Here is a 228,790-nt window from a genome sequence, read left to right as displayed (position 1 = left end):
TGGCCAGCCAATAGCCACCCGACGCCGCGACATCTTCGACAAAGGCATGGACCGGAATCTTCACCTCATCCGCCAACCTGCGAATGCGTGCAGCAATCAATGCGCTTTGCACAGGGCTCCCACCCGGCGAATTGATGACCAATGCCACCGCTTTGGGCTTGCCGCGCCGGAAAGCAATCTCGACCAGCGGGGCCAGACTGGCATCATTCAACCGCCCCGGATTGCTGCCCGTGGCGATCATGCCTTGCAGCCGGATGACGGCGACAGACGGTTTGCGTTTGATAAACGAAAAAATCTTGTTCATGGCGCAGCATGTAAGGCGATTGTTGCGGCGCAACAAGGGGCCGCGCGAAGAATGCAGCCTTGCACCCATCCCCGCACTCTGTGCAAATGAACCCTATCATGCTGGACCGTCTGGAAATGTTCATCGCCCTTGCCACCGAGCGCCATTTTGGCCGCGCGGCAGAGCGCTGCGGTGTCACCCAACCCTCGCTCTCGGCGGCCATCAAGCAGTTGGAGGGCGAACTGGGCGTGCAGCTTGTCTGGCGCGGCTCGCGCTTTGAAGGGCTGACACCCGAGGGGGCGCGCGTGCTGGACTGGGCGCGGCGCATTGTCGGCGACGCGCGCACCCTGCGCGAAGAAATGCGCGCCGCCCGTCATGGCCTGTCGGGCAATCTGCGTCTGGGCGTCGTGCCCACCGCCCTGCCGATGATCGCGCAACTGACCGGCCCCTATCTGCGCCGCCATCCGAATGTGAAAATCGAAATCCTCTCGCGCTCCTCCATCGAGATCCTGCACGAGATCGACAATCTGCAACTCGATGCAGGTGTGTCATATCTCGACAATGAACCCTTGGGCCGCGTGGTGACAGAGCCACTGTATTCCGAGAAATACCTGCTGCTGATGCGCACCGACCATGCGCTTGCCACGCGCACCGCCCTTGACTGGGCCGAACTGGCAGCACTTCCCCTGTGCCTGCTGACCCAAGACATGCAAAACCGCCGCATCATCAACAATGAACTGGCCCGCGCCGAGGTGCCGGTGGCCCCGCAACTGGAATCCAATTCCGTCGTGGCGCTGGTCGCCCATGTGCAGGCCGGTCCTTGGGTCAGTGTGGTGAACGCCCACACCGCCGCCCTCTTCGCCGCCACCCCCGATCTGTGCGCCGTGCCGCTTCAGGGCGAGGGCGGGGCCAAACAGGTCGGCCTGATCGCCCCGTGGCGAGAGCCGCACACCCCGGTTCTGGCCGCCCTGCTGGCCGAGGCGCGGCGCTTCTCCTTGGGCTGACCGGCCCGCATCCGCGGCCAGTGGCGATAATCTGCCGATTACGCGCGCAGAGATGTGGAAAAATCCAACACCGCGCTACATCTCGGCGTTAAAGGGTGCGAGATGCACCAGTTACTTGCGGAGAGGGCGATATGGACGATTGGTTGAAAGAGCTTCGGAAGAGAGCGCCGGGGGATCGCGCGGTGCGGTTCATGGTGCTTGGCGGCACCGCCTTGCTGGTCCTGATCGTGCTGGTGGATGCGTTCGGCGCGCGCGAGCGCGCAATCGCGGCCCGTGCAAACCCGCCCGCCGAAGAAACCGTCTCGGCCACTGTCCCCTCTGTCTACCGCGTCCCGCGCGACCTTGCGAGTGAAGCCGCCGCCTCCGCACGCGACGTCGCTGTCGCCGAAACCACAGACGACACTACAGACGACACCGCGACCGAATTGGCCGAGGCCGATACCACAGACGCCGCCGCAGAGCCTGAACTGGCCGAAGACGCCACGCAACAAGACACCGCTGCCGAAGACGCGACCGAAGACGCGGCAGAGCCAGAGGTCGCCGAAGCCGACCCCGCCGAGGATGCCACGCAGGACATGGCCGCCGAAGAAACTACCGAGAGCGTGGCAGAGCCTGAACTGGCCGAAGACGCGACCGAGGATGCGACACAAGACATGGCCGCCGAAGACATGGCCGCCGACGACGCGACCGAGCAGGCGGCAGAGACAGACCTCGCCGAAACAACCCCCGAAGACGCGCCCGCAGACACAACCGCCGCAGCGGCAACCGATGATGACGCGCTGGTCCTGCTCGCCGATGCCGATATTTCCAACGGTGAAAGCGTGTGGCGCCAATGCCGGGCCTGCCACGTGCATGACGCCGAGCAAAACCGTGGCGGCCCGCATCTGGTGAATATCATCGGGCGCGAGGTCGGCGTGGCCGAGGGCTGGCGCTACTCGAACGCATTGTCGGACCATGACGGGGTGTGGACGGTCGAGTCGCTTCTGGCATGGCTGGAAAACCCCGACACCTATATCCCCGGCAACCAGATGGCCTTTCGCGGGCTGCGCAACGAGCAAGACCGCATCGACGTGCTGGGCTTCCTGAACGCCAGCGCCGACTGATCTGGCCTGCTGCCGCTGGGTGATCCCGCCAAACCTTAGCCCCGCCACATCGTGATATGCTGGCGGGGTTTCGGGTTTGAGCGCGGGGCAGCTATGCGGGATTTGCAGGCATTGCGTTTCCGGGTGCAAAGCCGCGCAGCGTCGGGCCGCGGTGCGGCGATCCGCAATTGAAGTTAAAGCACTTTATGCCAGCCACATCCGAGAGAGATCAGAGCGTTGTGCTGGTGGCAGCCAAATCGCCGTGCCCGTGGGCGGCCCGGCGATGCGCGGCGGGCTGACGCCCTTGATTCCGCGCTTGGGGACAGTCCGCAATGGGATCGAAGGCGACTTGCGGCGGTGCGGCACGCCGGTCCACAGCCGAGTGGCAGCTGTGCGGAGAGGGTGTGTGAAAACTCGCCTCTTTTTGTGAATTGTGGTATGCTCTCTACATCTGAAGCGAGGGTATGTCATGGCGGGATTTATCGAAGGTTTGGACCGCCAGCAGACGATGTTGCTGCCTGAACATCTGGACGATTATGTTGATGAGAACAGCCCGGTCCGCGCCATTGATGCCTTTCTCGACATGCTTGATCTCGCGATGCTTGGCTTCACTGTGCAGCCATCGCCGACCGGTCGGCCAGGCTATCATCCTGGGCTGTTGCTGCGGATTTATCTCTACGGGTATTTGAACCAGATCCAGTCATCACGGCGGCTGGAACGAGAATGCGGTCGTAACCTGGAACTCATTTGGCTGACCGGTCGGTTGAAGCCGGATTTCAAGACGATTGCTGATTTTCGTAAGGATAACGGGCCTGCGATCCGCAAAACCTGCCAGCAATTTGTCGCCCTATGCCGCAACATGGGTTTGCTCGACGGCGATGTTGTTGCGATTGATGGCAGCCGCTTTAAAGCGCTGAACTCCAAGGCCAAGAATTACACGCGCGGCAAGCTGCGCCAGAAGCTCGATGAGATTGATAAAGCAATCGAGCGTTATCTGGGCGAGTTGGATCGTGCTGATGCGGTGTTTGAGCAGACGGGCACTGTGCTGCCAGAGGCCCGCATGGAACGCACCCTGAGAAAGCTGGAACATCTGAAAAAAGAGGCGGTCCGCTACCGATCAATTGAACAGCGCATGGATGAGACTGGTGAAAGCCAGGTCTCGCTCAGCGACCCTGACGCCAGATCAATGGCAACAACAGCGCGCATGCCGCGCATTGTCGGCTACAATGTTCAGACCGCTGTCGAAGCCGATCACCATCTGATCGTCGCACATGAAGTCACCATGCTTGGGTTTGATCGGGACGCTTTATCGATGATGGCGGTAGCCGCGGGCGATGAAATGACGACAGATCAACTCACGGCAATCGCGGACAAAGGCTACTACAAGGGGGAGGAAATCGTCGTCAGCGAAGAGGCTGGCATCTCGGTTGTCGTTCCTAAACCCATGACATCAAATTCCGGTGCGCGCGGCCAGTTTGACAAGGCAGACTTCGCGTATGACGCCGCAAAGGATGTCTACATCTGCCCAGCGGGCGAGGATTTGATTTACAGATTTACCAGTCAACAAGACGACAAAGCCATCAGATCATACTGGTCGGGCGCATGTGCTGATTGCGTCATCAAGGACAAATGCACGACCGGCAAGGAACGCCGCGTGCGCCGGTGGGAACACGAGGCTGTCCTTGAGCGCGTTCAGGCGCGGCTGGATGCCGACCCAGGCCAATTGGCTGTCCGAAGCATGACGGTAGAGCACCCCTACGGCACGATTAAATCATGGATGGGTGCCACGCATTTCAAAATGCGGACCCTGAAAAAGGTGGCGACGGAAATGGCGCTGCATGTGCTGGCCTATAACATGACCCGTGTCATGAACATCATGGGCATTCCGGCGATGATCGCGGCGATGAAGGCGTAAATGGCCTTGATTGCTCAAAATCCGCTCCCGAAAACACAGAAACCATCCTCAGATGCTCCCGCCGCCCTCGTGGCCCCCCGAGACGGACCAAATACTTCGCACGACTAAAAACACGCCCATACGGCGAGAACGACCGGTTTTTCCAAAAATAGTCGAGTTTTCACACACCCTCCGGACGGAGCGGACAGTCGCTGCGGCTGCGACGTGGTGAAACTTCAACATTGGCTATTCGCACAGGAGCGATGTTTGCTAAGTCAACCGAAAGACACTACCTATTTTCTCGCGGTCGATGGATGAAGCTGGGAGCATGCGTCTATGTTGGAAGGATTTGAAGAATGGTTTGCTATTAGGAATCAACATAGCGACGACGATATATGGCCTGGAAAATTAAAATTTAGCGAAGACACTGGGATCATGCTTGAAGCCATCCGCCACTTGGATAGTGGAAACCATTCTGATGCGCCCTGTTGTGACAAAGGAACCATTACCGGTTACCTTGATTATCAGCGCCCTACAACGATCATTGACCCGTGGGTTCAGTCGCAGGGTGGCGGCAGTATCGGCGTTGATACCCCTGTTATCCCAAGTTCATCAACAAAATCGATAAGTGTTTGATTTCATTTAGGCTGAATGGCCAAAAATGTTACAACACGAGGGTTGTCAGGCTGGCTTTGGCAGGTTGAGTGTTTCGAAGAGGTCCAGTTGCTCCGGTGTGGTTTTGCTTATTCCGTGGAAGCTGCGGCTTCCAGCGTATGCCGTGTGTTTGTGAATGCGCGACAGGATGTCGAGGGCGAGCTGAGGGCTTGCGTGATGGCCTTTGGCCTTCAGGCGCATGCGCATGACCCGGTGCAGGGTGAGGGCCAGAAAGCAGATCAGCGCATGGGCGCGGATACGGTCTGGCAGCCGGTGATGGACCGGCGCGATCTCGATGTCGGATTTCAACACGCGAAAGCCGCGCTCGATATACCATAGAGCCTGCCTCTTATAACTTGACAGAGCATGATGATCCCCCCAGAATCGGATTTGAAGCGCTTCGCGCGCTCGCACGCTGGATGGGATCACGCGATGAGCGAAGTACCGTCAGTTCCAGAATTTCAGATGCTGCCGTTGGATCGACGGCAGGAGGCCATCGCACTGTTGGGGCGGATGGCGCTGCGCCAGATCCGCAGCGCGATCGAGACCAAGGAGAGCGATGATGACGTCAGAATCGATCATGGTCCCGCGCGCCCAGAGTTTACCCGAGAAAGTCTGCGGACAGCATCGCGATCGCCAAGCGATCGTTTATATTCGCCAATCAACGCTGCAGCAGGCTGAGCGCAATCAGGAATCGACACGGCTGCAATACGCTCTGGTTGACCGGGCTTTCGCACTTGGCTGGCCGCGGGAAGCGATCGTCGTGGTCGACGATGATCTGGGACGCTCGGGCGCCTCGATCGAGGGACGGCTTGGCTTTCAGCGGCTGGTAGCAGAAGTCGGACTGGGTCGTGTCGGATTGGTCCTTGGGGTCGAGATGTCACGGCTTGCGCGCTCGTGCCGGGACTGGCACCAGTTGTTGGAGATTTGCTCCCTATTCGATACATTGATTGCGGATGCCGATGGCGTTTACGACCCATCGAATTTCAACGATAGGCTCCTGTTAGGCTTAAAGGGGACAATGAGCGAGGCCGAACTGCATATTATCAAGGCAAGAATGCTGGAGGGGCGACGTGCGAAGGCCCGGCGCGGCGAACTCGCAAAGAGTTTGCCAGCGGGTTATGTAGCGCGCCCGTCGGGGGAGGTCATCTTCGAACCTGATGAACAGGCCCAGGGCGTCATCCGTCTTATCTTTGATTTGTTTGAGCGGCTGCGGTCGGTTGGAGGTGTGCTGCGGTATCTGAACGAGCACAATATACAGATGCCGATACGCAGGAAAGATGGCCCGACCAAGGGTGATCTTGAGTGGCGCCGCCCAAGCCGAGCCACGCTGCATAACCTGTTCAACAATCCTATTTATGCCGGTGTGTATGCCTGGGGTGCGCGGCCCGTCGACAGGCGGCACCAGAAGCCGGGGCGTCCTGGAACCGGGCGCTGCGTGAAGGCGCCGGACAATGTCGAGGTGTTTCTGCCAGACCGGTTGCCGGCCTATATCAGCTTGGAGCAATTCGAGAGCATCCAAGCGCAGATTAGGGCCAACCTGCCGAGCGCGCAGGGGCCGGTCCGGGCTGGAAGCGCTTTGCTATCGGGCATGGTGATTTGTGGCGCGTGCGGCTTGAGGATGCAGCCAACCTATAACAACAATGGTCAAGTCGCGCGCTACATCTGCAATGGCATGCACATGGCCTACGCAGAACCAATCTGTCAGTCGCTTAAAGCGGCCCCGGTTGATGAGGCTGTGTCGCGCGCTATCCTGCGATCGCTGGAACCAGCCGCGCTCGAGATCAGTCTTGCGGTCGCCAGCGACCTTGAAGCGGAACGCAAATCTCTCGATCGTCAATGGCAGCAGCGTCTTGAGCGCGCCCAATTCGAGGTTGATCGCGCCCGGCGGAGTTATGCCAGCGTCGAGCCAGAGAACCGACTGGTTGCGCGTAGTCTCGAGAAGAGTTGGGAAGAGGCGCTGGCGAGCCAAGCGCGCCTCATGGTTGATTATGACCGCTTCCAGCGCGAACGTCTGCAAGCACCGAGCCGCACTGAACTGGAGGCGATCCGTACCCTTACCCAAGATCTCCCCGCGCTTTGGCAGGCGGCAACAACCACACAAAGAGAACGACAGGAAATTGTACGGCTGCTGCTCGAAAGGGTTATCATCAAGATGGTTGATGACACCGAGCATGTGGAGGTCACGTGTCATTGGCATGGCGGCAATCAAACGATGCACAAGGTGATCCGTCCTGTCGCGCGGATCACCGCGCTCAGCAGCTATCCGGCACTGATTGCGCGCATGAAGGAACTCTACGAAGCTGGCCACAGTAGCCGCTGCATTGCCAATATTCTCAACGAAGAAGGCTTTGCCCCCCCCCAAGCGTCGTAACACCTATACCCCCGAAATGGTCCGCCACCGCCTGGTTGCGGCGGGCATCGCCAAACCACAGCGCAAAAAACCCAGCGCCTCAGCGATGATTGTGCGCGAACCCGACGAGTGGACAATCCGAGAATTAGCCGAAGCCATCGGCATGCCTCAAGCGACCCTGTATTATTGGGTCGCCAACGGCCGCCTAAGCAGCCGCCTGGTTAAACATGACCGCAAACCGGTGAAGCTGGTGACTGCTGACGCGACAATGATCGAGGATCTTAAAGCGATCCGCGCGAGCCCGCCCCACCTGAGGCGCCTGCCGCCCCGGCAAAGCGCAGAACAACTTAAACTTATCACTTGAGAGTCGAAATGTCTGGTCGATATCGATATCTGCCAGTGCCTTGTAGCGCGCGACGGCGTCAGCCGGGGTGATCTCGGGGACATTGGTCAGCAAGACGAGCTTGCCGTCAAAGAGGGCCGCGCGCGCGATGGCCTCTTCATCAACGTTCCAACTGAACCGATCCGCCGTCAGATCGGCCTTGATGAAGCGGGTGAGCTCGGCATCGGCGATGGCACGGACAAAGCGGCTATAGGCCCCCCGGTCTGAGGCGCGCCGCCCAAGAGCGCTCTTGCCTTCATCTTGCCGATCAAGCTTGGTCACCATGGTGTTCCCCATGGCCTCCAACTCATTGATCTGCGCCCGACGGGCCTCACCCTGCTCGATTGCGCGGGTGGCATCATGCGCCACAATCAGGCGGTGCCCTTCAAAACTGGCCTCGCGCAACCCGTCACCGTCGCTGAAGTCGAAATTCTGGAAGGTTTCCACAAGATCGCCATAGCGACGCGCAGGCACGGCTAGGATGAACTCCAGCTTGCGCCCGCCCTTATCGGCGATGTCTGTCAGGTGATGGATATTGTCCAGACTCAGCAGGCCGCGATCCGCCACCAGAATGATACGCTGGATGGGGAAGCGCTGCAGGACCGTTTGCACCATGCCCTGCAGGGTCTTGGTCTCGGACACATTTCCCGGATGCACGGTGTGCATGAGTGGCAGCCCGTCGGCGGTCTGCACCACGCCCAGTACGAATTGCCGCGCGATGCCGCCTGTTTCCTTGTTCATGCCGAAGGCGCGAACATCGTCCTCAAGCCGGGCTTCACCGTGAATGCGCACAGTGGTCAGGTCATAGAAGACCATTGTGAGATCGTGATCCACGAGCGGCCTGATCTGGCGGGCCAAAGCCTCCTCGACACCCTCAGCGTTGTCCATCAACGCGTCCATGGCGCGAAGCAAATGCTGATGGGTGACGGTCTCGGGCATGGCCGGCATGGCCACGGTCTCCAGCCAGCGCAGGCAGCCCAGTTTGCTTGTGGCATCGCACAGCCTGTTGAACACCATCGCCCGCACGAGGGCCTCGGCATCAATGCTGCGCTTTCCCGAGCGCAACGCCCGGTTGAGAGCGTGGTCGAACCCAAGGTCTTTCCACAACTCATGCAGGGCAAAGACCGTGCCATAGGTGCGGGCGGGATCGTGTGTAATCTCCTGCGCCGTGTTCTCAAGGCGCCCGACGGCTCGGTTCAACCCATTGATCAGCGGATCAAGCTTGTCAGGCGACAGCCTGTCCAGGCGGCCGAGGTTGGCGACCACCTTGATCCTGACCTTTCCTTCCGCGTCGCGATGTCCCTCCACCAGTTGGAGATAGCTTCGACCGCCTGATTTTGAGATGCGCGTATACATTGGACTAACAATAAGTCCGAATGCGCCATATCTGCAAGCAGAATATTACCGAAACGTGTTACAACACAACTTCGCCGGAACGGGAAGCTCGGGGGCAGCAACTCATTGAAAACTATGGCATCAGAAAGTTGAAGATAGCGAATTTACCCAATTTGCTGTCGAACTTCGGTGTTATGAGAGCAAAGTCACGTATATTGGCGAGCGCCATACTAAAAAATATTCACTTGGAAGACCCAAACGAGAAATGCTGGCTATTTCGCGGTTTGTGTGGGTGGCTTGGTTTCCGTTCATTTGCCTGTGGCACAAGATGTTGTGCGGTAGGGTGACGCTGGTAAGTGGGTGAGATTGCCTGCGATGAGGTATGACATGTTGATGAGGTTGCGGGTTTTGCGATACCCGCGCGCCCGAGCCTTTGCGGCCTGAATGAGGCCGTTGATGGCTTCGACAGCGCCGTTGCTCAGATCGCTGTCAAAACCGTTAAGTATACCATCCCAGTGCGCCTTGAGTGTCAGAGCGAGTTTCTTGAATGCTGGCAGCCTGCTGCGGCGCGCCCATTGAAACCAGGCGGTAAGCCGTTCTTCGGCCTCTGCCTTGGACTCGGCTTCAGCAAAGATGTCGCGCAAAGCCTCTTTCAAGCGAAACGCGCGTCCTGTTTTCAGGTGCATCCGAGATAGATCATGATGCTGTGTGATCTGCCGCTTCGTCCATCTCTTCTTGTCCTTGAGCCACATCCAGCGGCTGTGTTTCAACTCAGGTCTGCTGCGTACTTCGGCGCGGCGAACCTCTTCAAGCGCCACATTGGCCAGTTGGATGACATGGAATGGGTCGAAGGTAACATCCGCGTTCGACAGATGCTTTGCGACGCCAGAAATGTAGGCCCTACTCATATCGATACAGGCAGCGGAGATGGCATCGGGATCACCGCCATGGGCGCGCAGATCTTCACCGAAAGCCGCCACAGTCTTTGCATCACGTCCTTCACAGGCAAAGAGAAGCCTGCCGGCCAGAAGGTCGTGAAATAGGGTGATGTAATTATGCCCGCGGCGCGCAGCTGTCTCGTCAATCCCAAGGGCGGTCACGGCGCTGAAGTCTTCGCGATCTCGCGCTGACGACACGTAATGGTCAAGAACCCGCCAGAGGCGATCGTCACCAACATCAAGCATATCAGCAACAGCCTTCACCGGCATCTGTCGCACCAGCGCAATCACAAAGGCTTCAAACAACTGACTGAAACCGCTGCCACTGCGCGCCCAGGGGACCGGAACCTGTCCGGTCTTGCTACATTGGCTGCAAGCAACACGTGGCACATCGGCATGGATGAAAGCCTTGTGCTCGAAAAAACGCAGGTGTTCCCAGATCCTGGATCGCGTGTCATGGACGGGCTGATCGGGCGCGCCACAGGAGGGACAAGCAAATCGACTTCCCGCCTTGAAGCGGACGTCAAAGTGGATCTCTTTGAGTTTGGCGTCAAAACGTACGTCCGTGACACTCCACGGAGCCTGCAGGCCAAGAGCTGTCGTGAACAAACTTGTCTCGGGACCCATGAATGCCTCCTCATCCGCTGGTTTCAGGAAGCTTCACCCTATCCAAAAAAACTGCCGCAGCTCAACAGGCTCGGCGCGTCTGACGCTGCGATATTTGAGGTCTCCGCGACAGACGCGCCTTATGTTGTGACCACAATATCTGGTAGAAGATTCAATCCGCCGCCCACCAGCAACCCACACAAATCGCGAAGGGACCGAAATGCTTCATAGCCTTAAACATGGATATGCCTGCTTTCAGTGCTTGGTTTGCGCCGCAACTCGTGAAGTCTGAATACGAGCATCTAAAAGAGAATACATTTCCTACAGCATCAGTTAGGATTGACCATCCTACGCAAGAACATTTCACGCTTATTGATAAGAAAAATGCAACGGTTCGAAGTCTTGTCGAAACGCGTGATGAGGAAGGTATGACGAAGGTAACTCAACGAACATTTCTGCGGTTTGAGTTTCCAAGTCCAGTCGACTACAGCACTATTCAGAAATTGATTTGGCGAGTGAACACATTGTTTTCGTTCTTGCTTGGATGCCGAATGGCTCAAAATCCATATCACATTGGAACAACGCACACGAGGCAATGGAATGGGGAAGATGTGCCGGTCACTGCCGAGCTATTATTCCGCCCAGTCTTCAAGAGCAATCTACATCACGTTAAGTGGCATGAGGCGCTTTTTCTAATACCAATCAGCATTGATCAGAACTCTTGAGCCCAGTCGCGGGTTCCAATGGAGGTGATTGTGTCGGGCATGCTGACCAATTTGTTCCAAGCCTTGCAGCAATGATCTACGATGTCTTCATAGGTTTCGAAGATGAGGTTTGATAGCCAGTTGTCTCGCATGAATTGCCAGATGTTTTCGACTGGATTGAGTTCTGGGCATTTTGCGGGGATCGGGATGATGGTGATGTTGTCCGGAATGACCAGCTTGTCAGTCATGTGCCATGCGGCTTGATCCACGAGCACAGCCCCATGTGCTTTGGGTGCGACAGTTTGGGAGATTTCAGCAAGATGCAGGGCCATCGCTTCGGTATTGCACGCTGGCAGCACAAGACCTGCAGCTTTCCCGAGGGCTGGGCAAATCGCTCCAAAGATGTAGCTTGAACTCGTGCGCTGATCATGTGGGGCGGAAGGTCGCGTACCGCGCTTCGCCCATCGGCGCGTGATCTTGTTTTTCTGGCCGACACGCGCTTCATCTTGGAACCAGACTTCGATCACAGTGCCTTGCAGGAGCCGTGCGCGGAGCTTTGCTACTGCGGCTGCAAACCCTTTTTTTTAAAGTCCTCCAGTGCGGCTGTATCTTGCGCGTGATGGCGCGGGCGTGCTGTGAGTTTGACATAACCAAGCGCCCTGAGTTCCCGGCTTATCGACGTCTCGTGAAGTGAAATCCCAAATGTGTCTGCAATCCATTTCCTCAGATCACTCAGGCGCCAGCGGACGACCCCATGGACCGATAAGGTCGGACCGCTCTCAACAATTGCAGCAAGCGCCCTGCGCTGCTCATCGTTAAGCTTAGACTGCTGACCAGGAGCTTTGCCGTTGATCAAGCCGTCAGGCCCGCGGGCATTAAACCGCTCCACCCAGTCACGGACAATTTGTAGGCCAACACCACCAATCCGAGCAGCATCGCTGCGCCGACCGCCATCATAGATCTCCGCCAGCGCCAAAAGCCTGCGGGCTTGGTTGGCATCCTTTGTCTTTCGCGCAAGTTCTCTCAACTTCATGCCGTCGTAGTCTGTCCGTAACGCGAGCGCTGCGCCCATAGAGAGGCCCTCCCCAGAAAATCTGACGCCATTGAGTCAGATCTTCATAGATTTGGGAATCCCAAAACCCTCAGAAGAGTCAGATTTCGCGAGACTTGGTATAAGGTATAGCTCTCCGGTCAACATAGAAAAATTACTAAATTCTCTAGCCGAACAGTCCGATGACTTGTTCTATTTGATGAATATGGTCCTCCGGATGGAGAAACCGGAAAAACTTTCTGCAAGCGATTTTAGTGAACTGGTGGGATGCATCGAAGACTTTGATATCAAGGTAAATGGAAGCGGGTCATCAAGTGATGTCAGGGTAGCTAGAAAAAAATTAAGAGCTATTTTAAAAAATCATGGCGATAATAGCGATATTTATACATTGGATGAGCTTATAAGAAGCCAGCCAAATCGTTTGACCTTGGCCGAACGCCTTAGTCGTCTACAGCAAGCGTGGCTAGACAGCGGTTTTCAAGGAAATATTGATATCAATAGAATTAAGAAAATCAGGAACGACGTCGCACATGGTCGAGGCGTTGAGTTGTCTGCTGATGACTATCAAGAGATCGTATGGCTTAATTATAATCTTTGCGCGATAGCGCGGTTCCATGTTTTTCGCACGCTCGGGTTTCCGGCCGAGGTCATTGGGGCTGCCTTCAGGCGTTTGGGTTCCAGATACGGCCAATACGCTCCAGTGTCGACATCCGATACATAGGTAGGAGTGGGTCGCGTGGGTCCCCTTCATAGCAGGGAATGACCGCTGTGGCTCAATGCGACAGGACCCGCATCCTCCACGCCCCCCACAAGCGCCCCGCTGCCTTATCGCACCCGCCCGCCTGTCGCCTCTGTCACCCCCGCCGCCGCTGTGCGGACCAACTCGCCCATCGCTTGCGCGCGCTCCAGTGTCAGGCGAAAGACGGGGCCAGAGATGGACAGGCCCGCCACTGGCTCGCCATGCGCGTTGAAGATCGGGGCGGCGATGCAGCGCATGCCTTCGGTGCGTTCCTCATTGTCAATCGCATAGCCGCGCTTGCGGGTGTCGATCAGGTCGCCTTCCAGCGTCTCGCCATCGGTCAGGGACGCGGGCGTGAAGCCCGGCAAGCCCTGCGCCATGATCCCCGCCACCCGCACAATCGGGTAATAGGCCAGCAGCGCCTTGCCAATGCCCGAGACATGCATCGGGCTGCGTGTGCCGGGCGGGAAGAACGCGCGGATCGCCTCATGCGTTTCCACTTGGGTCAGGAACAGCACTTCGTCCTTTGACTCGATCCCCAGATTGGCCGTCTCGCCGCTTGCGCGCATCAGCGTCTGCATGGCCCCGCGCGCCCGCTCGGCCAGTTTGGTCCGGCGCAAAAACGAAGACCCCACCCGAAACGCGCCCGCCCCCACATGCCAGCGCTGCCCCTCGGTATCCATCTCGACCATGCCATGCGTCTGAAAGGTGCTCAGCACCCGGTAGACCGTCGCGGTCGACTGGTTTGCGGCCTGCGCAAGTTCGGTCAGCGTCAGCCCGTTGGAGTCCGACAGCACCCGCAAAATCCCCAAGGCGCGGTCCAGCGACTGGACGGTGTTTTGCTCGGTTTTGTCGTGAAAGGCACGGGGGCGGCCCCGCGCTCTGGTTTCAGCCATGCTGTGCCTCTTTTTTCTGAAAATCGAAATATGGTTTCATATAATGAAAAAGTAAATTGCCTGTAATGTCAGATGTTAACCCAGTTTTTTCACCATGTAAAAAATAATTTCAAAAAAATTGCACTGGGCCTGTCGGGGCGATAATGTCTTTATTAATCAAGGGGGAGGAGTAAGCCCGATGTCCACACAGAACCCAGTTTTCATACCCGGCCCGACCAATATTCCCGACGAAATCCGCAAAGCCTGCGATATCCCCACCCTGGACCACCGCTCCCCCGCCTTCGCACGCATTTTCAAGCCCGCAATCGCCGGTGTGCGCCGTGTTTTGGGCATGGATCAGGGTGAGGTGATCGTGATTCCGTCAACAGGAACAGGGGGTTGGGAGGCAGCGGTTACAAACACGCTCTCGCCCGGCGACACAGTGCTGACCGCGCGGTTCGGCATGTTCAGCCACCGTTGGATCGACTTGTGCCAGCGCCACGGGCTGAACGTGCAAGTCATTGAAACTGAATGGGGAATGGGCGCACCCGTGGCCGAAATCGCTGCCGCACTGAGCGCCGACACTGCGCACAGCATCAAAGCCGTTCTGGTGACCCATAACGAGACCGCAACCGGCGTGCGCTCCGACATCGCGGGTGTTCGCGCAGGTCTGGACGCCGCGGCACATCCGGCAATGCTGTTTGTGGATGGCGTGTCCTCTATCGGGTCTATGCCGTTTGATATGGCGGGGTGGGGGGTCGATATTGCTGTGGCGGGGTCGCAAAAGGGGTTTATGCTGCCTGCGGGTCTGGCGATCCTTGGGGTGTCCCCCAAGGCGTTGAATGCAATGGAGAATGCAACACTCCCGCGCACGTTTTTCGACTTTCGGGACATGCTGAAGTCTTATGCTACAGGGGGCTATCCCTATACGCCGCCTGTCGGCTTGATCGCCGGACTTGCGAAAGCAATCGAGCTGTTGGAGGAGGAGGGGCTGGAGCATGTCTACGCCCGCCACCACCGGCTGGCCGAGGCGACACGGCGCGCGGTCGGGGCCTGGGGGATGACCCCCTGTGCCGCAACGCCGGAGCTGTATTCCGACACTGTAACAGCCGTTGTGGTGCCGCAAGGGTGCAACGGCACGGATCTGGTGCAACTGGCCGCGTCGAAATATGGCGTCGCCTTTGGTGTGGGTCTGGGCGAGGTGGCCGGCAAGGTGTTCCGCATTGGCCATCTGGGCATGCTGAGCGATGTGATGCTGTTGTCGGGACTGGCCACCGCCGAGATGTGCATGGCCGATCTGGACTGGAACGTGCAGCTTGGATCTGGTGTGGCGGCGGCGCAGGAATATCTGCGCAATTCCGCAGATGTTGCGCTGGCGCAAGCGGCGTAACCGGGGCGCTGCCCCGGACCCCGGAGTATTTTCAGCAAGAAAATGAGGGTATCATGAAAGATATGGATGAGATGTATATCCCGACCTATGACGATGTGCTGGCGGCACATGACCGGATCAAGCCGTATATTCACCGCACACCGGTTCTGACGTCCAGCTACCTCAATGCGCTGACGGGGGCGGAGTTGTTCTTCAAATGCGAGAATTTTCAAAAGGCAGGGGCATTCAAGGTGCGCGGCGCGTCGAATGCCGTATTCGGGCTGTCGGATGAAATGGCGGCCAAGGGGGTGGCCACGCATTCCAGTGGCAATCACGCACTGTCACTGAGCTATGCTGCCGGGCGCAGGGGCATTCCGTGCCATGTGGTTATGCCGCGCACGGCCCCTGCGGCCAAGAAGGATGCTGTGCGCGGCTATGGCGGGATTATCACGGAATGCGACCCCTCGACCAGTTCGCGCGAGGCGGTGTTTGCCCGCGTGCAGGCCGAGACAGGGGCGGAATTCGTGCACCCCTATAATGACCCGCGCGTGATTGCAGGGCAGGCGACCTGCTCGAAAGAGTTGCTGGAGCAGGTCGAAGGGCTGGATTGCGTGATCGCGCCGATTGGTGGCGGGGGTATGGTTTCGGGCACCTGTCTGACGCTGTCGAACACGGCACCGCATGTGCAGATTTATGCCGCCGAGCCAGAGCAGGCGGATGATGCGTATCGCAGCCTCAAGGCGGGGCATATCATTGCGGATGATGCGCCGGTGACTGTGGCGGACGGGCTGAAAGTGCCGTTGAAAGACCTGACATGGCATTTCGTGTCACATCATGTGACTGATATTCTGACCGCGTCCGAGCAGGAAATTATCGACGCGATGAAGCTGACATGGCAGCGCATGAAAATCGTGATTGAGGCAAGCTGCGCTGTGCCGCTGGCCACGATTCTGAAGAACCCTGAAATCTTTGCTGGCAAGCGCGTCGGCGTCATTATTACCGGCGGCAATGTCGATATGGACACGCTGTCTTGGATCACGAAATAACGGGAGGCCGAGATTATGAATGCACCAACCAAGTTTGAGGGTCTGGAAGTGGGCTTTGACGTGCCGGCCTTGCCGGGGATGGATGAGGCCGATATCCAGACGCCCTGCCTGATCCTTGATCTGGACGCGCTGGAGCGCAACATCAAGAAGATGGGCGATTATGCCCGCGCGCATGGCATGCGCCACCGCGTGCATGGCAAGATGCATAAATCGGTTGATGTTGCGAAACTGCAAGAGAGCCTTGGCGGGTCTTGCGGTGTGTGCTGTCAGAAAGTGAGCGAGGCGGAGGTGTTCGCACGTGGCGGCATTCGGGATGTTCTTGTTTCAAATCAGGTACGTGACCCGGCTAAGATTGATCGTTTGGCGCGTATGCCGCTGTTGGGCGCGCGCACAATCTGTTGTGTCGACGATGTAACGAATGTTGCAGATCTGTCAGAGGCAGCAACCCGTCATGGCACCCAGATCGAATGTCTGGTCGAGATTGATTGCGGCGCGGGGCGGTGTGGTGTCACCACGACACCTGCGGTGGTGGAGATTGCCAAAGCGATTGACGCGGCACCGGGGCTGAAATTCGCAGGGCTTCAGGCCTATCAGGGTGCGATGCAGCATATGGACAGCTACGACGACCGCAAGGCCAAGATCGCGCTGGCTGTGGCGCAGGTCAAGGATGCGGTGGACACCCTGAAGGCCGAAGGGCTGGACTGTGATATCGTCGGCGGCGGCGGCACAGGCAGCTACTATTTTGAGAGCAATTCGGGCGTCTATAACGAGCTGCAATGCGGGTCATATGCGTTCATGGATGCCGATTATGGCCGGATTCTGGACAAGGAGGGCAAGCGCATCGATCAGGGCGAATGGGAGAACGCGCTGTTTATCCTGACCAGCGTCATGAGCCGCGCGAAACCCGGCAAGGCGATTGTCGATGCGGGCCTGAAGGCGCAATCGGTCGATAGCGGCCTGCCGGTGATTTTCGGGCGCGATGATGTGACATATGTCAAATGCTCGGACGAGCATGGGGTGGTCGAAGATTTGGACAACGTCCTGAAAGTGAATGACAAGCTGCGGCTGGTGCCGGGCCATTGTGACCCGACCTGCAATGTCCATGACTGGTATGTGGGTGTGCGCGGGGCCAAGGTTGAGACGCTCTGGCCGGTGTCGGCGCGCGGCAAGGCATACTGAACCCCAGAAAGGCCCCGACTTGGGCCTTTCGTCCAGAACATAAAGGAATACCCCCATGTGGATCGTCCCCGAATCCGCCATTACCGGCCTTGTCGATGAGCAATCTGCCTTTGACGCAATCGAGGCCACGTTTGCGGCCATGTCGCGGCAAGATGCCTATAACTTCCCTGTGGTGCGCGAGGGCTTGGGCGCGGGGCGGCAATACGGGTTCAAGTCGGGCCTTGACCGCGTGGGGCATTTGCTGGGGGTCAAGGCGGGCGGCTATTTCCCCGGCAATGCCGAGCGCGGCATCCCAAACCACCAGAGCACTGTCTATCTGTTTGACCCTGACAGCGGCAAACCCACAGCGATGGTGGGGGGCAATCTGTTGACGGCGTTGCGCACGGCGGCGGCGTCAAGCATTTCCATCGCGCATCTGGCGCGCAAGGACGCAAAAGTACTGGGCATGGTGGGCGCAGGCCATCAGAGTGCGTTCCAGATGCGCGCGGCGGTGCGGCAGCGGGCGTTCGAGCGGGTGATCGGCTGGAACCTGCACCCTGAAATGCTGTCACGGCTGGCCGAGACAGCGGCAGAACTGGGCCTGCCTTTTGATGCGGTGAGTCTGGAAGAGCTGGGCGCGCAGGCGGATGTGATTGTCACTATCACATCAAGTTTTGATGCAATCTTGCACGATGCGCATATCCGCCCCGGCACGCATCTGGCCTGCATGGGCACCGACACGAAGGGCAAGCAAGAGGTTGACGCAGCAATTCTTGCGCGCGCCAGTGTCTTTACCGATGAGGTCGCGCAATCCATCAGCATTGGCGAGGCGCAGCATGCGGTTGCGGCGGGGTTATTGGAGGAAGGAGCGATTGTGGAAATCGGGGCCGTGATCAATGGTACGCATCCGGGGCGGGCAAGCGCCGAGGAGATTACCGTGTTCGACGGCACGGGTGTGGGGTTGCAGGATCTGGCCGTCGCCTCCAAGGCGGTGGAGTTGGCGGTTGAACGCGGGCTTGCGCAAGAGATCGCGTTCTGAGCGGGGGCCCCATCCCCTCACACCATCATCAGCCTTGGGTCTTTGAGGAGCTGTGTGAGGTGACCCATGAACCGAGCGGCGTCTGCGCCGTTGAGGGCGCGGTGGTCGTAGCTGAGGTCGAGCGGCACCATCGGCACGGGGCGGGGGGTGTCGCCGTCCCATTGGGTGACGATTTCGGTGCGGGTGATGCCAAGGATGGCGAGTTCGGGCGGGTTGACGATGGGGGTGAATGCGGTGCCGCCAATGCCGCCGAGATTGCTGATACTCATGGATGCGCCGCCCATCTCGTCGGGTTTGATTTTGCGGGCCTGCGCGCGTGTGGCCAGATCGGCAATCTCTGCCGAGAGCTGCCACAGCCCTTTTTGGTTGGCATTGCGGATGACCGGCACCATCAGCCCGTTGGGGGTGTCCACGGCGATGCCGATATGGACATAGTCCTTGAGGATCAGGGTTTTGGCATCTGGTGACAGGGAAGCGTTGAAGCGCGGAAAGGCGCGCAGGGTCTGTGCCAGCGCCATGACGTGAAACGCCAGTGCCGTGAGTTTGAGCCCGCGCGCCTGTGCTTGCGCTTTCCAAGTGCTACGCAAGCGCTCAATGGCCGAGATATCGGCGCGGTCGTGATGGGTAACTTGCGGGATCAGCGCGTTGGCTGCGCCCAGATTGGCGGCGGCGATTTGGGCAAAGCGGCTCATCGGCTCGGTGGTCACGGGGCCGTAAGCGGCATGATCCACATCCCAATAGCTGGTGTCGCCCGCTTGGGCTGCGGGGGCGGAGGTGCCCAGATCTTCCGGCCCCATTGTCTTGCGGCCCAATTCGCGGGCGCGGGCGTCGATATCGACACCTTGTTCAAGGGCTTTGCGCCGGGTGCTGGGGCTTGCGATGATGTCTGACATGTCTGCCCCCTTACCAACTGGCCGAAATATATTGCGTTTCCATGAACTCCAGCATTCCCTCATGCCCGCCTTCGCGCCCCAGACCCGATTGTTTGGTGCCGCCAAAGGGGGCGGCGGGGTCACTGACCAGACCGCGATTGAGGCCCACCATGCCGTAATCCAGCCGCTCGCAGACCTGAAGTGCGCGCTTGAAATCGCCTGAGAAGACATAGGCGACCAACCCGTATTCGGTGGCATTGGCGCGGGTGATGACCTCTTCTTGGTCGGTGAAGGTCTGGATTGCCGCGACAGGGCCGAAGATTTCATCTTGCACGCAATCGGCATTTTCCGGCACGTTTGACAGCACGGTCGGCGGGTAGAAGTAGCCGTGCCCCTCTGGCACCACGCCGCCGCATTCCAGCCTTGCCCCCTTGGCCAGCGCATCGGCCACAAATTCCGCCACCTTGTCGCGGGTCGCGGCATTGACCAGCGGGCCAACATCCACGCTTGGGTCGGTGCCGTCGCCAACCTTAAGCGCCGACATGGCCGCACTCAGGCGGCGGATATACTCCGGCGCGATCTTCTCATGCACATAGATACGGTTGGCAGCGGTGCAGGCCTCACCCAGATTGCGCATCTTTGCCAGCATCGTGCCTTCAATGGCCACATCCAAATCGGCATCGTCAAACACGATCACGGGTGCATTGCCGCCCAGTTCCATCGCCGGTTTGAGCACCTGATCGGCGGCGGATTTCAACAGCGTGCGCCCCACGCCAGTCGAGCCGGTAAAACTGACCACCCGCACGCGCGGATCATGCAGCATGTGATCGACCAGCGCGCCGGTGCGGCGTGAGGGCAGGACATTGACCAGCCCCGCAGGCACGCCCGCCTCTTCCAAAAGCGGCATCAGCGCCAGCATGGTCAGCGGTGTTTCCGAGGCAGGCTTGATGATGACCCCGCAGCCCGCCGCCAAGGCTGGTGCGATCTTGCGCGTGCCCATTGCGGCGGGGTAGTTCCACGGCGTGATCAGCACGGCCAGCCCTGCGGGTTTGTGCTGCACGATAATCCGCGCACCAGAGGCTGGCGCATGGGTGATCATCCCGTCCGCGCGCACGGCCTCTTCTGCGAACCAGCGAAAGAACTCGGCGGCATAGCTGGCCTCGCCCATTGCGTCCGCGCGGGCCTTGCCGTTTTCGAGCGTGATCAGATGGGCGAAATGGTCCAGCCGCGCGGTCATCAATTCCCACGCTTTGCGCAACACTTCCGAGCGTTGGCGCGGGGTGCGCGCGGCCCAGTCGGCCATCGCGGCCTCTGCTGCATCCAGCGCCTTGTCCGCATCGGCAATCTCCGCAGAGGCGACCGAGGCCAGCACTTGCTCGGTGGCGGGGTTGATCACGTCAAACCGCGTGGCCGTTTTGTGCCATGTGCCGTTGATATAAAGATCGGTGTAATCCATCGGTGCCTCGTTGGGTCAGAGCAGGTGGCGCAGCGGGTTGTGCATGCGGCCTGCGAATTCGGAAAGAAGGGCGATTGCCGCGTCGGGCCCCAGTTGCGCAGGGTCACATTCCAGCACCAGCGCCAGACCCTCGCCCTGTGTCAGCAATGTCAGCACCGGCACATCCTCTGCACCCAGTGAAACAGTGCTGAGCGCGCTCATGCGCAGATCGCGCAGGCGCAGATCGGGGGCGGCATCGGTGTCTGTGACCGCTGACAGGCTGCGCCCCGCAGGCACATCATAGGCGCGGCTTGCGCCAAAGCGGTCCACCGCCACAGTCGCCGCGCGACCAAGGCTGGCCCCGGCCAGCCCCGCCAGAAGGGCATCGGCATCTTGCAGGCCATGTGCATCCGCCGCCCAAGTGGCGAAGGGGGCAAAGCCGCTCTGCGCGCATTCCGCCTCCAGCCGTAGGGCCTGCACGGCCAAGCCGGCCTGTGGGGCGGGGGTCTGCGTCGGCAAGGCCTCCAGAACCTCAAGATCGCGCATATGATAGGGTTGCGGATGACCCGCCTGTACCAGCCGCGCCAGATCCAGCCCCTTTTCCAGCGCCACGCGGCGCAGCTTGGGCGAGGCGAGAATGCGCCCCCCGGCAGGGGCGGGCGCGGCGTGCGTGGGCTCTGCCGGTTTCGATGCGGGCGCAGGGTCAGGTGCGCTTACAGGTTCTGGTTTCTGTTCGACTTTCGGCGTGGCTGCCGCCGCAGCCATCCCGCGCGCCACCGGCGCGTCGGGCTTGCTGGAAGCGATCACGGCCACGGCCTGCCCCACTGGCACCGCATCCCCGGCCTGCGCCAGTGTTGCGGCCAGATAGCCGCTTGCACCTGCGGGCACTTCCATCGTCGCCTTGTCGGTCTCCACCTCGAACAGCAGGTCATCCGCGCTGACCTGAGCGCCCAGTTCCACCAGCCAGCCGACCAGCACACCGCTGTCTTGGGCCATGCCAAGCTGCGGCATGGTGATCTCGCGGCCCTCGGGCAAGGCGTCCGGGGCATCTGCTTGCGGTTGGGGCGCTGGGGCAGGCGTGTCATCATCCGCGCTGTCGGATATGCGCGCAATGGCTTGGCCGACAGGCACATCCTCGCCCTCGGCGGCGGTCACATGGGTCAGATACCCATTGGCCTGCGCCTCCACCTCCATCGTGGCCTTGTCGGTTTCCACCTCGAACAATGCATCACCCTTGGCCACCTTGTCGCCCGGCGATTTCAGCCAGGACACGATCTTGCCCGCGTCCTGAGCCATGCCAAGCTGGGGCATTGTCACGTCATGCGGCATGTATAAGCTCCCCGGCGCAGAGTTTGCGCGCATTGGCGGCCACTTGCTCGGGCGTGGGTACGGTCAGATCTTCCAGCGCGGGGCTGAAGGGCACCGGCACATCCATCGCGCCCATGCGCAGCACGGGTGCGTCCAGATGGTAAAACGCTTTCTCATTGAGGCGGCTGGCGATTTCCGCTGTCACCCCGTAGCTTTGGTGGCCTTCGTCAATGACAATCGCGCGGCTGGTTTTCTTGACACTCTCCAGCAACGTCGCCTCATCCAGCGGCACCATCGTGCGCGGGTCGATCACTTCGGCGCTGATCCCCTCAAGCGCCAGAATCTCGGCTGCTTTCTCGGCCACCTGCACCATGGACGAGGTGCCGATCAGGGTGATGTCCGTCCCTTGGCGCTTCACATTCGCCACGCCGAAGGGGATCAGGTATTCCTCCTCCGGCACAGGCGCCTTGTCCTGATACATCAGCTTGTCTTCGAATATCACCACCGGGTTGTTGTCGCGGATGGCGGTTTTCATCAGGCCCTTGGCCTCATAGGCCGAAGAGGGCATTGCCACTTTCAGCCCCGGAATATGCGCCACCAGTGCTTGCAACGACTGGCTGTGCTGCGCGGCCGACCGCCGCGTGGCCCCCATATTGGTGCGCAACACCATCGGCACGGTCAGCTTGCCGCCCGACATGTAATGCTGCTTGGCCGCCTGATTGCAGAGCTGGTCCATGACCAGATAGATGAAATCGCCGAACATCAAATCCACGATGGGCCGCGCGCCGGTCATCGCCGCGCCCACCGCAAGGCCCACGAAACCGGGTTCCGATATGGGTGTGTCGATCACGCGCTCGGTGCCGAATTCCTCGACCAGACCGGACAGCACCTTGAAGGGCGTGCCGGCTTCGGCCACATCTTCGCCCATCAGGAATACCGATGCGTCGCGGCGCATTTCTTCGGCAATGGCTTCATTCACGGCCTGGGACAGGGTTATCTCGCGCATTGTTCTCTCTCCTCAGGCCGCAAAAACATGCATGTCAACTTCCGACGCATCCGGATAGGCCGCGTCCAGCGCATAGGCCACGGCCTCGGCCGCATCCTTCTCGACCTCGGCATTCATCGCATCAAGGTCGTCTTCCGTGGCGATCCCTTCGCTGACCAGATGCGCGCGAAACCGGATGATCGGGTCGCGGTTCTCTTTCCACTCCTTTTCCTCGGCCTTGGAGCGGTAATATTCGCGGTTGATGTCGCCCACATGGTGGCCGTGATAGCGGTAGGTCATCAATTCCATGAAGAACGGCCCTTCGCCCTTGCGCGCCCGCGCCACCAGTTTGCGCGTCAGGTCATTGACTGCCAGCACATCCTGCCCGTCGACGCGGTGCGCCTCGATCCCGAAGGCCTCGGCCCGCGCGGTGATCGACCCCGCCGCAATTTCCTCGGTCTTGGTGTATTCCGAATAACCATTGTTTTCGCAGGCATAGATGACGGGCAGGTTCCACAGGGCGGCCATGTTCATCACCTCATACATCAACCCCTGCGCAGTCGCCCCGTCGCCGAAGAAGCACACTGTCACATCATCCGCGCCTTGCAATTTGGCCCGCAGCGCGGACCCTGTCGCAATCCCCATCGAGCCGCCGACAATCGCATTGGCCCCAAGGTTGCCGTGGCTTTGATCGGCAATATGCATCGAGCCGCCCTTGCCGCGGCAATAGCCTTCGGCCTTGCCCAGCAACTCGCAGAACATCTGTTTGAATTCCGCCCCCTTGGCCACGCAATGGCCGTGCCCACGGTGGGTCGAGGTGATGCGGTCGTCATCGGTCAACGCTTCGCAAATGCCCACCGCCACCGCTTCTTCGCCCGAATACATATGCGTCAGGCCGGGCATTTTGGCCGACAGATACAGCTGGTTGGCATTATCCTCAAACGTCCGTATCCGCACCATCTGGCGATACATCCGCAGATAATCTTCGGTATTCGACTTGGCCTTGGCCATGCTCTCATCCTTTCAAGGCTGCTGCCCGTCATTTTCTTGCCGAAAATACTCTCGGGGGGGTGTGGGGGGGCAGACAGCCCCCCCACCTTTGCCCGATAATTCAGTAGCGGTTCGCAATCGGCAATTCTTCCGCTGGAAACAGGCTGATCACTTCGCAACCGGTCTCGGTCACAACCACTTCTTCCTCGATCCGCGCCGCGGAATAGCCATCTGCCGCAGGGCAATAGGTTTCCAGCGCAAAGACCATGCCGGTCTTGATTTCCATAGGGTGGTCCAGACTGATCGCGCGGCTGATGATGGGCCGCTCATGCAGCGCCAGCCCCAGCCCGTGGCCGAATTGCAGGCCAAAGGCCGATTGCTCGTCCGGGAAGCCGAATTCTTCCGCCTTGGGCCAGACCTCGGCCACTTTGTCGGTGGAAACCCCCGGTTTGATCATGGAAATGGATGCATCAATCCATTCGCGGGCCTTCACATAGGCATCGTTTTGCGCGGGCGTTGCGCGGCCAATGTTGAAGGTGCGGTAGTAGCAGGTCCGATAGCCCTGATAGGATTGCAGAATGTCAAAAAAGGCCTGATCACCGGGGCGGAAATAGCGGTCGGTGAAGTTGTGGGGGTGCGGGTTGCAGCGCTCGCCTGAAATGGCGTTGATCGCTTCGACATCATCGCTGCCCATTTCATAGAGCATCTTGTTGGACATCGCGACGATGTCATTCTCACGGATGCCGGGTTTCAACTCCTCATAGATCATATGATAGACACCATCGACCATGGCGGCGGCCTGCGTCAGCAACTGGATTTCATCCCAATTCTTGATCTCGCGCGCGGCCAGCATGATTTGCTGGCCATCCACGACATTCAGCCCCTCTTCTTGCAGCGCGTGGAACATGGCGGTTTCGGCGTAATCCAGACCCACCGGCATGTCGCCCATGCCCGCCTCGCGGATCAGGCCCGCGATTTCCTTGGCGTATTGCCGCATCAGGCCGAATTCGGGCGGGATGGTGCCGCGCATGCCCACCACACCCGCGCGGCAATGATCCGGCACCAGCCAGTCGCTGAATTTCTTGTGGTGCATCGCAGCGGACCCGAAATCCCACACATAGGGCGCATCATCGCCGGTCAGCAGGCAGAAGCGACACATCTTGTCGCGTTCCCATTCGCCGATCTTGGTCGCCGACACATAGCGGATATTGTTCACATCGAACAACAACAGCGTGCCCGCGTCAGAGGCCTGCAACGCCTGCCGCGTGCGCGCAAGACGGTAGCGGCGCAGGCGGTCATGGTCGATCCGGCGTTCAAAATCAACCGAGGTGTGGCCCCAGGCGGGCAATCGCCCTTCCCAGCGCCAGTTCGGTTCAAGGTCTTGGGGCGTCAGCATATTCGGCATCAAAGCGCGGGACATGATATTTCTCCGTATGGGGCGTGCAGGCACGCGCCATTTTCAAGGGTTAAACAGGGTGGGGTGGGGCTGGTCGTGCTACTGGATGCACCAGCCGCCATCGATATGGATCATTTGACCGGTCATGTAGTCGCTGTCGGAACTGCACAGGAACGCGGCAGTGCCGATCACGTCTTTGGGGTAGGACACGCGCTTGATCTGGAGGGCATCGCGGACAATGTCCTCATAAGCCTGACCTTCGCGGTCCTTGAAGCCGATATCGACCAGATCCTTGTCCAGTTGTTCCCACAGGGGCGTCACGACCACGCCGGGCGCATAGCCGTTTACAGTGATGTTATGCTCGGCCAGTCCAATGGCCCCGCAATGGGTCAGGGCAAGGCAGCCATATTTCGATGTGCAATAGACCGTCACATCAACCAGCGGCTTGCGCGACGCGATAGAGCCTACGTTGATCAGCTTGTAGGGATAGTCTTGCTTGCCCTGCGCGATCATCTGGCGGGCGGTTTCCTGCATACCCAGCCACATGGCCTTGGTGTTGACATTCATGATCATGTCCCAGTTGTCTTCGTCGATATCCATGAAAAACCGGGGCTTGTTCAGGCCTGCATTGAACAGGCCCACATTGACCATGCCAAAGGCCTCGACCGTGGCGGCCACTGCGGCGGCGTTGTCTTCGCGTTTGGTGACATCCATGCGCACAGCGATGGCGCGGCCATTGCCCTTGGCGTTAATGTCGTCTGCCATGGCCTGTGCTGCGTCAAGGTCCAGATCGCCAAGGCAGACATTTGCGCCTTGGGCTGCGAAATGTTCGGCATTGGCGGCACCCATGCCGCGTGCGGCCCCGGTGATCAGGATGTTCTTGCCTTTCAGGCGGGTGGTGTCCATGGCGTCCTCCTCAGCGCGTTTGGTTATTTCAAAGCGAGTTCGGCCCGTGACTGGGCGCGTTTCAAAGCGTCGCGGGGGCTGGATGTCCCGCGCAGCATGTCATGCAGTTCCTGTCCACAAATCTCGATGATCTCGGCGATTTGGGGGATGGGCGGGCGCGGCCAGTATTGCAGCTCGTCGCGCAGGGACATGGCGTCCACCGCCTCGAATATTGGCGAGATGCGGCGCACCTCTGGATCAGCCCCAACGGAATAGCGCGGTGCGGTGCGGCTGCCGTTCAGGACATACAGTTTTTGGGCCTCGGGCGAGGTAAAGGCGATCAGCGCCTCGGCGGCGGCGGCGCGGCGTTCGGGCGCGATATTGGCAGGAATGCCCATGACATAGCCGCCCACAGTGGCGACGGGCTGCCCCTCAGGCCCGGCGGGGTGGGGCAGATAGCCGGTATTGCCATTGGCGGGCGACGAGGGGTCGCGTTCAAAATACGGGGCCAGCAGCGTGTAGCCGTAAGCCATAGCGATTTTGCCCGCGGCATAGGGGCGGATGCGTTCATACCAGGACATCGACAGAATGTCGGGCGGCGAGAATTCCAGCAAGGACAGCAGAAATTCGCACGCATCCAGCGCAAGCGGCGTGTCGATGGTGGCCACGATGTCGCGGCGGTGGGCCGTGTCGGCGGCAAACCCGCCAGCGATGGCTTCCAGATTGACGATCGGCTGGCCGAAATCGGCGCAGGTCATCAGGAACTGATGACCAAGTGCCGTGCCGCGCGCGGCATTCCACGCAATCCCGTAATAGCCGCGCCGTGGCGCATGAAAATAGCGCGCCGCCTTGATCAGGCTGTCGGTTGTGTCTGGCGGCTCCAACCCCGCCTCTGCGAACAGGTCTTTGCGGTAGAACAGCAATTCGGGCGTGGTCTGGCTGGGCACACCATAAGGCCGCCCGCCCCAATGCGCGGCCATCCAGCCTGCGGTGTGAAAATCGGGCGGGTCAAGCCGGTCGGTGTCAAGGCATTCATCCAAGGGCATTAGCACGCCCTTTTCGGCAAATTCACCGATCCACGGCAAATCAACTGCGATGATGTCGTATTTGCTGACGCGGCGCTCGGCATTGCGCAGGGCTTCGGCGCGCAGCCGGTCGATGGAAAAGGCGCGCTGGCTGATATTGGTGCCGATGATCTGCTCGAACTGGCGCTTGAGGTTCTCCATCACCATGAAGGTCGGATCGCCATGCACCAGAATGCGCAGGCCGCCCCCTAGTTGCAGCGGTTCAGGCAGAACTTGCGGCGGGGCGATGGATTGGCTGGCGGGCACATAGGAGGCGCCAAAATAGTATTCGCGCGCGTCTTTGGGTTCATTCCCGCCGGCCTCGGTGCAAAGCCGAAGGATGCGGTCTGCAAGCTGGCGCCAGTTTGTCATCAGCCGCTCGGTCGGGTGCAGTGAAAAGGACCGCCCCGACCGCGTGCGCGCGCGCTGCTCGATAAAGCCGCTGTCTTGCAATTGCTGTAACTTGCGCCGCGCGGTCGCGTAGGGAACGCCAGAGGCAGAGATCAGCATGGTTGCCGTGATGATCTTGCCGCTCAGATGTGCCTTGAGCAGTGCCGTTACCATGTTAAGATGCGGGTTCGGGTCTGCAATCTCCAACGCGGTGTCGAGCTCGGCGCTTAGCATGTCAACAAACTGGAGCGTTGTAGGCAAAGCTGCCTGTTCAACACCTGCGTGCCCCCGCTGCATGTTGGCGGGTTTCGAGAAATTTTCTTTTTGAATATTTCCCATTTTCACGTCTGCTGACTTTCTTTGCGGGGTGCTGTCTTTGGTCGCGTTGCGCCGGATTTTCATCTGCAATACTCTTATTTTGTTCAGATTGACTGAGTGATGATACCGCTTAAATGTTCAAAGTGGATGTAAAATTGTTCATTTTGAACATGTTTTCTGTGTTGAATTTGCGTGGGTCCAGACAGCATAGGCAGACCGCGAAAACGCCGGGAGGCCGACATTATGTCATATCGGCGGGGCGCGCGGAGAAGTTTACACCCTTGGGAGGAACACCATGAAAAGAACAATGCGCATCCTACTTGCCAGCTGCGGCACCCTTGCCCTGGCCAGCGCGGCTTCGGCCGATACTGTGCGGATCGGAATTACGCAGAACAATGTCGGAATCGACAGCTACCAAACAACCTATGAGCAGGCCTTTATCGCAGCCGCCGACGCCAATCCCGATGTTGAAGTGATCGTGCTGGATGCCGGCGGGGATGTTGCACGCCAGATCAGCCAGTTGCAGGATTTGATCCAGCAGCAGGTCGATGCGATCATTGTATGGCCGACCGATGGTCAGGCGCTGGTGCCCGCAGTGCGCAATGCACATAATGCAGGGATTCCGGTGATCGTGACCAATTCCAATATTGCCGAAGCGGGCATGGATTTCATCGCCGCTTTCTCTGGCCCAAACAACGTTCAGCAGGGCATTTATTCGGCTGAGATGATGTGTGAAGCCTTGGACGGTGAAGGGCAGATCGTCCAGATTACAGGAATGCCGGGCTACACCACCGCGATTGAGCGCCAGCAAGGTTTTGACGACCGTCTGGCCGAAATGTGCCCTGATGTTGTGCAACTGGACATCCAGCCCGGTGACTGGAACCGCGAACGTGCGCAGCGCACGATGGAAACGTTCCTGACGCGCTTTGACCAGATTGACGGGGTGTATTCGGGTGACGACAATATGGGTGTGGGCGCGCTGAATGCTGCGCTGTCCGCAGGTCGCGCCGAAGGCATTGCTTTTATCGGGGCAACGAATTTCGCAGTGGGCTATGACGCGATGGCGCGCGGCGAATATTGGGGGTCGGTCTATCAGTCGCCCGTGGATGACGCCGAAGCTGCATTGCAGACCGCGCTGGACGTGCTGGCGGGCGAAGATGTGCCGAAGCTGAACTACTTCGACACCCCGAAAATCACACAAGAAAATATGGAAGAATTCGACCGCCCGGTTTTCTGAGGCAGGTATAATCTGCGCCGGGGCGGGGGTAAGACCCACCGCCCCGGTCGGGTTGTTTGCTCAACCCCGACTTCTGCGCTGGGGAGAGCGCGCCTTTAGCCGAGTTTTGGGAGGAACCAGATGCTGTTGAACCGCCTCAAGGCAGGGGGGCCTGCGATTGCCAAACAAGGCATCCTCGTGGCCTTTATCCTGTTCATGATTGTGTTCTCACTCATGTCCGACAGGTTCATGACTGGCGACAATATCATGTCGGTCTTTCGCCAATCCGCAATTATCGGCGTTATGGCGCTTGGGGTCACGATTGTGGTGATCGGCGGCAATCTGGACCTGTCTGTCGGCTCGATGCTGTCATTCGCCACCGTGCTGGTCGTGGACTTGCATGACAAGATCGGGCCGGAACTGGCGATCCCGGTGATGGTTCTGGCGACATTATGTCTGGGGGCGATCAACGGGTTTCTGATCGGCATATTAAGACTGAATTCGCTGATTGTGACGCTGGGGATGCTCTCGGCCATTCAAGGATTGGTGCTGATCTATAGCGGTGGCCAGAATGTCGATATTGCCGACCAGCGCGGCACATGGTTTGCCTTTTTCGGGCGCGGCTCGGTTTTTGGAATTGCAGCGCCGATCCTGATTTTCGCGCTGCTGGCGATTGTGTTTCATGTCATCATGAAAACCATGCCCTTTGGCCGCAAGGTCTATGCGGTGGGGGGCAATCCGACGGCATCCGTGTTCTCTGGCATTCCGCGCTCGCGGGTTGTGTTCATGACCTATCTGATCTCGGCGCTGTGCGTTTCGGTGGCCGCGATCATTCTGGGCAGCCGCGTGATGGGGTCGCAAAATAACGTCGGCCAAGGCTACGAGTTGCAGGTTCTGGCAGCGGTTATCCTGGGCGGCACATCGCTGCTGGGGGGCGCGGGCAGTATTCTGAAAACGGTTCTGGGTGTGCTGATGCTGGCCTTTATCCAGAACGGCCTGATCCTGATGGGCCAGCCCTATTACACGCAATGGCTGGTCACATGGGCGGTCATCATCGTGGCAGTCTGGCTGGATGTAGCGGCCAAGCGCGGCCGCCTGTTTTCACCCATAGCATGAGGCACACCATGTCGAACCTGACAGATATCACACCTCTGCGCTGGTTGATGCGCAACCCGATCTGGGGCTTCGTGGTGATCGTTTTCATCTTCTTCAGCCTGATGTCGGACCACTTCTTCGACTATCGCAACTTCCAGAATATCCTTGTGCAGGCCTCGACCATCGGGTTGATCGCGCTGGGCATGACGCTGGTCATGATCAACGGCAATATCGACCTGTCCGTGGGGGCCACACTGGCGCTGGCCGCTGCCTTCGCGGTCGATGTGCAAAGCTGGGCCATGTTTGCAACATGGGGCAGCTGGCAGATATTGCCTGCGGTCAGTCTGGCCTTGCTGGTGGGCATTGCGCTGGGGGCGTTCAACGGGTTCATCGTCTGGAAAACAGGTGTCGATGCGTTCATCGTGACGCTGGGCGCAATGCTGGGCATCCGCGGGTTGGTGTTCGTCTATACGGGGGAATCCTCGTTCTACGCGATGAATTTCGCCTATTCCGATTTCAGCGCGCTGTCTGTTGGTCCATTTCCGGTTCTGGCGCTGATCTTCCTGTTCTGCACCCTGATCGTGCATCTGCTGCTGTCGCGCAGCGTGCATGGACGCAACACTTATGCGGTGGGCGGCAACCGCGAAGCGGCGGTAAATGCCGGTATCCGTGTTGGTCCGCATATGATGATCAACTTCATGATTATCGGGTTTCTGGCGGCGCTGTCGGGGGTGCTGTTGTCCACGCAGATGGGGGCGGCAACGCCCAATCTGGGGCGCGACTATGAACTTTGGGTCATTACGGCAGTGGTTCTGGGCGGCACCAAGCTGACGGGCGGCAAGGGCGATATCGTCGGCACGCTTGGCGGGGTTCTGGCGATTGGCATTTTGCGCAATGGCATGAACCTGATGCAGGTGCCTGCCTTCTATGTCTATGTCATCCTTGGCAGCATTCTGATTGCTGTTCTGATCCTTGATAAACGGTTCAACCGCGCCACTGACGGAGGGCTACGCCTATGACTGAATTGCTGGAACCGGCCCTGCGGCTGCAAGGCATCGTCAAGACTTTTCCGGGTGTGCGCGCCTTGGACGGGGTGGATTTCGAGGTGATGCCCGGCGAGGTTCATGCCTTGCTGGGCGAGAACGGCGCAGGCAAATCCACCCTGATGAAAGTGCTGGCGGGCATGCACCAGCCCGATGAGGGGCAGATCATCATTGCCGGTCAGTCCGTGCGCGTCACCAACCCGATCGAGGCCAAGGCCCAAGGTGTGGTGCTGATCCATCAGGAACTCAGCCTTGTGCCGGAAATGTCTGCGGCAGAGAATATTTACTTGGGCGAATTGCCACGCAAGGCGTTTGGCCGCGTCGACTGGCGCACACTCTACAAAAGCTCCAACGCTATTCTGGAACGGCTGAAGTGCAATTTCAGGGGCGAGGTGACAGTGGTCAATCTGTCCATCGCCAACCAGCAGATGGTCGAGATCGCCCGCGCGCTGACCGTCGATGCGCGGGTTGTGGTGTTTGACGAGCCGACAGCATCACTGACCGATGCGGAAAAGGTGGTGTTGTTCGACATCATCAGGGACTTGAAGGCGCGCAATGTGGGCATTGTCTACATCTCGCACCGGATGGACGAGATTTTCACCTTGTCCGACCGGATTACAGTGCTGCGCGACGGGTCATATCGCGGCACATTGACCACGGCAGAGACGAATGAAGATGAGGTCACGCGCCTGATGATCGGGCGCAGCCTTGATCTGTCGCGCGACACTGCGCCGCCCAAACTGGGCGAGACGGTGCTGGACGTGCGCGACCTGAGCTGCGCGCCCTTGTTCGAGGATATCAGCTTTTCGGTGCGGGCAGGTGAGGTGGTCGGCTTTTACGGCCTTGTCGGCGCGGGCCGCACCGAAATTGCCGAGACGCTGTTCGGTCTGCGCACCGCAGATCAGGGCGAAATTTTGATCGACGGGGTGCCGGTGCAGATCGGGTCGCCACAAGATGCCATCAGCTTGGGCATTTCGCTGGTGCCCGAAAACCGCAAGGAACAGGGGTTGGTGCTGTCGATGAATTGCCGCGACAACATGACCTTGCCACAAGTTCAGAAACTGACCAGCGGGCCATTCGTGTCATCAGGCGCCGAGAACGAGATTTTCGACAAATATCGTGACAAGCTGGAGATCAAGACCCCAAGCTGGCGGCAGATTGTCGGTGTCTTGTCGGGGGGCAACCAGCAAAAGATCGTTATTGGCAAATGGCTGTCGATGAAACCGCGGGTGCTGATTGTGGACGAGCCGACGCGGGGCATTGATGTCGGCTCGAAAGCCGAAATCCACACCTTGTTGCGCGAGTTGGCGGCACAGGGCTATGCGGTGATTGTCATCAGTTCGGAAATGCCCGAAGTGCTGCGCGTCTCGGACCGGATCGTGGCCATGTATAGCGGGCGGATCATGCGGGAATTCACCGCCGATGAAGTGACCGAGGATTCGTTGGTGCAGGCAATTTCCGGCATAAAGACAGCAGACGCGGCTTGAGTCGCGGCGGCTGTGAGGGGGGCAGGGGGCTTTGCCCCCTCTTGGCCTGCGGCCAATTCACCCCCAGAGTATTTGCGGCAAGAAAATGAGGGGAAAAGTGGCGCTTCAGGGCCAGACTTCGCGCGCATAGGGCGGGTTGCATCCAGTGCGGGTGCAGGTGATCGCAGCCGCCTTGCTGGCATCGCGGATGATCTGGTGCAGGGTTTCGCCCGGCAAGGTGGCGATCTGCTTCGGGACCAGAGCGCCCTTGCGGTGCAGCCCGGCCAAAAGGGCGGCCATCAGCGTGTCTCCTGCGCCAACAGTATCGACAAGATTTGCAACAGGGGTCAGGGGCACCTCGATCTGGCCGCCGGGCCAGTGGCACAATACCGGTTCTGCCCCTTGGGTAAGCACCACCAGCGCATTGGGCGCAAGGGCCACCAGTTCTGCAAGCGCGTCCAGAACTGTCTGGTCGGGGCGCCACCAGGCAAGGTCTTCGTCGCTGAGGCGCAGCAGATTGGCCACTGAGGCCATCTTGTCGAGGCGGGCGCGATAGCCGCGCGCATCCTCTTCGGCCAGAAGCGGGCGGATGTTGGGGTCAAAAGAGGTGAAGATGCCGCGCCGGGCGCAGTCGATGAACAGATCACTCCAGGCGGCGGCGTCCTTGCCGGTGCACAGTGCAAGCGAGCCGATGTGAAACGCCTCGGCCTGTTCTGGCATGGTGGCGCGCAAGACCTCTGGCGTGACCATGCGTTCGGCGGTGCCGTTGCGGTAAAAGCGGTAATCGGGTTGCCCGTCGCTGAGGGTGACCATGGCCAGCGAGGTGGGCGCGTCGGGGCGCGCGCCCAGATGCCGGACCTGATCGGCCAGCAACCCTGCCAGCAAGTCATCGCCAAACCTGTCGCTGGAAATGGGGGTCAGATAGCCGGTCGGCATACCCAATCTGCCCAGTGCGCGTGTGCAGTTATAGGGCGAGCCACCGGGGACGGCGTGAAACACGCGGTCTTGCTGCTCATCGCCCATCTCGATCACGTCGACCAGATTTTCACCACCACACACAATCATAGATTATCCGCCACTTGAAATTTCGGTCAGATGCCTGCTCTGACCCTTGCGTCACGAGGTTATGCCAAAGATTGTGGCGCTGCGCAAATGCGCCAGCAGGCTTAGGGTTCGGTCTGATCCTTGAGCAATGCCTGAAGGCTGTCGAGTTGCGCGGCCCCGGCCTGCGCGGACTGCGCCTCGAAGCTGCGATAGAGGGTCAGAACCTGACGCCCGGCCTGTGTCAGCACTGCGCCGCCGCCCCCCGGCCCCCCACGCGTGCTGTCCACAACGGGGTCGCGGAACATGGCATTCAGCGTGCCGATCAATTCCCACGCGCGCTTGTAACTCATGTTCATTTCGCGCCCGGCTGCCGCGATCGAGCCGCATTGGTCGATCCGTTCCAGAAGTTCGGCCTTGCCGGGGCCGATCATACCGACCCCGCCAAAGACGATGCGGATGCGGAGCGCTGGTGGGTCTGTTTCTGCTGTCATGCCACAGGAATGCGGCAAGTTGCGGTGCGGCGCAAGAGCCAGCGTGGCAGGGCGGCCCCTGATCCGGGGTGGACAAGGGGCCGCTATGTGGTCCGGTCAGCGGGCGGCAAGGATGGCTTGCGCCAGTCGCAGCGCGCCGTTGCGGACCGGGTCGGCAGTGGGCAGGCCAGTTTCATCTTCGGTGGCCTTGAGCGCCGCCGCTGCCTCGGCTTGAGACAAGCGGGCGGTGTTGAGCGCGATGCCCACCACTTTGGCCGGTGTCAGCGCCCCGGCGGCATGGGCCACAGCTTCATTCAGAGCGATCACATCGCGCAGCGGTGGAATGCGCACGCTGTCCAATTCATCCAGCGTGTCCATGCCCGCGCGGTGGCACAGGATCATATGGGTGCAGGCACTGCCGCGCATCAGCGGCAGGGTGGCGGTGCTGCCCGGATGCAGGAGTGAGCCTTGCCCTTCGACAACCACAATCTTGTGGGCCGCTGCCTCCATCACCATGCGTTCCACAGCACCGCCTGCATGGTCCACGCGGATTGCGTCCAGCGGAATGCCACGGCCCGTGATGGCAATGCCGGTCTGGCCCGTCGCCAGAAAGGCGGCGTCATGGCCCATATCTGTCAGGCTGCGCGTCAGCTCTAGCCCCGCGGTCATCTTGCCGATGGCCATATCTGTGCCAACCATTAACACGCGTGTGTTGGGCAGGGATGCCGCGCGCGCCATGGCGATGGGGGGCGCGTCGCCTTGCGGCACGCGCAGATCCCAGACCCATTGGCCGGGGCGCAGCTTGTCGGCAAACATCGGATGCAAGCGGTCGTGCATCCCGTTGACAAGGCTCATCCCGCCCGCAATGGCTTGTTCCAGAACATCTTTCCATTCCGGGGGCAGACGCCCGCCGGATGGGGCCGTGCCCAGCACCAGAACCTGTGCGCCAAGGCCTTGGGCTTCGGCCAAGGTGGCGACCACAGGCACATCGCTGTCGAGCGCGCACAGGTCGCGCACGCGTTTTCCGGCCTGCGTGCTGTCGATCACGGCCATCACCGGGTTGCGGCCATAGCGCAGGATGCCTTCGGCCATTTTGGCATTCAGCTTGCCCATGGTCGCCTCGGCGAACAAGGCGATGGGTTGGGTGGGATCAAGCATTCAGAATTCCTCCGTGGCCGGGTTGGTCGGCGGGCAGGGTGACGCCATTCTCAAAGGCTGCGCCTGTCGCGGGGTCCGGGTCGAGATTGAGGTGGGAATCAAGGTCAATATAGTCGAACAGCGCGGAGAGTGACGCCCCCGCCGCGATGGAGACAGAGCTTTCGCCCATGCAGCCGATCATCGTTTTCAGCCCATGGGCACGGGCCGTGGCGACGATGCGCAACGCTTCGGTAATACCACCGCATTTCATCAGCTTTAGGTTCACCCCGTCGACGCAATGGACGAATGCGGGGATGTCAGTGGAGAGGCGGCAGCTTTCATCGACAAAGATGGGCAGGGCGCGGTTCTGGAACAATTCGGGCAGTTGATCCTCGGCCCCCTGTACCAGCGGTTGCTCTACATAATCCACCCCGCGCGTGGCAAGCCAATCCATCATGCGGCGTGCGTCTTTCAGCGACCAGCCGCCATTGGCGTCGACCCGCAGGGCCACGCCGCTGCCCTGTGCGGCCTCATTCACGGCGGCGAACATGGCCTTGTCGGCCTCGATCCCGTCCGTGCTGCCCAGCTTGATCTTCAGCGCGCGCGCGCCGCGCGCGAGCAGCAAGGGCACACGCGCGTGCACCACCTCGGGCGGGTTGATGCCCACGGTCAGCGATGACACCACGCCGCGCCGTGCCAGCCCCAGAAGCTGATATAGCGGCATATTCGCCTGTTTCGCGCGCAGATCCCATAGCGCCATATCAAGGGCAGCCAGCGCGCAAGCCCCGACACCCGCCGCATGGGCGCGCGCCCAGATGTCATGGATCGCGCCCTCCAGCCCGGTTGCGCAAAACCCTTCAAGCTGTGCGCGCCCTTCGGCCACAGTGGCCGCACCTTCGGTCACCCCCGGTGCCATTTCGCCCCAGCCGGTCAGTGCGCCGTCCGTGACCGACACGAACAGGTTTTCACCGCCCGAAATCTCGCCGCGAGAAATCCGCAGCGGAAAGCGTTTCTTGAGGTATAGCGTGCGGTAGTCAACTTTCATAAGGCACCTTTCAGGAAGGACGTAAGATTGGCGCTGAGCGCGTCCGAGACATAGCCGCCTTCCTGCACAAGCACCAGCGGCAGGCCCAGCCCCGCGATCGCCGCTGCCATCGTCTGAAAGCCCGGCGTGGTGACGGCCAGCCCCTTGAACGGGTCGTCAATATGGGCGTCCAGCCCCAGCGCCACGACCACCACATCCGCCCCGAAAGCGCGGATGCGTGCCAAGGCGGTGTCGAGGGTTCTCATATACGCGTCATCGCCGGTGCCGCGCGCCAAGGGCAGGTTCAGGTTGCACCCCATCCCGCGCCCCTGCCCACGTTCCTGCGCGCCCCCCCAGAAGAACGGATAGAAGCGGTCAGGGTCGGCATGGAGCGACACTGTCAGCACATCATCGCGGTCGTAGAATATGCCTTGGGTGCCGTTGCCGTGGTGCACATCGACATCAAGGATGGCGGGCCGAAGGCCGCGCGCGCGCAGGCGTTCGGCGGTAATGGCGGAGTTGTTGAGAAAGCAAAACCCCCCCGCCAGATCGCGGAACGCATGGTGTCCGGGTGGGCGCGACAGCACATAGACCGCGCGCTCGCCGCCCGCCACCAGATCAGCGCCGGTGATGGCCGATTGCGCGGACCAATACGCGGCTTCCCATGTCTGCGCCCCAATCGGGCAAGAGGTGTCGGTCTGATGATAGCCCGCCTGACCCAGCGCGGAACTTGGGTAGTTGTCGTGGCGCGACGCGGGGTGGATGTTCGGGATCACCTCTGGCCCTGAATCGGGGATGCGTTGCCAGCGGGTGTAGATGTTTTGCAGGAAATACAGGTATTCTGCGCTGTGAATGGCAGCAATGGGGCCAAGCCCTGCGTCTTGCGGCGCTTGAAACTGACACCCCGCCGCCTGCGCGCCCGCCATCAGCCGTGCAATGCGTTCAGGCGCTTCGGGGCTGGGATAGGTCTTGCCATTGGCCATGTAATGCTGCGGGTCATGCAGACGCTGGCGGTCGTCGAATACGGCTTTCATGCGATCCTCTTTATCAGATGTGTCACGCCGTCCGGGCCAAGGCGCATTTCCTGCATGCCGGTCGCAGGCGCGAAGCCAAGCCGCATGTAGAATTGCTGCGCCGAATGGCTGTGGTCATAAACAGCGAGTTTCAGCCATGTGGCTTGCCACAAGTTAGCGCCCTGTTGCGCGACCTGCGCCAGAAGCCGTGCGCCAAGCCCGTGCCCGCGCGCATTGGCACTGACCCAGAGGTCGGACACATAGACTCCCGCAGCGCCGCGCACTGTGGAAAAGGCAGGGCTGTAGAGAGCGGCCCCCAGCGTCTGGTCCCCATGCAGGGCCAATAGCCCATGTGCGGCAGGGTTCGGGCCGATCAGGGCATGTTCCAGTGCTGCGCTGCCTGCGGCATAATCCTCGCCGATATCTGCGCTGAGCGTGCGCAAGGCCTGCTCCAGCCGTGCCAGATCGGTTGCATCGGCCACGATGCGAAACGTAATTTCAGCTTCACGCATTGATCTGCTTCGCACCTTTCAACCCCAATGTCGCGCGCACTTGATCCGGGGTCATGACCACGCGGCCCAGTCGCTCCACGATCTCGCGGATTTTCATCACCTGTTCGGCATTCGAGCGCGCAAGCTGGCCGCGCGCGATGGTCAGGCTGTCTTCCAACCCCACGCGCACATGCCCGCCCATCGCCGCCGATTGGGCAATCAGCGGCATCTGGAACCGCCCCGCCGCCAGCACAGAAAACAGGTAATCCGCCCCGAACAGCTTGTCGGCGATGCGTTTCATATGGGTTAGATTCTCGGCATCCGGCCCCATGCCGCCCAGCACACCAAAGACGAACTGGATGAAATAGGGCGGCTTGACCAGCCCGCGGTCTGCGAAATGGCGCAGCATATACAGGTGGCCCAGGTCATAGCATTCAAACTCGAACCGCGCGCCGCGCTCGGCCCCAAGCGTGGTCAGAATGCGGGCAATGTCGCGGGGCGTGTTCTTGAAGACCAGATCATCGGTATTCTCCAGAAACGGCTTTTCCCAGTCGTGCAGCCAGTCACGTTCTTTCCCCAGCATCGGGTAGAGCGCGAAATTCATCGTGCCCATGTTCAGCGACGCCATTTCCGGCGCAATCGCCAAGGGGGCGGCCAGCCGCTCATCGAGTGACATGATCGCACTGCCGCCTGTGGACAGGTTCAGAACTGCGTCCGTGCCCTGCGCAAGTGCGGGCACGAAGCCGTTGAAATGCGCCAACGCTGCCGAAGGCTGGCCTGTCACCGGATCACGCGCATGCAGATGAAGGATGGACGCGCCCGCCTGCGCGGCCTCGATGCCGTGGCGCGCGATATCCGCGCCGGTGATAGGCAGATGGGGCGACATGCTGGGTGTGTGGATGGACCCCGTCAGCGCGCAGGTGATGATGATGCCCGACATGCGCTTATGCCATTTCCGAAAGCGCCAGATCATCGACCAGCCGGGTCAATGCGGCGTCAAGCGTTTGGGTGATCTCGTCCAGATGCTGCTCCGTCACGATCAGGGGCGGGCAGACCATGATATGATCGCCCGCGACCCCGTCGCGGGTGCGGCGGGAATAGACGATCAGACCCATCTCATAGGCGATATCGACAAGGCGCTGATGGGCGTTCAATGCGCTGGGCAGTGGGGCCTTGGTGTCGCGGTCGGCCATGAACTCGAAGGCCAACAAGAGCCCTTGCCCGCGCACATCGCCAATGATCGGATGGCGGGCCATCAGGGCGTCCAGACGTGCCCGCAAGGCGCGGCCCATCCCTTGCGCATTCTGCACCAACCCCAGCCGCGCGATTTCGTCAATCACGGCGCACCCTGCTGCACAGGCCAGCGGGTTGCCCGCATAGGTAAAGCCATGCAGAAAACCGCCCCCGTCCAGCACTGCCTGCACCAGATCATCGCGCGCCGCAATCGCACCAAGTGGCACATATCCGGCAGCAAAGCCCTTGGACAGCACCACGATATCGGGCGAGAGGTTCCAGTGTTCCAGTGCCAGAAAGCGCCCCGTGCGGCCTGCGCCGGTCATCACTTCGTCAAGGATCAACAGCACCCCGTAGCGGCGGCAGATGTCCTGCACGGCCTGCATATAGCCCAAAGGTGGCACCAGCGCGCCGGTGGACGCGCCCCCAATGGGTTCCACCACGAAAGCCAGCACGCTGTCCGGCCCTTGGGCGATGATTTCCTGCTCCAGCATGGCGGCGTAATGCGCGCCGGTGGCAGGGTCGGTGGGGTCCAACCCGTCGAGATAGGCGCGCGGGGCAGGGATTTTCGGCATCTCGCGCATCATCAGGGCAAAGGGGGCTGTCAGCGGCGCATAGCCGGTGATCGCCAGCGCGCCCAAGGTGCAACCGTGATAGCTGGGGGTGCGGCTGATGATCTTCCAACGCTTACCTTGCCCCACGGCCAGCGCGTGCTGGCGCGCCAGTTTCAGGGCGGATTCCACGGCCTCTGACCCGCCAGAGACGAAGAATACTTTGTTCATGCCTTCGGGGCACAGGGCGGCGGTTCTGGCGGCCAGTTGCTCGGACGCTTCGGTTTCAAAATGCAGCCGGTAGCCGAAGGTCGATTTTTCCATCTGGCGGCGCATGGCATCCAGTACATTCGGATTCGAATGGCCGATATTGCACACCATCGCGCCGCTTGACCCATCCAGATAGCGCTTGCCGTCGACGTCCCACATGTAAACACCGCGCGCCTGATCCAGCAGGGGGCGGCGCTGGCTGGTCTGGTAGAAAAGATGACTCATGGCTGTTATCCGGGCAGGGCCGCGCAATCTTGCGGCCTGAGTGTCATATGCACCTGCGCGCCGGCAGGAAAGGGGCGTTCGTCGATCATGTTTATCGCCTGTAGCTGCGTGTCACCAGCGCGGACGAAATAGCGAACGGACTGGCCCTGATAATCGACCGTCTCGACCGTCGCAGGGGCGGAGAATGCGCCGCCTTCGGGCGGGCTGTCGCGCAAAAGCAGCTTTTCGGCGCGGATAATCAGCTTGGCCGCACCTGCGCCCGCCAGATGCGGGGCTTTGGCCGTGGGAACCGTAACTTGCCCGAAGACAGGGACATCCAGCACGGCCCCTTCCGGCCCGCGCGACAGGCACTGCCCGTCGAGTATGTTCGACGCGCCCAGAAAACGGGCCACAAATTCGCTGGCGGGGGTATTATAGACATCTTCGGGCGCACCGACCTGTTCCACGCGCCCATTCGACATGACCACAATCTGATCGGACAGCGCCAGCGCTTCGGACTGGTCATGCGTGACGAATACAGTCGTGACGCCAATGCGTTCCTGAATGCGCTTCAGCTCTACACGCATATCTTCGCGCAGGTTGGCATCCAGTGCCGATAGCGGTTCATCCAGCAGCAACACATCGGGTTCAATTACGATGGCGCGGGCAAGGGCGATGCGCTGTTGCTGCCCGCCTGACAGCGCTTTGGGATAGCGGTTGCCCAGTTGCGGCAGTTGCACCAGTTCCAGCGCGTCCTTTACCCGTCGCGTGATGTCGGATTTTGAGACATTGCGATACCGCAGCCCGAAGGCCACATTCTCGGCCACGGCTTTGTGCGGGAAGAGTGCATAATTTTGAAACACCAACCCCAGATTGCGCTTGTGGATGGGCACATCATTGACGCGCTTGTCGTTGATGATGATCTCGCCCTCGCTGGGGTCGAGCAGACCCGCGATCATGCGCAAGGTGGTGGTCTTGCCACAGCCAGAGGGGCCCAGCAGCGTGACAAACGCGCCGTCGGGAATGGTCAGCGAGGTTTTCTCGACCGCTGTGAACGTGCCGAAGCGCTTGACGATGTTATTGAGTTGAACCGAACTCACGTGTGTGACCCCTTGCCTGAAAGCCCCGCGCCCGTGATCGGGCGCGGGGCCAATGTTCAAAAACCGCGCTGGACGCGCGAGAAGGTTTCGGACCATTCGGCCTCGTTCCCGTTCCAATAGGTCGGGTCGGCGAAGGTCAGCGCGTCCAGCGTGCCCGATGGGTCATAGGCGGGCAGGGTCGGGATTTTGGTGCCCAGATCGACCTTGCTGCCATCCAGCGCGGGCGGGTAGTTCTGCCCTTCGGCCACGGCGATGGATGTTTCCGGTGCCAGCATGAAGTTCAGCAATTCCTCACATGCCTCGACGGGCGAGCCTTTGATGACGAACAAACATTCCTGCCAGCCAAAGCTGCTGGGCGGGTCGTAATAGCCGATATCATGGCCCTGTTCCTGAAGTGCCGCGATCCGACCAGACCAGCCTTCGGTGACATAGATTTCTTCCTCGGCCAGCAGGCTCATCAATTCGGCCCCGGACCCCCAATATTTCAGCGCAAGGTCACGGTGGTTGCGAATGGCCTCCCACGCCGCTTCCATGTCCTGAATGTCATTCGGGCTTTGACCGGTTTGCAGCGCTGCATACCACAGCCGCGTGCGCCAATCGCTCCAGCCGCCGATCTTGCCTTGATATTCGGGGTCGATCAGGATCGAGGCACCTTTCTCGCGGATTTCCTCATCCGAGATATAGGCGCGGTTATAGGCAAGCCCCGTGGTCCCGTAGTTATAGGGTACTGCCGACAGATGGTCTGGCGTGATGCCGCGGAAGGCGTTGGTCAGCGCGTCCATGACCAGTTCCATGTTGGGGATGTTGTCGATGTTCAACTCTACATCCAGCCCGAAATTCACATAGCGGGCATAGTCGAACACACCTGAAAGATGTGCGATGTTATACTCGCCTTCCTGACTGGAGCGCACCTGTGCCAGATATTCGTCGCCGCCCGCAAAGGTGCCATCGACCACGTTGATGCCGGTTTCGGCTGTGTAGGGATCAAATGCGTGGCGGCGGAATGCTTCGGATACCACGCCGCCCCAGCCATCGAAGCGCACTTGTGTCACATCCTGCGCAAAGGCCATTTTCGCAAAGGGTGTTTGCACACCGTAAGCGACACCGGCAGCACCGATCAGGCCCAGAAAACTGCGGCGGTCCAGATCGCCATTGCGGTAGCGTTCCAGCAGGCGTTCGTAGCGTTTCGTATTGTCCATGTCTTGTATCTCCTTGTTGGTTGGGGTTGGCGCGGTTCTTACATGCCGCGTTTGGTGGCTAATCTTCGGGCAATCGCGGCACCCAGCAGCGGAAGGCCCACGGTCATGACGATCATGACCGTGCCAAGCGCGTTGATTTCGGGGCTGATCGAATTGCGCAGCATCGAGAAAATCTGCGTTGGCACGGTTTCCACCCCGCCGGGTTTCCAGAACAGCGTGCCGGTGATGTCATCGAAGGAAATGGTGAAGGCAAACAGCGCGCCGGCCGCGACAGCAGGCATCAGCAGCGGCAGCGTGATCGAGAAAAAAGTCTGCATGGGCGACGCGCCAAGGCTGAGCGCGGCCTCTTCCACATCGCGGCGGATGCTGACCAGCCGCGCCTGCACCACCAATATGACGAAGGGCAGGGTAAAGATGACATGCCCTGCCAGCAGCAATGCAAAGCTTTTGCCGATGCCCAGCCAGTTCAGGAACAGCAACAACGCCACCGCCAGCACCACTTCGGGCACCAGAATGGGGGCAATCAGGATCGTGGTGATCAGGTTCTTGCCCGGCACCGCATAGCGCACCAGCGCAAGGCTGGCTAACACGCCCAATGTGGTGGAAATCGCCGCAGTCAGAAGGCCAAGGATCAGCGAGGTTCGAAAGGCGCGCATCACGGCGTCATTGTTCCACAGCGCCTCGAACCAGCGAAAGGAAAAGCCGGTCATGGGAAAACTGCCAAACTGGTTTTGGTTGAACGACAGCAGCACCACCACGGCCACAGGCAGGAACATGAACAGATAGACCAGAATCGTATAGGCGCGAATGAAGGACCAACCCATTTTTCCGCTCCCGCCCATTATCCCAGCCCCTTTGTCAGTTGCGACATGCCCAGATACCGGTTGTAGACCGCAACCACCGCGCCCAGCACGATCAGCAACAGAAGCGACAGCGCGGACCCCATCGGCCAGTTCAATTGTGTGATGATCGCCTCTAATACCAGATTGGCAAACATCGCATCGCGCGGCCCGCCAAGGATAAGCGGCGTGATATAAGTGCCCGCACCCAGCACGAAGCACAGCAGCCCACCTGCCGCCAGTCCGGGTAGTGACAGGGGCAGGGTCACTTGTGTAAACGCCTGCCAGCGGGTCGCCCCCAGCGAGGTGGCGGCGTCTTCCAGATTGGTGTCGATCCCGTCAAGGCTGACATAAATGTTCAGCACCATGAAGGGCAGCAGGAAATGCACCAGCCCCAGAATAACCGTCGCCTCGTTATACAGCATCTGAATGGGGGAATCGGTGATCCCTGTCGAGATGAGCAGCGTATTCAGCGCGCCGGAACTGCCCAGAATGTTGATCCAGCTCATCGTGCGGATGATGTAGCTGATCCAGAAGGGCAGCATCAGAAGCAGCAGCAAGATCAGCTTGTTGCCTTGGGACCGGGTGATGAAATACGCTGCCGGATAGCCCAGAAGCGCACAAAAGAACGTCGTGATTGCCGCGATTTTCAGCGTGTTCAGCAAGATGTAGCGGTAAAATGGGTCGGTCAGCGCGCGTTGCCAATTGTCGGGATGGAACCCCTGAGTGTCTGGCCCTACAGCCGAGCGCAGCCAGAAAGAATAGACCACGATGAACAAAAGCGGCACCAGCAACAGCAAGGTGACTGCGGCCAATGCGGGCGACAGCAGAATCCAAGGTTGCCGCTTTTCACGGGCTTCAACGGACATTTGGGGGTTCCGAAATACAGGAGGGCAATTCAATCAGCTTGTCAAAATCATGGGCTCAATTAGCGTTTGTTATGCGTGCCCATGTGCGATAGAACATATAGTGAACATACTGTGTGGAGGGGTATATATGGACCACGACATCTTTCTGGTTTGGCTCAATGAGACGGATAACCTCTCGCCGGACCAGCGCGCCGAGGCGAGTCGGATCCTTTCTGGGTCTCCGTCATTGCAGGCGGTGGTCGATCTCCTTGAGGCAAAGGTTCGTGAGGACCGTATCTGCCCGCACTGCGCTTCAGAAGGAGCTATCATCAGGGGTCATGCAAGTGGCCTTTCCCGGTTCTTTTGCAAAGGCTGCGGCAAAACCTTCAACGCGTTGACCGGTACTCCGCTGGCGCGCCTGCGCCACAAGGGCCGTTGGGCAGAGTTCGCTGCTTCGTTACGTGACGGCGAAACGGTAAAGGTATCCGCTGAGCGTTGCATGGTGGCGCGCACGACCGCTTTTCGTTGGCGTCATCGTTTTCTTCGGGCGGTGACGGCTGGGGCGATCAAGTTGCGCGGCATCGTCGAAGCCGACGAGACCTTCTTTCTGAGCAGCCGAAAAGGTGAACGAAACCTTGATCGTAAGGCCCGTAAACGTGGCGGCAAGGCCGCCAAACGCGGCTTGTCGGAGGAGCAGGTTCCGGTCTTGGTCGCAGCCGACCGATCCGGCACCACCATAAGTGCTGTCTTGCCAGCAGTGACGGCCGCACATCTGCAGGCGGTTTTGCAGCCGCTTCTCGATCCTGATGCGCTCTTGGTCACTGATGGCTGCACCAGTTACCCGCCTTGCGCAGCAGCAATGGGCATCAGCCATGAAAGCCTCAACCAGACTGCAGGACAACGTGTTCGCGGGGAGTTGCACATTCAAACCGTGAACAGTCGACATGAGCGGCTCAAGACATTCCTGCGGCGCCATCGCGGCATCGCAACCAAGTACTTGGACAGCTACCTGCGCTGGTTTCAACTTGCAGTCATTCCAAAACACCAAACTCCCCGCGCGATACTCGCCGCCGCCGCAGGAATCCTGCCTATCTCAAGGCACGCATAATTAACGCCAATTGAGCCATATCATGCAAAGCTGGCAGTCATAAAGCAAATAGATAGTTAGCATGATGACTATAGGTATTATCAATGGCCGAGACTGGCACCGCAGATCGGATGACCCGTGATCTGGACTGGAACCTGCTGCGCAGTTTTGTCGTCATCGCGCAATCCCGCTCGATCAGCGACGCTGCGCGGCGTTTGCATCTGACCCAGCCATCCGTATCTACTGCCCTGAAAAGACTAGAAGACCGGATCGGCAAGCGCCTGATTGACCGCGCGCCGGGGCGGTTCGAGCTGACCCGCGCGGGCGCAGTTCTCTACCGTGAAGCGTTGGAGATACATGGCGCGGTTTACCGCCTGTCGACCCTGATGCGCGATGTGACGGATGAGGTGACGGGCCATGTGCGACTGGCTGTTGCCAGCCATGTGGTCTGCCCGGTTTTTGATCAGGTCTTGGCGGAATTTCACGCCCAGCACCCGCGCGCAACCCTGTCACTGAGTGTGCTTGGATCGTCAGAGGCGCTGGCCAGCGTGTCTGCGCGCACTGCGTCGCTGGCTGTATGTCTGGTCCATCGGCGCGACCCCAAGCTGGAATATATGCGCCTGTACCGCGAATTCTTCGGGCTGTTTTGCGGCCCGTCACACCCGCTTTTCGGACGAGAGAACCTGCAAAAGACCGACCTTGCCGGGCAGTCTGCTGTCAGTTTTGAGACAGACAGACTGCATGACGCGCTGCGATCCGTGACCCTGCTGCGCGCTGAATCGGAGCTGAGCGAGAAGATTATCGGCACCTCCAGCCATCTGGAAGAGGTGCGGCGCATGGTCATTGCGGGCTTGGGGATTGGGCCGCTGCCCTTGCATGTCGTGGCGCGGGATGTGCGCGATGGCCTGCTGTGGCGCCTGCCGCCCTATGATGACCCGCCCGCCATTGATGTGCATCTGGTCTGGAACCCCAAGGCCGTGCTGAACCGCGCCGAGGCGTCCTTGTTGCAGCGATTGCGCGCGGCCATCGCGGCGGTGCCGATGGAAGCGCGGACCTACGGACCTTCGACAAAGAATTTGTGACGCAGATACCCTCTAGGGGTAGGCAATCCGCGTTTTCGCGCTATGACGTTCTCCTCAAGGGATCTCCGCGATATGCAACTGCATACTTTACGAAACGGGGTCGTTATGAGTATGCTTACGGATCTGGGGGGACAGATTATGGAATCAAGGCACAGCTTCGATATCAATCCTGCGCTCTATACGCGGACGCAAAGCCTGTTTGATGCGAAGCGCCGGAAGCTTCCGCCAGACGCAGTCGAGCGGCTTGCGCGAGAGGTGGTCGAGCGGCTGGCGGAAAAACGCGATGTGCTGAACGGGCGCGTCGCAGCCCTGCCACCCGCCGTGACCAACCCGGAACTGGTCAATACATTTTGTGACATCCTGCTTGCGCCCGACGCATCCATTGCACTGCGCTTTCTGGAAGAAAGCCTGTCCCCTGTCGTTGCAGAACGTGGCGACCTGTATGGCTATATCGCCGCCGCGTCGCGCCAGCTGGGCGACCGATGGGACGCGGATGAGGTGACTTATCTGCAAGTGACATTGGCGGTGGGCAAACTCTATGCCGTTGTGCGCAGTGTTGGTGCCAGCCGTGATGCCGAATATGTGGACCCTAACCCAAGAAAGTATGCAGTCTTTGCGAATGTTCCCGGAGAGCAGCATACCCTTGGCGTCAGTGTCGCCGCAGAGGTGTTCCGCGATGCAGGCTGGGAAATCAGTCTGCAACTGGACCGCAGCCATGCGGAATTGGTCGACTGTGTCAGCGCCAACCGGCCCGCAGTGATCGGCTTGTCGCTGAGCAGTCCGATGGGGCTTGATCCATTGGTGCGGTTGGTGATCGCGTTGAGGCTGGCCTTGCCGACGATCATCATTGCTGTTGCCGGTGGCGATGACACAGACGAGGACACGCTGCGCACGCTTGTCGATCTTGATCTGGTCATCACCAATGCCGAGCAGGCGCAATCCGACCTCAGCCGCATTCTGTCGCTTGAGGCCACTGCTTGAAGCTGTCCTTGCATGGCGCTGTCGGGCGCTAGTCCGGGTCGGTTCCCAGCCAGTTTTCAGCCTCGGCAACTTCGTCAGCCCGCGCGCGATCTTCTTCGGACATCTGTGACAGGATGCGCAAAAGTGCAGTTGTCTGAGCGCGCCCCGTACGCTCTTCATAGTCAACATAGACGCGCAAGGCCTCTATGCTGTCCTGCTCGACGCCATGTCCATGAAGATACGCTTCGGACAGACCACGCACGCCATTTGAATTGTTCTTCTCTGCTGCGATACGGAACCAGTGGACAGCGCGGGCGGGGTCATATTCCGGCCCAAGGTCTTGATCCTGATACATGCGCGCCAGATCAACCATGGCGCGCTGCTGATCCCCTTCTGCCGCTTCGCGCAACAGCTCATAGGCTTTGTCTGCGTCATGTTCCGTGCCACGGCCATCGAGATACAGTTTGCCCAGATTTTGCTTGGCCAGCAGGAAGCCCTGCCCGGCTGCTTGCTGATACAAGCTGTACGCCATTTCGGCGTCGCGCTCGACCCCTGAGCCCATTTCATATGCCGAAGCCAGACGCCATTGCGCGCGCGGATCACCGCTTTCGGCAAGGGGGCGGAACAAGGCAACGCCGCGTTCGGTGTCGCGTTCTGGCCCGCCTTGTTGGGTGCGATGGCCAAGGTAATACAGGACGCCCAACTCATAGGCGGCATCGCTGTCGCCCTGTGCGGCCTCGGATTTCAGGCGGTCATAGCGTTCGCCGAACTCCTGCGCCGCGATGGGATGTGCTGCGCCAAGCGCAAGCGCGATGACAAGTGCCAACCTGTTCAGATGTCGCATGTCTTCTCCTTTATGTGTCAGCACAGACAACACCCTTGCGGCCCCCTGGACGCATAGGGATCGGCCCATGATCCGGCTCCGGTGGGGGTGGCGTGAAAGCCGGGAAGGGCAATGTTTTCAGTGGATCAGGTGCCCGCCATGGGCGCTATGCTGTGCAAGATAGCGCGCTGTTGCGGGCGTTGCCCCGTCTGTTTTGAGGGGGCGCTTGCATATCTGGAATGCGGACGGGCTGCCCCGAAGGTCAGGGCGCGCGCAACGCAGGCAGACCCACGCCCACCGCGTCAAAGCCGCCATCTGCGGCGATCACCTGACCTGTCACATAGCTGGCCTTGTCCGAACACAGGAACACGATGACTTCGGCAATCTCGCGCTCTGTTCCGTAGCGGTTCAGGGGGATGGCGTCGTGATAGGCGGCGCGGATTTCGGGGGAATGCACAGCCAGCGCTAGTTTGGTATCGACAGGGCCGGGGGCCACGCAATTGGCGCGCACGCCCCATTCACCAAGTTCCGCCGCCTGTTGACGGGTCAGGTGAATAACCGCCGCTTTAGATGTGCCATAGGCCACGCGCAGGGTGCTGGCGCGCAGGCCAGAGATAGAGGCGATGTTGACGATCGCGCCGCGCGCTGCCTTCAGATGCGGAATAACGGCCTGACTGGTCAGAAAGACGCCATCCAGATTGGTGGCCATCACCTCGCGCCATGTGGCCAAATCGGTGTCTTGCAGGGGGCGGAAATCTGCCACGCCGGCATTGTTGACCAACGCGTCCACCTGCCCGAATGACGCGCTCACTTCTGCTGCCATAGCGTTGACCTGCTCGGGGATAGAGACATCGCAGATAATGGGCCGCGCGTGTTCCAGCCCTTGTGCGGCGTCCATCAGGGCGGGGGCGTCACGGTCGATCATCATCACGCGCCAGCCCCCGGCCAGAAAAAGCTTGGTGGTGGCCAGCCCGATGCCGCGCGCGGCCCCTGTTACTATCGCGGTTCTCATGGGGTTTCCTTCTCTAGCGCAACCAATTCACCAGCACTTGCGACATTTGCGGTACGGCGGCGACAACGATAATCCCGACCAGAGAGGCCAGCAGAAACGGCATGGTGCCGCGCGCGACCCGCTCGATGCTCAGCCGCGTGACATTGGCGGCGACATAAAGGTTGATCCCCACGGGCGGCGTAATCAGCCCGATTGCCAGATTGACCATCACCAGCACCCCGAACCAGACCGGGTCCCAGCCCATTTCCCGCGCGACCGGCAGAAAGATGGGCAGGGCGATGAACATCACCGTCACCGGGTCCATGAACATGCCTGCAATCAGCAAGATCACCATGATGACCAGCAAGATGACCCATGCCTGATCGCTCAGGCCCAGCAGCGCGCCGGAATAGCTGCGCACCAGATCATCGACTGTGACCACCCAGCCAAACAGGCTGGCATAGGCGACAATCAGCATCACCACGGCGGACGAGGCCGCCGCCGTGCCCAGTGCATCATACAGCCGCGCAAGTGTCAGGGTGCGGTATGCCAGCCCGCCCACGCCGAGTGCATAAACAGTGGCAACAATCGCGGCCTCGGTGGGCGTGAAGATGCCGGAATAGATGCCGCCCAGAATGACCACGGGCGTCATCAACCCCCAAAAGCTGTGGCGAAACGACTGCCAGAGCGCGCGTCCGCGCGGCATTCCGGCATAGGGGTCGGGGCTGAGAGTTTGCAGGCTGGGACTGCCAGCAGGGGCCGCATGACGGCGCGCGAAGGGCAGCACGGCGATCATCGTCAGCGCCATGAATACACCCGGTATGATTGCCGCAATAAACAGCCGCGAGATCGAGGTTTCGGCAATCACCCCGTAAATTACCAGCCCGATGGAAGGGGGTATGACGATGGAAAACGCCGCCCCTGTAACCACCAGCCCTGCGGCAAAGGCGCGGTCATAGCCGTCTTCTTCCATGCCTTTGATGATCATCGGGCCAATGGCCGCCACGGAGGCAGGGCCGGACCCGCTGACCGCCCCCCAGAACAGGCACACGACTGTGCCGACAATGCCCATGCCCCCCGGCAATCCACCAACCGCAACACGAAAGAACCGGATCATGCGCTCGGCAATGCCAAGACTGCCCATCAGCACGCCAGCAAGGATAAAGAACGGAATTGCCAGCAGCGAGAATTTGGTGATGCCCGTGGCAATCAGATCGCCCGCCAATTCCAGCCCGAAGCCGATCTTCCACATGGCGTAAAGTGCGGACAGCCCCAGTGCAAAGGCCACAGGCACACGCAGCGCCATCAGCACGAAGAAGACGACGATCATCTGCGTGCCCGCCGAAGTGATGCCAATCATTTCAAACATGCGGTACGATCCGGTTCGGGCCTGCGCGCAGCGCTTCCCATGAATATTGCAGATACCGTATGATGATAAGCCCGAAGCCAAAGGGCAGCGCCGCCTGATAATACCACGCGGGCAGCCCCAGCCCATAAGAGCGCATTCCGACGCGGCGAATGTTCATCATGGCTTCCCATGAGAACCACGCCGAAAAGGCCAGCAAGCTGACCGACAGGGCGACAGAGATCAGAAATACCGGCAGCCAGAGCGGGCGCGGCAGCAAGTCATGCACCATAGTCACCGCCAGATGCTCGCCCCTGCGTGCGGCCAGTGCGGCACCAAAGACTGTGAGCAGCAAGAAACCGTTGACCAGCAACTCTTCGGTCGCAGCAAAGGACAGGTTGGTCCCATAGCGGACCACGACATTGACAAAACCAAGCGCGGTCATGCTGAGAAACAGCAATGCGCAGACGATCTTTTCAAAGTCACGCAGGATCAGTCGGATCATCGGCCCCGCCTTTGCATGAAAAAAGCCCGCACCCTATACGAACAGGGTGCGGGCCGACTGGTCACAGCTTAGTTCGAAGCGGCGATTGCGTCCTGAAAGGCGCCCACAATCTCGTCACCGACACGTGCGGCCCATTCGTCGAAAGCAGGTTGGGTTGCCTCGCGGAAGGCGGCCAGCTCTTCATCTGTCGGCTCATAGACTTCCATGCCCTGCTCGCGCAGGAAATCGATGCCCTGTGCGGTGCCTTCGCGTGTGATCTCGCGCTGATAGGCCATGGCTTCCTGTGCCGTTTCGCGCAAGATTTCCTGCATGTCAGCATCATAGCTGTGCCATTTCTCTTTCGAGATACCAAGGAAGATGGGGTCGTAGGAATAATGCCACGCGGTCAGGTATTTCTGCACCTCATAAACCTGCTGCGGGATAATCACAGCACCGATAGGGTTTTCCTGCCCGTCAACCACGCCTTGCTGAAGGGCTGACATCGTCTCGCCCCACTGCATCTGCTGGGGGTTTGCGCCAAGGGCGTTCATCACGTCAATATACATCGGCCCTGCCACGCGCATGTTCAGCCCGCGCATATCTTCAGGGTTGCGGATCGGGCGGGTGTTGTTCGTGACCTCGCGGAAACCGTTCTCGCCCCATGCCAGCACGACAATGCCCTTGTCCAGCAGGATTTCGGATAGCATTTCACCGGGCGCGCCTTGGGTGGTGGCGTCAACCTGTTCATAGCTGGAATACAGATATGGCAGCGAGAAGACCGCCATTTCCGGCACCAGTGGCGTCACGTTGATCGCCGATGTCACCACCAGATCCAGCGCGCCGCGCCCGACCATTTCGGCCTGACGCATCTGGTCGCCGCCCGACAACTGCGCATTGGGGAAAACGCGCACGTCCAGCGCGCCATCTGTGCGTTCGGCCAGCAATTCGCCGAATTTCTCGGCGCCCTGATGCCATGTGGTGGTGTCGCCGGTGTTATGGGACAGGCGCAGGGTTTCAGCGCTGGCCGCGCCAAGGCTGAATGCCGTTGCAAAGGCAGCGGCAAGAGTTGTGCCGGACAGGCGTGCGAAAGTCATGATCTTCTCCTCCTCCAGTGGTGCGGGTCTTTGATGTGTTGGGCCGCTTCTGATTATTGTTCAGATAGTGGACCTCAATCTTTCATGAATGCAAGAAAAACTTGCAAGATGCCTGATTGAAAATCAATATGAGGGTAATGCGAGGGAAGAATCCCTTTCTAATAGAAGTATGTGGTTCACATTATGAAGCCTGATTCGATGGATTCGGCCATGGGCGGGGCGCAAAGCGTGGACCGCGCGCTTGCATTGCTGTTCCTGATCGGGCGGCAATCTGCCTCTGGCATCTCTCTGTCAGGTCTTGTCTCGGTGTCGGGGTTGAACAAGGCGACGGTGCGGCGGCAAGTGCTGGCGCTGATGCGAGCCGGACTGGTCGAACAGGACGCGGGCACGCGCAGCTATCACTTGGGCGAAGATGCCTATCTGTTGGGCCTGTTGGCGCAAGGGCGCCACGGGCTGTTGTCGCAGGCGATGGAGCAGGTGCAACGTCTTGCGCGCGACACAGGCGATGCGGCCTTCATCTCGGTGCGGCGCGGGTTGCATTCGGTGTGCCTGCACCGCGAGGATGGCGCGCATCCGATCCGCACCTATGCCCTGATGCCCGGCGCGCATCATCCGCTGGGCGTGGGCGCGGGGTCACTTGCGATGCTGGCCGCCTTGCCGGATGCCGAGGTCGAGGCCGTCATTGCGGCCAACCAAGCGGAACTGACAAGCAGCTTTCCACGCCTGAACCCCGAGACATTGCGCATGCAGGTGGTGCAGACGCGCGCGGCGGGCATTGCCCTGAACCCCGGCCTGATTTTCGAGGATTCATGGGGTCTGGGGGTAGCGTTGCATGGCCCTGACGGGCAGTTGGTCGGCGCTGTGTCGATTGCCGCTGTCGAAAGCCGAATGAAAGCGCCGCGCCGCGCCGAACTGGAACAGAAATTACGGGTGACGGCCCGCGCAATCGAGGCGCGGCTGACCCGCAACCAGCAGGAGAAAATAAAATGACACAGGCACAGATTATCGGTTGGGGCCATACGGTTTTTGGCAAATCCGACCATCCCGACACCGAAAGCCTGATGGCCGACGCTGTGGCACAGGCTCTGGCCCATGCCCAAATCGGCGCGGAAGATGTGGACGGCATTTTTGCGGGCGTGTTCAACAACGGCTTCTCGAAACAGGATTTTCAGGGCGCACTGGTGGCGATGGGGGATGCGCGCTTTGCCCATACGCCTGCGACTCGGTTTGAAAATGCCTGCGCCACAGGATCGGCGGCGTTGCACGGCGCGATGGATTTCATCGAGGCGGGGCGCGGGCGGATTGCGCTGGTGGTGGGGGCCGAGAAGATGACCGCCACCCCAACCGCCGATGTGGGGGATATTCTGCTGAGCGCCAGCTACCGCGCCGAGGAAGCCGATGTCGAGGGCGGCTTTGCCGGCCTGTTCGGGCAGATCGCCCAAGGCTATTTCCAGCGCTATGGCGACCGCTCGGAAGAACTGGCCATGATCGCGGCCAAGAACCACGCCAATGGCATTGCCAACCCCTATGCCCATATGCGCAAGGATTTCGGCGTGTCGTTTTGCAACACGGTGTCCGAGAAGAACCCGCGTGTGGCCGGACCCTTGCGGCGCACCGATTGCTCGCTGGTGTCGGACGGTGCGGCGGTGCTTGTGCTGGCGGACGCGGAAACTGCGGCGACGATGACGCGCGCGATAGGGTTTCGCGCACGGGTGCAGGCCAATGACATCATGGCACTGTCGCGCCGTGATGTGCTGGAGTTTCGCGGTGCGCGCATGGCTTGGGCCAAGGCGCTGGAAGAGGCGGGGCTCTCGCTTGATGACCTCAGCCTTGTAGAAACGCATGACTGCTTCACCATCGCCGAGATGCTGGAATATGAGGCGATGGGGCTGGCAGAGGCAGGGCAGGGCCACCGAGTGATCCGCGACGGTGTGACACACAAAACGGGTCGCCTGCCGGTCAACCCGTCGGGCGGGTTGAAATCCAAGGGCCACCCGATTGGGGCCACGGGTGTGTCGATGCATGTCATGGCCGCGATGCAGTTGACGGATGAGGCAGGCGATATGCAGATTGACGGCGCGAAACTGGCGGGCGTATTCAATATGGGCGGCGCTGCGGTGACCAATTACGTCTCGGTGCTGGAGCGGGTGAAATGAGCATGGATGTGTCCCAAGGCGTGACACCCGTGTCCACCCGCGTGATGAACCTGTCGCATCTGTTGACCGAAAGCGCGCGGCGGCTGGGCGATGATGTGGGCTTTGTCTGGGGCGATGCACACTGGTCTTGGGCCGAGATGGAGGCGCGCGCCAGCGCCTTTGCCGCCGCCTTGGTGCAGGAGTTCGGGGTTGCCAAGGGCGACCGCGTGCTGGTGCAATCGGCCAATTGTAACCAGATGTTTGAAGCGATGTTTGCCTGCTGGCGCGTGGGGGCGGTGTGGGTGCCCGCGAATTACCGCCTGTCGCCGGACGATCTGGCAGGGCTGGCGCAATCCTCCGGCGCGACACTGCTGCTCTGCGGCGCGCAATTCCCTGACCATGTGGCAGCCTGTGCCGCGCATATCACAGCGACAATCCTGATCGGCCCTGACTATGAGGCGCTTGTCGCCCGCCACATGGGTGCCGCCCCTGTGCCCGTCGTGGTGCAACGCGACGATCCGGCGTGGTTCTTCTTTACCTCTGGCACCACCGGCAAGCCCAAGGCGGCAGTGCTGACCCATGGGCAACTGGCCTTTGTCGTGACCAACCATCTGTGCGATCTGATGCCGGGCACAGGGCCGGAAGATGCCTCTCTCGTGGTGGCGCCGCTGTCGCATGGCGCGGGGATTCACCAGTTGGCGCAAGTGGCGCATGGGGTCAAAACCATCCTGCCTGCGGGCGAGAAATTCGACCCTGATCAGGTCTGGTCGCTGGTGGCGCATTGGCGCGTGACCAATATGTTCACGGTGCCCACCATTGTGAAACTGCTGGTCGAACACCCCAGCGTGGATGCGCATGACCATTCCAGCCTGCGCTATGTCATCTATGCCGGCGCGCCCATGTACCGCGCCGACCAGACCCGCGCGCTGGAAAAACTGGGGCCGGTGCTGGTGCAGTATTTCGGGCTTGGCGAGGTGACGGGCAATATCACTGTGCTGCCGCCTGCGCATCATCATCTGGATGATGCGACCATGCGCATCGGGTCCTGCGGTTTCGCGCGCACCGGCATGCAGGTGCAAATCCAGAACGCGGCAGGCGAGGAGTTGGGCTTTGGCGAGACGGGCGAGATTGCCGTGATTGGCCCCGCCGTCTTTGCCGGATATTTCAACAACCCTGACGCAAATGAAAAAAGCTTTCGAAATGGCTGGTTTCTGACGGGTGACCTTGGCCATATGGATCCGCAGGGCTTTGTCTATCTGACCGGTCGCGCATCGGATATGTATATCTCTGGCGGGTCCAACATCTACCCGCGCGAAATTGAGGAGAAATTGCTGGAGCATCCCGACCTGTCGGAAGTGGCCGTGCTGGGCGTGCCGGACCCAGTCTGGGGCGAGGTGGGCGTGGCGGTTTGCGTGCCGGTTGCCGGGGCCAAGCCCGCGCCAGAGGCTGTGTTGGACTGGCTGTCGCCTCGCCTGTCACGCTACAAGATGCCGCGTCATGTGGTGTTCTGGGGCGCGTTGCCAAAATCGGCCTATGGCAAGATCACCAAGAAGATGATCCGCGAAGAGTTGGAAGCGCGTGGCCAGTTGCCCCAGCAGGGGGGCTAGGGCGCGCCATGCGACAGATCACCCATCCCGGCCCGACCGCCCGCACGCGCGCCGATGTCGTGGCCTGTCATGCCGAACCGGTCCGCGTGCAGTTGCGCGCAGGCCAGACCCTGACCCGCGCAATCACCGAGGGGCTGGCAGAGGTGGGATTTCGCGCGGGGTATCTGCGTCTGGACGGTGCTAGTTTGGCGCCCTTGCGCTATGTCATGCCTGCACCTGCCCCCGGTGACGGACATGCCGCGTGGTATAGCCAGGCCTATGATCTGCCCGATACCCGCATTCAGCAGGGCGGCGCGCATCTGGGGCAGCGGGACGGGCAACCCTTCGTGCATTGTCACGCGCTGTGGCACGATCAGGGGATGGGCCATGTGCTGTGCGATGAGAGTGTGCTTGCAGAGGATGTGACTGTGCAGGGCTGGGGGCTGACGGGGGCAGGGCTTGTGGCGCAGCCTGACGCAGAGACGCGATTCACCCTGTTCCGGCCACATGCGGCAAGCGCGCCCAAACAGCGCACCGCGCTCCTGATCACCCTGCGCCCCAATCAGGATATTGGCAGTGCGCTTCGGGATATTGCGCGCGATCATCAGATGGCGGGTGCGTGTGTGGAAGGGATCGGCAGTCTGGTCGGGACAGTTTTTGAAGCTGCCCCCGGTCTGGACAGCTATGCAACCGAATTGCTGATCCTAGACGGCGGTATCCGCGATGGGGCTTGCCGCTTGCATGTGGCCTCGGTCGGGTTTGACGGTTCCGTGCAGCAAGGTGTGCTGCGTGCGGGCCGGAATGCGGTCTGTGTCACAGCCGAGGTGCTGATGATTGCGAACTGACCTTTGGGCCTTCGGACGGGTTTGCTTCGTCACTGCCGGCGCTGGTCTGCCGGTGAAATGTCTCTGAGGCGACGGTTACATAGCGTTCAAATTCCTGCCCACGGATGCTGGCGATAATCAGCTCTGCCGCGCGCTCTCCGATCAGGCGGCGCGGGGGGGCGATGGTGGACAGACCCGTCACCAGATCAGAGGTGAAATCAACCCCGCCAAAACCGATCATCTTGATCTGTTCGGGCACGGGCAGGTTTTGGCGGCGCGCTTCCATCAGGGCGCCGAGGGCCAGAATATCGTTGGAGAACACGACCCCGTCCAGATCGGGGCGGCGGGCGGCCAGTTCGCCAAAGGCCACGGCACCGGCAGAAGATGTCTGCGCAGGCGCGTCTACGATATCGGGTGCGGCCAGTCCGGAATGGGCCTGCAAGACATCGCGGTACCCTTGCGCCCTTTGGGCGGCGCGGGCATCCTGACCCAGTCGCGCGCCGATAAAGGCGATGTTTCGACACCCCCGGTCCACCAGATGACGCGCCTGACTGCGACCGACATCGGCATGCGAAAAGCCCACCATCATGTCAATCGGGTGTGGGCCTGTCTCCCACATCTCGACCACCGGAATATCGCTGGCTTCCAGCATTTGCCGCGTGCCGCGACTGTGGCCCAAGCCTGTCAGAACAATGCCGGACGGGGACCACGACAGAAAGGTGCGCACAAGTTCTTCTTCGCGGGACAGGTCATAATCCGTATGGCCAATCAGAATCTGGTATCCTTCGGCCATAAGGTGATCTTGCAGGGCGCTGACCGTGTCGGCAAAGAAGCTGTTGACCAAAGACGGCACGATCACCCCGATCACATTGGTCGATGCCGCGGCGAGCGAGCCTGCCATGCGATTTGGCACATAGCGCAACGAGTCGATGGCGTGTTGAATGCGGCCCCGTTTGCGCGCAGAAACCGAGTCCGGGCTGCGCAGGAACAGCGACACCGTCGAAGGCGACACTTCTGCCACCCGCGCAACCTCGGTCATTGTTGTGCGCCTTGTGCTGCGGCGGCTGCGTTCTGTCGTCATGGAAACCAACTCCTATTGGCAGCAAGGGCAAATGCATGAAATGACCGCGCTGCAATGCGTCGCGCATCGCTTAAAACCCCCTGCCGCGCCGATCTGCAATATGATGACCTGAATTTCTCTTTCAATCTGCGCGTCCATATCGTTCGGTTCGCAGCGCGGCAACCGGCAGCCCGCCCCAAGACACAAGCGGCGCGGCCAGTATGAAGACTGACCGCGCCGGGGGCAGGTTCATGCAGGATAGGGCTTACTGCATGGCAGAGGCGCGATCACTGTTGACCTTTTCCTCAGAGCGGGCGACTGCGGCCTCGAATGCGTCAAGAAACTCTTGCCCAGCATCCCCGAACCGTTCCAGATACCAGTCGCGGATCGGGCCGGCATGGCTGCGGAACTGGTCCATTTCTTCCTCGCTGGGCGCAATGATTTCGCCGCCAGCTTCCAGCCATTTGGCATAGGCGTCAAGCTCTTTGCGGGGCTGGATACCGAACTGGATGGTGGACATCAGCGCACCGCCATCGAGTACCACTTGCTGCTGTTCCTCGGTCAACGACTGGAATGTCGCGTTGTCGATGAACCACATCGACGCCATATAGGCGTGCCCGTCCAGTGTAATGTAGCCAAGCTGTTCCTGAAAGTTCATGTTGGCGATGTCGCTGATCGAGTTCTTGGTGCCATCGACCACGCCGGTTTGCAGCGCAGTATAGACTTCCAGCCATGGAATGGGGGTGGGCGAGCCGCCCATCGAGCGCACCAGACGCTGCTGGATTTCCGACTCGATGGTGCGGAAACGCACACCTGCCACATCATCCGGCGTGCGGATCGGCTTGTCGACGGTCGCAAAGTTGCGCCAGCCGCCTGTCTGGGTCATCGCCAGCAGCATGATGTCGTTATTCGACGATTCCAGAATCTGTTCACGCATGAAATTGGTGAATTCCTGATCCTGCAACGTCAGTTGCGCCACGCGGTCCGATGTCAGCGCATAGGGAATGTCCATGCCCTGCACGGCCGGATAGATGGCCGATGCCCCGCCTGCGGTCGCGGTGTACATGTTCACCACACCGGCACGCATGGATTCAAAGCACTCGTTGGCCGAGCCGCAAAGCTGCGCGCCGACAAAGATATTCACCGTCACATCGCCGCCTGTGCGCGCTTCGACAAAGTTCTTGAAGACCAGCGCCGCGTCATATTCCTGATCATCCTCATTGGCCAGAAATACAAGGTTCAGCTCGGTTGCATCCAGCGCGTGCGGGGCAAGTGTGCCCGCCAGCGCCACGGCACCTGCCATAAGCGCTGTGCGCGTGCCCGTCAGGGCTTTCTTAAGGTCCAACATGTCAGTTTCCTCCCTTTTTGGATTGGTTCGTCAGACATACCCAAGCTGGCGTGGTAGCCACATCACCAACTCTGGGAACAGCACGAGCGCCACGACCACCGCGACCTCGAACAGGAAATATGGGATCAGATCCCATGAAATACGTTCTATCCGCTCGCCCGAGATGCCCGAGACGACGAACAGCACCAGCCCCAACGGTGGCGTTATCAACCCCAGAATGAGCGTGATGCACATAACAACCGCAAAATGGATCGGATCAATGCCCACCCCGATCATCACCGGGGCCAGAATGGGCGCAAGGATCAGGATTGCGGGGCCTGCATCCATGATCGTGCCAATGGCCAGCAGGAACAGCACCACCACCAGAAACAGCATCAACGGGTCTGTGGTGATGTTCAGGATAAAGCCGGAAACCAGTTGCGGCGTGCCTTTCAGGCTGACAAGCGAGGCAAAGGATACGGCCGCCCCCACCAAGAGCAGGATGATGGCGGATTTCAACGCGGCTGCGCTAAACACCTCGACCAGTTGTTTCAGGCTGATTTCGCGGGTGATGAACACGCCGAGGATCAGCGCGTAGAATGCGGCGACTGCGGCCCCTTCGGTCGGGGTGAAAATCCCGCCCACAATGCCGCCAATTAGGATAATGGGTGTCAGCAGCGGCAAGAATGCACTTTTGCCGGTCTGCCATGTTTCAGCCCATGTGGCGCGGGCAGCGGGTTCGGGAAAGCTGCGAAAGCGTGCCACAATCGCAATCACGACCATCAGCCCGAAACCGATGATCAGGCCCGGAATGATGCTGGCCGCAAACATGGCCGCAACCGAGACATTCATGATAAAGGCATACAGGATCATCAGCCCCGACGGCGGAATAATCGACGCCAGCACGGCAGAGGCGGCGGTGATCGCGGCCGAGAATGATTTGGTATAGCCCGCCTGATGCATGCCGGGTATCATCACACCGCCCAGCGCCGAGGCGTCCGCCACCGCAGAACCGGACCCGCCTGCCAACATGATCGAGGAGGATACGGAAACCTGCCCCAGCCCCGCTTTGCGATGCGCGACAAAGGTTTCGGCAAATTTCACGATCCGGCTGGTAACACCGCCCGCTGTCATCAACTCGCCCGCCAGAATGAAGAAAGGCAGCGCCATCAGGGGGAAGCTGTCAATCCCGGCGAACAGGCGCTGCACCAGCAGGTTCAGAAAGCGCGGGTTGTCCTCTAGCACCAGTGTCATGCCCGGTGCCAGCAGCATGACAAAGACGATTGGCGTGCCGATCACCAGCAGTCCGAGGAAAATCCAGATATAGAGAAATGCCATTCTGTCAGCTCCCCGCGCCAGTGGAAGAGCCGAAGACATTTACCCTGTAGCGGCCCGGATGAACGATATTGCCAATCAGCCGCAACAGCCGCTCGAACGACACCAGCGCCACCAGTGAAAAGCCGACAGGCATGATCGCATACACATAACTGAGCGGCAGTTGCAGCGAGAGGGTGAAGCTGGACGAGGCGCGCGACATCAGCCCATAGCCCAGCCAGATCGCGCCACACAGCATGACAAAGACCGCAAGCTCGATCGCAAGGCCCACATACCGCATGATCGGGTGGTCCTGAATGGCCGAGACAAAGATATCAAGGCTGACATTCATCCCATAGCGATGCGCGGTCGGGAAATAGAGAAAGGCCATCCAGACCATCATCGTGCGCGACAATTCCTCGGTCCAGCCGAAGCTGTCATTGAGAATGTAGCGATAGAAGACATGCACAATCACAACGCCAAGCATGCCAAACAGCAAGGCTGTGGCGAAATACCCCGCGATTCTGGTCAACGTCTTGTTGATGACTTCCAGCAGTCGGATAAGGCTATCCATGCCACCCCTCCCAATGTCAGCGGCGAAATCCTTCCCCAAATTTCGTAACGCTGCGATAATTGCTAGCAGCTTAAGCTAAGCCTGTCAATTCTGCAATTTAGAATTAAAAATATATAAAAAACAGTAATTTAAGAGAATAGTGCGTGAATCCTTGCTCTTGAATTGCTTGTTTTTCCAAATCAGTATTGCAGCGAAATTATTTTGATGACACAGTAACGGGGTAATGCGCAGTACGTGTTTGCGCATATCAGCTTGGGGAGGGGCAAGACCCGTGGCCAGACGCGGAATCAGCGAGTTGCGCAGTCAGCGATGGTATGCATCCGCAGATATGCGCGGCTTTGCGCATCGTCAGCGGACGCAGCAGATGGGGCTGCGGCGCGAGGAGTTCATGGGCAAGCCCGTGATCGGCATTCTGAATACATGGTCCGACATGAGTCCGTGTCACGCCCATCTGCGCGACCGCGCCGAGGCCGTGAAGCGTGCAGTCTGGGCGGCGGGGGGCTATCCGGTGGAGTTGCCTGCACTGTCGCTGGGCGAAGTGATGGTCAAGCCAACCACCATGCTCTACCGCAATTTTCTGGCGATGGAGGCAGAGGAGTTGCTGCGCTCGCATCCCATCGACGGTGCGGTCCTATTGGGCGGGTGCGACAAGACAACACCCGGCCTGCTGATGGGCGCTATCTCGATGAATATTCCCGCCATATTTTGCCCTGCTGGCCCCATGCTGAACGGGCGCTGGAAGGGCAGGACCCTTGGCGCGGGCACACATACGCGCGCCTATTGGGACAAGCTGCGCTCGGGGGAGATCAGCCAGGACGACTGGGTTGATCTGGAAAGCCGCATGACGCGGTCTTTTGGCACCTGCAACACGATGGGCACCGCCTCGACCATGACGTCCATTGTCGATGCGATGGGGCTGACCTTGCCGGGCGCATCGTCAATTCCTGCCGCCGATTCGGGGCATACGCGCATGGCGTCGGCCTGTGGTGCGCGCATTGTCGAGATGGTCTGGGAAAACCTGCGCCCGTCCGATGTGCTGAGCCGCGCGTCGTTCGAGAATGGGGCGCGGGTGTTCATGGCGCTGGGCGGGTCCACCAATGCGGCCGTGCATCTGGTGGCGCTGGCGCGGCGCGCAGGGGTGGATTTCGGCCTGTCCGATCTGGACCGCGCCGCGGGCGACGTTCCGGTGTTGGTCAATATCTTTCCTGCTGGCGACAGATTGATGGAGGATTTCTTTTTCGCAGGCGGGCTGCCCGCGCTGGTGCAGCGCCTGTCTGGCCATCTGGACATGAGTGCGCGCACTGTCACCGGCACACTTGCCCAGATGATCGAGGGGGTGGAATGCTATGATGACGATGTGATCCGCCCGCTGGAGAACTCTGTCACCAAGGCCGCAGCGCTGGCCGTGTTGCAAGGCAATCTTGCCCCGAGTGGCGCAGTCATAAAGCCCAGTGCGGCCAGCCCGCATCTGATGCGCCACAAGGGCCGCGCGGTGGTGTTCGACACCCATGCCGATCTTGTCGCCCGCATTGATGACCCCGCACTTGGCATCACGGCAGACTCGGTGCTGGTCTTGCGCAATGCAGGCCCGAAAGGTGCGCCGGGAATGCCGGAATGGGGCGCGCTGCCGATCCCGAAACACCTGTTGGCGCAAGGCGTGCGCGATATGGTGCGCATCTCTGATGCGCGCATGAGTGGCACACATTACGGCACTTGCGTGCTGCATATCGCCCCTGAAAGCGCAGTGGGTGGCCCCTTGGCGCTGGTGCGCGATGGTGACGAGATTGAACTGGATGTTGCGGCCAAGCGGTTGCATCTGCGGGTCAGCGATGACGAACTGGCCCTGCGTCGTGCCGATTGGACACCGCCCGCCCCGCGCAGCCTGCGCGGCTATACCGCCTTGTTTTGCGCGCATGTGACACAAGCCGATCAGGGCTGCGATTTCGAGATCCTGCAAGGTGGTCCGGACGAGCCCGAACCTGAAATCTTCTGAACACGAAGGGAGCATCGCGTGATGCAATCTGACGAAAACCGTTTCAAAACTTGGATGCAGACCAAGGGCGCGACACCGCCGCTTGGCAGCTGGATCATGTCCGCCAGCCCTCTGATCGCCGAGGCGATGGGCTATGCAGGCTATGACTGGCTGCTGGTCGATATGGAGCATTCGCCGATTGATCTGGCACAGACCACCAGCATTTTGCAGGCGCTGTCGGGCACACCGTCCGAGGTGGTGCTGCGCGTGCCGTGGAATGACCCTGTGATGGTCAAGCGGGTTATGGATGCGGGCGCGCGCTCGATCATGTTCCCCTTCATCCAGTCGGTGGACGAGGCCCGCGCCGCCATTGCCGCCACGCGCTACCCGCCGCAAGGCACGCGCGGGGTCGCGGCCATGCACCGCGCCAGCCGCTTTGGCACCGCGCCGGACTATCTGGCGCGCGCCAATGATCAGGTCGCTGTCATCTTGCAACTGGAAACCCCCGAAGCCGTGGCGCTTTTGCCCGAAATTGCTGCGCTGGACGGGGTGGATGCCGTTTTTGTCGGGCCGGGGGATTTGTCGGGCAGCATGGGGCTGCTGGGGCAGATCAATCATGCCGATGTGCAAACCGCGCTGCGCGACGCCGCGCAAGCTGCACGCCGCGCAGGCATTGCCTGCGGTATCGTCGGGGCGGACCCGGCCAAAGTGCGCAGCTATATCGAGATGGGCTTTAGCTATGTGGCCATCGCATCTGATCTGGCGCTGCTGATGGGGGCTGCGAAAACGGCGGCGGCAAGTGTGCGCGGACAGGCCGCACCGCAAGCATCCGGCAGCGCGTATTAAGGGGCAGGCATGGGCTTTGAAACGGCATATCACGCGCAGGCCGCCCTTGGGGAATGTCCGCTGTGGTGCGGGCAAACCCAGCGCCTGTGGTGGGTGGATATCGAAGCACCTGCCATCCATTGCTTTGACCCCGAGACGGGCCAGAACCAGACATTCCCCCTTGATGAGAACGTGGGTTGTATCGGCCTGCGTGCGCAGGGCGGGTTTATCGCCGGGCTGCGCTCTGGCTTGTGGCTGCTGGACGCGCAGGGGCGCAAGGAAAAACTGATCGCCAACCCGCAGAAGGACACGCGCATCAGCCGCTTCAATGACGGGCGTGTGGACCCTTGGGGCCGGTTCTGGGCGGGCACGATCTATGAGCCGCGCGACCGGCCCGCCGCTGGCCTGTACCGCGTCAACGCCGCGCTGGCGTGTCAGCCTATGGCGGGTGACATCAAGGTGTCGAATGGCGTCGCTTTCTCGCCTGACCGGCGGTGGCTGTATCATTCTGACACACCAGCGCATGTGATTTACCGCTACCCGCTGGACCCGCAAACCGGCGAGATTGGCGCGCGCACAGTCTTTCATCAGTTTCCTTTCGGCCATGGTCGCCCCGATGGGGCTGCGGTGGATGCAGACGGGTTCTATTGGTCTGCCCTCTATGAGGGGGCGCGCGTCGTGCGCCTATCGCCCGAGGGGGAGATCGTGGCCGAGTATCCCGTTCCCGCGCGCTGCCCCACCATGTGCGCCTTGGGCGGGGCGGATTTGCGCACGCTCTATGTGACTTCGGCCCGCCATGGCCGTCCGCCCGAGGAATTGGCAGACTGGCCTGAATCTGGCAATCTTTTCGCCATGCGTGTGGATGTGCCGGGCCAACCCGAGCCAAGATTTGCAGGTTAGATCATGCAAGATGAGCAGACAGCCCACTACCCTTCGCTGCGCGGCGCGCGCGTGCTTGTCACCGGCGGTGCCACGGGTTTGGGCGCGGATTTTGTGCGCGCCTTTGTGGCGCAGGGCGCGCATGTCGGTTTTCTGGACATAGACGCCACGGCGGGCACAGCGCTGGCCGCAGAACTGGGCGCGCAAACTGTGTTTCGCCCCTGCGATCTGCGCGATCTGGAGGGGCTGCCTGACGCCATTGCCGAACTTGCCGGACAGCTTGGCCCCTTCACGGTGCTGCTGAACAATGCCGCGCGCGATGATCGACATGATCTGGCCGACCTGACGCCTGCGTATTGGCGCGATTGTCTGGCGACGAACCTGTCGCATCATGTTTTTGCCGCGCAGGCTGTCGCCCCCGGAATGACCGCGGCAGGCGGTGGCAGTATCATCAATATGGGGTCAATCAGTTGGATGCGCGGGCGGCCCGGTATGCTGGGCTATACCACATCCAAAGCGGCGATCAGCGGCATGACGCGGTCTATGGCGGCAGAACTGGGGCCGCAGGGCATTCGCGTCAACTCCGTGGTGCCGGGTGCGGTCCTGACCGAGCGTCAGGCGAAACTGTGGCTGACGCCCGAAAAGAACGCCGAATTTCTGGCGCTTCAAGCGCTGAAATTCCGGCTGGAGCCGCATCACATCACGCCCATGGCCCTGTTTCTGGCCTCTCAAGCCAGCGTGGGGTGCACGGGGCAGAATTTCATAGTTGACGCCGGGCTGACACTGAACTGACCCGGCCCTGATCGAAAGGATACGCAGGATGAAACCCATCCGATATGGCATCATCGGCTCTGGCATGATGGGGCAGGAACATATGCGCAATATCGCGCTTCTGGACGGGGTGTCGGTCGTGGCTGTGTGTGACCCTGACGACGCAATGCGCCTGCAGGCGCAGGCGCTGGCCGAGCCGGATACGCTGGCATTCACTGACCATCATGCGCTGATCTCGGCCGATATCTGCGACGCCTATGTGCTGGCCGCGCCCAATGACCTGCATGCCGGGCTGATGCGCGATTTATTGGCGACGGACAAGCCGATCCTGTGCGAAAAGCCACTGGCGACCACATCCGCAGCGTGCCGCGCGCTGATGCGCGCCGCCGAGGGACGCCGCGCGCCCGTCTGGGTGGCGATGGAATACCGCTACATGCCACCGGTCGAGCGGTTGCGCGCTGCGGTGGCGGAAGGGCAGGCGGGAACCCCGCGTCTGGTGTCGATCCGCGAGAACCGCTTTCCATTTTTGCACAAAGTTGGCGACTGGAATCGTTTTAACGCCCGTACAGGCGGCACAATGGTCGAGAAGTGCTGTCACTTTTTCGACCTTATGCGGTTGTTGCTGGGGTCAGACCCGATCCGTGTTTATGCCAGCGGCGGGGCGGATGTGAACCACCGCGATGAGAGTTATGGCGGGCGCATTCCCGATATTGTGGACAATGCCTTTGTGACCGTGGATTTCGAGAATGGTGCGCGGGCCATGCTGGAATTGTGTATGTTCGCCGAAGGCGCGCATTGGCAGGAAGTGGTGTCCGTCACGGGCGAAAAGGCGCGGCTGGATGCCTGCGTGCCGGGGCCTGCGCGTTTCTCGCCCGACGGGCAGGAACGGCATTCGGAATTCGTCATCTCGGACCGCGCCAGCAGACGCGAGACGCGCGAAGTCGTGGCTGTAGATGAACATATCTTGCGCGCGGGCGATCATCACGGCTCGACCTATTTCCAGCATGCGAAGTTTCTGGAACTGGTGCGCGCGGGCACAGGAGCGCCAGAAGTGACGTTGGCCGATGGGTACTGGTCCGTTCTGGTGGGCGAAGCGGCAGAGCGGTCGATCCGCACACATGAGGTGATTGACCTGCGCGTGTTTGCAAGTGAAGCAATGAGCGCGGCCTGAGAGGAAAGCAACTCTGCCCCTATGCGTGTCATGTGAAAATCTTGCCAAGAGTACTTTGGGCATGTTTCGGTCGAATGGAAAGACGGCCCGTGCTGCGCGTCGTCGTCGGGCTACTCGTCTTTCCGGTCTTTGATTGCCGATCCGGCGGCAAACTCTAGGCTGGGGAAAGAATGGTTTCAATAAATCCGGCTTCCCGGTTCTGATACGGTTCCTGTATCTTGGCGTGTGCTTTGCTTGCAACGCTTGATCACAAAAGTCGACAATCGGGACAACTCTGGCCTGTGCTTCGTATGCCAGTCCTACTATCCTGCGGGAAGGGTAGTGAGGTCACTATCATTTTGAAAAATCACTACCTTTCACTGAATTTTTTTGGAGAAATCATGTTCAAAACACACCACTTCCTTATCGCTGCATCCGCATTTGCGCTTTCAGCTTGCCTCGGTTCGAGCAACGGCAGCAGCCCAAGTGAAACACCAACAAACCTGCGGGCCGATACGCCTGTTGAAGGGATGCCGACAGAAGGTAGCGCAACCTATTCGGGCGCAATTAACGATATCCAAGGTGATGGGGATATGCGCTTCACCGGACAGATGTCCATGACTGCCAATTTCGCAGAAGGTGGCGGTACCCTCACCAATTCAAGCCTAACAATTGCAGGGGCCGAGGGCGCACTGAGCCAAGACGGTGAACATGCTTTCACCGGCAATTCGTATGAAAATCTTCCGTTGTTAGGTGAGCTCGCCTTTGACGGTGAGACATTTACTTCTGATGATGCCAACACGCTTTTGGTGGGCGGTACGTTCAGGGGCGAAGGTGCGACTGGCGTTTCGGCGAACCTTGGTGGCAGTGTCATGACACCTGAAGGAGCCATGGACATCAGTGGTGGCCGTGGTGTTCTTTCGCAAGATTAATGACATGACGTTTCAGTACGTCTAAAGCCTTTTTCGAGCAATCGGCAGCGGGAAATCGCTGCCGTTTTTCCAATTGAGATATTTCCATGTACGCCGCATATCTGTTTGAGGCCTTTCGCCGCGCGCGCTGCTTGGCGGTTTGCGTTTCTGTAACTCTCCTGGTTGCACAAGGGGCAAGTGCGCAGCAAGGCCCGGCATGGCGCTTGGCGTCAGAAACCGGTTCCTTGCGCCTGTATCGCACGGCGCTTGTCGCCGAACGGCCAGAAGGTGCAGCGAAAGCGCTGGCAGACATCGACAGGCGTCTGGGTATTGTCGGGCGGAATGGTCCCCATAAATATGCGTTGTCGCCCAGTGTGTCGCTCACACCGGAACTGGGCTATGACCGCAACTTCAATGGCGGGCTGGAAACAGATACTGTCCGAATCGGGGGCCAACATTGGCGCGTCACACCAGATACGCGTGCGCAGGCTAGCATTTATGCGGGTGCTCGCCTTGCAGTGGGGCAGCGGTTTGTCTGGGGCGCGGGGCGCGCCGTCTCGGTTCAGAGCAGTGCAACCTATCGCCGCGCATTGGACAACGGCATGGACTATCGCGCGCTGTCTGTGCAAGCATGTTCGGAAAATCAGCTGAGACATCTCTCTGCGCTGGATATGTGTCTGAGTAGGTCACTTGTCTACCGGGATCGCAGTACGACCAAATTGAGTGTGGCCACGGTTGGTCTGTCGCATATTCTTGTGCAGGACAATGCTCTGAGCGAAGCAAGTGTTACGTTGGGCCGTGAGTTCCGCCCCGACAACGCACGCAATACCGCCAGCCTGCACTTGCGCCACCTTGATCGCACTCACGGCGCTTTTTCGACGCGCATTTTCATAGGAGAGCGTGTGCAGGGGCGGTCACTGACGACAGTCTCGGCGCAGGTGGAGCATGGCCGTTTCATTGCTGACAGGTTTTACCAGATCGGCCTGTCACACCAGCGCGAGACAGGGGGACAGTTGCTGGGCCAGCGGCACCATCGGCACGAATATGGCATCACGCTGATGCTACCTGTCGTCTTTGGTCTGACCCCCAGCATCGGTTATCGCAGATTACGCCATGATCTATCGGAATTTGACGGCAATCATGCGACCTTTTCCATCGCGCTGCCTGCCTATCGGTTTTGAGAGCGTTCGAGGAGGGGACGTTCAAGGTGTCAAATTGCGTCTACGCCCGTTTGCCGACTTGCGCTACTCCGAGGACCGCCAGCACCTTGGCTTCGATATGGGGGGCGTTCATGGCGGCGATGTCATACATGGCGCGCGGGCTGGCCTGATCTATGAAAATATCGGGCAGCACCATCGAGCGGTATTTCAGGCCGGTGTCAAACACGCCTTCATCCGCCAGAAGTTGCGCGACATGGCTGCCAAAGCCGCCGATTGCTCCTTCTTCAATGGTGATAAGCGCCTCATGTGTGTGCGCCAGTTCCAAAATCATGTCACGGTCCAGCGGTTTAGCGAAGCGTGCATCGGCCACGGTCGGGGTGATCCCCTTGGCGCCAAGAGCTTCGCAGGCTTTCAGCACTTCGCCCAGCCGCGTGCCAAAGGACAGGATCGCCACGCGACTGCCCTGCCGGATCATGCGGCCCTTGCCAATTTCAAGCGGCACGCCTGTGGCGGGCATCTCGACGCCTTCCCCCTCGCCGCGCGGAAAGCGAAAGGCGATGGGGCCGTCATCATGGGCGACCGCGGTGGCGACCATATGAACCAGCTCTGCCTCATCTGCGGCGGCCATGACAACGAAGCCTGGCAGATTGGCCAGATAGGCCACGTCATAGCTGCCCGCGTGGGTCGCGCCATCCGCCCCCACCAGCCCTGCACGGTCGATGGCAAATCGCACCGGCAGGCGCTGGATCGCCACATCATGCACGACCTGATCGTAGCCGCGTTGCAGAAAGGTGGAATACATCGCACAAAAGGGTTTCATCCCCCCTGCGGCCAGCGCTGCACAGAATGTGACGCCATGCTGTTCGGCAATGGCCACGTCGAACATGCGTTTCGGGAACTGTTTGGCGAACAGGTCCAGACCGGTGCCATCGGGCATGGCAGCGGTGACGGCCACAATCTTGTCATCGCGCTCGGCTTCGGAAATGAGGCTTTGGGCAAAGACCTTGGTGTAGCTGGGCGCGTTGGACGGCGCTTTTTTCTGCGTGCCGGTGACCAGATCGAATTTCGCGCGCGCATGTCCCCGGTCGGCGGCATCTTCGGCGGGCGCGTAGCCTTTGCCTTTTTTGGTCAGGATATGCACCAACATCGGCTCATCCGCGCGCTCGCGCAGGGTGCGGAACACCCACAAAAGCTGGTCCAGATCATGCCCGTCTATCGGGCCGAGATAGTTGAAACCCAATTCTTCGAACAAGGTGCCGCCGACGGTTACATGCTTGAGCAGGTCTTTGGCGCGCCGCGCCCCTTCCTGAAACGGGCCGGGCAAAAGCGAGATCGCGCCTTTCATCGCCTGTTTGAGGTCTTGCACAGGCTTGTCGGCATAGATGCGGGACAGATAGCTGGACATGGCCCCGGTCGGCGGCGCAATGGACATTTCATTGTCATTGAGCACGACAAACATGCGCCGGCCCAAATGGCCCGCATTGTTCATCGCCTCGAACGCCATGCCTGCACTGATCGCGCCATCCCCGATGACCGCAATCGCATCGCCCAAAGCAGGGTCGGGCGCGCCGCCCAACTCACGCGCCATCGTGAAGCCGAGTGCGGCCGAGATGGAGGTAGAGCTGTGCGCCGCGCCAAACGGGTCATAGGGCGATTCAGAGCGTTTGGTGAAGCCCGACAGCCCGTCTTGCTGGCGCAGGGTGCGGATACGGTCGCGCCGCCCTGTCAGGATTTTATGCGGGTAGGATTGGTGCGACACATCCCAGATCAGCCGGTCACGCGGCGTGTCAAATACCGCATGCAGCGCAACGGTCAGTTCCACCACCCCAAGCCCCGCGCCCAGATGCCCGCCTGTCTCCGACACTGCCGATATTGTCTCGGTGCGCAGCTCGTCTGCCAGTTGACGCAACTCGCGGTCGTTCAGCGCCTTGAGGTCGGCAGGTGACGTGACCTTGTCCAGAAGCGGGGTTTGAGCCATTTCTCTACCTTCTCGTTGACGCGTTGGATGCCCACACGCACCTGTCAGTTGCTGCGGGCGATAACGAATTGCGCAGCGTCGCGCAACTGTGCTGCATCGTCGCCATAGACCTTTAACGCGGCCTGCGCTTGCACGATCAGGTCTTGGGCGCGCGCTTTCGCCCCGTCCAGCCCCAGCAGCGACACGAATGTGGCCTTGCCTGCGCAGGCGTCCTTGTGCAGGCGCTTTCCTGCCAAGGCTGCATCGCCTTCGACATCAAGGATGTCGTCGGCGATCTGAAAGGCAAGCCCGAGTGCGCGCGCATAGGCGGCAAGCGGGGCAGTATCGGCCTGCGCCATCCGGGCGCCTGCGCAGGCGGACCATTCGATCAAGGCACCGGTCTTGCCTGCCTGAAGTGCAGTGATTTCATCAAGTGACAGCGGCGCGGTGGCGGTTTCCGCTTCAATATCCAGCGCCTGGCCCAGCACCATGCCCGCGCCCCCGGCCGCCTGCGCCATCGACGCAATCAGTGCCAGCCGCCCTTGCGGTGTGGGGGCTGCATCATCGCGCGCAAGCAAGCCAAAGGCCAGCGATTGCAGCGCGTCGCCGACAAGTATCGCGGTGGCCTCGTCCCATTTGACATGAACAGTTGGCTGGCCCCGGCGCAGATCGTCGTCATCCATGGCAGGCAGGTCATCATGCACCAGCGAATAGGCATGGATCGCCTCGATTGCGGCGGCTGCCTGCACGGATATTTCGGGCGCAATTCCATGCAGCCTTGCGGATTCCATCACCAGAAAACCACGCAGTTTCTTGCCGCCGCGTGCCGCGTAGGCCATTGCGTCGCGCACCTGACTGTCGGGCAGGGCGGCGATTTCGGCTGCCAGACGCGCCTCAATCTTCTCTGCCGCCGAGTGAAGGGCGGTGGCAAAGTCGCTCATGCCGAGAATGGCTCCGTGCCCTTGGGCGTTCCGTCTTCGGACAGCCGGATCGCCTCGACGCGCATCTGGGCCTCGTTCAGGCGGGTTTCACAATGCTTTTTCAGCGCGGCCCCGCGTTCATACAGGGTGATCGACTGGTCCAGCGGGACATCGCCGCGTTCCAGCCGCGTGACAATCTCTTCCAGCCCGCGCAGGGCTTCTTCAAAGCTCATCTCGGAAACAGCTTTGTCGCTCATGCGCTTTTCTCCATCAGCACGCGGATATGCGCCGAAACACTGCGGCTCAACGCATCCAGATCATAGCCCCCCTCCAGCACCGAAACCAGCCGCCCGCCGCTATGGCGCGCGGCAATGTCGCACAGGGCACCTGTGACCCATGCGAAATCATCTTCGGTCAGGTTCAGTTGCGCAAGCGGGTCATCGCGGTGGGCGTCAAATCCGGCGGATACCAGCACCAGTTCAGGGGCAAAGCGCTCCAGTTGCGGCAAGACCGTATCTTCATAGACCCTACGAAAGCTGGTGCCTTCGGTCTCAGGGGGCAGGGGAATGTTCATGACATTGCCGAATGCGCCGCGTTCATCGGCCTTGCCGGTGCCGGGCCAGAGCGGCATCTGGTGACTGGACACGAACAAGGCGCGCCGCTCGTCCCACAGCAGGTCTTGTGTGCCATTGCCGTGATGCACGTCGAAATCGACCACCGCGACACGCTGCAACCCGTGGCGTTCCATCGCATGACGCGCTGCAATCGCAATCGTGCCGAACAGGCAAAACCCCATGGGCGTCGCGCGTTCCGCATGGTGGCCGGGGGGGCGCATGGCGACAAAGGCATTCTGTGCGGTTCCGTCCATGACCAGATCAACGGCATGGCACGCCCCGCCGACACCGCGCAGGGCCGCGTCCAGTGATCCGGGCGAGACATGCGTATCGGCATCAAGCTGATACATGCCTGCCGCCGGGATCGCCTTGCGGATACGGGTCACATAATGTTCGGGATGGCACAGCAAAAGCTGGTCTTCTTCGCCCAAGGGCGCGTCCAGCCGCATCAGCCCTGCGAATTCGGGGGCGGCGATGGCGGAATAAATCGCGTCTATTCGGGCGATCTGCTCGGGGTGTCCGGCAGGTGTCTGATGTGCGAGGGCGTCGGGGTGGGTGAGAAAAGCTGTCGTCATGGCGCAAAGCTAATCTATTGGCAGATGCGGGGGAAGAGCGATTCTTTGATATCGGGTGCTTGTCGGTCCCGCGCAGGGGTGGCAATGTCGCGTCAGGCCCGCGGTGCCACCACAATAAGGAAAAATGCAGATGACACCGAACAAGACACTTTCCATCCTGACGCCGACATTGCCCGAACACCCGTTCCTGACCGACGCAGACAAAGCCGTGGCCTATCTGGAAGAGTTGTATGCCACATCGACCAAATTTCTGATTGATGCGTTCAACCGTGTGGTCAGCGGGGAAAAGACTTCGGCGCGGTATCGTGCGTTTTACCCTGAAATCCGCTTTGTGACCTCGCGCTATGACCAGATCGATTCGCGCCTGAGCTATGGGCATGTGTCCGAGCCGGGCAGCTACGCCTCGACGGTGACGCGGCCGGATCTGTTTCGCCATTACCTGCGCCAGCAGATATCGCTTTTGATGCAAAATCATGGTGTGCCGGTCAGCATCGGTCCCTCAATGACGCCCATTCCGCTGCATTTCGCCATGGCGGGGCGCGGCGATGTCAGCCTGCCGGAGAATGGCGAGTTGTCCTTGTCGCTGCGCGATATGTTTGATGTGCCTGATCTGGCCACGACGAATGATGATATCGTCAATGGCGACCGCGCGCAGAATGATGACGGCTCGCGCCCGCTGGCGCTGTTCACGGCGCAGCGCATCGACTACTCGCTGGCGCGGCTGGCGCATTACACCGCGACCGACCCCGAGCATTTCCAGAACCATATCCTGTTCACCAACTATCAGTTCTATGTTGATGAGTTCGAGGCTTTCGCCCGTGAGCAGTTGCGCGACCCTGATAGCGGCTACACGTCCTTCGTTGTGCCCGGAAATTTCAAGCTGACAGACCCCGACGGGGCCATCCCGGCGCAGCCGCGTTTGCCGCAAATGCCAACCTATCACCTGAAGCGCCCGCGCGGGGCGGGAATTACGCTGGTCAATATCGGGGTGGGGCCGTCGAATGCGAAAACCGCCACCGACCATATTGCCGTGTTGCGCCCGCATGCATGGCTGATGGTGGGCCATTGTGCGGGCTTGCGCAATTCTCAGGCGCTGGGCGATTTCGTGCTGGCGCACGCATATTTGCGCGAAGACAACGTGCTGGATGCGGATTTGCCTGTCTGGGTGCCTATTCCCGCTTTGGCTGAAATCCAGATTGCGCTGCAAGATGCCGTGGCGCAGGTCACGCAGCTGGAAGGTTACGCGCTCAAGCAGATCATGCGCACCGGCACCGTCGCCACAATCGACAACCGCAACTGGGAATTGCGCGACCAGTCCGGGCCTGTGCAGCGGCTCAGCCAGTCGCGCGCCATTGCGCTGGATATGGAGAGCGCCACCATAGCGGCCAACGGGTTCCGGTTCCGTGTGCCCTACGGCACCTTGCTATGTGTGTCAGACAAACCCCTGCATGGCGAATTGAAGTTGCCGGGCATGGCGTCATCTTTCTACAAGACCCAAGTTGCGCGGCATTTGCAGATCGGGATTCGGGCGATGGAATTGCTGCGCGAGATGCCGCTAGAGAAAATTCACAGCAGGAAACTGCGCTCATTTAGTGAAACTGCCTTTCTGTAAGTGGCATTTTATGGCCTTTTCGGTGGAAAAGCTGCTTTTTCTGAGGTTGGGGTGATTGCCAGTCCCTGAAATCTCGGGCTAGATGCGGCTCGCAATGCAACGCATCGTTGAGTGGCGCAGATGCGTCGCTGCCAGAAAAAACTTATCCTAAGGAGTTCAAGATGACTGCTAAACCGATGACCAAGACCCAACTCGTCGCAGCACTGGCCGAGAAGATGGACGCTGACAAGAAGACTGCGGCAGCCGCGCTGGACGCTGTGTCGGATCTGGTCATGCAGGAAGTTTCTGCAGGGGGCGCGATCACGCTGCCCGGTATCGGCAAGATCATGTGCCGCGCGCGCCCAGAGCGTCAGGTTCGCAACCCCGCAACAGGCGAGACAATGACCAAAGCGGCGGACAAGGCAGTCAAGGTCACGATTGCAAAAGCGCTGAAAGATGCCGTCAACGGCTAAGCCACCGCCATGACAGATTTGCAAAAGGCCATCCGGTTTCCGGGTGGCCTTTTTCATGCGCGCGCTGATGCGCCCAATGGGCAGAATTTGTCGGCGTGCAACATATCTGTAGTCTTGCATCTGTCACAAAGACCTATAAGGTCTGGTGTGTAGTTTGATGCGCTCTCCCTCGCATCCGTCAATGCAACGTATGACAGGATCATGCGATTTTTCGCATGAGGGAGAAAGACATAATGAACAGACGAGGATTCATCCAAAGCACAGGTGCTGCAACGCTGGCGCTTGCGCTTCCGCAGCGGCTACAGGCAAGAACCACGCTGGAACACGGTGGAACGCGCATCGACATGCTGTCGGACGGGTATCTTGAACTTCCGGCTGACATGATGCTTGAGAACATGCCGCAAGATGAATTGGCCGAAGTGCTGGCCCGCCACGGCCTGAGCGGCGACCAGTTCGAGCCGCCCTGCAATCTGGTCTTGCTGCGTGATGGGCCGCGCGTGGTGATGTTCGATATTGGCGCGGGGCCGGATTTCATGCCCTCTGCCGGTCACATGATGCAGGCGATGGACTCGCTCGGTGTTGCCCCCGAAGACATCACGCATCTGGTCATCACCCACGCGCATCCCGATCACATCTGGGGGCTGTTGGATGATTTCGATGAACCCCTGCTGCCCAATGCCGAGGTGATGATGGGGCGCGCGGAATGGGATTACTGGATGGACCCTGACACGGTTGAAAGCATTGGTGCCGCGCGGCAATCTTTCGCAGTGGGCGCGCAACGGCGGCTGGTAGAGGTCGAGGAACATGTGTCCCTGTTCGAGGATGGCGCAGAGGTTCTGCCGGGCATTCAGGCCATGTCCACACCCGGCCACACACCGGGCCATATGTCCTTTGTACTGGATGCAGGCGGGCAGGGCCTGATTGTGACAGGCGATGCGCTGGTTAATCATCATCTGGCGTTCGAGCGGCCAGAATGGCATTCCGGTTCTGATGACGACCTTGAACAGGCGGCGCAAACACGGCTGCGCCTGTTGGACCGGATCACCGCAGATGATCTGACGATCCTTGGCTTTCATCTGCCAGAGGGCGGCATTGGCCGCGCCGAGCGACTGGCCGACAACCGCTACCGTTTTCATGCAGGAGTATGAGATGACACGTATATCAGGCGTTTTCGCAATAGCTTTTCTCTGGGCAGGTGCCGCCTTCGCATCCGAGGATATACCCGACAAATATCCGCAGTCTGTGCTGTATAACAAACCGGTTGAGGTGATCCCCAATGTCTGGACTTCTATCGGCGCAACTGCTCCGCCCACCTATGAAAATTCAGGCCATAACAACAATCTGAGTTTCGTCATCACCGGCGAAGGGGTGGTCGTCGTCAATTCCGGCGCATCCTATCAGATCGCGCAGGCGCTTCACGAAGAAATCCGCGCGCGCACGGATCAGGATGTGATGCTGGTGGTCGCCGAAAACGGGCAGGGCCATGCCATGCTGGGCAACAATTACTGGATTGAACAGGGCGTGCCTATCTTGGCCCATGTCGATGCTGCGGCCGAGTTCGAGAAAGACGCCGGTCAGGCGCTTGCCAGCTTGCAAAACTATGCGCGCGAGAAATCCGAAGGCACTGTTCCGATGCAACCGACCGAGTTATTCGAGGATCGCGTCGAGATGACGATGGGCGATTTCCGTATCGAGGTGCTGCATCTTGGCCCCGCCCACAGCCCCGGTGACACGCAGGTCTGGTTGCCCGAACAGTCGCTTGTGATTGCTGGCGATATTGCCTTTCACGAACGTATGCCCCCGATATTCGAGGGAACCTGCACCTCGTGCTGGATTGAGACATGGGAAACGGCGTTCGAGCCATTGGGCGCAACCTATGTCATTCCCGGTCACGGGCACCCCACCAACATGGCGCAGGTCCGGCGCTATACGCATGATTATCTGGTCTGGCTGCGCGCGCGCATCGGCGAGCATATTGATGAGGGCGGTGATCTGACGACAGCCTATTATGTCGATCAGTCGCCCTATACCCAGCTTGACACATTCGACGAACTGGCAACGCGCAACGCGGGTGCTGTCTTCGCGGAAATGGAGTGGGAATAATCGCATCCTTGCCCCGCGCGCAGGTTTTGCGCGCGGGGCTGCTGGACATTGCCCGAATGGCGCGCGAAACATTGTCTCATGAGCGACCATATCCTGACCGACAGCCAAATTGCGGCCCTGACACAGCTGCGCCGCCGCTTGCATCAGGCACCGGAAATCTCCGGCGCAGAAGCGGCGAGCGCTGACGCCATCAGCCAGTTCTTGCGCGCAACCTCTCCCGACCAGATCGTTGAGGGCTTGGGCGGGCATGGTCTGGCCTTTGTCTATGACAGCGGCCAACCGGGGCCACATGTGATGTTCCGCGCAGAGCTGGACGCGCTGCCGATTCAGGAACAGACCGGTCTTGACTACGCCTCTCAAACCGCCGGTGTGGCGCATCTGTGCGGGCATGACGGGCATATGGCCATTCTGGCAGGCTTGGGGTTGTGGCTGGGGGGCAACCGGCCTGCAACCGGGCGGGTGATCTTGCTGTTCCAACCCGCCGAGGAAACCGGTGCTGGCGCGCGCGCCGTGCTGAATGACCCGAAATTTGCAACCCTGCGCCCCGACTGGGCCTTTGCGCTGCATAATATGCCCGGCATGGCGCTGGGCACGGTCGCTGTGGGGGCGGGGCCTGCAAGCTGCGCCTCGGTCGGGTTGCGCTTGCGCTTTCAGGGGCGCGAGGCACATGCCTCTCTGCCTGAAACGGGTGCCTCGCCTGCACCTGCATTGGCCGCAGTGATGGCAGAAGTGGCGCGCCATGCGACCGCCCCACCGATGGGGCCAGATTTCCGGCTGGCCACGTTGTGCCATCTGAACATGGGCGTGCCCGCCTTCGGGATTGCCCCCGCGCAGGCAGAGGCCTTTGTGACCCTGCGCACCGTAAGTGACAGCGCATTGGAGCGGTTCGAGCAGGACATCTGCGCGTTTGCGCAGGCGCATGCCAAGGGGGTGAAGTTGGAGGTTACCCGCCACGATCATTTCAACGCCACCCATAATGACCCGCAAGCGGCCACGCATGTGTCGCGCGCTTGCACCGCCCTTGGGGTGCAAAATGGTGAGTTTGCTTTGCCCATGCGCGCCTCGGAAGATTTTGGCGCGTTCAGTGCAGGCACCCGCACGGCCTTGTTCTTCCTTGGCGCAGGCGAGGGCCATCCGGCGCTGCACAATCGTGATTATGATTTCCCCGATGCTCTGATCACGACAGGGGTGGCGATATTCGCACAGATCCTGACCGGTATTCACGACGAGACGCGTAAACATCCCCACCCCAAGGCCGCTTTCAGTCCTAGCGGTGTCGCGCCTTTCAGGCGCAGCGATCCCCGACCTTGATCCCGCGCGCGCTCGCACCGCCCAACGATTTTCAAGCAGGCGGAGGGACGGTATCGGAAGGGCTGGTCATTCTTCGGTTTTCCTGTTCTGAATAGAGTGTAAATCCCACTGAGAGGAGCGCTTATGTATTCTCATATTCTGGTGACCGTCGCCTATGAGGCGGCACAAGATGCCGCGCCATCGCTGGATATTGCGAAGGCGCTGCTTGCACCGGGCGGGCAGATCACGCTGATGCATGTGATGGAGCCTGCACCTGTATTCGCCCTGAGTTACTTGCCCGAGGGCTGGCGCGAGGATATGCGCAGCGCCATCGAGGCGGATATGGCCAAGCTGGCCGAAGGGCTGGAGAATGCGGCGATTGTCGTGGCCGAAGGGGATGCCGCCCATGAGGTGCTGGAACATGCCCGCGCACAACGGGTGGCGTGCATTGTCATCGCCTCGCACCGGCCCGGAACGCAAAGCCTGCTGCTTGGCTCGACCGCCAGCAAGGTTGTGGCGCGCGCACAGTGTGCCGTGCATGTCGCGCGCCGCCCTCCGGCCGCTTGAGAGCGCCTGTGATCGCGCAAATTGGGCGCTTTCGCGTCCTGTTCCTGATGGCGGCGGAGGCGGAATACGGCCCCGAACTGCGCGCGCGGTTTACCCCGGTCATGACCGGGGTTGGCCCGGTCGAAGGGGCCGTAGCCACAGTCGCCACGCTGGCGGGTTTGCAGGCGGGCACAGGCTTGCCGGATCTGGTCGTCTCGCTCGGCTCGGCAGGGTCTGCGCGGCTGGAGCAATGCACAGTTTATCAGGCCCATTCGTTGGCATACCGCGATATGGATGCCACAGCGCTGGGCTTCGAGAAGGGCGTCACGCCGTTTCTGGACCTGCCTGCAAGCTTGGCGCTGCCCCACCAGATCGCAGGTCTGCCATCGGCCAGCCTGTCGACCGGGGCCAATATCGTCTCGGGTGCGGCCTATGACGGGATTTCTGAGGATATGGTCGATATGGAAAGCTACGCGGTGCTGCGGGCCTGCCAGCGCTTCGACGTGCCGCTGATCGCGCTGCGGGGCATATCTGACGGGGCGGCCCCACTGGAAGGGCTGCACAGCTGGACGGAATACCTGCACATCATCGACGCGCGTCTGGCCGAAGCGGTGGACAGGCTGCGCGCGCAGCTTGAGGCCGGGGAATTGTTGGGCTGAGGTCCAATGGTCACGACCTGCCTAATGCGCGCGCTGCCCTTTTTTGGCGCGACCTAGGCTGAATGCCCTGATCTTACGCGGATTTGGCCAGCATAAATCGCTCTAGCTTCAATCGCAGACCGCCGCACCGCGGCCCGACGCTGCGCGGCTTGATCCATCGCACCACCGTCCGCAAAGCCCTCATTCCGTAATTGAGTATCTCGTCCGGTGACGCGCTATAGATAGCGCCGCGCGTAGCGATGGCCCAGACCTGTCAGGATTTCATAGCCGATTGTCTCGATCACATTTGCCAAGTCATCTATGCTTTGATGCGGACCAATCAGGTCCAGCATTTCCGGGTCATGGGGCACATCACTGATGTCGATGGTCAGCAAGTCCATCGACACGCGCCCAATCAGCGGGCAGGGAATATCCTCGGCCCAGAGCGTGGCCTTGTGGGACAAAGCGCGCTGGATGCCATCGGCGTAGCCTGCGGAGATTGTGGCCACGCGCATGTCATGCGGGGCCGTGAAGCTGTTGCCATAGCCCACAGTCTCGCCTGCATCGACATAGCGGGTCTGAATGACAGGAATGCTCAGGCGCACAACAGGCTGCGCCTGTGTAAAGGGATCACCGCCATACAGGCCAATGCCGGGGCGGGTTATGTCGAAGTGATAGTCCTTGCCCAGCAGCACCCCGCCCGTGGCCGCAAGCGAGCGCGGCACCCCTGTGCCATCAGTCATCTGGTGAAACAGGTCGAGCTGTTGTGCATTCATGTCATGGTCGGGCACGTCCGAGCAGGCGAGATGCGACATCAGCAGTTCGGGCCCCTGTGCCAGCGCAATCTCGGCGACTGCGGCCCATTCGGCGGGCTCCATCCCCAGTCGGTTCATCCCGGTATCCAGCTGAATGCCGAACGGGTGGCCGTTCAACGCCTCAAAATGGCGGGTCAACTGTTCGGTGGAATTGAGCATGGGGATCAGCCGCGCCTCGGATATCAGGCGCGCATCGCCTTCCATATGCCCGCCATAGACATGGATGGGCAGGTCAGGTCCGATCGCCGCGCGCACGGCAACCCCTTCTTCGGCCAGCGCCACAAAGAAGCGCCGCGCCCCTGCATGGGCCAGCGCATGGGCCACATGGCCCGCGCCCAGCCCGTAGCCATTGGCCTTGACGGTTGCTGCGGTTTGCACCTGCGCGCCCGACTGCGCATCAAGCGCGCGCCAGTTCGATTGCAGTGCCTTGAGGTCGATCGAAAGTTGAGCCTGTCCCATGCCCCGCCCTTGCGCCAGCTTACGCCAGAGGTCAAGTCAGAAAATACAAGGAGGGGTGGTGCTGTGAGAGAGGATTGAACTCTCGACCTCACCCTTACCAAGGGTGTGCTCTACCACTGAGCTACCACAGCATAGCCTATCGGCGCTTGCCGCGGCTAGGTAGTCGGAAATTTCGCGCTGTGCAACCCTTATCTGGACGGTTTTTGAAACTTGCGCTACGAGGGGACATGAGTGAAACCAAGGCAAATAAAGCAGGGTCGGCAAAAACCCGCGATGCGGCGCGGGCCGCACGGTTGAAAGCTGCCCTGAAAGCGAATATCGCCAAACGCAAGGCGCAAACTCGCGCGCGCTCAGATGCGCCACAGACCGTGCAAAAAGATAAAGAGTAAAGGGCAGAGCACATGGATTCGATCGTTGTCACCGGGAATGGTCCCCTCTCAGGGGAAATCCCGATTGCGGGTGCAAAGAATGCCTGCCTGACGCTGATGCCTGCCACGCTGCTGACAGATGCGCCGCTGACGCTGACCAATGCGCCGCGCCTGTCGGATATTCGCACCATGTCCGAGCTGCTCGGCTCGCTTGGGGCTGAGGTGGCCAGCTTGCAAGATGGCAAGGTGCTGGCCTTGTCCAGCCATGACCTGACCTCGCACCGCGCCGATTATGACATCGTGCGCAAGATGCGGGCGTCTATTCTGGTGCTGGGCCCGATGCTGGCACGCGACGGGCATGCGATTGTGTCCTTGCCCGGTGGCTGTGCCATCGGTGCGCGTCCTGTGGATTTGCACCTGCGCGCGCTGGAGGCACTGGGCGCGGAATTGAACCTGCGCGATGGCTATGTACATGCGAAAGCGCCGGGCGGGCTGAAGGGCGCGCGCTTTGCGTTTCCCATCGTGTCAGTCGGGGCCACGGAAAACGCGCTGATGGCGGCGACACTGGCCAAGGGCACGACCATTCTGGAAAACGCCGCGCGCGAGCCTGAAATCGTCGATCTTGCCCAATGTCTGCGCCGCATGGGCGCGCAGATCGAGGGCGAAGGCACCAGCACCATCACCATTCAGGGTGTGGCCAGCCTTGGGGGGGCGACCCACCCTGTCGTGACCGACCGGATCGAGCTGGGCACCTATATGCTGGCCCCTGCCATCGCTGGCGGCACGGTCGAATGTCTGGGCGGACGGCTGGATCTGGTGCAGGCATTTGCCGACAAGTTGCAAGAAGCCGGGGTCGAAGTGACCGAGACGGCGCGCGGGCTGCGCGTCAGCCGCACGTCAGACCGGTTGCGCCCGGTGAATGTATCAACAGAACCTTTCCCCGGCTTCCCGACCGATTTGCAGGCACAATTCATGGCCGCCATGTGCAGCGCCGATGGTGTTTCGGTGCTGGAAGAACATATTTTCGAGAATCGCTTCATGCACGCGCCGGAACTGACGCGGATGGGCGCACAGATCGACGTGCATGGCGGGACCGCCACTGTCACAGGTGTCGAGCGGTTGCGCGGTGCGCCGGTAATGGCGACCGACCTGCGCGCCTCTGTCTCGTTGATCCTTGCCGCCCTTGCCGCCGAAGGGGAAACAGTTGTCAGCCGCGTATACCATCTGGACCGCGGTTATGAGAATGTCGAAGACAAGCTGGGCGCGTGTGGTGCCAAGATAGAGCGGATCAAGCACACATGAGTGATGCACGGTTTGAAGATGGGGCCGAACGCCCGCTGCGCCTGCAAGCGCTGGACGCTGATGATTTGAAGGTGATCTCGGCGCTGGTTCAGGATGCGGTTTTCCCCACACCGGAAATGTCCTTTGATCGCAAGCGCCGCCGCTTTGCGCTGCTGATCAATCGCTTTCGCTGGGAAGATCACGCACGGGCGGCACCGGGTGGCGACTATGAGCGCGTACAGTCCGTGCTGATGATCCATGATGTGATGGGCGCTGCTACCACCGGGTTTGACCGGGCGGATGCGAACCTGATCCTGTCGCTGCTGGCGCTGGAGTTTCATCCGGGCGCAGATGGTGCGGGCCATGTGTCGCTGATCCTTGCTGGTGACGGGGAAATCCGGCTGGAGGTGGAATGTCTGGATGTCGCCCTATCTGACGTGACGCGGCCCTATCGCGCCCCCGCGCGCAAGGCGCCGGAACACCCGTTGGACAAGGACGCCTGAATGCCCGTTTTTCTTGACAGCCGCGCCTCGGATTTCGAGGCGGGCTTTACCGCATTGCTGAGTGCCAAGCGCGAAGACGCGGTTGATGTCGATGACACGGTTGCCGCGATCATCGCAGATGTGCGCGCGCGCGGCGATGCCGCCGTGATCGAGCTGACTACGAAATTTGACCGCCTGACGCTGACCCCCGAAACACTCGCCTTCACACCAGACGAGATCGAGGCCGAATGCGCCCGTGTGCCAGCGCATGAGCGCGCGGCACTGGAACTGGCCGCCACCCGTATCCGCGCCTATCACGCGCGCCAGCGCCCCGAAGACATGCGCTGGCACGATGAATATGGCGCGGAACTCGGCTGGCGCTGGGGGCCAGTGGCGGCAGCGGGTCTGTATGTGCCGGGGGGGCTGGCAAGCTATCCATCCTCGGTGCTGATGAATGCGATCCCGGCACAGGTGGCAGGGGTGGAACATCTGGTCATCTGCGCGCCAACACCGGGCGGGGTGGTCAACCCGCTGGTGCTGCTGGCGGCGCGGCTTGCGGGTGTGGACAAGGTCTACCGCATTGGTGGCGCGCAGGCCGTGGCGGCTATGGCGTATGGTACTGAAACCATAGCGCCTGTGGACAAGATCACCGGACCCGGAAATGCCTATGTCGCAGCCGCCAAGCGGCGCGTCTTTGGTCGCGTCGGGATTGACATGATCGCTGGCCCATCCGAGATACTGGTCATCGCAGACAGCGACAATGACCCCGACTGGATCGCGCTGGACCTGCTGTCGCAGGCCGAACACGATGAGAATGCCCAATCGCTGCTGATCACCACGGATGAGGGGTTTGGCCGCGCAGTCATGCAGGCTGTGGACAAGCGCCTTGAAACATTGGAGCGCCGCGCCATCGCGGGTGCAAGCTGGCGTGATTATGGCGCGGTAATCGTGGTGCGCGATCTGGCCGAGGCGGCGGCCTTGTCAGATCGCATCGCGCCCGAGCATCTGGAACTCTGCGTGGCTGACCCCGATGCGCTGCTGGACAGCATTCGCCATGCAGGCGCTGTGTTTCTGGGCCATTGGACGCCTGAGGCGATTGGCGATTATGTCGGCGGGCCAAACCACGTGCTGCCCACCGCCCGCTCGGCGCGGTTCTCGTCCGGGCTGTCAGTGCTGGATTTCATGAAGCGTACCACCTTGGCCCGAATGACCCCCGAAGCGCTGGCCGCGATTGGCCCTGCGGCCGAACAACTGGCAATTTCCGAAAGCCTTGAGGCGCATGGGTTGAGTGTGCGCGCCCGGCTGGAGCGCCTGAACCGCTGACGCTGCACCGAGTTGCAGATGTCGGGAGTGTGAGTATTTTTGGCAAGACAATGGGGAAGGGGTTTTCCTTTCATCCCCGCCGTGTCAATCCTGTAGCCAGCATCAGCAGGGGGCAGAGCCATGCCGTATTTCACAGCGCCCGATGGGGCAAAGCTGCATTACACCGATGACGGCCATGGGCGCGCGCTCCTGTGTCTGTCCGGGCTGACGCGCAACGGGACGGATTTCGATTATCTGGCACCGCATTTGCCCCCCTTGCGGTTGATCCGGCTGGATTATCGGGGGCGCGGCAAGTCGCAATGGACAGGCGCGCAGACCTATACAGTGATGCAGGAAGGCGCGGATGTGATTGCGCTGCTGGATCATCTGGGGCTGGATCAGGTGGCCGTGCTGGGCACCTCGCGCGGGGGGATTATCGGCATGTATCTGGCCGCAGTCGCGCGCGACAGGTTGCGGGGGCTGTGTCTGAACGATGTGGGGCCGGTGATTGACGCAGAGGGGCTGGCGCGGATTTCGCAGTATATCGGGCAAACCCCGACGGCCTGGAGCCATGCTCAGGCCGCAATCGCGCTGGAACGTGCATCGCCTGAATTTTCGGACATGCCTGAAGGACGCTGGCTGGAAGAAGCGCAGCGCCATTTCATTGCCACTGATCAAGGGCTGGAGCTGAACTATGACCCGGCCTTGCGCGATGCCTTTCTGGCGGCGATGGAGGGGGGCGGCGGGGATTTATGGCCGATGTTCGCGGCCTGTAACGGGATGCCGCTGGCGCTGATCCGCGGGGCCAATTCCAATTTGCTAAGCGCTGAAACCGCCGCCGAGATGCAGCGCCTGCGCCCGGATATGCTGTTTGCCGAAGTGCCGGGGCGCGGGCATATCCCGTTTCTGGATGAACGCGAGTCGCTGCAAGTCATTCATGAGTGGCTGGGGATGTGCCTGTGAACTACGACATGATTTCTGCGGCGGCACAGCGCCTTGAAGGGTATGCGCGGCGCACGCCCTTGCTCTCGTCGCCCTTTCTCGACGAAATCGCGGGGCGCAGGGTCTTCGTCAAAGCGGAATGCCTGCAACATACCGGCAGCTTCAAGTTTCGCGGTGCGTGGTCGGCAATCACATCGCTACCAAAGGGCGCGCGCGGTGTGATAGCGTTTTCCTCGGGCAATCACGCGCAGGGGGTAACTTATGCGGCGGGGCTGCGCGGATTGCCTGCGCTGATCATCATGCCGCGCGATGCGCCCGCGATCAAGATTGCCAATACCCGCGCGCTGGGGGGCGAGGTGGTGCTGTATGACCGCACGCGCGAGGATCGTGACGTCTTGGGCGCGGCCTTGGCGGCCGAACGCGGGCTGGAGTTGATCCAGCCTTTTGACCACGCGCAGGTGATTGCGGGTCAGGGCAGCGTCGGGCTTGAAATCGCCGAACAGGCACGGGCCGAAGGTGTGGACGAGGCGCAGGTGCTGGTCTGCTGCGGGGGCGGCGGGCTGACATCGGGTATAGCGCTTGCACTGGAACGGCAGGCCCCGCAGATGCAGGTCCGCACTGTCGAGCCGGAGGGGTTCGACGATGTCGCGCAATCGCTGGCAACAGGGCAGGTCGTGGAGAATCCGACACGCTCGGGCCTGTGCGATGCGATCGTCACACCGCGCCCCGGCAAGCTGACATGGCCCATTTTGCAGCGCCTGTGTGGTCCGGGGCTGGTGGTCAGTGATTCTGATGCGCTGCGCGCTATGGTGCTGGCGCATAACCGACTAAAGCTGGTGTTGGAACCGGGCGGCGCGGTGGCGCTGGCCGCAGCCCTGTTTCATCCGGGCCAGATTTCGGGCGCGGCGGTTATCGTCACGGCCTCTGGCGGGAATGTGGACCGCGCTGTGCTGCAATCCGCTTTCGCACAAGGGGACGGGGATGCCGCGCGCTGATCTTGGGCATATCCAGCTGCATGTCCGCGATGACGGGCCAAGGGACGGGCTGCCGGTTGTCTTCTCGAATGCGCTGGGCACGGATTTGCGGATGTGGGACGCGCTTTTACCTCATCTTGCGCCGGGGCTGCGCGTGATCCGCTATGACAGGCGCGGCCATGGCCTGTCGGATGTGCCGCAGACCCCGTATAGCATGGGCCAGTTGGTGCGCGATACCGAAGCGCTGCTCGACCACCTGAATATCCGCGCTTGCGTCTTTGTCGGGCTGTCGCTTGGCGGCATGGTGGCGCAAGGGCTGGCAGTCAAGCGCCCCGACCTGATCCGCGCACTGGTGCTGTCAAACACCGCAGCGCGCATCGGCACTGCCCAGATGTGGCGCGACCGCGCGGCGGTGGCGCGCACGCAGGGGCTGTCTGCCTTGGTCGATGCCACGATGGCGCGCTGGTTCACCGCCAGCTTTCGCGCCAGTCCCGATCTGGCGCTGTGGCGCGACATGTTTCTCGCAACCCCTGTCGAGGGCTGGGCGGGCTGCGCTGAAGCAATCGCAGGCACGGATTTCTACAGCACCACTGCCGGTCTGAAACTGCCCACCTTGGGGATCGCGGGCGAGCGCGACGGCTCTACCCCGTCTGATCTGGTCCGCGAAACTGTCGATCTGGTGGCAGGGTCGGAATTTGCATTGCTGCGGCGCGCAGGCCATTTGCCCCATGTCGAACATCCTGCTGCCTATGCTGAAATATTCAATCGCTTCCTAAAGACACACGGTCTGGTAGCAGAGTGACCATGTCGCATTTTCTTGCTCTAAATACTCAAATTCCCGCACCAAAACGCACGCGATCCGCTGATAGGTCGAAATCCCGTTTCCCATCGCCGCGCGTGCGCGTTAAGATGCGGTGCATCAAGACAGGCAGACCCGCATGAGCGAGACGCAAATCCCCTATCAGGTTCTGGCGCGCAAATACCGCCCCGAGAGTTTTGCCGATCTGATCGGGCAGGATGCGATGGTGCGCACCTTGCGCAATGCCTTTGCGGCAGACCGCATTCACCATGCTTTCATCATGACCGGCATTCGCGGCACCGGCAAAACCACCACGGCGCGGATCATCGCCAAGGGGTTGAACTGTATCGGGGCTGACGGCGCGGGCGGACCAACCACAGAGCCATGTGGTGTGTGCGAGCATTGCCGCGCGATCACGGATGGCCGCCATGTCGATGTGCTGGAAATGGACGCGGCCTCGCGCACGGGCGTGGATGATATCCGAGAGATTATCGCGTCGGTCGCTTATCGGGCGGCTTCTGCGCGGTATAAGATATATATCATCGACGAAGTGCATATGCTGTCCAACAACGCGTTTAATGCGTTGTTGAAAACGCTGGAAGAACCGCCTGCGCATGTGAAATTCATCTTTGCCACGACCGAGATCCGCAAGGTGCCGGTCACCGTCCTGTCGCGCTGCCAGCGCTTTGATCTGCGCCGAATCGAGCCTGAAATCATGATTGCCCATCTGGACAAGGTCGCCAAGGCCGAAGGCGGGCAAGTCGCGCAAGACGCGCTGGCGCTGATCACCCGCGCCGCCGAAGGGTCGGTGCGCGACGCGATGAGCCTGCTGGATCAGGCGATCAGCCACGGCGCGGGCGAAACCAGCGCCGATCAGGTGCGCGCCATGCTGGGGCTGGCGGACCGCGCACGGGTGCTAGATCTGTTCGATCATATCATGCGGGGCGATGCGGGGGCGGCACTGGCCGAACTGGCTGCGCAATATGCCGATGGCGCGGACCCGATGGCGGTTTTGCGCGATTTGGCCGAGATCACACATTGGCTGAGTGTGACCAAGATCACGCCGGATGCAGGCAATGATCCCACCCTCAGCCCCGAGGAACGTGACCGGGGTGCGGGCATGGCCCAAGCCCTGCCGATGCGTGCGCTGACGCGGACATGGCAAATGCTGCTGAAAGCGCTGGAAGAAGTGGCCAGCGCGCCGAATGCGATGATGGCAGCAGAAATGGCGATCATCCGCTTGACACATGTGGCCGATCTGCCCAGCCCTGAAGAACTGGTGCGCAAGTGGCATGACCAGCCCCCCCCCAGTGTGGGGCCAGGTGTTGGGCCAGGTGCTGGGCCGGGCGGGGGCGGCGCGGGCAGACCGCCGCGCGCGCCCGCACCGCAAGACCATGCCGGACCGGCGACGCACCGAAATGGTGGCGGGCGCGGGGCGGGCCCGCAGGCGGCGCTGGCCGGCGCCGTACCGGCTTTGGCGCATTACCCAGATTTCGACGCCGTCGTTGCCATGATCCGCGAAAAACGCGACATGGCGCTTCTGGTCGAGGTGGAGACCTGTTTGCGGCTGGTGAAATATTCCCCCGGCCGGATCGAGTTTGAGCCGACCGAGGCGGCCTCGCCCGATCTGGCCGCGCGATTGGCCGGGCGCTTGCAGGGCTGGACAGGGGTGCGTTGGGGCGTATCTGTCACCTCTGGTGGGGGGGGCACGACACTGGCCGAGCGCCGCGCCACAGAATTGGGTGAAAAAGAAGATGAGGCGCTGAAAAATACCCTTGTCGCGGCCGTATTCGAAAGTTTTCCCAGTGCAAAGATCACAGAGATCAGAGACCTGAGCGATGCTGAATCCGATGCCGCCGCCGAGGCACTGCCCGAAGTAGAAGACGTTTTCGATCCCGACTGGGACCCGTTTGAAGAAACATGAAGAAAGGCTGATGAGATGATGAAAGGTTTGGGCGGAATGGCCGATATGGCCAAGATGATGAAAGCCGCGCAGGACATGCAGGGCAAGATGGCGCAGCTTCAGGAAGACCTGAAGACAATCACTGTGACCGGCGAATCCGGGGCCGGGCTGGTCAAAGCCACGGCAACCGCCAAGGGCGAGTTGACAGCACTGGATATCGACCCCTCGATCTTCAACTCCGATGACAAGGAAGTGGTCGAAGACCTTATCCTTGCTGCGATCAAGGATGCCCAAGCCAAGGCCGAGGCGCGCGCCAAGGAAGAGATGGGCAAACTGACCGAGGCCATGGGCCTGCCGCGCGACATGAACCTGCCTTTCTGAGCGGATAGGAAGTGATGGACCGCGCGCCCAATGAGATCGAGGCGCTGATTGCGCAGGTTGCGCGGCTTCCGGGTCTGGGGCCGCGCTCTGCGCGCAGGCTCGTGCTGCATCTGATCCAGCGGCGCGACCAAAGCCTGCGCCCGCTTCTGGCGGCGTTGGACAGGGTCGCGCAAAGCGCGCAGACCTGCACGACCTGCGGCAATATCTCGACCTTGCCGGTATGCGAAATCTGCATCAATCCAAAACGCGCAACGGCTGAAATTTGCGTGGTCGAGGATGTGGCCGATCTGTGGGCGATGGAGCGCGGCGGTATCTTTGGCGGGCGCTATCACGTGCTGGGCGGCACGTTGTCGGCGCTGGATGCGGTCGGCCCGGAAGACTTGCGCATTCCCGAACTTGTGGCGCGGGTGCAGGCCGAGGGCGCGCGCGAAGTGATCCTAGCCCTTGCCGCCACGGTCGACGGGCAGACCACGGCGCATTATATCGCCGATGCGCTGGCGGGGCTGGACGTGCAGGTCACAGCACTGGCGCAAGGCGTGCCCATGGGTGGCGAGCTGGATTATCTGGATGACGGCACGATTGGCGCGGCCTTGCGCGCGCGCAAGGCGGTGTAAGGGGGCTTTGCCCCCCTGCGGCTGCGCCGCATTCCCCCCAGAGTATTTCGGGCAAGAAAATGTTATAAGATGGTCATCCCCTCGGGCGGGTTTGCGCAGTAATGCGCAAGCCGCGATTCGAGATTGCCCAGATGCAGTTCCAGTTTGTGCCCGTCAGGGTCCAGCACATAAAGCGAAGCTCCTTCCGAGCGGTTGGTTTTCCAGCGTGGCGCATCTGACAGCCGCGCGCAGAGCGCTTCAAAATCGGACGTGGCGCAGGACAGGGCGATGTGGCTGTCATCCGCGCGCGGGGTGGGCGCGCCCTGTTCCAGACACAGCCACAAGGTGCCGCCTTCGAGATAGGCGGAACGCGGCCCCTGCGCGCGCAGCGCCATGCCCAAGGCATCCACATAGAATGCCAATGCGCGCGGCAGGTCTGCCACCACAAGTGTCACATGATTGACGCCGGTGATCATGGTCTGGCCATGGTCGTCAAAAAGTCTGGTCGCCCTGTTGCCAGGGCTTGATCAGATTGCCAAAGCGGGTGAAGCGCCCTTCGAAGCTGAGTTCGACGGTGCCAATAGGGCCGTGGCGCTGCTTGCCGATGATGCATTCGGCCTTGCCATGCACGGATTCCATGATCTCCTGCCATTTGGCCATGCCGTCCAGATCGTGATCTGATGGTTTTTCGCGTTCGCGGTAATATTCATCGCGGTAGACGAACATCACCACATCTGCGTCCTGCTCGATCGAGCCGGATTCGCGCAGGTCTGACAGTTGCGGGCGCTTGTCTTCGCGCGATTCCACCTGACGTGACAGCTGGCTGAGCGCAATCACGGGGATGTTCAACTCCTTGGCGATGGCCTTTAGCCCCTGTGTGATTTCCGAGACTTCCTGCACGCGGCTTTCCTTGGACGTGCCACGCAGCAGTTGCAGGTAGTCGACCATCAGCACATCCAGCCCATGTGTACGCTTGAGGCGGCGTGCGCGGGCGGCCACCTGGCTGATCGGCAGGGCGGGGGTGTCATCGATATAAAGCGGGCAGGCTTCCAGCGCCTTGGCGGCCTCGACAAAGCGGCGAAATTCGCCTTCGGTCATGTCGCCACGGCGGATCTGCTCCGAGGGCACTTCCGACGCCTCTGACAGGATGCGCGCGGCCAACTGCTCGGCGCTCATCTCTAGGCTGAAGAACCCCACGACCCCGCCATCGACCGCCCCCTCAGTGCCGTCATGCTTCATCCCATGCTTATACGCCTTGGCGATGTTGAACGCGACATTGGTGGCCAGCGAGGTCTTGCCCATCGAGGGGCGCCCCGCGAGGATGATCAGATCGGACGGGTGCAGCCCGCCCAGCTTCTTGTCGAGATCAATCAGTCCGGTGGAAATGCCCGCAAGCCCGCCATCACGCTGATAGGCGGCATTGGCCATGTTCACGGCATCGGTGACAGCTTTGAGAAAGCTTTGGAAGCCGCGTTCGGCCACGCCTTGTTCGGCCAGCTTATACAGGCGCTGTTCGGCCTCAATGATCTGTTCTTTCGGCTCTGAGGTGACATCCATCTGGGCGGCGCGCGCGGATATATCCTGCCCCAGCCGGATCAGGTCACGCCGCACTGCCAATTCATAGATCATCTGCGCATAGTCGCGCGCCGCATAGGCCGAAATCGCAGCCGCCGCGATGCGCGCCAGATAGGCCGGGCCGCCCAGTTCCTTCAGCCCTTCATCGTCTTCCATGAAGGCCTTGAGCGTTACCGGAGAGGCGAGCGCATTCTTGCGGATACGCGCACTGGCAATCTCGAAAATGCGCTGGTGGACAGGGTCGTGGAAATGTTCGGGCTTCACCAGCGAGGAAATGCGGTCATAGACATCATTGTTGACAAGGATCGCGCCCAGAAGCTGCTGCTCTGCCTCGATATTATGGGGCATTACATTGGCTGTGCCATCATCTTGCGACCGGATCGCTGTGATCTCGTTCATTGTCTCACCTGCCTGTCTCTGCCTTTGATTGGGGATGTGATAGCAGGATTCGGGGGGAACTGGCAAATTGTATAACCCTGTGGGTGGGCTGTGGATAAGCTTTATCTGGTGGCTTGGCAGGAAAATGCCGCAATATGCTGCGGGCGGGTGCGGGCTGCGTGCATGTCCTGCTCCTGCGCGGTGGTCCGCGCTCTTGCCCCTTGCGCCCCCTTGGGCTAAGGCCAAGCCGACCCGTTGCCAAGGAGTGCGCGCTGATGGCGAAAAACAAGGGCCCCAGACGCCCCAAGGCCGAGACGCCCAAGGGCTTTCGCGATTATTTCGGCGCGGAAGTGACCGCGCGCAAGGCCATGCTGGACCGGATTGCGGCGGTGTATCATCGCTACGGATTTGATGCGCTGGAAACATCCGCCGTGGAGACGGTCGAGGCGCTGGGCAAGTTCCTGCCCGATGTGGACCGCCCCAATGAAGGCGTGTTCGCATGGGAGGAAGACAGCGACTGGCTGGCGCTGCGCTACGATTTGACGGCCCCTTTGGCGCGGGTGGCGGCGCAGTATCGCAACGACCTGCCGACCCCCTACCGCCGCTATGCGATGGGGCCGGTCTGGCGCAATGAAAAGCCCGGTCCGGGGCGGTTCCGGCAGTTTTATCAGTGCGATGCGGATACAGTCGGGGCGGCATCGGTGGCGGCGGATGCCGAGATTTGCGCGATGCTGGCGGATGCTTTGGAAGAGGTCGGAATTCCGCGCGGGGATTATGTGATCCGTGTGAACAATCGCAAGGTGCTGAACGGGGTGATGGAGGTTGCGGGGATACTGGACCCTGCGGAACCGACCAAGTTCGAGCATGAGCGCGGGATCGTGCTACGCGCCATCGACAAGCTGGACCGGCTGGGAGTTGAGGGCGTACGCGCGCTGCTGGGTGAGGGGCGCAAGGATGAGAGCGGGGATTTCACGAAGGGGGCGGGGCTGGGTGACGAACAGATCGCGCCTTTGATGGCATTTTTGAACGCCCCTCAGGAAGCGATGGCCCGCAGCAAGCAAATAAGAGATTTTGTTAGCAATACTAAGGATGATGGTTCTCCGATTAATGTTATCGGTGGGCAGGGTGTAGCAGAGGAATTCTCTCGTTTGTTCGCTGCTCTCTTGCGTGCTCCTAACGAAAGTCCGTCCCCCGCAAACCATTATTGGAATCATGCGGCTCTTAGCACCCTTCGAGAAATCGTAGGCGAGTCATCAGAAGGAAAGCAGGGCACAAGTGAGTTAACCGAAATTATCACACTCCTTACCGCCCAAGGCTATGGCCCTGACCGCATCATCATCGACCCTTCGGTCGTGCGTGGCCTCGGCTATTACACTGGTCCGGTCTTCGAGGCCGAACTGACCTTTGAAATTCTTGATGAAAAAGGCCGCCCGCGCCAGTTTGGCTCTGTCGCAGGGGGCGGGCGCTATGATGATCTGGTCAAGCGCTTCACAGGTCAGGCTGTGCCTGCAACGGGCGTCAGTATCGGGGTGGACCGTTTGTTGGCCGCCCTTGCCGCCAAGGGGCGGCTGGAGGATGCGGCACAGGGGCCGGTGGTCGTGACCGTCATGGACCGCGCGCGCATGGCCGATTACATGGGCATGGTGAATGAGTTGCGCACCGCTGGCATTCGCGCCGAGATGTATCTGGGCAACCCCAAGAATTTCGGCAACCAGTTGAAATACGCCGATAAACGCCAAAGTCCTGTTGCCATCATTCAAGGTGAGGATGAGGCCGCGCGCGATGTGGTGCAGGTGAAAGACCTGATCCTTGGCGCGAAACTGGCCGTTGATGCCACGCTTGAAGAATGGAAATCCCAGCCCGCGCAGGTCGAAGTGCCGCGCGCCGATTTGGTGGCCACAGTGCGCGAGATTATGGGGCGGCACGGATGACACGGGCCGAGGCGATTGCCGCCGAGTTGCTGGCCGGAATGCAGGGCGCGGGCGCGCTGCCTGTGGCGGCGGACATCCTGCAACCCGCTGAAACGCTGCTTGATCTCTACGGCGAGGATATCCGCGCGCGCGCCTATGTGACCCATGATCCCGCGCTTGGCGAGATGATGTTGCGGCCTGATTTCACGGTGCCGGTTGTGCAGGCGCATATGAAAGGTGGCGCGGAACCCGCGCGCTACTGCTATTCGGGGCCGGTGTTTCGCAAGCAAGAGCGCGCGGGCGGTCGGGCGCGCGAATATTTGCAAGTCGGCTATGAGGTGTTTGCCCGCAATGATCCTGCGCGCGCGGATGCCGAAGTCTTTGCGCTGTTTGCGCGTTTGCTGGGGGCGTATGACCTGCGCCCGATGACCGGCGATATCGGTATTCTGAAAGCCGCCGTGGCGGGGTTGCAGACTTCGGAGCGGCGCAAGGCGGCCCTGATGCGCCATATCTGGCGGCCAAAGCGCTTTCGCGCATTGCTGGAGCGGATGGGCGGGCATGGCCCGCTGGCCGCGGCCCGCGCAGAGCTGGTTGCGCAACTGCGCGCACAGCCTGCGGGCGCGCTGATGCAAGAGGCGGGCCAGAGGGTCGGGCTGCGCAGCAAAAGTGAAATCGAGGCGCGTATTGCCACGCTGCTGGAGGATGCCCAGACACCGCCCATCCCGCAGGACCAAGTCTCGGCGCTGGAGAAGATTTTGTCATTGGCCGCACCTGCGCGCGACGGGCTGACGGCGATGCGCGCGCAAAACTGGGCCGCACTTGCCCCCGCCCTTGACCGGTTGGAGGCGCGGCTGGATGCGCTGGACACTGCCGGAATAGACAGCGCGACCCTGCCGTTTGAGGCAAGCTTCGGGCGCACGACGATGGAATATTACGACGGCTTCGTGTTCGGCTTTCTGTCCGCGCGCGATGACCTGCCGCCTGTGGCCACAGGCGGGCGCTATGACGCGCTGACGGCGGTGTTGGGGCAGGGGCGTGCCATTCCGGCGGTGGGTGGTGTGATCCGGCCCGCAACCCTTGCAGCTTTGGAGGGCGCGCAATGACTGTGCTGCTGGGCGTCCCGTCCAAGGGGCGGTTGATGGAGAAAACCTTTGATTGGTTCGCCGAGCGGGGCGTCAGCCTGAAACGCACAGGCGAGGCGCGCGAATATGCAGGCGCGGTCGAAGGGGTCGCGGGGGTCAAGCTGGTGTTGCTGTCAGCCTCGGAAATCCCGCGTGAACTGGCAGCGGGGCGCATACATCTGGGCGTCACAGGGTCGGACCTTGTGCGCGAGGAGCTGGCCGATTGGGCAGCAACGGTGGTGGAACTGGCGCCGATGGGGTTCGGCCATGCCGATCTGATCGTGGCGGTGCCAAAGGCGTGGGTCGATGTGGAAACGCTGGATGATCTGGATGCGGTTGCCAGCGCGTTTCGCGCGCGTCATGGCTTTCGGTTGCGGATTGCGACCAAATATCACCGGCTGGTGCGTGACTATCTACGCGCGCATGGGGTGGCGGATTATCAGTTGGTCGACAGTCAGGGTGCGACCGAAGGCACGGTCAAGAACCTGACCGCCGAGGCGATTGCCGACATCACCTCAACCGGCGAGACATTGCGCGCCAACCACCTGAAAATACTGCGCGACCCGCCTGTGCATTGCTCGCAGGCGACGTTGTTTGCGGCGCACGGGGCCGAATGGGGCGCGGGGGCGGATGCCATGCGCGCGTTTTGCGCGCAGCTTGGTGTGACACTGCCAGACGCGCTTTTGCAAAACGCATAGCGGGCGCGCGCCGTGGGTTAGCGGTGTGGCTCATCGCCAGTCCAGCACCACCTTGCCGGAACTGCCGCTGCGCATGATTTCGAACCCTTGCGCGAAATCATCGGCGGGAAAGCGATGCGTTATGACGGGGCGGATGTTCAACCCGTTTTCCAGCATGGCGATCATCTTGTACCATGTCTCGAATATCTCGCGCCCGTAGACGCCCTTGATGGTGATGGCCTTGAACACGATGCGCGACCAGTCCACCGGTGATTTGCCCGGCGGAATGCCCAGAAGTGCGATGCGCCCGCCCATGACCAGATTTTCCACCATCTGATCGAGTGCCTGCTGATTGCCCGACATCTCCAGCCCCACATCGAAGCCTTCGCGCATTTTCAGGCGGGCTTTCACATCGGCCATATCTTCTTGTGCGACATTCACCGGCACCACATCCGCCACGCGTGTGGCAAGGTCCAGCCGTGCGGGGTTCACATCGGTGATCACTACATGGCGCGCACCGACATGGCGGGCAACTGCGGCCGCCATGATCCCGATGGGGCCAGCGCCTGTGATCAGCACATCCTCGCCCACCAGATCGAAGGACAGCGCCGTGTGAACCGCATTGCCCAACGGGTCAAGGATCGCGCCGATCTCGTCATCAATCGCATCGGGCAGGGGCACGACATTGAAAGCAGGCAGGCGCAGGTATTCCGCGAATGCGCCCTGCTCATTCACGCCAATGCCCCGCGTGGCGGGGTCCAGATGAAATTTGCCTGCGCGGCTCTGGCGGCTGTCACGGCCAATCAGATGCCCCTCGCCGGAACAGCGCTGACCAATCTCCAAGCCGGTGACATTGCGGCCCATCTCGACAATTTCGCCTGCGAATTCATGGCCGGTGATAAGCGGCACCGGCACAGTGCGCTGCGCCCAGTCATCCCAGTTCCAGATATGAATATCCGTGCCGCAAATACCCGTCTTGTTGACACGGATCAGCACGTCATCGGGGCCAATTTCGGGGCCAGGTGCCGTGATCTGCCACAAGCCCGCTTTGGGCAGGGATTTTTCCAGTGCCTTCATTTTGTCAAAACCCCTGTGTCGCGCCCGGCCTGTGCGAATGCCGCAAGCGCCTGATCCAGATCAGCGCGGGTCAGGGCCGCGTTCATCTGGGTGCGGATGCGGGCCTGCCCTTTGGGCACAACCGGAAAGAAAAACCCCGACACATAGACACCAAGCTCGAACAACCGCGCCGCCATCGCCTGCGCTTTATGTGCGTCATAGAGCATGACAGGGATGATAGGGTGCTCGCCCGGCAGCAGATCGAACCCCGCATCTGTCAGCCCCGCGCGCCAATGGGCCGCATTGTCGAACAACGTTGCGCGCAGATTATCGGCCCGCTCGACAATATCCAGCGCGGCGATGCCGGCGGCGACAATCGACGGGGGCAAGGCGTTCGAGAACAGATAGGGCCGTGCGCGCTGGCGCAAAAGATCGATCACGGGTTGCGGCCCGGCGATATAGCCGCCCAGGGCACCGCCCAAAGCCTTGCCCAGCGTGCCGGTCAGGGTATCTGCCTGCACCCCGAAATGGGCAGGCGTGCCGCGCCCCTGCGGCCCCATGAAGCCCGTGGCGTGGCAGTCATCCACCATCACAAGCGCATCATATTGGTCGGCCAAGGCGCGGATGTCCGGCAACTTGGCCAGAGTGCCATCCATGCTGAACACGCCATCGGTGGCGATCATGATATGGCGCGCGCCACCTTCGCGGGCGGCCTTTAGTTGCGCCTCAAGATCAACCATATCCGAATTGGCGTAGCGGTAGCGCCGCGCCTTGCTCAGGCGGATACCGTCAATGATACTGGCATGGTTCAGCGCGTCCGATATGACGGCGTCTTCTGGCCCCAGAAGTGGCTCAAACAACGCGCCATTTGCGTCAAAGCAGGCGGCGAACAGGATGCTGTCCTCGCACCTCAGATACTGTGCGAGGCGTGTTTCCAACTGGCGGTGCAGGTCTTGCGTACCGCAGATGAACCGGACCGAGGCCATGCCAAAGCCATGATCGGTCATGGCTTGCGTTGCTGCTGCGATCAATGCGGGATTGTCTGCCAGCCCAAGGTAATTATTGGCGCACAGGTTGATCACCTCATGCCCACCCACATGTACGCGCGTAGATTGCGGGGTGGTGATCAAACGTTCGGTCTTGAACAGCCCATCAGTCTGGATTTCGCCAAGCGTTGCGCGAATGTCGTCAAGAAAGGCGTTTGGCATTGCGGGCCTCCGATGTTGTTCCATAATTGTCCCTAAACGCGGATGAACCATTTGTCAGGGCATGTGGCAGAGGACTTGGTCGGCGGTCACATCTTGCATAAGTCATGCATTGCCCAAGCCCGCGCGCAAGTCAACGCATCAGCTGTGCGCCTTCTTGAACTCTGCGCCGTCGTCAAGATTGGCCACAGATTGGCAGGTGGGGGCTTGCCGTAGGCAATAAGCCTGCTATCACATAAACGTGTATAAGACGATGAGGCTGCTTCCGCCTGCGGCACAGTTTTGACGCGGTAAAAGCTATTTGAGAGAAAGACGCGGCATGAGCTTCAGGCTGGCCGAGCGCGGTGCATGGGCACATATGCAGGTGAGAGAGCGCCTCTTGCTACGGCTGTACCGTGGGCTGACGGGAATTCTGCCAAGCCGCGTCATAATCGCGGCACTGCGTGCCCGCGCGGCACGCCACCCCCACCGCGAAGATGCAGCGCAAGTGCCAGAGCGCCTTGCGATTGACCTTTCGCCGCGCCCTGCTGGCCCGCTGATCTGGCTGCACGCCATTGGGCCGGGCGACGCGACAGCGCTGCTGCCCCTGATCCGCGCATTCTTGGCACATGACCCGGCAGTGACCTGCCTGATTACGACGCGCACAGCTTCGGGCAAGGCTGTCTTCGCGCGGCTTGGCGAGCGTGCGCGCGTCATCACGCAGCTTGCCCCGCTGGATACACGCGCCGCGATCAAACGGTTTCTTGCCCATTGGAAACCCGGCCTCGCTGTTTTTGGCGAAGGCGATATGTGGCCAAATACAATGGAGTTGCTGAAAGCGCGCGACATTCCTGTTGCCCTTGTCAATGCGCAGATGAACGGGCGCTTGGGCAAGCTGTGTCGCAAACAGCCCCGATTTGCGCATTGGATGCACGCACATGTAGATTTTGTGCATGTCTTCCCCGAACAGGATGCACCAAGCGCGCAGCCCCTGTTTCGCCAAGATTGCAAGGTCGTGGGTGCGCCAAACCTGAAACTGGACGCCCCGTCATTGACCGTGTCAGCGCCAATCATCAATTTGATAAACGCGCAGTGGGGCGACGCACCCGTGCTGACATGCGCTTCGGTGTCAAATCGTGAAGTGCCGGTTTTGCTGGAAGCTGCACGCCTTGCGCGGGCGCAACTGCCCGAGTTTCGCCTTATCCTTGTGCCGCGCTGGACGGATCAGGCGGAAGAGATGGCCGAATTGGTGCGCGCCAGCAGGACACCGTTTTCGCGCCGCTCTGTCGATAAGGTGCCAAAACCGGGCGATCAGGTTTTTATCACCGACACGTATGGCGAGATGGGCAACTGGATCGAGCGTTCGTTTGCGGTCTTCATGGGCAACACGCTGTTCGGCGGCCACGGTCATAACCCGTTCGAGCCGATCAGCCAGCAGCGTGTGATTTTAGCGGGCGGCATTCCGCATCTACTTCAGGCTGATTATCAATACCTTGTTGATCTGGGCCTGTGTCATGTCGCTGGCGACGCGCAGGCCATCGCCGACACGGCGTTGCGACTTTGGCAGGATCGCGGCCAGTCCGATAACCCTGCTGCCCCGCTTGAATCTGCGCGCGGTTTTGCCGCCAGAATTGCCACTGATCTGTGTGATCTGGCCTGTATGCCCGCCAGCAAGCGGGCTGTGTAGCGGCGCTCTCATGCGCCATAGATATGGCCGAAGATCGGTCGAAAGCAAATGAGAATGACACGATGACCGACCGAATTATTGCCTTGATTCCGGCCCGGATGGAAAGTTCCCGCCTGCCCGGAAAACCGCTTTTGGATATTTGCGGATTGCCGATGATCGTTCATGTTGCCCGCCGCGCCATGCTGTCGCCGCGCATTGATCAGGTTGTTGTCTGCACCGATTCAATCGAGATACTGCTGGCCTGCGAACGCTACGGTATCGGGGTGTGCCTGACCCGCCAAAGCCATGTCAACGGCACCGAGCGCATTGCCGAAGCCAGTGAAACCTTGGGCTTGGATGAGGCGGATATCATCATTGATGTGCAGGGCGACGAGCCTTTTGTGCAGCCAGACTATATCGAGCAGGTCGCTGATTTCGTGGCCAACAGCGCCTATCGCTGCGTCGTGCCCTATCAGTTGATGGACGAATACGACAATATCAACCGCGTCAAGATCGTCGCAAGCGGCGATCGTGTCATATACTTCTCGCGCAGCGATATCCCCTGCCATTTCGGCGCGGTGCGCCAGCCGTTGAAAAAGCACCTGAGCGTGATTGGCTTTCGGTTGACAGGCTTGCGGGCATTTGCCGCCAGCAAGCCAACCGCGCTGGAGAATATCGAGCGCATCGAACTGATGCGCCTGATCGAACTGGGCGAGCCGGTCGGAACCTTTCCGCAAGAAGGCGCGAGCCTCTCGGTGGACACCCCAGAAGATTACCGTCTGGCCTGCCGGATGATGGAGCGCGACCCGCTTTTCAAAGAAAATTTTGCATATGAGGTGCCAGCATGACCGCAATCAGGCATGTGTCCTTCGACCTTGATGGAACGCTGGTAGATTCCTTCGGGGTCATGCGGCAGTCGTGGGAGGAGGCGACCCGCAAACTGGGCATCACCTGCGGTTTTGAGAGTTATCGCCGCTACGTCGGGCTGCCCTTTGATACCATCCTCGCCACCATTGGCCTGACGAGCTACCGCAACGAGTTGGCAGAGCTGTATTTCGAAGGCACGCGGACCCGACAGGACAAGATCCGCAAGATCGACGGCGCAGATGACCTGCTGCGCAAGTGCCGCCAGCGCGGGCTTGGGGTGTCGATCATCACATCCAAGCCCAGCAGCAATGCCGCGCCTTTGCTTGAGGAATTGAATATTGATGTCGACACGCTGATCTGTGCCAATGAAGTTGCAAAAGGCAAGCCGGACCCGCAATCAGCGCTTATGCTATGTGCCGAGACCAAGCTGCGGCCTGAGGAAATACTCTATGTCGGCGATATGGTTTTTGACCTTCAATTCGCCTTGAATGCGGGAATGCAGTTTATTCTGTTCGAGAATGAGGGCCGCAACCGGATGCCGACAAATCTGCTCAATCGGGTCGAACGTGTGCCCACGCTTGCGGCGATTGCAGATATCCTGTCCTGAACCGCCTGTTGCAAGTCGAAGGCCTGCCGCGCTTGCAGGTCTGGCCAACATTACGACGAAAATACGCACTTTGCCCTGAGTTGCGTGCCAGTGGCTTGATGCAGATCAAGCGGTTCTCGCCTGCATATGATAAACTGCCCGCATGATGCGTGACACACATATCTTGCCGGTCTTTCGGGCGGAAGGCGTGACCCGGGTGTACCGGACCGGCGCGGTCGAGGTTTGGGCCTTGCGCGGTGTCGATCTGTCCTTGGCCGAAGGCGAGATGGTGGTACTTCTGGGCGCGTCAGGGTCGGGCAAATCGACACTGGTGAATATCTTGGGCGGCCTTGATCTGCCTTCGGGCGGGCAGGTGTTTTTTCGTGACCGGGATTTGACGCAGGCGACCGACCGCCAACTGACGGCCTTCCGGCGCGACCATGTGGGGTTTGTCTTTCAGTTCTATAACCTTGTTCCCAGTCTGACCGCGCGCGAAAACGTGGCGCTGGTGACCGAAATCGCCCGCGATCCGATGACGCCGGAAGAAGCGCTCGACCGTGTCGGCCTTGCGCACCGGCTGGACCATTTCCCGGCAGAGTTGTCAGGGGGCGAGCAACAGCGCGTGGCCATAGCCCGCGCCATTGCCAAGCGCCCCGATGTGCTTTTGTGTGACGAGCCGACGGGCGCGCTGGACAGCAAGACCGGCATTCAGGTGCTCGACGCACTGCATGAAGTCAACCGCGATCTGGGCACGGCCACAGTGCTGATCACCCACAACGCCAGCATCCAGCGTATCGCGCACCGGGTGGTGGTGCTGGCTGATGGCCGCGTCATCCGTGATGAGGTCAACGCCGACCGCGTCCTGCCTTCGGAGGTTAGTTGGTGAGGGCGCTGGACAGGAAGATGCTGCGCGATCTGCGCCGGATCTGGGCGCAAACGCTGGCCATTGCACTGGTGCTGGGCTGCGGGGTCATGGTGCTGGTCGGGGCGCAGGCGACTCAGACAACGCTTATCCAGACACAGGCCGCCTATTACGAGCGGCATCGCTTTGCGGATGTGTTTGCAGGTGCCACTCGCGCGCCTGCCGATGTGGTGCAAGCCGCAAGCCTGATCCCCGGTGTTGCGCAGGTCGAAGGGCGGATCGGCTTTCAGGCCGTGCTGGACATTGATGGCATGGCCGAACCTGCCACCGGACGTATCCTGTCGCTGCCCGCCGCCGGACCGGGGCTGAACCTGCCGCTGGTCCGCCGGGGTCGTCTGCCGGACCCCGACCAACCCGATGAGGTGGCGCTGTCAGAACCCTTTGCCGAGATACACGGGCTGACCCCCGGCAGTCGCTTCCGCGGGGTGCTGAATGGCCATTTGCGCGATCTGATTGTCACAGGCTGGGTGCTCAGCCCTGAATTTATCTACACCATGCCACCGGGTGCCATGATGCCCGATGACCGGCGCTTTGGCCTGATCTGGATGACCGAACCTGCCGCTGCGGCGGCGATGGACATGGCGGGCGCTGTGAACGAGGTATCCCTGCGCCTGACGCGCGGCGCGGATGAACGCGCGGTCATCGCAGCGCTGGACAGCTTGCTGGACCCGTATGGCGGCACGGGCGCACATGGGCGCGACCAGCAGGTATCGCATGCCTTTCTCGATGGCGAGTTGCAGCAACTTGGCGCTATGGCCGCTTTCATGCCCCCGATTTTCCTGATTGTCGCGGCCTTTCTGGTCAATATGGTTCTGGGACGGCTGATCGCCATGGAGCGCGCGCAGATCGGGCTGATGAAGGCGCTGGGCTACGGGCGGCGCGAGATTGCGGGACATTACCTGAAGCTCGCGCTTCTGATCGGGGTGATCGGGGTCGTGGCGGGATGGGTTTTCGGCTGGTGGATCGCCGATGCGATGATCGGGCTTTACGGCGATTTCTTTCGCTTCCCGTTTATCATCCGTGACTGGGGAACGCAGGCCTTGGTGATCTCGGCGCTGTTGGGAATGGCGACCGTGGTTCTTGGGGGGATGCGCGCAATCTGGTCATCGCTAAAACTGCCCCCGGCTGAAGCGATGCAGCCCCCCGCACCCCCAAGTTTCGCGCGAGGCCGCGCCGACCGGTGGTTGGCCGCGCTCAAGCTTCGGCAGACCACGATGATGATCTTCCGCTCGATCCTGCGCTGGCCGGGGCGGGCGGCGATTACGCTGTTCGGGGTGTCGGCCTCGGTCGGGGTGCTGGTGATGAGTTATTTCATGTTCGATGCCGTTGACCGGTTGGCCGACAGCGTGTTCCAGCAGGCCAATCGCCAGCAGGTCACACTCATGCTGGACCGCGCGCGGCCTGATGCCGCCGTGCAGGATGCGCTGAGCCAGCCCGGTGTGCTTCACGCAGAGGGGGCCTATGCCATGCCGGTGCGGGCCGTGAATGGACATCGCAACCGGCTGACCGCGCTACAGGGCCACTTTGCAGGCGCGGAACTTGCGCGGCTGGTCGATGACGCGGGCCGCGTGGTAGAGCCGGGACCAGCAGGGCTGGTGCTGCCCGAAATGCTGGCGCGCGCGTTGGATATCCGCGTGGGCGAGGTTTTGCGGCTGGAAATGCTGGCCCCGCCGCGCGCGGTGCTGAACCTGCCGGTCACAGATATCATTGCGCAAGGCATGGGGCAGGAGGCCCATATCTCGGCGGTGGCCCTGTTTGCGGCGATGGATATTGCGCCGCAAGTCAACATGATCCATCTAGGCGTGCAATCTGACCGGATGGCAGATCTGAATGCCGCGATCAAGGAAACGCCAGCGGTCGCGGGCCTGTCCGATTGGGCCGAGGTACGACGCCAGTTTGACGCGACGCTGAGTGAGAACCTGCTGACAATGGTGGGGATATACACAGTGATCGGGGTGCTGATCGCCGTTGGTGTGGTCTATAACGCGGCCCGCATCCAGTTGTCGGAACGCAGCTATGAATTGGCCAGTCTGCGCGTTCTGGGCTTTAGCCGGGCCGAAGTCGGTTATGTGCTGGTGGGCGAGATGATGCTGCTGACATTGCTGGCCATTCCGCTGGGTTGGGTGGCGGGCTATTGGCTGGCCGTGGGGCTGGTCGGCGCGATGTCGACCGACATGTTCCAGATCCCGTTTTACATTACCCGCCGGACATTCGCTTTGGCGGCATTAGCGGTTTTTCTGGCAGCGCTCGGCTCGGTGTTGATGGTGCGGCGGCGGCTGGACCGTGTGGATCTGGCGACAGCGCTGAAAGCGCGAGAGTGAAGGAGGCAACGCAATGGGCATGATGCGCAAGCTTGGACTGGGGGCGGTTGGGGTAGGGCTGGTGGCGGCACTGGTCTGGGCGCTCTGGCCACAGCCGCAACCGGTTGATCTGGCCACGGTCACACATGGGCCGATGCAGGGCACGATTGCGGCGCAGGGTGTGACCCGCGTGCGCGCGCCCTATGCCATTGCCGCCCCGATTACCGGCACGGCCACCCGCTCGCCGGTCGAGGTGGGTGACGCGGTGGTTGCGGCGGAGACGGTGGTGGCAGTGATCCAGCCCGCTGATCCGGCGCTGATGGATGCCCGCTCGCGCGCGCAGGCCGAGGCCACCGTGGCCGAGGCGCAGGCCGCTGTCGCATTGGCTGAAAGCAATCTGCGTCAGGCCGAGACCGGTCTTGCACATGCTGGAACCCAGCTTGAACGTGCGCGCGCACTGGCCGCGCGGGGCACGATTGCGCAGCGTATGCTCGAAGATATAGAGGCCGAGTATCAGACTGCGCAGCAGGCCTTGGTCGCGGCCCAGTCCCAGTTGGACCTGAACCGCGCCACGCTGATCCGTGCGCAGGCACAGATGATGGGGCCGCAGGCCCTGTTCGACCCCAACGCTGATCCGGGCGAATGCTGTGTGCGCATTCTGGCACCGCAGACCGGTATCGTGCTGGCGGTGTCCGACATGAGCGCGCGGCTGGTTCAGGCTGGCAGCCCGCTTCTGACCATCGGCAATCTGGACGAGATGGAGATCGAGCTGGACCTGCTGTCAGCCGATGCCGTGCAGGTGCCGCCCGGTGCCCATGCGCTGGTTGAGCGTTGGGGTGGGACCGGCGCGTTGGAAGCGCAACTGCGCCGGATCGAGCCTGCGGCCTTCACCCGCGTCTCTGCCTTGGGGATTGAGGAGCAGCGCGTGCGGCTGCGGCTGGACCTGCTGACCCCGCCCGAGGGCCGCCCCGGTCTGGGTGAAGGGTTCCGTGTCCATGTCCGGCTGATCCTGTGGGACGCGGATGACGTGTTGCAAGTGCCGCAATCCGCCCTGTTCCGCCACGGCGAGGGGTGGGCTGTTTTTACCGCGGAGGGGGGCAATGCCCGCCTGCGCTCTGTCAGCATCGGGCGTCAGGCCGCCGGTCAGGCAGAGGTTCTGGAGGGTCTGAGCGCGGGGGCACAGGTGGTGCTGTACCCCGCCAGTGCGTTGACCGACGGTGCCAGCATCGTTGCACGGGAAGGTGCGTAAGGGGCCGTTACGTCCCGCGCAGGCACGAAACGCTTCGGCTGGATCGAAACCTGCCGCGCGCCGGTGTCAGGGCCGCCGCAGGTCTGACATTCCAAGGTCCACTTGCTCGGACAGGCTTTCCAGACTGTCATAGAGCAGTTGCAACATATAGGCTGGATTATGGACATATGCGCCAGCATCTTTCTTCGATACCTGATAGTTATACGCGGCTTTTAGCAGGCGCGGTGTCCAGCTTTGGTAGCGGTTGGGAAAGGCTGCCTCGTCCGGGCTGATCTGGCCGTCTGCATTGATGTCGTTGAAGAAATAGGGGAAGGTGCCGGTCGCATATCCAATGGGCGCGTCGGCGACTTCGGCCGCATAGGTTTGCAGGGCCGCATAAAGCTGCTCTTGCAGGCCGACGATCTCGGTATGAATGCCGCCAGAGATCTGGCCATCGCCATCAAAATCTAGATGGCGGGTGCGAATGTCGCGGATATCCTCGACCCCGCGATGACAGGCGACGCAGCCATCGGTTTCCACTTCGGTGCTATGGACGTCATGGCAGGCCACACAGGTATTGGCGCTTGGCATATGCGCGAACCGCCCCGCATAGGTCTTGCCGGGGTATTGAAAGCCGCCCCGAACCTCAGAGCCGTGCATAACGGCGGCGGCGACCCCTTAATGCACATTCAGAAACGCCAGATCAGAGGAAACGGTATCCTCGCCCATGCCTTCGGTCGCGCTTGTCACATTGTCGCCGGACTGGCGGCCCTGATGGCACACCGAACAGGTGGCGGATGCGCTTAGCCCATCCACGACGACGCCCGATGGAAAGGGCACGCTGTCCAGTGCATGTGCCGCAGAGGTATGGCAGGACGCACAGCCAATCGGCGCATTGATCGCGGCGGGATGGTTCACCTCGCCGGGCGTGCTGCCATCTGCGCCAAGATAGTCGATGAAGCCGGTTTGCGAATGGCACGCGGCACAGTCAACGGGCACCTCGCCCTCTTCGTTCCAATAGGTGAAGGAGGGCGATTTGTAATCGCCATGCGGTGCTGCCAGCCATTCTTCGGTCAGGCGCGCCAAATTCGACGGGTCATAGGCCACAGCGGGCACCGCGAAGCTGACAAGGGCTGCAAAAGCGGCGATCATTTGGGACATCCGGGACAGGGGCATCAGGTCTCCTCCGTGGTGCTTGCGTGCGAGTGGTCACTTATACAGTATGCACGAGGCACATTTTTGCGCATTGACCCGTGTCAAGGCAATGGCTTTGCTTGGGGTGTAGGGCTGTGTGCAGCCATAAAAGGGGGAAAAGCAGATGCAAAATCAGCCACGACCCGCGCCTGACCCGCAACCGAAGCACCCGATGCGTTTGTCAGGACCGGCATTTGGCGCCACATATATCGGGCTATGCCTGTTGCCGCCGGTGCTTGCCTTCGGGGTCAGCGTGGCCCCGCTGGATATATGGGAACGCGCGGCTGCGGCATTGGGAATGGTGGGTCTTGTCGCAATGGCAATCCAGTTCGTCACCTCGGGTCGTTTCGAGGCTATCTCGGGCCATCTTGGCATCGACAAGATCATGGCATTTCACAAAATCGCCGCATGGTGGGTTCTGATCGCGCTGATCTTGCACCCGCTCGCCTATGTCGCGCCGACATGGCTTGACGATCCTGCACTGGGGACCGAGCGGCTGCTGGCCTATCTGAGCTTGCCGCATTACCGCACCGGTGTCGTGGCGCTGGCGGCGTTGCTGGCGCTGGTTATCACCTCAATCCTGCGCGACCAGTTGCCGTGGCGCTACGAGATCTGGCGCGCCACGCATATCGTGCTTGGCCTGACCGCTGTGGGGGGCGGGGTGCACCATGCGCTGGGGACCGGCAGGTTTAGTGCGATGGGCGCGGTTAATGCGCTGTGGTGGGTTTTGGCAATAGCCGTGATCGCGGTGATGGCGGTGCTTTATGGCTGGCGCTGGATCATGCTGCACAGGCATGTCTGGACGCTGGCGTCGGTCACCAAGCTGGCTGACCGAATGTGGGAGTTGGACATACAGCCTGCAAAAGACACCCCCGCGCCGCCCTATACCGCAGGGCAATTCGTCTGGATGACCGAGGGCAAGCACCGTTTTCCGCTGTTCGATCACCCGTTTTCCATCGCCGACAGCCCAAAGCGGCCGGGGCTAAGCCTGATTATCAAGGAAGCGGGCGATTTCACCAACCAGATTGGTGATCTGCCACCCGGCACAGTTATTGGCATCGACGGCCCTTACGGCGAATTCACGCTGGCCCGGCATCAGGGCGACAGCGTTTTGCTGCTGGCGGGCGGGGTCGGCATTGCACCGATCATGGGGCTGTTGCGCGATCTGGTGGCCCGCAACGACCCAAGGCCTGTGCGTCTGGCCTATGCGGCGGGGGTGCCTGCCAATTTCGCCTGCCTGCCCGAAATCAACGCCGCCGCCCGCGCGCTGGACCTTCAGGTCATGCTGGTCAGCGAAGAAGATGCCGAAGGCTGGCGCGGGCATGTCGGACGCCTGACCCATGACCGCTTGGGCACGTTGCTGGAAGGGCTTGACCCACATCGGGCCGTCGCCCTGATCTGTGGCCCCGGTCCAATGGTCACAGCCGTGTCGGATGCGTTGCTCGATCTGGGCGTGCCGAAAGACAAGGTGATCTACGAGCGGTTCGATTATTCGGGCGGGGCGTCGCGGCTGGACCGGCAACGCAGATGGGGCTTTGTGGGCATTGGCGCTGGGCTGGCGCTTGTTGTCGGCGGTTTCGCATTGGCACCGTGACCGCCGCGCCCTGTGCGTGGCATGGTCTATGTTATATGGCGGGTGCCCAGAGCAGGCGTATTTCGGCCAGATCGCCTGTGTGCTGGCGCAGGCGGAAGGCGACGCGGGTTTGCGCTCCGTCAATGGGTGTTTCACTCAGTTCCACTACGGCAATCACACCCTCATCGCGGTAGTCCAGCCGCAGATGCCGGATGGCACCTGCGGGCACGATCCCTTCCAGACAATCGCGCACCTGCGCCTGCAATTCGGGGCGCAAGGCCGCGTCATGGGCGGCGCGGCCATCGGCATGGCCGTCAGGTTCGGGGTGGATGATGATCTCAGTCACTTCAGGCACTTGCGCCAGCACTGTTGCACGCGCGGCCTCGCACAGGCGGTGTGCCTCGGACAAGGTCATCGCCGGATCAAGGGCCACATGGACATCGGCCTGCACCGCCCCGCCCATATGGCGCAGGCGCAGGTCATGGGCGTCGCGCAGGCCGGGTGTGGCGGTCAGTGCCGACAGGATCGCGCGCGACATATCCGCAGGTGGGGCGGTATCGGCCAACTCCCGCACTGCGGGGCGTCCGTAAACCCAGGCCACGCGCCCCAGCATCAGCGCGATGATTGCTGCCCCCAGCGCATCGGCCAAGGGCCAGCCCAGCATCGCCGCGCCAATACCCGCCAGCGCCACCACGGAGGAGGCCGCGTCCGAGCGGTGATGCCAAGCATTTGCCGCCATCATCGCCGATCCGGTGCGTCGTGCGACGGCCTTGGTGTAGTGATAAAGCGCCTCTTTCAACGCAATCGACAGGCCCGCCACCCACAGCGCCCACACCGCCGGCGCAGTGGTCGGCGGATCAATCAGGCGCAGGCCCGCGTCGATCAATATGCCGATGGCAGCTAGTGCGAGCATGGCGGCAATGGCGAGCGTGGCCAATGTCTCGAAGCGGCCATGACCGAACGGGTGTTCCGTATCTGGCGGGCGATGGGAATGCCCCAGCGCCCAGATCACGGCGGCGTCCGAGGCCAGATCCGACAGCGAATGCACCCCGTCGGCCACCAGCGCCTGACTTTGCGCCGCCAGCCCCACAAGGATCTTGCCCGCTGCAAGCGGCGCATTTAGCGCAACGCCAGCCCAAGCCGCCCGGCGCTTGTCGCGCAGATCATCCTTATTTGTGAGTTCTGGGGGCGCAGACATGATGCGATCTCCTTGACTGCGGCACGGGGGGGCGTTTGCCCGCGACGGGCACCCCACATATAGAAGGCGCGCAGAATAGGGTCACATCTATCCAATTAGAACACGCTTGCGCCAGCCCTATATATGCTGCGCGGTCCAGACGTGGCACAATTGCACGCGTCGGAATTTACACAAGGGCGCGCCCGACCGGTCGGGCGCGCATACAGGGCGGGCTTGGCAAGCGCGGGTCTGTCGGAAATTACTGTCAGGCCTGCGTTTCGGGCAGCGGAAGCATGTGGCACGCACAGCCAAAGCCATGGCCACAGCCGAAATCGCCCTCAAACGGGTTGCATTGGCCGACACCATCCGGGTTGAGTGCCATTTCAGGGAAGGCATGGGCCACTGTCACCATCGCATAGGCAGACACACTCATGACCGCCAATCCGGCGGCTGGCACCAGCAAACCTGTGCGGTGCAGGCTGAGCGCGGCGCGGCCTGCGCGGTGCAATGCAGAGTTTTTCATGTCCCGTCCTTTCGATGTTGCGCGTACGTGGCAGAACCTAACCCAGTTGCGCAGTTGGGCAAACAAAAGAACCGCTCTGGTGACGCGAATGTCAGACATTGACTGCATGTTGCAAAGGCGTCGGTCAGGCCAAGCGGGGGCATTTCACCCAACGCCAAAACTTCTTCGCGGCAGGCTTATTCTTGCCCGATTTTGTCGCTAGAGTCGGAACACTTGAACAGGGCAGGGCCATGCAGACCGTGCAAATTTCAGATCAGACCAGCGATGCCGCGCCCGCGCGCGTGTCGCGGCGGCATGTCTTCTACATTCCCGGCTATGATCCGTTCCCACCGCGCCGATACCGCGAGTTGTATCGCTGCGAGTCCACCGATCAGGCGCGGATCTCGGGCTATCAGATCGCGCAACGCCCGAAGACAGGCGCAGGCCCCTATGGCTGGGTCGTCACCGCCGAAGTGGACGGGCTGACGGCCGAGAGCGAGGTTAACATTCTCGAATGGTCCGACATCGTGAAGGATTCGATGCAGGCCGGGGTTTTTGCGACCTATGTGCTGTTGGTGAAAACGGCGTGGGTCTATCTGTCGACGGGGGTGTTGTTCCGGCTGTTCCGGCTGCGTGCTGGCCCCGGCATTGCGGCCATGTATCCGGTGGTCATGCTGGTGGCGCAACTGCTTATTGCTGTCGCGGCGGCGCTATTGGTGGGTTGGGGGCTGTCGGCGCTGATACCGGCATGGCTGGGCTATCTGCTGGGCCTTGGTGTTGTCCCACCCATTCTACAAGGGTTTCGCAAGATTGATGGGCGCTTTTTTGTGCATTACCTGCTGCTGGATTTCGCCTTTACCGCCAAGCACAGGGGCCGCAACCCGCCGGAACTCGAAGCGCGGCTGGATGAATTTGTTGCGTTAATCGGGGCTGCGCTGCTGGATGATGCAGTGGATGAGGTGCTGGTCGTCGGCCACTCCTCAGGGGTGCATCTGGGCGTGTCTGTTCTGGCGCGGGTCATCCGTGCGGGCCATGCAGCGCAGGGGCGCAAGCTGGCCTTTTTGTCGTTGGGTCATGCGGTGCCGATGCAATCCTACCTGCCAGACGCACAGGAGTTGCGCGAGGATTTGCGCTATCTGTCCCAGCGCGACGAGTTGTTCTGGCTGGATGTCACCGCGCCGGGCGATGGCTGCTGCTATGCGCTGTGCGATCCGGTGTCATGCTCTGGTGCGGCACCTGCGACGGGCAAGCGCTGGCCGCTGATGATTTCGGCGGCCTTTACCCAAAGCCTGACGCCGCAAACCTACCGCAAATACAAACGCCGCTATTTCCGGCTGCATTTCCAGTATCTGTGCGCCTTTGATGCGCCAAAGGATTACGATTATTTCCTGATTACCGCCGGCCCATTGGCCTTGGCCGAACGTTTCAGGGACCGCAAACCCTCGGCCAGTGTCAGCCATGCCTGCTATTTGCCTGAAAGCCAGCATCTGTCATGACCCGCCCCCCCATGCCTGACCACCGCCCCGACCGCGTTCCGTTCTGGCAACATCTGGCCATGTTCCGGCGCGATATTCTGTCGACGCAGCCTGCGCGCCTGTACAGGGCGAAAATGGCAGAAGTGAAGCTGCCCTTCCTGCATTCGGTCATGGTCAACACCCCGAAACTGGTGCGCTTGGTGTTGCAGGACCGCCCGCGCGATTTCCCGAAATCAGAGCGGGTGCGCGAAGGGTTGCGGCCCTTGCTGGGCAATTCGGTCTTTGTCACCAATGGTGCAACATGGGAACGCCAGCGCCGCATGATCGACCCTGCTTTTGAGGGCGGGCGTTTGCGCGACACCTTCCCCGCCATGTGGGACGCAGCACAGGCCGCATCCGCGCGCCTGTATCCCGGCCAAACCGAGATCGAGGCCGTTATGAGTCATGCCGCCGCAGATGTGATCTTCCGCACCCTGTTTTCGGTGCCGATCGAGGATGACGCGGCAAAGCAGGTTTATGAAACATTCCGCGCGCATCAGCGCTCTGCCCCAATCCTGAATCTTGCCGCCCTGTTGCGTATGCCCAAACTGATGCCGCGCCTTTTCTCGCGCAAGACGCGCGATACGGCGGCCCATATTCGCCGCCTGATTACCATGATGACGCAAGCGCGGATGGATGCGATCAAGGCAGGCACGGCCCCGGATGATCTGGCCACCAAGATCATGACCACCCGCGATCCGGTCACAGGCGATGTGTTCGACACCGATGAAATGGTCGATCAGGTGGCGATCTTCTTTCTGGCGGGGCATGAAACCAGTGCGTCTGCACTGGCATGGTGCTTGTATCTTATTGCGACCCACCCGGAATGGCAGGCGCAACTGGCCGAGGAAGCGCAAGCCCTGCGCCCCTATCTGGATCAGGGGACGGCCCCTGATTTCGGGGTTCTGCGCCGCTTTCCCCTGATCCGCGATACATTCCGCGAAGCGCTGCGCCTGTATCCGCCTGTACCAATGTTGGTGCGCGAAGCGGCCCAGCCAGAGGAGTTTCGTGGCCGCAAACTGGGTAAGGGCACGCAGGTTGTCGTCTCTCTCTGGCATATGGGGCGAAATGAAAATATCTGGAGTGATCCGCATGATTTCCGACCCCAGCGCTGGCAGCAGGGTGACACCAAAGCCTGCGCACGCGATGGGTACCTGCCCTTTTCGGTAGGGGCGCGTGTGTGTCCGGGCGCGGGGTTCGCCATGGCCGAAGCGGTGCTTATCCTCGCGCGAGTGCTGTGTGATTTCGAGTTTCGCGCAGTTGCGGGGCGCGTGCCGGTGCCGATGGCGCAAATGACCGTGCGCGCCCGCGATGGCATCTGGCTGGATGTGCGCGCACGCTGAATGTATGCGTCACACGGCGCTGAACCCGAACCCCTCGGGGATCGTGTCGCGCCCGTCCAGCACCAGATCGGCCATGCACTCTGCCAGAACCGGTGCCATCGCAAACCCGATCTTGAAGCCGCCATTGAAGACAAAATGCCCCGCCCGCCCCGGCCATGCCCCCAACAGGGGGGCGCGGCTTTTTGCGCGTGGGCGCACACCGGCCCAAGCCTCGATCACGGGGGCATCTTGCAAGGCGGGGCAGGTGGCGCGGGCGCGCGCCAGCAGCGTGTCGCATTGCGCATCCACGCTGGCAGGGTCGGCAAAGTCGCGCTCGCTGGTAGAGCCAATCGCAACTGTTCCATCCGCATGGGGCACGATATGCAGCCCGTCGGCAAATATTTGCGGCGCATCTGGGCTGGCATGACGCAGCAGGATGGACTGCCCCTTGACGCCTGACCCGATGGGGCGGCCAAGGTCGGCTGACAGGTCGTGCAATCCTTCATAGCCCGTTGCCCAGATTGTTGGGCCATCTTTGGGCGGCGCAGCACCATAGCTGATCTTGCCCCCCAGCGCCTGCACGGCCCCCGCCAATGCTTGCCCTGCACGCCGTGGATGCAGCCTTGCACTCAGCGTGTCATGGATCACCCAGCCGGACGGGCTGACCAGCGGCAAGCCGGGCGCATCCTGTGCGCGGATCACCTGCCATGTGGCAAAGCCTTGCCACAGATCAGTGGCGTTGCCCGCGCGGGTTTGCGCCAGCGCCAGCGCACCATCGGTGACAGGCTGCACCCGCCCCAGCCGCGCATATCCGGGATCAATGCCTGACAGGGTGGCCGCGCGCCCCCAGAAGCTTTCGGCCCCGCGCAATGCGTCAAACTGAAATGCTTTTTTACTATTCCAGTTTTCTGGAACATGCGGGGCCAAGGCCCCTACCAGCCCACCGCTAGACCCCGCACCGATATGTCGCTTCTCAATGACATGAACGCGCGCGCCACGACGTGCGCAGACCAGCGCCAATGCCAACCCGAACACGCCCGCGCCCATGATCGTCACATCGGCCATTGTCATTTTCCTTCGCGCTCTGCATGACTGCTGAACATGTGACATAAAGCAGACCGGCATGAACGACCAGCACGCAGAACTTGCCTGGAGAGGGGGGGACATTCCCCTCTCGACCCGTTTTGATGACCCGTATTTCTCGCTCGAGAGCGGGCTGGAGGAAACGCGCCATGTGTTCTTGCGCGGCAACGGATTGCCTGAACGCGCCGCGCCGGGGTTTCATATTGCAGAGCTGGGATTTGGCACAGGTTTGAACCTGTTGGCCACGCTGGACGCGTTGGGCGCGCGCGGGCCGATCCGCTACACGAGTTTCGAGGCGTTTCCGATGGCGCACGCCGACATGGCCCGCGCCCTTGCTGTGTTTCCAATGCTGGAGGCGGCACCCCTGCTGGACGCTTGGGGGCAGGGCGCGCGGCGTTTCACTTTGGGCAAGGTCGCGGTGGACATCATTGTCGGCGATGCGCGCGACACCTTGCCTGCATGGGATGGGCTGGCGGATGCGTGGTATCTGGATGGATTTTCACCTGCCAAGAACCCTGAACTGTGGTCAGAGGGTTTGATGGCAGAGGTGGGCCGCCACACGGCACCGGGCGGCACATTCGCCACCTATACCGCCGCAGGCCATGTGCGCCGCGCGTTGGAGGCGGCAGGATTCACCGTGCAGCGCAGTGCTGGATACGGACGCAAGCGGCACATGAGCACTGGGCGCAAACCATGACCGAGCAGAACAACACACTTGGCATCTGGTTGATGATCGCCACCGCTTTTGTCTTTGCCATGCAGGACGGGTTGTCGCGCCATCTGGCGGGCGAATACAATGTGCTGATGATTATCATGATCCGCTACTGGTTCTTTGCCAGTTTCGTGATCGTGGTCGCCGCGCGCAAGGCAGGCGGTATCCGCAAGGCAGCGGCGACAAAACAGCCCTTCGTACAGGCGTTTCGCGGTATTTTGCTGGCGCTGGAAGTTTGCGTCATGGTCACGGCCTTCGTGGTTCTGGGGCTGGTCGAAAGCCACGCGGTGTTTGCGGTCTATCCGCTGCTGATCGCGGCGCTGTCCGGCCCTGTGCTGGGGGAGAAAGTGGGCTGGCGGCGCTGGGTGGCGATTGGCATCGGGTTTGTGGGGGTGCTGATTATCCTGCAACCGGGGTTTGGGGTATTCCAGCCCGCCGCGCTGATCCCCTTACTGGCAGCGTCCATGTTCGCGCTTTATGGGTTGTTGACCCGCTATGTCGCACGCGATGACAGCGCCGCTGTCAGCTTCTTCTGGACCGGCACCGCAGGGGCTGTGACCATGACCCTGATCGGCATCTGGTTCTGGGAACCGATGGCCCAAGGCGACTGGCTGTGGATGGGACTGCTCTGCGTCACCTCTGCGTTCAGCCATTTCCTGCTGATCCGCGCCTATGAGGTGGCCGAGGCCAGTACGGTACAACCTTTCGCCTATTTGCAACTGCCCTTCGCGGCAGCACTGGGGGTGCTGATCTTTAGCGAGGCTATTCGCACCAATGTTCTGATCGGCGCGGGGGTCGTTGTCGGTGCCGGTCTGTTCACACTGTGGCGCACGCGGGTCAGCAAGGCATGAGGTCTTCATATATTCGGATTGCACCATATAAGCCCACAGCCTAAGCTGTAGCCTGAGGGAAGAGACAGGAATATAATATGCACAGATTATGGGTTCTGGTTGCCATACAGGCGACGGTTGCGGCGGCTTCGCTGGTGGTGGAAATCGTGGCCGGACGAATGCTGGCACCCTATGTGGGCATGTCGCTTTATACTTGGACATCGGTGATCGCGGTGGTGCTGGCGGGGTTCTCGGCAGGCCATTGGGTTGGCGGGCGTCTGGCTGAATGGCCCGCTGACCGCGCGTTGCGCGCGAATGCCTGGGCCATGCTGCTGGCGGCGGCGACAACAGGCGGCGCGGTGTTCTTGCTGCGCATCACGGCAGGGCCGGTCATTACTGTGCTGGAGGACCCGGTGGCCGCGATAGTCGCACTGACCATGCTGGTGTTCTTTCTGCCCTCGTTCTTCGCGGGTATTCCGGCCCCGATCCTGTCGCAGATTGCAGTGCAGCGTCACCCCGAACGCTCTGGCCGCGCGCTGGGCGCGATGTTTGCTGCGGGCGCTTGGGGGGCGATCATCGGCACGCTGGCGGCGGGGTTTGTGTTCATCTCTTGGCTGGGATCGGTGGGCACACTGACCGTTGTGACGGTGGTGTATATCGCAGTCGCCTTTTACAGTTTCATGGCCGCGAACGGGGTCAGCCGCTGGTTGGTTCATGGGGCTGTCGCGTCGTTGGTGCCATTGGTTCTGGCTGCTGCCGCATTCTATCGCCCTGATCCCTGCACATATGAAAGCAATTATTTCTGCATCCGCGTGGTTGATATTTCCCCAAGCGCGGCGGAACCTGTGCGGCTGATGGTGCTGGACCACTTGGTGCATGGTATCTCGGACGGGGTGGAGGCAAGCGCGATGCTGACCCCGCATGGCATGATGCAAGACGGGCTATCGCGCATGCGCATGGAAGGGCGCGACCATTGGGACGGGTTCATCATCGGGGGCGGCACTTATACGGTGCCCCGCGCATGGGTCGAGATGGGCGAGCCGGTGGATGTCACCGTGGCCGAGGTCGACCCCGCCGTGACGCAAGTGGCGGCTGACAGCTTTTGGTTCGACCCCGACAGCGCGCGGGTTGTCCATGCCGATGCGCGGATTGTTCTGGCGCGCGAAGATACCAGCTATGACCTGATCCTGGGCGATGCCTTTACCGATATCGCGGCCCCACCGCATCTGATCACGCGCGAGTTCTTTGATCTGGCGGCGTCACGGTTGAACCCTGATGGCGCATTCCTGATGACGATTATCGACCATATGGACCGGTTGGATGTTCTGGCCTCCCTGACCGTGACCGCGCGCAAGGTGTTTGATGTGGTCGAAATCTGGGCCGATCCCAGCCATGACAACACCGAGGCGCGGCGCGTGTTTCTGATGGTGGCAGGCAACAGCCCGTCCCCGGTCAGCCAGATCCGCCATGACGGGCCAGAGCCGCGTCAGGCGGTTCGCATCGCGGCCTCGTCGCTGCAAGGGATCATTGACGACCGCAAGGCGATTGTCCTGACAGACGATTTCGCACCTATTGACCGGCTTTTGGGGCGCGGGGGGTGACGTGGCGGCTTGGGCGGTCAGTTTGGTCCCGCTGTGGAGCGACCCTTTGAGGATACATAACTGCGGGCCAGATGGTTTGCGCCACCCCCGTCACTGGCCCTGAATCTGACGGGATGTATTGCCGCCTGATCCTAGGGTAGCTGGCCGCCACTGTGGTCTTGCAGCATGGCATCTCACGCGCAGCCCGCCCCAAATGTCACGGTGTTAGATATGTCCGCCCCAATGCAACATTTCACAATATTTTAGATTGGCTCTCTCGCGTATTCCGATCATACAGCGGCATGCTTCTATCTTCTCTGAAATCTGCATTGCATCACGTAAGATACCTTCCGTTATGGTCGGCGCTGACGGTTGTCAGGTGGCGTTCGTTCGAGTCGCGCTCTCGCAGCTTGGGGACGACATTTGGCATCATCATGCGCTGGTTCCCGCCAGCAAGACGCCGCTTTGACCGCGAAGTCAGTCGGGTTTTCCCCGAAATGACGCGCAGCGACCGCCTGAGGCTGGGGCAGGAGATGGGCAGGCAGATGGGGCGCACGCTGTTCGAGATCTATCACGATGCCGAATTTCAGACCCAACACCACAAATTCAATGGCTCTGGCCCCGGCCTTGACGCAATGAAAGACGCGCAGGCAAAAGGCAAAGGGGTCATCATTGTCTCTGGCCATTTCGGGCAATGGGAAGCTGTCCGCGCTGTTGTCAAGATGCATGGGCTGGAAAGCGGAGCGGTGTATCGCCCCAACAAGAACCGCCATTACGAGCGCCGGATACGCACCGGCATCGAAGCCGGGGGCACACCGATTCTGGCGACCGGGCGTGTCGGCACGCGCGCCCTTGTGCGGAATCTGCGGGGGGGCGGTATTGTGTCAATCTTGCTGGATGAAAAATTCGCCGAGGGTATCCGGTTGCCGTTTCTTGGGCATGATGCGCTGACCTCGCTGTCGGCGGCGCAACTCGCCCTGAAATACGATCTGCCGATGATTCCGGCTTATGGTATCCGGAGGGATGACGGGAACACATTTCGTGTGGAGTTCGAGGCCCCCATCCCGCATACTGACGAGGTTACGATGACCCGTGCTTTTAATGACAGTCTTTCCGCGCGCATCATGGAAAACCCCGAACAGTGGTACTGGATGCTCAGGCGTTGGGGCAATGTGTGACTGGTGCCTGCCGTTTTGTGCTGCAATCTCGACGGGTCAGAGGTTTTGTACCCTTTCATGAACGGCCCGTTGCACCTTGGTTAACCCGCAGATGGCACTTGCCTGAACACTGAAGGAAGACACCAACATGCCCATCTTTGAACGCTACCTTTCGGTCTGGGTTGCCCTTGCCATAGTTGCGGGGCTGGGGCTTGGCCAGATCGCGCCTGCACTCGTGAACTTTCTTGCAAGCCTTGAGTATGGCTCGATCAATTTCGTGGTCGCAGTGCTGATCTGGTTCATGGTTTATCCGATGATGGTGGGGGTGGATTTCACCTCGCTCAGGCGCGTGCATGAGCGCCCTAAGGGGTTGATCATCACACTGACCGTCAACTGGCTGATCAAACCCTTCACCATGGCCGCTTTGGGTGTCCTGTTTTTCGAATATGTCTTTGCCCCCTTCATCGAGCCGGGCACCGCAGGCCAGTATATCGCAGGCATGATCCTGCTGGGCGCGGCCCCCTGCACAGCGATGGTGTTCGTGTGGTCGCAACTGACCGAGGGGGATCCGAACTATACGCTGGTGCAAGTATCGCTGAACGATGTGATCATGATTTTCGCCTTCGCGCCGATCGTGGCGCTGCTGCTGGGTGTGACGGATATTACGGTGCCATGGGAAACACTGGTGCTGTCGGTGGTGCTGTATATCGTGGTGCCCCTGACGGCGGGCGTGATCACGCGGCTTTATCTGACACGCGGCGCGCGGAATGTGGCGACGGGCGAGGCGACAGTGGCTGTGTTCACGACGCGGGTGAAACCCTTTTCGATCATCGGGTTGCTGGCCACGGTCGTGCTGCTGTTCGGCTTTCAGGGCGAGGTGATCCTTGACCGCCCCCTGATCATCGTGCTGATCGCCATTCCGCTGTTGATCCAGTCTTACGGCATGTTCGCGGTCGCCTATTGGGCCGCGAAAGCATGGCGCGTGCCGCATAAGGTTGCGGCCCCCTGCGCTATGATCGGCACGTCGAATTTCTTTGAGCTGGCAGTGGCGGTGGCGATTGGCCTGTTCGGCCTGAACTCGATCGCCGCGCTGGTCACTGTGGTCGGCGTGCTGGTTGAAGTGCCGGTGATGCTGTCGCTGGTGTGGTTCGCCAACCGCACCTGCCACTGGTTTCCTCTCGAGGAAACGCCCATCCGCAAAGCCAGAACGAAAGCGCAGAGCTAGAGGACCTAGGCACCTCGCAGAAGTGCCAATGCGCCTTGCAAGGGTCGTCTTACTCGTGCGAGGTGCTGTGCTGATCGTCGCGGATAGACAAATCTGCATCCACCTTGCGCCCGGCCATGCCCGCCAGAAATGCGGCACAGGCAAAATAGGCCGCGATGCCGAAACTCTGCGATGGAAAATCGAAGCCGGCGTCGATGAGCACCCCCGTCAGCGCAGGGCCAATCGCTGTGCCCAGCACCATGAAAGCGCCAATCATGGCGCGGATGGCCCCAAGATGGCGGGTGCCAAAGGCTTCGGCCCAGAACGTTCCCATCATCATCGCATGCAACCCTGTGCCCATGCCCAGCAGCACGATGCCAACCGCCCCCCAAATGAGCGTTTGCGCAAGGGCAAACACCGTATAGCCCAGCACCAGCGGCAGCAGGTAAAAGCCCGCAAGCCTGCGGCTGCCGATGCGGTCCACGATACCACCGGCCAGCAGCATGAAGGTGACGCTTGTGGCTGTGAAAATCGGAAACAAGGACACCAGACTGACATGCGCCCAGCCCTTTGCCTCGGCCAACGGCACTTGCTGAAAGAAGAATGCCGTATTCCACGCGGCAGGCCCCATCAGGGCAGGCAGCATCAGCCAAAGCACTGGGTGGCGGAACACTTCGGCGCGCGTCCACATCCGGCCTGCCATGCCGGAACCGCCATCCGCTTGCGAATGAAATTGCGGCGTGCGCTCTTTTCGCAAAAGCGCCCATAGCACAGGGATCAGCAGCAACAGCCCCGTTGCGGCGACCAGCCATAACAGCCGCCAGTCGATAAACCCCATCAATGCAACAAAGACGATGGGCAACAGGGCCTCGCCCGAGGCCACACCAAGCCCGGCAATGGACACAGCGCGCCCGCGCCGCGCGACGAACCAGCGCGCCATAGCGACCATCGCGCAATGCCCCATCAGGCCCTGTCCGAACAAGCGCAGCAGAAAAATGCACAGCGCAAGCGCCCAAACGCCCCCGATCCAAGACATTGCAGCCGCAGAAAGCGCAAGCCCCGCAAGGATTGTCACGCCGATATAGCGGATGCGGAACCGGTCTGTCAGGCTTCCGGCCCAGATCATCACGGCTGCCGAGGCGGCGGTGGCCACGGCATAGATCGTCCCCCAGCCCCCATGTGTCAGACCATAGGCCGCCCGGATTTCGCCTGCGAAAACTGCGATGAAAAAGGTCTGTCCGAAACTTGACGCAAAGGTCAGAAGGAAACCCGCTGCCAACCAGGAGGCATTGTTCCGCAAGAATCGTGGCAAGGTTTCCATGGGTGATGACCTATCGCGCACAGACGATGCAGCACATCGGCACTGGATCATAGTTGAGCCGGGGCAGGCCGGTGATGTTGCCAAACCCCACAAACAAGCCAGATTTGCATTGACATAGGCTTGCATGGCACCTGTCGCGCGTGTCTTGCTCGGTTTTTGGGTCTGCCGATTTGTTCATATGTGCAGTAATTCAGAACATGATGTGGGTGACAAGGCTACATCAACGCTCATGCTCGAAAGCTGTGGTCGCGCATAGGTGTTGCGCAGTTCGAGAATGAGTGCCTGAAATCTGAAAGTTTGGAGAAGGCACGCATCTGGCTGGCCATCCGCGACGCCGCAACGCCGGATGCCGCAGCGCCAAGAGCAGATGATGCGCTGGCCCCGGTTGCGGAACCGGGCACCAGACTTTGCACCGTGCAGGTGTCAGCGCAACAAAACGACCGGCACTTTGCACGACCGGATCATCGCGGTTGTGGTTGATCCGATGATGAGGGTGCGAATGCGTGAGTGGCCGTATGCGCCCATGACCAGCATGTCGAATTGCGACTCGTCAATCAGCTTGCCAAGGGCGGTTTCCGGCTGGCCCGGAATAATCGAGGTTTCGGCCTCCAGCCCCGCTGCCTTCAGCAGAGCTTTTGCATCTTCCAGCCCTTTCTTGACCTCTGCTGTCGCTGTTCCAACAGTGACAACATGCACCAAAAGCCCCTGAAACAGCGGGCTGCGGGCGATATGATCCACGGCCTTCATTGCAGAGACACCGCCATCATAGGCCACCAACACCTTTTCAATGGGCTTGAACGCGCGCGCGGCCACAAAAACAGGTTTGGTGCTGGCGCGAATAATCCGCTCCAGATTAGAGCCAAGATGGCCCTTGGCGAAATCCGCCGCCTCGCCACGTTTGCCGATCATGATGACGCGCGCGTCAGCCTCGATCTCGCCAATTGCCTCGACAATGTCGCCCTGCCGCAGGCGGGTGGTGATCTCATTGATCCCTGCCTTGTCGAGAATGGCGCGCGCATCTTCCAGAATGGCGCGGCCCCGGTGACTGATCAGTTTGGCGCGTTGCGCGTCAAGGTCGGCCAGTTCCTGCAACAATGCCGAGCGCGCGCCCAGTTTGATCGCGCCTGACAAGTCGCGCTTCTCGGGTGCCTCGCGGCGGCCAAGCACATGGATCAACTCCACCGGTGCCTCGGTCCGTTGCGAGATCCACGCGGCATTCTCGCACACGCTGGCCGAGTAGACGGACCCGTCAACAAGGGCCACGATTTTCTGTGGTTGGTCAGTCATGTTCCTGTCCCCCTTCAATGCGACATCAGCTTGTCCATCGCGCCCGGCTTGTCATGAATGGCAAGCTTGTCAACGATGGTTTCGGTCGCCTCATTCATGCCGATCACTTCGACTTCGGCCCCGTCACGGCGGAACTTCAGGATTGCCATGTCCAGCGCCTGAACGGAAGAGATATCCCAGATATGCGCGCGGCTGACATCAATGATGACTTTGTCCAGCGCTTCCTTGAAGTCGAACGCCTCCATGAAATCCTCGACCGAGCCATAGAACAACTGCCCCTCGACGATATAGGTGCGCTCGCGCCCGTCTTTGGAAATCGTACTGCGCATGGTGAACAGCTGCGCGATTTTGCCCGCAAAGAAAATGCCCGACAACAGCACACCCACCAGCACACCAATCGCAAGGTTATGGGTGTAAACAACCGTCACAACGGTCGCGATCATCACGATGGAGCTGGAGCGCGGATGCACCTTGAGCGCCTTGATCGACGACCAAGAGAATGTGCCGATGGACACCATGATCATCACCGCCACCAACGCGGCCATTGGGATCTGTTTGACCAGATCACCTAACACAAGGATCAGGAACAGCAGATACATGCCCGCTGCGAAACACGACAAGCGCCCCCGCCCGCCGGATTTGACGTTGATGATCGACTGCCCGATCATCGCGCAGCCCGCCATACCGCCGATAAAGCCTGTTGCGGTGTTGGAAATTCCCTGCCCAATGCACTCCTGATTGCGGTCAGACTGCGTGTCGGTCAGGTCATCGACGATATTTTGCGTCATTAGGCTTTCGAGCAGGCCCACAACCGCGATGGCCATGGAATAGGGCAGGATGATCATCAGTGTCTCGAAAGTCAGCGGGATATTCGGGATCAGAAACACTGGCAGCGTGTCGGGCAATTCGCCCATGTCGCCCACGGTGCGCACATCCAGCCCCAACACAATCGCCACAATCGTCAGCACCACAATGGTCACCAGCGGCGACGGGATCGCCTTGGTCAGCATGGGCAGCCCGTAGATGATGCCAAGCCCTGCGGCAACCAGAACATAGGTGATCCAGGACACTTCGCGCGGGTCGAGTTCGGGCAATTGCGCCAGAAAGATCAGGATGGCCAACGCATTAACGAAGCCGGTCATCACCGATTTCGACACATAGCGCATGATGAAGCCCAGCTTCAGAATGCCCGCGCCGATCTGCAACAGACCCGCCAGCACAGTGGCGGCCAACAGATATTCCAGCCCGTGATCGCGCACCAGCGTCACCATCAGCACTGCCGTCGCGGCAGTTGCCGCCGAAATCATACCGGGCCTGCCACCCGTGAACGCAATCAGCACCGCGATGGAAAAACTGGCATACAGACCGACTTTCGGGTCCACGCCTGCGATAATGGAAAAGGCAATCGCCTCGGGGATCAGTGCGAGTGCGACGACAAGCCCGGCAATCAAATCGCCGCGCACGTTGCCAAACCACTGTTCGCGGTAAGCATCAATTGAAATCATGTCATAGGTTGCCGTCCGGCATCGTCTGAAAGGCAGCGTGCCGGGTTATCATGGTGTTTATTCAGGTTATTCGGCGGATCAGCGGCCGAAAGAGCCACCCGGGCTTGCACCGGGTCCATGCGATCTGCGCGCGTCTTACGCGAAAAGATACATCTTGCGCAACTCGAAAACCGCAAATGCCGCCGCAGCGCAGCGAAGTAATCCAGTATTGCAACATTTCTGGGCCGATGTTGCCGTGATTGCTGAGCGTGCTGGCAGGAACAATATGCGGCACCTAACACGCGCCCTGCGCCGTACCCTTGCGGTCAGCCTTAGCCGTCATCTGACACTGAAAAGAGTTCGCCTCGCGCAAGGAACTTTTCAAAACCCCTTCATTTAGCTAGGCGATTCACACATTTCTGAGTTTCCATCCGTGTGAGACGGATTTGAAGTATTGTAGGCCATGTCGGAATGTAATTGGCCCTGGCGGTTTGGATTTTGGGTAGCCGTCCCATCCGCCGAGCTTGGCGATGATCCACGCGGCCCAGGCAAGTGTTTCCGGCGGGTGAGGGTTTTTCTGGAGCGCGGTCTTGCCTTCGAGTTCGGGCAGGAGAGCATGAAGGGTCTGGATTTCGGAGGATGAGAAGGCGATTTTGGCGTCTTGCCCGGACTTGCCATCGCGCGCCTGAACGAGTTGCATGATGGTGCAGGCCGCGCGGGCGGCAATCGCGGTCAGCTTGATCAACCGCTCGGCATTTTCCAGTTGGCTGTCCTCCAGTTGCAACCCCTGTTGCTTCAGGGTGCGGAAGAATTGTTCGATATGCCAGCGTTGCCGGTACCAGCTTACCGCGCGCCAGGCCATGTCCGCATCCTCGACCTTGTGAGTGGTCAAAAGCCGCCATGAGATGGGCTCGGCGCCCGGTGGCGCATTCACCTCGCTGACTTCGATCAGGCTGACCTCCACCGTCTCGGCCAGCCCCGGCTGTCTGGCCAGATTGGCAGGACGCTTGATCGTAACGGGGCCAAATCGGGCCTCAAGTCTGGCGGTGCGCGCCGGGCGCCCTGGGCGTGCGCGCATCGCCACTTGTGCCGTACCTGCCAATTTCAGCGGGGCAGAGGACAGCTTGCCGCCACCTTCCAGGATTGAGCGATCCGTCATGGCACGGGTCAGGATGTGAAAGCCCGGCTCCGGCAATCGTGCCCATTTCTCATAGATATCGCTCTCGCGATCGCCGATTTCAGTCACCATATGCGCCTGGGCCAGAACTGTCTTGGCAGCCTCTGCCGTGCTCAGCCACCGATGCGATTCCTTCTCGGACAGGGGGCGGGCCCGGTGGGGAACACTTACGCGGCCATCGCGTGTCCATATCCGGCCCGCGGCCAAACCCAGAATGCCACCCGTCTCGGCATCCACACCCAGCATCGCGTGGAGCAAAACACCGCGCCCAGACCCCTTGCCGATTGCACCCAGTCCGCGACTGCGCTCTTTGGTTGTCGAGAAATTGAAGTCGCTGCTGTCCTGAATCGCAAGAATATGCCGCCCCGCGCAGGCTTGCGAAAGCTCCGCTCCCCAGCCTTCAATCACCGCCTCAGCCGTCACGCGCGGATTGGCCAGAAAGCGCGAAAATCCGACAATCCCACTGCGGCGGCCACCCGCCAGACGCCGAAGACAGGTGCTCGTGCGCGCCACCATTGCTGCGAGCAGCAGACCCCCCTTTTTGCCAGGCGTTCGTCTCCGAAATCACCCAGCCTCCAGCCTTCCGAAGTCACCACAGACGCCCTCCCACTTTAGGTAGAGCGATCGAATCATGCGCAACAAAAACGGTCAAGTGCCGAAAACCGGAGCGCACAGCCAAAGATGTGTGCATCCCTTAGCTTCATTTAGGGGGGGCAACCGCTCGGACACAACCTTAGGCTGTGCCTGTGAGAGGGAGGATTTCCGAAATGGAGAGAGACATGACAAATTCACACAGAACCTATCTGTCAGGCACAGCGCTCGTAATTGCACTGGCCTTGCCCACCACGGTTTTGGCAGGTGGGAAAATGGGAGAGATAGAACCTGTGGTTGTCACACCCCCAGCGCCGATGACGCAGCCCATGACATGGACAGGGTTTTATGGCGGGCTTGGGGTTGGCTATGGTCGAGGGGTCAGCAGCACGGATATTTCAAGAAATGAGTCAGAAATTATGCTCTTCGTGGAAGACCCCAGCTCAACCAACCAATCATTCAACCCAAGTGTATCGGGCTTCATTGGTTCCGCGCGATTGGGCTATGATGTGCAACGCGGGAATTTCGTCTTTGGCGGCCTGATTGAGGGCACCTTGGGCAAGATTTCAGGGTCTGACTCGATTTCAGCCGAACTGACGGAACCAGATGGCCCACGACCCGCGTCTCTGGAGGGTAGGGAGGATGTTCAATCAGAAATCTCGCCATCCAACATCAATGCTAATGCAAGCTACTCCAACCTGATGTCTGTTGCCGTGCGCGGCGGGCCGTTGATCAATGATGGCAACACGCTGCTCTATGGCCGTTTGGGGTTGTCGCGCGCGAAACTTGAGGTCGAACTTCCAGATGCCAACGGCAGTTCGACCGGAACAGGTGTGAATGTCGGCCTTGGGGCCGAGCATCTTTTGACCGAGAGTATCTCGGTTTTCGCGGAGTATAATTTCCATGATGTCGGAACGTCCTTTTCGGTATCTTCAGGCGGAAATGACTGGGACGTGAAGGGCAAGGGGCTTCATACGGTTAGTATGGGTGTGAACTTCCGCTTCTAAGACGAAATGGCCGTCTTGCCGCGCGAAAATTCAGATGGGCCGCCTGACAGAACAGGCGGCCCAACTTTGTTCCGCGAAAACCAGATTTCCGCGCCGTGTCAGATGATCCCGTCAAACAGGCCAAAACCGATCACTGTGGCAAGTGCGACCAGATACACCGAAAACACTTTCAGTTGCGCCTTGTACAACAGTGCCAGCACAAGCTTCAGCGCGACAGTGCCGGAAATGGCCGCGACCACAAACCCCACCAGCATTGGCCCAAGGCCGACCCCGTCCAGACCTGCACCGCGCATGACCTCGACACCCTGAAACAGACTTGCGGCCAGAATGGTCGGGATTGCCACAAGGAAGCTGTATTCCGCTGCCCAACGCCGTTTTAACCCAGAAAACAGCCCCGCGATAATGGTGATCCCGCTGCGGCTAATGCCGGGAATAAGCGCCAGCGCCTGCGCCACCCCGATCACAATCGCAATTCGCGGACCAAGGCTTTTGATGCCAAGCGGGCGCTTTGGCAGACGGTCGGTCACAAACAGCAGCACAGCCGTCAGCGACAGGGTGACGACCAGTACCTGCGGCGCAGAAAACACCAGCTCGAATGTGCGCTTGAACACCAGCCCCAGCACGCCAGTGACCAGTACTGTCAGCATCCCCATCAAAAACAGCCTTGAGAATGCCCCCATGCCTGGCCCCGGTATCCGCAGGCGACTGGTGGTTTCGGCGAAAGTGGCGCGGACCAGCGCAGACAGGCTTTTCCAGAACACAATCGCAATGGAAACCAAGGTGCCCATATGCACAACCAGATCGAACAGGATCATGGCCGGGCTTTCTGGGGGCGGCATGCTAGAGCCTTGAGCGATCATAACATGTTGGGTCACGACCAGATGCGCGGTCGAACTGACTGGCACAAACATGAATATGCCTTGGACAAGACCCAGAATGATCGCCTCTAGATAACTCATACACGGGGCCTTTCGTCAGCGCGATTCAGGTAGCAGTTGCATGAGGCTGGCTATCGGAGCGCGGCGCAGACTTCAATCCGACACGGGATCGTGTGAGGTATGTCACAGCGTCAGCAGCACAGCGCCCACAGCAAGGCTTGCCCCGAACATCGGCAATGACCACAGGTGGAACTGCCGCCAGATGCCGGGCTGCCTGCCAAGTCGCAGCGCGATCAGATTGGCGAGAGAGCCGATTGCCAGACCAAACCCCCCGACATTGACGCCCCACGCAAGCGCGCGCCAATCCTCGGTGAAGGGTGCCAGAAAGATCGCGGCAGGCACATTCGACATGCCCTGTGACAGCACCGCGCCAAAGGCATAGGCCCCGCCGGGCCAGTCCATCGCCGAGATCGCAAGGGCCGCAACAGCAGGCAGTTGGCCAAGCAGTCCCAGATTGATGAACATAAGTATGAAGACCAGCAAAAGCGGCCAATCCACCCCGCGCAGCACATGCCGAAAGGCAAGGGCAAAGGCACCGATTACAAGTCCCGCCCCGATCAGTGCAAACCCCGCATTCACAGCGATAAGAAATACCGGATAGGCCACAAGAGAGACCAGCATCAGCGGCTGCCGCACCGCCAACTGGCGTGTCGCATCCGGCATGGCCAGTCGGGCCTGCCCAAAACCAAGCGGGACAAGTGCGAGCACCAGCACCAGCATGGCCCCGGCGATGGGCAGCATGGCGAGCGTGAATTCGACAAACCCCAACCCCGAGCGTTGCCACAGGAACAGATTTTGTGGATTGCCGACAGGCGAGATCGCCGAGCCTGCATTCACCGCCAGCGCCTGAAAGATGACCAGCCGCGCCACAGGCAAAGCGGCAACCCGCGCCAGCCCAAGGGTCAGCGGCACGGTCACAAAAAGTGCGACATCATTTGTCACCACCGCAGACAGCAGGGCCGCGAACACCACAAGGGCGACCGCAAGGCCACGTTCACTGCGCAGCCTTGCAAGGACCATGCGGCCAAGACGGTCAATCAGCCCCGAGAGTTCCAATCCGCGGCTGAGCACCATCAACCCTGCAAGTGCCGCGACCGTTTTCCAATCGACAAGGTCGACCAGATTGCCCAATGGGGTCGGAACAGCCCAAAGCAGGACCGGCAATAGGCCGATCAGGATCACCAGAAGCCATTCGGCCACAAGCCATGCCCGTATGCGCCGCAAGGTATACATCATACCCCGAAGGATCGTGAAAGCGCGTCCAAGTCAACTCGGATCATTCGCATGGCCATGATTGACTGCCGCAAGATGCGCAGTCCCAGTGGTCTGCGCACTGGGACTGCATTCCTGTCAGATCGTCGGGAACAGGAACGCGGTCGCAATTGCGAAATAGATCAGCACGCCCGCAGCATCCGCGATCGAGGTGACAAGCGGCGCACTGGCTGTGGCAGGGTCAAGATTGAGTTTGGTCAAGGCGAAGGGCAACAACATGCCGATCACACTTCCCACAATCACGATGATGACCATCGACAGGGCCACGACCAGCGCAATCTCTGGCCCTGCACGGAAAATGCCGATCACCGAGACTGCGGCGGCCATGCTCAGCCCCATCAGCAGCGCGACAAGCACCTCGCGGCCGATCATCCAGCTCCAGTCATTCAGCCTGACCTGCCCTGTGGCCAGTGCGCGCACCATCAATGTTGCCGACTGCGAACCCGCATTGCCGCCGCTGTCGATCAGAAGCGGCAGGAAGAAGACCAGAGCGACATAGGCGGTGATCGTATCCTCAAAATAGGCGATACCGGCGCCCGAGAAGATATTGCCGAAAACCAGCAGGATCAGCCACACGATGCGCGCGCGGTACAGCATGAAAACGCTCGCATCCCGCATGTTACGCACCATTTTCGACGCACCAACACGGTGGAAATCTTCGGTCGCTTCTTCTTGAATAACATCCATCGCGTCGTCATGCGTGACGATCCCGACAAGGCGCCCTTCGGCATCTACCACTGGCAAGGCAAGCAAGTCATAGCGGGCGACCTGTTGTGCGACCTGTTCCTGATCGTCTGTCACGGTCACCGCGTGGGTGTTGCGCTCCATCACATCAGAGACGCGCGCCTTTGACGGGGCCAGAAACAAGTCTTGCAACCGGACGGACCCGACAAGCTGGCGGTCACTGTCGATGACATAGGTGCGGTAGATCGTTTCCTGATCCAGCGCTTCCTCCCGCAGCTTTTGCAGGGCTTCGCCGGTGGTCAACTCAGCCGTCAGCACAGCGTAATCCGAGGTCATGATCGCCCCGGCGGTGTCTTTCGGATAACTTGCAAGGCGGCGGATATCCTCGCGCTCGGCCCGCGCCAGAGCAGGCAGCAGCGCCGCGCGCTGTTCTTCGGAAAGTTCATTGTAGAGATCGGCGCGTTCGTCCGAATTCATTTCAGTAACAAGACGGGCCAGCCGGTCACGCGCCACGGAATCGGCCATATCAACCTGAAATTGATGCGGCAGATAGCCGAACACCTCGGCTTGCTGGCTCAGTTCCAGTAGGTCAAGAACACGCCACGCATCCTGTGGCGGCCATTCCGCGACAAATCTGGCTAGGTCGGCGGCGTGCTCTTGCTCAATAAAATCGCTGAGTTCTGCGGGGTGGGGCGCTTGGTCACGCTCTTTGAGTGCAGTTTCCAGTTGCTCATAGCTCATCATAATCTCCTTCTGGGCCGGATCGGGAACCCCGAATCCACCTTGCGATCAGTATGCAAATAGTCTGCAATCCTGGGATGAGCTTGGCAACAGTTCGCGGCTATGGTGATGGATGGCGGCTTTGGACTGCTGCGCCGCGCTCGACATGACGGCGATCATGCCATCCGCGCGGCAGGTCATTGCCACAAAAAAAAGAGCGAGGCCGCAGCCTCGCTCTGTGTTGTTTGTCAGCGTGGTTTTATCAGCCGAAAATGTCGGCCACGATCCCGTTATACCAGCCGATGCTTTCCTCATAGGTTTGCTGGCGCAACTCGGCGTCTTCGCCGGTCTGGCTGATGAAGCTGGACACAGATTCGATCTGATCTTCGCCAGCCTCGTAATTCGCGCCGACTTTCACGCCATCATTGGTGGCGATCAGCGACCAGCAGGTGTTGGAATAGCGCGCCGGGAAGATGCGGCTGCCAGTCAACTCGCCACGGATCACATTCGCCACAACCTTGGCCTGAGAATTGGCCGAGTAGCCAGATTTGGGCATAGCCCCCTGCGCGCTGGCGTCGCCCAGCACAAACACATTCTCATCCATGCGCGAGCGCATATCCGCAGGCAGAACCGGTGCCCAGCCAGAGTCGTTCGTCAACCCGGCCAGCTCAGCGATCTTGCCCGCTTTCTGGGCCGGGATCACGTTGCAGACATCGACCGCTTCAACCACGCCGTCGATGATGACTTCCATTGCGTCCGGGCGCACTTCGACATTCTCGCCGCCAAAATCAGGGCCGATACGCGTGACCATGCCGGGGTAGTGGCGTTCCCAGCCTTCTTCGAACAGGGCCTGTTTGGAATAGTTTTCCTTTGGGTCCACAATCAGGATCTTCGCGGTCGGATTGATTTCTGACAGGACATGCGCAACCATCGACACGCGCTCGCCGGGGCCGGGGGGGCAACGGTAGGGGTTTGGTGGGGCCACCATGCAGAACGTGCCACCCTCGCGCATATTTTCGATCTGGTGTTTCAGCAACTGCGCCTGCGTGCCGGATTTGTAGGCATGTGGCATCAGGCTTTGCTGCGACACATCCCAGCCGGGAACCGAGCCTTCGACAAAGTCGATGCCGGGTGCCACGACCAGCCGATCATACGAGACCTGCTCGCCCGAGGCCAGCGCCACGGTCTGCGCGTCGCGGTCCACACCCACAGCCCAGTCATGAATGACATTCACACCAAGCCGCGCGATATTGCCGTAGTCATGGCCAAGCGCGTCAAATTCCCAGAACCCGCCCAGATAGAGGTTCGAGAAATAGCAGGTGTAGTATTTGCGCGACGGCTCGATCAGTGTCACGTCGACCGCGCCATTGCTGTCCTTGGCGATGTAGCGCGCGACTGTGCCGCCGCCCGAACCACCGCCGATGACAACGACGCGCGGCTTTGCCTGACCAAGGGCCATTGGCGCTGACAGGGCTGCGGATGCCGCTGTGGCCGTGCCCAGAAAACTGCGTCTGTTCAATATCATGAAGTCTCTCCCATTGGCGCCTCGATTGAGGCGGATTTCGCGCCGTTCTTTCCGGTTTGTCCAGACCCCGGTGTAATCGCAGGCAAGTCTTGACAGGAACACCATTCCTTTGGGCGCGATCTTCTTAGGAATGATGTCTGGTTGCATGCGCCCCCTCTCGCATGCATCGACCGCCCCGACGCATGCCGGGGCAAACTTGTTCTTATTCGCGGCCCAACTCGCGGAAAAAGGCCGCGAGCGCTGCGATTTCTTCATCGTCCAGGCGTTGTGTCACGGATTGCATCACCTCATGCGGGCGCAGTTTCTGCTTATAGGCGTGCATTGCCACAACAAAGTCTTCTTCCGGCCAGCCGACAATGCCGGGAATGCCCGAATGCTCGCCACTGCGCTGGTGGCAGGTGGTGCATTCGGCACTCAGGAATTCACCATACTCGACATCCCCCTCAATCGCGAGGGTTTCTGCCGACAACTCCACCTCGCGCGCGATCGCCGTGGGCGAGGCTTCGGGAATGTTTTGGGGCTGGTCGGAATAGGCGCGCATATAGGCGATCAGGTTTGCGCGCCGTTCTTCATCGCGCAACCCGCGGTAAGACATGCGTGTGCCCGAAACCAGCGCACGCGGATTCTCGATATAGGCGTGCAAGCGGGCCAAATCCCAGAACAGCCCATCGCGGCCCTGCCGCACCAACGCCTCGGAATAGCGGAAATCGTCGTGGCTGCCTGCGCGGCGGTCGAATATGCGGTTCAGATGCGGCCCGATGCGGTGCTCGGCCCCGTCACCAATCTGGTGACAACTGGCACATTCGCGTTGGTAAACCTGCGCGCCGGCGCTTGCATCACCAATTGGCGTTGCTTGTCCAAGTACAGTGGTCGGGGCCAACAAGGCCCCGACAAGGATCAGAGGTTTCAGTTTCTCGAACACCAGGCCACCAAGCTTTAGTTTGAATACGACATCAGATAGGCAATCAATGCGGCACGTTCATCTTCGCTGCGAACGCCCCGAAAGGACATGCGGTTTCTTGGGATCAAGCCTGCCGGATTTTCAAGGAAGGCGTCAAGTGTTTCCTCGTTCCAGACAAGACCGCCCTCTGCCGCCTCGGTGAATGCGGGCGAGTAGCGAAACCCGTCAGCATGTGCGGCGGTTTGCCCGAAAATGTCGTTCAATTGCGGGCCTGTACCGTTGCGCGCCCCATCACCAAGCTGGTGACATGTGCGGCATTGACGCCATGCGGCCTCGCCTGCGGCGACCAGCGCAGGGTCGAGAGAGGCTGTCTGTATTGCTTCCTCAGCCGGGGCTTCTTCAGGCTGCACGGACGCCTCATCGGCCTCTTCAGCAGCGGCGGGCGCGGGCGCGCTGCCATCGGAATAGCTGTAACGGATGACAGGGAATTCCGGCGTTACATCAATATCCGTGGCGCGTGCCGAAATTTCCACAGGGTCACGGCAATCGCTCATACAAGGGTCTTGGGTGAATTCAGGGAATTCCGCCTCTGCGCGGTCATCAAGGTAGAAACCACCCTCATTAGGCAGGCGAATTTCGGTGAAATTCTCATTGCTCAACTCGAAGTCGTCATCCACCAGCCCTGCGGAATAGAGGATATAGGCGGTGATCGCATAAACCTCGTCTGTCTCCAGTGTCTGGGCCGCGCCAAAGGGCATGGAGCGGTTGATGTAGTCCCACACGGTCGACAGATAGGGCCAATACGACTCAACCGTTTTTTCGGGTCGGTCATCGGTCAGGCTGCCACGACCGCCGACGATGGCAGGCCATGCACCAGCACCTTCGGCGAAATCACCGTGGCACACTGCACATTGGTCGATCCAGTAATCTTCGCCATCCAGCACGTTGCCACGCCCTTCGGGCAGGCCGCGCCCATCGGGCATGACGGCAATATCCCAAGCGGCGATTTCTTCGGGCAGGGCCAGACGGCCAATGCCCAATGTGTCTGCAAGGGCAGGGACCGCGCCAAACACTGTAATCAGTGCCGTCGTGGTGATGAGTTTACGACACTTCGACATTTTCCGCCTCTCCGCTCTCGTTGACATACCAAGTCTGGATGCCGTTATTGTGGTAGATCGAGTTCAGCCCGCGAATGGCGCGCAACTGTTCCTTGCTGGGTTGGACATAGCCGGTCTCGTCAATCGCGCGCGATTGCAGATACATCGGCTGGCCGTCCCAATCGTGATCGAGGTAGAAGCGCGTCACGGCTTTGTCGCCCGGTTCTGTGCCTAGACGCGCGGTCTGCCAGTTCACGCCGCCATCCAGCGACACATCCACCCGCGCGATCTTGCCAAGGCCCGACCATGCCAACCCGGTAATGACCATTGGCCCCGGTCCATGCCCGATGGGCATTTGCGGTGAAGGCGAGGTGACGACCGATTTTGCGTGCATGGCCCATGTCCATTTGCGCGCGCGACCATCGGGCATAAGGTCGGTGTATTTCGAGGTTTCCTCGCGGCTTTCCATAGGCCCGTCATGCACACCAATGCGGCGCAGCCATTTGACCCAGAGGTTGCCTTCCCAGCCCGGCACAACCAGCCGCACCGGATAGCCATGCTCCATGCGCAGCGCCTCGCCATTGGCGGAAAACGCAATCATGCAATCATCGAGCGCCTTTTCCATCGGGATCGAGCGCCCGTTCGATGACGCGTCATGGCCCTCGACATAGATCCAGCTTCCTTCGGGCTTGACGCCCGCTTCGTCCAGAAGCGTGCGCAGCGTGACGCCGGTGTATTCCATGTTATGGATCATGCCATGCGTGAACTGCGCGCCGTTCAACTGCGCGCCGCCCCATTCCATACCGCTATTGGCCGCGCATTCGCAAAAATGCACGCGCGTGACGCGCGGCAGGCGCATCAGGTCGCCGAAAGTGAAGACAAGCGGGCGTTCGACCAAGCCCGTGATCATCAAACGGTATTCGTCCTTGCTCATCTCGATTGCACCGGAATGGTGACGCTCGAATGCACAGCCTTGCGGCGTGATCGTGCCATCGAGCGCATGAATCGGCGTGAAGTTGATCGAGCTGATGGGGTCTGCGGTCAGCCATTCTACATTGCGGCGCACGACGTGATCCTCGAAATGGATCGGCATACCGTAGGGCGTGGCATCCACCCCTTCGCCAAGGAAAGAGGCGTAGGGTTGCACTTCGGTAATCAGCGGGTCGGGGCTTGCGGCATTCGCGCCTGCTCCGACCACTGCGCCGCCGGCTGCCAACCCTGCTGTGCGCAGGAAATCGCGGCGGGAGGGGCCGTGGCTTGGCGTCTTGGCGGCGTCATTTGGCATGTCAGTCATGACGTCGGTTCCTCTGGTTTGGGGCAGGGGCAAATGGCCCGCCCTTCGTTGATCTCAAAGCCCAGTGACCTGCACCGATGTATTCGGTTGCAGCGCCACACGGCCAATCTTGCGGATATGGTTTTCGACGACATCCCAAATCTGGGGGCCTTCGGTTTCGGGGTTCACAGAGGCCCAGCCGCCCACAACATAGTTGCGTTCAGGGTCGATCGCCTCGCCTGTGGACAGAAGCGTCATGTCGGAAATGCGCTGGTTCACGGGTGCCGATACATCGACCCGATAGCCCAGCCCGCCAATACGCACCATGTCGCCGCCTTGCTGGAAATAGGGGTCAGGGTTGAAGATGTTGTCGGCCACATCTTCCAGCACGACCTTCAGGAAGTCGCCTGTCATCTCGGTGCGGTAGCATTCGCCGTAAGTCATCGAGGTGACGGAATGGATATCTTCGCGCGTGATCGCGTCGCCCGGTAGCAGGCTGGCGCCCCAGCGCACGCCCGGCGACATGGCGATTTCGGTGTCGCGTTCTTCCATGATCGCTTCGCAGATCAGGTCATCCCATGTGCCGTTGAAATTGCCGCGCCGATAGAGAAGCGAGTCTGTGTGGCCGATGACTTCTTCAAGTTGGTCCTTGTAGGGCGCGCGCTCGTTGTCGATCAGTGCGGCCATATCGGCATCCGGGGTGATCACATCCGAGAAGACCGGGATCAGCTTGTGGCGGAAGCCCATCATTTGCCCGTCGCGCACATCCAGATCAAGGCGCGTGACAAACTTGCCATGGCTGCCCGATGCGATCAGAAGCGTTTCGCCCACAATCACCGGTTCTGGCAGCGCGTCATGGGTGTGGCCGGTCAGAACGACGTCGATGCCCGTGACGCGGCTGGCCATCTGGCGGTCCACGTCGAAACCGTTATGCGACAGCACGACGACCAGATCTGCACCTTGGGCGCGCACTTCATCAACCATTTCCTGCATACGGCCATCGCGGATGCCGAAGCTGAAATCAGGGAATTTCCAGCCCGGATTGGCGATTGGCATATAGGGGAAGGCCTGACCGATGACCGCAATCTTTACGCCGCCGCGCTCGAACCATGTATAGGGATCAAACTCTTCCGACGGCTCGTTCCATTCGTTGTCAAAAATGTTCTGACCAAGGAAAGGGAAGGGCAGGCCGTCTACGATTTCGCGCACGCGGTCTTGGCCGAAGGTCCATTCCCAATGGCTTGTCATCGCCTCGACGCCGAGGGCGTTCATGACATTGACCATGTCTTGGCCCTTGGTCAGGTAGCTGGTCATGGAGCCGTGCCATGTGTCGCCGCCGTCCAGCAACAGGGCATCGGGGCGGTCGGCGCGGATTGCGTTCACCACGGTCGCCACACGGTCCATGCCGCCCATGCGCCCGTATGTGCGCCCCAGCGCTTCAAAATCCACATAGGTCAGCGCATAGGCTTCGGGCGAGCCGGGCGTGAGGTTGAACATCTCGATGAAGTCTTTGCCGACCACATGCGGCGGTTTGCCCGTTACGTCGCCCACGCCGATATTCCATTCGGGTTCGCGGAACCAGATGGGTTTCAAATGGGCGTGGATGTCTGTCACATGGATCAGCGAGACATTCCCGAACGTGTCGAAACGCAGCAGGTCATCCTGCGTCAGCGCTTGTTGCGCAGAGAGTTTCGACCAGTTGCCGAACCCCGAGATGCCGTAAAGCGCCGAGGCTGCGATGGACGCTTGCAGAAATTCGCGCCGGGATATCATGAGAGCTACTCCTGTGGATGGTTTGACACATGGCGGGGAGGAGGTCGCCACATGCCAATCTGCGAAAGTGTGAATATTGTTGGGCCGAAAAAACCGTCAGGCCCGGTAGGGCGCGGAGCTATGCCCGCGCCCTGTTTCCGTTACTGACGTACCGAAATACCTTCAATCGGAAGGCCCAGACCGCGCGAGGACACATACAGTTCCAACTCGCGGAACTCCTGCGACCCTTCGGCGAAGGACTCTCCGCGCGTATCGCGGATACAACCACGGAAGCGCTGATGCAGCGGCACTATGGTTGCGTTTTTCAGACGGTAAGTCGGAAAGCCGTTTGACATGCCCTGTGAAAGGTGATCCGCGCGGATCATCCGGCCCCAGTTGTCCTCGTGGCAATTTGCACAGGACAATTCCAGTTGGCCAAAGCGCGTGTAATACATTTCACGCCCTTTTTCCCAGTATTCCGCCGCTTCGCCGTCGATCTTGACCGCGACCGGCATACCGCGTGACTGCAACGAGATGAGCGAGGTGATGTCTTTCATCGGTTCGCTGTTCCAGCCCCAGGCATCTGCGCCCATGCGTTCCGTCCGGCAATTGTTGATGTAGTTTTGCATCGACCACAATTCGCCGTCTTCATTGACCTTTGGCATGACGGCACGCACGCCCGCCATTGAGTCGACACCGCCATGACAATCAGCACAAGACTGATTTGCCGTGCCTTCGGCCAATTCCCAGCGGTCTTCGCCACGTTCGGCAAACAGCAAGCCTGGATTGTCGAAATCATCCATCTGCAACTCACGGGTTTCATCCGTGCGGAACAGCCAGCCAGAGTAAATCTCGGGCAAGACGCCGCCCAGATGCTCAGGCGGCTCTGCGCGGGTTGCAATATGCAATTCACCCTCGATAATCAGTTCAGCATCGGGATGCGGGTCTGCGAAGGCAGTGCTACTGAACACTGCCCCACAGATTGCCACAGTGGCCCAAAGCTTGGTCATGGTCTTCATGCGTGTCTCCTCCCAGACTGGCTGTGACCTGGCGTATCAGCTGACTTCAAAACTTTGGGTTTCGGAGTAAACCGAGCCATCGTCGTCATACCATGTGAAGACAAAGTCAGCCGATTCATCGACTTGAACATCGAATTCCATGTAGGGGTTGGCCGAAATGGCGGGTTCCATCTCGACGTCCAGCACCATCTTGCCTGCATATTCGCAGGTAAAGCGATGGATGATCTGGCGCGGGATCGCATCGCCTGAACCATCGCGGCGCAGGCCGGTTTCCATATTGTGGCTGATGAGGGTCTTCACCTCTACCACGTCGCCGGCATTGGCAGAGCGTGGAAGGCGGATGCGGGGTCTGACGTCAGACATGTCTAGTCTCCTTGAAAAGGGTTAGAAGGGCGGAGCGGGCTGGATGTTAGCCGCCGCAGCCGCCGATGGTGACCTTCACTTCAACAGCGCCGCGTGCGAAGCTGCCATCGCTCATCTTGGCGATTGCGATGACATCCTGCGTGCCGCCAAGGCGGATGCGGGTTGCAGCGCGCGACGTGGCGGCCCCCTCACCAAAGCCAAACTTGGCCACGCCCGGTGTCGGGTTGCCTGCCGCGATCATCAGAATCTCGGTCGCGCCGGGCGCTTCTACCGCGATTGGCACAGTGTTGCCGTTCTCTGCGATCTCGGGTGCAGAGATGGTCACTCCGCCCTCGGATACGTCAGCGCCGCCTGTGAAGGCGGAAATTGCATCGTCAACGGCCGAGGCGCTGGCTGCGCCGGGAACCATTGCGACAGCTGCTACGCCAAGGCCCATTGCCATGGTGTCGCGTCTTGTCAGCATTGAATTATCCTCTCATGGTTGGTGCTTCGGGGAACTGTCCCGCTGCTTGATGATCGTCTTACCAATCGGTCAGCGTCATCAGATAGGCGACCACATCTTCTACCTGTGCTGCAGTCAGAAGCGTGGAAAAGGTTTCCGGATTGTGGGCGCGGGCTGTATATGCCTCGCCCGGACGAATATAGTCGTCTGGGTTGTTGTTGTAAAATGTGGGCATCATGCTTTCGGGGAACATGCGCTTGGCATCGACGATGATACCGCGCAGCTCTGCTTCCGACCAGCGCGCGCCCGCACCGTCAAGGGGTGGGCCGATATTGCCTTGGAAGTCATGCTCTGGCATTGCAGAATTTACATGGCAGGACAGGCAGTTACCAGCTGATCGGCTGGACACGGTGTCCGCGCCAGCAACCGGGTCGCCCGGAACGCCGTTCAGCGATGCCGGAATGGCGACTTCATCTTCCCAGACAATGTCTGCCGGCGAGATATCGGCAAAAGTTGCTCCGCCCCAAATCACTGCCGTGGCGGCACAGGCTGCGGAAAGTGATCGTCTTGTCATGAAAGCCCTCCCAGACGGTTAGACGGTGATGCGCTCTCCCAAGCTCACCGTTATGCGACAATAGACCACAGTATACCGATGCTGCAAACGAAAATTCGTTTTTTTGCATATTGTTTTGTGTGAATGTTCTCAAGTTTAGGAAAATATGCCCGTTTTGGCGGGCATATTATTGAAATCTATGCATTTTCCAGTTCAGTCAGACCGGGCTTGCAACATGCGCGCGACATAGTGTTGGAAGTGTTCGTCGCCTTCATAGCCTTTTTCCAGCACCCATTGCAGCATCAGCCGTGTGGTGCCGCGCTCGAACGCGCCGGGCATGGTCATGACGGCGGAATCGCGCAAGCTGCCTGATTCGGGCATGGCTTCGGGGGCGAAGACCAGTGTGGGTGTGAACACGATGCCCCAGCGCCGTGCCATGTCGCGTTCATCCAGTGTTGTGCCGTCAAAATCGGTGACAGGAATGTTGCCGAACAGGTTGATTTGCACGACCATGAAATCCTCGGTCAGCATGCGGGTGATCTCGGGGTCGGGATAGACGTTTTCATGCATCCGCGTGCAATAGATACAGCCGCGCTGCTCGAACATCAGCAGCAGGCGTTTGCCTTGGGCCTGCGCGTCTTCCAGATCATCGCGCATGTCGCGGAATGTCTCGACCAGCCAGTCAGGTTTGTGCAAGCCATCCTCGCCCACAGGTGTCGCCTGCGCCGAAAAGGCCAGCATCAGCCCCGACAGCGCCGTGAGTATCAGTTTCCGAAATTCCATGACATCCTCCCCCCTTGTGTTGTGGTCAGCCAATGGTGGCGAACCACGGAAAAATCTCCAGCATTCCTTCGGCGATATAGGCGACCGAATCGGTGGCGATCAGGATTGCGAACAAGACCAGCATCGCGCCCATGACCTTTTCGACATGCGCCAGTTTGCTGCGATGGCGGCCCACCCAGTTCAGAAACGGGCGTGCGAACAGTGCCGCAATCACGAAGGGCAAGGTCATGGCCAGCCCGTAGACGGCCAGCAATGCGGCCCCTTCCCAGATATTGCCCATGCCTGATGCGATCATCAGGATTGCAGCCAGTGCCGGGCCAACACAGGGGGTCCAGCCAAAGCCGAACGCCAGCCCCATGACATAAGACCCGATCACCGATTTGGGCGCGGCCGATGTTTCGATCCGCGCTTCGCGGTACAGCAAAGGTATGCGCAACAGCCCCAGAAAATGCAGCCCGAACATGAACAGAATGGCCGCCGCGACCCATTTTAGAATATCGCGGTAGGCGATGAATGTCTGCCCCAACGCCGTTGCCCCCATGCCCAAGAGCATAAAAATGGTCGTCACCCCAAGCGCAAATGCAATGGAGGCCAGCACAAGCCGCTTCTGCGCACCGGGCGCAAGGCCCTGTTCATCGCGCAACTCTGACATCGACAACCCGGCCATGTAGCACAGATAGAAGGGCACGATGGGCAGGATGCAGGGCGATAGAAAGGACAAAAGTCCTGCCAGTGCCGCCCCACCAAAGCTGATATCAAACATGTGTTGTGGACCTTGCTTGTCTTGTGCGGTGTCAAGACATCTTGTGGTTGCCTTCCAGAGATCGACATATTACTTTGTTCATATGTTTAACATTCTACGTCAATCCCTTGTTTCCGCTGCTGTGCAGAAAGCCCTTGTGGCGGGCATAGTCCTGTCTGGTTTTGGTTTCTCTACCGCACAGGCGCAGGATTTGCGTTTGCTGATGGTCGAGCAGGCGGGCTGCTATTACTGCCGCGTGTTCAACCGTGACATTGCACCGGTCTATGAAAAATCGACCGAGGGGCAGGCGGCCCCGTTGGTGCATGTGCAGTTGCGTGGCGCGTTGCCTGAGGGTGTTACACTCGACACGCAGCCCTTTGTAACGCCGACCTTTATTCTGATCGGGCCAGACGGGGCCGAGATCGAGCGGCTGACAGGTTTTCCCGGCGAAGATTTCTTCTGGCCCTATGTCAGCGACATGATTGCGACCGCGCAAGAAGGGCTTGCGCCGTAACTTGGCGCTGGGTGCTACCTTTCGCAACAGGCATGTGCTAGACTCAGAGGTGAAACAAGGGCGACAAGCCTTTCTGAAGACTTGTGCGACTGAAAGTTCACGCATGCCGGACGGACAAAATCGCGAGCAGGATCTGCCCTTTGGGGATGAGACAGCAGTGGCGCGTGGCCCACAGCGCGCGACCCTTGATATGTCATTGGACGAGTTGCAGGCAGAAGCGCGCGAGGCGTCGGAGCTTCTGAAAGCGATGGGCCATGAAGGGCGGCTTTTGATGCTGTATTACCTGTGTGAACGCGATCATTCCGTGGCAGAGCTGGAGCGCCTTATCATGTCGCGCCAAGCCGCAGTCAGCCAGCAACTTGCACGGTTGCGCCATGAAAAGGTGGTGACGACACGGCGCGAGGGCAATCAGATTTTCTACTCGCTGGCGGATGAACGGGTGCGCGAAGCGATCCATCTGATCCAGCGCCTGTTCCGCAGCCCCGGGCCCGGATGATCCAGATCAAGGTCCGGCCCGCGACCCGCATGGCATAAACCGCCATCTGCACGTTGTGTGCACGGGATGCGGCCCATGGATCTTTACGACATTATCGACAGGTTTGGCGAAGGCAATATCGAGGCTCTGTTGGGCCTGATGGTGGGGCTGGTATTCGGTATTGCGGCGCAACGCTCGCGGTTTTGCCTGCGTGCCGCCACAGTCGAATTTGCGCGCGGCCAGTTGGGGCCAAGGCTGGCGATCTGGCTTCTGACCTTCTCGACCGCTGTGGTTTGGGTGCAGGGCGCGCAGGCGCTGGGTCTGTTTCGCGTCAGTGATGCGCGCATGATGGCGGTGCCGGGGTCTTGGTCAGGTGCGGTGATTGGTGGGCTGATGTTTGGCGTGGGCATGGTGCTGGCGCGGGGGTGTTCGGGGCGGTTGCTGTTGCTGGCTGCCACGGGCAATCTGCGCTCGGTCATCGCGGGATTGGTCTTTGCGATTGTGGCCCAGATGAGTCTGTATGGCTGGCTCGCCCCTGTGCGCAATGGTTTGGCCGCGCTGTGGATCACACCGGAAGGGCGCAATCTGCACCTGTTGCAGATGGTGGGCCTGCCTGAGAGTTTGGCGCTGTGGATCGGCTTGGCCCTTGCGGTTACGGCCATTGCGCTGGCGCTGCGCAACCAACTTGGGGTGCGCCCGCTGGTTTTCGCCTCTGGCGTGGGGTTTGCGGTGGCGCTGGGGTGGATGATGACGTGGAATCTGGCGCAGATCAGCTTTGATCCGGTCAATGTGACCTCGGCCACCTTTACCGGGCCGTCCGCCAATACATTGATGTTCTTTCTGAACCCCAACCCAAGCTTGCGATTTGATGTCGGTCTGGTGCCGGGCGTTGTTCTGGGCGCGTTTCTGGCGGCATTGGTCACGCGCGAATTGAACTGGCAGGGCTATGACGGCGCGGATGCAATGCGCCGCTCATTATTTGGCGCGGCCTTGATGGGGTTTGGCGGGATGCTGGCGGGGGGCTGCGCGATTGGTGCGGGCGTCACCGGTGGGTCGATCTTCGCCGCGACGGCCCTGCTTGCGCTTTTGTGCATGTGGATCGGGGCCACACTGACCGATTTTCTGGTCGATCAGCGGGGCGACAGGCGTATCGCAGCCCTATGAACCGCACGCGCTAAACGCCCCCGACGCCAAGCGCCGGGGGGGGGCGCACCATCAGGCGTCCAGATTTTCCACATTCAGCGCATTGCGCTGGATGAATTCGCGCCGGGGCTCGACCACATCACCCATCAGCTTGGTGAAAATGTCATCGGCTTCGGCCAGATCATCAATCTTGACCTGCAACAGTGTGCGCGCTTCGGGGTCCAGTGTGGTTTCCCATAGTTGGTCGGGGTTCATCTCGCCCAATCCCTTATAGCGCTGTAACGACAGGCCTTTCTCACCCTCGGTGAGGATCGCTTCCAGCAAGTCGACGGGGCCATAAATCTTTTGTTTACGGTCGCGGCGCACCAGTTCGGCGGGGCGGGCATAGGTTTCTTGCAGGCTTTCGGTGTGGCTGGCCAGACGCCGTGCCTCGCCCGAACGCAACACCGGCCCATCCAACCTGCGCACTTCCTCGACCCCGCGCAAAACACGCGACAGGCGCAAACCTCCGTCTTGTGTGGGACGCCCTTCCCAGCCGCGCTCATACTCTGCGGCGATCAGGTCCAGCCGCTGCGCGACGCTATCGGCCAGTTGCTGCGGATTGGCTGCCAGTGCTTCGGGCATTAGTGCACCCGCGATGCTGGCTTGTTCCAGAATATGCTGGGGGTAATGCGTTGGAAAGGCGGTCAGTGATCGGCGCACAGTACGTGCCTCGGTGACAACGCGGGCCAGATCCTGCCCCACGATTTCCTCGCCTGTGGCCAGACGCAAGGCAGCCCCCTCGACCCCCTGTTCGATCAGGTAATCTTCCAGCCCCGGTTTGTCCTTGAGATAGACCTCGGACTTGCCGCGTGCGACCTTGTAAAGGGGCGGCTCTGCAATATACAGGTGCCCGCCTTCGATCAGTTGCGGCATCTGACGGAAGAAGAAGGTCAGAAGCAATGTGCGAATATGCGCGCCGTCCACATCGGCGTCTGTCATGATGACGATCTTGTGGTAGCGCAGTTTGCCCAGATCAAATTCGTCGCGCCCGATACCGGTGCCAAGGGCTGTGATCAGCGTACCGATTTCCTGCGAGCCGAGCATCCGGTCAAACCGTGCGCGTTCCACATTCAGGATTTTGCCACGCAGGGGCAAAACGGCCTGATTCTGGCGCGACCGACCTTGTTTTGCCGACCCACCTGCCGAGTCACCCTCGACCAGAAACAATTCCGATTTGGCGGGGTCGCGTTCCTGACAGTCTGCCAGCTTGCCGGGCAGAGAGGCCACATCCAGTGCAGTCTTGCGCCGCGTCAGCTCGCGCGCCTTGCGCGCTGCTTCGCGGGCGAGCGCGGCCTCGATGATCTTGCCGACAATGCTTCTGGCGTGGACGGGGTTTTCCTCGAACCATTCGGCCAGCTTCTCATTGACCAGTGATTCTACCGCCGGGCGCACCTCTGATGAGACGAGTTTGTCCTTGGTCTGGCTAGAGAATTTCGGGTCCGGCACCTTGACCGATAGCACACAGGTCAGCCCCTCGCGCGCATCATCGCCAGTGAAGCTGACCTTTTCTTTTTTCGCAATCCCCGAGGATTGGGCATAGGCATTGATCGAACGGGTCAGCGCCCCGCGAAACCCTGCCAGATGCGAGCCGCCATCGCGCTGTGGGATATTGTTGGTAAAGGGGAGCACAGTCTCATGGTAGCTGTCATTCCACCACATGGCGACTTCGACGCCAATGTCGTCACGCTCTCCCACGATGTAAATCGGCTCTGCCATCACCGGTGTTTTGGAACGGTCGAGATGGCGCACAAATTCGCGCACGCCGCCCTCATAATACAGCTCCGAGCGCAGCATTTCGGCGGGGCGGTGATCTTCCAGAATGATCCGCACACCGGAATTCAGAAAGGCCAGTTCGCGCAGGCGGTTCTCAAGTGTTTTGAAATTGTATTCGAGGTTAGAGAAGGTCGAGGTCGAGGCAAGAAAGCGCACTTCGGTGCCTGTCTTGTCGCCCGCATCGCCTACCACTTCAAGCGAGCGCACTGTATCGCCGCGCTCAAAGCGTACGGTATGTTCTTTGCCCGCGCGCCAGATGCGCAATTCCAGCCAGTCCGACAGAGCGTTGACGACAGAAACGCCGACGCCGTGCAACCCGCCTGACACCTTGTAGCTGTTCTGATCAAACTTGCCGCCCGCGTGAAGCTGGGTCATAATGACTTCGGCCGCCGACACGCCTTCTTCAGTGTGAATATCGGTGGGAATACCGCGCCCGTTATCCATAACTGAGACGGAACTGTCAGCATGGATCGTGACTGTCACGAAGTCAGCATGTCCGGCCAGCGCCTCGTCAATGCCGTTATCGACCACCTCATAGACCATGTGATGCAGGCCAGAGCCGTCATCGGTATCGCCGATATACATGCCAGGACGTTTACGAACGGCATCCAACCCTTTGAGAACCTTGATCGAATCGGCGCCATACTCTTCGCGCTTCACGGCTTCAGCAGACATGCGGGACATTCCTTGTTAGATTGCCCCACTTATAGGCGTCTCGCGCGGGTTTGTCACGCGTCTGACACAAGATTTAGCGGTTTCGCGGGGGCTGACGAAAAGCGGCAGGGGCCGCAGTGCATTCAGTCATTCTGCGCCACGATTCCCATCAGTGCGTAGGTCAGTTGCGCGGCTGTGAAATTCCAGACATCCCAGCCCGCGATCGGGGCCAGTTCCACTACATCGAAGCCCACGCAGCGCCGACCCTTGAGGGCCGAGCGGACAAGCGCCAACGACTGGTAATAGCCAAGCCCACCCGGAACCGGCGTGCCGGTCGCAGGCATGATGGCGGCATCCAGCCCGTCTACATCGAAGCTGACATAGACATCTTGGGGAAAATCTTCGGGCAGGGTCACGTCATGGATATTGCCTGTCACCAAATCTTCGGCATCGATGAAGATGACATTATTGCGCGCGCGACAATCTGCTTCTTCGCGGCACAAGGCGCGCACGCCGTATTGGGCAAGGGCCATGCCTTCTTCCTCGACCAACAGCTGCATGACCGAGGCGTGGCTATGCCGGAACCCCTGATAGGCGCGGCGCAGATCGGCATGTGCGTCGATCTGGATAATCCCGATAGGGCGATCCAGTGCGCGCTTGACGCCCAGTGCGGCGGCCCATGTCAGGCTGTGCTCGCCGCCCAGCGAGACCGGAATATGACCTGTCCGCGCAATGGATTCAGTACGTGCGGCCAGCGAGTCGAGCGCGTATTCCAGTGGCACCGAGCAGTCGATGGCAGGGGTCGTGTAAATCCCGGCGGTGCAAGGCTCTATCCCGCGCCAAAGCCGCTCCAACTGGTCAGACGCCTCGATCAGGGCCGCTGGCCCATCGGCGGTGCCCGAACCGTAAGAGACAGTTTTCTCCAGCGGCATGGGCACGATTTGAAAGCGTGCACCGGGGCTGCGTTCGTCGTGGGTCAGTTCCGAGTCGAGAAAGATCATGAGAGGCGGCCCTTGAAGTCTTGATAGGTGAATTCGCGCACGATGCGCAGCGCATCTGTGTTGCTGTTCCAAAGCGCGAGCGCGGGCAGGCGCACGCCGTTGAAGGTTGTGGTCTTGACCATCGAGTAATGCGCCTGATCGAGAAAGGCGACACGGGTGCCGATCTGTGGTGTGGAATTGAACGCGTAGCGGCCGATCACATCGCCTGCAAGGCAGCTTGGCCCGCCAAGCCGGACTTGGATGTCACCTTGTTCATCCAGCAAGGCAGGGCGGTAGGGGGCCTCGATCACGTCTGGCATGTGACAGGTCGCGGAAATGTCGAGGATGGCATTCGGGCCATCATTCTCGACCACATCCAACACTTCGCCGACTAGAATGCCGCAATCCAGCGCCACAGCTTCGCCCGGTTCCAGATAGCAGTGTAGACCAGTTTCATCGCGGACCTTCTGCAAGAAGGCAATCAGCCCCTCGCGGTCATAATCGGCGCGGGTGATATGGTGGCCGCCGCCAAAATTGATCCATTTCAGATGTGGCGCAAGCGCGCGGATCTGCGGCGCGATATGGTCCCAGATGGCCAACAGCGGTTCCAGATCCTGTTCGCACAGGGTGTGCATATGTAGCCCGTCCACGCCTTCCAGCGCGTCGGCGTCGATTTGCTCCAGCGGTGTGCCAAGGCGCGAACCGAGGGCGGCGGGGTCATATTTTGCGTCATCGCCAAGCGGCAGGCCGGGGTTGAAGCGCAGGCCGACATGCACCTGCTTGCCGCTGTCCTTTATCATGGGCAGGAAGCGGGTTTTCGCAGCGGGGGTGTTGAAGATGATATGGTCTGACAGCGCAATGATCTCGGCCATTTCATCGAGTTTGTAGCCCGCAGAATATGTCTCGACGATCCCGCCATAATGCTCGCGGCCCAGCCGCGCTTCCCACAGGCCCGATGCGCAAACGCCGGACAGATAGCGGCTGACCAAGGGGGCGAGCGACCACATGGAAAACGCCTTGAGCGCGCAAAGTACAGTCGCGCCGGAACGCGTCTGTATATCGGCCAGGATGCGCAGATTGGCCTCTAGCCGCGCTTCATCCACCACAAAACAGGGGGATGGAACGCGCATCAGGTCAAAATCCCGAAACGCGCCCGGATCGCCCGCATGGGTCTGCATTGCCATCAGAAATCAACCGGACCTGACAGTTCCACCACCTGCCATGGCAGACCATGCTTGTTCAGCAACTCCATGAAGGGGTCGGGGTCCAGTTGTTCGGTGTTGAACACGCCTGCGCCGGACCATGTGCCATTGAGCATGAGGGCCGCGCCGATCATGGCGGGCACGCCGGTTGTGTAGCTGACCGCCTGAGAGCCCACTTCGCGGAAGCATTCCTCGTGGTCGCAGATATTGTAGATGTAATAGGTCTTTTCGCCCGATCCATCCTTGGCGGGGCCAGTGATGATGTCGCCGATATTGGTCTTGCCCTTGGTGCGCTCGCCCAGATCGCCGGGGTTGGGCAGCACAGCTTTCAGGAATTGCAGCGGGATGATCTGCTGCCCCTCATATTCGACAGGGTCGATCCCTGTCATGCCGACATTCTGCAACACAGTGACATGGTTGATATAGGCATCGCCAAAGGTCATCCAGAAGCGCGCGCGCTCGATCTCGGGGAAATGGGTCACAAGGGATTCCAACTCCTCGTGATACATCAGATACATGTTCTTCTCACCGACCGCTTCAAAGTCGAACGGCACACTGGTCGACATGGCAGGGCTGGTGATCCAGCCGCCGTTTTCCCAATGCTTCACATCGGCGGTGACTTCGCGGATGTTGATTTCAGGGTTGAAATTAGTTGCAAACGGATGGCCGTGATCGCCGCCATTGCAATCGAGAATATCAATCTGGCGAATGCCGGACAGGTAGTGCTGCCGCACATAGGTTGCGAAAATGCTGGTCACGCCGGGGTCAAAACCCACGCCAAGTGTGGCCATAAGACCGGCCTGCTTGAACTGGTCATGCAGTTTCCACTGGTGCGAATACTCGAATTTTGCTTCTTCCGGCGATTCGTAATTTGCAGTGTCCAGATAGTGAACGCCGGTTTGCAGACACGCCTCCATCAGCGCCAGATCCTGATAGGGCAGCGCTAGGTTGACCAGCAGTGCGGGCTTGACGGTCTGGATCAGCGCCACGGTCTGCGCCACATCATCGGCATCGACCTGATAGGTTTCGATCACCTGCCCGGTGCGGTCCTTGACCGATTTGGCAATCGCTTCGCATTTGGACAGCGTGCGGCTGGCAACGGCTATACGCCCCAGAAACAGGTCGCGGTTCATTGCCATCTTGTGCAGGGTGACGGAGGCAACGCCGCCCGCACCTATGACCAGAACATCTTTGTTGTCAGTCATTGCTGTGCTCCTCATGCTCATAGTAGGTGTAGCCGCCAAGCGCATGGCGGTAGGTTTCCATCATCATGCGCCGCTGCGACGGGTTCAAGGTGCCGTCCTGCACGCCGCGCTCGACAATGCGCTTGAACGCATCAAGGCATTGCTTGGGTTCATATTCGACATAGGCCATGACCTCTGCCACAGTGTCGCCCTCAACCTCGTGCAACAGTTCCAAAACGCCGTCATCGTTGAAATCAACTGTGACAATATTGGTGTCGCCAAACAGGTTGTGCAGATCGCCCAGCGTTTCCTGATAGGCGCCGATCAGAAAGATGCCGATGAAATAGCGCTCATTCGGGCGCAACTCGTGGATGGGCAAAGCATTGCCAACCCCGTCGCCCAGAACAAACTGGTCGATCTTGCCGTCGCTGTCGCAGGTGATGTCAGACAAAACCGCTCGGCGTGTGGGGTGTTCGTTCAGGCGTTGAAGGGGGGCGATGGGGACCAGTTGATCTATCGCCCAGACATCGGGCAGGGACTGGAACAGCGAGAAATTCGCGCGGTAGATGTCACGATGCGCTGACAGCGCTTCCAGCACTTCTTGCGGCACATCCGGCGTTTGCGCGACCAAGTCCTTGATGCGGCCCACGATGAACAGGAAAATCTGTTCGGCGCGCGCCACTTCTTCAATGCCGATCACCCCGCGACGGAACAGGGCGCGCAATTCCTCGCGGTAGTATTCGGCGTCGTTCAGACATTCCTGAATGCGTCTGGGGGTCATGTAATCCGCAATCGCGGCCATGTCCGACAGCATATGGTGATCGTCTTGCTCTGGGGTGATGGGGGCAGAGCGGTCGAAATAACTCGCCTCCAGGATATCCGACAGCAGCATCGAAGAATACGCCACAATCGCGCGGCCTGATTCCGTGACCAGTGTGGGGTGAGGGACATCGGCCTCGTCCATCTGGTATTTCACGGTTTCCACGATATTGGCGCAATATTCCTCGACCGTGTAGTTGACGGAATTGTCGGACGCGCGCGCCTCGCCTGTGTAGTCAATGCCAAGACCGCCCCCCAAATCAAGGTAGGTCAGCGGCACGCCGAGGCGGCGCAATTCGGTGTAGAAGCGGCAGGCTTCGTCGACGGCCTGACGAATATCCATCATCTGCGGCACCTGAGAACCCAGATGCGAATGCTGCAAGACAAGACAATCCAGCATGTCCTCGGCGCGCAGCTTATCGACCAGATCAACCACTTCCTTGGTGGTCAACCCAAAGGTCGAGCGGTCGCCAGAACTGTCGGCCCAATTGCCGGTCACGCGGCGCGTCAGTTTGATCCGCACGCCTAGGGCGGGCTTTTCACCCAAGCGCTTGGCCTCGGCAATCACGGTGTCTGCCTCGCCCGGACTTTCAATGACCAGAACGCAATTTATGCTGGCCTTGCGCGCAAGAATGCCAAGGCGGATGAACTCGGCATCCTTGATCCCGTTGCAAATCAGCAGCGCACCTTTGGGCAGATCGCGCGACAGCGCCAGAATCAGCTCTGGCTTTGAACCCGCTTCCAGCCCGAACTGATAGGGGCGGCCATAATCCACGATCCTGTCGATCACCTCGGCTTGCTGGTTGACCTTGATCGGAAACACACCGCGATAAGGGGCTTTGTAACCATTCGCCTCTATCGCCTTGGCGAAAGAATCGTTCAGCATTTCAAGCTGACGCTTGAGGAATGCGCCGACACGCACCAACACAGGTGTCTGAATGCCGCGCGCATCCAGATCATGGAGCAGCGCTGGCAGACTCGCCGGCGGGTCTTGTGGGCGGGCTGGATTGACCAACCCTAAGTCGCCATTGGGCATTGGCGCAAACATCCCTGCGCCCCAACGATGAACCCCGTAACTTTGGAAAACACGATCCTGCATGTGGTACCCCTTATTCTGACCCCATGACATGAAGCGCCCGCTTATGAAATCCACAAAACAAACGCAAGGAAAACTGTTCCGTTCCGCTATTTGCACAGGATCATCTGTCAGGAGTATGCTGGCGCGGGTAATAGATTGATGAAACTGTCGGCCAATCTTGGGCCTTTATGCGTGGATTTTCCCTGTCTTGACAGACCCGGTCTGGATATGGTCGGCCATGACGGCCCTCTGGCCTTTCTGCGTTGTTGGCAATGCAATAGCCAAAAATCCCTGATTTTTTCAATGTGACGTTAGGGAAAAACGACAGGTGCGCGACGTCAGGACTTGTCTGATGCCCCACACTGGGGAAAGGTCGTAACCGGAGGCCCGTTACAGACGCGGGTGGGAGGAAAGTTGTGACCATGACAGTATCAAACCGCCCGTGGTTGGCGGCGTATGAACCAGAAATAGCGCCCGAACTGCCCCAGCCAAACTATGCTTCGCTGGCGCATCTGATTTCACACAGTTGCGCCGCCTACGCAAAACGCCGGGCGTTCACCTGCGTTGTGCCCAATGGCATGAACGGCACCCTGACATATAAGCAGGTGGGCGCGATGTCGGATGCGTTCGCGTCTTTCCTGCGCCATCATTGCAAATTGTCGCCCGGTGCGCGTGTCGCAGTGCAGTTGCCCAACGGGCTGGGCTATCCTGTGGCGGCGTTTGGGGTGTTCAAAGCGGGCGGGGTGCTGGTCAACACCAACCCGCTGTATACGCCTTCGGAAATGGTGCATCAATTCAACGATTCCGGGGCAGAGGTTCTGGTCATCAGCGACCTGTTCGCGGACAAACTGGAAGAAGTGATTGCCCAAACCGGCATCAAGCACGTGGTTCTGGCTGGGGTGCCAGAATTCTTTCCGCGCATTCCCGAAACCATCGTGCGGGGGGTGCAGAAATTCTGGTCGCGCAGCCTGCCGCCTGTGCCCGCTCTGAATGTGCCGGTCCTGCGCCTGCGTGATGCGCTGAAAATCGGGCGCGGGCTGGAGGATGTGACCGATTGGGACACGCTGTCCAGTGATGATCTGGCGCTGCTGCAATATACAGGCGGAACAACCGGTGTGGCCAAGGGCGCGATGTTGACGCATGGCAATATTCTGGCCAATCTTGAACAGGTCAAGGTCATGGGCGGGCAGCATATGTCGGGCGAAGATTGCGTTCTGACGGCCCTGCCTTTGTATCATATCTTCGCTTTCACTGCCAATCTGATGACCTTTTTCGACCTTGGCGCGCGCAACATCCTCGTGCCCTCGCCACGTCCGGTGCAAAACATCCAGCGCGCATTGGAGAATTATCCGGTGACATGGATCACAGGGGTCAACACCCTGTTCAATGGGCTGATGAATGAAGAATGGTTCGCGGCCTATCCGCCCAAGACGCTGAAAGCGGCTATCGCGGGCGGCACCGCATTGCATCAGGCCGTGGCCGAACGATGGCAGGACGTGACCGGCACCCGCGTGGCCGAAGGGTACGGGCTGACCGAAACCTCGCCTCTGGTCAGCTTTAACCCGCTGCATCTGGCTGTGCGCGCAGGCTCTATCGGGGTGCCGGTGCCGGGCACGGATGTCGCGCTGGTCGATGACGCGGCCGAGCCGGTGGAGCAGGGCAAGCCGGGCGAATTACTGGTTAAGGGGCCACAAGTCATGCGCGGCTATTGGAACCGCCCCGAAGACACCGCGCAAACCCTTCAGAATGGCTGGGTGTTCACAGGCGATGTGGCCGTGATGGATGAAGACGGTTTTCTGACCATTGTGGACCGCAAAAAGGATATGGTTCTGGTGTCGGGCTTTAATGTCTATCCCAACGAGATAGAGGATTGCCTGTCGAAACTCGATACTGTGCTGGAAGCCGCAGTGATCGGCGTGCCGGACCGCGCAACCGGCGAGGCGGTGCGCGCCTATGTGGTGCAAAACCCGGATGTGCCCGACCATGTCACAAAAGAGAGCGTGATCGCGCATTGCCGCAAATATCTGGCCGCCTACAAGGTGCCCAAATCCGTCATACTGCGCGATGAATTGCCCAAATCCCCCATCGGAAAGATCCTGCGCAAAGACCTGAAGGCCGAAGCGCGTGCCGAATTCGCAGGAAAGGTGTGACCCATGCTGACAGAACTTGAAACCACACTGCTGGGCGTGATGATGATGGTGATCATGCTGGGGATGGGCGCGAGCATGACTCCGCGCGATTTCCCCATCGCCTTTCGCAAGCCCAAGGGCATTCTGGTGGGGCTGCTCAGCCAGTTCGCGGTCATGCCGTTTCTGGGCTTTCTGCTGGCGGTGCTGCTGGGCCTGCCGCCTGCGCTGGTCGTGGGGCTTTTGCTGATTGCGTGTATGCCTGGGGGGACGACCTCGAACATATTTGCCTATTTCAGCAAGGGCGTTCTGGCGCTGTCGATCATGATGACCACTGTGTCTACGTTGGCCGCCGTGGTGATGGTGCCGCTGTTGCTGTCGTTTTATGGGGGGCTTGCGGGTATATCGGGTGATTATGCCATTCCTGCGGGCAATGTGGCGCAAATTCTGGTGGTTCTTCTGGTGCCGACAGCGTTGGGCATGGTGCTGCGCAAGATGAACCCCAATGTCGGGGCCACGATAGAGCTTATCGGCTCTTTCATGGGGGTTGCGGTCATCGTGTTCCTGATTGCGACATGGGTGCCGCGCAATTACCAGTTGCTGCTGGATACGCCGGCGCCTGTCTATGCTGCGACCATCAGTATCGGGTTGGTTGGCATGTTGTTCGGATATTGGGTGGCGCGCGGGCTGGGGCAGGACACCCGCAGATCGCGCACCATCAGTCTGGAAACCGGCATTCAGAACGGGCCGCTGGCGGTGCTGGTCATCACGCTGAGTTTCGGCGCCGCGATGCAACAGGAAGTGTTGCTGATCCCGATCCTGTATTCGCTGTTCATTGTGCTGACCTCAACTGTGATTACCTTGTGGTACCGCCGCAGTTCTACGCGAGAGGCCTTGGCGCGCGACGCGGCCAAGCTGGGCACCGCGCCGTAACTGCCGCTGCAACCGCGCCCCATCGGGGTGTCGCGCGCGCTCTGGACATGGGGGCCGCTGGTGGCGATAAGCGCCCCGAAACTTCAGGGGGGTGCGCATGGATGCCATTCAGCTTGGCCCGCTTGTGCTGGGTTGGGACCGCTTTGCCGCGATCCTCAGCGTGCTGGTCTTTGTGGTGGCGGTCGAAATCATCGCTCGCATGGCGCGCCAACCTGCGTTGAGCGCGTGGGCCGGGCAGGTGGTGCTGTGGGGCTTCATCGGCGCGCGTCTGGGTCATGTCGTGCAATTCCCGCAGGTCTTTCTGCCTGAGCCGTGGCTGATTCTCGCAATCTGGCAGGGCGGCTTTTCACCTGTTGGTGGGGCCGTTGGCGCGGGCGTGGTGACAGCCTTGGCCCTGCACCGTGGGCTGCCATTCGTGCCTGCCTTCGGGGCTGCGTGGGTGGGGGTCGTGCTGTGGTTTGCCTTGACGCTGGATATTGGGGAACGTCCCGAAACCGCCGCGCCAAATTTGACACTGGCGATGGTGTCCGGGTCAGAGTTCGCCTTCGCTGATGCGCCGTCACAGCCTATGGTCATCAACCTTTGGGCCACATGGTGCCCGCCTTGCCGCCGTGAATTGCCGATGCTGGCGAATGTCGCGGCCAGCCAGACGGATGTGACCTTTTTGCTGGCCAGTCAGGGCGAGGCGCTTGCCACGGTCGCTGCACATCTGGAAAGCGCAGGCATCAGCCCCGATCATATGGCGCTGGACCCTGCGGGCGCATTGGCGCGCCATTATGGCACCATCGGTCTGCCTGTGACGCTGTTTCTGGGTGCGGATGGGATGCTGGCGCATGTGCATGTGGGCGAGATTTCGCGCGCTGTCCTGTTGCGCGAAATCACCGCGTTGACGCACTGAGCGCGCTGCGCGGCGCAGGTTGCATTGCAAGCCTGCCCGCAAGTCGCTAACAGGGCGCCATCATCCAGTTCACAGACGGAGCCCTTGCCATGACCACCCCTTTGCGCCTTGGAATAGCAGGGCTTGGCACAGTTGGCACCGGGCTGATCAAGATCGTGCAGACAAATGGCGATCTACTGGCGCGCCGCGCAGGCCGCCCGATCGAGATTGTGGCCGTATGTGCCCGCTCTCGCACGCGCAACCGTGGCGTTGATATCTCGACCTATGATTGGGAAGATGACCCTGTGGCACTGGCCCGCCGCGACGATATCGATATTGTGGTCGAATTGATGGGCGGCGAAAATGGCCCTGCCAAGGCCCTGACCGAAGCGGCAATCGCCGCTGGCAAGCATGTGGTGTCAGCCAATAAGGCGCTTTTGGCGATCCACGGACAGGCGCTGGCCGAAGCCGCTGAGGCACAGGACGTGTCGCTGCGCTTTGAAGCGGCGGTGGCGGGTGGGATACCTGTCATCAAGGCGCTGTCAGAAGGGCTGGCTGGCAACCGGATCACCCGCATCAAAGGCGTGATGAATGGCACCTGCAACTACATCCTGACGCGGATGGAAGATGCGGGCCTGCCCTATGAGACTGTGTTCGAGGAAGCCAGTCAACTGGGCTATCTCGAAGCCGACCCCACACTGGATGTGGGCGGCATTGACGCCGCGCACAAACTGACACTGCTGTCAGCAATCGCCTTTGGTGTCCGTCCTGATTTTGACGCAATCGCATTGGGCGGGATCGAGCGTATCTCGATCGAGGATATTCGCGCCGCCGCCGATCTGGGCCTGCGCATCAAGCTGCTGGGCGTGGCACAGATGACAGGGCGCGGGCTGGAACAGTCGATGACCCCCTGTCTTGTGCCCGCCGACAGCCCGTTGGGGCAGTTGAAGGGCGGCACGAACATGATCGTTATTGAGGGCGACGCGGTCGAACAGATCATCCTGCGTGGCCCCGGTGCCGGTGAAGGGCCGACCGCAAGCGCTGTGATTGGCGATGTGATCGACATCGCGCGTGGCTTTCGGATGCCGGTCTTCGGCCAGCCTGCAACAACGCTGGAGGCGGCAGTCTCGGCCAAGGCGATGGGGTCAAAGCCGTGGTATCTGCGCATGGGCCTGATGGACAAGCCCGGCGCATTGGCCAAAGTGGCAGAGGCGCTGGGCAATGCCGGTGTCTCGATCAACCGGATGCGCCAGTATGGCCATCAGGACACGCGCGCGCCCGTGTTGATCATCACGCACAAAACCACGCGCGACGCCATCGACCATGCCATTGCCTTGTCAATGAAAACCGGTGTCGTGGTCGGCGAGCCGGTGGCCCTTGCCATCGAGGAAGACTGAGTCCTATCCGCCGCGCCTTTCTTGTCGTTAGCGCTGTCACTCCGCTAATAGCTTGTGTCTTGTGCCTGCGACCCGCTAGACCTGTCTGAAATAATTGCCCGAGGGAACAGATCCATGACGACACAGCCTGAATTTCATGACCGAATGCTTTCTCTGGGTCTTGCCCGTGTATCAGAGGCAGCAGCCCTTGCGTCGGCCAAGCTGGTCGGGCGGGGCGACGAGAAGGCCGCCGATCAGGCAGCCGTAGATGCCATGCGCAACCAGTTGAACCTGCTCGATATCAAGGGATGTGTCGTGATCGGCGAGGGCGAACGCGACGAAGCCCCCATGCTGTATATCGGCGAAGAAGTGGGCAACGGAAATGGCCCCGAAGTTGACATCGCACTAGACCCGCTGGAAGGCACAACGCTGACCGCCAAGGATTTCCCCAATGCGCTGACCGTGATCGCAATGGCGCCGCGCGGCTCTATGCTGCATGCGCCGGATGTCTATATGGACAAGCTGGCCATCGGGCCGGGCTATGCGCCGGATACTGTGACGATGGACATGACCCCGTCAGAGCGCGTGCGTGCGCTGGCCAAAGCGAAAGGCTGCGATCCGTCGGATATTTCCGTCTGTGTGCTGGAACGCCCGCGCCATGAGGACATGATCGCGGATCTGCGTTCCACCGGGGCGGCAATCCGTCTGATCATGGACGGGGATGTGGCAGGGGTGATCCATTGCGCAGAACCCGGCCTGACAGGGATCGACATGTATATGGGGTCTGGCGGCGCACCGGAAGGTGTGCTGGCAGCCGCTGCGTTGAAATGCATGGGCGGACAGATCTATGGGCGTTTGGTGTTTCGCAATGACGATGAAATCGCACGCGCCCGGCGTGCAGGTATCAAGGACCTCGACAAAATTTATACCCGCGACGAGATGATCACCCGTGACGTGATTTTCGCCGCAACAGGAGTAACGGATGGGTCCATCGTGCAAGGTATCAAGACCGAACCGGGTTGGGTGACAACCGATACATTGCTGATGCGCTCGAAAACCGGATCTGTGCGGCGCATGAGTTACCGCACGCCGCTGTAAGGCGGCGGGGCAGGGCGCTTCGGTCTGCGACATTTCTGATGCGGTGCCATTTTGAGTATTTAAGGCAAGAAAGTGCCTGATTGCGGTGTGCGGGGCTGCTGATGTCCTTAACATGGGCGTCAGGGAGTGGCGTGGAAGATATGGGGCAGGGCTGATGGGTGACGAGACTGCGTTTCTGGGGGTCGAAAGATCTGTCCTAGGACGGCGCTGGATGGGACCGGATGCAGCGCTGCAACGTCTGACCGATGCAATGGCCCAAACCACACGCCTGCCGCGCGCCGTTTGTGCCGTGCTGTCGCGCTCTGGCGTGCCCCCTGAGGGCGCAGAGGACTACCTTGCCCCGTCCTTGCGCGCGTTGCTGCCTGACCCGCGTGGCTTGCGCGATATGGAACGTGCCGCCGCGCGCTTGCTTGCTGCGGTTGATGGGGCCGAGAAGATTGCGGTTTTTGCCGATTATGATGTGGACGGGGGCGCGTCGGCGGCCTTGGTGATCTGTTGGCTGCGCGCGATGGGCCATGTGGCGACGCTGTATATTCCCGACCGTATCGATGAAGGCTATGGCCCGAATGTGCCGGCGATGGAGACACTCGCGCAAACACATGAACTGATCATCTGTGTTGATTGTGGCACTGTCAGCCATGATCCGATTGCAGCGGCGCGTGGCGCAGATGTCATGGTTGTCGACCATCATCTGGGCACTGAAACGCTGCCGCCAGCCTATGCAGTCGTGAACCCGAACCGGCAGGATGAAACCGGGGATCTGGGCCATTTATGTGCCGCGGGTGTCGTATTTCTGCTGCTGGTGGAGGCCAATCGCCAGTTGCGCGCGCGCGGTCGTCAGGGGCCGGATTTGATGGCATTTCTTGATCTGGTGGCACTGGCGACCGTGGCGGATGTCGCGCCACTGATCGGTGTTAACCGTGCTTTCGTGCGACAGGGCTTGCGGGTCATGTCTGCGCGCAGCCGGGTTGGGCTGCGCGCCTTGGCCGATGTCGCGCGGCTGGAAGCTGCACCGACCGCCTATCACCTTGGTTTTGTTTTAGGGCCAAGGGTAAATGCAGGGGGGCGTATCGGTGCCGCAGATCTGGGCGCGCGTCTCTTGGCAAGCGACGACCCCGTCGAGGCTGAAGCCTTGGCCGAGCGATTGGAGGTGCTGAATGCCGAGCGCCGTGAGATCGAGGCCGCCGTGCGCGCAGAGGCGATGGCACAGGCGCAGGCACGCGGAGCCGAGGGGGCGCTGGTCTGGGCGGCAGGCGATGGCTGGCATCCGGGCGTGATCGGGATTGCGGCGGCGCGTCTGAAAGAATCCCTCGCGCGCCCGGCAATCGTGATTGGACTGGATGGCGATGAGGGCAAGGGATCAGGCCGCTCGGTGCCGGGGATTGATCTGGGCGCGGCGGTGCAAAGGCTGGTGCGTGAGGGCTTGGTGCTAAAGGGGGGCGGGCACCGGATGGCCGCCGGGCTGACCGTCGCGCGGGGGCAGATTGAAACCGCCATGGAGCGGCTGTCAGAATTGCTGGCACAGCAGGGCGCGGGGGCAGCAGGGGCCACGTCGGATTTGCGCATAGACAGCGCGCTTATGCCCGGCGCCGTGACCGTCGAGTTGATCGAGCAGCTTGAGACGGTCGGCCCATTCGGCGCTGCCGCCCCCGCCCCACGCTTCGCATTTCCCGATATGCGCATCCAGTCACTGCGGCGCATGGGCGAGACGCATCTTCGGTTGCGCTTCGGGGATGGGGAGAGCAATTCGCTGGAGGCCGTTGCATTCGGAGCCTTCGAATCAGAGCTTGGGCCTGCGCTCGCCACAGCACAAGGCACGCGCCTGCATCTTGCTGGTAAGGTGGAGATCAATCAGTGGGGCGGGCGCCGCAGCGTTCAATTGCGGCTGGATGATGCGGCTGTTCCCAACAGCTAGTCCTGCGATTCACTCGATTTGCGGATAAAGCCGGATAAGCTTTGTGCGCGCGTCTTGAGTTGTGAACTGCCAGTTGGTTTTGGCGCGTTGGGAGTTGCGATTTGTTGTCCATGCATCGACTTCGGCCTTCAGCATAGTTTTGTCCGGGATGCGCCGGGCCAGACATTGGCGAGCGAGGACGCTGAGTTCACATTCAGCGATGTTGAGCCAAGACCCATGTTTTGGCGTGTAGTGCCATTCGAACCGTTGTGCGATGCGGCGCGCTTGGGCAGGCGGGAAAGCCTCGTACAGCGATGCAGGGTTGTGGGTGTTCAGATTATCCTGCACGAGATCGATCTTTTCGGCATAGGGAAAGTGGAGATCAGCCAGATCGCGCAGGATATGGGCATAATCGATGGCAGTGCGTCGATCGCGTATCTCGACGTGGCGCCAGCCCTCCAGAGGAGCGAATAACATGAACAGGCTGGCGACACCTGCGCGTTCATATTCGTAGTCATGGCGCGCCTCGCGCCCTGGCTGCATGGGAATGGGTGTGCGGGTCTCACGGGTCAATTGTTTGCTGGTCTCGTCCAGACAAACCAGCGGACGGTTTTGATCGTGTGGACGGGTGTAGACGTCCAGCACATTCTCCATGGCCGCCACGAAACCAGCGTTGGCTTTGGGTGGGATTACCCAGTACCGGTTCCGGTGCGGTTTGAGCGCGTTTTTTTAAGCGTGCGTTGGATTGTGGTATCACTGGCCTGCTCAACAATGCCCAGTTCGACAACCCGCTTTTCCAACAACCTGAGTGTCCAGTGCGTATATCCTTCGGGTGGTTCGGAACAGGCAAGCGCGATCAGCTTGGCCTCGGCTTGCCCATCGAAGATCCGAGGTTGTGAAAGCGACGCTGGAACTTTGCGCGCTAAAGTCGCCTCAAGCCCTTCCTCCACAAGTTGGCGCCGGGTGCGGAAAACAGTCGAGAGACTGGTCTCTAATGCCTCGGCAATGCGCGCATCTTCCCATCCCGGGCCATCAGAGGACACATCCGCCTTCAGCAAAATCCGCGCCTTCAGCAGTCTGTAGGCGGCTTGCCGACCCGTTCTGATCATCCCTTCAAGGTGTTCACGCTCCTCTGTCGTCAGTCGAACTACATACTTCGGCTTGCACCCTCTTGTCATCATCTCACCCCCAGAAAGCTGCTACGCTCCACAGAGATTCAGAAAAAATCAAAGCTGTCAAATACCCCGAAGCGAGGCACTAGGTCGATTAACATAGCAAGGATCGAAAAAAAGCGCTCAAACCCTCTTGCGCTGCATCAAGCCTTTAAATAAGTAGCCTTCAAGTGACAGCTGGCCCGTTCGTCTATCGGTTAGGACGCCAGGTTTTCAACCTGGAAAGAGGGGTTCGATTCCCCTACGGGCTGCCACTTTATTGTAAGTACTCGTAGCGTCACAATATACATGTTGACAAACCTTTCGGAAAGGTTTGTCATATTGGCTCACCCCTTGCTCTGCGAGTGTCAGCCAATTCCGCGATCCGCACGTTTTCCGCGTTTTTCATTGTGGAAATAGGCTGTCACCATCTTGGTGTCTTTGTGGGTAAGGTTGCTTGGCATTTTCCATTCGGTTCATCTGCTTCTACAACGCGGGTAGCGCCTGCCTTTTGACGCCAGTTCAGGCATGATGGGACAGTCTGCTGAATTAATCCGGTAGATCCCCCCACGCGGCGGCACCATGTGTACTCTGATGTGCGTGGAAAGGCGCGGACCACGCCGCCTTCGAGTTACTGGAAGATCATTGCGATCTCTTCTGTACTCAGCAGCGTCCACTGACCAGGAGCCATTCCATCAGGCAGGGACAAGCCGCCCAGACGTTCGCGGTGCAGTTCCTTGACGTGGTTTCCGGTGGCTGCAAACATCCGGCGCACCTGATGGTATCGGCCCTCAGTGACTCGCAGCAGGGCTTTTGTTTCCGAGATCACGTCCAGTTCTGCAGGCGCCAGCGGCTTCTCCTCGCCATCCAGAATCAAGTGACCCGAAGCAAACAGATCGCCTTCAGTGCCATCGAGCGGGCGGGCCAGTTTGGCGCGGTAGGTCTTTTTGACGTGGCGCTTGGGGCTGATGACGCGGTGCAGCAGGTCGCCATCATCGGTCAGCAACAAAAGACCGGACGTTTGCTTGTCCAACCGGCCAATGGTCGAGATCGCCGGATTGCGCCGGTTCCAACGCTTGGGCAGGAGATCATAGACAAGTGCACCGGTTTCCTTGTGCGAACAGGTCGTACCCAAAGGCTTGTTCATAAGGATGACCATGCCTGAGATGGGATCAAGTGCCTCGCCGTTGATCTTCATGCGGGTCGGCAAATCCGGGTCAATCGGTATATGTTTGGTGGCATCGAGGAGTTTGGTTGCGTCGAGCGTAATTGCGCCGGTCTTGGCCATTCGCGCAATCTCGCTGCGAGAGCCATATCCCATCGAGGACAGAAGCTTGTCGATGCGAGAGGTTCGAATTTTGGCCATTACCTTTGGTTCCTGAATTGGCCCGGAGGGCGCGCCCACGAGAAACCGGACATTTCTGTACTCCTATCAAAATTGCGCGCGGTGTCGGGGTTGCTTCAATGCTAGCCGAAGCGCTTTGCTTTCGTCAAACGCCCTCATCATCGGGTACAGTCCCAAGCCCTACAAGAAAAGTGGGGCTGCCGACTTCGCCGGACGTGAGATCTTCGGTCACAACGTAAGCATCTGCACCAATGCAATTCTCAGCAAGGAATTCCCGTTCGGCGCGGATTTGTGCTTCGGACGCTGTGGAATATTGAAGCTGTTTGCCGATCTGAAGTCCGCCACGCCCTCCGCGCGCCGCTTTTTTGGCAACGTAGGTCTGACAGACATAATGCATTTTTTCGCCGGTCTCGTTTTCTTCGGTCATTGCCGCCTCCAAGGCTGAGAAATAGGTCGGTTCAAACACGGGATCAGGCCGCCCGCCATTGGTCGCTCAAGTGAACGTTGCGGCCTGAGGGGACGACATCTGATACGCCGTGGTTATTTTACTTTCTTGTCGCCGATGGTCAGCGCGGGCTTTCCTGCAAGCGAATCGGCGGTCGCAGGTACCTTCGATTTGTCTTTCTTAGGTTTTTTAAATTCTTTGTTGCCGCGCATGCTGTTGTTGCCTTTGGCCATAGAATATTCCTCTCAAATGCAGCGTTCCTGTGCCGGAATGACACAGATAGCGTTGCGCATACTTACCGGTGCCGGGCCTCCGGCAGGGTGTTTCAAACTTGTCCGGCGCGCGTTGGCATCGCCGCTTTTTCCGCGGCTTCGTCCAGCGACTTTTGCTGGTTGCGCGATACGGTTGTAATCGCGCTGCCAAACATCGCATTCGCCGCGGCGAAGTCTTCGGCTGTATCAATCTCGGTCCAGTTCAAACCCGCGATGTCCAGCCCACGAAACTCTGTTCCTGTGTCGATCAAGCGCGCATAGGCCGTCTAAGATTCCTCTTGTAGGTGGCCATGATGCGTCATCATTTGCGCAAGTTCTGCAAATAGCAACGCGCTCGTCTTGGCGCTGATCTTCTCGATCCCGATGGACTTGCCCAAAGCCAGCTTTGCATCGACAGCCCTGCCAATCTCTAACACCTGCACCTGGTCGTTGGCGATGACCTTACCTCTTCTGCGTCTTGCGCAATGTTCTGGTCGATACACAAGGCGTTCAAACTGTCGCTGTCCAGAAGCTGGCGCAATACTTTGACGTCAAACACAACATCTGCATCGAATTTCACGAATTCGGCTGTGCCAATCGCAGCAGATGCCAGCATCAGGCAATAGCCTGTATTCGTCTGGCGGTAGCGATCGTTGATCACATAGGTGACCCGGATACCACGAAACGCTTTGTCAACAAACTGCCTGATGTCATCTGCCCTGTGCCCCAGCACAATCACGAATTGCGACATCCCGCAACTCAGGCAATTGCGGATTATGGGTTCCAGAATGGCGGACCCGCCAACAAGCAGCAAACTTTGGGCACATGTGTCGGTCAGCGGGCTGAGGCGCGAGCCAATGCCAGCAGCCAGAATGACAGCGACAGGGGCGCGGTGTTTTTCGTAGCTCATGATAAATGACTCCTATGCGAGCGGTTTCGAGGGCGGCTATTTTTCAAGCGGACGGTCCGGTTTTCGGCGATGGTCTGACCCCGATGTCATGATCTGCATCGGCCGCAGAACACTTGGCTTGCAGCAAAGACCCAAAGCATGGGTATGAGCTGGTCTAAGACGCGTGCCGCCGAAGGCATGAATATGAACACACCGTCATCAAACGCGTGGAACTTGCTTTGCTCGCGCCCGAACCACGTCAGATTTGCCCGCAGCGTTATACCTGTCGTAGTCATCAATGGTTTTCTCTGCACCATGGCAGTGGGATACCTGCGGACCGAGCCTTCGAGGCAGCTGGTTTCAGCATCCAAGTAACCGTGTCGTCTTGTCGAACAAAAGTCCTCATCTGAAAGGGTTGTCGGCCGGATGGTCGGGTAGGGCTGTGCCGCCTGTTGCCAAAAATCCGGGGGTCATATCAGATAAGTGAAGCTATCAATGCGCGGCGTAGAGCATCTTGACGCACGCAATGATGTTGCGCCAGAGAACAGAGCGTTATGACCTATGCGCCGCAATAGCAAGAATTAGATCGAGTGCACCCTAGCCGCAGCTGCCGACGGGTGGCGGATTGAGGCTGTGCATCGGCTCTTCGCCCTATGGCCACACCAGCAAAAACTGGTTGCGCCTGAAACCGCGCCTTCACATGACACTAGCCCGTCGGTCGATGGCATTTTGCGGTGCGCCAGCGCCGCTCATCAGCATGTTCGCCCCCCTGCGAGGGCGTATTCAGGATATTGGCGCCGCCATTCACGCAAGGGTCACCGCGTTCGACGATGCCTTTTATACGGCCCGCGCAATGGCAGACAGCACTGGCACTCGATCTTTTCATTCGTTGTGTTTACATTCCTGCAAGACACATAACTTCCTGCCTTCGGCTCAGCCCTTTGGCAATGCAATTGGAAAGAGACCACATTGACCAACTCAAACGCAGTTCTGATCGACCGTCATCCTGGCCGTTCCACCCAAACTATCGGGCTTGCCCTCGAAATCGGCACCGATCCGGCTCTTATTCACGAGCCATCAGTGGGCGTCGTCGGCACCAAAGGCGATAGCCAATGCTATCTGGGCGTTGCGGCCAAGGTTGAGGCGATCCACCAAGCTTTCAAATCCCGCATTGGCACCGGACCTGATCAATTCAGGTTTCGGCTTGTTCAGCCGGAGTTCACAATTGCAACCTCGGACGGTATGCGCAATGGCACGCCTGAAATGCGCTACTCGCTGATCGGGCGCGAGGTGACGCAAGATGCCTTGTGCGAACATTTCAGTGCAACCGGCCTCGCGGGTACGATTGCTGTGGTCGCTTGTGACAAACCGCCCGTCGGCACACTTGCGGCCATGCTGGAGCACAACCTGCCGTCCATCATCATGTCGGATGGTCCGATCCGCCCCGGCACCGATCCCAATACCGGCGAAAAGTTGGATATCGTCAGCGCCTTTCAGGTCGCAGGCCATCCCGATGCAGAATACCGCCACCACATCGCCTGTCATGCCTGCCCGGGCTTTGGCAGTTGCGGCGGCATGTTCACCTATAACACCATGCAGACCTTCATAGGCGTGCTGGGCATGCAGCCCTTGCATATGGTGGCCCCCCCGTCGGATGATCCGCGCCGTTTGACAGAGTTTCCCGATGAACTGGTCACACTGCTTGCCCAGATGATCGAGACGGATATCAAACCCCGCGATATCGTCGGGCGCGATTCCTTGCGCAATGCAACGATCGTCGCCATGGCCATCGGCGGTTCAACCAACGCGCTTTTGCACGCCCCTGAAATCGCGCGGGCCGCTGGCTTTGCCGACTTCTGGAAGGACATCATCACACCTGAAGAGTTCAACCACTTTTCGCAGCATGTCGTGCCCGTGCTGACCAATGCACGCCCCTATGGCAAATATTCGATGGTTGATATTGATGAGGTGGGTGGCGTGCAGATCATCGTGCGCGAGTTGCTGGAGGCGGGTCTGCTGAACGGCGATGTGTTGACCTGCACGGGAGAGACATTGGCCGAGCAGGTCGCCCGCCTTGGGGCCAAGCGCGCTGATGGAGAGGTCATCTATCCGGTAGAGGCCCCATATAAGCCTACGGGTGGTCTGCGGATGCTTGGCGGCAACCTGTCGCCCGAGTTTTCGGCCATTCTGAAGCTGGCCGGGGTCGAGGGGGGGCTGGAGAACAACATGTTCTGTGGCAAGGCGCGTGTGTTTGACGGTCAACGGGCGCTATTGGATATGTTGGACCAGACGCCTGAGGCGTTCGAGGATAACGACATGATCATCGTCCGCTATGAAGGGCCAAGCGGCGCACCCGGTATGCCGGAAATGCTGGACCCGACTGCGCGCATCACCACACTATGCCGCGAACGCGGCATCGTTATTGCCCTGATGACAGATGCGCGCTTTTCCGGCGGCTCGATTGGTCTTGTGATTGGCCATGTGGGGCCTGAGGCGGCAATTGGCGGGCCGATCGCGTTGGTTGAGGATGGCGATGAGATCCTTGTGGATCTCAACACCAACGAAATCAACTGCACCCCTTTGAACGACCCGGCCATTCTGCACGCCCGCAAGGCCAATTGGGACAACGAGGTCGCAAAGAACGGCGGCTTCCACCCAAGCTTGCCTGTCGCCGATACACGCTTGCTGCAACGCGCGCGGCATATGGCCGTCCCGGCGATCCAAGGTGCGGGGCTGCACCCAAACCGCACCGTGTGGGTACGCAATCCGCGTGAAGCCACGCCCTCCGGCTTCACGCCGCACAACAAGTTTCGGACCGCAACACATAACGAGACTTGAAGCGCGTCGCCACTCTTGCATGGCGCTGCCTGTCAATTGGAACGCCTGTGCGCTTTGGGCGCACAGGCGTCACCATCAAGCGGCCTGGCCTTGCCGCTGAAGTGTGCGGCGCGCCAGCATGATGAGCGCGATGATCGTGAAGACCAGAAAGGCCAGTGCGATGGGGCGACCCAGCAACACGGACCAATCCCCGCCAGCCAAGATGATGCTTTGGCGCAGATTGAGTTCAAGCAGCGGCGTGATGATGTAGGCGACCAGAAACGTGACGAAGGAATAGTCAAACTTCTTCATCAGATACCCGAGAACCGAGAACCCCAGCAACAGCACCAACCCGAAAGTCCCATAGCCCTGTAACAGGATACCGCACAGACAGAAGAATATGACAATCGGGATGACCACATGTGGCGGAACCCGCGTGATCAAGGCAAATACCCGCAAACCGAACCAGCCCAGAACAAGCATGATCAAGCTGGCCACAATCATGCCTGCAAAGATGGAATACAGCAGTTCGGGTTCATCGCGCAGCAAAAGCGGGCCGACGGTGATCCCGTGAATCGCAAAGGCCCCGATCAGAAGCGCTGCCGAGACATTGCCGGGAATGCCTAAGCCGAATAGGGGGATCAGAGCTGCCGGGATCACCGCGTTATCGGCGGATTCAGCCGCCGCAATGCCTTCGGGGTTTCCCTTGCCAAAGCTGTCAGGGTCTTTTGAGGCGCGCTTGGCCATGCCATAGGACATCCATGCCCCGACCGACGGGCCAAGACCGGGAAGCGCGCCTACGAAAGTACCGATGCCCGTGCCGCGCAGAATTGTGCGGATGGTGGGGCGAAAATCCTTCCATGTCAGCCGGTCGTCGGGTGAGTTCTCGATCTTGACAGACATCGTATCGCGCTCGTTGCGCAGTCGCTCGGCCTGTATGAACATTTCGGACAGGGCCAGAGTGCCGATGGCAACGGCGATTAGCGGAAAGCCATCCATCATCTCGGTATAGCCAAAGGTCATTCTTGGCATGCCGGTCTGTGGGTCCAGCCCGAAGGTCGCCAGAAATATGCCAAGGCCGCCCGCCGCAAGACCCCTGAACAGCGAGCCGCCGGACAGGCCTGCAATGAAGACCAGCGCGAAGGCCAGAATGGCTGCCATTTCATAGGGGCCAAACATCAGCGCCACCCGCGCAAACGGGATTGCGATGAAGATCAGAAAGATGGTGGCCAGAATATCGCCGATGACCGAGGCCAGAAGCCCCATCTGCAAGGCCATTTTCGGTCGTCCGCTTTTGGCCAGCGGGTAGCCATCAAGACAGGTCGCCGCAGAAGAGGCCTCGCCCGGCGCGTTGAGCAGGATCGCCGACACGGCGCTGCCCGCAGCAGAGCCTTTGGACAGCCCGATGAGAAAGGAAATCGCAATATAGGGTGACATGTAGAATGTCAGCGGAATCGCGATCGCAATGGCGACAGAGCGCGACAGACCGGGGATCACTCCCACGATATACCCTATGAGAACACCCCCACCGATGCCGATGAAAGAGGCAAGTGTCAGCGCTTCGCCGATGGCGCCACCGATAACATCAAAATTCATATCACACTACTCCAACGCGCATCAGATAAACCGAAAGTCCGTACAGAAGCAGGACCGGAACCGTCGAGCATGGCAGCAGAACATACCAGCGCCGCTCGCCCAGAAGCACCAGAAACACAGCCAGGATTACCGGGCCGGCATAGGTCATCTTGAACATCGACAGCAGAAAAACGATCAGCCCGACAAAGCCGATGGGCCAAAGCGACCATCCGATCATGGGCCAGTCGAGATTGAGCGTGATGGGCGCAGTGCCTTCGCGCAGCATCTTGCGCAATGCATCAATGGTGACAATCGCACCGCTGATCAATGTCAGATACATTGCCAGCCGAGGCAACAGGTCGGGCGGCATACCTGCCATCAGGGACTCGCCCGCTTGGGTCGGAATGATCCAGAGAAGCGCGAAAAGCGCAAAGCTGGTCACAACCAGACCGGTCCAGAAATTTGCTCTGTGTGTCATGCTGCCCACCCGATAGAAATATGACTGGTTCCGGCTTTCTCTCAACAAACGCGCCGCGCGGCGCGATCCTTGAAGAGAAAGCCGGAGGAAGGCCGCCGAAGCGGCGTGTCGCCTTAGTCTGCGATCAGACCGCGGTTCGCCTCGGTAATGTCACGCGCCATAACCTCAAGTTCCTCGTTCGGAACAAAGGTGATGGGGAACTGCGTTACATTTTGGCTCAATTAGCGTTTGTTATGCGTGCCCATGTGCGATAGAACATATAGTGAACATACTGTGTGGAGGGGTATATATGGACCACGACATCTTTCTGGTTTGGCTCAATGAGACGGATAACCTCTCGCCGGACCAGCGCGCCGAGGCGAGTCGGATCCTTTCTGGGTCTCCGTCATTGCAGGCGGTGGTCGATCTCCTTGAGGCAAAGGTTCGTGAGGACCGTATCTGCCCGCACTGCGCTTCAGAAGGAGCTATCATCAGGGGTCATGCAAGTGGCCTTTCCCGGTTCTTTTGCAAAGGCTGCGGCAAAACCTTCAACGCGTTGACCGGTACTCCGCTGGCGCGCCTGCGCCACAAGGGCCGTTGGGCAGAGTTCGCTGCTTCGTTACGTGACGGCGAAACGGTAAAGGTATCCGCTGAGCGTTGCATGGTGGCGCGCACGACCGCTTTTCGTTGGCGTCATCGTTTTCTTCGGGCGGTGACGGCTGGGGCGATCAAGTTGCGCGGCATCGTCGAAGCCGACGAGACCTTCTTTCTGAGCAGCCGAAAAGGTGAACGAAACCTTGATCGTAAGGCCCGTAAACGTGGCGGCAAGGCCGCCAAACGCGGCTTGTCGGAGGAGCAGGTTCCGGTCTTGGTCGCAGCCGACCGATCCGGCACCACCATAAGTGCTGTCTTGCCAGCAGTGACGGCCGCACATCTGCAGGCGGTTTTGCAGCCGCTTCTCGATCCTGATGCGCTCTTGGTCACTGATGGCTGCACCAGTTACCCGCCTTGCGCAGCAGCAATGGGCATCAGCCATGAAAGCCTCAACCAGACTGCAGGACAACGTGTTCGCGGGGAGTTGCACATTCAAACCGTGAACAGTCGACATGAGCGGCTCAAGACATTCCTGCGGCGCCATCGCGGCATCGCAACCAAGTACTTGGACAGCTACCTGCGCTGGTTTCAACTTGCAGTCATTCCAAAACACCAAACTCCCCGCGCGATACTCGCCGCCGCCGCAGGAATCCTGCCTATCTCAAGGCACGCATAATTAACGCCAATTGAGCCTACATTTTCGATCACATTGATGAAGTCCTCGTGCTGGCTGGCGTATTCCGCCGCGCTGACAAGGCGTTCCATGACATCATCGGGCACACCAGCGGGGGTCAGGATGGCGCGGTAATCCTCGATCGAGAAGTCATACCCCAGTTCGACCAGCGTCGGGCTGTCGGGGTAGAACGGGCTGCGCTCGGCGCTGAGGAAGGCCAGAATCTGCATGTCCCCTTCTTCGGTGTATTGCGCATGCGTGCCACCTGAATAGGCGAAGTCTACCTCATTGCCCAACACCAGCGGGGCCATCCCACCGCCGCCGCCTGTTGGCACGATCGACAGGTTCAGCCCTTCGATCTCGGCGACCTGTTCGATGATCGCCTGATCGAGCGATGTTTGCTGCGCATATGTCAGGCGCTGGTCGCGGCCATGCTCCAGCAACTCTTCAAAGGTCGAGAACGGCTGCTCTCCAGATGTGACCAGCGCATTCTGCGTCGCCGCCAGCCCTGCCACATAATCGAAATCCTCGACACCAAACGCCACGTCCTGAATCAGCGGCATGAAGGTGACAGTGTTCAGGCTGCCATAGATGAAGGTATAGCCATCTGCTTCGGTATTGCGTGCCAGTTCGGTAAAGGCCACGGCCCCACCAGCACCGGGGCGGTTAACGACGTTCACGGGCTGGCCCAGATAGTCTTCCATCACATTCGCCAGAACGCGGCCCTGAACATCGCTTGACCCGCCGGGGTTAAAGCCGATGACCATTGTCAGCGGGCCACTAGGAAATTCGTCAGCAGCGGTTGTTGCGGCTGTCATCATCGCCAGAGCGGAAACCCCGGCTGCCATATAGTGCGTGATTTTCATGGTTCATAACCTCCTTATAGGTCACTGCAAGTTTCTCATGCAGCTTTTCGTTTAGCCGCGCGCAAATCCCGGTTTCGGGGTGGTTGCGGCAAGATGGTATCAGCGTACGTTTTTATGCATCTTCTGATCACCGCGCGTGAACGACACCCCGTTTTGGGGCGCGTACCTGCATTTCGAAATCTGTGGCCGCTCCGGTTGCGAGCGTCGGGCCGCGTTCTTCTGTCGAGCGGTCCAGATATGTTCCGTCTTCGGATGTGCCCTGCAACGCGCCGTCACGGATCATGACTTTGCCGCGCAGGATGACTGTCTCGGGGCGGCCTTGAACCCTCATCCCCTCATATGGGGAATAATCCGACGCGCCATGCAGAGCGCTGTTGGCAATGGTCCATTGGGTTTGCGGGTTCCACACGGCCAGATCGGCATCCGCCCCAATTGCAACTGTGCCTTTGCGCGGCAACAGCCCATAGGTGCGGGCATGATTGGTTGCCGTCAGACCCACAAACCGGCACAAATCAATCCGCGATTTGCAGACCCCTTCTGAAAAGAGCAGCGGCAGGCGGGTTTCAACTCCGGGGATTCCATTTGGGATATGCCGATATGAGGCGCGTGCCTGCGCTGACAGCTTGTCGCGTGCGAACATAAAAGGGCAATGATCGGACGAGAACAGATCGAACAACCCCGTTTCCAGTCCGCGCCAACAGGCGTCTTGCGCGGCCTTGTCGCGCGGTGGCGGAGAGCAGACGAATTTCGCGCCCTCCCACCCGTCGCGCAGCAGGTCATCTTCGGTCAGGAACAGATATTGCGGGCAGGTTTCCGCAACAACGCGCTGACCACGATGCCGCGCGCGCGCGATTTCCTCGATTGTTGGCCCATTCGAGACATGGACAATGACAACGGGCACATCTGCGATATCGGCCAAGGTCATGGCGCGATGAGTCGCTTCGCGTTCAGACGCGACGGGTCGGCTGGTGGCGTGTCCGTGCGGGGCGTTCAGGCCCGCGCGACGGTGCTGTTCCGACAAAAAGGCGATGACGTCTTCATTCTCGGCATGGACCATGACCACGGCGCCGCCGTCTTTTGCTGCCGCCATCGTGGAAAGCAACTGCGCGTCGTTCAGGCGCAGATTTTCATAGGTCATGAACACTTTGACTGATCGGTAGCCGCGCGCGATCAATTCGGGCAGTTCTTGCTCCAGCACTTCCGGGGTCGGGTCGGATACGATCAGATGAAAGGCGACATCCGTATACAGTTTGCCTTGCGCCCGTGCGTGATAGTCGGCCACGGCTTTGGTCAGGCTTTCGCCTTTTTGTTGCAGGCAGAACGACATAACAGTGGTGTTGCCGCCAAACAGTGCCGACAGGGTTGCAGTGTCGAAATCATCGGCCGTCTCAAGCCCCGGTCCCGAAGGCTGGGCGATATGGACATGGCTGTCGATCCCGCCGGGAAGAACAAATTTACCCGCAGCATCAATCACGTCATGCGCCGGTCCCAGATCATGCCCCAAAGCGGCAATCTTGCCGGATTTGACACCGATATCAGCCCTGAATTGCTCACTGGCTGTTGCGATGGTTCCGTTTCGGATGATGAGATCAAGCATACTGTCTTGGGCCTTAGGCGTTGATGGAATCTATGATGTCGGGATCGTCTGTCAGACCCTTCTCGTAGGCGACCCCCACCATCAGCGTCTGCATGACAGTGGTCAGGGCAGTGAGTGCGCGAAACCCGCGCAACTCGGCATCCTCGATGGTCAGCACGGTCTGGGCACCCATAGTGATCGGGCTTACCGGGCTGTTGGTCAGCGCAAGGATGGTGTTGCCCTGTGCGCGCACCTGCTCGCAGATCTGCAATGTCTCGGCGGCGTAGGGTGGAAAGCTAAGCGCGATCAGCAGGTCGTCCGGGTGCATTGCCTTGGCCTGATCCTGCAAGGCTTGCCCGACGCCAAGAAGGTGTATGGCCTGCAACCCTACCCGCCCCAAGGCATAGGCCAGATAAGCCGCTGGCCCCATGGATCGGCCAATCCCGATTACATATATCAGGCGCGCCTTGAGTATCTGATCGCGCGCCTCCGCCAGGGGCATGACCGACAGCTTTTCATACAGGTTGCCCAGACTTTCGACATTGGCCTGAGCGAACGCGCGCCCGACAGAGGCGATATTGGCAGGATCGCTGATGATCTGCTCGCCGCCCGAATGCATGATGCGCTCGCCCTGTGGCAGTGTCTCTGCGGCATGCAAGGGTTTGCGAAACATGGTTTGCATCTCGGAGAAGCCGGAAAATCCCATTTCCTTGGCCAGCCGCACGAAATGGGTTGCACTCAGCCCTGCTGTTGCCCCGATCCGCGACACAGGATTCAAGGCGATGACACGCGGGTTCTCAATCACGAAAGACCCGGTCTGAAGCAGCTTCTTGCTAAACCGCGCGCGGTTTTCCAGAAATTGCGCGCGAAACGCTTCAGGTGTATCGGGTTTGGAGAGCGCTTGTGTCATCGCTTTATCCTTGGAAAAGGTGAATGTTCAGGCAGATTCTTCAAGCGCTGCGTCGAGGGCCGCTATCAGACGGTCCATCTCTTCCAGCGTGTTATAGTGAACGGCTGAAACCCGGATCACCCCGTCTGGTGTGCCTGTGTCCATTCCATTGACCAGACGCTTGGAATGGAAATCCCCAAACCGTATCCCGATGCCGGACTGGTCAATCTTCCGAACCAGTTGCTCGGAGCTGTGCCCTTTGTGAATGAACGAGATGGTCGGCACACGCCGCGCACGATCTGCCGATTCAGTACCAATTATTTCAATGTCACTGCGACTGCGCAGGAACGTAAGCAACCGCTCCGAGAGATCAGTCTCGTGATCGGCCATGATGTCGAAGGCGGCCTCAATGGCGGGTCGGCCACTTGCATTCACACCGTGCTTGACCGCAAATTCTTCCAGATATTCCACAATGCCAATGCAGCTATGGGCCAGTTCATAATTCGGATTGCCCGGCTCCAGCTTGTTGGGAACACGGTCTTCGCCATAGAAATAGTGATTTATATTCGCCGCGTGGTCGCGCAAGATGTCGTAGCGCCCATAGAGCGCTGCATGATGCGGCCCGTAAACCTTGTAGAGCGAGAAGCCATAGAAATCCGCACCAAGGGCACGCACATCGACGGCACGATGCGGCGCGAATGCAACCCCATCGACACAGGCCAGCGCACCATGTGCGTGAATGATATCGGTAATCTCGCGCACAGGCATAATGCTGCCAAAGATGTTCGAGACATGGGTGAACGCGACAAGTTTTGTCTTGTCAGTAAGAAGGGCCTTCAAATCGTCCATATCCGGAATATCGTTCCCTTTTGGCATACGCCATTCGCGGATAACGATGCCCTGTGCCTCCAGATTGCGCCATGGTCCGATATTGGCTTCGTGATCAAAATCCGTGACAATCACTTCGTCGCCGGGTTGCCATTTCTTTGACAGGGCGCGGGCCAACTGGTCGAACAACTGGGTTGCGGTTGCACCCATGACGACCTCTTGGGGCTGGGCTGCATTCACAAGCTGTGCGATGGCCGCACGACCGCGATCCACTGCATCCCCGGACTGGCGCGATGCGTCATAAGAAGCGCCAAGCTGCACTGTTTCCGACAGCAGGTAGTCGCGCACACGGTCGGCCACGCGCTCTAACACCTGCGATCCGCCTGCATTATCAAGCAACACGCTATCATTGCGCAGGGACGGGAAGTTCGCTCTTACAAACTCAAGATCAATGGTCGGCATGTTGGGTGTATCCTTAACGCTTGGCAACTCTCGCAACACTGCATTAAATATTTAGTTCAGTCAAAAGTTTTTTTGAATATTTTTTGAATACCAGTGCACGGGGTGTTTCCTGACGCTCTTTCGGCGCGGAGGTTCAGGGGGCACGCGCTGCATTTCAGCGCGAGCCAATATTTTCGTCACTTAGCTCCTTATTTTGGCGGGTGATGTGCGTGTCGCCATTTTCTCACGATCAAAATGGCTGACTGGGTAAGGCTCCAATCTGCGGCAGCACCGTCGATAGCGCCTTCCAGGCACGGCCTTGGCTGGCTCACCAAGGGCTGCGTCGGGCGATCTAATTCAAAATAAAAATTTCATGCAAGTGTTGACCGAACGAAATATTTAAGCCACCGTCGCTGCGACTCGGGGACATTCTGGCAGGTGAAAATGAAAGAAATCGAGCGGTCCTTTGCGTAAGAATCTCCCCCAAACTGCGCAGATACCATCCGTGTTTTGGGGCTATGCGGGCTGTTCTCAGGTACCGGCGCGCATTGAGCATGCACCCTTTCGATCAGCCTGCACAGCCCCAGCCGCAGGCCCATCACGATCTTCTTCATCCACGGCACCATGTCGCCATGCTTCATGCTGGCAGCGTGCTTGGGGAAGAGGCCATGTCCGCTGGCAAACATGCTGACGGGCTTACTGCAACCCCAACAGGGAGACTCAAATGAATAAACGGACATTTCTGGCTGTATCCACCTCGGCACTCGCACTTGGTGCGGTCGTTGCTGTGCCTGCTGTGGCCCAAGACGACTGGCCGACTGCACCGCTGACAATGGTGATCGGGTTTGCCCCCGGCGGCTCCACCGATATTCAGGGCCGCGTGCTGGCAAACGTGATGGAAGCGCATCTGGGTCAACCCGTGAACGTGGTGAACCAGCCCGGTGCCGGTGCGGCTGTGGCGTTCAGCCGACTGGCCAATGCCGATCCTGATGGCTACACGTTCCTCTTTGGCGGGGTCACGGCGCTGACATTCACACCGATCCTGCAAGACGTCGAGTACGAGATCGACGATTTCGAGTATCTTGCCGGTCTGGCACTGACCCAACCCGCTATCGTGACCGCCGCCGGGCAGCCCTTCACCACCTTTGAGGAAATCCTTGAGTATGGGCGCGAAAACCGGGTGACCTACGCCCAGCAGACTGGGTTGGACGAAGCGATCATCCGCCGTGTGGCCGAGCAGGAGGGGCTGGACCTTGCCATCGTTCCGACGGGGGGCGGTGGCGGCATGGCACCACTTGTGCTGGGGCGCGAGGTGGATTTCGCCTATTCAGGTGGCACACATGCGCAATACACACCATCGGACGAGATGGTGGTCGCGGCCTTTCTGACATCCGAGCGTAGCCCGTTCTATCCCGATGTGCCAACGCTGATGGAGCTTGGCTACGACTACTCGATCGAAGATTGGCGTACTGTCATTGTGCCGGCAGGTGTTCCGGATAGCGTTAAAGAAACGCTAATGGGGGCCGCGGAATTCGCCAGCGAGAGCGAGGAGTTCCGCGCCGTGACCGAGGACAACATTTTCTTCCCCGTTGTCTATATGGATCAGGACGAGATGGAAGAAAACGTCCGCCGCGTCCGCGCCTCTACTGAAGAAGTCATGGGCGACTAAGCCCGACTTACCGCCGGGGCAGCGACACCTGTCCCGGCGGGTTTCTTGCGCGCCACAATTCCCTGTGCTTGAAGCCTGAGCGCCTGCGCGTTCCCGCGCGCGACCGCGATGCAAAGTGGTTTCGCATCAACCTTTCACAGCACCGGCGGTCATCCCACTTACAATGAAGCGATTTGCCGTCAACGCGAACAGTATCACCGGCGCGATGACCAGAACCGCATAGGCTGCGATGATGCCATATTCCGCCCCTGCCTCGGCCCCGCCAAGGAAACGGGTTATACCCACGGTCAACGGTTGTGCGTCATTGCCCGCAAGGAACAGCGCAAACAGATATTCATTCCACGAAATGATGAAGACAAGGATTGCCAGCGCCACAACGCCAGAGCGCACCACCGGCAACGAAACATTCCAGAATAAATTCCAAGGGCTGCACCCATCGACGATACCCGCTTCTTCCAATTCATGGGGGACAGTGTCGAAAAAGCCCACCAGCATCCATGTGGCAAAAGGAATATGGATCGACAAATGCGCCAGCAGCAATCCAAAACGTGATCCTGACAGACCCAGATTAACGAAGATCAGAAACAGCGGCAGCGCCAGCACGACATAGGGAATGAAGCGCATCGCCAGCACGCCGAAGGACACGACCTCGCGCGCGCGGCCTGAAATCTTGGTCAGCCCGTAGGCCAGCGGCACGCAGACCACCAGTGTGATAACGACGGCGGAGGCGGAAATGATCACCGAATTGGTGAAAAAGAACCAGAAGTCGCCGCGCGTAAACGCCTCGGAGAAGTTTTCCAGCGTGAAATCCTGAAAGGTCAGCAGGTCCAGCGGGCTGCGAAAGAGTGCGGTGCGGTTCAGGCTGGCGGCGACCAGCATCACAGGCGGCAGCAGCGAAATGACCAACCATAGACCCAGCAAGCCATGCACTATCCAAGCCGTGCCGCGTTTCTTTACCCTCGCGGAGATCATGCTTTGTCCCCCAATGTCTTGCGATAGAGTGTGATATACAGCCACGCCACCACGGCCATGATGATGAACATCGTAAAGGCAATCGTATTGGCCATGCCCATGTCCTGATTTGCGATCCCTCGATTATAGGCAAAAATCGACAGGACCGTGGTAGATCGTCCCGGCCCCCCGCCGGTCAGCGCCCAGATCATATCGAATTCTCGAAAGGCCGATGTGATGATGATGATCGACACAAACAGGATATGCGGGCGCAGCATGGGCAGTACGATATACCACAGCGCCTGAAACGGGCCCGCGCCATCAACGCGCCCGGCTTCGTGCAACTCATCAGGGATCGTGGTCAGCGCGGCGTAGAACACAAGCGTCGCCAGCGGGATCAGGTGCCATGAATTTGTGATGATCGTCGCCCAGAGTGCGGTTTCGCGGTCCAGTAGCCAATAGGGCGCAGGGCCGCCGAAGAAGGTGAGAACCTGATTGACGACGCCCACTTCCTGTTGCCAGATGAAAAACCGCCACGCGATGCCGCCGACAACGGGTGTCATCACGAAAGGGATCAGGAACAGCGCCATCCACATGGCTCGAAATTTGACCTGACGGGCATTCAGCAGAAATGCGATCAGGATGCCCAGACCGATGGAAATGACCAGACAGCCGACCGTGAAGATCCCCGTCAAGCGAAGCGAGTTGATGTAGAGTGGGTCGGCAAAGGCGCGGCGATAATTGTCGAGGCCAACAAAGGTCTGGTTGCGGAAAGAGTACAGGAACACGTCATGCAGGCTGTAGCGCAGCCCCATGAACAGGGGCGTGCCGACAATGGCGGCCATCAGCAGCAGGCCGGGCAGGATGAACCACCAACCGCGTGTAAACTTGTCGCGCCGAGTTGCCATGGCTGTGTTCCCTCTTAAGTAAAGTGCTGCGCGGGCAGGGGCCGCCCGCGCCAGTGTGCGTTACTCGATGTAGCCTGCGCGGCGGAAGGCGCTGGTCATCTCGTTCACCCAACGGGTCTGCGCCTGTTCAGCCGTCAGATCGCCCGAGAAGACATCCGTGATGAATTCAGTCGTGCCATTCCACATGACCGCGCCGTATTCCGGGATGCCCTGACGGATGAAGACCGATTCCAGAACCTGCTCGTAGGCGGGCAGGAAGTCAGGATAGTAGGGACGCAGGTTGCGCAACTCTTCGCTGGCGAAGTGGCCGGACGTCGAGAATTGCTCGGACTGCTTGCCCCACTCGATTTCATTGTCCTGCAACATCCACTTCAGGAATTTGAAGGCTTCCTCAGAATTGGGCGTGTCAAAGATGAACACACCACCACCCCCAAGGAAAGGCGTGCCTTGCGTCAGGCCCGCGATATTGTCTTCCCACATCGGCAGAGGGGCATAGCCGGTATTGCCTGCGGCACTGCCAGCTTCATCCTCGACCGTGCCGACACCTTGCGGCCACATGGTCGCAGTGGCCAGACGCCCGTCGCGGAACATTTCCAGCCCTTCAAGAAAACCCCAGTTCTGCGCTTCGCGGGGCGCGGTGTTCTGGGCGAGATCGACGAAATAATCTGCCGCTTCCACCACGATGGGGTTGTCGATATCTGGGGTGAAATCCTCATCCCAGCCCGACACGCCGGTCGAATACAGAACCACGATAAAGCTGCGGGTGATGCCTGCGCCTGCGCCCAGTGCGTCAGCCCATCCATAAACGGACCGCTCCAGCGTTTCGCCTGCCAATGTCTCGCCCGCATCGCGGGTGAAGAAGCCTGCAACTTCGCGCAATTCGGACCAAGTTTCTGGCACGCTGAGAGCGCGGCCAAATTCGGCTTCAAACGCCTCCTGCTCGTCAGGGTGCTCAAACCAGTCGCGGCGCACGATCAGCATGGGTGCGGCAGGGGTCGTGGGCAGGGCGATGATCTCGCCGGGGCGCGCATCGGACAGCATGTGGCTTTCAACGACAAGCTCTGGATAGGCATTGACGTCGAAGCCATGCTCTTCGATATAGGGTGTCAGATCGACGACATGATCGGCGAAGCTGCCGAACCAGCCGGGGCTGTGATAGCCCAGATCCCAGCGCCCTGTTCCGCCAATCGCTTCAATCGACATCTGGTCGCGCAGCTGGTTTGGCGGCAGGATTTCCCCGATCACGCGAATGCCGGTTTCTTCCTCATATTTGGGCGCAAAGTAATTGACGACCGCATCGGCTTCGGCGCCAGGATGCAAGGCCCAGCGGATGGTGGTGTCTTGCGCCATGGCGCTTCCGGCCATGGTCAGGCCAAGGGCAATACCCCCGGCGATAGTGGTTTTTCTGGTCAGATCAGTCATCAGTCTTTCCTCCTCCATGATGTCTGCAAGTTCTGTGGACGCGGTTCAGTTCAGCCGCGCCTCTGTCTTGGGGTCAAACAGGTGCGCACGACCCGGTAGTGGCGCGACGATCAAATCCTGATCGGGGTGCAGATCGTGTCGGTCGCGCAAAACAACAGTCATGGGCACACCGCCCATCTGAGCGCCGACATGAATTTCTGCCCCTGTCGGCTCTACGATCTTGACGCGCATCGACAGGCCCGCATCGGCCACGATCAGGTCTTCGGGCCGGATGCCGACGCGCACAATCTGCCCGTCTGACAGGGTGGCGTCTGTAGGGACTGGCAAGGTCTGGCCATCGTCAAAGACAAGCGTATCGCCTGTCACCTTTGCATCCACGAAATTCATCGACGGCGAGCCAATGAAACCCGCAACAAACAGGTTGGCGGGCCGGTCATACAGCTCCAACGGCGAGCCTGCCTGCTTGACCACCCCGTCATGCATGACGACGATCACATCGGCCATGGTCATCGCCTCAATCTGATCATGGGTCACATAAACGGTCGTGACTTTCAGCCGCTGGTGCAATTGCTTGATCTCGGCGCGCATCTGCACGCGCAGCTTCGCATCAAGGTTTGAAAGCGGTTCGTCGAACAGGAACACCTGCGGGTCGCGCACGATGGCGCGGCCCATCGCAACGCGCTGGCGCTGACCACCGGACAGTTGTTTGGGGTAGCGGTCCAGAAGGGGGGTCAGGTTCAGGATATCGGCTGCATTTCCCACGCGCTCTGCAATTTCGGCCTTGGAGATGCCAGAAAGCTTCAACGCAAATCCCATGTTCTGCGCCACGGTCATATGCGGATACAGGCCGTAATTCTGAAACACCATCGCGATGTCCCGGTCTTTGGGGGCCATGTCATTAACTTCGACACCGCCGATTTTGATCGCGCCGGATGTCACATCTTCCAGCCCTGCAATGATCCGCAAGAGCGTTGATTTTCCGCAGCCGGATGGGCCGACCAGAATGACAAAGGCACCATCTTCAATCTCGATATCAATGCCATGAATGACGCGGGTTGCGCCAAAGGTTTTCTCGACATTTTGGATGCTTACACCGGCCATCCATTCCCCCTATGTTTGAACGCAGCGCATGACGGCACGCGCGGCGCTGTAAAAGATCAACCGGCTCGATTGACCCTTTCGCGTTTTGTCTCGATGGCAATCTGTCCGTCAGACTGCGCTGAAAGCAAAAGATCAGCAGGCGCGCTATGGTCCAGAACGGTACGCGCATTGACCAAGTCATTGCGCGTGGCGCGCGCTTCGGCGTCCTGTTCTGTCAGTCCGTGCTCAAGCCAGCGCGCAACAAGCCGCGCGCGTAAAACCGGCAGGGGCACTGACAGCAAGGCGGTTACGTCGAACATGCCCGAAAGCGCAGCCCAGCCGCCCTGTTGCAACAACAGATAGTTTCCCTCGAACACGACAATGCGGGCAGCGGCGGGCAAGGTTGCGGCATCGGGCAGGGTCTTGTCCAATGCCCTGTCGAACAGCGGATACGTCAGATCGCCGTTGTCTTTGCGAATGGCGGCAACCAGCGCAACAAAGGCGGTTGTGTCAAAGGTTTCGGGCGCGCCTTTTGTGGCCAGCAGCCCCCGTGTGCGCAACTCCTCATTATCCAGATGGAATCCGTCCATTGGAACAAGGGCCGCACTGCTTTCACCTGTCTGCGCGCGCAGTGCCGTGACAAGTTCAGCGGCGAGCGTGGATTTGCCAGCACCGGGCGGTCCAGCCACCGCCACCAGCACACGTCCGGTGCCGCTTTGCGCGGACATCACCTGTGTGCAGAGCTGTTGGACCACGCGCGTGTGTGGCATTCTCCCCCCTTGTGCAGTCTTGCGCTACTCCCGTCGCGCATGACCATTAAGATACTGCTAGATGATTTAATATTGCAGTATTCTCGGCATCTTCTGAGCAGGTCATGGCAATGTAGGGCCCTGGCGGTCAAATAAAAACTTTCAAATGAAGTATAAAAGAATGATCTAGTGCTTTACGAAATGGGATCGGGTTGCGTATGAACGCATGTAGGGGCGGCGCAACCGAGCGATTTGTTGGTCCTCATGGCTACGGCCGATTGGCAAGCGGAGGTCGAGGAAGGTGAAGGGATCAAATCAGACAACGGTGCGCGACAATAACGAACGGCTTGTCCTGCATCTGATCCGGCGGAACGGCGTCGCAACCAAGGCAGAACTTACGCGCGTCACGGGATTGTCGCCCAATGCGATTTCGGTGATCGTGAACGCGTTGGAAGAGGACGGCTTTCTTCTACGTGGCGAGCCGATGCGCGGGCGGACCGGCCAGCCATCGACCCCGCTGCGGCTGAACCCTGACGCGCGCTTTCATATCGGCTTGAAAATCGGGCGGCGCGGGTTTGACATGGTTGTGGTCGATTTCTGCGGTTCTGTACGCGCGCGCTGTGAACAGGATCACGATTACCCGACGCCAGTGCGCGCAACCGCTTTCGTCGAAAACAATCTGGACACACTGCTCCAAGAAGCGGCACTCACCCTCGACGCGATTGCCGGAAGCGGAATTGCAATCCCGTCGCAGCTCTGGCACTGGTCCGGCGATTTTGGGGCGTTGCAGGATAAGATGGATGTTTGGCGTGGGCACGACATCGCCGCCACGCTCGAAGGGTTGCTGCCCGGCCCGATCTTGGTCGAGAATGATGCGACCGCCGCCTGCTACGCTGAATGGGTATTTGGCGCGCGCAGGATCAAGCCTGACAGCTTATACTTCTTTGTCGGGACGTTCATCGGCGGTGGGGTGGTGTTGAATGGGGGGGTGTTTCGCGGCTGCCGTGGCAATGCCGGGGCTTTAGGCCCTTTGCGGATTCCAGATGAACCGGGGGGCACAAGGTTGGTGGATCATGCGTCTTTGACCGTGTTGCATCAGATGCTGGATCATCAGGGCACGCCGCATCCTGCCCGCCATCTTGCGGATCAGAACTGGAACAGTTTTGAGCCGGCGCTGTCTCATTGGATTTTGCGAAGTGCGCGCAGTCTGGCCCATGCGATTGTCTCGGCCAGCGCTGTGATTGATTTCGAGGGGGTCATTATTGACGGCGCTTTGCCGCAAGATGTCCGCAGCCGTCTGGCACGCTTGCTGGAGTCGCGCCTTAGCCAGATAGACCTTGGTGGCATACCGTATCCAGAGGTTGCGCAGGGGTCATTTGGCACTGTCGCCCGCGCCGTCGGTGCGGCGGCGGTCCATATCAACGAGCGCTACATGGTCCGCCAAGAACCTGACGGGATATAAGAGCCCACCCTCGTCAGAACGATCGGATTCCGATGCCAGACATTGCCCCGTTTCAGTCAAACATGTCGGGTTGATCCTCGACGAGTTGGTTCCAGATCGTCTGGAAATGCAGCCAACCGATATAGTCGCTGCCAACATGTTCTCGGCTATAGCGCGCCCGATCATCCGGGATACGAATGGGTGTGATACCAGAAGCGAGGATATCGAGTTGCTGCTGGCAGCACCGCTCAAGTGCGATAAACCAGAAGGCTGCCGATTCAATCGAGTGCCGGCTGGCGGTCAGCAACCCATGGTTCTGATGCAAGGCGGCCTTGACGCCTTTGAACGCCTTGGCGACATCGCTGCCAGCATGGTTCTCAACAGCGACTTGCCCGCCCTGTTCGCCGATGACTACGTGATCCTCGAAGAATGCGCATGCATCCTGTGTAATGGGGTCGATCGGGCGACCTGTGGCTGACCAGGCGACCCCGTAGGTCGTATGCGCATGGCACATCGCGATAATGTCGGGATGCTCTTCATGCACATTGGCGTGCAGCACGAACCCGGCCCGATTGACCGCATAGTCGCCCTCGATCACCTTGCCCGTATGGTCAACGAGGATCAGGTTCGACATCTTGACCTTCGCGAAATGCACGCACATCGGATTGGTCCAGTAAAGTTCTGGCCGCTCGGGGTCGCGCACAGTCAGATGGCCCGCGAACCCATAGTCGAAGCCCTGCTGTGCAAAAGCACGACACGCGGCGACAAGGCGCTCCTTGCGGTGCCGCCTCTCGTCTTCAACCGAGGCGAATTCTGGAAGTTCGGGAAAGATCAGACCTTCTTGTTCAGGCTGGTAGATCGAGACACGTTTTCCGAGGTCGAGCATGAGGGTCTCCTTGCTTGCGCCGTGGCACCGGCGGTGTCGCTGGTTGGTGGATTGACTTGAGTATCGAAAAACCGGGCTGACGGATCAATGAAATAACTGTAATAACAGTTATTGCAGATGCTTGTATCAGCACAGGCAGCGGAGGCCCCTTATGAAGGATGATCGTCTTGTGGAAATGCAGGTGTTCTGCACGGTTGTGCAGACCGGAAGCTTCACGGCTGCGGCGCATGCACTTGCCGTCAGCCAGCCATTTGTCAGCCAAACCATTCAACGCCTCGAAGCAAGGTTGAGCGCAAGGCTGCTGCATCGCACTACGCGCGGCCATCGGTTGACACCCGAAGGTGCGCGTTTCCGCGACGCCGCGCGGAAGCTCCTCGATACCGTCGAGCGTTTCGAGGCCGACTGGCAGCAGGATGCGATGCAGGTAGACGGGTGTTTGCGGGTCTCGGCTCCAATTGCTTTCGGGCTCGACCGTATCACGCCGTTGATGTCAGATTTTCTGAAGCAGCACCCCAGCTTGGCGCTCGATCTGCGTCTGACCGATGACTATGAAAATCTGATAGATGATATTGTCGATGTCGCGATCCGAATGGGCAAGTTACCGGATTCGAGCTTGATGCACCGCCGCCTGTGCAGCCTGCAGCGCATCATCGTGGCTGCACCAGAGCTGATTGCGCGCCACGGCACGCCCAGGACACTGGATGATCTTGGCAGGATGCCCTGCCTCGCCTGGGATGGCAGCCGTGATCACCTGAACCTCTGGACGTTCGCAAATAGCGGTGAACCTGTGACATTTCGTGCAGAAAGCCGTTTCCGAAGCAATCAGGGTATGTCGCTTTTCGACATGTGCCTTGCTGGGTTTGGCGTCATGCGGGCGGCAGAGCATCTGGCACGTCCCGCGATCCAGCAGGGACGCCTGGTGCAGATCTTGTCTGACTACACTCCCGTGGATGATACAGCGATCTATGCGGTCTTCTTGCCTGACCGTCATGTCGTGCCGCGCATTCGCAATTTCATCGATTTCATGGTCAGCGCGTTTCGCACACCGAACTGGGAAGACGATGCGGAACCAACCAGCAGGATTTGACTGATTTGCCTTTTCGATGTGATGGGCCAAGTCTTTTCAGGCAAATAGCAATCATGGAGTCCCGAATGAAATTCGCACGTATACTTGCACCTTTGGCTGTCGCGATCCTTGCAGTCCCAGCCTTCGCGACAACTCAGGACGAATTGCGCCAAGCACTCGTAGGAAACACCTTCCAAGGCGACATGGGCGGCGGTGGCTACAGCAGCTATTTCGCCGAAGATGGCACCTATTACGACACCGAGACCTCTGGCGCATATGAGATTACGGACGAAGGCGTCTGGAGCTATGCTTGAATTTGGGTGACGCGCATTTTCAGGCGGCGCGGCTTGGTGCGTCAAAAATCACTTCGACGCCGTCGTTGAATGTGATTCCTTCGATGACTTTTGGCAACTGATTTCTGCCATTGAGGCGCAACCATTTCTTGGACGCGGCCTGAATGAGGGTAAAGACCATCAGTTTCGCGGTCTTTTGCGAGAGCGCACCCTTTGTGCGAACCGTTCTGTGCCGAACCGTGGCGAAGACGCTCTCAATGGGGTTCGTCGTGCGCAGATGGCCCCAGTGATCAGCCGGGAAGTCGAAGAAAGCCAGCAAGGCGTCACTGTCCTTGGTCAGGCAATTCACGCCTTTTTCGTATTTCTGCTTATATTTCTCACTGAACAGATCCATTGCGGCCTTCGCTTCCGCTTTCGTAGCGGCATGCTGGATATCATCGAGATCAGATTTCACGGCTGCGGCCATCTGCTTGGGAAAACAGTTCAGCACATTCTTCACCTTATGAACCCAGCAGCGCTGGTGCTTCGTGCTGCCAAATGCCTTGTCCAATGCATTCCAGAACCCCAAGGCGCCATCGCCCACCGCGATCTTGGGGGCGACAGACAGGCCCCGAGCCTTGAGATCGCTCAGCAATTCATGCCAGCTCTGCGAGCTTTCCCGAAGCCCAACCTGAAAGCCGATCAGTTCCTTCTTGCCCTCCGGTGTGGCTCCGATGATCACCAGCATGCATTCGGCATTTTCTTCCATGCGCGCCTGCAGATAGACGCCATCTGCCCATATGTAGACGTAATTGCGCGCAGACAAATCACGCCGCGCCCAGGCATCATATTCTGCCTGCCAACCTGCGGTCAGGCGGGATATGACACTCGGAGACAGGTTGGGTGCATCGGGGCCCATAATGGCTGACAGCGCTTCCTGGAAATCGCCCGTGGAAATGCCCTTCAGGTAGAGAACGGGCAACAGCGCGTCCAAGCTGACCGAGCGGCGCGCCCATTTCGGCAGTATATTCGAGGTGAAGCGGATCTTTTGCGCAGGATCGAGTGCCGCCATCCGGTCACGCACTTTGGGGCGCTGCACATTCAGAGCGCCAATGCCCGTCTGGATCTGACGTTCAGGGCCAAGTCCATGGCGGACGATCCGCTGGCGGCCATCGTCCAGCTTCTCGTCCGCAAAGCTGGCCACAAATGCATCAGCTTCGGCTTTCAGCGCTTCCGCCAGCATCCGGCGTGCGCCTTCCCGTGCCAGTTCTGTCAGCGGGTCGACGATAGTTTCTGATTGGCGAAACGGTAGAATGGTTGTATCGTTCTTCATAGGCGTATTGCTCCTCGTGAGGTTCTGGCTGGCTTTGACACCCGCCACAATACGCCGCCTTTCAATTCATGCCATCACCCAAATTCCCGCATAGCTCAGGCGTCTGCTATCCCGGCACCGAATTTGGCTGCTATCAGGCAGTCATCGATGGCACGACGCTTGAATGGATGCAGGATGGTGAGAGCGCTGGCACCGGGGAGATCCTTGAAGGCGACGCCCTCGACTTATCCGAGCAGTAATACCAATCAGCATTGATCAGAACTCTTGAGCCCAGTCGCGGGTTCCAATGGAGGTGATTGTGTCGGGCATGCTGACCAATTTGTTCCAAGCCTTGCAGCAATGATCTACGATGTCTTCATAGGTTTCGAAGATGAGGTTTGATAGCCAGTTGTCTCGCATGAATTGCCAGATGTTTTCGACTGGATTGAGTTCTGGGCATTTTGCGGGGATCGGGATGATGGTGATGTTGTCCGGAATGACCAGCTTGTCAGTCATGTGCCATGCGGCTTGATCCACGAGCACAGCCCCATGTGCTTTGGGTGCGACAGTTTGGGAGATTTCAGCAAGATGCAGGGCCATCGCTTCGGTATTGCACGCTGGCAGCACAAGACCTGCAGCTTTCCCGAGGGCTGGGCAAATCGCTCCAAAGATGTAGCTTGAACTCGTGCGCTGATCATGTGGGGCGGAAGGTCGCGTACCGCGCTTCGCCCATCGGCGCGTGATCTTGTTTTTCTGGCCGACACGCGCTTCATCTTGGAACCAGACTTCGATCACAGTGCCTTGCAGGAGCCGTGCGCGGAGCTTTGCTACTGCGGCTGCAAACCCTTTTTTTTAAAGTCCTCCAGTGCGGCTGTATCTTGCGCGTGATGGCGCGGGCGTGCTGTGAGTTTGACATAACCAAGCGCCCTGAGTTCCCGGCTTATCGACGTCTCGTGAAGTGAAATCCCAAATGTGTCTGCAATCCATTTCCTCAGATCACTCAGGCGCCAGCGGACGACCCCATGGACCGATAAGGTCGGACCGCTCTCAACAATTGCAGCAAGCGCCCTGCGCTGCTCATCGTTAAGCTTAGACTGCTGACCAGGAGCTTTGCCGTTGATCAAGCCGTCAGGCCCGCGGGCATTAAACCGCTCCACCCAGTCACGGACAATTTGTAGGCCAACACCACCAATCCGAGCAGCATCGCTGCGCCGACCGCCATCATAGATCTCCGCCAGCGCCAAAAGCCTGCGGGCTTGGTTGGCATCCTTTGTCTTTCGCGCAAGTTCTCTCAACTTCATGCCGTCGTAGTCTGTCCGTAACGCGAGCGCTGCGCCCATAGAGAGGCCCTCCCCAGAAAATCTGACGCCATTGAGTCAGATCTTCATAGATTTGGGAATCCCAAAACCCTCAGAAGAGTCAGATTTCGCGAGACTTGGTATAATTACGTCGCCTTCTGACCGCCAGCATATGATGTCCCCGCCCATCACGATTAGAAGCGCTCACAGGCGCATAGAGAGTCGGTGTGGGCAGGGGGCGTGCTGATGCGCTGTCCAGAGCGGTGCGCCTGTCAGCGAGTCGCTGATGCGCTCTCAGCGCAGATCATTGTCACCGCCACGGAAGTCTGAAAAGGCTACATACAGGGATCGAGCGAAGGAAGTCAGCTGTAATCTTCGGACGTGACGCAGCATGCGCACAAACGCGCAGGGAGCTGCTTCGGCGTGACCAGGGGGTGCTTTAAGACTCAAGGCCGGTTGAGGACGACCAGATCGCGTTTGGGGGTATCGATGTCCATCTCCAGCGCTTGGGCCAGCGCGCATGTCTGCACTGCCATCGCGTCGCCGATCCGCTTGCGCACCGGACCTGACATCTCGGGAATGTGCGCAACAGTCGCCGTCAACAACTGTTGCAACCGGGCCAGAAGCGCCGGGGTCGTCCTTGGAAAGCCAAGAGCAAGGATGAAGGTGTCGAGATCCGCGCGGGTGATTTCATCTGTCATCTGTGCGCGGCCGATGTCGAACGCCAACTGGTGTGTCACCTGATCTTCAATCAGCACGGGCATGGTATCGTAGATGGGCGCGAAAGTTGGGCGCTGACCGGTATAGAGCAGCGCGTGGTTCTTGGCGTGATTGTCGGTATTGCCGAGCGCCAAGTTTAGCAGCGTCACCTCCAAGAAGGCCTGTCGTGCTTGACCAGGCTGTTCAGTTGCCATCAGCAGTCTCCCAACAGCTTCAGCCGAGAAACGCCGTGCGCCGCTGCCATTGCGTTCGTATTTCAGAAGTGGGCCAAGGCCGAGTCCTTGCGCAAAATCTTCTTGGTGCAGCCTGCTTACCGTGGTGCCATCGATGCGGCGGTCGAAGCGGGTGATCAGTAATCCTTGCAGATCGCCCTCGCCGATACATTGCGTCTCGGCAACGGGGTGGCGCTGTAATTCAGCTATCAGCGTCATCACCAGATGCTCCTGCGCAACCGCGCTCATCTCACCCGGACGAGGCACTTTCAGAATATGGGTTGTTGGCACGTTCAACCCGCGCTTGGGAAGGGCGAAGCGCCCACATGGCAGCTGCGCCAATGCGATCTTGCCCTGCACCCCCGCTAACGGCGATGGATCGCGCGTGTCGTCAGGCACGCGACGACGGTCGCGCAGCGAAACCATGATGCGCCGAAGCGTGTCGTCATCTATCGGATCGTAGTCGGACAGCAGGTCGCCGGGGGTCTTCGCCGGTCCCGTTCCTATCGGCACACACGAAACCGCGCCAGGGCAGTCACCGCCCAAGTGCTCCAGCAACCCCACAATATCTGTGAAGTCCAGACCATGGCGCTGCATGACTTGCTCGCGCTGCGCGTTCTCGAAAAGCAGGTTGGCAAAAAAGGCACGCGCCTCGGCGTCTGTGAAGGGTTCTTCGCGCACAGGCAGCGACAGTGAGAGTGGGTGGGCCAGCGCGTCGGTGATGTAGTGAAACCCGACCGCGCCATCATCGAAGCGGGTCAACCGACCGATAGGTGCAGGATGGGCCTCCAGGAATACCTCGAGTTCAAGCCGGGGCATGTTCAGGTCTCGACCCTGATCCGGAGGCCAAGGTCACGGCAAACCTGCAGCACAAGGCCGATGCGGGCAGTGTCTTTGCCGTTCTCGATGGCGCTGATGGTCGGGTTGGAAACTCCACTCTGCATTGCGACATCGGCCTGCTTAAGCCCAAGCTCCAGCCGCCGAGCCCGGATTGCTTTGCCGAGGTCAGCAGGGGTCAGGATCAGTGTTGGCGCAGTCGGTTGCATCGTTGTATCTATGCTCGTTTATTTTATGATCTAAAATGGACAAGAATTGAAGTTGTGTCAACGACCATTGAAGTATCATGCTGGGGGGTTGGCATGGTGCATGAAAATCAACGATCGTTGCTTTTTTGGCGATACACCTTGTGTTCGAGTGCGGGTCAGCACGTCGAGTTGAGGCTTTCGTTGAATTGGGAGGAGGATACCTGCTTTATATGGCTGCAATCCAGCTATGGCCATCCTAATCGGCTTCTGTTCAGCGCTGACCTATAGAGCGAACAGCACGGTGTCGGATACGCAGCGTCAATGATTCTGCCAATGCTGCCCCCCTGTTGCCCTATCGAATGCTCGGAGCCACGCACGCGGTCATGACGCCAGCAGGCAGCTTCTCTCGCTCACGTGTGATGGAGTTTCTACAAGCGATGCGAGCTTGGCAGCGATCTGCAAGAAATCCGAAAAGGCTACATCCAAGGATCAATCGAAGGACAGCGACTGTCGTCTTGGATCAATTCATTCCGACAGCCATGTTATTTGTGTCTCCTACAAGACAAGTGGCTTCCAAGCGCAGAATGTGGGTCCGAAGGTCAAGCGCGGAGCGAAGCTATATCGGCGATTGAATGTGATTTTCATTCTCATGGAAGTCAGAACGCTTCACTAGGCGCTCTCATTGCCGATCCCCTGGCGTCAGGGTATTCATCTGTGGAGAGCGCTGTCATCCAACTGGCAGTTCTGCGCGCGTTGAGCGTGATGCGATGACCGGATGCATCGAGGCTGATCAAGTTACCGCATTGGCGCTTTTACGAACACGATCGCTGTGTCATGTTAGCGAAATCGATTTTTTCAAACATGACGTGATCCACATGTTAAACCCAACCTACAGTCCGCGCCCGCTGCCGCCCTCGGTTCCACTGGAAACAGTGCCGGTGCTGAAAGCGCTCAATCGAGCGTCGCGCGCACTTGCAGACCTGAAAGGGCAGGCGCGCACGATCCCAAACCAAGGCATCCTGATCGACACGCTGGCGCTTCAGGAGGCGAAAGCATCCTCAGAGGTCGAGAATATTGTCACGACACAGGACGAACTCTTCCAAGCTGATGTGTTTCCTGACGACCCACAGTCGCCCGGAGCGAAGGAGGTCGCACGGTATCGAGATGCACTGCGGCTTGGACATCGCAAGCTGATCGAGACAGGCGGTCTCATCCCGAATTCAACCCTGATTGACATGTTCCGCTTGTTGAAAGGCCGCGACGACAGTTTTCGCGTCACACCCGGCACGGCTCTCAAGAACGAGCGCAGCGGCGAAATAGTCTTCGTTCCGCCACAGGATGAGAACGAGATCGTCACACAGATGACTGAACTTGAACGGTTCGTGAACGACGATGACCTGTCCGACCTTGATCCGCTTCCGTAACAGGGCGGTTGTGGTCAAGAGAAAAATTTCAAAGCAAAGCCATTGGCCAAACCGTTTGATCGGCCAGCAGGGTTTAGATCGCTGATGTTTTGGCGAATGAGGGCGTTGCCGATTGCTTTGGCCACCGGTTAATGTCCCGCACCGGGGTGATGCTTCCGTCCGTGGTCGGCGCATCGGCCGCCACATTATGCCAAGTCCAGAAACGGTTCCCGTGTGCCTATCTGATCAGCGCACTCAGACAGCGTGTCTGGTAGCTTGCGGATTGCCGGCATCATCGGGGACCGCGTCCCGGGTTGGGACCTCGATGACCAGCGCTATCGGGCGCGGCCAAACCTGCTCCTATGCTTTCGGGTTTGTCTTTGAAGGCGCTTCTCGGAGTTAAGCCTATGCTGGTGTGACTTCCACGGCATCTTCCCGGGCGAAGCGGAAGGCTGTGCCATCCTTCCACATTCGGTGCAGAACAACGCCTATCCGGCGGGCGAGCGCCACGGTAGCACGTTTCTTTCCGCGCCGCTTGGCGACAGTCAGCGCCCATGCGGTCAACCAGGTCTTGCGGCCGCAGTGCAGCATGACCGTCGCCGCCTGGTACAGCGCCGTGCGCAATCCGACATCTCCAGCCCGAGAGATTTGACCAACGATGTCCCGCTCACCCGACTGCTCGCGCCTCGGCGTCAACCCGACCCATGGGCCGATGTCCTTGGACGATCGGAACCGCTCCGGGTCATCAATGGCCGCCTTGACGGTCAGCGCAATGAGAGTGCCGACCCCGGGCATCGTCATGAGCGTGCGACAGACCGGGTCCTCCTTGGCGTGATCGCGCAGGACCTTCTCGAGGCCTGCCAGTTCCTGTCGCAAAGCCTGTCGTGAGGCGAGGATCGGGTTTGCCGCTGCCTCCAGCATGGGATTACCCTCGGCCAGTTTTCGCACGCGCGCCTCAAAGCGGCCCTTCGCAACACGACCCATCTTCAGCCCAAAGTTGCGCAGCACACCACGGATAGACAGCTCGAGATTTATCGTTGCCTGCTGGACGGCCTTACGCGCAGACAGAAGCGCGCGCATCTCCTGCGCCGACATCGACTTGCAGTGGACCGACCTGAACCACCCCATCTGCAGAAGCCGGGCGATCCCTTCAGCATCCCGCCGGTCAGTCTTGATGGGCATCGCCTTCAACGCACCCTTCACTTGCCGCGTCTCCATCAGGACCGTGGCAAAGCCTGCATCGTTCAGGAAGCGGTATAACCATTGCGAGAGAGGACCAGCTTCCAGGCCCACCGCAATAACCTCACCCGGCATCGCCTTCAGCGTCGCGACGAGGGTCTCCGGTTCGCTGGCAGCGGTCGTTTCCTTGACGATCTTGCCCTGCGCGCTCACCGCGCAGATCGCAGTGCTTGCGAGCGAGACGTCCAATCCGATATACACATCCATGTCGTTGCCCTTTCTTTGTCAGATATCTTGGGGCGCGCTTCACAGCACGACCCCGTAGACACGCACCACAGCGTGCCAAGGGCAACGACACATCACATCAAACGGTCGATCAACTCGCAACGATGCCAGTTGGGCCGCGCCCTGTTACGGCATCTGATCAAGATGGCGCTGATCCATCACCAGTTTGAAAGCATCCATCCGTTTCCTGACGGAAATGGCAGGATCGGGCGCATTCTGAATGTGCTCTACCTGACGCGGACGGCCTTGCTGGACATTCCGATCCTCTATCTATCCCGGCATATTACGCGCAACAAGAGCGACTACTACAGGCTGCTACAGGCAGTGCGCGATGACGGCGCTTGGGAAGACTGGGTTATCTTCATGCTCGACGGGGTCGCCGAAACCGCTGTCACCACGCTGCAACTGGTCGAGGGTATTGGCGAACAGATGCGCACGACAAAGCATAGGATGCGGTCTGACCTGCCAAAGCTTTACAGCCAAGATCTACTGAAAAACCTATTCCGACATCCTTACACACGGATCGAGTATGTCCAGACCGAGCTTGGCATCACACGCCAGACGGCAGCGCGCTACCTTGATACGCTTGCAGATAACGGCTTCGTGGAAAAGCACCGGGCAGGGAAGCACAACTACTTCATTAACACGAACCTTGTGCGGTTACTGATGACGGTTTCAGAGGGAGCGTGAGCCGAAACCGCACCGACTGCTGAAGCCAAGGCGGGTTTTCAGTCATGTGAACTCATCTTGCTGTCAGAATGCTTCGCACAGCTACACAGGGCCGTTTTGCCGCGGGGTTTGTTCGTTTCGCGCGCAGATAGTGCGGGCATGAAGGCCGCGCTTCTGGGGCGTTCTGCGCGCGCTGGTGATGCACCTGGCGCGCCCTTGAGCCGTGAGCGACATAAACCCGTGAGCTGGACTGGTTCGCTGCAACATTTCTCGCACAAGTAATTTATGAATCATGCCGCCAGAGACGGAAGTCGCCATCCGTTCGGCAGGGCGATCGTCAAAGCTTCAGCATAGCTGGATAGCGGGCCCATAAAAAAGCTACCACGATGATTTTTTCTATTGCGGATCACTTCGTTTTTGTTTCTATATATAAAAACGCAAACGAAGGGAGAATCAACATGGCCAAGTCAAATGCTGAACGGTTGCGCGAGTTCAAAGCGCGCAAAGAAGAAGAAGCAAAGCGCGCGAGCCTTACGCTCGCCGGTGTGTTCAAGACCCCCTTCTACCAGTTCCTGCCCAATGACTTTGATTTCAGTTCTGACTTTTCAGATTGCTTTGAGTTCATAGGTCTCCCCGTGCCCGAGATCAAAGACGACCGAGGGTTAGAAGATGTGACACACTACAACGATGATCTGGCTGCCAAGATGATCGAGCCGAACCTAGGCTCGCTAGGTCGCGCTGAGGTGATGATTACAGCACTGACTGAAGCTGCCGAAGATCTCGCGAAACATGTCAATGCTTATAAGCGCACCGAGATTAAAGCCCGCCTTACTGAGATCGAAACTTCTGACTTGTCAGAGCCCGAAGCAAAGAAGGTCGCGCTGAAAGAAGCCGCAAGGTTGAACAAAATGCTGGACCAGCTTGGTAAGCAGGTTCGCCATACTTTCCCGCAGTGGAAAGTGATAGGCTGAAAGTAGCCCTGAGCCGTTCCCTGCGACCGTGTGTGGATGCCCCCTGTTTGGCAAGCGATATCTTCGATTTTCAGCGGGGCCTTCGATCGGACGTGTGTCAGGCCTCTGAGTGTGGCCTTCTATGACGCCACGGGCCGGTATGCTGTTCGGAAGGCTGGGTTCACATCGGTTCAGAGAGCTGCAAGCGCTCGAGCCCCGGGTCTGAATTTCCCTGCCTTGAACTTCGAAGTCCGTATCGCGTACTCCTCGTCGATCGCTCACCCTGGCCTTGCGGCCATGTCGTGCCTTTCTCCTTTCTCGGGATCAGGTCACGCCATTCGATAATTCTCCTGCTTGGTCGAAATTGCCCAGATCATCCGCGCCATCTTGTTCGCCAATGCAACCGCGGCAACCATCTTCGGCTTGCGCGCCACAAGTGCGGCCAGCCAGCGGTTCGAGCTGCCGCCTTTGCGAACCACCCAGCGGATCACGCTCATGGCGCCAACGATAAGCAATCGACGGATATCGGTTTGCCCCATCTTGCTGACCGATCCCAGTCTGGCCTTTCCGCCTGTTGACCTTTGTCGGGGCACCAAGCCCAGCCAAGCGGCGAAATTGCGGCCACTGTCAAACGTATCAAGATCAGGCGCGAATGCCGCGACAGCACCTGCGGTGACAGGACCAATCCCTGGAATGGTGCAAAGCCTGCGCAGTTGCACATCTGTCTTTGATGAGGTTTCCAACTCACTTGCAAGCCGGTCAATGACTTTGGTGAGTCGAGCGATCTGCTCGACATAGATCGATCCCATGTGTCGAACTGCTTCAGGTAGGTCTGTGCTCTCATCAGCAAGCGCATTCTCAAGCAGTTTGAGGCTTGCTGGTCCTTTGGGTGCTACCAACCCAAATTCAGCCAAATGACCGCGAAGAGCGTTGATAAGCTGCGTCCGCTGTCGAACCATACATTGATGCGTTCGGAACGCTACAGCACGGCCTTGGGTTGCAGCGCTCTTTACTGCCACGAACCGCATGGTCGGGCGCATGGCAGCCTCCGCAATGGCCTCAGCGTCCGCACGGTCATTTTTCTGGCGTTTAACAAACGGCTTCACGTAAGCAGCTGGCACGAGCCGAACCTCATGACCGTGACTTTGCGCAAACCGGCCCCAATGGTGCGACGTCGCGCAGGCCTCCATCGCTACAATGCACGCTGGTTGCTCAGCAAGTAGCGCCGCCAACCGTGCTCGCGACATAGCGCGGTTGAATACAACCACCCCATCTGGCCCAACAGCACAGACTTGAAAGCTGCCTTTTGCCAAGTCGATCGCCAAAATACTGATCTTTGATGTCATCGATGTGCCCTCCACTAAGCGAATATAGAACCGTCATGGTATACGATGCCGGCGGGTGGGGGCATCCACCGCATCAGTTCAGTGGCGGCGGAATGATGAAACCCGACGAGTCCATCCAGATCTTCGTGCCGCTCAAGGTTCGCAAGCAGAACGGGCGGCCGAAGATCATGCCGCCCGCCACCTATCTGCCCAGCGAAGACCGAACGCAGGATCCGCATATCCTCCGCGCCATTGGCCGGGCGTGGGGCTGGCGGCGGCGCATGGAGGCTGGCGAACTCAACACGGTCACCGATCTGGCGAAAGCGGTGGGGCTGGCCGAACGTCATGTCATACCAAGTCTCGCGAAATCTGACTCTTCTGAGGGTTTTGGGATTCCCAAATCTATGAAGATCTGACTCAATGGCGTCAGATTTTCTGGGGAGGGCCTCTCTATGGGCGCAGCGCTCGCGTTACGGACAGACTACGACGGCATGAAGTTGAGAGAACTTGCGCGAAAGACAAAGGATGCCAACCAAGCCCGCAGGCTTTTGGCGCTGGCGGAGATCTATGATGGCGGTCGGCGCAGCGATGCTGCTCGGATTGGTGGTGTTGGCCTACAAATTGTCCGTGACTGGGTGGAGCGGTTTAATGCCCGCGGGCCTGACGGCTTGATCAACGGCAAAGCTCCTGGTCAGCAGTCTAAGCTTAACGATGAGCAGCGCAGGGCGCTTGCTGCAATTGTTGAGAGCGGTCCGACCTTATCGGTCCATGGGGTCGTCCGCTGGCGCCTGAGTGATCTGAGGAAATGGATTGCAGACACATTTGGGATTTCACTTCACGAGACGTCGATAAGCCGGGAACTCAGGGCGCTTGGTTATGTCAAACTCACAGCACGCCCGCGCCATCACGCGCAAGATACAGCCGCACTGGAGGACTTTAAAAAAAAGGGTTTGCAGCCGCAGTAGCAAAGCTCCGCGCACGGCTCCTGCAAGGCACTGTGATCGAAGTCTGGTTCCAAGATGAAGCGCGTGTCGGCCAGAAAAACAAGATCACGCGCCGATGGGCGAAGCGCGGTACGCGACCTTCCGCCCCACATGATCAGCGCACGAGTTCAAGCTACATCTTTGGAGCGATTTGCCCAGCCCTCGGGAAAGCTGCAGGTCTTGTGCTGCCAGCGTGCAATACCGAAGCGATGGCCCTGCATCTTGCTGAAATCTCCCAAACTGTCGCACCCAAAGCACATGGGGCTGTGCTCGTGGATCAAGCCGCATGGCACATGACTGACAAGCTGGTCATTCCGGACAACATCACCATCATCCCGATCCCCGCAAAATGCCCAGAACTCAATCCAGTCGAAAACATCTGGCAATTCATGCGAGACAACTGGCTATCAAACCTCATCTTCGAAACCTATGAAGACATCGTAGATCATTGCTGCAAGGCTTGGAACAAATTGGTCAGCATGCCCGACACAATCACCTCCATTGGAACCCGCGACTGGGCTCAAGAGTTCTGATCAATGCTGATTGGTATAAGTTGACTTGCTTACCTTCAACCCCGCATTCCCCAAGTAAATCTATGATTTTGCTGTCCTAACCATGGTATTTCTTATATAAATCATGGTGTTGATGGATGCAGGGGGCGAGTTTTATGGATCACCCAGAGGGTGCGGGCTTGCAGCGAGCAGATCGGGTGGATTTCGACCCTCGCGTGCGACTGGAATTTCGCGGCACTCAGCTCAGCTCCGACGGTGGCCTTCTGGTGATGCGCGAGCTGGATGACGCGCTCGGGCTGTCTGGCCTCGCGTCTGCGGCGCTGTGCGACAACCGCACCGGCAAGAACACCGTCCATCGGCTCGACGGGCTGTTCCGGCAGTCAGTGTTCGGGCGGCTGGCCGGATACGAGGACGTCAACGATGCCGACCGTCTCGCGCTCGATCCCGTGATGCGTCAGGTTGTTGGTGGTCGGGCTGTCGATGCGCAAGCGGCCTCGGCCTCACAGATGGGGCGGTTCGAGACCGAGACGCTGGCCTTGCCCGAGAACCGGGCGGCACTGGCCGACCTGAACGGCCAGTGGATCGACCGGTTTCATGACCGCAACGGGCTGAAGTTCATCGTGCTGGACATGGACAGCTCGGTCAGCCCCACCCACGGCGATCAGGAAGGTTCCGCCTGGAACGGGCATTTCGACTGCACCTGCTATCATCCGAACTTTCTGTTCAACCAGTTCGGGATGCTGGAACGCTGCGCCCTACGCAATGGCAACGTCCATAGTGCTGATGGCTGGCGGGACGTCCTCGACCCCGTCATCGCCCGATATGCCAAGCGCGACATCATGCGCTTATTCCGCGCCGATGCCGCCTATGCGAACCCCGCGATCTATGCGCGGCTGGAAGAAGTAGGCTATTTCTACGCCATCCGACTACCCGCCAACAGCGTCCTGCGCGAGAAGATCGCGCATCGGCTGAACCGGCCCGTAGGGCGGCCTTCGCTGACCAAGGTGAAGCGGTTCTTTGAGGATTTCCACTATCAGGCCGCGTCCTGGGACAAGGAGCGCCGCGTGATTGCCAAGATCGAATGGCACCCAGGCGAGCTGTTCCCGCGTGTTGGCTTCATCGTCACCAACTTGCCGATGGAACCGGATTGGGTGGTTCGGTTCTACAACCAGCGCGGCACGGCCGAGCAGCATATCAAGGAGGGCAAATACGCCTTCCACTGGACGCGGCTGTCATGCCGGAAGTTCCGCGACAACGAGGTGCGGCTGCAATTGCACGCGCTGGCTTACAATCTGGCAACCTTCCTGCGCTGCATCGAGCTGCCCGAGGCCATGGCCGACTGGTCATTGACCAGCCTGCAACTGAAGCTGATCAAGATCGGGGCGCGTGTCGTCCGCCACGCCCGCGCCATCACCTTCCAACTGGCCGAGGTCGCGGTGACTGGCCCAATGGTGCGCGCCATCCTTGCCGCCATCCGCCGATTGCGAGCGCCACCGCTATGCGCATGACCGCGATCCGGACCCAAACTGAACGAAAGCGGCAGGACAGGTCCGTCCACCGCGCTGAAAAACGTCGCCGCCGAGCCGGGATGCTGCGGGCTTCCATATTGGGGCGGGTGTTATCAAGAGATATTTTCACAAAAAGTCTCGCCCCCGGCTGAGCTGTTGGCTGCGAGGGTGTCATCGATTGGCCGATCCTGCGGATCGGGATCATTGCAGGAGAACCACGGCGAGGGGCGTTCAGCGCGAAGACATCCATCTATCGCAGCGGTGAACGCCCCGGGGATAGGAGCCGCGGCGCCCCTGTAGTTTGAAGAAGCTGTGTGTTTGGCCTTGTTTTGCGCGCATCAGCATCACCGAAATATCCCGCACCGGAATGTGCTTCCATCCGTAGTCAGCGCTGTGGCCGCTACATTATACCCAGTCCAAGAACGGTTCCCGCGTGCCTATCTCCTAGGCGCACTCAGATGGTTATCTGGTGACTAGCCCACAGTCGGCATCATCGGGAACCGCGTCCCGGCTTGGGGACCTCGGTGAGCCATCGCCGTCAGGCGCGGCCTATCTCTCCTTTTGCTTCAGAACTCTGATGTGAATGGGGGTGCGGTTTTTCACAGCCTATGCTGTGGTGGCCGCCACAGCATCAGAGCGGGTGTAGCGAAATTCAGCGTTGTCTCGCCACATGCGGTGCAGAACCACCCCGATCCGACGCGCCAGCGCAACTGTCGCGCGCTTCTTTCCGCGCCGTTTGGCGACATTCCAAGCCCAGGCACTCAGCCAATTGGGGCGCCCGCTATGCAACATCACCGTTGCCGCTTGATAAAGCGCCGTGCGCAGCCCCGCATCGCCCGCCCGTGAGATCTCGCCAATGATATCGCGTTCACCGGATTGCTCGCGGCGTGGCGTCAGGCCAACCCAGGGACCAACGTCTCTGGAAGATCGAAATCGTTCAGGGTCATCAATCGCTGCCTTGACCGTCAGAGCCACGCGGTAACCAACGCCTGGCATGGTCATCAACTGACGGCAGACGCGATCCGATTTGGCATGATCACGCAGCAACTTCTCCATCCCTGCCAGCTCCTGACGCAGGGCACGGCGCGCACTCAGGATCGGGGTCGCGGCAGCTTCCAGCATAGGATTGCCCTCGGCCAGCTCCAGCACCCGCTGTTCAAACCGCCCCTTGGCCACCTGTCCCATCTTCAGTCCGAAGTTGCGCAGCACTCCACGGATCGACAGCTCAAGCGAGAGGGTCGCTTGCTGGATTGCCTTGCGCGAAGACAGCAGCGCGCGCATTTCCTGTGCCGACAGGGATTTGCAATGAACCGATCGGAACCACCCCATCTGCAAGAGCCGCGCAATCCCTTCGGCGTCGCGCCGGTCTGTTTTGATCGGCATCGCCTTCAGCGCACCCTTCACCTGCCGAGTTTCCATCAAAACGGTGGCAAAGCCAGCCTCGGTCAAATGCTGATACAGCCATTGCGACAATGGCCCAGCTTCAAGCCCTACCCCAACGACGCGCCCGGGCAGGCCACGCAAGACCCTCACCAGATCTTCGGGTTCGCTCGGCGCGGCCGTTTCTTTCACCACCTTGCCCTGCGCGGACACCACGCAAATCGCGGTGCTTGCAAGAGAGACGTCTAAACCGATATACAAATCCATGTCGTTGCCCTTTCGTATTGGATATCTTGGGGCGCGCTTCACAGCACGACCCCGTTGACACGCAGCCCAGCGTGCCAAGGGCAACGACACATCAATCAACCTCGGATTTCAATTCACAACGGCCGTGATTCGTGCCGAGCCCCAATACGGTATCTCCTGGCCCGATCCGCCCAACTCCAGGCGTTTGCGCGACCGCAGACGCCGCTCGGGACGAAAAACGCTTGATCAACTGGCGCAATCAGGCGATCTTGACGTCAGACGGCAGGCCACTTGGGGAATGTCGGTTTAGATTCTCAAAAAGGGTGGCGTGCGCTTCAGACGGCATTGATCACTGCCTACAAACCCAGTTCTGCGCCGGTTGATAAACAGTGCATAATCCAAGCATTCCAGGCTCATGGTATCTGTCTTCCGGACCAAGAAATTCTCGATGCAATTTCGCTGCGCTTGACGCGTCTGCCGTTTGATATGCCTCTCGACTACATTCCTGATCGGCCGCTCGCTGCTATTCCACGCGGAACTGATCTTATCTCGCTGACGGAGGACAGGATCAGAGATTTCGCGGAATGGGCCGCAAGGGGTGGCACAGGTTGGGATCCTGATGAAGTGTGGAATTGGGTTGATCGCCATCAACCTCTGCCCACATCGTAGATGAAGCATCAGACAGGAATAGCTGCCCAAATGTTCTAAGAAACCTCTTTGCTCTACGCTTCTTCTCATTAACATCAATTACACCCCCAGAGAACGGCACAGAAGCTACTTCTGATCGAACCTTACCCACGGCATACATGGGCAGCCATTCATTCATATCCTTGAAAGCATTTTCACTCAAATTTTTAGAAGAAAGTTCACTCTTCAACTGTGCATCTGGTAAGCTAGATTTATTCTCAAACCAAAAATTAAAGCCCTCTTTTGATTTTACGTATGAAATAGGCTGATCGAGCATAAACGAATATGCAGCAAACCTCAGTGTTCTTAAGGGGTAGGCTTCATGCCGTTCAAACGTTAAGAATGTTTCCGAAATTACTTTGTCAAACATATGTAGGTTGAACTGACCCGAAGGTGAGCGGCCCTTGTTGCCTTCCCATTCATATGTAGGCTCAATAATTGTGAATGGCTTTGGTTCATTTGAAAACCACTTAAATAGTGACTTCAACTTGCCCTCTCTTTCAGTAGCTTGTTGGCATCTCGTAGCTGATCTTTAATTGAGTGTGAGTTGTCAACCATTTCGAGCAAGGCCCTATGAAGTTTATACGTTACAACTGAGGACAGCGCAAAGACGGAGCTAACAAAAATAACCAAGACCGCAACAAGGCCACTTGAAAACCTTAATTCAATTTGCCTATGCGTATTCCAGTTCCAAACAATTTCATTAGCAGCACCGAGAGAGCTTGCAATCATTAGCCCAACTACAGTGATTAGAGCTGCCACCAGTAAGTTCACAATCAGCGAGATTAAAATTAGAATTCTTGCTGCACTTTTATTTGCGACCATGTTGGTGACTACCCTTCTTCTGCTATGTTTAGATGTTCTTTTTTGGCTCGTCTATCTTCTCTTAGGGGAGCTGAAGTAATCACTTCTCACTAAGTAGCTTGTTGGTCTCTCGTAGCTGATCTTTGATTGTTTGTGAGTTGTCTACAAGGTCGAGGAACGCTTTGAAGAATTCATAGATTGCGAAAGATACTAGCCACAGCAAAATCCCCCCTGCAATCATAAGAAAGCTAAAAGCGCCAAAATCACTTATAGACATCAATCCAGCAATAGCGATCAATCCGCTGGCAATCAAACTCGCAATCAAAACAATTAAGATCAAACTTCTCGCTGCACCATACTGAGTTGTCATTAATGCTAAATCCTTTCTGTCTGGCCTAGAGAGCCGTTTTAAGAGCTATCTCTGCCTTGTGGGGGTGGGGGTAGGCAGTCGAAACCTTAGATGCCCCCTGAATCGCGCTAAAATGAAGGTGTGAGACGATCCCTACCTATGGCGCAGGGTGAATGTCAGGGGCAACCGATGAAAAGCAATTAAACGACCGCCCCTGACTCTTCGGCAGCGCAACACCCCTAACCTGTCATCTATGTCCGATGTGTCAACAGAATTCCGAGGGGAGCGCTCTGGAGTAGCTGTTAGCAGGGCTTTCAGGCATTCCCGTCTGTGTGGCCTAGAGAGCCGTTTTTAGGGGCATCTCTCTTTTGTGGGGGGGTGAGGTAGTATAAGCCTTACATGGCCCCTGAATCGTCGTTTAATTGCAGCGTATGACGCCCTTAGACCCTACAGCCAAGGGTGCTCTATCAAGGCTATCATATCAAGCCTTCTTCGTAGGGATGGCCCAGACCCATACTGACCCGCAACATCGCCTTGGTGGTGTCCTGTAATGTAATCGTTAATTTCCTTTGGAACGCCTTTGTCACGCAGCAAGTCTTTGAAGTTACCCCTTAGCGAGTGAACAACCTTGGTTTTGTCGCTAGCCACCTTGCGCACGATCTTCATCAGGGCTTTGGATGCTGCTGTCTCTGCCTTACCATCGTGCATCCTGTAGCTGAAAAGCCTGCCAGTCTTGCGATCCTTAAACCTATCTTTGATGACTATAGGGACAGGGACGCGGCGTCTTGATCCGTCATTTTTCACCCTCACGTCTTGCCCAGTTAGATCAAAGCACAGAATCCCGTCATGCTCTCTGATCTGTTCCCAAGTGAGAAGGGCGGCTTCATCTAAACGCATTCCTGTGGTGATCAGGATCGACAATATCAACCTGTCTTGTGGCAACATTTTCTGACTGAATAGCGTATGAAGTTCTTCTGTCGTGAAAGGGCTGTAGGACCGCGATTTCTTCCCATACTCTGCCAGATTGACACTGTGAAAGGGGTGTGTCGCTAGAACTACTTTGCCATCTGCCCCTCGCTGTGTCGCTGCAAACTCGAAGGCTTGGCGCATGTATGAATAGTAATTCTGAATCGTCTTGTTGCCCTTCCCCTCGCTGTCCATAGCCTTGGCAAGATCAATAGCGTGAATCTTGTCGTATTCCTGCAAAGGCTTATCCCCACAGACTTCTACAAATTTCTCGCAGGCCATGACTCGCTTTCTGTGCACGTCCATGCTGTCCGAAGGTTGCTTGTTGGTAATGTATAGCTTGGCCCAGTCTGAAAACAGCGGTGTCGTGCTTTGATCTGTGTTCTGGTCTGTCTTGACGATCTGTCTAGGCTTGCTCGCTGCTTCAAGAAACTGTCTGCCAATGGCTGAGTCGGAAAACTCTGGGTGATCTTTGTAGAATTGAATCGCCTTAATGGGGTCAATGCCCTTGGGTTCTGTAGCGCTGATGATCCGTTCTTTTGTCTCAGGGGACACATAGCCCAACAAAGCAGTAGGGACAGCATAGCCTAGACCCGTGACGATCCCAGCAAGATTGAAATGATCCTTCGCTACCCAGCTTTCTTTCGGGTGAACAGTCTGACCGTTAATTTCCTTTGTAGTGGGATGGCCAAGCGCTGCCCCTCTGGTGCGTGATCCTGTCACTGTGAGGCTGATCTGCCCTTCTCGATACCATCGCCCTACATCGACGCCTTCACGCTCTAGCAGGTGTCTCAGGCCCTCTACAAAGGGGTCTAGCTGGTCATACTTTTCATCGAACTCACGGTAGATAGCGGGAACAATCTCTTGCGCCCTAAGTTCTGCTAGCTTCCTATCGCTGATTCCGGTCGATCTTCTTACGCGCCCTTCCCTGTAAAAGTGTGCAATTTCTTTGGGTGCTGACACAGACAGATAGAACTTGCCCTTGATCTTCTGAAGCCTGAAGGGGGCATACGCCCTACGGAGAGAATGCATTTGGTGTCCAATCTGGTGATTAGAATGGTGTCCAAACAGGAAATAGTCAATAAAATAAGGGTTGCATGGTGCTACAAGGGGTGATGGCGGAGAGAGAGCCCGCCATGTAGCGTTTATTATCGCTTGCAATCATATGCTTGATTGACCAAAATCGCCTTTTTTCATTGGCTTTACCCCACATCGCGCCTATGCAACCTTGCGCAATCCGATGCATCCAGCTACATTTCAGATGTGGGGCTTGATGTGGGATAGATTGGATGCCGAAGATTGCCGAAGAACTGACCGCGCTCGACGTGAAGCGGCTGGCCCATCCCGGTGGCAAGCGCAATGTCCTGTTCTCAGTGGGTGGCGTGACCGGGCTTTACCTGCAAGTCACACCGAAGGGCGGGCGCTCTTGGGTGTTGCGCGTCAAGGTGGGCAAATTGCGCCGCGATTTAGGCTTGGGCAGTTTCCCGACTGTCACGCTATCGCAGGCGCGCGACAAGGCCCGCGAGGCGCGCGACAAGATAGAACGCGGCATTGACCCTGTAGAGGAACGCAAGGCCATCAAGGCCGCGCTGATAGCGGCCCAGCGCCGTGGCCTGACCTTTGCCGATGCAGTGGACCGCGCGCTTGCCGCAAAGCTGGACGCCTTCAAGAACCCCAAGCACCGCCAGCAATGGGAAAACACCCTTGCCACCTATGCCATTCCCGATCTGGGCAAGATGCTGGTGCAGGATATTGGCACGCAGGATATCTTGCGCGTGTTGAAACCCATCTGGATGGACAAGACCGAAACCGCGTCACGCCTTCGCGGTCGCATTGAGGCTGTTCTAAGCTGGGCCACGGTCGCAGGCCACAGGACCGGCGACAACCCGGCGCGCTGGGCGGGCAACCTGAAAGAACTGTTGCCGCCCCCGTCCAAGGTCGCAAACGAGGGCAACCACCCCGCCTTGGCGCTGGAGGATGCGCCGCGCTGGTATGCCGCCCTACAGACCCGCGAAGGCTTTGGCGCGCGGGCGCTGGAACTTGCCGCCCTGACCGCCACAAGGTCGCAAGAGGTCAGGGGCGCGCTTTGGGATGAAATCGACTTGGACAAGGCGCTCTGGATTATCCCGGCTGCGCGCATGAAGATGGACCGCGAACACCGCGTGCCCCTATCGCCGCGCGCGGTCGAAATGCTGCGCGCGCTTCCCAAGATGGAGGGCAACCCGCTTGTGTTTCCAGCCGCGCGCGGTGGGCAGTTGTCGGACATGACGCTATCGGCCACCATGAAGCGGATGCACGAATCAGACATTTCCCAAGGCGGTGCAGGTTATCTTGACCGCGTATCCAAACGGCCAGCAGTGCCGCATGGCTTGCGCTCGACATTTCGGGATTGGGCGGCGGAAATGACCAGCTATCCGGGCGACATGGCAGAAGTGGCGCTAGCGCACAAAATCAGCAACGCGGTGGAGGCCAGTTACAGGCGCGGCGACATGATTGAGAAACGCAGGCGCATGATGGCCGATTGGGCGGATTTCATGGGCGGCAAGGTCAGGGGCGGTAAAGTTGTGAGGCTTGGGTGATGGAGTTGAACGGCGAGAAGGTGCCCAGTATTGTTGATATTGATGCACCGATTGATTTTGAACTAATTCAGCGTGAGGTTGCTGCGCATGGCCCCTTGCGGCTTTCGCAACGCTACAACCCCTATCACGTAATAATTGAGCCGACGCGTTGCGCGTGTGCTGATGAAGGGTGCACTGCTGAACTTGTGATAGTGACAAGAATAAACGGGTTGTTCAAAATTCGCTGGTTGCTTTCTAGAGAAGATTTTGAGTCGTTTGACAGCCTTAGCGAACTAAAAAGTCACTTTGTGCTAGGTGAAATGTATGACTCAAGGAATGAGCGACTAATCATAGAGCGCGAAGTTTTAAGGAATTTAGGAAGTACTTATTCAGAAGCAAAGGTTATAGAATGCGCCTGCTCAAGCTGTGTAGAAAAGGTAGGAGAAGAAAATTTTGCGAATATGGTGCTGCTCTCTAACTTAGCAAAACTTTTAAGGCTAAGGGACGAGCTCCTGTCCGAAGCTGAACAGTGGGATGCTGAAGAAACTTGCTCTGATGTGTCTGTTGAACCCCAAGAATCTGATGGCGAAGAATTGGGAACATTGCAAGATTGGGTATTTGATGCAATTGAGCTAGGCTATTCAATCGGTCGCAATTTTAGTGAATATGCTTTTAAGAACGAAATTGAACCGCTGGCGCTACTAGGCGTAAAAGCAGAAGCCATTAAGAAAAAGAGGGAAGTGGCGGCTGGAGAAAAGTCCCGTGAACAGCGCGACAGTCGCCGTTCTGAGCTACTTAATAAGATGGAAGCTCTTGTATCGCGAAGTCCTGACATTGTTCGATTTGGCCCAGAGCAACTGGCGAAGGTAGCCTTGGAAGATTGCATAAACGACAATCCGGGTTTGTGGAGGCAAGGCAAAGGACAGGTGAACGAGTATCTTGGCGAAATCCGGCGTGGTGACGAGGGAGTCTTGCCCGAAATGCAAAAGCGATATCAGGCCATTTTCGGGAGCGAACCCCCTAAGGGGTTTCGGTGATTTCAGCAAACCCCATAGGCATATCCCGTGTTTTTGCTATTCGCCTAAGCGCCTGATTTTGAATATCCTCTTTACCGTTCAATTGCGCAATGATGCATCCCATACACAGAGTATGGAGCGCATATCATGCAACTGCAAAAACCCGAAATCTACCTATCAGACCGCCAGATTGCTGCGCGGTATAATACGCACCATTTGACCCACCGCAGATGGCCAGACTTTCCCAAGCCGGTCAAACTAAGCCCCGGATGCAGTCGGTGGAAACTGTCTGAAATAGAGGCATGGGAAGCTGCAAAAGCGGCATCCCAGCCGAAACTTTGAGGCAGGCGCGCATAGGTCGCTGGTAGGTGTAGCATGGCAAAGCGCCCAAACCCCCGCGCGATCAAGGCCGCGCGCACCTATACGGTCGAGGAAGCGGCCATTGCGCTGGGCGTGTCCATCGGCACCATTCGCAGTTGGGTGAAATCCGGCTTGCCCCTGATGAAGTCGCAGCGCCCCTTCCTGATCCTTGGGGGTGCGCTGCGCGGCTTTCTCGAAGGCCGCGCCAAGGCCGCGAAAGCGCCATTGCAGGCCGATCAACTCTATTGCCTCAGTTGCAAGGCTGGACGCACCCCGATGGGCCTGATGGTCGATTGTATCCCCCAGACCCCGAAGACCGCCCGCCTGTTGGGGCTTTGCGAGGTGTGCGGCGGCACCTGCAACCGCATTATCAGCCAGACCAAGATCGACCAATTCAGCCGGATTTTCGAGATCGCCATCAAAGAGGGGCGGCAAGCCTAAAGGAACCCACTGAACCCCTCTTGAACCATCACTTCGGAAAGGATGAACAATGGCCCGGAAATTCAATGAAGAAAACGAGCGGATCAAGCGCCGCTACACGCAATTCCTGCGCGAAGCCAAACGCGCCGACATGGCCACAGTGGACAAGGCCGCCGAAGCCATCCTGCGCTTTGAACGCAGCACCAGCTACAAGCCCTTCAAGCGGTTTCACATCGAGCAGGCCATCACGTTCAAGAATCGCCTGTCGAATGAAAAGAACGCCCGCACCGGCGCGCCGCTGTCCAAGGCTACGGTCGATAGCACCCTGCGCATGGTCAAGGCGTTCATTCACTGGTTGGCAGGACAACCCGGCTACAAGTCGCGCATCGCCTATGCGGATGCCGAGTATTTCAACCTGAACGCCAAGGACGCCCGCATTGCCCACACAGCCCGCGACACGCCCGGTCCGACGCCAGAGCAATGCCGCCATGCCTTCGCCCAGATGCCCAGCGCCACGCCCCTGCAACGGCGTGACAGGGCGCTCTTTGCCTTCCTGATGCTGACCGGCGCACGGGATGGGGCGATTGCGTCCATGCGCCTGAAACACGTCGATCTGGTACAGGGTTGCGTCTATCAGGATGCCCGCGACGTGAAGACCAAGTTTTCAAAGACCTTCACGACATGGTTTTTCCCGGTCGATGATGTGTATTTGCACGCCTTCCGCGACTGGGTGGACTACCTGCGCAAAGAGGAACTTTTCGGCCCGAATGATGCCTTGTTTCCCAAGCCACTGATGGGCCTCAAGGATGGATCATTTGCCGCCCTAGGCCTGTTGCGCGACACCTACAGCAACGCGGGCAAACTGCGCACCGTCATCAAGGACGCCTTCATCAATGCAGGCTTGCCCCCCTTCGCCCCGCATAGCTTCCGCAAAACGCTGGGTCTGCTGGCCAATGACCATTGCAAGACGCCAGAGCAATTCAAGGCTTGGTCAATGAATCTTGGCCATGAGAACATTGCTACCACACTCAGCGCCTACTGCCCTGTGTCGCCATCGCGCCAAGGCGAGTTGATCCGAGGCATGGTGTAGCGGGAAACCCCTTCCACATGGCGTCCTCTTTGCCTAGTCTGATCACAACTTAGGGGATTCCATGACATTGATTTCAGACTTCATTACCCGCGTGCAGGACGTCCACAAAACCGGCATTGCCCGCGAACATGCCTACCGGCCCGCGCTGCATGACCTGCTGAAAGCCTTGGGCGATGATCTGAAACCCGTCAACGACCCCGCCCGGTCAGAGGTCGGCGCGCCCGATTTCATCATCCTGCGCGACAATATCGCCATTGGCCACCTAGAGGCCAAGGATATCGACATCGACATCCGCGCCATGAAGGACGCCAACAAGCGCCAGAAGGACCGCTACGTCAAAGGTCTGGCCAACCTGATCTACACCAACTGCCTTGACTGGGATTTCTACCGCAACGGTGAACGGGTCGCTTCGGTCAGGATTGGCGACTATCTCATGGGCATCCAGCCCAACCCCGACAACTACGCCCAGCTTGAAAACCTGCTGCGTGACTTCATTGCACAGCGCCCGCAAACCATCACCAGCCCGCGCGATCTGGCCGAGCGTATGGCGGGCAAGGCCATTCTGATCAAGGATGTGCTGTTCAATGCCCTGCGCACGGACACGGACCTGCAAACCGAACTGACGGGGCAATACCTGGCCTTCAAGGAACACCTGATACATGATATCGAACCCGCAGACTTTGCCGATATCTATGCCGAAACCATCGCATATGGCATGTTTGCCGCCCGCCTGCATGACACCCATCTCGACACGTTCAGCAGGCAAGAGGCGCTTGAACTCTTGCCCAAATCCAACCCCTTCCTGCGCAGCCTGTTTGGCTATGTGGCGGGCGTGGACCTAGACGACCGCATTGCATGGATTATCGACGATCTGGCCGCCGTTTTCCAAGCCACCAACGTCAAGAAGATCATGGCAGGCTTTGGCAAGCTGACCGCCCAGCAAGACCCTTTCCTGCATTTCTATGAAACCTTCCTTGCCGCCTATAACCCCGCCAAGCGTAAGGCGCGCGGGGTCTGGTACACGCCCGAACCCGTGGTCAATTTCATCGTGCGCGCGGTGGACGAGGTGCTGCAAACCGAATTTGGCTTGCCCGATGGTCTGGCCGATACATCCAAGGTCACACTCGACTGGGACACGGGCCAGACCGACAACAAGGGCAAACCCGTCACCATCAAGAAAGAAGTGCACCGCGTCCAGATACTCGACCCCGCCACGGGCACCGGCACCTTTCTGGCCGAAGTCATCAAGCAGATCGCGCCGAAAATTCAGGGCGTCGCCCCCGGCATGTGGTCGGGCTATATCGAAAATGACCTGATCCCCCGCCTGCATGGGTTCGAGTTGCTGATGGCGTCCTATGCCATGTGCCACATGAAGCTCGATATGATCCTGACCGAAATGGGCTACAAGCCCAGCAAGACGCCCCCGCGCCTGTCGGTCTATCTGACCAATTCGCTGGAAGAAGGCGAACCCGCCACCCAGAACCTGCTGTTCAGCCAATGGCTTTCGCGAGAAGCGAAGGGCGCGAACACCATCAAGCGCGACATGCCCATCATGTGCGTAATCGGGAACCCGCCATATTCGGGCATTTCGCAGAATATGGGCGAATACATTTCGCGGCTGATTGACGATTACAAATATGTCGATGGCGTTCATTTTGGCGAGCGCAAGCATTCACTGCACGACGATTATGTGAAATTCATTCGCCTATCGGAGAGCCTTATTGAAAAGAGCGGTGAAGGTGTCTTGGGCTTCATTACGAGCCACGGCTATTTAGATAATCCTACTTTTCGAGGAATGCGCTGGCATCTCTTGCAAACCTTCGACAAGATTCACGTCTTTGACCTTCATGGAAACTCAAAACGTGGTGAAATTCCGCCAGAAGGCATCAGAGACGAAAACGTATTCGATATTCAGCAGGGTGTCTCCATTATCATAGCCGTGAAAATTAAGCCCTGTAAGCGCAAATTTTCAACAGAGGGTTGTGAAGTTGCATTCTCAGAAATGTGGGGAAGTCGCATCGAAAAGTATGAGCAACTTGGGATTCTCAACATTGAGGAGAACTCGTCGAAAAAGATCATACCGACAGCTCCTTATTTTTCGTTCAACGGTAAAGGCTCACGCATTCCAGTTTATCAAGAGGGCTTTTCAATACCCGATATTTTCCCGCTTAATACTACCGGAGTACAAACATCTCGCGATTCAGTTGCTTTGGCGGAATCCATTGCAGAACTGCAAGAGAAGGTATTGGAAATAAGTGATCCAAGAATTTCAACTGATTTTATACGCAAAAAGTATTTTTCTCAGACTTCTAAAAAGTTTCCAGCTGGTGATACAAGGGATTGGAAACTGGAAACTGAAAGGCTACGGATTCCATCCAAGAACATTCTTGAGCATATAGTTCCGTATGCGTTTCGACCGCTTGATAATAGAAAAATAGCACTGCATCCCACACTGGTGTCATGGCCTAGAATGGATGTTTCTAAGCATATGCTTCGTTCGAACATTGCGCTAATTACGGCACGAAGCAATAAAAAGGGCGTGAATCATTTTTATTGTTCAGCATATGTCTCAGACGTGAAGTGTGGCGAGGCGACAACTGGATCAATATTTGCCCCCCTCTACCTCTACCCCGACGAGCAAGACCTCGATCAAACCCGCCGCGTCAATTTCGATCCGAAACTCTATGCCAAGCTGCGCAAACTGGCCACGCACCCAGACCACGGCACGCCCGACGAACTGGCCGTGTTCGATTACATCTATGGCGTGCTGCATTGCCCCGCCTATCGCGCAACCTATGCCGAGTTCCTGAAAATCGACTTCCCGCGCATCCCGTGGCCCAAAACGCCTGCCGAGTTCTGGGACGTATCCGCCAAGGGCCACACCCTGCGCCAGCTTCACCTGATGGACCCCGCCACCATCGGCCCGACCCCGTTCCCCTTCATGGGCGACGGTGACAACACGGTCGAAAAGCCCCGGTATGAGGATGGCAAAATCTGGATCAACCCCACCCAATATTTCGACGCTGCCCCGCCCGTGTCGTGGGACTTCTACATCGGCGGCTACCAACCCGCCCAGAAATGGCTGAAAGACCGCAAAGGCCGCGCGCTGACCTTCGACGACGTGAAGCACTACCAGCGCATCCTGAAAATTCTGTCTGAGACGGACAGGGTGATGAAAACGATAGAAATGGAGTTGAGTGAGTAATGGATATGATGGATTTTTCTGTGTCTGATGTAATTCAGGTTCTTGTATTACTTGTGCTGGTATTTCAGGCGTTTCTGATAAACAAAACACTAAGAGCCGATCATGAGAGAAGGAAGAAACAATCTACATTTGAGTTCATAAATTCTGTGAGTGACAGATACAAAAATGCGCTGAACGATTTCAACAAACGGCACGGGATGGATAAGATGGTTGATATCAGCGACTACACAGAAGAGGATATTCTGATTATCCGGTCATACTTGAGTGAGATGGAGAGAATTTGTGCTGGTGTGAATGCTGGAGTTTTTGACTATGACATTCTGAGACGAATGATGTCTGGTGGCTTAATGAAAAACCATAATCGTTTCTCTCAATACATCGCACAGGCTCAGTCGAGAAGAGCAACGCTCTACTCAGAATTTGATACTGTTGTCGCGAGGTTGCGGCAAGATGAATCCCCAACTGAGCATCGTCGCGGTGACATCCAGCATTCGTAGGATAGACATATGGTCAGCTTTACCAAACCCAAACGCATAAGCCTGAAAAACCACCCGGTCTATTCCGAAAACTGGGTTCAGGATATCATCGCGCAAGACCCGAAAATCCTTGGCCTTGGCGATCTGGTGCTGCGCGACCGTGAACGGCGGCAAACCCGCGCCGGGCGGCTGGACCTGCTGCTGCAAGACCCCGACACCTACAAGCGTTACGAGGTCGAGTTGCAGCTTGGTACGACCGATGAAGCGCATATCATCCGCTGCATTGAATACTGGGACATCGAACGCAAACGCTACCCCCAATACGAGCATTGCGCGGTTCTGGTGGCCGAAGACATCACCAGCCGCTTCCTGAATGTCGTGTCCCTGTTCAATGGCGCTTTGCCCCTGATCGCCATTCAGGTGCAGGCGTATCAGGTGGGCGAAAATATCACGCTGGTCTTCACCAAGGTGCTGGATGAAATGCAGCGCGGGCTGGTCGATGAAGACGAAGACGCGATCAGCGCCCCCACCGACCGCGCCTATTGGGAAAAGGACAAGGGCACGCCCAAGACTGTGGCCTTGATGGACCGCCTGTTCGATCTGGTGAAGGAAGCAGACCCCGAGGTCGAACTGAAATACAACAAGTTCTATGTCGGGCTGATCAAGGACGGGCGCGCCGACAACTACGCCCAGTTCCGCCCGCAAAAGACATCTGTGGTTTTCGAGGTTCGCTTGCCCCGGTCGGATGAAACTGACGCGGCGCTGGAAGAAGCGGGCATTGAGACGCTGGAATACAGCACCCGCTGGGCACGCTACCGCATCCGCGTGACGGACAAGGACGTCAAAACCCACACTGACCTTTTCAAAAGGTTGATCGGCGAAGCCCGCGACCGGCGCGAGGGCTGATGCCGCGCAACTTCACCACCCAGCTTGCAGGGCAGATCGGCGAGAGCCTTGTTGTGGCTGAACTTGGGCGAAGGGGCATTGTCGCGACTGCATTTGCGGGCAATGTGCCCGACATTGACCTTCTGGCCTATCGCGACGGGCGCACCATTGCCTTGCAGGTCAAATCGGTTCGGGCGGGTTCGGTCAGTTTCGACGCCAAGCGCTACATGAACATCGTGTTCGATGGGGACCGGCAGATCATCACAGACACCGCCCCCGCGCTGGATGCCGCCCTGATTTTCGTAATTGGTCAGTATCGGGCAACGATCCGGAGAAGACCGTTTTTTCATCCTCGAACAAGGCGCATTGCAGAACCTTGTCCAGACCAACCATGCGGCATGGCTGGCCAAGCACGGTGGCATACGCCCCAAAAACCCGCAGTCCACCCATACCGCCGTTGCGCTTACACAGTTGGATCAATACCGCGACAACTGGGCGCTGATCGACGAGCGCCTGACGTGAAGTTGTGGGCGATACCCGAAAGCACTCAGGTGGTGCGCTGTCCTTCGCAGGGGGCGGGCGACAAAACTCTGGTCGGGATGGAATCGGGACCGGAGGCGATAGGCATTTTTTCACGCGGGCATTTCAAAGGTAAAAAGTGAAACCGTCCCCAAGCGTTTTTCTAATGTGGGGCTTTATGTGGGGCAAGGCCACAAAAGAAGCATTTTATTCAATGAAATCAAGAGGCATTGGCGGAGAGAGAGGGATTCGAACCCTCGAGACGGTTCCCCGCCTACACACTTTCCAGGCGTGCGCCTTCGACCACTCGGCCACCTCTCCGTTGAGCGCCTAATAACGCGGAGTTGCTCCCCCTTGCAAGGCCAGAGTTGCAACTTGATGATCATGGCAGGGGGGCGTGGCGATTGACGTCCTTATAGAGCAAATATCGGAAAGGTTCCGGCCCCCCTGCGTAGCACGCTTGGGGGCAGAAGGCGCGCAGCCACATAAAATCGCCCGCCTCAACCTCGACCCATTGCTGGTTCAGATGATAGACACCTTTGCCCTGCAGCACATACAGGCCATGCTCCATCACATGTGTCTCGTCAAATGGGATGACGGCACCGGGTTGCAGTGTGACGATCGTTACATGCATATCGTGGCGCAGATCGGCGGGGTCCATAAAACGCGTTGTTGCCCAAGCGCCGTTGGTATCTGGCATCTCTGCCGCTGTAATCTCGCGCTCACTAGTGAAAAACGCGTCAGGTGACGGCAGGCCGGTTACCGCTTGATACCGTTTTCTGATCCAGTGAAAGACGCAGCCCCCTTGACCCGTTGCGCGGATGGTCCAGTTGCTGCCCGCAGGCAGATAGCAAAACCCCCCCTCGACCAGTTGCTTGTCGCCCCCTGCGAGGCTGACTGTAACTTCGCCTTCGACAATGAATAATGCACCTTCGGCATGCGGGTCGGTTTCTGGCCGGTCACTTCCCCCCTGCGGTTCCAACTCCACAATGTATTGCGAGAAAGTTTCGGAAAACCCGCTCAACGGGCGGGCCAAGACCCAGAACCTTGCGCCACGCCAGAAGGGCAGGGCGCTGGTCACGATGTCTGACAAGACCCCGCGCGGGATGATGGCAAAGGCCTCGGTGAACATGGCCCGCCCTGTAATCAGATTTGATTGCGGGGGCAGGCCACCTTTTGGGACGTAATAGGAATTCGAAACGGGGGTGTCGGGACGGCTTGGCTTCATGATTGCCTCTCATGACAAGGACCGCCAACGGCTATCAAACTCGCGGATGTTGCGCTAGCGTCCAATGCCAAGAGAGACCTTCCATAAATTCCGTCAAGTCCGGCCCGTCAGATGCGTGGCATCACCCTTCTGGTGACAGCCGCAACAGCGGCGCGTCACTTCCATCCGTCAGCACATAGATGAACCCGTCATCAGGCCCGATGGCAACATCACGGATGCGCATATCCTCTCCATCCAGCAATCTGGCAACTTCGCTCAGGCCACCATCTTCTTCGCGCCATAGGCCGAGATACTCATGATACAGATTGCCAATCAGCAAATGCCCTTGCCAGTCAGCGAATGCGTCGCCTTCATAGAATACCATGCCAGAGGGCGGATTATGGTCTTCACGACCTGCGGGCCACGCGTGAATGGGCGAGACAAACCCGTCATCGGGCTGATGCGGTTCCGCGAATTGCGCACCGTCGCTATACGTCACCCCTTCCGAGGCAAGCGGCCAGCCAAAATTCCCGCCCCGCTCAACGATGTTGACTTCATCGCCGCCAGCCTCGCCATGTTCAGCCAGCCAGATCGCACCGGTTTCGGGGTGGATGGTCATCGCCTGAATGTTGCGGTGCCCATAGGACCAGATGGCAGCGGCGGCCCCATCTTCATCTACAAACGGGTTGTCGTCGGGAATATCACCGTCCAGCGTCAGGCGGATGACTGCGCCATTCTCGCTGCTCAGGTCTTGCGAGATGTGGGATTCCGAGAAATCCTTGCTGCCCCGATCCCCGAAGCCAGCGTATAGGTGCCCGTCCTGAAAGACGATCCGCGACCCGAAATGCGCGCCGCTGTCAATGCCGGGCTGGACCGCGTGCAACACTTCCAAATCCGTCAGGGCCGACCCCTCCCGGTCAAGCTGTGCGCGGCCCACATGCGTGGTTGTGCCGCCGTCAACGCTGGCGACCCATGTCATATAGAGCAAGCCGTCATCCTCAAAATCTGGCCCGACTGCGATGTCGAGAAGGCCGCCTTGGCCGGAATCCACGACGTCAGGCGCACCGGAAAGCGGAATGACGCCGTCATCCGAATTCCACAGCACCACCTCGCCGCCGCGCAATGTTATAATCAGATCGTTGTGATCGGGCAAAAATGCCATGCCCCACGGGCGATCAAGCCCCTCGGCCAATGTCTCCATCGAATAGCCGTTATCGGCATGCGCAGGCAGCGCAAGGCTGGCGGTTGCGAGAGTTAAGAATGCGGTTGTCGAGATACGCATGAAAACCTCCTGTGTCTTTGTGTCACATAAAACCTGTGTTTCATGGCTGGAAGATCAACTCACGAAGTTGGGGGGCGTTCCATGTGAGTGCTTGACTCTGCGCGCGTTCAGGCATAACGCCATGCCATTCGCCGGAGGTTTATCGCTTCCGGTCCTATGCTGCGGCAAGGATCGCCACCCATCAGCGCGTTGCGCCCATGGGTGCAAAACTGGTTTAAGCCCTGTCTGGGGCAAGGAGTGATGCGCATGTTCGAGAACCTCTCTGAGCGCCTGTCCGGGGTCTTTGACCGGCTGACGAAGCAGGGTGCCCTCTCGGAAGATGATGTTCGCGCGGCATTGCGCGAAGTGCGCGTGGCGCTTCTGGAAGCAGATGTTTCGCTGGATGTGACGCGCGAATTTGTAAAGCGCGTGCAGAAAAAAGCGACGGGCGCAAGCGTTACCAAATCCATCACGCCGGGCCAGCAGGTCGTCAAGATCGTGCATGACGAGTTGATCGCCACGCTGGAAGGCGAGGGTGATCCGGGCGCTCTGAAAATCGACAATCCGCCCGCGTCGTTGCTGATGGTCGGGCTTCAGGGCTCGGGCAAGACGACAACGACTGCGAAGCTGGGGCGCCGCCTGACTGAGCGCGAGGGCAAGCGGGTGCTGATGGCCTCGCTTGATACGAACCGTCCCGCCGCGATGGAGCAGTTGGCAATACTTGGCGCACAGATTGGCGTCGATACCCTGCCGATCGTTGCAGGGCAGAACGCGGTCCAGATTGCCAAGCGCGCCAAACAACAAGCGACCTTGGGCGGCTATGATGTGTATCTGCTGGATACAGCAGGCCGTCTGCATATCGACGAAGCGCTGATGGACGAGGTGCAGGCCGTACGCGATGCGGTCAGCCCGCGTGAAACGCTGCTGGTGGTCGATGGCCTGACTGGTCAGGATGCCGTGAATGTGGCGTCCGAATTTGACGGCAAGGTCGGCGTCACGGGCGTTGTGCTGACGCGGATGGATGGCGACGGGCGCGGTGGCGCGGCATTGTCGATGCGTGCTGTCACGGGCAAGCCTATTCGGTTTGTGGGTTTGGGCGAGAAAACCGACGCGCTGGAAGTGTTCGACCCCAAGCGCGTTGCCGGCCGTATCTTGGGCATGGGCGACATTGTCGCGCTTGTGGAGAAAGCGCAGGAAGTGCTGGAGGTCGAACAGGCCGAACGCATGATGAAGCGCTTTCAGAAGGGCATGTTCAACCTCAACGACCTGAAGATGCAACTGGAACAGATGCTCAAGATGGGCGGTATGCAGGGCGTGATGGGCATGATGCCCGGCATGGGTAAAATGTCGAAACAGGCCGAAGCGGCAGGCTTTGACGATTCCATGCTGCGCCGCCAGATCGCACTGGTCAATTCCATGACCAAGAAGGAACGCGCCAACCCCGCGATTTTGCAAGCCAGCCGCAAGAAACGCATCGCAGCAGGTGCAGGGCTGGATGTGTCCGACCTGAACAAACTGTTGAAACAGCACCGCCAGATGGCCGACATGATGAAAACCATGGGCAAAAAAGGGATGCTGAAACAGGCCATGGCAGGCATGATGGGCAAGGGCAAGGGCAAAGGCGCAGAGGCCATGCCCGACCCGTCCCAGATGGACCCAAAGTTGATGCAACAAGCGGCGCGCCAATTGGGGGGCATGCCGGGCATGGGCGGCGGCGGTGGCTTGCCCAGTGGCCTGTCAGGGATGTTCAAGAAAAAATGACGACAGTAACCGTGACATACCAACCGCGCGCGCCGCTTTGTGGAATGGGGCTCTGATATGAATGATCAGACCCAACGCGCCGCAGACCTGTTGGCCGATCACCGCGACAGCATCGACCGGCTGGATGCGATCCTTGTCTACACGCTGGGCGAGCGGTTCAAGCACACACAAGCCGTGGGCCGCCTGAAAGCACAGCATGACCTTCCCGCCTCGGACCCTATGCGCGAAGAGCGCCAGATCGAGCGGTTGGAATGGTTGGCCAAAGAGGCTGATCTCGATCCGGAATTCGCCAAGAAATTCCTGAATTTCATCATCTCGGAAGTGATCCGTCACCACGAGAGGTTGCAACGCTAGAATACCGAAAATTGCACGGGGCCAAGCCGCGTGCAGACGCCATCCAAAGGAGAATATGACATGGCAGTTAAGATCCGTCTGGCCCGTGGTGGAGCCAAGAAACGCCCGCATTACGCGATTGTTGTCGCAGACTCGCGCATGCCGCGCGATGGCCGTTTTCTGGAAAAGCTGGGCACCTATAACCCGCTTCTGGCCAAAGACAGCGAAGACCGCGTAAAGCTGGACATGGAGCGTGTGCAGCATTGGCTGGCACAGGGCGCGCAGCCCACTGACCGTATCGCGCGCTTCCTTGAGGCCGCAGGTGCACGGACACAAACGACCCGCGCAAACCTGAAGAAAGCCGAGCCTGGCAAGAAAGCCAAGGAACGTGCCGCTGAAAAAGCGACAAAAGCTGAAGAAGCCGCTGCAGAGTAAACCGGCGAAAGGGGGGCTGTCTGCCCCCCTCTTGCCCGTTCCGGACAATTCACCCCCCGAGAGTATTTTGAGCAAGAAAATGTCTGCATGACCAAATCGCGCATCTGTGTCGGAGCTATTGCGGGCGCCTATGGTGTGCGCGGGGAAGTAAGGCTGAAAAGCTTTTGCGCCGATCCCGGCGCGATTGCCGACTATGGCCCCTTATCGTCTGAGGACGGGACGCGCGAATATTCTGTCACTTTGGGTGTGCAGGTGGCGCAGGGATTTTCCGCGAAGATCGCGGGCGTGACCACGCGAGAGCAGGCCGATGCCTTGCGGGGTGTGCGCCTGTTTGCAGAGCGCGACAAACTGCCTGCCTTGCCAGATGACGAGTATTATCACGCTGACCTGATCGGGCTTGAAGTGTTTGACACGGGTGGCGTGTCAATGGGACGGGTCAAGGCGGTGCTCAATCACGGCGCGTCGGATCTGTTGGAGCTTGTGACGCCCGGCCGCAAGGGCGCTGTGCTTTTGCCCTTTACGCAAGCCATTGTTCCGACTGTCGATCTGGCAGCGCGCCGGATCATTGCTGATCCGCCCGAAGGGTTGATCGAGTAATGGAACGTCCACGCCGCGCGGCCGGTCGTCTGGCCATTTCCCCCTCTTTCGCCCCGCGCGATCTGGACAAGCGTGGTGTGCCTGCCATGGCATGGCAGGCGCGGATCATCACGTTGTTCCCTGAGGCTTTTCCAGGTGTTCTGGGTCTGTCCTTGACCGGGCGCGCACTGAGTGAAGGGCGCTGGGGGCTGGAGGCGATTGATCTGCGCCCTTTTGGAACAGGCAAGCACCGCAATGTCGATGATACCCCCGCAGGTGGCGGCGCAGGAATGGTGTTGCGGGCCGATGTTCTGGGGCGTGCGATTGAGGCGGCGATGCGTGGCGTGCCAACGGATCGTGGCGCATGGCCGCTGGTTTGCCTAAGCCCGCGCGGGCGCCCGTTCACGCAGGCAACTGCCCGGCGTTGGGCGGATGCGCGCGGCATTACGATGCTGTGTGGCCGGTTTGAAGGCGTTGACCAGCGGGTGATTGATCATTTCGGGATTGAAGAAGTGTCTTTGGGCGATTTCGTCATGACCGGTGGCGAGATTGCAGCGCAGGCGATGATAGATGCTACGGTGCGTCTGTTGCCGGATGTTCTGGGGAATGCGGCCTCGATCGAGGATGAGAGCTTTTCGGACGGACTGCTGGAGCATCCGCAATATACCCGCCCTGCCGACTGGGCAGGGCAAGCGATTCCACCGGTCTTGATGTCAGGCAATCATGGCGAGATCGCACGCTGGCGTCAGGAACAGGCCGAGGCTCTGACCCGTGCGCGCCGCCCCGACCTGTGGGCCGCATGGCAGGCGCGCCGGTCGCAGGATTAGCGGTTGTCGCGCGTGATCAGGGCACCAAGCCCTTGCATCAGCGGCTCGAATACCGGGAAAGACGTCGCAATCGGGCCACCATCATCGACGGTGATCGGCGCGCGTGCGGCAAGCCCAAGGCACAAAAAACTCATGGCGATGCGGTGGTCGAGATGGCTTTGTACCGTGGCACCGCCCGGCACGCCATCCGGCCCCATGCCGTGTACGGTCAGGCTGTCCTCCGTCTCGCTGATGCGCACGCCGCAGGCTTCCAGCCCGCGCGCCATTGCATCGATGCGGTCCGATTCCTTGACCCGCAATTCCTTGATGCCGCGCATGACCGTGTCGCCTTCGGCGGTGGCGGCAAGAGCTGCAAGGACAGGGTATTCGTCAATCATGCTGGCGGCGCGTTCCGGGGGGACTTCGATCCCTTTCAGGGCCGAGTAACGCACGCGCAGATCGGCCACAGGTTCGCCCCCCTCTTCGCGCGGGTTTTCAAGCACAAGATCTGCGCCCATATCCTGCAATGTCAGAAAAATGCCATTTCTGGTGGGGTTTTGGCTGACTCCGGGCACCAGAATGTTCGAATTCTGCACCATCAGTGCCGCGCACACCGGAAAGGCCGCTGAGGACGGATCGCGTGGGACAGCCACATTCTGGCCCTGCAACTCGGGCTGGCCGGTCAGGGTGATGACACGGCCTTCGTCACTTTCCGCGACGCTGACCGTGGCCCCGAAGCCGCGCAGCATCCGCTCTGTATGGTCGCGGGTTGGTTCCTGCTCGATCACCACAGTCTGGCCCGGTGCGTTCAGACCCGCCAGCAACACCGCAGATTTGACCTGCGCCGAGGGCATGGGAACGCGGTAGCGCACCGGCACAGGGTCTGCCGCGCCGATCAGTGTCAGGGGCAGGCGGCCGCCGCGACGCGTGTGTGCCTGCGCTCCGAACAGCGCCAGCGGGTCGGTCACGCGGCCCATGGGGCGCTTGTTCAGGCTGGCATCGCCGGTGAAAGTGGCGGTGATATCCGTGGTTGCCATCGCGCCCATGATCAGGCGCACGCCGGTGCCGGAATTGCCGCAATCAATCACCTGCTCGGGTTCGGCAAAGCCGCCCACGCCCACGCCATGCACCGACCATTCGCCGGGGCCATGCTGCGTGACCTCTGCGCCAAACGCGCGCATGGCGGTGGCGGTGTCCAGCACATCCTGCCCTTCCAGAAGCCCGGTTATACGGGTTTCACCAACGGACAAGGCCCCAAGGATCAGCGCGCGATGCGAGATGGATTTATCACCGGGGACTTCGGCCACGCCCGAAAGGGGGCCGGATTTGCGGGCAGTCATGGGAAGTGCGGGGCCATGGCCGGACATGAGGCGCCTTTCGAACAGGAAATATTTGGGGTGCTGATACCGCACCCTGCGCGCCTCGTCCATGGGGCACGGTCTGCTCTTTGGCATGTAAGTAGCGTGGGGTCAGGTGTCTGCCAGCAAGGTGGTGATCTCGCTCAGGAACGCGTCGAGTTCGGCGCGCATGGCGGGGCTGCGCACGCCTTCGATCCCGCCAAGCCCCTGTCCGAGCGTTTCGGCATACGCGACACGATTGGCGATCTGGCTTGTCGAAAGCTGCGCACTGAGCGCTTGCGCGGCTTCCAACACCTCTGCGCCAAGGCGCGTGCCCGCACGGGTGCGGTTCAGCACGACCAGCACGTCGCGCCCTTCGCGGCGCGTCAGGTCCAGCACCCCGTCCGTGGCCCACAGATCGACATGGCTGGAGGCGACAGGCACCAGCACCAGATCGGCCACACGCAGGGCAGGGCGCAGGTCGGAATCGGCCTTGGGGGGGGTGTCGATGATGACAAACTCAGCCATGTCGCGCAGCTTGCCGACTTCATAGCCGACACCCCACGCCGACGCGGTGGAGAATTCCATATTCTCGGTGCGGCCAAGGTCATTGCGGGTCATGAACCACCGCCCGAGCGAGCCTTGCGGGTCCGTGTCGAGAAAGGCCACAGTGTGGCCAGCGCGGGCCAGCATCACGCCCAGATTAACTACCAGCGTCGTCTTGCCGCTGCCGCCCTTCTGTTGCGCAACTGTAATTACCTTGCCCTTGGCCATGATCCGCACCCTTTGCCCTGATCGCCCATTGCTTTCGCTGCGGTGCAGCATAAATGAGTTTTCCACAGGATGCACGCGCAAATTTCAGGCGCGCTCATCCTTGGGCGAACCCATGACAACCATCGTGGTGATCCGGTCCAGAAATGGGAATGCGCCCATGTATTCGGTGTGAAACTGCTTGTAGGCGGCCAGATCGCGCGCCTCGACACGCAGCAGATATTCGACAGTGCCGGTAATGTTGTGACATTCGCGCACTTGCGGGGCGGCTTGCATCAGGCGTTCAAACTCGGCCTGTGCAGCTTTGGTGTGTTTCGACAACCCGACCGTCACATAGGCGACAAAGCCGATGCCGGTCTGTGCTGTGTCGATAACCGCGCGGTAGCCTGTAATGACACGCTGGCGCTCAAGATCCTGAACGCGGCGCAGGCACGCCGAAGGCGAGAGGCCCACGCGGTCTGCCAGTTCGATGTTCGAGATGCGACCCTCTTTCGTAAGGATGCGCAATATCTGCTCTGATTTTTTGTCAAGCTCGCTCATATATTGCAGAAAATACCTTCTTGTTGCAGTATTTGCAATATATGGTGGGCCAAACTGCGCTAATCCAGTGTCAGGAAAAGGATTGCCCTGATGAGCTTGGAACTGTTTCTCGCATTGATTGCATTTGCATTTGTCACATCGGTCACTCCGGGGCCGAACAATGTGATGCTTTTGGCATCGGGGGTGAATTACGGGTTTCGCCGGACTGTGCCGCATATGGCGGGGGTTGCGATTGGACATGCGGTGATGGTGTTTCTGGTCGGTATCGGCCTGATGGGAATTTTTATTGGCTACCCCCCCGCTCAAACAGGACTCAAGGTTATCTCGGCCATCTATATGCTGTGGCTGGCGTGGAAAATCGCCACGGCTGCACCGCCTGCGGGCGCGCAGGCAACCGGGCGTCCGTTGACCTTTATTCAGGCGGCAGCATTCCAATGGGTCAACCCGAAGGCATGGATCATGTCGCTGGGCGCAGTCACATTATATGCACCGGGGCAGGAATGGGGGGCCGTTGCATGGGTTGCTTTCGGGTTTCTGAGTGTGGGGTGGACGACAACAGTCATCTGGACTGTGCTGGGTCTGGGGTTGCGTCGTTTTTTACAAAAGCCCGTTGCCTTGCGAGTGTTTAATTTCACGATGGCGGCGTTGCTGATCGCATCCCTTGTGCCGGTCCTTTTGCACACGTGAACAGGCACTGGGCGCGCAACCCGTGCGCCCGGTCCATGATCTGCCCGCGAACCCGAATGCCGCGTCAGCGAAGGCCAAATGCCTTTAATTTGTGCAGATCTTGTCAGATGCCTTTACATTCCGCCTGCTTGCGCATTTGATGAAGGCAAGTCAGGGAGCAATTGAAAACATGGCAGAACCCTTCTTCAACGAGATGTATGATGCAAGCGGGCTGCGCGCGCCTTATCGGATGCTGGAAGGTTGGCATCGCAACATGCCTGCTGAATTTCGCGCCATCAAACAGGCCGAGGCCGAAGATCTTTTTCGCAGATACGGGATTACATTCGCTGTCTATGGCGAAGGCGGTGATCCGGATCGCCTGATCCCGTTTGACATGTTTCCGCGTGTCTTTGCGGCGGATGAATGGCGCAGGCTGGAACGCGGGATCAAGCAACGTGCGCGCGCGCTGAATGCGTTTCTGTCGGATGTGTATGACCGGGGCGAGATTATTCGCGCAGGCCGCATTCCCGCCGATCTGGTCTATCGCAACGAGGCTTATGAAATCGCTGTGGCCGGTTTCCGCCCGCCTTTAGGGGTGTTCAGCCATATTGTCGGCATTGATCTGGTGCGCACAGGTGCAGACCAGTTCTATGTGCTGGAAGACAATTGCCGCACCCCGTCGGGCGTGTCCTACATGCTGGAGAACCGCGAAGTGATGATGCGCATGTTCCCGCATCTGTTTCAGGAAAACCGCGTCGCCCCGGTCGATGGGTATGCCGGGCTGCTCAAACGGACATTGGCCTCTGTCGCGCCTGCGAAATGTGACCGCGATCCGTGCGTGGTGCTGCTGACACCGGGGCATTTCAATTCGGCCTATTACGAGCACAGCTTTCTGGCCGATCTGATGGGGATTGAACTGGTGGAAGGGCAGGATTTGTTCGTAGATGGCGATTTTTGCTGGATGCGCACGACCGAAGGCCCGAAAAAGGTTGATGTTATCTATCGTCGCATTGACGATGCCTTTCTCGACCCGCTGTGCTTTCGCCCAGAATCGACACTGGGTGTGCCGGGGTTGATGAATGTCTATCGCTCTGGCGGGGTGACGATTTGCTCGGCCCCTGGTGCTGGTGTTGCCGATGACAAGGCGATCTATACCTATGTGCCCGAAATGATCCGCTTCTATCTGGGCGAGGCACCTATTCTTGAGAATGTGCCGACATGGCAATGTGCCAAGCCTGATGAGCTGAAATATGTGCAGGAGAATCTGGCCGAACTGGTGGTCAAGGAAGTGCATGGATCGGGCGGGTATGGCATGCTTGTCGGCCCAAAATCCGACAAGGCCACCATCGCCACATTCGCTGCCAAACTGGCCGCGAACCCGTCGAACTATATCGCCCAGCCCACGCTCGCGCTGTCGACCTGCCCCACATTCGTCAATGAAGGAATTGCGCCACGACATGTCGATTTGCGCCCTTACTGCCTTGTTGGGCGCGATGTCGAACTGGTGCCGGGCGGGCTTACACGTGTTGCTTTGACCGATGGCTCTCTGGTGGTGAATTCCAGTCAGGGTGGCGGCGTCAAGGACACTTGGGTCATCGCGGAGGAATGAAATGTTAAGCCGCACAGCCGCAAATCTGTTCTGGATGACCCGCTATCTGGAACGTTCGGAAACCACCGCCCGTCTGCTTGATCTGGGCTTTCGCAACGCGCTTTTGCCCAATGCGGGCGGGGGGTTTCGCAATGAATGGAGTGCCATTCTTCAAAGCAAGGGAACATTGCAGCAATTCTCGGACAAATACGGGGATCTGGTGCAGCGCAATGTCGAAAGCTTCTTGTTCTTCGACCTTGAGAACCCGTCCTCGGTTGCAAGCTGCATCACCGCTGCACGCGAGAATGCGCGCATCGTGCGCACGGCACTGACCTCTCATACCAAGTCTCGCGAAATCTGACTCTTCTGAGGGTTTTGGGATTCCCAAATCTATGAAGATCTGACTCAATGGCGTCAGATTTTCTGGGGAGGGCCTCTCTATGGGCGCAGCGCTCGCGTTACGGACAGACTACGACGGCATGAAGTTGAGAGAACTTGCGCGAAAGACAAAGGATGCCAACCAAGCCCGCAGGCTTTTGGCGCTGGCGGAGATCTATGATGGCGGTCGGCGCAGCGATGCTGCTCGGATTGGTGGTGTTGGCCTACAAATTGTCCGTGACTGGGTGGAGCGGTTTAATGCCCGCGGGCCTGACGGCTTGATCAACGGCAAAGCTCCTGGTCAGCAGTCTAAGCTTAACGATGAGCAGCGCAGGGCGCTTGCTGCAATTGTTGAGAGCGGTCCGACCTTATCGGTCCATGGGGTCGTCCGCTGGCGCCTGAGTGATCTGAGGAAATGGATTGCAGACACATTTGGGATTTCACTTCACGAGACGTCGATAAGCCGGGAACTCAGGGCGCTTGGTTATGTCAAACTCACAGCACGCCCGCGCCATCACGCGCAAGATACAGCCGCACTGGAGGACTTTAAAAAAAAGGGTTTGCAGCCGCAGTAGCAAAGCTCCGCGCACGGCTCCTGCAAGGCACTGTGATCGAAGTCTGGTTCCAAGATGAAGCGCGTGTCGGCCAGAAAAACAAGATCACGCGCCGATGGGCGAAGCGCGGTACGCGACCTTCCGCCCCACATGATCAGCGCACGAGTTCAAGCTACATCTTTGGAGCGATTTGCCCAGCCCTCGGGAAAGCTGCAGGTCTTGTGCTGCCAGCGTGCAATACCGAAGCGATGGCCCTGCATCTTGCTGAAATCTCCCAAACTGTCGCACCCAAAGCACATGGGGCTGTGCTCGTGGATCAAGCCGCATGGCACATGACTGACAAGCTGGTCATTCCGGACAACATCACCATCATCCCGATCCCCGCAAAATGCCCAGAACTCAATCCAGTCGAAAACATCTGGCAATTCATGCGAGACAACTGGCTATCAAACCTCATCTTCGAAACCTATGAAGACATCGTAGATCATTGCTGCAAGGCTTGGAACAAATTGGTCAGCATGCCCGACACAATCACCTCCATTGGAACCCGCGACTGGGCTCAAGAGTTCTGATCAATGCTGATTGGTATCAGGTGTGGGATGCGATCAATACCAGCTTTCAGGAACTCAAGGCGCTGACGCGGCGCGAACGCTCCTCGCTGGAAGTGCCGGAATTGACCGACTGGACCTTGCGCACTGTCTCGCTGATCCGGGGGGCGATTGAATCGACGCAACTGCGCAATGACGGATATCGCTTTATGAATCTGGGTTATGCGGTTGAGCGTGCAGACAATACTGCCCGTCTGCTGGATGTGAAATATTATGTGTTGCTGCCCTCGGTTGCTTATATCGGGTCGGGGTTGGACAATTATCAATGGACGACCTTGTTGCGCGCCTTGTCTGCGCATCGGGCTTATAATTGGGCCTATGGCGGCGAGCTCAGCGCTGCGCAGATTGCGCATTTCCTGATCCTGAACCCGAAATTTCCGCGCTCGCTTCTGACATGCTGCCTTGAGGTGAACGAGCATCTTGATCATCTCGGGCGGATTTATGGCCGGTCCAGCCCCGCGCAAGAAGCCGCGCGCGCCTTGCTGGCTGAATTGGCCGAAGCACGGACAGAAGATGTCTTTGACGAAGGGTTGCACGAATTCCTGACGCGCATGATTTCGGAATATGCGGGGCTAGGACAGTGCATCAGCGACCAATATCTGACGGGAGAAGCAAGATGATCCTGACAGTCTCGCACAAGACACGTTACGACTTCGCAACCCCGGTTCGCGGGATCATCCAGAGTCACCGACTGACCCCTGCGAAATGCGAGGGGCAAAAGATCATCGAATGGTCGGTCGATGTTCCGGGCGCGACGATGGGGGAATTGTTCCGCGATGGGGCAGGGGACTATATCCAGACGGTGTCGCTGCGTATGCCGGTTACTCATATTGAGGTGACCGTCAGCGGCAAGGTCGAGACGACAGACACATCCGGTGTGTTGCGCGGCCACCGCGAACGCGTGCCCCCGCGCGCCTATATGCGCCACACCCTGCGCACCGAGGCCAACCGCGCCATCCGCGATCTGGCCGAAGCCGCACTGGAGGGTCAGCAAAACGCATCGGATCTGGAGCGCGCGCATCGACTTGCTGCCGCTGTGGCCGACGCATTGCCATATCGCCCCGGCGCCACCCATGCCCATACCACCGCGGCCGAGGCTATGACCGAAGGCGCGGGCGTGTGTCAGGACCACGCACAGGTTCTGATTGCCTGCGCGCATGTCGCCAATTTGCCAGCGCGCTATGTCTCAGGTTATCTGAATGCCACTGAAGACGGCGCTCCGCATGAGGCAAGCCACGCATGGGCAGAGATTTTTCTGGATGGTCTGGGCTGGGTAGGTTTTGACGCCTCGAACAAATGTTGCCCAAACGAGCATTATATCCGCCTTGGGTCAGGGCTGGATGCCGAAGATGCGGCCCCTATTCGTGGGCTGGTTCTGGGAGGGTCGGAAGAATCGCTGGACGTGACCGTCGTGATCGAGGCGCAGCAACAGTGACAACGCTTGCACCTGCGCTGCGACAGCGCTACCTGTTCGGCCTTGGTCTTGTCAGGGAATTTTTGTGATGACCTACTGTGTCGGGCTTTTGCTGAATGCGGGGCTTGTCTTGCTGTCGGATACCCGAACGAACGCGGGTCTGGACAATATATCGACATATCGCAAGATGTTCACCTTCGAGGAGCCGGGCGAGCGTGTCATCATCATGATGACAGCCGGGAATCTGTCGGTAACGCAGACAACGCTTGCACGCCTGACCGAGGAGATTGCTGATCCTGACGCGACGCATGAAACGTCGATCATGAAGGCCGACAATATGCTCGATGTCGCCACGATGGTGGGCGAAATGCTGTCGCGTGTCACGGCGGAAACCAAGGTCCGCATGGACCGGATGAACCAAAGTGCAAGCGCGTCCATGATCGTTGCGGGCCAGCGCAAGGGCGGGCGGATGCGTTTGTTCCTGATCTACCCCGAAGGCAATTTCATTGAGGCGACCGAAGACACGCCTTATTTGCAGATCGGCGAGCATAAATATGGCAAGCCTATTCTGGACCGCGTCATCAGCGCCGATACGCCACTGGTAGATGCGCGCAAGGCTGTGCTGTTGTCGATGGATTCAACCTTGCGTTCGAACCTGAGTGTGGGAATGCCACTGGATATGGCCGTGATCGAAACCGATGCCTTGCGCATTACCGAGCATCGCCGGATCGAGGCGAATGACGAAGAATTTGCTGCCATGTCGGCGGCATGGTCACAAGCGCTGCGCGACGCCTTTATTCAGATCAGGTGATCGTCGGCGTGAGTGTCTGACAATTCCTGTGCCAGAAATCGCTCGAACGCATCCAGATTGACGGCCTCGAATTGCCCGAAGGCCTGCATCCAGATACTGGCCTCTCGCAGGGCGTCCGGTTCCAGCTTGCACCATTTCACACGTCCGCGCTTTTCCTGACTGATCAGTCCGGCTGCGGCCAGAATGCCAAGATGCTTTGAAATCGCGGCGAGCGACATGGAAAATGGGTGGGCGACATCGGTGACGGCCATGTCATCTTCCAGCAACATCGCCAGTATGGCGCGCCGCGTCGGATCGGCAAGCGCCGTGAATATCTGGTCAAGGCTGGGCGGTGGTATGCTGCGCATGTTCCTGTTCTGGGCGGTTGTTATGGGAAGGTCAACTGTTTGGTTGAATATGCCGCAATGCCGAAACGCAGGACATTGCGGGCAAAGGAAAATTTCATGGCGGCGCTAAAGTAAATAAAATCAATGGGATGGGTTCAATTATGCGACGGCATATCCAGCTTGACTCTGTGCGCCTGTCTGCATAGTTATCGCGCAACTTGCAGCCGGAGGTGGCGGGCATGACCAAGCGTGACGAGATGGAGCAGCTTAAGGCTCTCGGTGACCGGATCGCCAAGGTGAAAGCTTCGCACGAGCCGCCCAAGGCTGCGCAGGATCATCACTCGATGGCCCAGATTGGCTGGCGAATGGTGATAGAACTGGTGTCCGGTTTGGGCATTGGTGCGGCAATCGGATACGGGCTTGATGTGCCCTTTGGTACATTGCCCATTTTTCTGGTGCTGCTGACATTACTGGGCTTCGCGGCGGGCATTAAAACGATGCTGCGATCGGCGCGCGAGTTCGAGATCGGAACAGACAAGGCGGCCCCGCCAAAAGCGGGTGCGGAACAAGGGGACAAGACCAGTGGCGGGTGAAAATGGTGGCCTTGAAATCAGGCCGATGGACCAGTTTGAAGTCAAGGCGCTGTTCGGTGGCGATGTCAGCTGGTATACGCCGACCAATGTGACGCTTTGGATGGCGCTTACAGTTGTCGCCGCATCGGCCCTTATGATCTACGGCGCGCGTGGCCGCGCACTGGTTCCAAGCCGTGCGCAATCTGCCGCAGAAATGACTTATGGCTTCATCTACAACATGGTCAAAGACGTGGCAGGACATGACGCGGTGCGCTTTTTCCCGCATGTCTTTACGCTGTTCATGTTCGTGCTGTTTGCCAACCTTCTGGGGTTGATCCCGTTCGCCTTTACCACAACGTCGCATATTGCGGTGACAGCGGTTCTGGCCTTCACGGTGTTCCTGTCGGTTACGGCATTGGGGTTCATCCTGAACGGCACCAAGTTTCTTGGCCTGTTCTGGGTTAGCTCTGCGCCGCTGGCCTTGCGCCCGGTTCTGGCGCTGATCGAGTTGATTTCCTACTTTGCACGCCCCATCAGCCATTCCATTCGTCTTGCCGGTGCCATGATGGCCGGGCATGCCGTGGCAAAAGTTTTCGCAGGTTTTGCGGGCGCATTGGGTGCCGCATTCTTCGTGCCGGTTCTGGCTGTTACCGCGCTCTATGCTTTGGAGCTGCTGGTCGCTGTGATCCAGGCGTATGTTTTCACCATTCTGACTTGTGTGTACCTCAAGGACGCACTGCATCCGTCACACTGACGGGCGTATCCGGTCGAATACCAAATCCAGCCAATTCCAACTCAAGGAGAAATGATATGGAAGGCGATATCGCAGAAATGGGCAAATACATCGGTGTTGGTCTGACCGCCATTGGTATGGGCGGCGCGGCAATCGGTGTGGGCAACATTGCTGGCAACTTCCTGTCGGGTGCCCTGCGCAACCCGTCGGCGGCTGCTGGTCAGACAGCCATGCTGTTCATCGGCATTGCGTTCGCAGAAGCTCTGGGGATCTTTTCGTTCCTCGTCGCTCTGCTGCTGATGTTTGCTGTCTAAGCGCTTCCCGACTATATCCTTATGCCCGGGGGGGCCAAGTG

General features: G+C 59.4%; 213 protein-coding genes, 3 tRNA genes, 3 pseudogenes and 1 other annotated feature (1 of these 220 running past the window's edge). Of the genes and pseudogenes, 110 read left to right on the top strand and 109 right to left on the bottom strand.

Annotated elements, in window-relative coordinates:
• A protein-coding gene (locus BD293_RS12695) for a S49 family peptidase (protein ID WP_142082277.1) crosses the window boundary here: on the bottom strand, nt 1-304 show its beginning. Its footprint begins 497 nt before the window's first position; 304 of the gene's 801 nt are visible here — the first part of the coding sequence; the start codon lies at nt 302-304; its stop codon lies beyond the left edge, outside the window.
• A 98-nt stretch (nt 305-402) separates the two neighbouring features.
• Between BD293_RS12695 and BD293_RS12690 the strand changes: the two genes are divergently transcribed.
• From BD293_RS12690 to BD293_RS12675, 4 genes are all read left to right on the top strand, one after another.
• A complete protein-coding gene (locus BD293_RS12690; protein WP_142082275.1) occupies nt 403-1,287 on the top strand; it encodes a LysR family transcriptional regulator in 885 nt (294 codons plus the stop codon).
• A 131-nt stretch (nt 1,288-1,418) separates the two neighbouring features.
• Nucleotides 1,419-2,390, top strand: a complete 972-nt coding sequence (locus BD293_RS12685) for a c-type cytochrome (protein WP_142082274.1) — start codon at nt 1,419-1,421, stop codon at nt 2,388-2,390.
• 448 nt (nt 2,391-2,838) lie between these two features.
• A complete protein-coding gene (locus BD293_RS12680) occupies nt 2,839-4,284 on the top strand; it encodes an IS1182 family transposase (protein WP_142082272.1) in 1,446 nt (481 codons plus the stop codon).
• Nucleotides 4,285-4,599: 315 nt separating this feature from the next.
• On the top strand, nt 4,600-4,899 hold the full coding sequence (locus BD293_RS12675; RefSeq protein WP_142082270.1) for a hypothetical protein: 300 nt from the start codon (nt 4,600-4,602) through the stop codon (nt 4,897-4,899).
• Between the two features lie 45 nt (nt 4,900-4,944).
• On the opposite strand, the pseudogene BD293_RS12670 reads toward BD293_RS12675, so the two are convergent.
• Nucleotides 4,945-5,247 (bottom strand): annotated as a pseudogene (locus BD293_RS12670) (IS1634 family transposase); the annotation flags it as partial.
• 102 nt (nt 5,248-5,349) lie between these two features.
• Here BD293_RS12670 and BD293_RS23105 point away from each other — a divergent pair.
• Both BD293_RS23105 and BD293_RS12665 read left to right on the top strand, forming a co-directional pair.
• Nucleotides 5,350-5,598 (top strand): hypothetical protein, encoded by a 249-nt coding sequence (locus BD293_RS23105; protein WP_170207012.1) that lies wholly within the window; start codon nt 5,350-5,352, stop codon nt 5,596-5,598.
• Nucleotides 5,480-7,291 carry a recombinase family protein gene (locus tag BD293_RS12665; protein ID WP_342781415.1) on the top strand — a complete coding sequence of 604 codons (1,812 nt, stop codon included), beginning with the start codon at nt 5,480-5,482 and terminating at the stop codon, nt 7,289-7,291. The genes BD293_RS23105 and BD293_RS12665 overlap by 119 nt, the downstream gene beginning before the upstream one ends.
• A gap of 301 nt (nt 7,292-7,592) precedes the next feature.
• Here BD293_RS12665 and BD293_RS12660 read toward each other — a convergent pair.
• Nucleotides 7,593-9,008: pseudogene (locus tag BD293_RS12660) on the bottom strand (IS1634 family transposase); the annotation flags it as partial.
• A 287-nt stretch (nt 9,009-9,295) separates the two neighbouring features.
• Nucleotides 9,296-10,552, bottom strand: a complete 1,257-nt coding sequence (locus BD293_RS12655; RefSeq protein WP_142082269.1) for an ISL3 family transposase — start codon at nt 10,550-10,552, stop codon at nt 9,296-9,298.
• A 149-nt stretch (nt 10,553-10,701) separates the two neighbouring features.
• Here BD293_RS12655 and BD293_RS12650 point away from each other — a divergent pair, with 149 nt between their 5' ends.
• The gene (locus BD293_RS12650) at nt 10,702-11,256 is read left to right on the top strand and encodes an ApeA N-terminal domain 1-containing protein (RefSeq protein ID WP_342781414.1); all 555 of its coding nucleotides are present in this window, start codon (nt 10,702-10,704) and stop codon (nt 11,254-11,256) included.
• Here the strand turns inward: BD293_RS12650 and BD293_RS12645 are convergent.
• Nucleotides 11,244-12,307 (bottom strand): IS630 family transposase gene (locus tag BD293_RS12645; RefSeq protein ID WP_142079576.1). Its coding sequence is split into 2 segments (ribosomal slippage): nt 11,244-11,819 and nt 11,822-12,307, totalling 1,062 coding nucleotides; the frame shifts between segments, so codons are not numbered across the junction. The genes BD293_RS12650 and BD293_RS12645 overlap by 13 nt on opposite strands.
• A gap of 196 nt (nt 12,308-12,503) precedes the next feature.
• On the opposite strand from BD293_RS12645, the gene BD293_RS12640 reads away from it, so the two are divergent.
• Nucleotides 12,504-13,007: a HEPN domain-containing protein gene (locus BD293_RS12640; protein ID WP_142082265.1), complete on the top strand. Its 504-nt coding sequence runs from the start codon at nt 12,504-12,506 to the stop codon at nt 13,005-13,007.
• A gap of 104 nt (nt 13,008-13,111) precedes the next feature.
• On the opposite strand, the gene bhcR is transcribed toward BD293_RS12640, so the two are convergent.
• Nucleotides 13,112-13,921 (bottom strand): HTH-type transcriptional regulator BhcR, encoded by an 810-nt coding sequence (gene bhcR / locus BD293_RS12635; RefSeq protein ID WP_142082263.1) that lies wholly within the window; start codon nt 13,919-13,921, stop codon nt 13,112-13,114.
• Between the two features lie 178 nt (nt 13,922-14,099).
• On the opposite strand from bhcR, the gene bhcA reads away from it, so the two are divergent.
• From bhcA to bhcD, 4 genes are read left to right on the top strand one after another with little or no spacing between them, the layout of a single operon-like run.
• On the top strand, nt 14,100-15,290 hold the full coding sequence (bhcA, locus tag BD293_RS12630; protein WP_142082261.1) for an L-aspartate--glyoxylate aminotransferase BhcA: 1,191 nt from the start codon (nt 14,100-14,102) through the stop codon (nt 15,288-15,290).
• Between the two features lie 53 nt (nt 15,291-15,343).
• Nucleotides 15,344-16,315 carry a beta-hydroxyaspartate dehydratase BhcB gene (gene bhcB, locus BD293_RS12625; protein ID WP_142082259.1) on the top strand — a complete coding sequence of 324 codons (972 nt, stop codon included), beginning with the start codon at nt 15,344-15,346 and terminating at the stop codon, nt 16,313-16,315.
• Between the two features lie 15 nt (nt 16,316-16,330).
• Nucleotides 16,331-17,494 (top strand): 3-hydroxy-D-aspartate aldolase BhcC, encoded by a 1,164-nt coding sequence (gene bhcC, locus BD293_RS12620; RefSeq protein WP_142082257.1) that lies wholly within the window; start codon nt 16,331-16,333, stop codon nt 17,492-17,494.
• Between the two features lie 55 nt (nt 17,495-17,549).
• Nucleotides 17,550-18,512 (top strand): iminosuccinate reductase BhcD, encoded by a 963-nt coding sequence (gene bhcD / locus BD293_RS12615; RefSeq protein WP_142082255.1) that lies wholly within the window; start codon nt 17,550-17,552, stop codon nt 18,510-18,512.
• Nucleotides 18,513-18,529: 17 nt separating this feature from the next.
• Here bhcD and BD293_RS12610 read toward each other — a convergent pair whose 3' ends face one another.
• From BD293_RS12610 to BD293_RS12575, 8 genes are all read right to left on the bottom strand, one after another.
• The gene (locus BD293_RS12610) at nt 18,530-19,405 is read right to left on the bottom strand and encodes a 2-oxo acid dehydrogenase subunit E2 (RefSeq protein WP_142082253.1); all 876 of its coding nucleotides are present in this window, start codon (nt 19,403-19,405) and stop codon (nt 18,530-18,532) included.
• Between the two features lie 10 nt (nt 19,406-19,415).
• Entirely contained in the window at nt 19,416-20,840 is a 1,425-nt protein-coding gene (locus BD293_RS12605; protein WP_142082251.1) for an NAD-dependent succinate-semialdehyde dehydrogenase, read from the bottom strand.
• A 15-nt stretch (nt 20,841-20,855) separates the two neighbouring features.
• Nucleotides 20,856-22,148, bottom strand: coding sequence for a biotin/lipoyl-containing protein (locus BD293_RS12600; RefSeq protein ID WP_142082250.1), 1,293 nt, complete (start codon nt 22,146-22,148; stop codon nt 20,856-20,858).
• Nucleotides 22,138-23,133, bottom strand: coding sequence for an alpha-ketoacid dehydrogenase subunit beta (locus tag BD293_RS12595; RefSeq protein WP_142082248.1), 996 nt, complete (start codon nt 23,131-23,133; stop codon nt 22,138-22,140). The genes BD293_RS12600 and BD293_RS12595 overlap by 11 nt, the downstream gene beginning before the upstream one ends.
• A 12-nt stretch (nt 23,134-23,145) precedes the next feature.
• Entirely contained in the window at nt 23,146-24,123 is a 978-nt protein-coding gene (locus BD293_RS12590) for a thiamine pyrophosphate-dependent dehydrogenase E1 component subunit alpha (RefSeq protein ID WP_142082246.1), read from the bottom strand.
• A gap of 100 nt (nt 24,124-24,223) precedes the next feature.
• Nucleotides 24,224-25,522: a M24 family metallopeptidase gene (locus tag BD293_RS12585; protein WP_142082240.1), complete on the bottom strand. Its 1,299-nt coding sequence runs from the start codon at nt 25,520-25,522 to the stop codon at nt 24,224-24,226.
• A gap of 75 nt (nt 25,523-25,597) precedes the next feature.
• Nucleotides 25,598-26,404, bottom strand: coding sequence for an SDR family NAD(P)-dependent oxidoreductase (locus tag BD293_RS12580; RefSeq protein WP_142082238.1), 807 nt, complete (start codon nt 26,402-26,404; stop codon nt 25,598-25,600).
• Between the two features lie 23 nt (nt 26,405-26,427).
• Nucleotides 26,428-28,176, bottom strand: a complete 1,749-nt coding sequence (locus BD293_RS12575) for an extracellular solute-binding protein (RefSeq protein WP_142082236.1) — start codon at nt 28,174-28,176, stop codon at nt 26,428-26,430.
• Nucleotides 28,177-28,450: 274 nt separating this feature from the next.
• Here BD293_RS12575 and BD293_RS12570 point away from each other — a divergent pair, with 274 nt between their 5' ends.
• The 4 genes from BD293_RS12570 to BD293_RS12555 all read left to right on the top strand — a co-directional run bounded on the left by BD293_RS12570 (nt 28,451) and on the right by BD293_RS12555 (nt 32,996).
• Complete coding sequence (locus tag BD293_RS12570; RefSeq protein ID WP_142082235.1) at nt 28,451-29,392, top strand: sugar ABC transporter substrate-binding protein; 942 nt, start codon at nt 28,451-28,453, stop codon at nt 29,390-29,392.
• Between the two features lie 120 nt (nt 29,393-29,512).
• A complete protein-coding gene (locus BD293_RS12565; RefSeq protein WP_142082233.1) occupies nt 29,513-30,487 on the top strand; it encodes an ABC transporter permease in 975 nt (324 codons plus the stop codon).
• A gap of 8 nt (nt 30,488-30,495) precedes the next feature.
• Complete coding sequence (locus BD293_RS12560) at nt 30,496-31,485, top strand: ABC transporter permease (protein ID WP_170207131.1); 990 nt, start codon at nt 30,496-30,498, stop codon at nt 31,483-31,485.
• Nucleotides 31,482-32,996, top strand: a complete 1,515-nt coding sequence (locus tag BD293_RS12555; protein ID WP_142082231.1) for a sugar ABC transporter ATP-binding protein — start codon at nt 31,482-31,484, stop codon at nt 32,994-32,996. The genes BD293_RS12560 and BD293_RS12555 overlap by 4 nt, the downstream gene beginning before the upstream one ends.
• 105 nt (nt 32,997-33,101) lie before the next feature.
• Here BD293_RS12555 and BD293_RS12550 read toward each other — a convergent pair whose 3' ends face one another.
• The 12 genes from BD293_RS12550 to BD293_RS12495 all read right to left on the bottom strand — a co-directional run bounded on the left by BD293_RS12550 (nt 33,102) and on the right by BD293_RS12495 (nt 44,419).
• Nucleotides 33,102-34,040, bottom strand: coding sequence for a carbohydrate kinase family protein (locus tag BD293_RS12550; RefSeq protein WP_142082229.1), 939 nt, complete (start codon nt 34,038-34,040; stop codon nt 33,102-33,104).
• Nucleotides 34,041-34,141: 101 nt separating this feature from the next.
• Entirely contained in the window at nt 34,142-34,510 is a 369-nt protein-coding gene (locus BD293_RS12545; protein WP_142082227.1) for a winged helix-turn-helix domain-containing protein, read from the bottom strand.
• 96 nt (nt 34,511-34,606) lie between these two features.
• A complete protein-coding gene (locus BD293_RS12540; RefSeq protein WP_142082225.1) occupies nt 34,607-35,647 on the bottom strand; it encodes an N-acetyltransferase DgcN family protein in 1,041 nt (346 codons plus the stop codon).
• Complete coding sequence (locus BD293_RS12535; RefSeq protein ID WP_142082223.1) at nt 35,640-36,671, bottom strand: mandelate racemase/muconate lactonizing enzyme family protein; 1,032 nt, start codon at nt 36,669-36,671, stop codon at nt 35,640-35,642. The genes BD293_RS12540 and BD293_RS12535 overlap by 8 nt, the downstream gene beginning before the upstream one ends.
• Nucleotides 36,668-37,684, bottom strand: a complete 1,017-nt coding sequence (locus BD293_RS12530) for a histone deacetylase family protein (protein WP_142082221.1) — start codon at nt 37,682-37,684, stop codon at nt 36,668-36,670. Before BD293_RS12530 ends, BD293_RS12535 begins: the two co-directional genes overlap by 4 nt.
• On the bottom strand, nt 37,681-38,175 hold the full coding sequence (locus BD293_RS12525) for a GNAT family N-acetyltransferase (protein WP_142082219.1): 495 nt from the start codon (nt 38,173-38,175) through the stop codon (nt 37,681-37,683). The genes BD293_RS12530 and BD293_RS12525 overlap by 4 nt, the downstream gene beginning before the upstream one ends.
• Nucleotides 38,168-39,094, bottom strand: coding sequence for a 3,5-dioxohexanoate:acetyl-CoA acetone transferase (gene kce, locus BD293_RS12520; protein ID WP_142082217.1), 927 nt, complete (start codon nt 39,092-39,094; stop codon nt 38,168-38,170). Before kce ends, BD293_RS12525 begins: the two co-directional genes overlap by 8 nt.
• Before the next feature lie 4 nt (nt 39,095-39,098).
• The gene (locus BD293_RS12515) at nt 39,099-40,433 is read right to left on the bottom strand and encodes an aminotransferase family protein (protein ID WP_142082215.1); all 1,335 of its coding nucleotides are present in this window, start codon (nt 40,431-40,433) and stop codon (nt 39,099-39,101) included.
• A gap of 5 nt (nt 40,434-40,438) precedes the next feature.
• Nucleotides 40,439-41,512, bottom strand: coding sequence for an ABC transporter ATP-binding protein (locus BD293_RS12510; RefSeq protein WP_142082213.1), 1,074 nt, complete (start codon nt 41,510-41,512; stop codon nt 40,439-40,441).
• Nucleotides 41,513-41,568: 56 nt separating this feature from the next.
• Nucleotides 41,569-42,711 carry an ABC transporter substrate-binding protein gene (locus tag BD293_RS12505; protein WP_142082211.1) on the bottom strand — a complete coding sequence of 381 codons (1,143 nt, stop codon included), beginning with the start codon at nt 42,709-42,711 and terminating at the stop codon, nt 41,569-41,571.
• A 38-nt stretch (nt 42,712-42,749) separates the two neighbouring features.
• The gene (locus BD293_RS12500; protein WP_142082210.1) at nt 42,750-43,535 is read right to left on the bottom strand and encodes an ABC transporter permease; all 786 of its coding nucleotides are present in this window, start codon (nt 43,533-43,535) and stop codon (nt 42,750-42,752) included.
• Nucleotides 43,536-43,552: 17 nt separating this feature from the next.
• Complete coding sequence (locus BD293_RS12495; protein WP_142082208.1) at nt 43,553-44,419, bottom strand: ABC transporter permease; 867 nt, start codon at nt 44,417-44,419, stop codon at nt 43,553-43,555.
• Nucleotides 44,420-44,546: 127 nt separating this feature from the next.
• On the opposite strand from BD293_RS12495, the gene BD293_RS12490 reads away from it, so the two are divergent.
• The 3 genes from BD293_RS12490 (at nt 44,547) to BD293_RS12480 (ending at nt 47,548) form a co-directional block, all read left to right on the top strand.
• Nucleotides 44,547-45,506 (top strand): IS1595 family transposase, encoded by a 960-nt coding sequence (locus BD293_RS12490; RefSeq protein ID WP_142079320.1) that lies wholly within the window; start codon nt 44,547-44,549, stop codon nt 45,504-45,506.
• 83 nt (nt 45,507-45,589) lie between these two features.
• The gene (locus BD293_RS12485; protein ID WP_142082206.1) at nt 45,590-46,567 is read left to right on the top strand and encodes a LysR family transcriptional regulator; all 978 of its coding nucleotides are present in this window, start codon (nt 45,590-45,592) and stop codon (nt 46,565-46,567) included.
• 105 nt (nt 46,568-46,672) lie between these two features.
• Nucleotides 46,673-47,548, top strand: coding sequence for a cobalamin B12-binding domain-containing protein (locus BD293_RS12480; protein WP_170207130.1), 876 nt, complete (start codon nt 46,673-46,675; stop codon nt 47,546-47,548).
• A gap of 28 nt (nt 47,549-47,576) precedes the next feature.
• Here BD293_RS12480 and BD293_RS12475 read toward each other — a convergent pair whose 3' ends face one another.
• From BD293_RS12475 to BD293_RS12455, 5 genes are all read right to left on the bottom strand, one after another.
• Nucleotides 47,577-48,371, bottom strand: a complete 795-nt coding sequence (locus BD293_RS12475; RefSeq protein ID WP_170207129.1) for a tetratricopeptide repeat protein — start codon at nt 48,369-48,371, stop codon at nt 47,577-47,579.
• Nucleotides 48,372-48,612: 241 nt separating this feature from the next.
• Nucleotides 48,613-49,362: an SDR family NAD(P)-dependent oxidoreductase gene (locus BD293_RS12470; protein WP_142082201.1), complete on the bottom strand. Its 750-nt coding sequence runs from the start codon at nt 49,360-49,362 to the stop codon at nt 48,613-48,615.
• A gap of 13 nt (nt 49,363-49,375) precedes the next feature.
• Nucleotides 49,376-50,710 (bottom strand): TRAP transporter large permease, encoded by a 1,335-nt coding sequence (locus tag BD293_RS12465; protein ID WP_142082199.1) that lies wholly within the window; start codon nt 50,708-50,710, stop codon nt 49,376-49,378.
• Nucleotides 50,703-51,191 carry a TRAP transporter small permease gene (locus tag BD293_RS12460; RefSeq protein ID WP_142082197.1) on the bottom strand — a complete coding sequence of 163 codons (489 nt, stop codon included), beginning with the start codon at nt 51,189-51,191 and terminating at the stop codon, nt 50,703-50,705. Before BD293_RS12460 ends, BD293_RS12465 begins: the two co-directional genes overlap by 8 nt.
• A 68-nt stretch (nt 51,192-51,259) precedes the next feature.
• On the bottom strand, nt 51,260-52,264 hold the full coding sequence (locus BD293_RS12455; protein WP_142082195.1) for a DctP family TRAP transporter solute-binding subunit: 1,005 nt from the start codon (nt 52,262-52,264) through the stop codon (nt 51,260-51,262).
• A 183-nt stretch (nt 52,265-52,447) separates the two neighbouring features.
• Between BD293_RS12455 and BD293_RS12450 the strand changes: the two genes are divergently transcribed.
• The 4 genes from BD293_RS12450 to BD293_RS12435 are packed head-to-tail and all read left to right on the top strand — an operon-like array spanning nt 52,448 to nt 56,830.
• Nucleotides 52,448-53,254: an IclR family transcriptional regulator gene (locus BD293_RS12450; protein WP_142082193.1), complete on the top strand. Its 807-nt coding sequence runs from the start codon at nt 52,448-52,450 to the stop codon at nt 53,252-53,254.
• A complete protein-coding gene (locus tag BD293_RS12445; protein ID WP_142082191.1) occupies nt 53,251-54,420 on the top strand; it encodes an acetyl-CoA acetyltransferase in 1,170 nt (389 codons plus the stop codon). The genes BD293_RS12450 and BD293_RS12445 overlap by 4 nt, the downstream gene beginning before the upstream one ends.
• A 2-nt stretch (nt 54,421-54,422) precedes the next feature.
• A complete protein-coding gene (locus BD293_RS12440; protein ID WP_425467946.1) occupies nt 54,423-56,006 on the top strand; it encodes an acyl-CoA synthetase in 1,584 nt (527 codons plus the stop codon).
• Nucleotides 56,007-56,014: 8 nt separating this feature from the next.
• Nucleotides 56,015-56,830 carry a PCC domain-containing protein gene (locus BD293_RS12435; RefSeq protein WP_142082187.1) on the top strand — a complete coding sequence of 272 codons (816 nt, stop codon included), beginning with the start codon at nt 56,015-56,017 and terminating at the stop codon, nt 56,828-56,830.
• Here BD293_RS12435 and BD293_RS12430 read toward each other — a convergent pair.
• The 4 genes from BD293_RS12430 to BD293_RS12415 all read right to left on the bottom strand — a co-directional run bounded on the left by BD293_RS12430 (nt 56,799) and on the right by BD293_RS12415 (nt 61,084).
• Nucleotides 56,799-57,890: a LacI family DNA-binding transcriptional regulator gene (locus BD293_RS12430; protein ID WP_142082185.1), complete on the bottom strand. Its 1,092-nt coding sequence runs from the start codon at nt 57,888-57,890 to the stop codon at nt 56,799-56,801. The genes BD293_RS12435 and BD293_RS12430 overlap by 32 nt on opposite strands.
• Before the next feature lie 244 nt (nt 57,891-58,134).
• A complete protein-coding gene (gene dctP / locus BD293_RS12425; protein WP_211841022.1) occupies nt 58,135-59,217 on the bottom strand; it encodes a TRAP transporter substrate-binding protein DctP in 1,083 nt (360 codons plus the stop codon).
• Nucleotides 59,218-59,247: 30 nt separating this feature from the next.
• Nucleotides 59,248-60,534 carry a TRAP transporter large permease gene (locus BD293_RS12420; RefSeq protein ID WP_142082183.1) on the bottom strand — a complete coding sequence of 429 codons (1,287 nt, stop codon included), beginning with the start codon at nt 60,532-60,534 and terminating at the stop codon, nt 59,248-59,250.
• 4 nt (nt 60,535-60,538) lie between these two features.
• The gene (locus BD293_RS12415; RefSeq protein WP_142082181.1) at nt 60,539-61,084 is read right to left on the bottom strand and encodes a TRAP transporter small permease; all 546 of its coding nucleotides are present in this window, start codon (nt 61,082-61,084) and stop codon (nt 60,539-60,541) included.
• Nucleotides 61,085-61,355: 271 nt separating this feature from the next.
• Between BD293_RS12415 and araD the strand changes: the two genes are divergently transcribed.
• The 7 genes from araD to BD293_RS12380 all read left to right on the top strand — a co-directional run bounded on the left by araD (nt 61,356) and on the right by BD293_RS12380 (nt 68,773).
• Complete coding sequence (gene araD / locus BD293_RS12410; RefSeq protein ID WP_281286660.1) at nt 61,356-63,077, top strand: L-arabinonate dehydratase; 1,722 nt, start codon at nt 61,356-61,358, stop codon at nt 63,075-63,077.
• 21 nt (nt 63,078-63,098) lie between these two features.
• On the top strand, nt 63,099-63,902 hold the full coding sequence (locus BD293_RS12405) for an HpcH/HpaI aldolase family protein (protein ID WP_142082177.1): 804 nt from the start codon (nt 63,099-63,101) through the stop codon (nt 63,900-63,902).
• 9 nt (nt 63,903-63,911) lie between these two features.
• A complete protein-coding gene (locus BD293_RS12400; RefSeq protein WP_142082175.1) occupies nt 63,912-64,781 on the top strand; it encodes an SMP-30/gluconolactonase/LRE family protein in 870 nt (289 codons plus the stop codon).
• A 3-nt stretch (nt 64,782-64,784) separates the two neighbouring features.
• Nucleotides 64,785-65,552 carry an SDR family NAD(P)-dependent oxidoreductase gene (locus BD293_RS12395; RefSeq protein WP_142082173.1) on the top strand — a complete coding sequence of 256 codons (768 nt, stop codon included), beginning with the start codon at nt 64,785-64,787 and terminating at the stop codon, nt 65,550-65,552.
• A gap of 28 nt (nt 65,553-65,580) precedes the next feature.
• Nucleotides 65,581-66,702, top strand: coding sequence for a Gfo/Idh/MocA family protein (locus BD293_RS12390; RefSeq protein ID WP_142082171.1), 1,122 nt, complete (start codon nt 65,581-65,583; stop codon nt 66,700-66,702).
• 380 nt (nt 66,703-67,082) lie between these two features.
• Entirely contained in the window at nt 67,083-67,613 is a 531-nt protein-coding gene (locus tag BD293_RS12385) for a HupA family protein (protein ID WP_142082169.1), read from the top strand.
• Between the two features lie 86 nt (nt 67,614-67,699).
• Nucleotides 67,700-68,773, top strand: a complete 1,074-nt coding sequence (locus BD293_RS12380; protein ID WP_142082167.1) for a hypothetical protein — start codon at nt 67,700-67,702, stop codon at nt 68,771-68,773.
• Nucleotides 68,774-68,813: 40 nt separating this feature from the next.
• On the opposite strand, the gene dxs is transcribed toward BD293_RS12380, so the two are convergent.
• The 4 genes from dxs to BD293_RS12360 are packed head-to-tail and all read right to left on the bottom strand — an operon-like array spanning nt 68,814 to nt 72,818.
• Nucleotides 68,814-70,730 (bottom strand): 1-deoxy-D-xylulose-5-phosphate synthase, encoded by a 1,917-nt coding sequence (gene dxs, locus BD293_RS12375; protein WP_142082165.1) that lies wholly within the window; start codon nt 70,728-70,730, stop codon nt 68,814-68,816.
• 44 nt (nt 70,731-70,774) lie between these two features.
• A complete protein-coding gene (locus tag BD293_RS12370; RefSeq protein WP_142082163.1) occupies nt 70,775-71,650 on the bottom strand; it encodes a polyprenyl synthetase family protein in 876 nt (291 codons plus the stop codon).
• On the bottom strand, nt 71,647-71,886 hold the full coding sequence (locus BD293_RS12365; protein WP_142082161.1) for an exodeoxyribonuclease VII small subunit: 240 nt from the start codon (nt 71,884-71,886) through the stop codon (nt 71,647-71,649). The genes BD293_RS12370 and BD293_RS12365 overlap by 4 nt, the downstream gene beginning before the upstream one ends.
• Nucleotides 71,883-72,818 carry a histone deacetylase family protein gene (locus BD293_RS12360; RefSeq protein WP_142082159.1) on the bottom strand — a complete coding sequence of 312 codons (936 nt, stop codon included), beginning with the start codon at nt 72,816-72,818 and terminating at the stop codon, nt 71,883-71,885. Before BD293_RS12360 ends, BD293_RS12365 begins: the two co-directional genes overlap by 4 nt.
• Before the next feature lie 130 nt (nt 72,819-72,948).
• Here BD293_RS12360 and BD293_RS12355 point away from each other — a divergent pair, with 130 nt between their 5' ends.
• The 7 genes from BD293_RS12355 (at nt 72,949) to BD293_RS12325 (ending at nt 79,480) form a co-directional block, all read left to right on the top strand.
• Nucleotides 72,949-74,430 carry an AMP nucleosidase gene (locus BD293_RS12355; RefSeq protein WP_142082157.1) on the top strand — a complete coding sequence of 494 codons (1,482 nt, stop codon included), beginning with the start codon at nt 72,949-72,951 and terminating at the stop codon, nt 74,428-74,430.
• Nucleotides 74,431-74,591: 161 nt separating this feature from the next.
• Nucleotides 74,592-74,882: an HU family DNA-binding protein gene (locus BD293_RS12350; protein WP_142082156.1), complete on the top strand. Its 291-nt coding sequence runs from the start codon at nt 74,592-74,594 to the stop codon at nt 74,880-74,882.
• 233 nt (nt 74,883-75,115) lie between these two features.
• Nucleotides 75,116-76,030, top strand: a complete 915-nt coding sequence (locus tag BD293_RS12345; protein ID WP_246086291.1) for an MBL fold metallo-hydrolase — start codon at nt 75,116-75,118, stop codon at nt 76,028-76,030.
• 1 nt (nt 76,031) lies between these two features.
• The gene (locus BD293_RS12340; protein WP_142082151.1) at nt 76,032-76,985 is read left to right on the top strand and encodes an MBL fold metallo-hydrolase; all 954 of its coding nucleotides are present in this window, start codon (nt 76,032-76,034) and stop codon (nt 76,983-76,985) included.
• Nucleotides 76,986-77,063: 78 nt separating this feature from the next.
• Nucleotides 77,064-78,296, top strand: coding sequence for an amidohydrolase (locus BD293_RS12335; RefSeq protein WP_142082150.1), 1,233 nt, complete (start codon nt 77,064-77,066; stop codon nt 78,294-78,296).
• Between the two features lie 123 nt (nt 78,297-78,419).
• The gene (locus BD293_RS12330; protein ID WP_142082148.1) at nt 78,420-78,842 is read left to right on the top strand and encodes a universal stress protein; all 423 of its coding nucleotides are present in this window, start codon (nt 78,420-78,422) and stop codon (nt 78,840-78,842) included.
• Between the two features lie 8 nt (nt 78,843-78,850).
• Nucleotides 78,851-79,480 (top strand): 5'-methylthioadenosine/S-adenosylhomocysteine nucleosidase, encoded by a 630-nt coding sequence (locus BD293_RS12325; RefSeq protein WP_211841021.1) that lies wholly within the window; start codon nt 78,851-78,853, stop codon nt 79,478-79,480.
• Nucleotides 79,481-79,695: 215 nt separating this feature from the next.
• On the opposite strand, the gene alr is transcribed toward BD293_RS12325, so the two are convergent.
• On the bottom strand, nt 79,696-80,733 hold the full coding sequence (alr, locus tag BD293_RS12320) for an alanine racemase (protein ID WP_142082145.1): 1,038 nt from the start codon (nt 80,731-80,733) through the stop codon (nt 79,696-79,698).
• Between the two features lie 56 nt (nt 80,734-80,789).
• A tRNA-Thr gene (locus tag BD293_RS12315) sits at nt 80,790-80,864 on the bottom strand.
• Nucleotides 80,865-80,960: 96 nt separating this feature from the next.
• On the opposite strand from BD293_RS12315, the gene BD293_RS22710 reads away from it, so the two are divergent.
• From BD293_RS22710 to recR, 10 genes are all read left to right on the top strand, one after another.
• On the top strand, nt 80,961-81,122 hold the full coding sequence (locus BD293_RS22710; protein ID WP_170207128.1) for a hypothetical protein: 162 nt from the start codon (nt 80,961-80,963) through the stop codon (nt 81,120-81,122).
• 12 nt (nt 81,123-81,134) lie between these two features.
• Nucleotides 81,135-82,403, top strand: coding sequence for a UDP-N-acetylglucosamine 1-carboxyvinyltransferase (gene murA, locus BD293_RS12310; RefSeq protein ID WP_142082143.1), 1,269 nt, complete (start codon nt 81,135-81,137; stop codon nt 82,401-82,403).
• Nucleotides 82,400-82,885, top strand: a complete 486-nt coding sequence (locus tag BD293_RS12305; RefSeq protein WP_142082142.1) for a DUF2948 family protein — start codon at nt 82,400-82,402, stop codon at nt 82,883-82,885. Before murA ends, BD293_RS12305 begins: the two co-directional genes overlap by 4 nt.
• Entirely contained in the window at nt 82,886-84,187 is a 1,302-nt protein-coding gene (hisD, locus tag BD293_RS12300; protein ID WP_142082140.1) for a histidinol dehydrogenase, read from the top strand.
• Between the two features lie 120 nt (nt 84,188-84,307).
• Nucleotides 84,308-85,129 (top strand): alpha/beta fold hydrolase, encoded by an 822-nt coding sequence (locus tag BD293_RS12295; RefSeq protein ID WP_142082139.1) that lies wholly within the window; start codon nt 84,308-84,310, stop codon nt 85,127-85,129.
• Nucleotides 85,130-85,137: 8 nt separating this feature from the next.
• On the top strand, nt 85,138-86,103 hold the full coding sequence (locus tag BD293_RS12290) for a threonine ammonia-lyase (RefSeq protein ID WP_142084553.1): 966 nt from the start codon (nt 85,138-85,140) through the stop codon (nt 86,101-86,103).
• Nucleotides 86,090-86,884 carry a 3-oxoadipate enol-lactonase gene (gene pcaD, locus BD293_RS12285; protein ID WP_142082137.1) on the top strand — a complete coding sequence of 265 codons (795 nt, stop codon included), beginning with the start codon at nt 86,090-86,092 and terminating at the stop codon, nt 86,882-86,884. The genes BD293_RS12290 and pcaD overlap by 14 nt, the downstream gene beginning before the upstream one ends.
• A 136-nt stretch (nt 86,885-87,020) precedes the next feature.
• Nucleotides 87,021-88,805, top strand: a complete 1,785-nt coding sequence (locus BD293_RS12280; protein ID WP_142082135.1) for a DNA polymerase III subunit gamma/tau — start codon at nt 87,021-87,023, stop codon at nt 88,803-88,805.
• Nucleotides 88,806-88,820: 15 nt separating this feature from the next.
• Nucleotides 88,821-89,165 (top strand): YbaB/EbfC family nucleoid-associated protein, encoded by a 345-nt coding sequence (locus BD293_RS12275; RefSeq protein ID WP_142082133.1) that lies wholly within the window; start codon nt 88,821-88,823, stop codon nt 89,163-89,165.
• Nucleotides 89,166-89,179: 14 nt separating this feature from the next.
• Nucleotides 89,180-89,779: a recombination mediator RecR gene (recR, locus tag BD293_RS12270; protein WP_142082131.1), complete on the top strand. Its 600-nt coding sequence runs from the start codon at nt 89,180-89,182 to the stop codon at nt 89,777-89,779.
• A gap of 62 nt (nt 89,780-89,841) precedes the next feature.
• Here the strand turns inward: recR and BD293_RS12265 are convergent, their stop codons facing one another.
• Both BD293_RS12265 and BD293_RS12260 read right to left on the bottom strand, forming a co-directional pair.
• Nucleotides 89,842-90,234, bottom strand: a complete 393-nt coding sequence (locus BD293_RS12265; RefSeq protein WP_142082130.1) for a VOC family protein — start codon at nt 90,232-90,234, stop codon at nt 89,842-89,844.
• Between the two features lie 16 nt (nt 90,235-90,250).
• Entirely contained in the window at nt 90,251-91,732 is a 1,482-nt protein-coding gene (locus tag BD293_RS12260) for a replicative DNA helicase (RefSeq protein ID WP_142082128.1), read from the bottom strand.
• A 254-nt stretch (nt 91,733-91,986) separates the two neighbouring features.
• Between BD293_RS12260 and hisS the strand changes: the two genes are divergently transcribed.
• The 3 genes from hisS to hisG are packed head-to-tail and all read left to right on the top strand — an operon-like array spanning nt 91,987 to nt 95,440.
• Nucleotides 91,987-93,642 (top strand): histidine--tRNA ligase, encoded by a 1,656-nt coding sequence (hisS, locus tag BD293_RS12255; protein WP_142082126.1) that lies wholly within the window; start codon nt 91,987-91,989, stop codon nt 93,640-93,642.
• Nucleotides 93,639-94,724: an ATP phosphoribosyltransferase regulatory subunit gene (locus tag BD293_RS12250; RefSeq protein WP_246086290.1), complete on the top strand. Its 1,086-nt coding sequence runs from the start codon at nt 93,639-93,641 to the stop codon at nt 94,722-94,724. Before hisS ends, BD293_RS12250 begins: the two co-directional genes overlap by 4 nt.
• Nucleotides 94,721-95,440, top strand: coding sequence for an ATP phosphoribosyltransferase (gene hisG, locus BD293_RS12245; protein WP_142082123.1), 720 nt, complete (start codon nt 94,721-94,723; stop codon nt 95,438-95,440). Before BD293_RS12250 ends, hisG begins: the two co-directional genes overlap by 4 nt.
• 30 nt (nt 95,441-95,470) lie before the next feature.
• Here hisG and tdh read toward each other — a convergent pair whose 3' ends face one another.
• Both tdh and BD293_RS12235 read right to left on the bottom strand, forming a co-directional pair.
• A complete protein-coding gene (tdh, locus tag BD293_RS12240) occupies nt 95,471-96,496 on the bottom strand; it encodes an L-threonine 3-dehydrogenase (RefSeq protein ID WP_142082121.1) in 1,026 nt (341 codons plus the stop codon).
• Nucleotides 96,493-97,683 carry a glycine C-acetyltransferase gene (locus BD293_RS12235; protein WP_142082120.1) on the bottom strand — a complete coding sequence of 397 codons (1,191 nt, stop codon included), beginning with the start codon at nt 97,681-97,683 and terminating at the stop codon, nt 96,493-96,495. The genes tdh and BD293_RS12235 overlap by 4 nt, the downstream gene beginning before the upstream one ends.
• A gap of 316 nt (nt 97,684-97,999) precedes the next feature.
• On the opposite strand from BD293_RS12235, the gene BD293_RS12230 reads away from it, so the two are divergent.
• From BD293_RS12230 to BD293_RS12205, 6 genes are all read left to right on the top strand, one after another.
• Nucleotides 98,000-99,346 (top strand): 3-deoxy-D-manno-octulosonic acid transferase, encoded by a 1,347-nt coding sequence (locus BD293_RS12230; protein ID WP_142082118.1) that lies wholly within the window; start codon nt 98,000-98,002, stop codon nt 99,344-99,346.
• Nucleotides 99,347-99,408: 62 nt separating this feature from the next.
• Nucleotides 99,409-100,173 carry a 3-deoxy-manno-octulosonate cytidylyltransferase gene (gene kdsB / locus BD293_RS12225; RefSeq protein ID WP_170207127.1) on the top strand — a complete coding sequence of 255 codons (765 nt, stop codon included), beginning with the start codon at nt 99,409-99,411 and terminating at the stop codon, nt 100,171-100,173.
• Nucleotides 100,170-100,799, top strand: a complete 630-nt coding sequence (locus BD293_RS12220; protein ID WP_142082114.1) for an HAD family hydrolase — start codon at nt 100,170-100,172, stop codon at nt 100,797-100,799. The genes kdsB and BD293_RS12220 overlap by 4 nt, the downstream gene beginning before the upstream one ends.
• Before the next feature lie 145 nt (nt 100,800-100,944).
• Nucleotides 100,945-101,664 (top strand): ABC transporter ATP-binding protein, encoded by a 720-nt coding sequence (locus tag BD293_RS12215; protein ID WP_142084550.1) that lies wholly within the window; start codon nt 100,945-100,947, stop codon nt 101,662-101,664.
• Nucleotides 101,665-101,681: 17 nt separating this feature from the next.
• Nucleotides 101,682-104,021, top strand: coding sequence for an ABC transporter permease (locus BD293_RS12210; protein ID WP_246086289.1), 2,340 nt, complete (start codon nt 101,682-101,684; stop codon nt 104,019-104,021).
• A gap of 13 nt (nt 104,022-104,034) precedes the next feature.
• Nucleotides 104,035-105,249, top strand: a complete 1,215-nt coding sequence (locus BD293_RS12205) for an efflux RND transporter periplasmic adaptor subunit (protein ID WP_142082110.1) — start codon at nt 104,035-104,037, stop codon at nt 105,247-105,249.
• Between the two features lie 66 nt (nt 105,250-105,315).
• Here BD293_RS12205 and BD293_RS22950 read toward each other — a convergent pair whose 3' ends face one another.
• The gene (locus BD293_RS22950; RefSeq protein WP_211841020.1) at nt 105,316-105,888 is read right to left on the bottom strand and encodes a hypothetical protein; all 573 of its coding nucleotides are present in this window, start codon (nt 105,886-105,888) and stop codon (nt 105,316-105,318) included.
• A gap of 18 nt (nt 105,889-105,906) precedes the next feature.
• Complete coding sequence (locus BD293_RS22945) at nt 105,907-106,404, bottom strand: hypothetical protein (protein ID WP_211841019.1); 498 nt, start codon at nt 106,402-106,404, stop codon at nt 105,907-105,909.
• Nucleotides 106,405-106,594: 190 nt separating this feature from the next.
• Here BD293_RS22945 and BD293_RS12195 point away from each other — a divergent pair, with 190 nt between their 5' ends.
• On the top strand, nt 106,595-108,016 hold the full coding sequence (locus tag BD293_RS12195; RefSeq protein WP_246086288.1) for a ferredoxin reductase family protein: 1,422 nt from the start codon (nt 106,595-106,597) through the stop codon (nt 108,014-108,016).
• Between the two features lie 31 nt (nt 108,017-108,047).
• Here BD293_RS12195 and BD293_RS12190 read toward each other — a convergent pair whose 3' ends face one another.
• Nucleotides 108,048-109,193, bottom strand: coding sequence for a cation diffusion facilitator family transporter (locus tag BD293_RS12190; RefSeq protein ID WP_142082107.1), 1,146 nt, complete (start codon nt 109,191-109,193; stop codon nt 108,048-108,050).
• A gap of 244 nt (nt 109,194-109,437) precedes the next feature.
• Nucleotides 109,438-109,695, bottom strand: a complete 258-nt coding sequence (locus tag BD293_RS12185; RefSeq protein ID WP_142082105.1) for a hypothetical protein — start codon at nt 109,693-109,695, stop codon at nt 109,438-109,440.
• Between the two features lie 230 nt (nt 109,696-109,925).
• Here BD293_RS12185 and BD293_RS12180 point away from each other — a divergent pair, with 230 nt between their 5' ends.
• Nucleotides 109,926-111,170 (top strand): hypothetical protein, encoded by a 1,245-nt coding sequence (locus tag BD293_RS12180; protein WP_142082103.1) that lies wholly within the window; start codon nt 109,926-109,928, stop codon nt 111,168-111,170.
• The gene (locus BD293_RS12175) at nt 111,167-112,531 is read left to right on the top strand and encodes a cytochrome P450 (protein WP_142082101.1); all 1,365 of its coding nucleotides are present in this window, start codon (nt 111,167-111,169) and stop codon (nt 112,529-112,531) included. The genes BD293_RS12180 and BD293_RS12175 overlap by 4 nt, the downstream gene beginning before the upstream one ends.
• Nucleotides 112,532-112,540: 9 nt before the next feature.
• On the opposite strand, the gene BD293_RS12170 is transcribed toward BD293_RS12175, so the two are convergent.
• Nucleotides 112,541-113,581, bottom strand: a complete 1,041-nt coding sequence (locus BD293_RS12170; protein WP_142082099.1) for an NAD(P)/FAD-dependent oxidoreductase — start codon at nt 113,579-113,581, stop codon at nt 112,541-112,543.
• 52 nt (nt 113,582-113,633) lie between these two features.
• Between BD293_RS12170 and mnmC2 the strand changes: the two genes are divergently transcribed.
• The 5 genes from mnmC2 to arsB all read left to right on the top strand — a co-directional run bounded on the left by mnmC2 (nt 113,634) and on the right by arsB (nt 119,097).
• Nucleotides 113,634-114,290 carry a tRNA (5-methylaminomethyl-2-thiouridine)(34)-methyltransferase MnmC2 gene (gene mnmC2, locus BD293_RS12165; RefSeq protein WP_142082097.1) on the top strand — a complete coding sequence of 219 codons (657 nt, stop codon included), beginning with the start codon at nt 113,634-113,636 and terminating at the stop codon, nt 114,288-114,290.
• Entirely contained in the window at nt 114,287-115,156 is an 870-nt protein-coding gene (locus tag BD293_RS12160) for a DMT family transporter (RefSeq protein WP_142082095.1), read from the top strand. Before mnmC2 ends, BD293_RS12160 begins: the two co-directional genes overlap by 4 nt.
• 77 nt (nt 115,157-115,233) lie before the next feature.
• A complete protein-coding gene (locus BD293_RS12155; protein ID WP_142082093.1) occupies nt 115,234-116,736 on the top strand; it encodes a fused MFS/spermidine synthase in 1,503 nt (500 codons plus the stop codon).
• A gap of 281 nt (nt 116,737-117,017) precedes the next feature.
• Nucleotides 117,018-117,893, top strand: coding sequence for a lysophospholipid acyltransferase family protein (locus tag BD293_RS12150; protein ID WP_142082091.1), 876 nt, complete (start codon nt 117,018-117,020; stop codon nt 117,891-117,893).
• 127 nt (nt 117,894-118,020) lie between these two features.
• Complete coding sequence (arsB, locus tag BD293_RS12145; RefSeq protein WP_142082089.1) at nt 118,021-119,097, top strand: ACR3 family arsenite efflux transporter; 1,077 nt, start codon at nt 118,021-118,023, stop codon at nt 119,095-119,097.
• Nucleotides 119,098-119,146: 49 nt separating this feature from the next.
• Here the strand turns inward: arsB and BD293_RS12140 are convergent, their stop codons facing one another.
• The 4 genes from BD293_RS12140 to BD293_RS12125 all read right to left on the bottom strand — a co-directional run bounded on the left by BD293_RS12140 (nt 119,147) and on the right by BD293_RS12125 (nt 124,861).
• The gene (locus BD293_RS12140; protein WP_246086287.1) at nt 119,147-120,376 is read right to left on the bottom strand and encodes an MFS transporter; all 1,230 of its coding nucleotides are present in this window, start codon (nt 120,374-120,376) and stop codon (nt 119,147-119,149) included.
• 444 nt (nt 120,377-120,820) lie between these two features.
• A complete protein-coding gene (locus BD293_RS12135) occupies nt 120,821-121,684 on the bottom strand; it encodes a universal stress protein (RefSeq protein ID WP_142082085.1) in 864 nt (287 codons plus the stop codon).
• 14 nt (nt 121,685-121,698) lie between these two features.
• Entirely contained in the window at nt 121,699-123,189 is a 1,491-nt protein-coding gene (locus tag BD293_RS12130) for a SulP family inorganic anion transporter (RefSeq protein ID WP_142082084.1), read from the bottom strand.
• A 64-nt stretch (nt 123,190-123,253) separates the two neighbouring features.
• Nucleotides 123,254-123,309: a sequence feature (sul1 is cis-regulatory element that is thought to sense ions involved in sulfur or methionine metabolism; They are found in Alphaproteobacteria), on the bottom strand.
• A gap of 268 nt (nt 123,310-123,577) precedes the next feature.
• Nucleotides 123,578-124,861, bottom strand: coding sequence for an IS4 family transposase (locus BD293_RS12125; RefSeq protein WP_142079747.1), 1,284 nt, complete (start codon nt 124,859-124,861; stop codon nt 123,578-123,580).
• Nucleotides 124,862-125,124: 263 nt separating this feature from the next.
• Between BD293_RS12125 and BD293_RS12120 the strand changes: the two genes are divergently transcribed.
• A complete protein-coding gene (locus tag BD293_RS12120; protein WP_170207126.1) occupies nt 125,125-125,943 on the top strand; it encodes an outer membrane protein in 819 nt (272 codons plus the stop codon).
• A 98-nt stretch (nt 125,944-126,041) separates the two neighbouring features.
• Here the strand turns inward: BD293_RS12120 and BD293_RS12115 are convergent, their stop codons facing one another.
• From BD293_RS12115 to BD293_RS12050, 14 genes are all read right to left on the bottom strand, one after another.
• Complete coding sequence (locus tag BD293_RS12115; RefSeq protein ID WP_142082080.1) at nt 126,042-126,902, bottom strand: undecaprenyl-diphosphate phosphatase; 861 nt, start codon at nt 126,900-126,902, stop codon at nt 126,042-126,044.
• 102 nt (nt 126,903-127,004) lie between these two features.
• Complete coding sequence (locus tag BD293_RS12110; RefSeq protein ID WP_211841018.1) at nt 127,005-128,105, bottom strand: SLC13 family permease; 1,101 nt, start codon at nt 128,103-128,105, stop codon at nt 127,005-127,007.
• Nucleotides 128,106-128,231: 126 nt separating this feature from the next.
• The gene (gene mgtE, locus BD293_RS12105) at nt 128,232-129,581 is read right to left on the bottom strand and encodes a magnesium transporter (RefSeq protein WP_246086286.1); all 1,350 of its coding nucleotides are present in this window, start codon (nt 129,579-129,581) and stop codon (nt 128,232-128,234) included.
• Nucleotides 129,582-129,819: 238 nt separating this feature from the next.
• On the bottom strand, nt 129,820-131,082 hold the full coding sequence (locus BD293_RS12100; protein WP_142082078.1) for an NAD(P)/FAD-dependent oxidoreductase: 1,263 nt from the start codon (nt 131,080-131,082) through the stop codon (nt 129,820-129,822).
• A 202-nt stretch (nt 131,083-131,284) separates the two neighbouring features.
• Nucleotides 131,285-132,004, bottom strand: coding sequence for a c-type cytochrome (locus BD293_RS12095; RefSeq protein WP_246086285.1), 720 nt, complete (start codon nt 132,002-132,004; stop codon nt 131,285-131,287).
• Between the two features lie 14 nt (nt 132,005-132,018).
• Nucleotides 132,019-133,101, bottom strand: a complete 1,083-nt coding sequence (locus BD293_RS12090; protein WP_142082076.1) for a c-type cytochrome — start codon at nt 133,099-133,101, stop codon at nt 132,019-132,021.
• Nucleotides 133,085-134,374, bottom strand: a complete 1,290-nt coding sequence (gene soxC / locus BD293_RS12085; RefSeq protein ID WP_142082074.1) for a sulfite dehydrogenase — start codon at nt 134,372-134,374, stop codon at nt 133,085-133,087. The genes BD293_RS12090 and soxC overlap by 17 nt, the downstream gene beginning before the upstream one ends.
• A 54-nt stretch (nt 134,375-134,428) precedes the next feature.
• Entirely contained in the window at nt 134,429-136,126 is a 1,698-nt protein-coding gene (soxB, locus tag BD293_RS12080) for a thiosulfohydrolase SoxB (protein WP_142082072.1), read from the bottom strand.
• A 140-nt stretch (nt 136,127-136,266) separates the two neighbouring features.
• Nucleotides 136,267-137,124 carry a sulfur oxidation c-type cytochrome SoxA gene (gene soxA, locus BD293_RS12075; RefSeq protein ID WP_142082070.1) on the bottom strand — a complete coding sequence of 286 codons (858 nt, stop codon included), beginning with the start codon at nt 137,122-137,124 and terminating at the stop codon, nt 136,267-136,269.
• Between the two features lie 36 nt (nt 137,125-137,160).
• A complete protein-coding gene (soxZ, locus tag BD293_RS12070) occupies nt 137,161-137,487 on the bottom strand; it encodes a thiosulfate oxidation carrier complex protein SoxZ (RefSeq protein WP_142082069.1) in 327 nt (108 codons plus the stop codon).
• Nucleotides 137,488-137,533: 46 nt separating this feature from the next.
• A complete protein-coding gene (gene soxY / locus BD293_RS12065) occupies nt 137,534-137,950 on the bottom strand; it encodes a thiosulfate oxidation carrier protein SoxY (RefSeq protein ID WP_142082067.1) in 417 nt (138 codons plus the stop codon).
• Nucleotides 137,951-138,008: 58 nt separating this feature from the next.
• Entirely contained in the window at nt 138,009-138,503 is a 495-nt protein-coding gene (gene soxX / locus BD293_RS12060; RefSeq protein WP_142082065.1) for a sulfur oxidation c-type cytochrome SoxX, read from the bottom strand.
• A 192-nt stretch (nt 138,504-138,695) separates the two neighbouring features.
• Nucleotides 138,696-139,265 carry a thioredoxin family protein gene (locus BD293_RS12055; RefSeq protein ID WP_142082063.1) on the bottom strand — a complete coding sequence of 190 codons (570 nt, stop codon included), beginning with the start codon at nt 139,263-139,265 and terminating at the stop codon, nt 138,696-138,698.
• A 25-nt stretch (nt 139,266-139,290) separates the two neighbouring features.
• Complete coding sequence (locus BD293_RS12050; protein WP_142082062.1) at nt 139,291-140,028, bottom strand: cytochrome c biogenesis CcdA family protein; 738 nt, start codon at nt 140,026-140,028, stop codon at nt 139,291-139,293.
• A gap of 136 nt (nt 140,029-140,164) precedes the next feature.
• On the opposite strand from BD293_RS12050, the gene BD293_RS12045 reads away from it, so the two are divergent.
• From BD293_RS12045 to BD293_RS12035, 3 genes are all read left to right on the top strand, one after another.
• The gene (locus BD293_RS12045) at nt 140,165-140,521 is read left to right on the top strand and encodes a thioredoxin domain-containing protein (protein ID WP_142082060.1); all 357 of its coding nucleotides are present in this window, start codon (nt 140,165-140,167) and stop codon (nt 140,519-140,521) included.
• A gap of 103 nt (nt 140,522-140,624) precedes the next feature.
• Nucleotides 140,625-141,017, top strand: coding sequence for an ArsR/SmtB family transcription factor (locus BD293_RS12040; protein ID WP_142082058.1), 393 nt, complete (start codon nt 140,625-140,627; stop codon nt 141,015-141,017).
• A gap of 75 nt (nt 141,018-141,092) precedes the next feature.
• Nucleotides 141,093-142,160, top strand: coding sequence for a YeeE/YedE family protein (locus tag BD293_RS12035; RefSeq protein WP_142082056.1), 1,068 nt, complete (start codon nt 141,093-141,095; stop codon nt 142,158-142,160).
• A gap of 51 nt (nt 142,161-142,211) precedes the next feature.
• Here BD293_RS12035 and gyrB read toward each other — a convergent pair whose 3' ends face one another.
• The 5 genes from gyrB to speA form a co-directional block, all read right to left on the bottom strand.
• Nucleotides 142,212-144,629 carry a DNA topoisomerase (ATP-hydrolyzing) subunit B gene (gene gyrB / locus BD293_RS12030; protein WP_142082054.1) on the bottom strand — a complete coding sequence of 806 codons (2,418 nt, stop codon included), beginning with the start codon at nt 144,627-144,629 and terminating at the stop codon, nt 142,212-142,214.
• A 122-nt stretch (nt 144,630-144,751) separates the two neighbouring features.
• Entirely contained in the window at nt 144,752-145,609 is an 858-nt protein-coding gene (gene speB / locus BD293_RS12025) for an agmatinase (RefSeq protein ID WP_142082052.1), read from the bottom strand.
• Entirely contained in the window at nt 145,606-146,772 is a 1,167-nt protein-coding gene (locus BD293_RS12020) for a carboxynorspermidine decarboxylase (RefSeq protein ID WP_142082050.1), read from the bottom strand. The genes speB and BD293_RS12020 overlap by 4 nt, the downstream gene beginning before the upstream one ends.
• On the bottom strand, nt 146,772-147,995 hold the full coding sequence (locus BD293_RS12015; RefSeq protein WP_142082047.1) for a saccharopine dehydrogenase family protein: 1,224 nt from the start codon (nt 147,993-147,995) through the stop codon (nt 146,772-146,774). The genes BD293_RS12020 and BD293_RS12015 overlap by 1 nt, the downstream gene beginning before the upstream one ends.
• Nucleotides 147,988-149,892, bottom strand: a complete 1,905-nt coding sequence (gene speA, locus BD293_RS12010) for a biosynthetic arginine decarboxylase (protein WP_142082045.1) — start codon at nt 149,890-149,892, stop codon at nt 147,988-147,990. Before speA ends, BD293_RS12015 begins: the two co-directional genes overlap by 8 nt.
• A 401-nt stretch (nt 149,893-150,293) precedes the next feature.
• On the opposite strand from speA, the gene BD293_RS12005 reads away from it, so the two are divergent.
• From BD293_RS12005 to recJ, 6 genes are all read left to right on the top strand, one after another.
• Nucleotides 150,294-152,021 (top strand): AMP-binding protein, encoded by a 1,728-nt coding sequence (locus BD293_RS12005; protein ID WP_142084542.1) that lies wholly within the window; start codon nt 150,294-150,296, stop codon nt 152,019-152,021.
• 3 nt (nt 152,022-152,024) lie between these two features.
• On the top strand, nt 152,025-152,930 hold the full coding sequence (locus BD293_RS12000; RefSeq protein WP_142082043.1) for a bile acid:sodium symporter family protein: 906 nt from the start codon (nt 152,025-152,027) through the stop codon (nt 152,928-152,930).
• A 97-nt stretch (nt 152,931-153,027) separates the two neighbouring features.
• Entirely contained in the window at nt 153,028-153,828 is an 801-nt protein-coding gene (locus BD293_RS11995) for a TlpA disulfide reductase family protein (protein ID WP_142082041.1), read from the top strand.
• Nucleotides 153,829-153,917: 89 nt separating this feature from the next.
• Nucleotides 153,918-155,204, top strand: a complete 1,287-nt coding sequence (locus BD293_RS11990; protein ID WP_142082039.1) for a homoserine dehydrogenase — start codon at nt 153,918-153,920, stop codon at nt 155,202-155,204.
• Between the two features lie 114 nt (nt 155,205-155,318).
• Nucleotides 155,319-156,281, top strand: coding sequence for a class II fructose-bisphosphatase (gene glpX / locus BD293_RS11985; RefSeq protein ID WP_142082037.1), 963 nt, complete (start codon nt 155,319-155,321; stop codon nt 156,279-156,281).
• 154 nt (nt 156,282-156,435) lie between these two features.
• Nucleotides 156,436-158,196, top strand: coding sequence for a single-stranded-DNA-specific exonuclease RecJ (recJ, locus tag BD293_RS11980; RefSeq protein WP_142082035.1), 1,761 nt, complete (start codon nt 156,436-156,438; stop codon nt 158,194-158,196).
• Nucleotides 158,197-158,205: 9 nt separating this feature from the next.
• Here the strand turns inward: recJ and BD293_RS11975 are convergent.
• A protein-coding gene (locus BD293_RS11975) for an IS630 family transposase (RefSeq protein WP_142084307.1) occupies nt 158,206-159,353 on the bottom strand; the annotation gives its coding sequence in 2 pieces (ribosomal slippage) (nt 158,206-158,906 and nt 158,906-159,353; 1,149 coding nt in all).
• Nucleotides 159,354-159,526: 173 nt separating this feature from the next.
• Between BD293_RS11975 and BD293_RS11970 the strand changes: the two genes are divergently transcribed.
• A tRNA-Glu gene (locus tag BD293_RS11970) sits at nt 159,527-159,601 on the top strand.
• Between the two features lie 356 nt (nt 159,602-159,957).
• On the opposite strand, the gene BD293_RS11965 is transcribed toward BD293_RS11970, so the two are convergent.
• The 5 genes from BD293_RS11965 to BD293_RS23095 form a co-directional block, all read right to left on the bottom strand.
• On the bottom strand, nt 159,958-160,692 hold the full coding sequence (locus BD293_RS11965) for a pseudouridine synthase (RefSeq protein WP_142082033.1): 735 nt from the start codon (nt 160,690-160,692) through the stop codon (nt 159,958-159,960).
• Nucleotides 160,693-160,816: 124 nt separating this feature from the next.
• A complete protein-coding gene (locus tag BD293_RS11960; RefSeq protein WP_170207125.1) occupies nt 160,817-161,098 on the bottom strand; it encodes a hypothetical protein in 282 nt (93 codons plus the stop codon).
• Between the two features lie 113 nt (nt 161,099-161,211).
• Complete coding sequence (locus tag BD293_RS22705) at nt 161,212-161,349, bottom strand: hypothetical protein (protein ID WP_170207124.1); 138 nt, start codon at nt 161,347-161,349, stop codon at nt 161,212-161,214.
• Between the two features lie 92 nt (nt 161,350-161,441).
• On the bottom strand, nt 161,442-161,639 hold the full coding sequence (locus tag BD293_RS23100) for a hypothetical protein (RefSeq protein WP_246086284.1): 198 nt from the start codon (nt 161,637-161,639) through the stop codon (nt 161,442-161,444).
• A 158-nt stretch (nt 161,640-161,797) separates the two neighbouring features.
• The gene (locus BD293_RS23095) at nt 161,798-162,277 is read right to left on the bottom strand and encodes a phosphocholine cytidylyltransferase family protein (RefSeq protein ID WP_246086283.1); all 480 of its coding nucleotides are present in this window, start codon (nt 162,275-162,277) and stop codon (nt 161,798-161,800) included.
• Nucleotides 162,278-163,225: 948 nt separating this feature from the next.
• Here BD293_RS23095 and BD293_RS11950 point away from each other — a divergent pair.
• Nucleotides 163,226-165,094 (top strand): dihydroxy-acid dehydratase domain-containing protein, encoded by a 1,869-nt coding sequence (locus tag BD293_RS11950; RefSeq protein WP_142082029.1) that lies wholly within the window; start codon nt 163,226-163,228, stop codon nt 165,092-165,094.
• Between the two features lie 75 nt (nt 165,095-165,169).
• Here the strand turns inward: BD293_RS11950 and BD293_RS11945 are convergent, their stop codons facing one another.
• Together BD293_RS11945 and BD293_RS11940 are read right to left on the bottom strand one after the other, a co-directional pair.
• The gene (locus BD293_RS11945; RefSeq protein ID WP_142082026.1) at nt 165,170-166,669 is read right to left on the bottom strand and encodes a tripartite tricarboxylate transporter permease; all 1,500 of its coding nucleotides are present in this window, start codon (nt 166,667-166,669) and stop codon (nt 165,170-165,172) included.
• A gap of 1 nt (nt 166,670) precedes the next feature.
• A complete protein-coding gene (locus tag BD293_RS11940) occupies nt 166,671-167,126 on the bottom strand; it encodes a hypothetical protein (protein WP_142082024.1) in 456 nt (151 codons plus the stop codon).
• A 289-nt stretch (nt 167,127-167,415) separates the two neighbouring features.
• Between BD293_RS11940 and BD293_RS11935 the strand changes: the two genes are divergently transcribed.
• The gene (locus tag BD293_RS11935; RefSeq protein WP_142079320.1) at nt 167,416-168,375 is read left to right on the top strand and encodes an IS1595 family transposase; all 960 of its coding nucleotides are present in this window, start codon (nt 167,416-167,418) and stop codon (nt 168,373-168,375) included.
• Here BD293_RS11935 and BD293_RS11930 read toward each other — a convergent pair.
• The 4 genes from BD293_RS11930 to BD293_RS11915 form a co-directional block, all read right to left on the bottom strand.
• Nucleotides 168,288-169,238 (bottom strand): tripartite tricarboxylate transporter substrate binding protein, encoded by a 951-nt coding sequence (locus BD293_RS11930; protein WP_142082023.1) that lies wholly within the window; start codon nt 169,236-169,238, stop codon nt 168,288-168,290. The two genes, BD293_RS11935 and BD293_RS11930, sit on opposite strands and share 88 nt — an antisense overlap.
• 127 nt (nt 169,239-169,365) lie before the next feature.
• A complete protein-coding gene (gene hydA / locus BD293_RS11925; RefSeq protein ID WP_142082021.1) occupies nt 169,366-170,835 on the bottom strand; it encodes a dihydropyrimidinase in 1,470 nt (489 codons plus the stop codon).
• Nucleotides 170,836-170,848: 13 nt separating this feature from the next.
• A complete protein-coding gene (locus BD293_RS11920) occupies nt 170,849-171,724 on the bottom strand; it encodes a MurR/RpiR family transcriptional regulator (RefSeq protein WP_142082019.1) in 876 nt (291 codons plus the stop codon).
• A gap of 27 nt (nt 171,725-171,751) precedes the next feature.
• Nucleotides 171,752-172,993, bottom strand: coding sequence for a cysteine desulfurase-like protein (locus BD293_RS11915; protein ID WP_142082017.1), 1,242 nt, complete (start codon nt 172,991-172,993; stop codon nt 171,752-171,754).
• 703 nt (nt 172,994-173,696) lie between these two features.
• On the opposite strand from BD293_RS11915, the gene BD293_RS11910 reads away from it, so the two are divergent.
• Complete coding sequence (locus BD293_RS11910; protein WP_142082016.1) at nt 173,697-174,641, top strand: tripartite tricarboxylate transporter substrate binding protein; 945 nt, start codon at nt 173,697-173,699, stop codon at nt 174,639-174,641.
• Between the two features lie 126 nt (nt 174,642-174,767).
• Here BD293_RS11910 and BD293_RS11905 read toward each other — a convergent pair whose 3' ends face one another.
• Genes BD293_RS11905 through BD293_RS11885 form a run of 5 tightly spaced genes read right to left on the bottom strand, consistent with a single transcriptional unit; the run spans nt 174,768 to nt 179,772 of the window.
• Complete coding sequence (locus BD293_RS11905) at nt 174,768-175,613, bottom strand: carbohydrate ABC transporter permease (RefSeq protein WP_142082014.1); 846 nt, start codon at nt 175,611-175,613, stop codon at nt 174,768-174,770.
• Nucleotides 175,610-176,500, bottom strand: coding sequence for a carbohydrate ABC transporter permease (locus BD293_RS11900; RefSeq protein ID WP_142082012.1), 891 nt, complete (start codon nt 176,498-176,500; stop codon nt 175,610-175,612). The genes BD293_RS11905 and BD293_RS11900 overlap by 4 nt, the downstream gene beginning before the upstream one ends.
• Nucleotides 176,501-176,560: 60 nt before the next feature.
• Nucleotides 176,561-177,922, bottom strand: coding sequence for an ABC transporter substrate-binding protein (locus tag BD293_RS11895; protein ID WP_170207123.1), 1,362 nt, complete (start codon nt 177,920-177,922; stop codon nt 176,561-176,563).
• A 45-nt stretch (nt 177,923-177,967) separates the two neighbouring features.
• Complete coding sequence (locus BD293_RS11890) at nt 177,968-179,023, bottom strand: ABC transporter ATP-binding protein (RefSeq protein WP_142082008.1); 1,056 nt, start codon at nt 179,021-179,023, stop codon at nt 177,968-177,970.
• Between the two features lie 56 nt (nt 179,024-179,079).
• Nucleotides 179,080-179,772, bottom strand: a complete 693-nt coding sequence (locus BD293_RS11885) for a nucleoside/nucleotide kinase family protein (protein ID WP_142082006.1) — start codon at nt 179,770-179,772, stop codon at nt 179,080-179,082.
• Between the two features lie 280 nt (nt 179,773-180,052).
• On the opposite strand from BD293_RS11885, the gene BD293_RS11880 reads away from it, so the two are divergent.
• On the top strand, nt 180,053-181,213 hold the full coding sequence (locus tag BD293_RS11880) for an ROK family transcriptional regulator (protein WP_142082003.1): 1,161 nt from the start codon (nt 180,053-180,055) through the stop codon (nt 181,211-181,213).
• Between the two features lie 52 nt (nt 181,214-181,265).
• Here BD293_RS11880 and BD293_RS11875 read toward each other — a convergent pair whose 3' ends face one another.
• Entirely contained in the window at nt 181,266-182,078 is an 813-nt protein-coding gene (locus BD293_RS11875; RefSeq protein ID WP_142082001.1) for a class II aldolase/adducin family protein, read from the bottom strand.
• Nucleotides 182,079-182,229: 151 nt separating this feature from the next.
• On the opposite strand from BD293_RS11875, the gene BD293_RS11870 reads away from it, so the two are divergent.
• Together BD293_RS11870 and BD293_RS11865 are read left to right on the top strand one after the other, a co-directional pair.
• Nucleotides 182,230-183,165 (top strand): LysR family transcriptional regulator, encoded by a 936-nt coding sequence (locus BD293_RS11870; RefSeq protein WP_142081999.1) that lies wholly within the window; start codon nt 182,230-182,232, stop codon nt 183,163-183,165.
• Between the two features lie 65 nt (nt 183,166-183,230).
• The gene (locus BD293_RS11865; protein WP_142081997.1) at nt 183,231-183,458 is read left to right on the top strand and encodes a hypothetical protein; all 228 of its coding nucleotides are present in this window, start codon (nt 183,231-183,233) and stop codon (nt 183,456-183,458) included.
• A 19-nt stretch (nt 183,459-183,477) separates the two neighbouring features.
• Here the strand turns inward: BD293_RS11865 and BD293_RS11860 are convergent, their stop codons facing one another.
• The 4 genes from BD293_RS11860 to BD293_RS11845 form a co-directional block, all read right to left on the bottom strand.
• The gene (locus BD293_RS11860; RefSeq protein ID WP_170207122.1) at nt 183,478-184,749 is read right to left on the bottom strand and encodes an IS256 family transposase; all 1,272 of its coding nucleotides are present in this window, start codon (nt 184,747-184,749) and stop codon (nt 183,478-183,480) included.
• Between the two features lie 255 nt (nt 184,750-185,004).
• Nucleotides 185,005-186,068, bottom strand: a protein-coding gene (locus BD293_RS11855; RefSeq protein ID WP_142079576.1) for an IS630 family transposase whose coding sequence is annotated in 2 segments (ribosomal slippage) — nt 185,005-185,580 and nt 185,583-186,068 — 1,062 coding nt in all. Because the reading frame shifts where the segments join, the coding sequence is not laid out codon by codon here.
• A gap of 404 nt (nt 186,069-186,472) precedes the next feature.
• The gene (locus BD293_RS11850; RefSeq protein WP_142081991.1) at nt 186,473-187,777 is read right to left on the bottom strand and encodes a HipA domain-containing protein; all 1,305 of its coding nucleotides are present in this window, start codon (nt 187,775-187,777) and stop codon (nt 186,473-186,475) included.
• A gap of 2 nt (nt 187,778-187,779) precedes the next feature.
• A complete protein-coding gene (locus BD293_RS11845; RefSeq protein ID WP_142081990.1) occupies nt 187,780-188,004 on the bottom strand; it encodes a helix-turn-helix domain-containing protein in 225 nt (74 codons plus the stop codon).
• A gap of 854 nt (nt 188,005-188,858) precedes the next feature.
• Between BD293_RS11845 and BD293_RS23090 the strand changes: the two genes are divergently transcribed.
• Nucleotides 188,859-189,407, top strand: coding sequence for a Fic/DOC family N-terminal domain-containing protein (locus BD293_RS23090; RefSeq protein ID WP_142081988.1), 549 nt, complete (start codon nt 188,859-188,861; stop codon nt 189,405-189,407).
• A gap of 384 nt (nt 189,408-189,791) precedes the next feature.
• Here BD293_RS23090 and BD293_RS11835 read toward each other — a convergent pair whose 3' ends face one another.
• Nucleotides 189,792-190,832: an IS110 family RNA-guided transposase gene (locus tag BD293_RS11835; RefSeq protein ID WP_142081986.1), complete on the bottom strand. Its 1,041-nt coding sequence runs from the start codon at nt 190,830-190,832 to the stop codon at nt 189,792-189,794.
• Between the two features lie 72 nt (nt 190,833-190,904).
• Between BD293_RS11835 and BD293_RS11830 the strand changes: the two genes are divergently transcribed.
• Nucleotides 190,905-191,540 (top strand): Fic family protein, encoded by a 636-nt coding sequence (locus BD293_RS11830; RefSeq protein WP_281286655.1) that lies wholly within the window; start codon nt 190,905-190,907, stop codon nt 191,538-191,540.
• A 437-nt stretch (nt 191,541-191,977) separates the two neighbouring features.
• A complete protein-coding gene (locus tag BD293_RS11825; protein ID WP_142081984.1) occupies nt 191,978-192,490 on the top strand; it encodes a hypothetical protein in 513 nt (170 codons plus the stop codon).
• A gap of 308 nt (nt 192,491-192,798) precedes the next feature.
• On the opposite strand, the gene BD293_RS11820 is transcribed toward BD293_RS11825, so the two are convergent.
• Complete coding sequence (locus tag BD293_RS11820; protein ID WP_142081066.1) at nt 192,799-193,815, bottom strand: IS110 family RNA-guided transposase; 1,017 nt, start codon at nt 193,813-193,815, stop codon at nt 192,799-192,801.
• Between the two features lie 92 nt (nt 193,816-193,907).
• Between BD293_RS11820 and BD293_RS11815 the strand changes: the two genes are divergently transcribed.
• The 3 genes from BD293_RS11815 to BD293_RS11805 all read left to right on the top strand — a co-directional run bounded on the left by BD293_RS11815 (nt 193,908) and on the right by BD293_RS11805 (nt 196,797).
• A complete protein-coding gene (locus BD293_RS11815) occupies nt 193,908-194,210 on the top strand; it encodes a hypothetical protein (RefSeq protein WP_246086281.1) in 303 nt (100 codons plus the stop codon).
• Nucleotides 194,211-194,246: 36 nt separating this feature from the next.
• Nucleotides 194,247-195,310, top strand: a protein-coding gene (locus BD293_RS11810) for an IS630 family transposase (protein WP_142079576.1) whose coding sequence is annotated in 2 segments (ribosomal slippage) — nt 194,247-194,732 and nt 194,735-195,310 — 1,062 coding nt in all. Because the reading frame shifts where the segments join, the coding sequence is not laid out codon by codon here.
• 134 nt (nt 195,311-195,444) lie between these two features.
• Entirely contained in the window at nt 195,445-196,797 is a 1,353-nt protein-coding gene (locus tag BD293_RS11805) for an IS1380 family transposase (RefSeq protein ID WP_142081982.1), read from the top strand.
• A 606-nt stretch (nt 196,798-197,403) separates the two neighbouring features.
• Here the strand turns inward: BD293_RS11805 and BD293_RS11800 are convergent.
• The 5 genes from BD293_RS11800 to BD293_RS11780 form a co-directional block, all read right to left on the bottom strand.
• Nucleotides 197,404-198,444: an IS110 family RNA-guided transposase gene (locus BD293_RS11800; RefSeq protein WP_142079327.1), complete on the bottom strand. Its 1,041-nt coding sequence runs from the start codon at nt 198,442-198,444 to the stop codon at nt 197,404-197,406.
• Between the two features lie 547 nt (nt 198,445-198,991).
• Nucleotides 198,992-199,597, bottom strand: coding sequence for a hypothetical protein (locus BD293_RS11795; RefSeq protein WP_142081980.1), 606 nt, complete (start codon nt 199,595-199,597; stop codon nt 198,992-198,994).
• Nucleotides 199,594-199,935 carry a hypothetical protein gene (locus BD293_RS11790; protein ID WP_142081978.1) on the bottom strand — a complete coding sequence of 114 codons (342 nt, stop codon included), beginning with the start codon at nt 199,933-199,935 and terminating at the stop codon, nt 199,594-199,596. Before BD293_RS11790 ends, BD293_RS11795 begins: the two co-directional genes overlap by 4 nt.
• 79 nt (nt 199,936-200,014) lie before the next feature.
• Nucleotides 200,015-200,284 (bottom strand): hypothetical protein, encoded by a 270-nt coding sequence (locus BD293_RS11785; RefSeq protein ID WP_142081976.1) that lies wholly within the window; start codon nt 200,282-200,284, stop codon nt 200,015-200,017.
• Between the two features lie 426 nt (nt 200,285-200,710).
• A complete protein-coding gene (locus BD293_RS11780; protein ID WP_142081974.1) occupies nt 200,711-202,261 on the bottom strand; it encodes a tyrosine-type recombinase/integrase in 1,551 nt (516 codons plus the stop codon).
• A gap of 257 nt (nt 202,262-202,518) precedes the next feature.
• On the opposite strand from BD293_RS11780, the gene BD293_RS11775 reads away from it, so the two are divergent.
• The 8 genes from BD293_RS11775 to BD293_RS22700 all read left to right on the top strand — a co-directional run bounded on the left by BD293_RS11775 (nt 202,519) and on the right by BD293_RS22700 (nt 211,761).
• Entirely contained in the window at nt 202,519-203,808 is a 1,290-nt protein-coding gene (locus tag BD293_RS11775; RefSeq protein WP_142081972.1) for a tyrosine-type recombinase/integrase, read from the top strand.
• Complete coding sequence (locus BD293_RS11770) at nt 203,805-204,824, top strand: hypothetical protein (protein ID WP_142081970.1); 1,020 nt, start codon at nt 203,805-203,807, stop codon at nt 204,822-204,824. Before BD293_RS11775 ends, BD293_RS11770 begins: the two co-directional genes overlap by 4 nt.
• A 354-nt stretch (nt 204,825-205,178) precedes the next feature.
• Nucleotides 205,179-205,604, top strand: coding sequence for a helix-turn-helix domain-containing protein (locus BD293_RS11760; RefSeq protein ID WP_142081966.1), 426 nt, complete (start codon nt 205,179-205,181; stop codon nt 205,602-205,604).
• A gap of 49 nt (nt 205,605-205,653) precedes the next feature.
• Nucleotides 205,654-206,673, top strand: a complete 1,020-nt coding sequence (locus tag BD293_RS11755) for a site-specific integrase (RefSeq protein WP_142081964.1) — start codon at nt 205,654-205,656, stop codon at nt 206,671-206,673.
• 433 nt (nt 206,674-207,106) lie between these two features.
• Nucleotides 207,107-209,878 carry a type ISP restriction/modification enzyme gene (locus BD293_RS11750; RefSeq protein ID WP_246086280.1) on the top strand — a complete coding sequence of 924 codons (2,772 nt, stop codon included), beginning with the start codon at nt 207,107-207,109 and terminating at the stop codon, nt 209,876-209,878.
• The gene (locus BD293_RS11745; protein WP_142081960.1) at nt 209,878-210,375 is read left to right on the top strand and encodes a DUF4760 domain-containing protein; all 498 of its coding nucleotides are present in this window, start codon (nt 209,878-209,880) and stop codon (nt 210,373-210,375) included. Before BD293_RS11750 ends, BD293_RS11745 begins: the two co-directional genes overlap by 1 nt.
• A gap of 9 nt (nt 210,376-210,384) precedes the next feature.
• Nucleotides 210,385-211,260, top strand: coding sequence for a hypothetical protein (locus BD293_RS11740; protein ID WP_142081958.1), 876 nt, complete (start codon nt 210,385-210,387; stop codon nt 211,258-211,260).
• A 345-nt stretch (nt 211,261-211,605) separates the two neighbouring features.
• Complete coding sequence (locus tag BD293_RS22700; protein WP_170207121.1) at nt 211,606-211,761, top strand: hypothetical protein; 156 nt, start codon at nt 211,606-211,608, stop codon at nt 211,759-211,761.
• Between the two features lie 228 nt (nt 211,762-211,989).
• Here the strand turns inward: BD293_RS22700 and BD293_RS11735 are convergent.
• The 3 genes from BD293_RS11735 to BD293_RS11725 form a co-directional block, all read right to left on the bottom strand.
• Nucleotides 211,990-212,079 (bottom strand) — tRNA-Ser (locus tag BD293_RS11735).
• 61 nt (nt 212,080-212,140) lie between these two features.
• A complete protein-coding gene (locus BD293_RS11730; RefSeq protein ID WP_142081956.1) occupies nt 212,141-212,986 on the bottom strand; it encodes a bifunctional allantoicase/(S)-ureidoglycine aminohydrolase in 846 nt (281 codons plus the stop codon).
• A gap of 121 nt (nt 212,987-213,107) precedes the next feature.
• Entirely contained in the window at nt 213,108-214,247 is a 1,140-nt protein-coding gene (locus BD293_RS11725) for a PQQ-dependent sugar dehydrogenase (protein ID WP_142081954.1), read from the bottom strand.
• 246 nt (nt 214,248-214,493) lie between these two features.
• On the opposite strand from BD293_RS11725, the gene ffh reads away from it, so the two are divergent.
• The 5 genes from ffh (at nt 214,494) to trmD (ending at nt 218,158) form a co-directional block, all read left to right on the top strand.
• Nucleotides 214,494-215,987 (top strand): signal recognition particle protein, encoded by a 1,494-nt coding sequence (gene ffh / locus BD293_RS11720; protein WP_142081952.1) that lies wholly within the window; start codon nt 214,494-214,496, stop codon nt 215,985-215,987.
• Nucleotides 215,988-216,044: 57 nt separating this feature from the next.
• Nucleotides 216,045-216,341, top strand: a complete 297-nt coding sequence (locus BD293_RS11715; RefSeq protein ID WP_142081950.1) for a chorismate mutase — start codon at nt 216,045-216,047, stop codon at nt 216,339-216,341.
• 60 nt (nt 216,342-216,401) lie between these two features.
• Nucleotides 216,402-216,755, top strand: coding sequence for a 30S ribosomal protein S16 (rpsP, locus tag BD293_RS11710; protein WP_142081949.1), 354 nt, complete (start codon nt 216,402-216,404; stop codon nt 216,753-216,755).
• Nucleotides 216,756-216,842: 87 nt separating this feature from the next.
• Nucleotides 216,843-217,352: a ribosome maturation factor RimM gene (gene rimM, locus BD293_RS11705; RefSeq protein WP_142081947.1), complete on the top strand. Its 510-nt coding sequence runs from the start codon at nt 216,843-216,845 to the stop codon at nt 217,350-217,352.
• Entirely contained in the window at nt 217,352-218,158 is an 807-nt protein-coding gene (gene trmD, locus BD293_RS11700; RefSeq protein ID WP_142081945.1) for a tRNA (guanosine(37)-N1)-methyltransferase TrmD, read from the top strand. Before rimM ends, trmD begins: the two co-directional genes overlap by 1 nt.
• Here trmD and aroA read toward each other — a convergent pair.
• The 3 genes from aroA to BD293_RS11685 form a co-directional block, all read right to left on the bottom strand.
• Complete coding sequence (aroA, locus tag BD293_RS11695) at nt 218,155-219,504, bottom strand: 3-phosphoshikimate 1-carboxyvinyltransferase (protein ID WP_142084538.1); 1,350 nt, start codon at nt 219,502-219,504, stop codon at nt 218,155-218,157. The two genes, trmD and aroA, sit on opposite strands and share 4 nt — an antisense overlap.
• Before the next feature lie 102 nt (nt 219,505-219,606).
• On the bottom strand, nt 219,607-220,248 hold the full coding sequence (locus BD293_RS11690; protein WP_142081943.1) for a ParA family protein: 642 nt from the start codon (nt 220,246-220,248) through the stop codon (nt 219,607-219,609).
• Nucleotides 220,249-220,332: 84 nt separating this feature from the next.
• On the bottom strand, nt 220,333-220,785 hold the full coding sequence (locus BD293_RS11685; RefSeq protein WP_142081941.1) for an Lrp/AsnC family transcriptional regulator: 453 nt from the start codon (nt 220,783-220,785) through the stop codon (nt 220,333-220,335).
• Nucleotides 220,786-220,875: 90 nt separating this feature from the next.
• On the opposite strand from BD293_RS11685, the gene BD293_RS11680 reads away from it, so the two are divergent.
• From BD293_RS11680 to BD293_RS11650, 7 genes and pseudogenes are all read left to right on the top strand, one after another.
• On the top strand, nt 220,876-221,472 hold the full coding sequence (locus BD293_RS11680; protein WP_142081939.1) for a LysE family translocator: 597 nt from the start codon (nt 220,876-220,878) through the stop codon (nt 221,470-221,472).
• 169 nt (nt 221,473-221,641) lie between these two features.
• Nucleotides 221,642-223,060 carry a circularly permuted type 2 ATP-grasp protein gene (locus tag BD293_RS11675; RefSeq protein WP_142081937.1) on the top strand — a complete coding sequence of 473 codons (1,419 nt, stop codon included), beginning with the start codon at nt 221,642-221,644 and terminating at the stop codon, nt 223,058-223,060.
• Between the two features lies 1 nt (nt 223,061).
• Nucleotides 223,062-223,376 (top strand): annotated as a pseudogene (locus BD293_RS11670) (alpha-E domain-containing protein); the annotation flags it as partial.
• Nucleotides 223,377-223,479: 103 nt separating this feature from the next.
• A protein-coding gene (locus BD293_RS11665; RefSeq protein ID WP_142079576.1) for an IS630 family transposase occupies nt 223,480-224,543 on the top strand; the annotation gives its coding sequence in 2 pieces (ribosomal slippage) (nt 223,480-223,965 and nt 223,968-224,543; 1,062 coding nt in all).
• A gap of 20 nt (nt 224,544-224,563) precedes the next feature.
• On the top strand, nt 224,564-225,199 hold the full coding sequence (locus BD293_RS11660; RefSeq protein ID WP_246086279.1) for an alpha-E domain-containing protein: 636 nt from the start codon (nt 224,564-224,566) through the stop codon (nt 225,197-225,199).
• The gene (locus tag BD293_RS11655; protein WP_142081930.1) at nt 225,196-226,014 is read left to right on the top strand and encodes a transglutaminase family protein; all 819 of its coding nucleotides are present in this window, start codon (nt 225,196-225,198) and stop codon (nt 226,012-226,014) included. The genes BD293_RS11660 and BD293_RS11655 overlap by 4 nt, the downstream gene beginning before the upstream one ends.
• Before the next feature lie 67 nt (nt 226,015-226,081).
• Nucleotides 226,082-226,804: a proteasome-type protease gene (locus tag BD293_RS11650; protein WP_142081928.1), complete on the top strand. Its 723-nt coding sequence runs from the start codon at nt 226,082-226,084 to the stop codon at nt 226,802-226,804.
• On the opposite strand, the gene BD293_RS11645 is transcribed toward BD293_RS11650, so the two are convergent.
• Entirely contained in the window at nt 226,792-227,151 is a 360-nt protein-coding gene (locus tag BD293_RS11645; protein WP_142081925.1) for an ArsR/SmtB family transcription factor, read from the bottom strand. The genes BD293_RS11650 and BD293_RS11645 overlap by 13 nt on opposite strands.
• Nucleotides 227,152-227,369: 218 nt before the next feature.
• Here BD293_RS11645 and BD293_RS11640 point away from each other — a divergent pair, with 218 nt between their 5' ends.
• Genes BD293_RS11640 through BD293_RS11630 form a run of 3 tightly spaced genes read left to right on the top strand, consistent with a single transcriptional unit; the run spans nt 227,370 to nt 228,749 of the window.
• Nucleotides 227,370-227,723 carry an AtpZ/AtpI family protein gene (locus tag BD293_RS11640; RefSeq protein WP_142081923.1) on the top strand — a complete coding sequence of 118 codons (354 nt, stop codon included), beginning with the start codon at nt 227,370-227,372 and terminating at the stop codon, nt 227,721-227,723.
• Nucleotides 227,724-227,748: 25 nt separating this feature from the next.
• Nucleotides 227,749-228,456 carry a F0F1 ATP synthase subunit A gene (locus BD293_RS11635; RefSeq protein ID WP_084635088.1) on the top strand — a complete coding sequence of 236 codons (708 nt, stop codon included), beginning with the start codon at nt 227,749-227,751 and terminating at the stop codon, nt 228,454-228,456.
• A 56-nt stretch (nt 228,457-228,512) separates the two neighbouring features.
• Nucleotides 228,513-228,749 (top strand): F0F1 ATP synthase subunit C, encoded by a 237-nt coding sequence (locus tag BD293_RS11630; protein ID WP_071470100.1) that lies wholly within the window; start codon nt 228,513-228,515, stop codon nt 228,747-228,749.
• Nucleotides 228,750-228,790 lie beyond the last annotated feature (41 nt).

It is taken from the genome of Roseinatronobacter monicus, assembly GCF_006716865.1.
GTDB classification, from domain to species: Bacteria; Pseudomonadota; Alphaproteobacteria; order Rhodobacterales; family Rhodobacteraceae; genus Roseinatronobacter; species Roseinatronobacter monicus.
This window is presented reverse-complemented; position numbering and strand designations above follow the sequence as displayed.

Excerpts from the sequence above, each read along its gene's own strand:
- BD293_RS12690 (WP_142082275.1), top strand. The coding sequence starts at position 403 with ATGCTGGACCGTCTGGAAATGTTCATCGCCCTTGCCACCGAGCGCCAT.
- BD293_RS12685 (WP_142082274.1), top strand. The coding sequence starts at position 1,419 with ATGGACGATTGGTTGAAAGAGCTTCGGAAGAGAGCGCCGGGGGATCGC.
- BD293_RS12680 (WP_142082272.1), top strand. The coding sequence starts at position 2,839 with ATGGCGGGATTTATCGAAGGTTTGGACCGCCAGCAGACGATGTTGCTG.
- BD293_RS12675 (WP_142082270.1), top strand. The coding sequence starts at position 4,600 with ATGTTGGAAGGATTTGAAGAATGGTTTGCTATTAGGAATCAACATAGC.
- BD293_RS23105 (WP_170207012.1), top strand. The coding sequence starts at position 5,350 with ATGAGCGAAGTACCGTCAGTTCCAGAATTTCAGATGCTGCCGTTGGAT.
- BD293_RS12665 (WP_342781415.1), top strand. The coding sequence starts at position 5,480 with ATGACGTCAGAATCGATCATGGTCCCGCGCGCCCAGAGTTTACCCGAG.
- BD293_RS12655 (WP_142082269.1), bottom strand. The coding sequence starts at position 10,552 with ATGGGTCCCGAGACAAGTTTGTTCACGACAGCTCTTGGCCTGCAGGCT.
- BD293_RS12640 (WP_142082265.1), top strand. The coding sequence starts at position 12,504 with ATGGAGAAACCGGAAAAACTTTCTGCAAGCGATTTTAGTGAACTGGTG.
- bhcR (WP_142082263.1), bottom strand. The coding sequence starts at position 13,921 with ATGGCTGAAACCAGAGCGCGGGGCCGCCCCCGTGCCTTTCACGACAAA.
- bhcA (WP_142082261.1), top strand. The coding sequence starts at position 14,100 with ATGTCCACACAGAACCCAGTTTTCATACCCGGCCCGACCAATATTCCC.
- bhcB (WP_142082259.1), top strand. The coding sequence starts at position 15,344 with ATGAAAGATATGGATGAGATGTATATCCCGACCTATGACGATGTGCTG.
- bhcC (WP_142082257.1), top strand. The coding sequence starts at position 16,331 with ATGAATGCACCAACCAAGTTTGAGGGTCTGGAAGTGGGCTTTGACGTG.
- bhcD (WP_142082255.1), top strand. The coding sequence starts at position 17,550 with ATGTGGATCGTCCCCGAATCCGCCATTACCGGCCTTGTCGATGAGCAA.
- BD293_RS12610 (WP_142082253.1), bottom strand. The coding sequence starts at position 19,405 with ATGTCAGACATCATCGCAAGCCCCAGCACCCGGCGCAAAGCCCTTGAA.
- BD293_RS12605 (WP_142082251.1), bottom strand. The coding sequence starts at position 20,840 with ATGGATTACACCGATCTTTATATCAACGGCACATGGCACAAAACGGCC.
- BD293_RS12600 (WP_142082250.1), bottom strand. The coding sequence starts at position 22,148 with ATGCCGCATGACGTGACAATGCCCCAGCTTGGCATGGCTCAGGACGCG.
- BD293_RS12595 (WP_142082248.1), bottom strand. The coding sequence starts at position 23,133 with ATGCGCGAGATAACCCTGTCCCAGGCCGTGAATGAAGCCATTGCCGAA.
- BD293_RS12590 (WP_142082246.1), bottom strand. The coding sequence starts at position 24,123 with ATGGCCAAGGCCAAGTCGAATACCGAAGATTATCTGCGGATGTATCGC.
- BD293_RS12585 (WP_142082240.1), bottom strand. The coding sequence starts at position 25,522 with ATGTCCCGCGCTTTGATGCCGAATATGCTGACGCCCCAAGACCTTGAA.
- BD293_RS12580 (WP_142082238.1), bottom strand. The coding sequence starts at position 26,404 with ATGGACACCACCCGCCTGAAAGGCAAGAACATCCTGATCACCGGGGCC.
- BD293_RS12575 (WP_142082236.1), bottom strand. The coding sequence starts at position 28,176 with ATGGGAAATATTCAAAAAGAAAATTTCTCGAAACCCGCCAACATGCAG.
- BD293_RS12570 (WP_142082235.1), top strand. The coding sequence starts at position 28,451 with ATGAAAAGAACAATGCGCATCCTACTTGCCAGCTGCGGCACCCTTGCC.
- BD293_RS12565 (WP_142082233.1), top strand. The coding sequence starts at position 29,513 with ATGCTGTTGAACCGCCTCAAGGCAGGGGGGCCTGCGATTGCCAAACAA.
- BD293_RS12560 (WP_170207131.1), top strand. The coding sequence starts at position 30,496 with ATGTCGAACCTGACAGATATCACACCTCTGCGCTGGTTGATGCGCAAC.
- BD293_RS12555 (WP_142082231.1), top strand. The coding sequence starts at position 31,482 with ATGACTGAATTGCTGGAACCGGCCCTGCGGCTGCAAGGCATCGTCAAG.
- BD293_RS12550 (WP_142082229.1), bottom strand. The coding sequence starts at position 34,040 with ATGATTGTGTGTGGTGGTGAAAATCTGGTCGACGTGATCGAGATGGGC.
- BD293_RS12545 (WP_142082227.1), bottom strand. The coding sequence starts at position 34,510 with ATGACAGCAGAAACAGACCCACCAGCGCTCCGCATCCGCATCGTCTTT.
- BD293_RS12540 (WP_142082225.1), bottom strand. The coding sequence starts at position 35,647 with ATGCTTGATCCCACCCAACCCATCGCCTTGTTCGCCGAGGCGACCATG.
- BD293_RS12535 (WP_142082223.1), bottom strand. The coding sequence starts at position 36,671 with ATGAAAGTTGACTACCGCACGCTATACCTCAAGAAACGCTTTCCGCTG.
- BD293_RS12530 (WP_142082221.1), bottom strand. The coding sequence starts at position 37,684 with ATGAAAGCCGTATTCGACGACCGCCAGCGTCTGCATGACCCGCAGCAT.
- BD293_RS12525 (WP_142082219.1), bottom strand. The coding sequence starts at position 38,175 with ATGCGTGAAGCTGAAATTACGTTTCGCATCGTGGCCGATGCAACCGAT.
- kce (WP_142082217.1), bottom strand. The coding sequence starts at position 39,094 with ATGTCGGGCATCATCATCACCTGCGCGCTGACGGGGTCCATCCACACA.
- BD293_RS12515 (WP_142082215.1), bottom strand. The coding sequence starts at position 40,433 with ATGAGTCATCTTTTCTACCAGACCAGCCAGCGCCGCCCCCTGCTGGAT.
- BD293_RS12505 (WP_142082211.1), bottom strand. The coding sequence starts at position 42,711 with ATGGACAATACGAAACGCTACGAACGCCTGCTGGAACGCTACCGCAAT.
- BD293_RS12500 (WP_142082210.1), bottom strand. The coding sequence starts at position 43,535 with ATGGGTTGGTCCTTCATTCGCGCCTATACGATTCTGGTCTATCTGTTC.
- BD293_RS12495 (WP_142082208.1), bottom strand. The coding sequence starts at position 44,419 with ATGTCCGTTGAAGCCCGTGAAAAGCGGCAACCTTGGATTCTGCTGTCG.
- BD293_RS12490 (WP_142079320.1), top strand. The coding sequence starts at position 44,547 with ATGGACCACGACATCTTTCTGGTTTGGCTCAATGAGACGGATAACCTC.
- BD293_RS12485 (WP_142082206.1), top strand. The coding sequence starts at position 45,590 with ATGGCCGAGACTGGCACCGCAGATCGGATGACCCGTGATCTGGACTGG.
- BD293_RS12480 (WP_170207130.1), top strand. The coding sequence starts at position 46,673 with ATGAGTATGCTTACGGATCTGGGGGGACAGATTATGGAATCAAGGCAC.
- BD293_RS12475 (WP_170207129.1), bottom strand. The coding sequence starts at position 48,371 with ATGCGACATCTGAACAGGTTGGCACTTGTCATCGCGCTTGCGCTTGGC.
- BD293_RS12470 (WP_142082201.1), bottom strand. The coding sequence starts at position 49,362 with ATGAGAACCGCGATAGTAACAGGGGCCGCGCGCGGCATCGGGCTGGCC.
- BD293_RS12465 (WP_142082199.1), bottom strand. The coding sequence starts at position 50,710 with ATGTTTGAAATGATTGGCATCACTTCGGCGGGCACGCAGATGATCGTC.
- BD293_RS12460 (WP_142082197.1), bottom strand. The coding sequence starts at position 51,191 with ATGATCCGACTGATCCTGCGTGACTTTGAAAAGATCGTCTGCGCATTG.
- BD293_RS12455 (WP_142082195.1), bottom strand. The coding sequence starts at position 52,264 with ATGACTTTCGCACGCCTGTCCGGCACAACTCTTGCCGCTGCCTTTGCA.
- BD293_RS12450 (WP_142082193.1), top strand. The coding sequence starts at position 52,448 with ATGAAGCCTGATTCGATGGATTCGGCCATGGGCGGGGCGCAAAGCGTG.
- BD293_RS12445 (WP_142082191.1), top strand. The coding sequence starts at position 53,251 with ATGACACAGGCACAGATTATCGGTTGGGGCCATACGGTTTTTGGCAAA.
- BD293_RS12440 (WP_425467946.1), top strand. The coding sequence starts at position 54,423 with ATGGATGTGTCCCAAGGCGTGACACCCGTGTCCACCCGCGTGATGAAC.
- BD293_RS12435 (WP_142082187.1), top strand. The coding sequence starts at position 56,015 with ATGCGACAGATCACCCATCCCGGCCCGACCGCCCGCACGCGCGCCGAT.
- BD293_RS12430 (WP_142082185.1), bottom strand. The coding sequence starts at position 57,890 with ATGACGACAGAACGCAGCCGCCGCAGCACAAGGCGCACAACAATGACC.
- dctP (WP_211841022.1), bottom strand. The coding sequence starts at position 59,217 with ATGTTGGACCTTAAGAAAGCCCTGACGGGCACGCGCACAGCGCTTATG.
- BD293_RS12420 (WP_142082183.1), bottom strand. The coding sequence starts at position 60,534 with ATGGCATTTCTCTATATCTGGATTTTCCTCGGACTGCTGGTGATCGGC.
- BD293_RS12415 (WP_142082181.1), bottom strand. The coding sequence starts at position 61,084 with ATGGATAGCCTTATCCGACTGCTGGAAGTCATCAACAAGACGTTGACC.
- BD293_RS12405 (WP_142082177.1), top strand. The coding sequence starts at position 63,099 with ATGCAATCTGACGAAAACCGTTTCAAAACTTGGATGCAGACCAAGGGC.
- BD293_RS12400 (WP_142082175.1), top strand. The coding sequence starts at position 63,912 with ATGGGCTTTGAAACGGCATATCACGCGCAGGCCGCCCTTGGGGAATGT.
- BD293_RS12395 (WP_142082173.1), top strand. The coding sequence starts at position 64,785 with ATGCAAGATGAGCAGACAGCCCACTACCCTTCGCTGCGCGGCGCGCGC.
- BD293_RS12390 (WP_142082171.1), top strand. The coding sequence starts at position 65,581 with ATGAAACCCATCCGATATGGCATCATCGGCTCTGGCATGATGGGGCAG.
- BD293_RS12385 (WP_142082169.1), top strand. The coding sequence starts at position 67,083 with ATGTTCAAAACACACCACTTCCTTATCGCTGCATCCGCATTTGCGCTT.
- BD293_RS12380 (WP_142082167.1), top strand. The coding sequence starts at position 67,700 with ATGTACGCCGCATATCTGTTTGAGGCCTTTCGCCGCGCGCGCTGCTTG.
- dxs (WP_142082165.1), bottom strand. The coding sequence starts at position 70,730 with ATGGCTCAAACCCCGCTTCTGGACAAGGTCACGTCACCTGCCGACCTC.
- BD293_RS12370 (WP_142082163.1), bottom strand. The coding sequence starts at position 71,650 with ATGAGCGACTTTGCCACCGCCCTTCACTCGGCGGCAGAGAAGATTGAG.
- BD293_RS12365 (WP_142082161.1), bottom strand. The coding sequence starts at position 71,886 with ATGAGCGACAAAGCTGTTTCCGAGATGAGCTTTGAAGAAGCCCTGCGC.
- BD293_RS12360 (WP_142082159.1), bottom strand. The coding sequence starts at position 72,818 with ATGACGACAGCTTTTCTCACCCACCCCGACGCCCTCGCACATCAGACA.
- BD293_RS12355 (WP_142082157.1), top strand. The coding sequence starts at position 72,949 with ATGACACCGAACAAGACACTTTCCATCCTGACGCCGACATTGCCCGAA.
- BD293_RS12350 (WP_142082156.1), top strand. The coding sequence starts at position 74,592 with ATGACTGCTAAACCGATGACCAAGACCCAACTCGTCGCAGCACTGGCC.
- BD293_RS12345 (WP_246086291.1), top strand. The coding sequence starts at position 75,116 with ATGAACAGACGAGGATTCATCCAAAGCACAGGTGCTGCAACGCTGGCG.
- BD293_RS12340 (WP_142082151.1), top strand. The coding sequence starts at position 76,032 with ATGACACGTATATCAGGCGTTTTCGCAATAGCTTTTCTCTGGGCAGGT.
- BD293_RS12335 (WP_142082150.1), top strand. The coding sequence starts at position 77,064 with ATGAGCGACCATATCCTGACCGACAGCCAAATTGCGGCCCTGACACAG.
- BD293_RS12330 (WP_142082148.1), top strand. The coding sequence starts at position 78,420 with ATGTATTCTCATATTCTGGTGACCGTCGCCTATGAGGCGGCACAAGAT.
- alr (WP_142082145.1), bottom strand. The coding sequence starts at position 80,733 with ATGGGACAGGCTCAACTTTCGATCGACCTCAAGGCACTGCAATCGAAC.
- BD293_RS22710 (WP_170207128.1), top strand. The coding sequence starts at position 80,961 with ATGAGTGAAACCAAGGCAAATAAAGCAGGGTCGGCAAAAACCCGCGAT.
- murA (WP_142082143.1), top strand. The coding sequence starts at position 81,135 with ATGGATTCGATCGTTGTCACCGGGAATGGTCCCCTCTCAGGGGAAATC.
- BD293_RS12305 (WP_142082142.1), top strand. The coding sequence starts at position 82,400 with ATGAGTGATGCACGGTTTGAAGATGGGGCCGAACGCCCGCTGCGCCTG.
- hisD (WP_142082140.1), top strand. The coding sequence starts at position 82,886 with ATGCCCGTTTTTCTTGACAGCCGCGCCTCGGATTTCGAGGCGGGCTTT.
- BD293_RS12295 (WP_142082139.1), top strand. The coding sequence starts at position 84,308 with ATGCCGTATTTCACAGCGCCCGATGGGGCAAAGCTGCATTACACCGAT.
- BD293_RS12290 (WP_142084553.1), top strand. The coding sequence starts at position 85,138 with ATGATTTCTGCGGCGGCACAGCGCCTTGAAGGGTATGCGCGGCGCACG.
- pcaD (WP_142082137.1), top strand. The coding sequence starts at position 86,090 with ATGCCGCGCGCTGATCTTGGGCATATCCAGCTGCATGTCCGCGATGAC.
- BD293_RS12280 (WP_142082135.1), top strand. The coding sequence starts at position 87,021 with ATGAGCGAGACGCAAATCCCCTATCAGGTTCTGGCGCGCAAATACCGC.
- BD293_RS12275 (WP_142082133.1), top strand. The coding sequence starts at position 88,821 with ATGATGAAAGGTTTGGGCGGAATGGCCGATATGGCCAAGATGATGAAA.
- recR (WP_142082131.1), top strand. The coding sequence starts at position 89,180 with ATGGACCGCGCGCCCAATGAGATCGAGGCGCTGATTGCGCAGGTTGCG.
- BD293_RS12265 (WP_142082130.1), bottom strand. The coding sequence starts at position 90,234 with ATGATCACCGGCGTCAATCATGTGACACTTGTGGTGGCAGACCTGCCG.
- BD293_RS12260 (WP_142082128.1), bottom strand. The coding sequence starts at position 91,732 with ATGAACGAGATCACAGCGATCCGGTCGCAAGATGATGGCACAGCCAAT.
- hisS (WP_142082126.1), top strand. The coding sequence starts at position 91,987 with ATGGCGAAAAACAAGGGCCCCAGACGCCCCAAGGCCGAGACGCCCAAG.
- BD293_RS12250 (WP_246086290.1), top strand. The coding sequence starts at position 93,639 with ATGACACGGGCCGAGGCGATTGCCGCCGAGTTGCTGGCCGGAATGCAG.
- hisG (WP_142082123.1), top strand. The coding sequence starts at position 94,721 with ATGACTGTGCTGCTGGGCGTCCCGTCCAAGGGGCGGTTGATGGAGAAA.
- tdh (WP_142082121.1), bottom strand. The coding sequence starts at position 96,496 with ATGAAGGCACTGGAAAAATCCCTGCCCAAAGCGGGCTTGTGGCAGATC.
- BD293_RS12235 (WP_142082120.1), bottom strand. The coding sequence starts at position 97,683 with ATGCCAAACGCCTTTCTTGACGACATTCGCGCAACGCTTGGCGAAATC.
- BD293_RS12230 (WP_142082118.1), top strand. The coding sequence starts at position 98,000 with ATGAGCTTCAGGCTGGCCGAGCGCGGTGCATGGGCACATATGCAGGTG.
- kdsB (WP_170207127.1), top strand. The coding sequence starts at position 99,409 with ATGACCGACCGAATTATTGCCTTGATTCCGGCCCGGATGGAAAGTTCC.
- BD293_RS12220 (WP_142082114.1), top strand. The coding sequence starts at position 100,170 with ATGACCGCAATCAGGCATGTGTCCTTCGACCTTGATGGAACGCTGGTA.
- BD293_RS12215 (WP_142084550.1), top strand. The coding sequence starts at position 100,945 with ATGCGTGACACACATATCTTGCCGGTCTTTCGGGCGGAAGGCGTGACC.
- BD293_RS12210 (WP_246086289.1), top strand. The coding sequence starts at position 101,682 with ATGCTGCGCGATCTGCGCCGGATCTGGGCGCAAACGCTGGCCATTGCA.
- BD293_RS12205 (WP_142082110.1), top strand. The coding sequence starts at position 104,035 with ATGGGCATGATGCGCAAGCTTGGACTGGGGGCGGTTGGGGTAGGGCTG.
- BD293_RS22950 (WP_211841020.1), bottom strand. The coding sequence starts at position 105,888 with ATGCACGGCTCTGAGGTTCGGGGCGGCTTTCAATACCCCGGCAAGACC.
- BD293_RS22945 (WP_211841019.1), bottom strand. The coding sequence starts at position 106,404 with ATGCCCCTGTCCCGGATGTCCCAAATGATCGCCGCTTTTGCAGCCCTT.
- BD293_RS12195 (WP_246086288.1), top strand. The coding sequence starts at position 106,595 with ATGCGTTTGTCAGGACCGGCATTTGGCGCCACATATATCGGGCTATGC.
- BD293_RS12190 (WP_142082107.1), bottom strand. The coding sequence starts at position 109,193 with ATGTCTGCGCCCCCAGAACTCACAAATAAGGATGATCTGCGCGACAAG.
- BD293_RS12185 (WP_142082105.1), bottom strand. The coding sequence starts at position 109,695 with ATGAAAAACTCTGCATTGCACCGCGCAGGCCGCGCCGCGCTCAGCCTG.
- BD293_RS12180 (WP_142082103.1), top strand. The coding sequence starts at position 109,926 with ATGCAGACCGTGCAAATTTCAGATCAGACCAGCGATGCCGCGCCCGCG.
- BD293_RS12175 (WP_142082101.1), top strand. The coding sequence starts at position 111,167 with ATGACCCGCCCCCCCATGCCTGACCACCGCCCCGACCGCGTTCCGTTC.
- BD293_RS12170 (WP_142082099.1), bottom strand. The coding sequence starts at position 113,581 with ATGACAATGGCCGATGTGACGATCATGGGCGCGGGCGTGTTCGGGTTG.
- mnmC2 (WP_142082097.1), top strand. The coding sequence starts at position 113,634 with ATGAACGACCAGCACGCAGAACTTGCCTGGAGAGGGGGGGACATTCCC.
- BD293_RS12160 (WP_142082095.1), top strand. The coding sequence starts at position 114,287 with ATGACCGAGCAGAACAACACACTTGGCATCTGGTTGATGATCGCCACC.
- BD293_RS12155 (WP_142082093.1), top strand. The coding sequence starts at position 115,234 with ATGCACAGATTATGGGTTCTGGTTGCCATACAGGCGACGGTTGCGGCG.
- BD293_RS12150 (WP_142082091.1), top strand. The coding sequence starts at position 117,018 with ATGCTTCTATCTTCTCTGAAATCTGCATTGCATCACGTAAGATACCTT.
- arsB (WP_142082089.1), top strand. The coding sequence starts at position 118,021 with ATGCCCATCTTTGAACGCTACCTTTCGGTCTGGGTTGCCCTTGCCATA.
- BD293_RS12135 (WP_142082085.1), bottom strand. The coding sequence starts at position 121,684 with ATGACTGACCAACCACAGAAAATCGTGGCCCTTGTTGACGGGTCCGTC.
- BD293_RS12130 (WP_142082084.1), bottom strand. The coding sequence starts at position 123,189 with ATGATTTCAATTGATGCTTACCGCGAACAGTGGTTTGGCAACGTGCGC.
- BD293_RS12125 (WP_142079747.1), bottom strand. The coding sequence starts at position 124,861 with ATGGTGGCGCGCACGAGCACCTGTCTTCGGCGTCTGGCGGGTGGCCGC.
- BD293_RS12120 (WP_170207126.1), top strand. The coding sequence starts at position 125,125 with ATGACAAATTCACACAGAACCTATCTGTCAGGCACAGCGCTCGTAATT.
- BD293_RS12115 (WP_142082080.1), bottom strand. The coding sequence starts at position 126,902 with ATGAGTTATCTAGAGGCGATCATTCTGGGTCTTGTCCAAGGCATATTC.
- mgtE (WP_246086286.1), bottom strand. The coding sequence starts at position 129,581 with ATGATGAGCTATGAGCAACTGGAAACTGCACTCAAAGAGCGTGACCAA.
- BD293_RS12100 (WP_142082078.1), bottom strand. The coding sequence starts at position 131,082 with ATGATATTGAACAGACGCAGTTTTCTGGGCACGGCCACAGCGGCATCC.
- BD293_RS12090 (WP_142082076.1), bottom strand. The coding sequence starts at position 133,101 with ATGTCGAAGTGTCGTAAACTCATCACCACGACGGCACTGATTACAGTG.
- soxC (WP_142082074.1), bottom strand. The coding sequence starts at position 134,374 with ATGACTGACATGCCAAATGACGCCGCCAAGACGCCAAGCCACGGCCCC.
- soxB (WP_142082072.1), bottom strand. The coding sequence starts at position 136,126 with ATGATATCCCGGCGCGAATTTCTGCAAGCGTCCATCGCAGCCTCGGCG.
- soxA (WP_142082070.1), bottom strand. The coding sequence starts at position 137,124 with ATGAAGACCATGACCAAGCTTTGGGCCACTGTGGCAATCTGTGGGGCA.
- soxZ (WP_142082069.1), bottom strand. The coding sequence starts at position 137,487 with ATGTCTGACGTCAGACCCCGCATCCGCCTTCCACGCTCTGCCAATGCC.
- soxY (WP_142082067.1), bottom strand. The coding sequence starts at position 137,950 with ATGCTGACAAGACGCGACACCATGGCAATGGGCCTTGGCGTAGCAGCT.
- soxX (WP_142082065.1), bottom strand. The coding sequence starts at position 138,503 with ATGACAAGACGATCACTTTCCGCAGCCTGTGCCGCCACGGCAGTGATT.
- BD293_RS12055 (WP_142082063.1), bottom strand. The coding sequence starts at position 139,265 with ATGGAATTTCGGAAACTGATACTCACGGCGCTGTCGGGGCTGATGCTG.
- BD293_RS12050 (WP_142082062.1), bottom strand. The coding sequence starts at position 140,028 with ATGTTTGATATCAGCTTTGGTGGGGCGGCACTGGCAGGACTTTTGTCC.
- BD293_RS12040 (WP_142082058.1), top strand. The coding sequence starts at position 140,625 with ATGCCGGACGGACAAAATCGCGAGCAGGATCTGCCCTTTGGGGATGAG.
- BD293_RS12035 (WP_142082056.1), top strand. The coding sequence starts at position 141,093 with ATGGATCTTTACGACATTATCGACAGGTTTGGCGAAGGCAATATCGAG.
- gyrB (WP_142082054.1), bottom strand. The coding sequence starts at position 144,629 with ATGTCTGCTGAAGCCGTGAAGCGCGAAGAGTATGGCGCCGATTCGATC.
- speB (WP_142082052.1), bottom strand. The coding sequence starts at position 145,609 with ATGATCTTTCTCGACTCGGAACTGACCCACGACGAACGCAGCCCCGGT.
- BD293_RS12020 (WP_142082050.1), bottom strand. The coding sequence starts at position 146,772 with ATGGCAATGCAGACCCATGCGGGCGATCCGGGCGCGTTTCGGGATTTT.
- BD293_RS12015 (WP_142082047.1), bottom strand. The coding sequence starts at position 147,995 with ATGACTGACAACAAAGATGTTCTGGTCATAGGTGCGGGCGGCGTTGCC.
- speA (WP_142082045.1), bottom strand. The coding sequence starts at position 149,892 with ATGCAGGATCGTGTTTTCCAAAGTTACGGGGTTCATCGTTGGGGCGCA.
- BD293_RS12005 (WP_142084542.1), top strand. The coding sequence starts at position 150,294 with ATGACAGTATCAAACCGCCCGTGGTTGGCGGCGTATGAACCAGAAATA.
- BD293_RS12000 (WP_142082043.1), top strand. The coding sequence starts at position 152,025 with ATGCTGACAGAACTTGAAACCACACTGCTGGGCGTGATGATGATGGTG.
- BD293_RS11995 (WP_142082041.1), top strand. The coding sequence starts at position 153,028 with ATGGATGCCATTCAGCTTGGCCCGCTTGTGCTGGGTTGGGACCGCTTT.
- BD293_RS11990 (WP_142082039.1), top strand. The coding sequence starts at position 153,918 with ATGACCACCCCTTTGCGCCTTGGAATAGCAGGGCTTGGCACAGTTGGC.
- glpX (WP_142082037.1), top strand. The coding sequence starts at position 155,319 with ATGACGACACAGCCTGAATTTCATGACCGAATGCTTTCTCTGGGTCTT.
- recJ (WP_142082035.1), top strand. The coding sequence starts at position 156,436 with ATGGGTGACGAGACTGCGTTTCTGGGGGTCGAAAGATCTGTCCTAGGA.
- BD293_RS11965 (WP_142082033.1), bottom strand. The coding sequence starts at position 160,692 with ATGGCCAAAATTCGAACCTCTCGCATCGACAAGCTTCTGTCCTCGATG.
- BD293_RS11960 (WP_170207125.1), bottom strand. The coding sequence starts at position 161,098 with ATGACCGAAGAAAACGAGACCGGCGAAAAAATGCATTATGTCTGTCAG.
- BD293_RS22705 (WP_170207124.1), bottom strand. The coding sequence starts at position 161,349 with ATGGCCAAAGGCAACAACAGCATGCGCGGCAACAAAGAATTTAAAAAA.
- BD293_RS23095 (WP_246086283.1), bottom strand. The coding sequence starts at position 162,277 with ATGAGCTACGAAAAACACCGCGCCCCTGTCGCTGTCATTCTGGCTGCT.
- BD293_RS11945 (WP_142082026.1), bottom strand. The coding sequence starts at position 166,669 with ATGAATTTTGATGTTATCGGTGGCGCCATCGGCGAAGCGCTGACACTT.
- BD293_RS11940 (WP_142082024.1), bottom strand. The coding sequence starts at position 167,126 with ATGACACACAGAGCAAATTTCTGGACCGGTCTGGTTGTGACCAGCTTT.
- BD293_RS11935 (WP_142079320.1), top strand. The coding sequence starts at position 167,416 with ATGGACCACGACATCTTTCTGGTTTGGCTCAATGAGACGGATAACCTC.
- BD293_RS11930 (WP_142082023.1), bottom strand. The coding sequence starts at position 169,238 with ATGAAAATCACGCACTATATGGCAGCCGGGGTTTCCGCTCTGGCGATG.
- hydA (WP_142082021.1), bottom strand. The coding sequence starts at position 170,835 with ATGCTTGATCTCATCATCCGAAACGGAACCATCGCAACAGCCAGTGAG.
- BD293_RS11920 (WP_142082019.1), bottom strand. The coding sequence starts at position 171,724 with ATGACACAAGCGCTCTCCAAACCCGATACACCTGAAGCGTTTCGCGCG.
- BD293_RS11915 (WP_142082017.1), bottom strand. The coding sequence starts at position 172,993 with ATGCCGACCATTGATCTTGAGTTTGTAAGAGCGAACTTCCCGTCCCTG.
- BD293_RS11910 (WP_142082016.1), top strand. The coding sequence starts at position 173,697 with ATGAATAAACGGACATTTCTGGCTGTATCCACCTCGGCACTCGCACTT.
- BD293_RS11905 (WP_142082014.1), bottom strand. The coding sequence starts at position 175,613 with ATGATCTCCGCGAGGGTAAAGAAACGCGGCACGGCTTGGATAGTGCAT.
- BD293_RS11900 (WP_142082012.1), bottom strand. The coding sequence starts at position 176,500 with ATGGCAACTCGGCGCGACAAGTTTACACGCGGTTGGTGGTTCATCCTG.
- BD293_RS11895 (WP_170207123.1), bottom strand. The coding sequence starts at position 177,922 with ATGACTGATCTGACCAGAAAAACCACTATCGCCGGGGGTATTGCCCTT.
- BD293_RS11890 (WP_142082008.1), bottom strand. The coding sequence starts at position 179,023 with ATGGCCGGTGTAAGCATCCAAAATGTCGAGAAAACCTTTGGCGCAACC.
- BD293_RS11885 (WP_142082006.1), bottom strand. The coding sequence starts at position 179,772 with ATGCCACACACGCGCGTGGTCCAACAGCTCTGCACACAGGTGATGTCC.
- BD293_RS11875 (WP_142082001.1), bottom strand. The coding sequence starts at position 182,078 with ATGCTCGACCTCGGAAAACGTGTCTCGATCTACCAGCCTGAACAAGAA.
- BD293_RS11870 (WP_142081999.1), top strand. The coding sequence starts at position 182,230 with ATGAAGGATGATCGTCTTGTGGAAATGCAGGTGTTCTGCACGGTTGTG.
- BD293_RS11865 (WP_142081997.1), top strand. The coding sequence starts at position 183,231 with ATGAAATTCGCACGTATACTTGCACCTTTGGCTGTCGCGATCCTTGCA.
- BD293_RS11860 (WP_170207122.1), bottom strand. The coding sequence starts at position 184,749 with ATGAAGAACGATACAACCATTCTACCGTTTCGCCAATCAGAAACTATC.
- BD293_RS11850 (WP_142081991.1), bottom strand. The coding sequence starts at position 187,777 with ATGCCCCGGCTTGAACTCGAGGTATTCCTGGAGGCCCATCCTGCACCT.
- BD293_RS11845 (WP_142081990.1), bottom strand. The coding sequence starts at position 188,004 with ATGCAACCGACTGCGCCAACACTGATCCTGACCCCTGCTGACCTCGGC.
- BD293_RS23090 (WP_142081988.1), top strand. The coding sequence starts at position 188,859 with ATGTTAAACCCAACCTACAGTCCGCGCCCGCTGCCGCCCTCGGTTCCA.
- BD293_RS11835 (WP_142081986.1), bottom strand. The coding sequence starts at position 190,832 with ATGGATGTGTATATCGGATTGGACGTCTCGCTCGCAAGCACTGCGATC.
- BD293_RS11825 (WP_142081984.1), top strand. The coding sequence starts at position 191,978 with ATGGCCAAGTCAAATGCTGAACGGTTGCGCGAGTTCAAAGCGCGCAAA.
- BD293_RS11820 (WP_142081066.1), bottom strand. The coding sequence starts at position 193,815 with ATGACATCAAAGATCAGTATTTTGGCGATCGACTTGGCAAAAGGCAGC.
- BD293_RS11815 (WP_246086281.1), top strand. The coding sequence starts at position 193,908 with ATGATGAAACCCGACGAGTCCATCCAGATCTTCGTGCCGCTCAAGGTT.
- BD293_RS11805 (WP_142081982.1), top strand. The coding sequence starts at position 195,445 with ATGGATCACCCAGAGGGTGCGGGCTTGCAGCGAGCAGATCGGGTGGAT.
- BD293_RS11800 (WP_142079327.1), bottom strand. The coding sequence starts at position 198,444 with ATGGATTTGTATATCGGTTTAGACGTCTCTCTTGCAAGCACCGCGATT.
- BD293_RS11790 (WP_142081978.1), bottom strand. The coding sequence starts at position 199,935 with ATGGTCGCAAATAAAAGTGCAGCAAGAATTCTAATTTTAATCTCGCTG.
- BD293_RS11785 (WP_142081976.1), bottom strand. The coding sequence starts at position 200,284 with ATGACAACTCAGTATGGTGCAGCGAGAAGTTTGATCTTAATTGTTTTG.
- BD293_RS11780 (WP_142081974.1), bottom strand. The coding sequence starts at position 202,261 with ATGCATTCTCTCCGTAGGGCGTATGCCCCCTTCAGGCTTCAGAAGATC.
- BD293_RS11775 (WP_142081972.1), top strand. The coding sequence starts at position 202,519 with ATGCCGAAGATTGCCGAAGAACTGACCGCGCTCGACGTGAAGCGGCTG.
- BD293_RS11760 (WP_142081966.1), top strand. The coding sequence starts at position 205,179 with ATGGCAAAGCGCCCAAACCCCCGCGCGATCAAGGCCGCGCGCACCTAT.
- BD293_RS11755 (WP_142081964.1), top strand. The coding sequence starts at position 205,654 with ATGGCCCGGAAATTCAATGAAGAAAACGAGCGGATCAAGCGCCGCTAC.
- BD293_RS11750 (WP_246086280.1), top strand. The coding sequence starts at position 207,107 with ATGGGCATCCAGCCCAACCCCGACAACTACGCCCAGCTTGAAAACCTG.
- BD293_RS11745 (WP_142081960.1), top strand. The coding sequence starts at position 209,878 with ATGGATATGATGGATTTTTCTGTGTCTGATGTAATTCAGGTTCTTGTA.
- BD293_RS11740 (WP_142081958.1), top strand. The coding sequence starts at position 210,385 with ATGGTCAGCTTTACCAAACCCAAACGCATAAGCCTGAAAAACCACCCG.
- BD293_RS11730 (WP_142081956.1), bottom strand. The coding sequence starts at position 212,986 with ATGAAGCCAAGCCGTCCCGACACCCCCGTTTCGAATTCCTATTACGTC.
- BD293_RS11725 (WP_142081954.1), bottom strand. The coding sequence starts at position 214,247 with ATGCGTATCTCGACAACCGCATTCTTAACTCTCGCAACCGCCAGCCTT.
- ffh (WP_142081952.1), top strand. The coding sequence starts at position 214,494 with ATGTTCGAGAACCTCTCTGAGCGCCTGTCCGGGGTCTTTGACCGGCTG.
- BD293_RS11715 (WP_142081950.1), top strand. The coding sequence starts at position 216,045 with ATGAATGATCAGACCCAACGCGCCGCAGACCTGTTGGCCGATCACCGC.
- rpsP (WP_142081949.1), top strand. The coding sequence starts at position 216,402 with ATGGCAGTTAAGATCCGTCTGGCCCGTGGTGGAGCCAAGAAACGCCCG.
- rimM (WP_142081947.1), top strand. The coding sequence starts at position 216,843 with ATGACCAAATCGCGCATCTGTGTCGGAGCTATTGCGGGCGCCTATGGT.
- trmD (WP_142081945.1), top strand. The coding sequence starts at position 217,352 with ATGGAACGTCCACGCCGCGCGGCCGGTCGTCTGGCCATTTCCCCCTCT.
- aroA (WP_142084538.1), bottom strand. The coding sequence starts at position 219,504 with ATGTCCGGCCATGGCCCCGCACTTCCCATGACTGCCCGCAAATCCGGC.
- BD293_RS11690 (WP_142081943.1), bottom strand. The coding sequence starts at position 220,248 with ATGGCCAAGGGCAAGGTAATTACAGTTGCGCAACAGAAGGGCGGCAGC.
- BD293_RS11685 (WP_142081941.1), bottom strand. The coding sequence starts at position 220,785 with ATGAGCGAGCTTGACAAAAAATCAGAGCAGATATTGCGCATCCTTACG.
- BD293_RS11680 (WP_142081939.1), top strand. The coding sequence starts at position 220,876 with ATGAGCTTGGAACTGTTTCTCGCATTGATTGCATTTGCATTTGTCACA.
- BD293_RS11675 (WP_142081937.1), top strand. The coding sequence starts at position 221,642 with ATGGCAGAACCCTTCTTCAACGAGATGTATGATGCAAGCGGGCTGCGC.
- BD293_RS11655 (WP_142081930.1), top strand. The coding sequence starts at position 225,196 with ATGATCCTGACAGTCTCGCACAAGACACGTTACGACTTCGCAACCCCG.
- BD293_RS11650 (WP_142081928.1), top strand. The coding sequence starts at position 226,082 with ATGACCTACTGTGTCGGGCTTTTGCTGAATGCGGGGCTTGTCTTGCTG.
- BD293_RS11645 (WP_142081925.1), bottom strand. The coding sequence starts at position 227,151 with ATGCGCAGCATACCACCGCCCAGCCTTGACCAGATATTCACGGCGCTT.
- BD293_RS11640 (WP_142081923.1), top strand. The coding sequence starts at position 227,370 with ATGACCAAGCGTGACGAGATGGAGCAGCTTAAGGCTCTCGGTGACCGG.
- BD293_RS11635 (WP_084635088.1), top strand. The coding sequence starts at position 227,749 with ATGGACCAGTTTGAAGTCAAGGCGCTGTTCGGTGGCGATGTCAGCTGG.
- BD293_RS11630 (WP_071470100.1), top strand. The coding sequence starts at position 228,513 with ATGGAAGGCGATATCGCAGAAATGGGCAAATACATCGGTGTTGGTCTG.